Origin of the sequence: Pseudomonas sp. FR229a (genome assembly GCF_030209115.1) — a bacterium.
In the GTDB taxonomy this organism is placed as follows: Bacteria; Pseudomonadota; Gammaproteobacteria; order Pseudomonadales; family Pseudomonadaceae; genus Aquipseudomonas; species Aquipseudomonas moraviensis_A.
In genome coordinates this window covers 1-226,687 of sequence record NZ_JARVSP010000025.1, presented here as the reverse complement: position 1 = coordinate 226,687, position 226,687 = coordinate 1, and the positions used below count along the sequence as shown (strand labels likewise).

General features: G+C 60.6%; 213 protein-coding genes, 2 tRNA genes and 3 pseudogenes (1 of these 218 cut by a window edge). 86 read left to right on the top strand and 132 right to left on the bottom strand.

What is annotated here, in order from left to right; all coding sequences use genetic code 11:
* The 5 genes from QRN33_RS21115 to QRN33_RS21095 all read right to left on the bottom strand — a co-directional run.
* Positions 1 to 542: the 5' portion of an MFS transporter gene (locus QRN33_RS21115; protein WP_285409879.1), read on the bottom strand. 790 nt of this gene lie to the left of the window's left edge; 542 of the gene's 1,332 nt are visible here — the first part of the coding sequence; the start codon lies at positions 540 to 542; the stop codon falls past the left edge of the window.
* A gap of 172 nt (positions 543 to 714) precedes the next feature.
* Positions 715 to 1,641 (bottom strand): hydroxymethylglutaryl-CoA lyase, encoded by a 927-nt coding sequence (locus QRN33_RS21110; RefSeq protein WP_285409877.1) that lies wholly within the window; start codon positions 1,639 to 1,641, stop codon positions 715 to 717.
* On the bottom strand, positions 1,638 to 2,831 hold the full coding sequence (locus tag QRN33_RS21105; RefSeq protein ID WP_285409875.1) for a CaiB/BaiF CoA transferase family protein: 1,194 nt from the start codon (positions 2,829 to 2,831) through the stop codon (positions 1,638 to 1,640). Before QRN33_RS21105 ends, QRN33_RS21110 begins: the two co-directional genes overlap by 4 nt.
* Before the next feature lie 248 nt (positions 2,832 to 3,079).
* Positions 3,080 to 3,985 carry a LysR family transcriptional regulator gene (locus QRN33_RS21100; RefSeq protein ID WP_285409873.1) on the bottom strand — a complete coding sequence of 302 codons (906 nt, stop codon included), beginning with the start codon at positions 3,983 to 3,985 and terminating at the stop codon, positions 3,080 to 3,082.
* A 61-nt stretch (positions 3,986 to 4,046) separates the two neighbouring features.
* The gene (locus QRN33_RS21095) at positions 4,047 to 5,357 is read right to left on the bottom strand and encodes an NHL repeat-containing protein (protein WP_285409871.1); all 1,311 of its coding nucleotides are present in this window, start codon (positions 5,355 to 5,357) and stop codon (positions 4,047 to 4,049) included.
* A 218-nt stretch (positions 5,358 to 5,575) separates the two neighbouring features.
* Between QRN33_RS21095 and QRN33_RS21090 the strand changes: the two genes are divergently transcribed.
* Positions 5,576 to 6,253, top strand: coding sequence for a hypothetical protein (locus QRN33_RS21090; RefSeq protein ID WP_281922707.1), 678 nt, complete (start codon positions 5,576 to 5,578; stop codon positions 6,251 to 6,253).
* Here QRN33_RS21090 and yiaY read toward each other — a convergent pair.
* Entirely contained in the window at positions 6,214 to 7,362 is a 1,149-nt protein-coding gene (gene yiaY, locus QRN33_RS21085; protein WP_285409867.1) for an L-threonine dehydrogenase, read from the bottom strand. The genes QRN33_RS21090 and yiaY overlap by 40 nt on opposite strands.
* Before the next feature lie 154 nt (positions 7,363 to 7,516).
* On the opposite strand from yiaY, the gene QRN33_RS21080 reads away from it, so the two are divergent.
* Complete coding sequence (locus QRN33_RS21080; RefSeq protein ID WP_285409865.1) at positions 7,517 to 8,536, top strand: DUF4917 family protein; 1,020 nt, start codon at positions 7,517 to 7,519, stop codon at positions 8,534 to 8,536.
* 166 nt (positions 8,537 to 8,702) lie between these two features.
* Here QRN33_RS21080 and QRN33_RS21075 read toward each other — a convergent pair whose 3' ends face one another.
* From QRN33_RS21075 to QRN33_RS21055, 5 genes are all read right to left on the bottom strand, one after another.
* A complete protein-coding gene (locus QRN33_RS21075; RefSeq protein WP_285409863.1) occupies positions 8,703 to 9,047 on the bottom strand; it encodes a YegP family protein in 345 nt (114 codons plus the stop codon).
* A 203-nt stretch (positions 9,048 to 9,250) separates the two neighbouring features.
* Entirely contained in the window at positions 9,251 to 10,477 is a 1,227-nt protein-coding gene (locus QRN33_RS21070; RefSeq protein ID WP_285409861.1) for a class I SAM-dependent methyltransferase, read from the bottom strand.
* A gap of 307 nt (positions 10,478 to 10,784) precedes the next feature.
* Entirely contained in the window at positions 10,785 to 11,402 is a 618-nt protein-coding gene (locus tag QRN33_RS21065) for a TPM domain-containing protein (protein WP_285409859.1), read from the bottom strand.
* Between the two features lie 33 nt (positions 11,403 to 11,435).
* Entirely contained in the window at positions 11,436 to 12,191 is a 756-nt protein-coding gene (locus QRN33_RS21060; RefSeq protein WP_285409857.1) for a TPM domain-containing protein, read from the bottom strand.
* A 13-nt stretch (positions 12,192 to 12,204) separates the two neighbouring features.
* Positions 12,205 to 12,813: a LemA family protein gene (locus QRN33_RS21055; RefSeq protein ID WP_042608173.1), complete on the bottom strand. Its 609-nt coding sequence runs from the start codon at positions 12,811 to 12,813 to the stop codon at positions 12,205 to 12,207.
* Positions 12,814 to 13,071: 258 nt separating this feature from the next.
* On the opposite strand from QRN33_RS21055, the gene bglX reads away from it, so the two are divergent.
* Entirely contained in the window at positions 13,072 to 15,363 is a 2,292-nt protein-coding gene (bglX, locus tag QRN33_RS21050) for a beta-glucosidase BglX (protein ID WP_252875727.1), read from the top strand.
* A 98-nt stretch (positions 15,364 to 15,461) separates the two neighbouring features.
* Here the strand turns inward: bglX and QRN33_RS21045 are convergent, their stop codons facing one another.
* The 5 genes and pseudogenes from QRN33_RS21045 to QRN33_RS21025 all read right to left on the bottom strand — a co-directional run.
* Positions 15,462 to 16,619, bottom strand: coding sequence for a phospholipase D-like domain-containing protein (locus QRN33_RS21045; protein WP_065615220.1), 1,158 nt, complete (start codon positions 16,617 to 16,619; stop codon positions 15,462 to 15,464).
* A 1-nt stretch (position 16,620) separates the two neighbouring features.
* On the bottom strand, positions 16,621 to 17,211 hold the full coding sequence (locus QRN33_RS21040) for a YceI family protein (protein ID WP_285409853.1): 591 nt from the start codon (positions 17,209 to 17,211) through the stop codon (positions 16,621 to 16,623).
* A 204-nt stretch (positions 17,212 to 17,415) separates the two neighbouring features.
* The gene (locus tag QRN33_RS21035; RefSeq protein WP_065615221.1) at positions 17,416 to 17,712 is read right to left on the bottom strand and encodes an amidase; all 297 of its coding nucleotides are present in this window, start codon (positions 17,710 to 17,712) and stop codon (positions 17,416 to 17,418) included.
* Positions 17,709 to 18,788: a serine hydrolase domain-containing protein gene (locus QRN33_RS21030; protein WP_285409850.1), complete on the bottom strand. Its 1,080-nt coding sequence runs from the start codon at positions 18,786 to 18,788 to the stop codon at positions 17,709 to 17,711. The genes QRN33_RS21035 and QRN33_RS21030 overlap by 4 nt, the downstream gene beginning before the upstream one ends.
* Positions 18,789 to 18,993: 205 nt before the next feature.
* A pseudogene (locus tag QRN33_RS21025) lies at positions 18,994 to 19,126 on the bottom strand (acyl-CoA dehydrogenase); the annotation flags it as partial.
* A gap of 152 nt (positions 19,127 to 19,278) precedes the next feature.
* Here QRN33_RS21025 and olsB point away from each other — a divergent pair.
* Both olsB and QRN33_RS21015 read left to right on the top strand, forming a co-directional pair.
* Positions 19,279 to 20,034 (top strand): L-ornithine N(alpha)-acyltransferase, encoded by a 756-nt coding sequence (olsB, locus tag QRN33_RS21020; protein WP_042608179.1) that lies wholly within the window; start codon positions 19,279 to 19,281, stop codon positions 20,032 to 20,034.
* The gene (locus QRN33_RS21015) at positions 20,034 to 20,825 is read left to right on the top strand and encodes a lysophospholipid acyltransferase family protein (protein ID WP_285409847.1); all 792 of its coding nucleotides are present in this window, start codon (positions 20,034 to 20,036) and stop codon (positions 20,823 to 20,825) included. Before olsB ends, QRN33_RS21015 begins: the two co-directional genes overlap by 1 nt.
* A 102-nt stretch (positions 20,826 to 20,927) precedes the next feature.
* On the opposite strand, the gene QRN33_RS21010 is transcribed toward QRN33_RS21015, so the two are convergent.
* Positions 20,928 to 21,512, bottom strand: a complete 585-nt coding sequence (locus tag QRN33_RS21010; protein WP_042608181.1) for an acyl carrier protein phosphodiesterase — start codon at positions 21,510 to 21,512, stop codon at positions 20,928 to 20,930.
* A 168-nt stretch (positions 21,513 to 21,680) separates the two neighbouring features.
* Here QRN33_RS21010 and QRN33_RS21005 point away from each other — a divergent pair, with 168 nt between their 5' ends.
* The 3 genes from QRN33_RS21005 to QRN33_RS20995 are packed head-to-tail and all read left to right on the top strand — an operon-like array spanning position 21,681 to position 24,265.
* Entirely contained in the window at positions 21,681 to 21,983 is a 303-nt protein-coding gene (locus QRN33_RS21005; RefSeq protein WP_007917068.1) for an ArsR/SmtB family transcription factor, read from the top strand.
* A 34-nt stretch (positions 21,984 to 22,017) separates the two neighbouring features.
* Positions 22,018 to 23,184 (top strand): MFS transporter, encoded by a 1,167-nt coding sequence (locus QRN33_RS21000; protein WP_064364180.1) that lies wholly within the window; start codon positions 22,018 to 22,020, stop codon positions 23,182 to 23,184.
* A gap of 31 nt (positions 23,185 to 23,215) precedes the next feature.
* Positions 23,216 to 24,265, top strand: a complete 1,050-nt coding sequence (locus QRN33_RS20995) for an alkene reductase (protein ID WP_285409842.1) — start codon at positions 23,216 to 23,218, stop codon at positions 24,263 to 24,265.
* Between the two features lie 384 nt (positions 24,266 to 24,649).
* Here QRN33_RS20995 and emhR read toward each other — a convergent pair whose 3' ends face one another.
* Positions 24,650 to 25,282 carry an efflux system transcriptional repressor EmhR gene (emhR, locus tag QRN33_RS20990; protein ID WP_016771330.1) on the bottom strand — a complete coding sequence of 211 codons (633 nt, stop codon included), beginning with the start codon at positions 25,280 to 25,282 and terminating at the stop codon, positions 24,650 to 24,652.
* A 266-nt stretch (positions 25,283 to 25,548) separates the two neighbouring features.
* Here emhR and emhA point away from each other — a divergent pair, with 266 nt between their 5' ends.
* From emhA to QRN33_RS20970, 4 genes are all read left to right on the top strand, one after another.
* Positions 25,549 to 26,706 carry an efflux RND transporter periplasmic adaptor subunit EmhA gene (gene emhA, locus QRN33_RS20985; protein WP_016771331.1) on the top strand — a complete coding sequence of 386 codons (1,158 nt, stop codon included), beginning with the start codon at positions 25,549 to 25,551 and terminating at the stop codon, positions 26,704 to 26,706.
* A 3-nt stretch (positions 26,707 to 26,709) separates the two neighbouring features.
* Positions 26,710 to 29,874, top strand: a complete 3,165-nt coding sequence (gene emhB, locus QRN33_RS20980) for an efflux RND transporter permease subunit EmhB (protein WP_039762672.1) — start codon at positions 26,710 to 26,712, stop codon at positions 29,872 to 29,874.
* Entirely contained in the window at positions 29,871 to 31,331 is a 1,461-nt protein-coding gene (gene emhC, locus QRN33_RS20975) for an efflux RND transporter outer membrane subunit EmhC (protein WP_042608184.1), read from the top strand. Before emhB ends, emhC begins: the two co-directional genes overlap by 4 nt.
* Positions 31,332 to 31,747: 416 nt before the next feature.
* On the top strand, positions 31,748 to 33,007 hold the full coding sequence (locus QRN33_RS20970) for an OprD family porin (RefSeq protein ID WP_285409840.1): 1,260 nt from the start codon (positions 31,748 to 31,750) through the stop codon (positions 33,005 to 33,007).
* Positions 33,008 to 33,165: 158 nt separating this feature from the next.
* Here QRN33_RS20970 and pcaC read toward each other — a convergent pair whose 3' ends face one another.
* From pcaC to pcaR, 11 genes are all read right to left on the bottom strand, one after another.
* Positions 33,166 to 33,558 (bottom strand): 4-carboxymuconolactone decarboxylase, encoded by a 393-nt coding sequence (gene pcaC, locus QRN33_RS20965; RefSeq protein ID WP_285409838.1) that lies wholly within the window; start codon positions 33,556 to 33,558, stop codon positions 33,166 to 33,168.
* Positions 33,559 to 33,568: 10 nt separating this feature from the next.
* Entirely contained in the window at positions 33,569 to 34,360 is a 792-nt protein-coding gene (pcaD, locus tag QRN33_RS20960; protein WP_123418037.1) for a 3-oxoadipate enol-lactonase, read from the bottom strand.
* Between the two features lie 11 nt (positions 34,361 to 34,371).
* A complete protein-coding gene (locus QRN33_RS20955; protein WP_285409836.1) occupies positions 34,372 to 35,736 on the bottom strand; it encodes a 3-carboxy-cis,cis-muconate cycloisomerase in 1,365 nt (454 codons plus the stop codon).
* Positions 35,737 to 35,782: 46 nt separating this feature from the next.
* Positions 35,783 to 37,078 (bottom strand): MFS family transporter, encoded by a 1,296-nt coding sequence (locus QRN33_RS20950; RefSeq protein WP_039762664.1) that lies wholly within the window; start codon positions 37,076 to 37,078, stop codon positions 35,783 to 35,785.
* Positions 37,079 to 37,272: 194 nt separating this feature from the next.
* The gene (gene pcaG, locus QRN33_RS20945) at positions 37,273 to 37,839 is read right to left on the bottom strand and encodes a protocatechuate 3,4-dioxygenase subunit alpha (RefSeq protein ID WP_285409833.1); all 567 of its coding nucleotides are present in this window, start codon (positions 37,837 to 37,839) and stop codon (positions 37,273 to 37,275) included.
* A gap of 1 nt (position 37,840) precedes the next feature.
* Complete coding sequence (pcaH, locus tag QRN33_RS20940; protein WP_042608189.1) at positions 37,841 to 38,545, bottom strand: protocatechuate 3,4-dioxygenase subunit beta; 705 nt, start codon at positions 38,543 to 38,545, stop codon at positions 37,841 to 37,843.
* 36 nt (positions 38,546 to 38,581) lie between these two features.
* On the bottom strand, positions 38,582 to 39,787 hold the full coding sequence (gene pcaF / locus QRN33_RS20935) for a 3-oxoadipyl-CoA thiolase (protein WP_185053942.1): 1,206 nt from the start codon (positions 39,785 to 39,787) through the stop codon (positions 38,582 to 38,584).
* Positions 39,784 to 40,563: a CoA-transferase subunit beta gene (locus tag QRN33_RS20930; protein ID WP_042608191.1), complete on the bottom strand. Its 780-nt coding sequence runs from the start codon at positions 40,561 to 40,563 to the stop codon at positions 39,784 to 39,786. Before QRN33_RS20930 ends, pcaF begins: the two co-directional genes overlap by 4 nt.
* Positions 40,563 to 41,420: a CoA transferase subunit A gene (locus tag QRN33_RS20925; RefSeq protein ID WP_024011937.1), complete on the bottom strand. Its 858-nt coding sequence runs from the start codon at positions 41,418 to 41,420 to the stop codon at positions 40,563 to 40,565. The genes QRN33_RS20930 and QRN33_RS20925 overlap by 1 nt, the downstream gene beginning before the upstream one ends.
* A 268-nt stretch (positions 41,421 to 41,688) precedes the next feature.
* Complete coding sequence (gene pcaK, locus QRN33_RS20920; RefSeq protein WP_065615230.1) at positions 41,689 to 43,035, bottom strand: 4-hydroxybenzoate transporter PcaK; 1,347 nt, start codon at positions 43,033 to 43,035, stop codon at positions 41,689 to 41,691.
* 294 nt (positions 43,036 to 43,329) lie between these two features.
* Positions 43,330 to 44,172, bottom strand: a complete 843-nt coding sequence (pcaR, locus tag QRN33_RS20915; RefSeq protein ID WP_016771343.1) for a pca regulon transcriptional regulator PcaR — start codon at positions 44,170 to 44,172, stop codon at positions 43,330 to 43,332.
* Positions 44,173 to 44,803: 631 nt separating this feature from the next.
* On the opposite strand from pcaR, the gene QRN33_RS20910 reads away from it, so the two are divergent.
* A complete protein-coding gene (locus tag QRN33_RS20910; RefSeq protein WP_008080067.1) occupies positions 44,804 to 45,004 on the top strand; it encodes a hypothetical protein in 201 nt (66 codons plus the stop codon).
* 371 nt (positions 45,005 to 45,375) lie between these two features.
* Positions 45,376 to 46,851 (top strand): inorganic phosphate transporter, encoded by a 1,476-nt coding sequence (locus QRN33_RS20905; RefSeq protein WP_042608193.1) that lies wholly within the window; start codon positions 45,376 to 45,378, stop codon positions 46,849 to 46,851.
* Between the two features lie 1,098 nt (positions 46,852 to 47,949).
* Here the strand turns inward: QRN33_RS20905 and ccoM are convergent.
* The 3 genes from ccoM to QRN33_RS20890 form a co-directional block, all read right to left on the bottom strand.
* A complete protein-coding gene (ccoM, locus tag QRN33_RS20900) occupies positions 47,950 to 48,063 on the bottom strand; it encodes a cytochrome c oxidase subunit CcoM (protein WP_016771346.1) in 114 nt (37 codons plus the stop codon).
* A 144-nt stretch (positions 48,064 to 48,207) separates the two neighbouring features.
* Entirely contained in the window at positions 48,208 to 48,369 is a 162-nt protein-coding gene (locus QRN33_RS20895; RefSeq protein ID WP_165839198.1) for a hypothetical protein, read from the bottom strand.
* A gap of 95 nt (positions 48,370 to 48,464) precedes the next feature.
* Positions 48,465 to 48,806 carry a hypothetical protein gene (locus tag QRN33_RS20890; RefSeq protein ID WP_024011931.1) on the bottom strand — a complete coding sequence of 114 codons (342 nt, stop codon included), beginning with the start codon at positions 48,804 to 48,806 and terminating at the stop codon, positions 48,465 to 48,467.
* A gap of 239 nt (positions 48,807 to 49,045) precedes the next feature.
* On the opposite strand from QRN33_RS20890, the gene rapA reads away from it, so the two are divergent.
* Positions 49,046 to 51,892, top strand: coding sequence for an RNA polymerase-associated protein RapA (gene rapA, locus QRN33_RS20885; protein WP_285409826.1), 2,847 nt, complete (start codon positions 49,046 to 49,048; stop codon positions 51,890 to 51,892).
* Positions 51,893 to 52,047: 155 nt separating this feature from the next.
* Here the strand turns inward: rapA and QRN33_RS20880 are convergent, their stop codons facing one another.
* Positions 52,048 to 53,397 carry a spinster family MFS transporter gene (locus tag QRN33_RS20880; protein WP_285409825.1) on the bottom strand — a complete coding sequence of 450 codons (1,350 nt, stop codon included), beginning with the start codon at positions 53,395 to 53,397 and terminating at the stop codon, positions 52,048 to 52,050.
* A gap of 301 nt (positions 53,398 to 53,698) precedes the next feature.
* Here QRN33_RS20880 and QRN33_RS20875 point away from each other — a divergent pair, with 301 nt between their 5' ends.
* Together QRN33_RS20875 and QRN33_RS20870 are read left to right on the top strand one after the other, a co-directional pair.
* Entirely contained in the window at positions 53,699 to 54,067 is a 369-nt protein-coding gene (locus tag QRN33_RS20875) for a YkgJ family cysteine cluster protein (protein WP_042608197.1), read from the top strand.
* 151 nt (positions 54,068 to 54,218) lie between these two features.
* The gene (locus tag QRN33_RS20870) at positions 54,219 to 56,501 is read left to right on the top strand and encodes a putative bifunctional diguanylate cyclase/phosphodiesterase (protein ID WP_285409823.1); all 2,283 of its coding nucleotides are present in this window, start codon (positions 54,219 to 54,221) and stop codon (positions 56,499 to 56,501) included.
* Here QRN33_RS20870 and QRN33_RS20865 read toward each other — a convergent pair.
* On the bottom strand, positions 56,392 to 57,288 hold the full coding sequence (locus QRN33_RS20865) for an NAD(P)-dependent oxidoreductase (protein WP_285409822.1): 897 nt from the start codon (positions 57,286 to 57,288) through the stop codon (positions 56,392 to 56,394). The two genes, QRN33_RS20870 and QRN33_RS20865, sit on opposite strands and share 110 nt — an antisense overlap.
* Before the next feature lie 196 nt (positions 57,289 to 57,484).
* Between QRN33_RS20865 and QRN33_RS20860 the strand changes: the two genes are divergently transcribed.
* Entirely contained in the window at positions 57,485 to 59,683 is a 2,199-nt protein-coding gene (locus QRN33_RS20860) for a hypothetical protein (protein ID WP_042608200.1), read from the top strand.
* Positions 59,684 to 59,951: 268 nt separating this feature from the next.
* On the opposite strand, the gene QRN33_RS20855 is transcribed toward QRN33_RS20860, so the two are convergent.
* Positions 59,952 to 60,272 carry a DUF2288 domain-containing protein gene (locus tag QRN33_RS20855; protein ID WP_285409819.1) on the bottom strand — a complete coding sequence of 107 codons (321 nt, stop codon included), beginning with the start codon at positions 60,270 to 60,272 and terminating at the stop codon, positions 59,952 to 59,954.
* Between the two features lie 351 nt (positions 60,273 to 60,623).
* Between QRN33_RS20855 and QRN33_RS20850 the strand changes: the two genes are divergently transcribed.
* From QRN33_RS20850 to QRN33_RS20810, 9 genes are all read left to right on the top strand, one after another.
* Positions 60,624 to 61,751 (top strand): branched-chain amino acid ABC transporter substrate-binding protein, encoded by a 1,128-nt coding sequence (locus tag QRN33_RS20850; protein ID WP_042608202.1) that lies wholly within the window; start codon positions 60,624 to 60,626, stop codon positions 61,749 to 61,751.
* A 229-nt stretch (positions 61,752 to 61,980) separates the two neighbouring features.
* Positions 61,981 to 62,904, top strand: coding sequence for a high-affinity branched-chain amino acid ABC transporter permease LivH (gene livH, locus QRN33_RS20845; RefSeq protein WP_016771355.1), 924 nt, complete (start codon positions 61,981 to 61,983; stop codon positions 62,902 to 62,904).
* The gene (locus QRN33_RS20840) at positions 62,901 to 64,157 is read left to right on the top strand and encodes a high-affinity branched-chain amino acid ABC transporter permease LivM (RefSeq protein WP_016771356.1); all 1,257 of its coding nucleotides are present in this window, start codon (positions 62,901 to 62,903) and stop codon (positions 64,155 to 64,157) included. The genes livH and QRN33_RS20840 overlap by 4 nt, the downstream gene beginning before the upstream one ends.
* The gene (livG, locus tag QRN33_RS20835) at positions 64,154 to 64,921 is read left to right on the top strand and encodes a high-affinity branched-chain amino acid ABC transporter ATP-binding protein LivG (RefSeq protein WP_016771357.1); all 768 of its coding nucleotides are present in this window, start codon (positions 64,154 to 64,156) and stop codon (positions 64,919 to 64,921) included. Before QRN33_RS20840 ends, livG begins: the two co-directional genes overlap by 4 nt.
* A complete protein-coding gene (locus QRN33_RS20830; RefSeq protein WP_003222380.1) occupies positions 64,922 to 65,623 on the top strand; it encodes an ABC transporter ATP-binding protein in 702 nt (233 codons plus the stop codon). It abuts the gene before it with no gap.
* A 284-nt stretch (positions 65,624 to 65,907) separates the two neighbouring features.
* The gene (locus QRN33_RS20825; protein WP_042608203.1) at positions 65,908 to 66,213 is read left to right on the top strand and encodes a BufA1 family periplasmic bufferin-type metallophore; all 306 of its coding nucleotides are present in this window, start codon (positions 65,908 to 65,910) and stop codon (positions 66,211 to 66,213) included.
* 25 nt (positions 66,214 to 66,238) lie between these two features.
* Positions 66,239 to 67,126 carry an MNIO family bufferin maturase gene (bufB, locus tag QRN33_RS20820; RefSeq protein ID WP_285409815.1) on the top strand — a complete coding sequence of 296 codons (888 nt, stop codon included), beginning with the start codon at positions 66,239 to 66,241 and terminating at the stop codon, positions 67,124 to 67,126.
* The gene (locus tag QRN33_RS20815) at positions 67,123 to 67,881 is read left to right on the top strand and encodes an HvfC/BufC N-terminal domain-containing protein (protein WP_285409813.1); all 759 of its coding nucleotides are present in this window, start codon (positions 67,123 to 67,125) and stop codon (positions 67,879 to 67,881) included. Before bufB ends, QRN33_RS20815 begins: the two co-directional genes overlap by 4 nt.
* Positions 67,878 to 68,348, top strand: a complete 471-nt coding sequence (locus QRN33_RS20810) for a DoxX family protein (RefSeq protein ID WP_285409811.1) — start codon at positions 67,878 to 67,880, stop codon at positions 68,346 to 68,348. The genes QRN33_RS20815 and QRN33_RS20810 overlap by 4 nt, the downstream gene beginning before the upstream one ends.
* A 115-nt stretch (positions 68,349 to 68,463) precedes the next feature.
* Here QRN33_RS20810 and QRN33_RS20805 read toward each other — a convergent pair whose 3' ends face one another.
* Positions 68,464 to 69,378, bottom strand: a complete 915-nt coding sequence (locus QRN33_RS20805; protein WP_042608207.1) for a LysR family transcriptional regulator — start codon at positions 69,376 to 69,378, stop codon at positions 68,464 to 68,466.
* A 104-nt stretch (positions 69,379 to 69,482) separates the two neighbouring features.
* Between QRN33_RS20805 and QRN33_RS20800 the strand changes: the two genes are divergently transcribed.
* From QRN33_RS20800 to QRN33_RS20790, 3 genes are all read left to right on the top strand, one after another.
* Positions 69,483 to 70,082 carry a short chain dehydrogenase gene (locus tag QRN33_RS20800; protein WP_083353404.1) on the top strand — a complete coding sequence of 200 codons (600 nt, stop codon included), beginning with the start codon at positions 69,483 to 69,485 and terminating at the stop codon, positions 70,080 to 70,082.
* Positions 70,083 to 70,216: 134 nt separating this feature from the next.
* On the top strand, positions 70,217 to 70,870 hold the full coding sequence (locus tag QRN33_RS20795; protein ID WP_227973812.1) for a COG3650 family protein: 654 nt from the start codon (positions 70,217 to 70,219) through the stop codon (positions 70,868 to 70,870).
* A 95-nt stretch (positions 70,871 to 70,965) separates the two neighbouring features.
* On the top strand, positions 70,966 to 72,579 hold the full coding sequence (locus QRN33_RS20790; protein ID WP_285409809.1) for an NAD(P)/FAD-dependent oxidoreductase: 1,614 nt from the start codon (positions 70,966 to 70,968) through the stop codon (positions 72,577 to 72,579).
* A 116-nt stretch (positions 72,580 to 72,695) separates the two neighbouring features.
* On the opposite strand, the gene QRN33_RS20785 is transcribed toward QRN33_RS20790, so the two are convergent.
* Complete coding sequence (locus QRN33_RS20785) at positions 72,696 to 73,790, bottom strand: PLP-dependent cysteine synthase family protein (RefSeq protein ID WP_065615240.1); 1,095 nt, start codon at positions 73,788 to 73,790, stop codon at positions 72,696 to 72,698.
* A 250-nt stretch (positions 73,791 to 74,040) separates the two neighbouring features.
* Here QRN33_RS20785 and nhaA point away from each other — a divergent pair, with 250 nt between their 5' ends.
* The 5 genes and pseudogenes from nhaA to QRN33_RS20760 all read left to right on the top strand — a co-directional run bounded on the left by nhaA (position 74,041) and on the right by QRN33_RS20760 (position 77,437).
* Positions 74,041 to 75,225 carry a Na+/H+ antiporter NhaA gene (gene nhaA / locus QRN33_RS20780; RefSeq protein WP_123418052.1) on the top strand — a complete coding sequence of 395 codons (1,185 nt, stop codon included), beginning with the start codon at positions 74,041 to 74,043 and terminating at the stop codon, positions 75,223 to 75,225.
* A gap of 219 nt (positions 75,226 to 75,444) precedes the next feature.
* Entirely contained in the window at positions 75,445 to 76,659 is a 1,215-nt protein-coding gene (locus tag QRN33_RS20775; RefSeq protein WP_285409806.1) for an S-type pyocin domain-containing protein, read from the top strand.
* A 7-nt stretch (positions 76,660 to 76,666) separates the two neighbouring features.
* Entirely contained in the window at positions 76,667 to 76,918 is a 252-nt protein-coding gene (locus tag QRN33_RS20770) for a colicin E3-like toxin immunity protein (RefSeq protein ID WP_083352156.1), read from the top strand.
* Positions 76,919 to 77,164 (top strand): colicin E3-like toxin immunity protein, encoded by a 246-nt coding sequence (locus QRN33_RS20765; protein ID WP_083352155.1) that lies wholly within the window; start codon positions 76,919 to 76,921, stop codon positions 77,162 to 77,164. It abuts the gene before it with no gap.
* 22 nt (positions 77,165 to 77,186) lie between these two features.
* Positions 77,187 to 77,437: pseudogene (locus QRN33_RS20760) on the top strand (pyocin S6 family toxin immunity protein).
* A gap of 72 nt (positions 77,438 to 77,509) precedes the next feature.
* Here the strand turns inward: QRN33_RS20760 and QRN33_RS20755 are convergent.
* The 6 genes from QRN33_RS20755 to dinG all read right to left on the bottom strand — a co-directional run bounded on the left by QRN33_RS20755 (position 77,510) and on the right by dinG (position 86,104).
* Complete coding sequence (locus tag QRN33_RS20755; RefSeq protein ID WP_016771369.1) at positions 77,510 to 77,974, bottom strand: outer membrane lipoprotein; 465 nt, start codon at positions 77,972 to 77,974, stop codon at positions 77,510 to 77,512.
* Positions 77,975 to 78,150: 176 nt separating this feature from the next.
* The gene (gene pdxH, locus QRN33_RS20750; RefSeq protein WP_285409802.1) at positions 78,151 to 78,798 is read right to left on the bottom strand and encodes a pyridoxamine 5'-phosphate oxidase; all 648 of its coding nucleotides are present in this window, start codon (positions 78,796 to 78,798) and stop codon (positions 78,151 to 78,153) included.
* A 24-nt stretch (positions 78,799 to 78,822) separates the two neighbouring features.
* Entirely contained in the window at positions 78,823 to 79,926 is a 1,104-nt protein-coding gene (locus QRN33_RS20745) for an OmpA family protein (protein WP_285409801.1), read from the bottom strand.
* A 113-nt stretch (positions 79,927 to 80,039) separates the two neighbouring features.
* Positions 80,040 to 81,185, bottom strand: coding sequence for an EstA family serine hydrolase (locus tag QRN33_RS20740; protein WP_042608219.1), 1,146 nt, complete (start codon positions 81,183 to 81,185; stop codon positions 80,040 to 80,042).
* Positions 81,186 to 81,395: 210 nt separating this feature from the next.
* Entirely contained in the window at positions 81,396 to 83,864 is a 2,469-nt protein-coding gene (locus QRN33_RS20735; protein WP_285409800.1) for a beta-agarase, read from the bottom strand.
* 95 nt (positions 83,865 to 83,959) lie between these two features.
* Complete coding sequence (gene dinG / locus QRN33_RS20730; protein ID WP_024011911.1) at positions 83,960 to 86,104, bottom strand: ATP-dependent DNA helicase DinG; 2,145 nt, start codon at positions 86,102 to 86,104, stop codon at positions 83,960 to 83,962.
* Positions 86,105 to 86,203: 99 nt separating this feature from the next.
* Between dinG and QRN33_RS20725 the strand changes: the two genes are divergently transcribed.
* On the top strand, positions 86,204 to 86,668 hold the full coding sequence (locus tag QRN33_RS20725) for a DUF2269 family protein (RefSeq protein ID WP_285409798.1): 465 nt from the start codon (positions 86,204 to 86,206) through the stop codon (positions 86,666 to 86,668).
* Between the two features lie 471 nt (positions 86,669 to 87,139).
* On the opposite strand, the gene QRN33_RS20720 is transcribed toward QRN33_RS20725, so the two are convergent.
* From QRN33_RS20720 to QRN33_RS20705, 4 genes are all read right to left on the bottom strand, one after another.
* Complete coding sequence (locus tag QRN33_RS20720; RefSeq protein WP_042608222.1) at positions 87,140 to 87,898, bottom strand: collagen-like triple helix repeat-containing protein; 759 nt, start codon at positions 87,896 to 87,898, stop codon at positions 87,140 to 87,142.
* Positions 87,891 to 88,172, bottom strand: a complete 282-nt coding sequence (locus QRN33_RS20715; RefSeq protein WP_042608223.1) for a DUF1145 domain-containing protein — start codon at positions 88,170 to 88,172, stop codon at positions 87,891 to 87,893. Before QRN33_RS20715 ends, QRN33_RS20720 begins: the two co-directional genes overlap by 8 nt.
* Before the next feature lie 160 nt (positions 88,173 to 88,332).
* Positions 88,333 to 89,055 carry a PA1041 family peptidoglycan-binding anchor lipoprotein gene (locus QRN33_RS20710; protein ID WP_285409797.1) on the bottom strand — a complete coding sequence of 241 codons (723 nt, stop codon included), beginning with the start codon at positions 89,053 to 89,055 and terminating at the stop codon, positions 88,333 to 88,335.
* 90 nt (positions 89,056 to 89,145) lie between these two features.
* Positions 89,146 to 89,841, bottom strand: a complete 696-nt coding sequence (locus QRN33_RS20705; RefSeq protein WP_024011908.1) for a PA1041 family peptidoglycan-binding anchor lipoprotein — start codon at positions 89,839 to 89,841, stop codon at positions 89,146 to 89,148.
* A gap of 198 nt (positions 89,842 to 90,039) precedes the next feature.
* Here QRN33_RS20705 and QRN33_RS20700 point away from each other — a divergent pair, with 198 nt between their 5' ends.
* From QRN33_RS20700 to QRN33_RS20685, 4 genes are all read left to right on the top strand, one after another.
* A complete protein-coding gene (locus QRN33_RS20700) occupies positions 90,040 to 90,537 on the top strand; it encodes a DUF6231 family protein (protein WP_042608225.1) in 498 nt (165 codons plus the stop codon).
* Positions 90,538 to 90,541: 4 nt separating this feature from the next.
* Positions 90,542 to 91,018 (top strand): YchJ family protein, encoded by a 477-nt coding sequence (locus QRN33_RS20695; RefSeq protein ID WP_064364208.1) that lies wholly within the window; start codon positions 90,542 to 90,544, stop codon positions 91,016 to 91,018.
* Between the two features lie 121 nt (positions 91,019 to 91,139).
* Entirely contained in the window at positions 91,140 to 91,625 is a 486-nt protein-coding gene (locus QRN33_RS20690) for an LEA/WHy family protein (RefSeq protein ID WP_042608227.1), read from the top strand.
* 5 nt (positions 91,626 to 91,630) lie between these two features.
* Positions 91,631 to 91,834, top strand: a complete 204-nt coding sequence (locus QRN33_RS20685; protein WP_003198420.1) for an SEC-C metal-binding domain-containing protein — start codon at positions 91,631 to 91,633, stop codon at positions 91,832 to 91,834.
* A gap of 257 nt (positions 91,835 to 92,091) precedes the next feature.
* On the opposite strand, the gene QRN33_RS20680 is transcribed toward QRN33_RS20685, so the two are convergent.
* Complete coding sequence (locus QRN33_RS20680) at positions 92,092 to 92,649, bottom strand: cysteine hydrolase family protein (protein ID WP_285409791.1); 558 nt, start codon at positions 92,647 to 92,649, stop codon at positions 92,092 to 92,094.
* Positions 92,650 to 92,850: 201 nt separating this feature from the next.
* Between QRN33_RS20680 and QRN33_RS20675 the strand changes: the two genes are divergently transcribed.
* From QRN33_RS20675 to pdeM, 10 genes are all read left to right on the top strand, one after another.
* Positions 92,851 to 95,301, top strand: a complete 2,451-nt coding sequence (locus tag QRN33_RS20675) for a penicillin acylase family protein (protein ID WP_285409789.1) — start codon at positions 92,851 to 92,853, stop codon at positions 95,299 to 95,301.
* A gap of 527 nt (positions 95,302 to 95,828) precedes the next feature.
* Positions 95,829 to 96,860, top strand: coding sequence for a ligase-associated DNA damage response exonuclease (locus QRN33_RS20670; protein ID WP_285409788.1), 1,032 nt, complete (start codon positions 95,829 to 95,831; stop codon positions 96,858 to 96,860).
* On the top strand, positions 96,857 to 98,545 hold the full coding sequence (locus QRN33_RS20665; RefSeq protein ID WP_064364211.1) for an ATP-dependent DNA ligase: 1,689 nt from the start codon (positions 96,857 to 96,859) through the stop codon (positions 98,543 to 98,545). The genes QRN33_RS20670 and QRN33_RS20665 overlap by 4 nt, the downstream gene beginning before the upstream one ends.
* Before the next feature lie 352 nt (positions 98,546 to 98,897).
* The gene (locus QRN33_RS20660; RefSeq protein ID WP_042608231.1) at positions 98,898 to 99,680 is read left to right on the top strand and encodes a transporter substrate-binding domain-containing protein; all 783 of its coding nucleotides are present in this window, start codon (positions 98,898 to 98,900) and stop codon (positions 99,678 to 99,680) included.
* Positions 99,681 to 99,736: 56 nt separating this feature from the next.
* Entirely contained in the window at positions 99,737 to 100,465 is a 729-nt protein-coding gene (locus QRN33_RS20655; RefSeq protein ID WP_042608232.1) for an ABC transporter permease, read from the top strand.
* On the top strand, positions 100,462 to 101,172 hold the full coding sequence (locus QRN33_RS20650) for an ABC transporter permease (protein WP_042608233.1): 711 nt from the start codon (positions 100,462 to 100,464) through the stop codon (positions 101,170 to 101,172). Before QRN33_RS20655 ends, QRN33_RS20650 begins: the two co-directional genes overlap by 4 nt.
* 27 nt (positions 101,173 to 101,199) lie before the next feature.
* Positions 101,200 to 102,318, top strand: coding sequence for a succinylglutamate desuccinylase/aspartoacylase family protein (locus tag QRN33_RS20645; RefSeq protein ID WP_285409784.1), 1,119 nt, complete (start codon positions 101,200 to 101,202; stop codon positions 102,316 to 102,318).
* A 12-nt stretch (positions 102,319 to 102,330) separates the two neighbouring features.
* Positions 102,331 to 103,095 carry an ABC transporter ATP-binding protein gene (locus QRN33_RS20640; protein WP_285409782.1) on the top strand — a complete coding sequence of 255 codons (765 nt, stop codon included), beginning with the start codon at positions 102,331 to 102,333 and terminating at the stop codon, positions 103,093 to 103,095.
* A gap of 192 nt (positions 103,096 to 103,287) precedes the next feature.
* Entirely contained in the window at positions 103,288 to 105,777 is a 2,490-nt protein-coding gene (locus QRN33_RS20635) for a ligase-associated DNA damage response DEXH box helicase (RefSeq protein WP_285409780.1), read from the top strand.
* Positions 105,774 to 106,427, top strand: a complete 654-nt coding sequence (pdeM, locus tag QRN33_RS20630) for a ligase-associated DNA damage response endonuclease PdeM (RefSeq protein ID WP_502945009.1) — start codon at positions 105,774 to 105,776, stop codon at positions 106,425 to 106,427. Before QRN33_RS20635 ends, pdeM begins: the two co-directional genes overlap by 4 nt.
* A gap of 43 nt (positions 106,428 to 106,470) precedes the next feature.
* On the opposite strand, the gene QRN33_RS20625 is transcribed toward pdeM, so the two are convergent.
* Positions 106,471 to 106,680: a hypothetical protein gene (locus QRN33_RS20625; protein ID WP_016771389.1), complete on the bottom strand. Its 210-nt coding sequence runs from the start codon at positions 106,678 to 106,680 to the stop codon at positions 106,471 to 106,473.
* A gap of 107 nt (positions 106,681 to 106,787) precedes the next feature.
* On the bottom strand, positions 106,788 to 107,354 hold the full coding sequence (dcd, locus tag QRN33_RS20620; RefSeq protein ID WP_007940589.1) for a dCTP deaminase: 567 nt from the start codon (positions 107,352 to 107,354) through the stop codon (positions 106,788 to 106,790).
* Positions 107,355 to 107,709: 355 nt separating this feature from the next.
* Here dcd and QRN33_RS20615 point away from each other — a divergent pair, with 355 nt between their 5' ends.
* A complete protein-coding gene (locus QRN33_RS20615; RefSeq protein ID WP_002554837.1) occupies positions 107,710 to 107,919 on the top strand; it encodes a cold-shock protein in 210 nt (69 codons plus the stop codon).
* A gap of 163 nt (positions 107,920 to 108,082) precedes the next feature.
* On the opposite strand, the gene QRN33_RS20610 is transcribed toward QRN33_RS20615, so the two are convergent.
* A complete protein-coding gene (locus QRN33_RS20610; protein ID WP_042608238.1) occupies positions 108,083 to 109,090 on the bottom strand; it encodes a DUF481 domain-containing protein in 1,008 nt (335 codons plus the stop codon).
* Positions 109,091 to 109,255: 165 nt separating this feature from the next.
* Here QRN33_RS20610 and QRN33_RS20605 point away from each other — a divergent pair, with 165 nt between their 5' ends.
* The 4 genes from QRN33_RS20605 (at position 109,256) to QRN33_RS20590 (ending at position 114,028) form a co-directional block, all read left to right on the top strand.
* The gene (locus tag QRN33_RS20605) at positions 109,256 to 109,609 is read left to right on the top strand and encodes an MGMT family protein (protein ID WP_042608239.1); all 354 of its coding nucleotides are present in this window, start codon (positions 109,256 to 109,258) and stop codon (positions 109,607 to 109,609) included.
* A gap of 43 nt (positions 109,610 to 109,652) precedes the next feature.
* Positions 109,653 to 111,212 carry an AmpG family muropeptide MFS transporter gene (locus tag QRN33_RS20600; RefSeq protein WP_042608240.1) on the top strand — a complete coding sequence of 520 codons (1,560 nt, stop codon included), beginning with the start codon at positions 109,653 to 109,655 and terminating at the stop codon, positions 111,210 to 111,212.
* Positions 111,213 to 111,341: 129 nt separating this feature from the next.
* Positions 111,342 to 113,057 (top strand): proline--tRNA ligase, encoded by a 1,716-nt coding sequence (locus tag QRN33_RS20595; protein WP_065615257.1) that lies wholly within the window; start codon positions 111,342 to 111,344, stop codon positions 113,055 to 113,057.
* A 17-nt stretch (positions 113,058 to 113,074) separates the two neighbouring features.
* Complete coding sequence (locus QRN33_RS20590; RefSeq protein ID WP_042608242.1) at positions 113,075 to 114,028, top strand: hypothetical protein; 954 nt, start codon at positions 113,075 to 113,077, stop codon at positions 114,026 to 114,028.
* A 109-nt stretch (positions 114,029 to 114,137) separates the two neighbouring features.
* Here QRN33_RS20590 and dinB read toward each other — a convergent pair whose 3' ends face one another.
* Positions 114,138 to 115,199 (bottom strand): DNA polymerase IV, encoded by a 1,062-nt coding sequence (gene dinB, locus QRN33_RS20585; protein ID WP_285409773.1) that lies wholly within the window; start codon positions 115,197 to 115,199, stop codon positions 114,138 to 114,140.
* A gap of 279 nt (positions 115,200 to 115,478) precedes the next feature.
* Between dinB and QRN33_RS20580 the strand changes: the two genes are divergently transcribed.
* The 5 genes and pseudogenes from QRN33_RS20580 to QRN33_RS20560 all read left to right on the top strand — a co-directional run bounded on the left by QRN33_RS20580 (position 115,479) and on the right by QRN33_RS20560 (position 120,909).
* Positions 115,479 to 115,555: transfer RNA gene (locus QRN33_RS20580), tRNA-Met, on the top strand.
* A gap of 221 nt (positions 115,556 to 115,776) precedes the next feature.
* Positions 115,777 to 115,853, top strand: a tRNA-Met gene (locus QRN33_RS20575).
* A gap of 279 nt (positions 115,854 to 116,132) precedes the next feature.
* The gene (gene mprF / locus QRN33_RS20570) at positions 116,133 to 118,772 is read left to right on the top strand and encodes a bifunctional lysylphosphatidylglycerol flippase/synthetase MprF (protein ID WP_123418066.1); all 2,640 of its coding nucleotides are present in this window, start codon (positions 116,133 to 116,135) and stop codon (positions 118,770 to 118,772) included.
* The gene (locus QRN33_RS20565) at positions 118,772 to 120,067 is read left to right on the top strand and encodes a virulence factor family protein (protein ID WP_285409770.1); all 1,296 of its coding nucleotides are present in this window, start codon (positions 118,772 to 118,774) and stop codon (positions 120,065 to 120,067) included. Before mprF ends, QRN33_RS20565 begins: the two co-directional genes overlap by 1 nt.
* 552 nt (positions 120,068 to 120,619) lie before the next feature.
* Positions 120,620 to 120,909, top strand: a pseudogene (locus QRN33_RS20560) (DUF3077 domain-containing protein).
* A gap of 182 nt (positions 120,910 to 121,091) precedes the next feature.
* Here QRN33_RS20560 and QRN33_RS20555 read toward each other — a convergent pair.
* On the bottom strand, positions 121,092 to 122,933 hold the full coding sequence (locus QRN33_RS20555) for a potassium transporter Kup (RefSeq protein ID WP_371857548.1): 1,842 nt from the start codon (positions 122,931 to 122,933) through the stop codon (positions 121,092 to 121,094).
* 349 nt (positions 122,934 to 123,282) lie between these two features.
* Here QRN33_RS20555 and rimO point away from each other — a divergent pair, with 349 nt between their 5' ends.
* From rimO to tsaA, 6 genes are all read left to right on the top strand, one after another.
* Complete coding sequence (rimO, locus tag QRN33_RS20550; RefSeq protein WP_042607049.1) at positions 123,283 to 124,620, top strand: 30S ribosomal protein S12 methylthiotransferase RimO; 1,338 nt, start codon at positions 123,283 to 123,285, stop codon at positions 124,618 to 124,620.
* 322 nt (positions 124,621 to 124,942) lie between these two features.
* Positions 124,943 to 125,416 carry a GNAT family N-acetyltransferase gene (locus QRN33_RS20545; RefSeq protein ID WP_285409767.1) on the top strand — a complete coding sequence of 158 codons (474 nt, stop codon included), beginning with the start codon at positions 124,943 to 124,945 and terminating at the stop codon, positions 125,414 to 125,416.
* A 184-nt stretch (positions 125,417 to 125,600) separates the two neighbouring features.
* Positions 125,601 to 126,311: an rRNA pseudouridine synthase gene (locus tag QRN33_RS26755; RefSeq protein WP_285409765.1), complete on the top strand. Its 711-nt coding sequence runs from the start codon at positions 125,601 to 125,603 to the stop codon at positions 126,309 to 126,311.
* 70 nt (positions 126,312 to 126,381) lie between these two features.
* Positions 126,382 to 126,849 (top strand): YehS family protein, encoded by a 468-nt coding sequence (locus QRN33_RS20535; RefSeq protein WP_042607045.1) that lies wholly within the window; start codon positions 126,382 to 126,384, stop codon positions 126,847 to 126,849.
* A gap of 160 nt (positions 126,850 to 127,009) precedes the next feature.
* Positions 127,010 to 127,780, top strand: coding sequence for an SDR family oxidoreductase (locus tag QRN33_RS20530; protein WP_285409763.1), 771 nt, complete (start codon positions 127,010 to 127,012; stop codon positions 127,778 to 127,780).
* A 165-nt stretch (positions 127,781 to 127,945) separates the two neighbouring features.
* Positions 127,946 to 128,644, top strand: coding sequence for a tRNA (N6-threonylcarbamoyladenosine(37)-N6)-methyltransferase TrmO (tsaA, locus tag QRN33_RS20525; RefSeq protein WP_285409762.1), 699 nt, complete (start codon positions 127,946 to 127,948; stop codon positions 128,642 to 128,644).
* 156 nt (positions 128,645 to 128,800) lie between these two features.
* On the opposite strand, the gene fpr is transcribed toward tsaA, so the two are convergent.
* Positions 128,801 to 129,580 (bottom strand): ferredoxin-NADP reductase, encoded by a 780-nt coding sequence (gene fpr, locus QRN33_RS20520; RefSeq protein WP_007908723.1) that lies wholly within the window; start codon positions 129,578 to 129,580, stop codon positions 128,801 to 128,803.
* A gap of 132 nt (positions 129,581 to 129,712) precedes the next feature.
* Between fpr and QRN33_RS20515 the strand changes: the two genes are divergently transcribed.
* Positions 129,713 to 130,639: a LysR family transcriptional regulator gene (locus QRN33_RS20515; RefSeq protein ID WP_042607042.1), complete on the top strand. Its 927-nt coding sequence runs from the start codon at positions 129,713 to 129,715 to the stop codon at positions 130,637 to 130,639.
* Here the strand turns inward: QRN33_RS20515 and QRN33_RS20510 are convergent.
* From QRN33_RS20510 to QRN33_RS20500, 3 genes are all read right to left on the bottom strand, one after another.
* Positions 130,636 to 130,998, bottom strand: coding sequence for a diacylglycerol kinase (locus QRN33_RS20510; protein WP_042607041.1), 363 nt, complete (start codon positions 130,996 to 130,998; stop codon positions 130,636 to 130,638). The two genes, QRN33_RS20515 and QRN33_RS20510, sit on opposite strands and share 4 nt — an antisense overlap.
* Positions 130,999 to 131,072: 74 nt before the next feature.
* Positions 131,073 to 131,723, bottom strand: coding sequence for a response regulator transcription factor ErdR (erdR, locus tag QRN33_RS20505; RefSeq protein ID WP_027611090.1), 651 nt, complete (start codon positions 131,721 to 131,723; stop codon positions 131,073 to 131,075).
* A 225-nt stretch (positions 131,724 to 131,948) separates the two neighbouring features.
* A complete protein-coding gene (locus QRN33_RS20500; protein ID WP_285409760.1) occupies positions 131,949 to 132,695 on the bottom strand; it encodes a tRNA-uridine aminocarboxypropyltransferase in 747 nt (248 codons plus the stop codon).
* A 189-nt stretch (positions 132,696 to 132,884) separates the two neighbouring features.
* Between QRN33_RS20500 and QRN33_RS20495 the strand changes: the two genes are divergently transcribed.
* Complete coding sequence (locus tag QRN33_RS20495) at positions 132,885 to 133,310, top strand: PA3611 family quorum-sensing-regulated virulence factor (protein WP_083352136.1); 426 nt, start codon at positions 132,885 to 132,887, stop codon at positions 133,308 to 133,310.
* On the opposite strand, the gene QRN33_RS20490 is transcribed toward QRN33_RS20495, so the two are convergent.
* The gene (locus QRN33_RS20490) at positions 133,311 to 133,508 is read right to left on the bottom strand and encodes a hypothetical protein (protein WP_039762578.1); all 198 of its coding nucleotides are present in this window, start codon (positions 133,506 to 133,508) and stop codon (positions 133,311 to 133,313) included. It abuts the gene before it with no gap.
* Between the two features lie 339 nt (positions 133,509 to 133,847).
* Between QRN33_RS20490 and QRN33_RS20485 the strand changes: the two genes are divergently transcribed.
* A complete protein-coding gene (locus QRN33_RS20485) occupies positions 133,848 to 134,963 on the top strand; it encodes an LOG family protein (RefSeq protein WP_042607038.1) in 1,116 nt (371 codons plus the stop codon).
* A gap of 61 nt (positions 134,964 to 135,024) precedes the next feature.
* On the opposite strand, the gene recX is transcribed toward QRN33_RS20485, so the two are convergent.
* From recX to QRN33_RS20285, 40 genes are all read right to left on the bottom strand, one after another.
* Positions 135,025 to 135,495, bottom strand: a complete 471-nt coding sequence (gene recX, locus QRN33_RS20480; RefSeq protein WP_042607037.1) for a recombination regulator RecX — start codon at positions 135,493 to 135,495, stop codon at positions 135,025 to 135,027.
* An 8-nt stretch (positions 135,496 to 135,503) separates the two neighbouring features.
* Positions 135,504 to 136,562: a recombinase RecA gene (gene recA, locus QRN33_RS20475; RefSeq protein WP_024011876.1), complete on the bottom strand. Its 1,059-nt coding sequence runs from the start codon at positions 136,560 to 136,562 to the stop codon at positions 135,504 to 135,506.
* Positions 136,563 to 136,645: 83 nt separating this feature from the next.
* Positions 136,646 to 137,146, bottom strand: a complete 501-nt coding sequence (locus QRN33_RS20470; protein ID WP_064364288.1) for a CinA family protein — start codon at positions 137,144 to 137,146, stop codon at positions 136,646 to 136,648.
* A gap of 67 nt (positions 137,147 to 137,213) precedes the next feature.
* Complete coding sequence (locus QRN33_RS20465; protein ID WP_285409755.1) at positions 137,214 to 137,732, bottom strand: lysis system i-spanin subunit Rz; 519 nt, start codon at positions 137,730 to 137,732, stop codon at positions 137,214 to 137,216.
* Entirely contained in the window at positions 137,711 to 138,277 is a 567-nt protein-coding gene (locus QRN33_RS20460) for a glycoside hydrolase family 19 protein (RefSeq protein ID WP_285409753.1), read from the bottom strand. Before QRN33_RS20460 ends, QRN33_RS20465 begins: the two co-directional genes overlap by 22 nt.
* A gap of 113 nt (positions 138,278 to 138,390) precedes the next feature.
* The gene (locus tag QRN33_RS20455) at positions 138,391 to 138,837 is read right to left on the bottom strand and encodes a tail fiber assembly protein (protein WP_083352133.1); all 447 of its coding nucleotides are present in this window, start codon (positions 138,835 to 138,837) and stop codon (positions 138,391 to 138,393) included.
* Entirely contained in the window at positions 138,838 to 139,725 is an 888-nt protein-coding gene (locus tag QRN33_RS20450; RefSeq protein ID WP_083352132.1) for a gp53-like domain-containing protein, read from the bottom strand.
* Between the two features lie 136 nt (positions 139,726 to 139,861).
* On the bottom strand, positions 139,862 to 140,272 hold the full coding sequence (locus QRN33_RS20445) for a tail fiber assembly protein (RefSeq protein ID WP_285409751.1): 411 nt from the start codon (positions 140,270 to 140,272) through the stop codon (positions 139,862 to 139,864).
* A gap of 58 nt (positions 140,273 to 140,330) precedes the next feature.
* On the bottom strand, positions 140,331 to 141,884 hold the full coding sequence (locus QRN33_RS20440) for a phage tail protein (protein WP_285409749.1): 1,554 nt from the start codon (positions 141,882 to 141,884) through the stop codon (positions 140,331 to 140,333).
* A gap of 12 nt (positions 141,885 to 141,896) precedes the next feature.
* A complete protein-coding gene (locus QRN33_RS20435; protein ID WP_285409747.1) occupies positions 141,897 to 142,496 on the bottom strand; it encodes a YmfQ family protein in 600 nt (199 codons plus the stop codon).
* Positions 142,484 to 143,527, bottom strand: a complete 1,044-nt coding sequence (locus tag QRN33_RS20430) for a baseplate J/gp47 family protein (RefSeq protein WP_285409745.1) — start codon at positions 143,525 to 143,527, stop codon at positions 142,484 to 142,486. The genes QRN33_RS20435 and QRN33_RS20430 overlap by 13 nt, the downstream gene beginning before the upstream one ends.
* Positions 143,517 to 143,915: a phage GP46 family protein gene (locus QRN33_RS20425; RefSeq protein ID WP_042607026.1), complete on the bottom strand. Its 399-nt coding sequence runs from the start codon at positions 143,913 to 143,915 to the stop codon at positions 143,517 to 143,519. The genes QRN33_RS20430 and QRN33_RS20425 overlap by 11 nt, the downstream gene beginning before the upstream one ends.
* The gene (locus QRN33_RS20420) at positions 143,915 to 144,424 is read right to left on the bottom strand and encodes a phage baseplate assembly protein V (RefSeq protein ID WP_116658366.1); all 510 of its coding nucleotides are present in this window, start codon (positions 144,422 to 144,424) and stop codon (positions 143,915 to 143,917) included. The genes QRN33_RS20425 and QRN33_RS20420 overlap by 1 nt, the downstream gene beginning before the upstream one ends.
* A 142-nt stretch (positions 144,425 to 144,566) precedes the next feature.
* Positions 144,567 to 145,610: a phage baseplate assembly protein gene (locus tag QRN33_RS20415; RefSeq protein WP_285409744.1), complete on the bottom strand. Its 1,044-nt coding sequence runs from the start codon at positions 145,608 to 145,610 to the stop codon at positions 144,567 to 144,569.
* A 4-nt stretch (positions 145,611 to 145,614) separates the two neighbouring features.
* Positions 145,615 to 146,850, bottom strand: coding sequence for a DNA circularization protein (locus tag QRN33_RS20410; protein WP_285409743.1), 1,236 nt, complete (start codon positions 146,848 to 146,850; stop codon positions 145,615 to 145,617).
* Positions 146,837 to 148,735, bottom strand: a complete 1,899-nt coding sequence (locus tag QRN33_RS20405) for a phage tail tape measure protein (protein WP_285409742.1) — start codon at positions 148,733 to 148,735, stop codon at positions 146,837 to 146,839. Before QRN33_RS20405 ends, QRN33_RS20410 begins: the two co-directional genes overlap by 14 nt.
* A gap of 130 nt (positions 148,736 to 148,865) precedes the next feature.
* Complete coding sequence (locus QRN33_RS20400) at positions 148,866 to 149,162, bottom strand: phage tail assembly protein (RefSeq protein ID WP_003222226.1); 297 nt, start codon at positions 149,160 to 149,162, stop codon at positions 148,866 to 148,868.
* Entirely contained in the window at positions 149,159 to 149,506 is a 348-nt protein-coding gene (locus QRN33_RS20395; protein ID WP_285409740.1) for a phage tail tube protein, read from the bottom strand. The genes QRN33_RS20400 and QRN33_RS20395 overlap by 4 nt, the downstream gene beginning before the upstream one ends.
* Positions 149,507 to 149,572: 66 nt before the next feature.
* Positions 149,573 to 151,069 (bottom strand): phage tail sheath subtilisin-like domain-containing protein, encoded by a 1,497-nt coding sequence (locus QRN33_RS20390; RefSeq protein ID WP_285409738.1) that lies wholly within the window; start codon positions 151,067 to 151,069, stop codon positions 149,573 to 149,575.
* Positions 151,069 to 151,251: a DUF2635 domain-containing protein gene (locus QRN33_RS20385; RefSeq protein WP_064364239.1), complete on the bottom strand. Its 183-nt coding sequence runs from the start codon at positions 151,249 to 151,251 to the stop codon at positions 151,069 to 151,071. The genes QRN33_RS20390 and QRN33_RS20385 overlap by 1 nt, the downstream gene beginning before the upstream one ends.
* Entirely contained in the window at positions 151,248 to 151,832 is a 585-nt protein-coding gene (locus QRN33_RS20380) for a phage tail terminator protein (protein WP_285409735.1), read from the bottom strand. The genes QRN33_RS20385 and QRN33_RS20380 overlap by 4 nt, the downstream gene beginning before the upstream one ends.
* Before the next feature lie 147 nt (positions 151,833 to 151,979).
* A complete protein-coding gene (locus QRN33_RS20375) occupies positions 151,980 to 153,008 on the bottom strand; it encodes a phage late control D family protein (protein ID WP_285409733.1) in 1,029 nt (342 codons plus the stop codon).
* 8 nt (positions 153,009 to 153,016) lie between these two features.
* Complete coding sequence (locus QRN33_RS20370) at positions 153,017 to 153,229, bottom strand: tail protein X (protein ID WP_123418085.1); 213 nt, start codon at positions 153,227 to 153,229, stop codon at positions 153,017 to 153,019.
* Positions 153,222 to 153,605 (bottom strand): phage tail protein, encoded by a 384-nt coding sequence (locus QRN33_RS20365; RefSeq protein WP_123418086.1) that lies wholly within the window; start codon positions 153,603 to 153,605, stop codon positions 153,222 to 153,224. Before QRN33_RS20365 ends, QRN33_RS20370 begins: the two co-directional genes overlap by 8 nt.
* Positions 153,602 to 155,803 carry a phage tail tape measure protein gene (locus QRN33_RS20360; RefSeq protein ID WP_285409731.1) on the bottom strand — a complete coding sequence of 734 codons (2,202 nt, stop codon included), beginning with the start codon at positions 155,801 to 155,803 and terminating at the stop codon, positions 153,602 to 153,604. The genes QRN33_RS20365 and QRN33_RS20360 overlap by 4 nt, the downstream gene beginning before the upstream one ends.
* 128 nt (positions 155,804 to 155,931) lie before the next feature.
* Entirely contained in the window at positions 155,932 to 156,513 is a 582-nt protein-coding gene (locus QRN33_RS20355; protein ID WP_285409729.1) for a phage tail assembly protein, read from the bottom strand.
* A 148-nt stretch (positions 156,514 to 156,661) separates the two neighbouring features.
* Positions 156,662 to 157,168 (bottom strand): phage major tail tube protein, encoded by a 507-nt coding sequence (locus tag QRN33_RS20350; protein ID WP_083352117.1) that lies wholly within the window; start codon positions 157,166 to 157,168, stop codon positions 156,662 to 156,664.
* The gene (locus QRN33_RS20345) at positions 157,168 to 158,334 is read right to left on the bottom strand and encodes a phage tail sheath protein (RefSeq protein ID WP_285409726.1); all 1,167 of its coding nucleotides are present in this window, start codon (positions 158,332 to 158,334) and stop codon (positions 157,168 to 157,170) included. Before QRN33_RS20345 ends, QRN33_RS20350 begins: the two co-directional genes overlap by 1 nt.
* Before the next feature lie 2 nt (positions 158,335 to 158,336).
* Positions 158,337 to 158,522, bottom strand: coding sequence for a hypothetical protein (locus tag QRN33_RS20340; protein WP_039762525.1), 186 nt, complete (start codon positions 158,520 to 158,522; stop codon positions 158,337 to 158,339).
* 94 nt (positions 158,523 to 158,616) lie between these two features.
* Entirely contained in the window at positions 158,617 to 159,171 is a 555-nt protein-coding gene (locus tag QRN33_RS20335; RefSeq protein WP_281922823.1) for a DUF4376 domain-containing protein, read from the bottom strand.
* Entirely contained in the window at positions 159,171 to 161,330 is a 2,160-nt protein-coding gene (locus QRN33_RS20330) for a phage tail-collar fiber domain-containing protein (RefSeq protein WP_285409723.1), read from the bottom strand. Before QRN33_RS20330 ends, QRN33_RS20335 begins: the two co-directional genes overlap by 1 nt.
* Positions 161,331 to 161,966 (bottom strand): phage tail protein I, encoded by a 636-nt coding sequence (locus QRN33_RS20325; protein ID WP_083352113.1) that lies wholly within the window; start codon positions 161,964 to 161,966, stop codon positions 161,331 to 161,333.
* Positions 161,963 to 162,958, bottom strand: a complete 996-nt coding sequence (locus QRN33_RS20320) for a baseplate J/gp47 family protein (RefSeq protein WP_285409720.1) — start codon at positions 162,956 to 162,958, stop codon at positions 161,963 to 161,965. The genes QRN33_RS20325 and QRN33_RS20320 overlap by 4 nt, the downstream gene beginning before the upstream one ends.
* Positions 162,955 to 163,287 (bottom strand): phage baseplate protein, encoded by a 333-nt coding sequence (locus QRN33_RS20315; protein WP_042607008.1) that lies wholly within the window; start codon positions 163,285 to 163,287, stop codon positions 162,955 to 162,957. The genes QRN33_RS20320 and QRN33_RS20315 overlap by 4 nt, the downstream gene beginning before the upstream one ends.
* A 14-nt stretch (positions 163,288 to 163,301) precedes the next feature.
* Positions 163,302 to 163,910, bottom strand: coding sequence for a phage baseplate assembly protein V (locus QRN33_RS20310; protein ID WP_285409717.1), 609 nt, complete (start codon positions 163,908 to 163,910; stop codon positions 163,302 to 163,304).
* 3 nt (positions 163,911 to 163,913) lie between these two features.
* Complete coding sequence (locus tag QRN33_RS20305; protein ID WP_285409715.1) at positions 163,914 to 164,435, bottom strand: hypothetical protein; 522 nt, start codon at positions 164,433 to 164,435, stop codon at positions 163,914 to 163,916.
* A 71-nt stretch (positions 164,436 to 164,506) separates the two neighbouring features.
* Positions 164,507 to 164,845, bottom strand: coding sequence for a phage holin family protein (locus tag QRN33_RS20300; protein ID WP_042607005.1), 339 nt, complete (start codon positions 164,843 to 164,845; stop codon positions 164,507 to 164,509).
* Between the two features lie 139 nt (positions 164,846 to 164,984).
* Positions 164,985 to 165,077: a phage tail assembly chaperone gene (locus QRN33_RS20295; protein ID WP_227973784.1), complete on the bottom strand. Its 93-nt coding sequence runs from the start codon at positions 165,075 to 165,077 to the stop codon at positions 164,985 to 164,987.
* 17 nt (positions 165,078 to 165,094) lie between these two features.
* Positions 165,095 to 165,511: a tail fiber assembly protein gene (locus QRN33_RS20290; RefSeq protein ID WP_042607003.1), complete on the bottom strand. Its 417-nt coding sequence runs from the start codon at positions 165,509 to 165,511 to the stop codon at positions 165,095 to 165,097.
* Positions 165,512 to 166,029: 518 nt separating this feature from the next.
* Entirely contained in the window at positions 166,030 to 166,764 is a 735-nt protein-coding gene (locus QRN33_RS20285) for a LexA family transcriptional regulator (protein WP_042607001.1), read from the bottom strand.
* 211 nt (positions 166,765 to 166,975) lie between these two features.
* Here QRN33_RS20285 and mutS point away from each other — a divergent pair, with 211 nt between their 5' ends.
* Both mutS and fdxA read left to right on the top strand, forming a co-directional pair.
* Positions 166,976 to 169,558 (top strand): DNA mismatch repair protein MutS, encoded by a 2,583-nt coding sequence (mutS, locus tag QRN33_RS20280; protein ID WP_285409712.1) that lies wholly within the window; start codon positions 166,976 to 166,978, stop codon positions 169,556 to 169,558.
* 163 nt (positions 169,559 to 169,721) lie between these two features.
* On the top strand, positions 169,722 to 170,045 hold the full coding sequence (fdxA, locus tag QRN33_RS20275; RefSeq protein WP_042606999.1) for a ferredoxin FdxA: 324 nt from the start codon (positions 169,722 to 169,724) through the stop codon (positions 170,043 to 170,045).
* Between the two features lie 529 nt (positions 170,046 to 170,574).
* Here fdxA and rpoS read toward each other — a convergent pair.
* The 8 genes from rpoS to QRN33_RS20235 form a co-directional block, all read right to left on the bottom strand.
* The gene (gene rpoS / locus QRN33_RS20270) at positions 170,575 to 171,585 is read right to left on the bottom strand and encodes an RNA polymerase sigma factor RpoS (RefSeq protein ID WP_042606998.1); all 1,011 of its coding nucleotides are present in this window, start codon (positions 171,583 to 171,585) and stop codon (positions 170,575 to 170,577) included.
* A gap of 106 nt (positions 171,586 to 171,691) precedes the next feature.
* On the bottom strand, positions 171,692 to 172,561 hold the full coding sequence (locus tag QRN33_RS20265) for a peptidoglycan DD-metalloendopeptidase family protein (protein WP_083352107.1): 870 nt from the start codon (positions 172,559 to 172,561) through the stop codon (positions 171,692 to 171,694).
* A 211-nt stretch (positions 172,562 to 172,772) separates the two neighbouring features.
* Positions 172,773 to 173,408: a protein-L-isoaspartate(D-aspartate) O-methyltransferase gene (locus QRN33_RS20260; RefSeq protein WP_160768345.1), complete on the bottom strand. Its 636-nt coding sequence runs from the start codon at positions 173,406 to 173,408 to the stop codon at positions 172,773 to 172,775.
* A 38-nt stretch (positions 173,409 to 173,446) separates the two neighbouring features.
* The gene (gene surE / locus QRN33_RS20255) at positions 173,447 to 174,196 is read right to left on the bottom strand and encodes a 5'/3'-nucleotidase SurE (protein WP_042606997.1); all 750 of its coding nucleotides are present in this window, start codon (positions 174,194 to 174,196) and stop codon (positions 173,447 to 173,449) included.
* Positions 174,184 to 175,242: a tRNA pseudouridine(13) synthase TruD gene (gene truD / locus QRN33_RS20250; RefSeq protein WP_083352106.1), complete on the bottom strand. Its 1,059-nt coding sequence runs from the start codon at positions 175,240 to 175,242 to the stop codon at positions 174,184 to 174,186. The genes surE and truD overlap by 13 nt, the downstream gene beginning before the upstream one ends.
* Positions 175,239 to 175,712, bottom strand: a complete 474-nt coding sequence (ispF, locus tag QRN33_RS20245; protein WP_042606995.1) for a 2-C-methyl-D-erythritol 2,4-cyclodiphosphate synthase — start codon at positions 175,710 to 175,712, stop codon at positions 175,239 to 175,241. The genes truD and ispF overlap by 4 nt, the downstream gene beginning before the upstream one ends.
* A gap of 53 nt (positions 175,713 to 175,765) precedes the next feature.
* Positions 175,766 to 176,611, bottom strand: a complete 846-nt coding sequence (fghA, locus tag QRN33_RS20240) for an S-formylglutathione hydrolase (protein ID WP_064364246.1) — start codon at positions 176,609 to 176,611, stop codon at positions 175,766 to 175,768.
* 96 nt (positions 176,612 to 176,707) lie between these two features.
* Positions 176,708 to 177,820: an S-(hydroxymethyl)glutathione dehydrogenase/class III alcohol dehydrogenase gene (locus QRN33_RS20235; protein WP_042606993.1), complete on the bottom strand. Its 1,113-nt coding sequence runs from the start codon at positions 177,818 to 177,820 to the stop codon at positions 176,708 to 176,710.
* Positions 177,821 to 177,936: 116 nt separating this feature from the next.
* Between QRN33_RS20235 and QRN33_RS20230 the strand changes: the two genes are divergently transcribed.
* A complete protein-coding gene (locus QRN33_RS20230; protein WP_064364248.1) occupies positions 177,937 to 178,833 on the top strand; it encodes a LysR family transcriptional regulator in 897 nt (298 codons plus the stop codon).
* Between the two features lie 87 nt (positions 178,834 to 178,920).
* Here QRN33_RS20230 and ispD read toward each other — a convergent pair whose 3' ends face one another.
* The 23 genes from ispD to rpsB form a co-directional block, all read right to left on the bottom strand.
* Positions 178,921 to 179,628 (bottom strand): 2-C-methyl-D-erythritol 4-phosphate cytidylyltransferase, encoded by a 708-nt coding sequence (ispD, locus tag QRN33_RS20225; protein WP_285409706.1) that lies wholly within the window; start codon positions 179,626 to 179,628, stop codon positions 178,921 to 178,923.
* The gene (gene ftsB, locus QRN33_RS20220) at positions 179,625 to 179,903 is read right to left on the bottom strand and encodes a cell division protein FtsB (protein WP_007964293.1); all 279 of its coding nucleotides are present in this window, start codon (positions 179,901 to 179,903) and stop codon (positions 179,625 to 179,627) included. Before ftsB ends, ispD begins: the two co-directional genes overlap by 4 nt.
* Positions 179,904 to 180,072: 169 nt before the next feature.
* Entirely contained in the window at positions 180,073 to 181,362 is a 1,290-nt protein-coding gene (eno, locus tag QRN33_RS20215; RefSeq protein WP_252873977.1) for a phosphopyruvate hydratase, read from the bottom strand.
* Positions 181,363 to 181,517: 155 nt separating this feature from the next.
* The gene (kdsA, locus tag QRN33_RS20210; protein WP_285409704.1) at positions 181,518 to 182,363 is read right to left on the bottom strand and encodes a 3-deoxy-8-phosphooctulonate synthase; all 846 of its coding nucleotides are present in this window, start codon (positions 182,361 to 182,363) and stop codon (positions 181,518 to 181,520) included.
* A 4-nt stretch (positions 182,364 to 182,367) separates the two neighbouring features.
* Positions 182,368 to 183,999 carry a CTP synthase gene (gene pyrG, locus QRN33_RS20205; protein ID WP_016771462.1) on the bottom strand — a complete coding sequence of 544 codons (1,632 nt, stop codon included), beginning with the start codon at positions 183,997 to 183,999 and terminating at the stop codon, positions 182,368 to 182,370.
* Between the two features lie 274 nt (positions 184,000 to 184,273).
* On the bottom strand, positions 184,274 to 185,602 hold the full coding sequence (gene tilS / locus QRN33_RS20200) for a tRNA lysidine(34) synthetase TilS (protein ID WP_285409702.1): 1,329 nt from the start codon (positions 185,600 to 185,602) through the stop codon (positions 184,274 to 184,276).
* A gap of 130 nt (positions 185,603 to 185,732) precedes the next feature.
* Positions 185,733 to 186,680: an acetyl-CoA carboxylase carboxyltransferase subunit alpha gene (locus QRN33_RS20195; protein WP_016771465.1), complete on the bottom strand. Its 948-nt coding sequence runs from the start codon at positions 186,678 to 186,680 to the stop codon at positions 185,733 to 185,735.
* Positions 186,681 to 186,819: 139 nt separating this feature from the next.
* The gene (gene dnaE, locus QRN33_RS20190) at positions 186,820 to 190,341 is read right to left on the bottom strand and encodes a DNA polymerase III subunit alpha (protein WP_042606987.1); all 3,522 of its coding nucleotides are present in this window, start codon (positions 190,339 to 190,341) and stop codon (positions 186,820 to 186,822) included.
* 76 nt (positions 190,342 to 190,417) lie between these two features.
* A complete protein-coding gene (gene rnhB, locus QRN33_RS20185; RefSeq protein ID WP_042606986.1) occupies positions 190,418 to 191,044 on the bottom strand; it encodes a ribonuclease HII in 627 nt (208 codons plus the stop codon).
* Positions 191,045 to 191,055: 11 nt separating this feature from the next.
* Positions 191,056 to 192,186 (bottom strand): lipid-A-disaccharide synthase, encoded by a 1,131-nt coding sequence (lpxB, locus tag QRN33_RS20180; RefSeq protein WP_064364254.1) that lies wholly within the window; start codon positions 192,184 to 192,186, stop codon positions 191,056 to 191,058.
* A 2-nt stretch (positions 192,187 to 192,188) separates the two neighbouring features.
* Positions 192,189 to 192,965, bottom strand: coding sequence for an acyl-ACP--UDP-N-acetylglucosamine O-acyltransferase (lpxA, locus tag QRN33_RS20175; RefSeq protein ID WP_285409698.1), 777 nt, complete (start codon positions 192,963 to 192,965; stop codon positions 192,189 to 192,191).
* On the bottom strand, positions 192,962 to 193,402 hold the full coding sequence (fabZ, locus tag QRN33_RS20170) for a 3-hydroxyacyl-ACP dehydratase FabZ (RefSeq protein WP_016771469.1): 441 nt from the start codon (positions 193,400 to 193,402) through the stop codon (positions 192,962 to 192,964). Before fabZ ends, lpxA begins: the two co-directional genes overlap by 4 nt.
* Positions 193,403 to 193,508: 106 nt before the next feature.
* Positions 193,509 to 194,564 (bottom strand): UDP-3-O-(3-hydroxymyristoyl)glucosamine N-acyltransferase, encoded by a 1,056-nt coding sequence (lpxD, locus tag QRN33_RS20165; protein ID WP_285409695.1) that lies wholly within the window; start codon positions 194,562 to 194,564, stop codon positions 193,509 to 193,511.
* 3 nt (positions 194,565 to 194,567) lie between these two features.
* Positions 194,568 to 195,071 carry an OmpH/Skp family outer membrane protein gene (locus QRN33_RS20160; RefSeq protein ID WP_003222140.1) on the bottom strand — a complete coding sequence of 168 codons (504 nt, stop codon included), beginning with the start codon at positions 195,069 to 195,071 and terminating at the stop codon, positions 194,568 to 194,570.
* Between the two features lie 45 nt (positions 195,072 to 195,116).
* Positions 195,117 to 197,492: an outer membrane protein assembly factor BamA gene (bamA, locus tag QRN33_RS20155; protein WP_123418102.1), complete on the bottom strand. Its 2,376-nt coding sequence runs from the start codon at positions 197,490 to 197,492 to the stop codon at positions 195,117 to 195,119.
* Between the two features lie 74 nt (positions 197,493 to 197,566).
* Positions 197,567 to 198,919 carry a sigma E protease regulator RseP gene (gene rseP, locus QRN33_RS20150; protein ID WP_042606981.1) on the bottom strand — a complete coding sequence of 451 codons (1,353 nt, stop codon included), beginning with the start codon at positions 198,917 to 198,919 and terminating at the stop codon, positions 197,567 to 197,569.
* Between the two features lie 55 nt (positions 198,920 to 198,974).
* Positions 198,975 to 200,165 carry a 1-deoxy-D-xylulose-5-phosphate reductoisomerase gene (gene ispC / locus QRN33_RS20145; protein WP_042606980.1) on the bottom strand — a complete coding sequence of 397 codons (1,191 nt, stop codon included), beginning with the start codon at positions 200,163 to 200,165 and terminating at the stop codon, positions 198,975 to 198,977.
* Positions 200,162 to 200,968 carry a phosphatidate cytidylyltransferase gene (locus tag QRN33_RS20140; RefSeq protein WP_065615286.1) on the bottom strand — a complete coding sequence of 269 codons (807 nt, stop codon included), beginning with the start codon at positions 200,966 to 200,968 and terminating at the stop codon, positions 200,162 to 200,164. The genes ispC and QRN33_RS20140 overlap by 4 nt, the downstream gene beginning before the upstream one ends.
* Entirely contained in the window at positions 200,968 to 201,723 is a 756-nt protein-coding gene (gene uppS, locus QRN33_RS20135; protein ID WP_039762463.1) for a polyprenyl diphosphate synthase, read from the bottom strand. Before uppS ends, QRN33_RS20140 begins: the two co-directional genes overlap by 1 nt.
* A gap of 14 nt (positions 201,724 to 201,737) precedes the next feature.
* Complete coding sequence (frr, locus tag QRN33_RS20130; protein WP_007954771.1) at positions 201,738 to 202,295, bottom strand: ribosome recycling factor; 558 nt, start codon at positions 202,293 to 202,295, stop codon at positions 201,738 to 201,740.
* Positions 202,292 to 203,035: a UMP kinase gene (gene pyrH / locus QRN33_RS20125; protein WP_003222124.1), complete on the bottom strand. Its 744-nt coding sequence runs from the start codon at positions 203,033 to 203,035 to the stop codon at positions 202,292 to 202,294. The genes frr and pyrH overlap by 4 nt, the downstream gene beginning before the upstream one ends.
* Positions 203,036 to 203,243: 208 nt before the next feature.
* Positions 203,244 to 204,107 carry a translation elongation factor Ts gene (tsf, locus tag QRN33_RS20120; protein ID WP_016771476.1) on the bottom strand — a complete coding sequence of 288 codons (864 nt, stop codon included), beginning with the start codon at positions 204,105 to 204,107 and terminating at the stop codon, positions 203,244 to 203,246.
* Positions 204,108 to 204,298: 191 nt separating this feature from the next.
* Positions 204,299 to 205,036: a 30S ribosomal protein S2 gene (rpsB, locus tag QRN33_RS20115; RefSeq protein WP_064393191.1), complete on the bottom strand. Its 738-nt coding sequence runs from the start codon at positions 205,034 to 205,036 to the stop codon at positions 204,299 to 204,301.
* 373 nt (positions 205,037 to 205,409) lie between these two features.
* Here rpsB and map point away from each other — a divergent pair, with 373 nt between their 5' ends.
* The 3 genes from map (at position 205,410) to dapC (ending at position 210,338) form a co-directional block, all read left to right on the top strand.
* Positions 205,410 to 206,192 (top strand): type I methionyl aminopeptidase, encoded by a 783-nt coding sequence (map, locus tag QRN33_RS20110; RefSeq protein ID WP_016771477.1) that lies wholly within the window; start codon positions 205,410 to 205,412, stop codon positions 206,190 to 206,192.
* Positions 206,193 to 206,232: 40 nt separating this feature from the next.
* Positions 206,233 to 208,935, top strand: coding sequence for a [protein-PII] uridylyltransferase (locus tag QRN33_RS20105; protein ID WP_042606977.1), 2,703 nt, complete (start codon positions 206,233 to 206,235; stop codon positions 208,933 to 208,935).
* A gap of 203 nt (positions 208,936 to 209,138) precedes the next feature.
* On the top strand, positions 209,139 to 210,338 hold the full coding sequence (gene dapC / locus QRN33_RS20100) for a succinyldiaminopimelate transaminase (protein WP_116658178.1): 1,200 nt from the start codon (positions 209,139 to 209,141) through the stop codon (positions 210,336 to 210,338).
* Between the two features lie 46 nt (positions 210,339 to 210,384).
* On the opposite strand, the gene QRN33_RS20095 is transcribed toward dapC, so the two are convergent.
* The gene (locus QRN33_RS20095; protein ID WP_042606975.1) at positions 210,385 to 212,016 is read right to left on the bottom strand and encodes a Na+/H+ antiporter; all 1,632 of its coding nucleotides are present in this window, start codon (positions 212,014 to 212,016) and stop codon (positions 210,385 to 210,387) included.
* Between the two features lie 295 nt (positions 212,017 to 212,311).
* Between QRN33_RS20095 and QRN33_RS20090 the strand changes: the two genes are divergently transcribed.
* From QRN33_RS20090 to QRN33_RS20075, 4 genes are all read left to right on the top strand, one after another.
* Complete coding sequence (locus QRN33_RS20090) at positions 212,312 to 212,674, top strand: ArsC family reductase (protein WP_038860603.1); 363 nt, start codon at positions 212,312 to 212,314, stop codon at positions 212,672 to 212,674.
* Between the two features lie 31 nt (positions 212,675 to 212,705).
* Positions 212,706 to 213,740 (top strand): 2,3,4,5-tetrahydropyridine-2,6-dicarboxylate N-succinyltransferase, encoded by a 1,035-nt coding sequence (gene dapD, locus QRN33_RS20085; protein ID WP_041478134.1) that lies wholly within the window; start codon positions 212,706 to 212,708, stop codon positions 213,738 to 213,740.
* Positions 213,741 to 213,887: 147 nt separating this feature from the next.
* A complete protein-coding gene (locus QRN33_RS20080; protein WP_227973775.1) occupies positions 213,888 to 215,093 on the top strand; it encodes an aminotransferase class V-fold PLP-dependent enzyme in 1,206 nt (401 codons plus the stop codon).
* Positions 215,090 to 215,494 (top strand): SufE family protein, encoded by a 405-nt coding sequence (locus tag QRN33_RS20075; RefSeq protein ID WP_064364262.1) that lies wholly within the window; start codon positions 215,090 to 215,092, stop codon positions 215,492 to 215,494. Before QRN33_RS20080 ends, QRN33_RS20075 begins: the two co-directional genes overlap by 4 nt.
* A 104-nt stretch (positions 215,495 to 215,598) precedes the next feature.
* Here QRN33_RS20075 and tcdA read toward each other — a convergent pair whose 3' ends face one another.
* Positions 215,599 to 216,417, bottom strand: a complete 819-nt coding sequence (gene tcdA, locus QRN33_RS20070) for a tRNA cyclic N6-threonylcarbamoyladenosine(37) synthase TcdA (protein WP_039762445.1) — start codon at positions 216,415 to 216,417, stop codon at positions 215,599 to 215,601.
* 214 nt (positions 216,418 to 216,631) lie between these two features.
* Here tcdA and QRN33_RS20065 point away from each other — a divergent pair, with 214 nt between their 5' ends.
* The 4 genes from QRN33_RS20065 to QRN33_RS20050 all read left to right on the top strand — a co-directional run bounded on the left by QRN33_RS20065 (position 216,632) and on the right by QRN33_RS20050 (position 221,876).
* Positions 216,632 to 219,223 carry a glycosyltransferase gene (locus QRN33_RS20065; RefSeq protein WP_285409684.1) on the top strand — a complete coding sequence of 864 codons (2,592 nt, stop codon included), beginning with the start codon at positions 216,632 to 216,634 and terminating at the stop codon, positions 219,221 to 219,223.
* Between the two features lie 239 nt (positions 219,224 to 219,462).
* On the top strand, positions 219,463 to 220,614 hold the full coding sequence (dapE, locus tag QRN33_RS20060) for a succinyl-diaminopimelate desuccinylase (RefSeq protein ID WP_285409683.1): 1,152 nt from the start codon (positions 219,463 to 219,465) through the stop codon (positions 220,612 to 220,614).
* Positions 220,614 to 221,423 carry a putative RNA methyltransferase gene (locus QRN33_RS20055; protein WP_285409681.1) on the top strand — a complete coding sequence of 270 codons (810 nt, stop codon included), beginning with the start codon at positions 220,614 to 220,616 and terminating at the stop codon, positions 221,421 to 221,423. The genes dapE and QRN33_RS20055 overlap by 1 nt, the downstream gene beginning before the upstream one ends.
* Positions 221,424 to 221,498: 75 nt before the next feature.
* Positions 221,499 to 221,876, top strand: coding sequence for a hypothetical protein (locus QRN33_RS20050; protein WP_064364265.1), 378 nt, complete (start codon positions 221,499 to 221,501; stop codon positions 221,874 to 221,876).
* A gap of 90 nt (positions 221,877 to 221,966) precedes the next feature.
* Here QRN33_RS20050 and QRN33_RS20045 read toward each other — a convergent pair whose 3' ends face one another.
* A complete protein-coding gene (locus QRN33_RS20045; RefSeq protein WP_007908870.1) occupies positions 221,967 to 222,176 on the bottom strand; it encodes a cold-shock protein in 210 nt (69 codons plus the stop codon).
* 238 nt (positions 222,177 to 222,414) lie between these two features.
* Between QRN33_RS20045 and plsB the strand changes: the two genes are divergently transcribed.
* The 3 genes from plsB (at position 222,415) to QRN33_RS20030 (ending at position 226,146) form a co-directional block, all read left to right on the top strand.
* A complete protein-coding gene (plsB, locus tag QRN33_RS20040) occupies positions 222,415 to 224,916 on the top strand; it encodes a glycerol-3-phosphate 1-O-acyltransferase PlsB (RefSeq protein WP_285409678.1) in 2,502 nt (833 codons plus the stop codon).
* A 117-nt stretch (positions 224,917 to 225,033) separates the two neighbouring features.
* Entirely contained in the window at positions 225,034 to 225,429 is a 396-nt protein-coding gene (locus tag QRN33_RS20035) for a YbaY family lipoprotein (RefSeq protein WP_285409676.1), read from the top strand.
* A gap of 27 nt (positions 225,430 to 225,456) precedes the next feature.
* On the top strand, positions 225,457 to 226,146 hold the full coding sequence (locus QRN33_RS20030; protein ID WP_285409675.1) for a DUF4197 domain-containing protein: 690 nt from the start codon (positions 225,457 to 225,459) through the stop codon (positions 226,144 to 226,146).
* Positions 226,147 to 226,687 lie beyond the last annotated feature (541 nt).

Sequence of the window (226,687 nt, the reverse complement as noted above, 5' to 3'; positions counted from 1 at the left end):
TCGAGGTGTTGCAGCACCAGCCCGGAGAACGGCGCGCCGACCAGTCCGGCGAATGCCGAGGCGAGAAACAGCATCGACGTGATGCGGCCACGGAAGTGCTGCGGAAACCACAGCGTCAGGTAATACAGCACGCCGGGGGCGAACCCGGCTTCCATCGCGCCGATGACGAAGCGCAGCGCATAGAACTGCCATTCGCTGTTGACGAAGACCATCGCCGCCGTTGCCACGCCCCACGACATCATGATCCGCGCAATCCAGCGCCGTGCGCCGACCTTGTACAGCATCATGTTGCTCGGCACTTCGAACAGCACGTAACCGACCACGAACAGCCCGGCGCCGAGACCGTAGGCGGTGTCGCTCAGGCTCAGGTCGGTCTGCAACTGGAATTTGGCGAAGCTGATGTTGATGCGATCGAAAAAGGCGAACAGGTAGCAGACCATGATCAGCGGCATCAGGCGCCAGGCGACTTTGCTGACCAGGGCTTTCTCGGCGTCGTGATCGACGGACGGACTCACGCCCGCCTCCATTACATTGAGGCTCATAGCTTTTCTCCAGGCGGACTGCCGATGGGCGTCCGATTGTTTTTGTTGTCTGGTATGCGGTTTCAACTGTAGGAGTGAGCCTGCTCGCGATGGCGGTGTGTCAGGCAACCTATGCGGCGCCTGATACACCGCTATCGCGAGCAGGCTCACTCCTACAAGGGATTGATGTGTATCAGGTCGGGATCGGGTGCAGGTCGCAGTTGCGCCCGGCCTTGGCCAGTTGGCCGGGGACTTCGTGGCCTAACAGATCTGGCAAGCCACGTGAGAGTTTCAGCAGCAACGGCAAATCGATCCCGGTGGGAATGCCGACTTCCTCGCACAGGTTCACCAGGTCTTCAGTGCAGATATTGCCCGACGCCCCCGGCGCAAACGGGCAACCTCCGAGGCCACCGAGCGCCGCATCGAAGCGCCGTGCGCCGGCCTCGTAAGCGGCCAGCACGTTGCACAAACCGAGGCCACGGGTGTTGTGGAAATGCAGGGTCAGATCGGCCGGCGAAACCCGCTGCAAAACACGCCGTACCAAACGATCCACCTGACGCGGATTGGCCATGCCGGTGGTATCGGCGAGGCTGATGCCCTGAATGCCGAGCTCCTGATAAGCGTCGACGATCTGCAGCACGCGATCCTCGTCAATCTTGCCTTCGAACGGGCAGCCGAAGGTGGTGGCGATGCTGCCGTTGAGGCGTACACCCGAGCCGCTGACAAACGCGACGATGTTAGCGAACGCTGCCAGCGAATCCTCGCAACGCATGCGCATATTCGCGAGGTTGTGGGTCTGGCTGGCGGACATCACCAGATTCAACTCATTGGCCTTCGCCGCCACTGCCCGTTGTGCGCCTTTCAGATTGGGGATCAGCGCCACGTAGATCACCCCCGGCTGGCGCTGAATGCCGGTGAACACCCGCTCGCCGTCACGCAGGGCCGGGATGGCTTTGGGCGAAACGAACGAGCCGGCTTCGATGCGGCTGAATCCGGCCTGCGACAGTTGATCGATCAGGGCGATCTTGTCAGCGGTTTCCACCCAGGTCGGCTCGATCTGCAAACCGTCGCGGGGCGAGACTTCCTGGACGATCAGCTGGTGCGAATAGTCAGTGATCATTGCACCACCCCTTGGCCTTTCAGGCGTTCGATGTCGAGTTCAGTCAGGCCCAGCCCGGCCAGAATAGCGTCGGTGTGCTGGCCCAGTTTCGGCCCGGACCAGTTCACCCCGCCGGGGGTCTCCGAGAGCTTGGGGACGATGCCGGGCATCTTCACTGTGGCGCCACCAGGCAGCTCGGCATTGAGCAGCATGTCCCGCGCCTGATAGTGCGGATCGGCGACGATGTCGGCCACCGAGTAGATTCGCCCGGCCGGCACTTCGGCGGCTTCGAGGGCAGCCAGAACTTCGTCGATCGGCAGGCTGCTGGTCCAGTGGGTGATGGCCGCATCGAGCAATCCGCTCTTGGCGGCGCGGCCGTCGTTGTGGGCGAATTCATCCGCGTCGGCCAGATCGGCGCGGCCGATGGTGTGCATCAAGCGCTTGTAGATCGGGTCGCTGTTGCCGGCGATCACCACGTAGGCACCGTCGGCGGTGAGGTAAGTGTTGGAGGGCGCGATGCCCGGCAAGGCGCCGCCGCTGCGTTCGCGGACATGGCCGAGCATGTCGTATTCCGGCACCAGACTCTCCATGACGTTGAACACGCTTTCGGCCAGCGACACATCGACAATCTGCCCGCCGCCCTGCCCGGTCTTGACCCGCAACAACGACATCAGCGCGCCGATCACCGCGTGCAGCGAGGCGAGCGAATCGCCGAGGCTGACGCCGACCCGCGCCGGTGGCGAATCGGGATTGCCGGTGGTGTAACGGATGCCGCCCATGGCCTCGCCAATCGCACCGAAACCGGGACGGTCGCGGTACGGGCCGGTCTGGCCGTAGCCGGAGATACGCACCAGGGTCAGGTTCGGATTCAAGGCGTGCAGCACGTCCCAGCCCAGACCGAGTTTTTCCAGCGCGCCGGGGCGCAGATTTTCGATGATCACGTCGGCGTCGCCGGCCAGTTGCTTGACCAGTTCGATGCCTTCAGTAGATTTGAGGTTGAGTGCCAGGGATTTCTTGTTGCGCGATTGCAGGTACCACCACAGCGACGTGCCTTCGTGCAGCTTGCGCCATTTGCGCAGCGGGTCGCCCTGGCCCATGGCTTCGATCTTGATCACCTCTGCGCCGAACTCGGCAAGCATGCGCGCGGCAAACGGCGCGGCGATCAGGGTGCCGATCTCGATCACTTTGATTGCACTCAAAGGGGCAGTCATCGCGGGGTACCTCTTGTTCTTGGAATAGGTGGCCAAGGCTAGAGGAACGATGATTGGACAATCCAGCCGTCTCTCGGCAATGAGCGTTCGCGAAATGCGAATGCTCCAGAAAGTTTCGGTGACCTCAGGTCAGCCATCGCGAGCAGGCTCACTCCTACAGGTTTTGCGTCGCCCACAGATTTGAGTTCACCCAGATCCCCTATAGAAGCGAGCCTGCTCGCGAAGAGGCCATCAGCCGCAATGAAGATCTACGGCGCACGCAAATGCTCAAACAACATTCGGCTCACCGGCGACAATCCCGCTTCATCGCGCACCACTACTATCAGCGCACGGTCCGACCAGGCATCGGTCAGCGGCACCGCCCGCAATCCCAGCGCCTGACCAAACAACTCATAGGCTCGCTGCGGCAGAATGCCGATGCCCATGTTCGCCTGCACCATCCGGCACACCGCATCGAATCCCGGCACATGAATGCGGATGCGCAGAACTTTGCCGGCCTGTCGCGCCGCCGCATGGGTGCGCATGTTGATCGAACTGGCCGCGTGCAAACCGACGTAGTCACTGTCGAGAGTTTCGTGGAAGGTCACCGATTCGCGCGTCGCCAAGGGATGCTCCGGGAGCATCACCACCACCAGTTTGTCCAGGCGGTACAACACGCTGTGCAGGCCTTTGGTATCGCTGTCATCGGAACAGATGCCGAGGTCCGCGACGCCATCGAGCACGCCCTGAATCACCCCGGCGCTGGGCCGTTCTTCGAGGTCGGTCTTGACCTGCGGATGCTGCGCAGAGAAGTCACGCAAGTCTTCGGGCAGAAACTGAATGATTGCTGAAAGATTGGCCAGCATGCGCACGTAACCGCGCACCCCGTGGCTGTGCTCACCCAGCTCCAGGCCCATTTTTTCCACGTTGAAAAGCATCTGCCGGGCATGGTGCAGCAGGGTTTCACCGGCCGCGGTGAGGACCATGCCTTTGGCCTGGCGCACGAACAGTGCGATGCCCAGCGCCTCCTCCAATTCCATCAGACGCTTGCTCGCCGCCGACACCGCAATGGCTTCGCGCGCGGCCGCACGGGTCAGTGTGCCTTCCTCGTGGACGGCGACGAACAGTTGCAGGGTGATCAGGTCGAGGCGGCGGATCAGGCTTTTTTGCAGCATGGGAGACTCGAAGACAGGTTCATTCGAGTCGGCAGGATAGCCCGGTTTTACCTGTGCCTGCTCAAAGGCCAGTGCTGTCACGGCGTTTCGTCGCAGAGGCGGTCAGCAAGCGGACCAACTTCGCGCTGTCGTCCTTGCGACCCAACACCAGGATCGAAGAGCCTTGCGCGCAGGCATCGATGGCGGGCCACGAAATATCCTTCGCGCCATCGACATCGAAAGAATCATCCTCCGCGCCGTCAACCAGAAAGCCCGCCGTCAGCAAGCCACGCGTGCTGCCCGAGGTCTGTCCGACCGCAACGATCCGTTGGCCATCGATATCGTCCAGCGCGAAACCCGCTTGCCATTGCCTGAGGTCCAGAGCCCCTGGCGCTGGGGTGATCACAGGATTTTTGCGATTGAACGTTTCATCCATCGCACCGGTGTAAGTGATACCGCTGATGAACGCATGTTGAAGTTTCTCACCTTCAGATGACTCGACCGCCGAACCAAGCAGGAGCAGTCGCGCTGCCGTTTGCACAACAATCTCCGCCACGCTGCTTTCGAGCGGCTTGCCATCCCGTTGGATATTCAGCAGCAAAATCCCCTCGTCGCCGAATGCTTTTGCGAGGTTGCCGCTGTGATCGAACGCCATGACCAATCCCTGGTTGGTTATTTCTGTCTTGCCGTGCACAAGAATCAGCCCACTGCCGAGCTGGACGATCCCGAGCAAGGAAATGGCCACCCTCGGCAGGGTCAGGGGCATCCAGCCGTTGGCAGCGAACGTCAAATCGTCCGAGCCGTCGAAATGCAGCCGCGTGAGCAAGCCACTGCCCCTTTGCGAGGTGACAAACAGCAGTCTGTCCGGCTCGGTCACCTGTGGGACAGATTTCGCCAGAATCAGATGCCCATGCGTGGCACCGGCCAGCGATGGAATACGCATGGGCACAATCCGATAGCCGCTCCGGTCGCCGCCGAACTCGATGTCCGGCGAGCCGTCGGGGGAAAACCGGGCGATGACTTGCTGGTATTCCAGAGCCCTGTCTGTGACCACGCCGACCACACCGCACATCCAGATCCGTCCGAGCGCATCAACGATCAAGGATCCGCCTTGCGATAGCAGGCCGGTACCGAACTGGCCGCAGAGATAGCCGCCTTCACCAAAGGCCGGATCCGGATTTCCATTGCCATCCAGACGCGCGAGGCCGTAGTACGAATGGCCCGACTGCTCGACCGTTGCGTTGACCATGATCTGCCCCGACGGGGTGATCGCCACGCCTCTGCCAATGGTTTTGCTCGCTCCGGGAAATTCGAGCGTTCGTTGCCCAAACAGCTCATCGAGCTCCCCGGCTGACTGCGCGTTTGGTGAGTTTGCCGCGGCGGAGTTCGACATGTTCGTATGCTCTTGAAGAGATCGACTCGATCCCCTTGTCCGGAGCATTCGACCTGAAGAAGCCATTGCAGACAACTGACATAAATGACAGTTTTTCAGAAGAAAACGAAATTACTCACCGATCAAAAAAGCCTGAAGAACTGGTAGTTTTTACAGGTTCTAAGTCAGGCACGTCATGCCAACCTCAGCGTTCATATCCGCCGTAGACGAGAAGAACGATGAGCACTCGCGACGAGCAAATTTCACAACCGCCACCGGCGCCGACCATCACCTATCCAGAACAGGGCAGCACGACCGGGCCTGCAACACTGTTGCTCGGCAGCGGCATACCCGATGCGCTTGTGCAGGTCTGGAACATTGAAAATACCCATTCGCTCGGCGCAGGAAAGGTCAGCGCAAATGGACGATGGGCATTCAGCATCAGCGGCGCTCAGGCTCAGGGCCAGCAAAGGATTCACGCCCACCAGACGTACGCAGGCAACACGTCGCAATGGAGTGACGAGCGCGCATATGAGGTGCGACTGCGGCCCGCCATCGACGTCCCGCTCGTTCTCGAACCGATAGAGGGAGCACAGGTTGACGCGCCTCCGGTGTTTTCGGGAGATGTCACTCGGGCCGAAGGTTTCGTCAGTATTTTCGATCTGGACACCGGCCTGGAGATTGCCCGGGCCGGTGTCGAAAGCGACCGAAAATGGGCAACCCCGGCTGAGCACCGCTTGCCGGTCGGGCAGTACCGGATATCCGCTGTTCACAACATTGCCGGCGAAACTTCAGATTGGGGCCGTGTGCGGACATTTACCGTCGCGGCACGAACAGGCGATGAACTGCTCGGCGTCGCTCGCCTTCGCGCCCTCACTCAAAACGCATTACGGAAAATCTCTTCGATCTGGCGTTGATCCGCCGCTCGCGGATTGGTCAGTCCGCAGGCGTCTTTCAAGGCATTGGCGGCGAGCACCGGGATGTCGCTGAGCTTCGCGCCCAGCTCACGCAGTCCGCCGGGAATCTCGACGTCTTTGGCGAGGCTGCGAATGGCATGGATCGCCGCTTGCGCACCCTCCTCCGCGCTGAAACCACGAATATCCGCGCCCATGGCGTGAGCGACATCCCTGAGTCGATCAGCACAGACCAGCGCATTGAAGCTCTGCACATGCGGCAACAGTACGGCGTTGCACACGCCGTGGGGCAAGTCGTAGTAGCCGCCCAGTTGATGCGCCATGGCGTGGACGAAACCCAGCGACGCGTTATTGAACGCCATACCGGCGAGAAACTGCGCGTAAGCCATGTTCTCCCGCGCCGCCAGGTCGCTGCCGTCGCGCACGGCCAGACGCAGGTTGCTACTGATCAGGCTCATGGCCTTCAGCGCGCAAGCGTCGGTGATCGGGTTGGCGGCGGTCGAAACGTAGGCTTCGATGGCGTGGGTCAGTGCGTCCATGCCAGTGGCGGCGGTCAGGCCCTTGGGCATCGCAACCATCAACTCCGGGTCGTTGACTGACAGCAGCGGCGTGACGTTGCGGTCGACGATGGCCATTTTCACGTGGCGTGATTCGTCGGTGATGATGCAGAAGCGGGTCATCTCGCTGGCCGTACCCGCGGTGGTGTTGATGGCGATCAGCGGCAGTTGCGGTTTGCTGGAGCGGTCGACGCCCTCGTAATCGCCGATCTGCCCGCCATTGGTCGCGCACAGGGCAATGCCCTTGGCGCAATCGTGCGGCGAGCCGCCGCCCAGTGACACGACAAAATCACAGTGGTTTTCCTTCAACAGCCCCAGCCCCGATTCGACATTGGCCGTGCTCGGGTTCGGTCTGGCGCCATCGAAGATCACCGAATCGATGTCCTGCATCGCCAGTTTCTCGGCGATCATTGCGGCCACGCCGGCCTTGGCCAGCCCGCTGTCGGTGACGATCAGCGCCTTGCGAAAGCCATAATTGCGAATCGCGAGCATCGCTTCATCGAGGCAGCCGCTGCCCATGATGTTGACCGCCGGAATGAAGAAGGTGCTGCTCATCGTGTGTCTCCTGACTGGAGCCGGATCGACTGCCTCGATTCGGCGGGTGCACACAGCATCGACCGATCGGTCACCAGCAATGTTGATCTGGCTCAATGTCCGCTCGTGATAAAGTCGCCGTCCATCTGCCCTTTGTTTTGAGACCGCCCACGCAATGACCGATTTTCTCACTGTCGACGCCACCCTCGAAGACTGGAATGCCCTGCGCACCACGACCGCTTTCAGCGGTTTGCTGGTGGGCAACGGCGCCAGTCGCGCGGTATGGGATGACTTCGGCTACGACTCGCTGTTCGAAAACGCCCGTACGGTCGAAGAGAAACCGCTGAGCCCATCGGAACTGGCGGTGTTCGATGCGCTGCAAACCCGCAGCTTCGAGCAAGTGCTGGGCGCCCTGAAAACCACCAGCCGGGTCAACAAGGCCCTGGCGGTCAGCTCGGCGGCACCGCGCAATCGCTATTACGCGATCAAGGAAGCGCTGATCAACACCGTGCACGCGGTGCACATCCCGTGGCGGCTGGTGCAGCCTTCGACGCTGACGGTGCTGAATGCAGAACTGGCGCGCTATCGCACGGTGTTCACCACCAACTACGACCTGCTCAACTATTGGGCGCTGCAGCACCCGGGCGAAGCCATCGACGATCTGTTCAACGGCGCGGACGCCAGTTTCGACCTGAGCCAAAGCGCCACCGACAAACCACGTCTGCTGTACCTGCACGGTGGTCTACATCTGGTGCGCAATCAGGACGGCACCGCGCGCAAACTGACTTCGACCGAGGGCACTCTGCTCGGCAGTTTCGCGATCAACAATACGATCAAGACGCTGGATGACGTGCCGCTGTTCGTCACCGAAGGACCGAGCGCCGACAAGCTCAAGACTATTCGCAGCTCGGATTATCTGTCGTTCTGCTATGAGCAGTTACTGGCCCATGGCGACAGCCTGTGCATCTTCGGCCATGCCCTGGGCGAGCAGGATGCGCATCTGGTGCGCGCGCTGCGGTTGGCTAACCCGAAGTGCGTGGCGATCTCGATTTATCCGCGCAGCGCGGCGTTCATCCAGCATCAGAAGCGTCACTACGCCAAGGTGTTTGAAGGTACCGGGGTCGAGTTGCGGTTTTTTGATGCCAAGAGCCATGCCCTCGGTGATCCGAAATTGTCGGTACCGGTTGAGGTTTGATATTGGCCGGGCTGACGCGTTCGCGAGCAGGCTCGCTCCCACAATGGAATGTATTCCAACTGTAGGAGTGAGCCTGCTCGCGATAGCGGTCCGACAGGCGACATCTGAGTTGGATCTGATCGCCTCATCGCGAGCAGGCTCACTCCTACAAGGGAATTCGGTGCCCTCAGAGGACCGGCAGGGTCTTGTCCTTGATGACTTTGGTCGGGCCGTTGGCCTTCACGCTGGCGATGCCCTTGTCACAGGCGCCATCCGATGAATACGACTCGCTGCTGCCGATGATCTGGTGATTGGCCGCCTTGAGATTGAAGTAGGGATGGCCATCCCTGGTCGACTTTTTCTCGTAGCGCTCATCCAGCGGGCTGTTGTTCTGAACCGCAACAATGCCGCCGTCGGCACCGGCGCGGGTGCTGTAGAGCTCGCTGGTCAGAATCGTTTCGGCATTCGCCGCTTTCAACACGAACCTGAATTGGCCGTTGCTGCTTTTGCTCACTTCGTACCATCCGGACATGCCTGTTCCTCCTTGGGGGCGATTGCGAGATCTCGCGCTTCAGAGTAAAGACCAGCACCCGCGATCTGTCGCCTGAGCCGACTGCAAGCTGCAAGCTGCAAGCTGCAAGCTGCAAGCTGCAAGAAAAAGCAGGATCACCCAAATCAGGCACACCAGCGTCATGCTTCACTTGCAGCTTGCCGCTTGAAGCTTGCAGCTGCCTCTCAAGACATATAGCCGTCGGCGCGCAGCAGGGTTTCCAGGCAGTGTTCGCTGATGTGGTAGAAGGCTTTCAGCTCTTCGATCTTCGCCAACAGCTGCGACGGATCGACCGGTTCGGCGCGTTTCACCGCGAGAATCATCTTGTTCTTGTTGGTGTGTTCCAGCGAGATGAATTCGAAGACCTTGGTCTCGTAACCACAGGCTTCGAGGAACAGCGCGCGCAGGCTGTCGGTGACCATTTCCGCCTGCTGGCCGAGGTGCAGACCGTATTGCAGCATCGGCTTGAGCAGCGCCGGGCTCTGGATCTGCAGGCGGATCTGTTTGTGGCAGCACGGCGAGCACATGATGATCGACGCGCCCGAGCGGATGCCGGTGTGGATCGCGTAATCGGTGGCGATGTCGCACGCATGCAAGGCGATCATCACGTCCAGCTCGCTCGGCGCCACTGTGCGCACGTCACCGCATTTGAACACCAGCCCCGGATGCTCGAGCTTCGCCGCTGCGGCATTGCACAGGTTGACCATTTCTTCGCGCAGCTCGACGCCGGTGACTTCGCCCTCGGCCTTCAGGGTGTTGCGCAGGTAGTCGTGGATGGCGAACGTCAGGTAGCCCTTGCCCGAACCGAAATCGGCGACCCGCACCGGTTTGTCCAGCGCCAGCGGCGAGGAGGTCAAGGCGTGACTGAACACTTCGATGAACTTGTTGATCTGCTTCCACTTGCGCGACATCGCCGGGATCAGTTCATGCTGAGCGTTGGTCACGCCCAGGTCCTTGAGGAACGGGCGGCTCAATTCGAGGAAGCGGTTTTTCTCGCGGTTGTGCTCGGCGGACGGCGCTTCGCGCAATTGCTGAGGCTTGCTCTTGAACAGAGAACTCTTGCCCTTTTTGCTGTATTCCAGCTGCGCTTCGTCGGTCAGCGCCAGCAAGTGGGCATTTTTGAACGAGGTCGGCAGCAGCCCGGCAATCAGCGCCACGCCCTCGCTCAGCGGCAGGTTCTTGGTGATGTCGCGGGTCTTGTAGCGATAAACGAACGACAGGCACGGCTGCGCCTTGACCGTCACCGGCTTGATGATGACCCGCTGCAGATCCGCCTCTTCACCGACGTACTTGGCCAGCACCAGTTTGATGAAGCCGTTGTCGTCGAGGCTGGTTTGCAGCAGCTCGATGAACTGGGCGTGGTGATCTGGGGCCGGTCTGGCGGACGGCGCGGAAGGTGCGGTAACGGACATGGACAAACGGCCTCGGACGGGCGGAATCGGGAATGGCGGGTATTTTAGGGGGGATGGGGATTGGCGACACCCTCTTATTTACCCAACGGTCCAGAAGCCCCTCACCCCAGCCCTCTCCCGGAGGGAGAGGGGGCCGATCGAGGTGTCTTGCGCTCGACATCGACCTGAACGACCGAGTCGACTATGGCTGTCAGGATTTGAGTTCGAATCGGCATTTCAGGTCGGCGGAACTCGACAGAACACCTCACCAGCCCTCTCCCTCTGGGAGAGGGCTGGTGAGGGTCTGGATCTCAAGCGAGAAGGAATATCAGCCCAGAACCACCAACCGATTCGGCAACTCGTTCCGCACCTGCGTCACCGGCACATGCACCTTCAACAACTCGCCACAGGCCTCTACGCAGGTGACAAACCCCTCCAGCGTGCGGCCCTGGCGGACCTGTTCGGTAAATGCTGCGACGATCGCATCCCAGTTGCTGTTATCCAGCCGTTTGGAAATCCCCTCGTCCACCAGAATCTCCACATAGCGCTCAGCCTCGCAGACGAAAATCAGCATGCCCGTACTGCCCACAGTGTGGTGCAGGTTCTGCTCAAGAAACTGCCGCCGCGCCAGGTTGGAGGCACGCCAGTGGCGCACCCGGCGCGGCACCAGATAGGTCGTGATCTTTGGCAGGCGAAACAGCAGGCAGAGGACGATGAACATGCCCCACTGCACCAGCAACAGACTGCGCAGGGTCAGCCAGCCCGTGAGGTAGTGCACGATGCCCGGCAACACCAGCGCCAGCAGACTGGCCCAGAGCAGCGGGATGTACGCGTAATCGTCGGCGCGGGCAGCGAGCACCGTGACCAGTTCGGCGTCGGTGTCGCGTTCGACCCGGGCAATGGCCTCGGCGACTTTGCGTTGTTCGTGTTCAGTCAGTAATGCCATGTCGAAAAGTGCCTGCTCATTATTCTTTTGATCTCACCAGCCGCCGGACGAACCGCCGCCGCCGAAACTGCCCCCGCCACCGCTGAAGCCACCGCCGCCGCCACCGCCGCCAAAGCCGCCGCCACCGCCGAAACCGCCCCCTCCTCCGGAGCCGCCCCGACCGGCAGGCAGGATACCGAGCATCTGGCAGACAAACACCGTCAGGATGAACAACATCACCAGAAACATGAACAGCGCCGGATGCCGCGAGATGAAATCATCCGCCGGGTCGCCGCTGGATTCGTACACGGTGGACGGTTCATCGAGTGGATTGCCGCCCAATACCACCAGCATCGCAGCAACGCCGTCGCTGATGCCTTTGCTGAAGTTGCCGGTCTTGAACGCCGGGGTGATGACCTGATGGATGATCACCGACGACTGCGCATCGGTCAGGCGATCTTCCAGGCCATAGCCGACTTCGATGCGCAGTTTGCGCTCGTCACGGGCGACGATCAGCAGCGCACCGTTGTTCTTGTCCTTCTGGCCGATGCCCCAGTGCCGACCGAGCTGAACGCCGAAATCCTCGATGGTCGTGCCCTGCAGGTCCGGCAGCGTGACCACCACCAATTGCTCGCCAGTGGCCTGTTCGTGCGCCTGCAATTGCTGGCTGAGTTGCGCGCGCACCGTTGGCTCGAGCATTTGTGCCTGATCGACCACGCGTCCGCCCAGCGGCGGGAACGTCAATTCGGCCCGGGCGCTGACGGCGAACAGCCACAGCATCAGCACCAGGCCCAGTTTCAACACACGCATGGGCAACCTCGAATCAGAATTTCACTTCCGGGGCCTTTTCCGCGCCGGGCGTGGTGGCTTCGAAGGTTTCGCGCATCGGCAGATCGCTGTACATCACGCTGTGCCACAGGCGACCGGGGAAGGTACGGATCTCGGTGTTGTATTTCTGCACCGCCAGAATGAAATCGCGACGCGCCACGGCAATCCGGTTTTCCGTGCCTTCGAGTTGCGATTGCAGGGCGAGGAAATTCTGGTTGGCCTTCAGATCCGGGTAGCGCTCGGAGACCACCATCAGACGGCTCAACGCGCCGGTCAGTTGATCCTGCGCCTGCTGGAACTGCTTGAGCTTCTCGGGATTGTCGAGGGTGCTGGCATCGACCTGAATCGACGTTGCCTTGGCCCGTGCCTCGATCACTGCAGTCAGGGTTTCCTGTTCGTGGGCCGCGTAGCCCTTGACGGTTTCCACCAGATTGGGAATCAGGTCGGCGCGGCGCTGGTACTGGTTCTGCACCTGGCCCCAGGCGGCTTTCGCCTGTTCATCGAGGGTCGGGATATTGTTGATGCCGCACGCGGTCAACAGCGTGGCGAACACCAGCAACGTGGCGATCTGTAGACGTGAACGAGAGGTTGGGCTGATATTCATTGCAGTGATGCTCCATGACACATTTGATTTAAAAACCGAGCGCTGGGCATTCCCGGCCAGCGGTTGGGGCATAATCGGCGCCGCCACTGGCATGCGACGGGTTAATCGGCTAAAAAGTGCCCTTCGTGTTCACATTGCCGCGGTCGGCTGCGGTTTTCCGGCTCAGGGTTTTGCGCCGGTACCCGAACAACAATAGTCGCTCCCTACATTTTGGCTGGCCGGTGTTGCCTCACCGTTTGGGCCCTTGAGAAAAAATTCATGAAGAAGCTGTGTTTGCTGGGTCTGTTCGTCAGCCTGGCCAGTCATCAGGTACTGGCCGCCACGACCCCGGTACCCCTGGAGAACAAGGACGCTTTCATCAGCAATCTGATGAAACAAATGACCCTCGACGAGAAGATCGGCCAGTTGCGCCTGATCAGCATCGGCCCGGAAATGCCCCGCGAGCTGATCCGCAAGGAGATCGCCGCCGGCAACATCGGCGGCACCTTCAACTCGATCACCCGCGCGGAAAACCGTCCGATGCAGGACGCTGCCATGCGCAGTCGCCTGAAGATCCCGATGTTTTTCGCGTACGACGTGATCCACGGTCACCGTACGATTTTCCCGATTCCGCTGGCCCTCGCGTCGAGCTGGGACATGGACGCCATCGGCCAGTCCGGTCGGGTTGCGGCGAAAGAAGCCGCCGCTGACAGTCTCGACATCACCTTTGCGCCGATGGTCGATATCTCCCGCGACCCGCGCTGGGGCCGCAGTTCCGAAGGTTTCGGTGAAGACACCTACCTGACTTCGCGCATCGCCAAAGTCATGGTCAAGGCCTATCAGGGCGAAACCCCGAGCGCCGCCGACAGCATCATGGCCAGCGTCAAGCACTTCGCCCTGTACGGCGCGGTCGAGGGCGGGCGCGACTACAACACCGTCGACATGAGCCCGGTGAAGATGTACCAGGATTACCTGCCGCCCTACCGCGCGGCGATCGATGCCGGCGCTGGCGGTGTGATGGTGGCGTTGAACTCGATCAACGGCATTCCGGCCACGGCGAACACCTGGCTGATGAACGACCTGCTGCGCAAGGACTGGGGCTTCAAGGGCCTGGCGGTCAGCGACCACGGCGCGATCTTCGAACTGATCAAGCACGGCGTCGCCCGCGACGGTCGTGAAGCGGCGAAGCTGGCGATCAAGGCCGGCATCGACATGAGCATGAACGACACCCTCTACGGCAAAGAGCTGCCGGGGCTGCTCAAGTCCGGCGAAATCGAACAGAAAGACATCGACAACGCCGTGCGCGAAGTGCTCGCGGCCAAGTACGACATGGGCCTGTTCAAGGATCCGTACCTGCGCATCGGCAAGGCTGCAGATGATCCGGCCGACACCTACGCCGAAAACCGCCTGCACCGCGCCGAGGCCCGTGAGGTGGCGCGTCGCAGTCTGGTGCTGCTGAAGAATCAGAACGAAACCCTGCCGCTGAAGAAAGACGCGAAAATCGCCCTGGTCGGCCCGCTGGCCAAGGCGCCGATCGACATGATGGGCAGTTGGGCCGCCGCCGGGCGTCCGGCGCAATCGGTCACCTTGTTCGATGGCATGAGTGCGGTGATTGGCGACAAGGCCAACCTGATCTACGCCCGTGGCGCCAACATCACAGGCGACAAGAAGGTCCTCGATTACCTCAACTTCCTCAACTTCGACGCCCCGGAAGTGGTCGATGACCCGCGCCCGGCCAATGTGCTGATCGACGAAGCGCTGAAAGCGGCGAAGGATGCTGACGTGATCGTCGCGGCTGTCGGTGAGTCCCGTGGCATGTCCCACGAATCCTCGAGCCGCACTGACCTGAACATCCCGGAAACCCAGCGCGAATTGATCCGCGCGCTGAAAGCCACTGGCAAACCGCTGGTGCTGGTGTTGATGAACGGCCGTCCACTGACGATTCTCGAAGAGAACCAGTCGGCCGACGCGATTCTGGAAACCTGGTTCAGCGGCACCGAGGGCGGCAACGCCATCGCCGACGTGCTGTTCGGCGACTACAACCCGTCGGGCAAACTGCCGGTCACTTTCCCGCGCTCCGTGGGCCAGATCCCGACCTACTACAACCACTTGAGCATTGGCCGGCCATTCACGCCGGGCAAACCGGGCAACTACACTTCGCAATATTTCGATGACACCACCGGCCCGCTGTTTCCGTTTGGTTACGGCCTGAGCTACACCACGTTTGCCCTGAGCGACATGGCGCTGTCATCGACCACGCTGAATGCCACGGGCAAGCTCGACGCCAGCGTCATGGTCAAGAACACCGGCAAGCGTGATGGCGAAACCGTGGTGCAGTTGTACATCCAGGACGTCACCGGCTCGATGATCCGCCCGGTGAAAGAACTGAAGAACTTCCAGAAGATCATGCTCAAGGCCGGCGAACAGAAAGTCGTGCACTTCACCATCACCGAGGACGACCTGAAGTTCTACAACGCCCAGCTCAAATACGCAGCCGAGCCTGGCAAGTTCAACGTACAGATCGGCCTGGATTCGCAGGCGGTGACGCAGCAGAGCTTTGAACTGCTGTAACCCATGAAAGCAAAAGATCGCAGCCTTCGGCAGCTCCTACAGGGTGTACATCCTGCCATTGTAGGAGCTGCCGAAGGCTGCGATCTTTTGATCTTGCTTCAACCGCGGCGGTCGAGAATATTCACCACCAACCGATCCACCCAGCCCCACACCCGCTGCTTCACCCGCCGCCACAACGGCCGGCGCTGCCATTGCTCCAGGCTCACCAACTGACTCAAGCCGAAGTCCTTCACAAAGCTCGCCTCCACCGCCGCCGTCAGCGCCGGATCCAGTGCCTCCAGATTCGCCTCCAGATTGAAACGCAGATTCCAGTGATCGAAGTTGCACGAGCCGATGCTCACCCAATCGTCCACCAGAACCATTTTCAGGTGCAGGAAGCACGGCTGGTATTCGAAGATCTGCACCCCGGCCTTGAGCAGGCGCGGGTAGTAGCGATGCCCGGCGTAGCGCACCGAAGGGTGATCAGTCCGCGGCCCGGTCAGCAACAGACGCACATCGACACCGCGTGCCGCGGCTTTGCGCAGGGAGCGGCGGATTTGCCAGGTTGGCAGAAAGTACGGCGTGGCCATCCAGATGCGTTGCTGGCCGCTGTTCAAGGCGCGGAACAGTGATTGCAGAATGTCGCGGTGCTGACGGGCATCGGCGTAAGCCACACGGCCCATGCCCTCGCCCTTGTCTGGTACGCGGGGCAGACGCGGCAAACCGAAATGCGCGGCCGGTCGCCAGGCGCGGCGGTAACGGTTGGCAATCCACTGCCGATCGAAGAGCAATTGCCAATCGAGCACCAACGGGCCACTGATCTCGACCATGACTTCGTGCCACTCGCTGACATCATGGCCCGGCGTCCAGAATTCATCGGTCACGCCCGTGCCGCCGACCACCGCGAGGCATTGATCGACCAGCAGCAATTTACGGTGATCGCGGTAGAAGTTGCCGACCCAGCGCCGCCAGCTCAGGCGATTGTAGAAACGCAGCTCGACGCCCGCCTCGGTCAGGCGCTGACGCAGTGTCAGGGTAAACGCGAGACTGCCGTAATCATCGAACAGGCACCGGACACGCACACCGCGCTCGGCCGCCGCGACCAGAGCCTGGACGATGGCTTCGGCGCAGGCGCCGGCCTCGACCAGATACAGCTCCAGTTCGATCTGCTCCTTGGCGAGGGCAATGTGCTCGAGCATGCGCGGAAAGAATTGCGGGCCGTCGATCAACAGTTCGAAACGGTTGCCGTCACGCCAGGGGAACACCGCACCGCGCATGTCAGCGCGCCGTGAAGATCAGCACCGCACCCACCGGCACCGACAGACTGATGGCCGACAGGTCGGCGAGTTTGCGCAGGTTTTCCAGGCCCGGCGCCAGATCGAAATCCTCGGCGTTGATTACCAGCGGCTCCAGGGTCACCACCTGAAAGCGTCGATCATCGAGACGCGTGGCGAGCAACTCGGCCGGGTATTCGTGCTGCTTGCCGTGCAGGCTGACGGTCAGCGGCAGGCGTAATTCCAGCTGCGCGCCGGGGGCCAGATCGTTGATCGGGCGCAGGTCGATCTGCGTGGTGATGGTCGCTACGGGGAATTGCTCGATCTGGAACAGCTCTTTGCGCATGCGTTCATCACGCAAGGGAATGCCACTGTTGATCGATTCGAGCTCGACTTCGACTTCGGCGCGACCGTTGGGATCGACCTTGCCGTGCAGCACCAGAAAGCGCTGCACTTCCGACACGCTGGCATTTTTGGTGCTGACGAACGACAGCCGCGACGATTCGCCGTCCAGATACCAATTGGCCTGGGCCGGCAGTGCAGCGGCGGTCAACAGCAGACTGGCGAAGGTTGTATAGAGGGAGCGGTTGAACATTGAACACTCATGGGGGCGATAAACCTACACGAACCTTAACCGCCTCCACGGTTATTGCAAACTGGAGATCACCACTGATTGATTGGCTGGTGAAATCCTGTAGGAGTGAGCCTGCTCGCGATGACGGAATATCAGTCGACATCTTTTTTAAATGTCAGACCGCTTTCGCGAGCAGGCTCACTCCTACAAGGGGATCGGCTGTGGTCAGGGATTCAGGCGGCAGCCCTGGCGTTCGCTCAGCCATTGCGCACTGTTGCTGCGGCCCATGCCGCTGACGGTAATGGTTTTGCTCGACGGGTCATCGGTAAAACCGCTGGTTGGCAGCCACTGCTTCACATAGCCGCGGCAATACCCGGCATCGTTGTTCATCACATACCGGCACGAGCAATATTCCTTGGCGGTGTAGGCGCTGATGATGTCCGCAAACGCCCAGAGATTCTCGCGTTCATACCAGCCCCAGCCGAGCAGTAACAACAGCAGCACCAGCAAAAAACGCTTCATCGCCGCACCGCCTGCAACACGCGTTTGAGCAGTTCGTTGTGCCGGTAGCTGCCATCGCGGTCATCGCCGTAACGCACGATCACCAGCTTCCGGCTGGGCATCACGTACAGCGCCTGGCCCCAGTGGCCGAGGGCGGCGAAGGTGTCGGGCGGGGCGTCGGGCCACGGTGATGCTGCGCCATCGACAGGACGATTGAGCCACCAATGGCCGCCCGGCACGGCTTCGTCCTGATGCGCCTTGTAGCCGGCAAACGGTGTGAGGTTGAACGCGAGCCAATCCTCGGGCAGCAACTGCCGATCGTTCCAGCGCCCGCCGCGCGCCATCAGCAGGCCGACCCGCGCCAGATCCCGTGCAGTGAGATAAGCATAGGACGAGGCGACAAAGGTGCCGCGGGCATCGCTTTCCCACACGGCATGGCGGATGCCCAGGGGTTCGAACAGTGCTGTCCACGGATAGTCGGCATAACGCTGCGGCCCCACGATAGCTTTCAGCGCGGCGGCGAGCAGATTGCTGTCGCCGCTGGAATAACGGAAAGCCTGACCCGGTGCGGCATAAGCGTCGTGGTTCGCAGTGAATGCCGCCATGTCGCGATGGCCCCGGGTGTAGAGCATCGCTACCACCGAAGATTTCAGCGGGGCGTATTCGTAGTCTTCCTGCCAGTCCAGACCGGACGCCCAGTTGAGCAGATGGCCGAGGCTGATCGCCGGGTGTTTTTCCAGCGCCGGGTAGAACTTCAGCGCCGGATCGTCGAGCTTGAACCGGCCTTCGCCGTAGGCCACACCGAGCACCGTAGCCAGCAGGCTTTTGCTGATCGACCAGGTCAAATGCGGGCTCTGAGCGGTGGTCGGGCCGGCGTAGCGTTCGTAGACGATCTGGCCGTCGCGGATGATCAACAAGGCGTCGGTGCGGATGCCCTTACGGGTGGCGTCGTTGCGGGGCGGGAAGGCGTAACTTTCCAGTGCCTCGACGGCGGGGCCCGCGATCGGCGAGCCGATTGGCCATTGCTCATTCGGCCATTGTTCGGCGTGAGCGGTGAGGCTGATCAGCAGCAGGAACAGGGACAGGCCTTTGAACATGGTTGAGGCTCTGGGGTTGGTCTGCTGAGATTAGGCGGGGTTCATGACAGGTTGGTGGCGTTTCATATATTGCTATCGCGAGCAGGCTCACTCCTACAGTTTGATCGCATTCCAACTGAACAAACGCGATCAACTGTAGGAGTGAGTCTGCTCGCGATGAGGCCAGTCAGGCCGATGCAAGAGCCTTGGCCAAGCGCTTCGCCCTCGCCCCCGCCCGCCACCGCCAATTCGAACGGCGTGACGTTGCCCAGCGCCTGCGACAACGTTGCAAAACCTTCGGCCAGATCAGCAGCGGCGGGCAGGCGTTCACGGCGGTGCAGCAGTTCTGTCCAGGGCACGGGCGCCTCCTTGTGGGCTGTCATATAAGCATCACCGAACGTTCATGGCGATGACACCGGGGCTACATAGCCTGACTTTGCACAACACGGCTGCATAAAAAAGTCGATCGGCTGCAACCCACGACGGGTTAAAGGCCCGTACGGAGATTCACATGACGCAAATCGCCCGCATCAGCGACACCGGCAATGAACGCCGCCTGCAAGCCGAACGCCTGGTCGGCGCCGAAGCCTTGCAGCAAGCCCAGGCCCTGCGCTTCGCCGTCTTCAGTGGCGAGTTCAACGCCAAATTGAAAGGCGCGGAACTGGGTCTGGACATGGATGATTATGATGTTCACTGCAGCCACATCGGCGTGCGTGACCTGAACACCGGGCGTCTGGTCGCGACCACGCGTTTGCTCGATCACACCGCTGCCAGCAGCCTCGGCAAGTTCTACAGCGAAGAAGAATTCAGCCTGCATGGGCTCGCGCATCTGCAAGGCCCGATCCTGGAAATCGGCCGCACCTGTGTCGACCCGGCCTATCGCAACGGTGGCACCATCGCCGTGCTCTGGGGCGAATTGGCCGAAGTGCTCAATCAGGGCGGCTACAGCTACCTGATGGGTTGCGCGAGCATTCCGATGCAGGACGGCGGCATTCAGGCCCACGCAATCATGCAGCGTTTGCGCGAACGTTATCTGTGCACCGAACACCTGCGCGCCGAGCCGAAAAATCCGCTGCCGACGCTGGATATCCCCTCCAACGTCATCGCCGAAATGCCGCCGCTGCTCAAGGCTTACATGCGCCTCGGTGCGAAGATCTGCGGCGAGCCGTGCTGGGACGAAGACTTCCAGGTCGCCGACGTGTTCATTCTGCTCAAGCGCGACGAACTCTGCCCGCGCTACGCCAGGCACTTCAAGGCGGCGGTGTGATGAGCCGGTTGCGGGTGTACGCGCGAATCGCGCGAGTGCTGCTGGTGGTGACGCTGGGATTGACCATGGCCAGCGTCTTCGGCATGTTCGAACGCATCGGTCTGGCCCATTCGATGGAGCGTCGCCAGCGCTGGTCGCGCTTCTTCATGGCGCGGCTGAGCAACGCCCTGCCCTTTCGCGTGAGCGTGCACGGTGAGCTGCCGAAACAGCCGATGCTGTGGGTCAGCAATCACGTGTCGTGGACCGATATTCCGCTGCTGGGCATGCTCACGCCGCTGTCGTTTCTGTCCAAGGCGGAAGTGCGCACCTGGCCGGTGGCCGGTTGGCTCGCGGCCAAGGCCGGCAGCCTGTTCATCCGCCGTGGTTCGGGCGACAGCCAGTTGATCCGCAAACAGATGACCCGTCATTTGCAAACCGAACATTCACTGCTGATGTTCCCTGAAGGCACTACCACCGACGGCCGTTCGCTGCGCACGTTCCATGGTCGCCTGCTGTCGGCGGCGATCGATTCGCAGGTGATGCTGCAACCGGTGGCGATCCGTTACCTGCGTGATGGTGAGATCGATGCGCTGGCGCCGTTCATTGGTGACGATGATCTGCTCTCGCATCTGATGCGCCTGTTCAGCCATGACTGCGGCGATGTCGAAGTGCATCTGCTCAAGCCGATTGCCTGTCAGGGCCGCGAGCGCGCGGCGCTGGCGTTCGAAGCGCAGCAGGCGGTGCAGAAGGTGTTGTTTGGATCGATCCCGGAAAGCCGACAATCGCCCATGCGCCCGGCAATCGCTGCCTGAAACACAAATCCCCTGTAGGAGTGAGCCTGCTCGCGATAGCGGTCTGTCAGTCACATTTGCATGAACTGACAGACCGCTATCGCGAGCAGGCTCACTCCTACATTAGATTTTCGGTGGTTTGGCGTGCCGGGCAAAATCCTGCAGCTGCGGGTAGAACAGGCTGAAGTCTTCGCTGAGCGGCTCATACAATCGTCGCAACTCCTGCATCGCTCCCGCCAACTCTTCAGGCCTCGTCAGGCGCCGCGAGATCCCGCGCAGGACCTGCTCCAGCACGGCAAATTCGCGATACGAACCCAGCCAGTCATTGGCAACCATGTGCGGCGCGATCTTCGCCAGCCGTTCCGGCAATTGCCGTTCGCGGGACAGCACCCGATAGACGTCTGCGGTGAACTGTTCCAGCGGTTGATCGGCATACAAACGCCAGTCCCGCGCCAGGCAGTGATCGAAAAACACATCGAGGACGATCCCGGCGTAGCGCCGCCGCGTTTCGGTAAACCGCCCCAAGGCAATGTCCACCAGCGGATGGCGATCAGTGAACACGTCGATCCGCCGATGCAGCGCAATCGCCGCTTCAACCTCCGGGTCGAACTGGCCCTGCAGGCGACCTTTGACGAAGTCGCCATACAGGCTGCCGAGTAACTGACCGGGGCGCTGGCCGCCGAGATGCAAATGCGCGAGATAGTTCATGGGCGCAGCTTAGCACTGGGTTCCAACATTCAGCACCCTTGTATCGTTATAACCCGATATAGCGATTTACAAGATGCTCAGACCGTTTTCATATTGGTATATCGCGATCCAACGATTTAAAGTTCGCTCCATCGCGATATATCGCCACTGCCCCCACGAGCCCACGCCATGAACCTCGACCTCGACGAAATAATAAAAGCCCTGGCGCACCCAGTCCGGCGAGACATCCTCAACTGGCTGAAAGACCCGAAAAACGAATTCCCCGAGCAGTTGCACAACCACGAATACGGGATTTGCGCCGGGCAGATCGATCAGCGTTGCGGCCTGTCGCAATCGACTGTGTCGGCACACCTGGCGACCCTGCAACGGGCCGGGCTGATCAGCAGCCAGAAGGCCGGGCAGTGGCATTTTTTCAAACGTAACGAGGACGTCATCCAGGCGTTTCTCAGCACCCTCAGTAAAGAGCTCTGACCCTTAACGTCAGCCAGCCGACAAGGAAACCTGCATGCCCCTTTCGCTCCTCATCCTCGCCCTGAGCGCCTTCGCCATCGGCACCACCGAGTTCGTCATCATGGGCCTGCTGCCCGACGTGGCGGCGGACCTCGGCGTATCGATTCCCGGTGCCGGCTGGCTGGTCACCGGTTACGCCCTGGGCGTGGCAATCGGTGCACCGTTCATGGCGCTGGCCACCGCGAAGCTGCCGCGCAAGGCCGCGCTGGTGGCGTTGATGGGCATCTTTATTGTCGGCAACCTGCTCTGCGCCATCGCCAGCGACTACAACGTGCTGATGTTTGCCCGGGTGGTCACGGCGCTGTGTCACGGTGCGTTCTTCGGCATCGGTTCAGTGGTGGCCGCCGGTCTGGTCGCGCCGAACAAACGTGCCTCGGCGGTGGCGTTGATGTTCACCGGTCTGACCCTGGCCAACGTGTTGGGCGTGCCGCTGGGCACCGCATTGGGTCAGGAAGCCGGCTGGCGTTCGACCTTCTGGGCGGTGACCGTCATCGGGGTGATCGCGCTGATCGGCCTGATCCGCTTCCTGCCGGCCAAGCGTGATGAAGAGAAACTCGACATGCGCGCTGAACTCGCCGCGCTCAAGGGCGCCGGCATCTGGCTGTCGCTGAGCATGACCGCACTGTTCGCCGCCTCGGTGTTCACCCTGTTCACCTATGTCGCCCCACTGCTCGGCGAAGTTACCGGCGTGTCGCCGCGTGGCGTGACCTGGACGCTGATGCTCATCGGTCTGGGCCTGACCGTCGGCAACATCATCGGCGGCAAACTCGCCGACAAAGGCATGGCCGCCACGCTGATCGGCGTGTTCATCAGCATGGCCGTGGTTTCCACGGTGCTGAGCTGGACCAGCGTTGCGCTGATCCCGACCGAGATCACCTTGTTCCTCTGGGCCACCGCCTGTTTCGCCGCTGTGCCGGCGCTGCAAGTCAACGTGGTGACCTTCGGCAAGGCTGCGCCAAATCTGGTCTCGACCCTGAACATCGGCGCCTTCAACGTCGGCAACGCCCTCGGCGCCTGGGTCGGCGGCAGCGTCATCGCCCACGGCTACGGCCTGACCAGCGTGCCACTGGCCGCCGCCGCACTCGCCGTACTGGCCCTGCTGGTGACCCTGATTACTTTCCGCCAGAACGGCAATGCCGAGCTGGCCGCTGCTTCCCACTGATCAACTTCCTTATCAAGAGAGGCTTTTAGACATGGCGACTATTTTCGACCCGATCAAACTTGGCGACATCGAGCTGAACAACCGCATCATCATGGCCCCGCTGACCCGCTGCCGCGCCGATGAAGGTCGTGTGCCAAACGCGCTGATGGCCGAATACTACGTGCAACGCGCCTCGGCCGGCCTGATCCTCAGCGAAGCCACTTCGGTAACGCCGATGGGCGTCGGCTACCCGGACACCCCGGGCATCTGGTCCAACGATCAAGTGCGTGGCTGGGCCAATGTGACCAAGGCGATTCACGGCGCCGGCGGCAAAATCTTCCTGCAACTGTGGCACGTTGGCCGCATCTCTCACCCTTCGTACTTGAACGGTGAAGCGCCGGTGGCACCAAGCGCCATCCAGCCAAAGGGCCACGTCAGCCTGGTGCGCCCACTGGCCGACTACCCAACCCCGCGCGCCCTGGAAACCGCTGAAATCGCCGACATCGTCGACGCCTACCGCACCGGTGCCGAGAACGCCAAGGCCGCCGGTTTCGACGGCGTGGAAATCCATGGCGCCAACGGTTACCTGCTCGACCAGTTCCTGCAAAGCAGCACCAACCAGCGCACCGATCAGTACGGTGGCTCGCTGGAAAACCGTGCGCGCCTCTTGCTGGAAGTAACCGATGCCGCGATCGACGTCTGGGGCGCCGGCCGCGTTGGTGTGCACCTGGCACCGCGTGCCGACTCCCACGACATGGGCGATGACAACCTCGCGGAGACCTTCACCTATGTCGCTCGTGAACTGGGCAAGCGCGGCATCGCGTTCATCTGCTCACGGGAAAAAGAAGGCGCCGACAGCCTCGGCCCGCAACTGAAAGACGCTTTCGGTGGCCCGTACATCGCCAACGAAAAATTCACCAAGGACAGCGCCAACGAGTGGCTGGCCAGCGGTAAGGCAGACGCGGTGGCGTTCGGCGTGCCGTTCATTGCCAACCCGGATCTGCCGGCCCGTTTGCAGGCTGATGCGCCGTTGAACGAGCCGCATCCGGAAACTTTCTATGGCAAGGGTCCGGTGGGTTACATCGACTATCCGACGCTGTAACCAAGCGGTAGCGCAGAAAAGAAGAAGCCCCTGACTTGTGAGAGTCAGGGGCTTTTTGTTGTTCGGCTTCAGATTTGTTGCGTGGCACGACGCGTAGCCCCTCACCCCAGCCCTCTCCCGAGGGAGAGGGAGCCGATTTGCAGAGCTTTCAGAACCTGAGTTCGGCGGAGATATTCCAGGTCGGCGTATCTTGTAAGAGCAGCCCGGTCGGTCCCCTCTCCCTCTGGGAGAGGGCCAGGGTGAGGGGAAAGCGGCGAAACACGGTTTCACAAGAGCTACACAATTTCCCTACAAAATGCACGGCTCGCTGCGTTTAAACTCCCCGCCGCGATCATCAGCCATGGCGGCTGATTGACATCTCCCCGGGCAATTGCGCATTTTGTTTCATTTGCGCAGGCTCGGGCTCAGGCGCAGCATGTCCAGCCCGGTGTCGACCCAGCGTTCAGCCTCGGCGTGCAATTCGAAGCTGTCCGGGGCCAGCAGCCAGCCGTACAGCAGGCCGTCGATGTAGGCATGAATGCTGATGGCCGCGCGGGCAGTGTCGAGATCTTCCGGCAACTGGCCGCGATTCACCGCATTACGCAGGGTCAGGCCGATGCGCAGGTTGCAATCGAGACTGGCCGTCCGGCGCTGCTGGCGCAGATCGCACATTTCATCGGTGAACTCGCACTTATGAAACAGAATTTCGTTGATGCGCCGGGTTTTCGGGTCCAGTGCAACTTGATGAAACAAATGAATCAGCAATTGCCGCATGCAACCGAGCGGGTCTGGCTCGTCTTCGCTTTCACTGGCCTTGGCCAGTTCATCCAGCGGTTCGTGCAGGCTGTCGAGCATGGCCTGGACCAGATCGGCCTTGTTGCTGAAATGCCAGTAGATGGCGCCACGCGTCACGCCGGCGAGGGTCGCGATGTCCGCCAGGGTGGTGCGGGCAACCCCCCTTTCATAGAAGGCTTTCTCGGCCGCTTCCAGAATCTGGCTGCGGGTTTCCTGAGCTTCCTCTTTGGTACGACGGACCATGGCAGTAAAACCTCAAACAGGATGTTTCAGGGATGGCTGAATATCCGCTGAATAAAGAGGGGGCGATCTCTCGTGAATCGACTCCCCGGCCTACAATTTCAAACCTTGCGACGACTTTTGTAACAGGGTGGATACGCGGCGCAGGTGTTTACAAACAACCATGAACGTAAGTATATTACTTAGCAAGCTACTTATCCACCCGGTGCCCGATTTTTACTCTTTCACACTTCTTGTGCGCTTCTTGCGCGCCTGACCCGAGGATCTTCATGCAATTCAAGCCAGCTGTTACCGCTCTGGTCACTGCCGTCGCCCTGGCATCGCTGCTCAGCGGATGTAAAAAGGAAGAAGCGGCGCCTGCCGCTCCGCCCCCTCAGGTCGGCGTCGTCACTCTGCAACCACAAGCCTTTACCCTCACCTCCGAGCTGCCGGGCCGCACCAGTGCGTTCCGCATCGCCGAAGTCCGGCCGCAGGTCAACGGCATCATTCTCAAGCGTCTGTTCAAGGAAGGCGCCGACGTCAAGGCCGGCCAGCAGCTGTATCAGATCGATCCGTCGGTCTATGAAGCGACGCTGAAAAGCGCCGAAGCCGAGCTGCGTTCGACCAAGTCGATCTCCGACCGCTACAAGCAACTGGTCGATGAGCAGGCCGTCAGCCGTCAGGAATACGACACTGCGCTGGCCAACCGCTTGCAATCGGAAGCGTCCCTTCAGAGCGCGCAGATCAACGTGCGTTACACCAAGGTCTATGCGCCGATCTCCGGCCGTATCGGCCGTTCCTCGGTGACCGAAGGCGCACTGGTCAGCAATGGTCAGGCCGATGCGATGGCGGTAATTCAGCAGCTCGATCCGATCTACGTCGACGTCACCCAGTCGTCGGTGGAACTGCTGGAGCTGCGTCGCGAACTGGAAAGCGGCCGTCTGCAGAAGGCCGGCGACAACGCCGCGGCAGTCAAGCTGACCCTGGAAGACGGCAGCCAGTACAAGCTCGACGGCAAGCTGGAATTCTCCGAAGTCTCGGTTGACCAGACCACTGGCTCGGTGACCCTGCGCGCGGTGTTCCCGAACCCGGATCACACCCTGCTGCCAGGCATGTTCGTTCACGCCCAGCTGCAGGCCGGCGTCAACAGCGCAGCGATTCTCGCGCCGCAGCAAGGCGTGACCCGCGACCTCAAAGGCACCCCGACGGCACTGGTGGTCGGCGCTGACAACAAGGTCGAGCTGCGTCAGCTCAAGGCCAGCCGCACCGTCGGCAGCCAGTGGCTGATCGAAGACGGCCTGAAAGCCGGCGATCGTCTGATCACCGAAGGCCTGCAGTACGTCAAACCGGGCGTCGAGGTCAAAGCGACCGAGGCGACTAACGTCGGCACCAAGAACCCGGCCCCCGCACAGGCAGCTGACAAAGCCGCCGGCGGCAAAGGGGAGTAACCCATGTCAAAATTCTTCATCGACCGTCCGATTTTCGCCTGGGTGATCGCCCTGGTGATCATGCTGGTCGGGGCACTTTCGATCCTGAAATTGCCGATCAACCAATACCCGAGCATTGCGCCACCGGCCATTGCGATCCAGGTGACCTACCCAGGTGCGTCCGCACAAACCGTGCAGGACACCGTGGTCCAGGTCATCGAGCAACAGCTCAACGGTATCGACAACCTGCGTTATGTGTCGTCGGAAAGTAACTCCGACGGCAGCATGACCATCACCGCGACCTTCGAGCAAGGCACCAACTCCGACACCGCGCAGGTTCAGGTCCAGAACAAGCTGAACCTGGCCACCCCGCTGCTGCCGCAGGAAGTGCAGCAACAGGGTATCCGCGTGACCAAGGCAGTGAAGAACTTCCTGCTGGTGATCGGCGTGGTGTCGCGTGACGGCAGCATGACCAAGGACGACTTGTCCAACTACATCGTGTCGAACATGCAGGACCCGATCTCGCGAACTGCCGGTGTCGGTGACTTCCAGGTCTTCGGTGCGCAGTACGCGATGCGTATCTGGCTCGACCCGGCCAAGTTGAACAACTTCAACCTGACCCCGGTCGACGTGAAAAACGCCATTGCCGCGCAGAACGTTCAGGTTTCGTCCGGTCAGCTCGGTGGCTTGCCTGCCGTGCAGGGCCAGCAACTGAACGCGACGATCATCGGCAAGACCCGTCTGCAGACCGCCGAGCAGTTCAAGGAAATCCTCCTCAAGGTCAACAAGGACGGCTCGCAGGTTCGCCTCAAAGACGTCGCTGAAGTCGGTCTTGGCGGTGAGAACTACGCGATCAGCGCCCAGTTCAACGGCAGCCCGGCGTCCGGTCTCGCGGTGAAACTGGCCAACGGCGCCAACGCCCTCGACACCGCCAAAGCACTGCGCAACACCATCGACAGCCTCAAGCCGTTCTTCCCGCAAGGCATGGAAGTGGTGTTCCCGTACGACACCACCCCGGTGGTGACCGAGTCGATCAAAGGCGTGGTGCACACGCTGGTCGAAGCGATCGCGCTGGTGTTCCTGGTGATGTTCCTGTTCCTGCAGAACTTCCGCGCCACCGTCATCACCACGATGACCGTGCCAGTGGTACTGCTCGGTACGTTCGGCATCCTCGCCGCCGCCGGCTTCAGCATCAACACCCTGACCATGTTCGGCATGGTGCTGGCCATCGGTCTGCTGGTGGACGACGCCATCGTCGTGGTGGAAAACGTCGAGCGGGTGATGAGCGAAGAAGGCCTGTCACCGAAGGAAGCGACGAAGAAGTCCATGGGCCAGATCCAGGGCGCGCTGGTCGGTATCGCCCTCGTGCTCTCGGCGGTACTGCTGCCGATGGCATTCTTCAGCGGCTCCACCGGTGTGATCTACAAGCAGTTCTCGATCACCATCGTGTCGGCCATGGCCCTGTCGGTACTGGTTGCCCTGATCTTCACCCCGGCGCTGTGCGCGACCATGCTCAAGCCGATTCCGAAAGGCGAGCACGGTACCCCGAAGAAAGGTTTCTTCGGCTGGTTCAACCGCAACTTCGACCGTGGCGTACGCAGCTACGAGCGCGGCGTCGGCAACATGCTGACCCGCAAGGCTCCGTACCTGCTGGCGTACCTGCTGATCGTCGTGGGCATGATCTGGCTGTTCACCCGCATCCCGACCGCGTTCCTGCCGGAAGAAGACCAGGGCGTTCTGTTCGCTCAGGTGCAGACCCCGGCCGGTTCCAGTGCCCAGCGCACACAAGTGGTCGTGGACGAAATGCGTGAGTACCTGCTGCGTCCCAACAAGGACGGCGGTGAGGCGGACGCGGTGGCTTCGGTGTTCACCGTGACCGGCTTCAACTTCGCTGGCCGTGGGCAGAGCTCGGGTATGGCGTTCATCATGCTCAAGCCGTGGGGCGAACGTAACGCCGACAACAGCGTGTTCAATCTCGCTGCGCGTGCCCAGCAACACTTCTTCAGCTTCCGCGACGCGATGGTGTTTGCCTTCGCCCCGCCAGCGGTTCTGGAGTTGGGTAACGCCACCGGTTTCGACGTGTTCCTGCAGGACCGTGCCGGTATCGGTCACGAAAAACTGATGGAAGCGCGTAACCAGTTCCTCGGCATGGCGGCGCAAAGCAAGGTGCTGACCCAGGTGCGTCCGAACGGCCTGAACGATGAGCCGCAGTTCCAGCTGGAAATCGATGACGAGAAGGCCAGTGCCCTCGGCATCACCATCAGCGACATCAACAACACCCTGTCGATCGCGCTGGGCAGTAGCTACGTCAACGACTTCATCGACCGTGGTCGGGTGAAGAAAGTCTACGTGCAGGGCCAACCGGACTCGCGCATGAGCCCGGAAGACCTGAAGAAGTGGTACGTGCGCAACGCCGAAGGCACCATGGTTCCGTTCTCGGCATTCGCCAAGGGCGAGTGGGTCTACGGTTCGCCGAAACTGGCGCGCTACAACGGTGTGGAAGCGGTCGAGGTCCTCGGGGCTCCGGCTCCGGGCTACTCCACCGGTGAAGCGATGGCCGAAGTCGAAGCGATTGCCAAGAAGCTGCCGTCCGGTGTCGGTATCTCCTGGACCGGTCTGTCCTACGAGGAACGTCTGTCCGGCTCGCAAGCGCCAGCGCTGTACGCCCTGTCGCTGCTGATGGTGTTCCTGTGTCTGGCGGCGCTGTATGAAAGCTGGTCGATTCCGATCGCGGTCATGCTCGTGGTACCGCTGGGGATCATCGGTGCACTGATGGCGACCAGTCTGCGCGGTCTGTCCAACGACGTGTACTTCCAGGTAGGCCTGTTGACGACCATCGGTCTGGCGGCTAAAAACGCCATTCTGATCGTCGAATTCGCCAAGGAACTGCATGAACAGGGACGCACCCTGCGTGAAGCGGCAATCGAAGCCTGCCGCATGCGTCTGCGCCCGATCATCATGACCTCGCTGGCCTTCGTCCTCGGCGTGGTACCGCTGGCGATTTCCACCGGCGCCGGTTCAGGCAGTCAACATGCGATCGGTACCGGCGTGATTGGCGGTATGCTCACGGCCACGATCCTGGCGATCTTCTGGGTCCCACTGTTCTTCGTTACTGTGTCGTCGATCGGTCAGCGCAAAAAGACCGACGCGGATGAGACTACTGAAACTCCTAAAGAGGCTGGCCAATGAGCAAGTCGCTACTCTCCATCGCAGTCGCCGCCTTCGTGCTGAGCGGTTGCTCGCTGATACCTGACTATCAGCAGCCTGAGGCTCCGGTCGCAGGCCAGTACCCGCAGGGGCCGGCGTATTCGCCGGCCCAGGCTCCGGCGCAAGCCGCGGCCGAACAGGGCTGGAAGCAGTTTTTCCATGACCCTGCCCTGCAACAGCTGATCCAGGTCGCCCTGGAAAACAACCGCGACCTGCGGGTCGCGGCGCTGAACATCGACGCTTACGCGGCGCAGTACCGCATCCAGCGCGCCGACCTGTTCCCGGCGGTGTCGGCCACTGCCGCCGGCAGCCGCCAGCGTCTGCCGGCCCGTGCCTCGCAGACCGGCGAGTCGACTATCAGCAGCTCCTACTCGGCCACGGTCGGGGTCAGCGCCTACGAACTCGACCTGTTCGGTCGAGTGCGCAGCCTGAGCGAGCAAGCGCTGCAACAATACTTCGCCACTGAAGAAGCACGTCGCAGCACACAGATCAGTCTGGTGGCCAACGTCGCCAATGCTTACCTGACCTGGCAGGCGGACAAGGAACTGCTCAAGCTGACTCAGGACACCCTCGGTGCCTTCGAAGAAAGCTACAAGCTGACCAGCCGCAGCAACGAAGTCGGTGTGGCTTCGGCGCTGGATCTGGCGCAGTCGCGCACTTCCGTGGAAAACGCCCGGGCACAATTGGCGCGTTACACCCGCCAGGTAGCGCAGGACGAAAACAGCCTGACCCTGCTGCTCGGCACCGGTATTCCGGCCAATCTGCAAGCGGCCAAACCGCTGGCCGACGACCTGCTCAGCGACGTGCCGGCCGGTCTGCCTTCGGATCTGCTGCAACGTCGTCCGGACATTCTGCAGGCCGAGTACAACCTGAAGGCGGCCAACGCCAACATCGGCGCGGCCCGTGCAGCGTTTTTCCCGAGCATCAGCCTGACCGCCAACGCGGGTAGCCTGAGCCCGGATCTGTCCGGCCTGTTCAAGGGCGGCTCGGGGACGTGGCTGTTCCAGCCGCAGATCAACCTGCCGATCTTCAACGCCGGCAGCCTGCGCGCCAGCCTCGACTACGCCAAGATCCAGAAGGACATTGGCGTGGCGAATTACGAGAAGTCGATTCAGACAGCCTTCCAGGAAGTCGCCGACGGCCTCGCTGCCCGCCAGACCTACACCGAGCAGTTGCAAGCGCAGCGTGACTTCGTTCAGGCCAACCAGGATTACTACCGCCTGGCCGAACGTCGCTACCGCATCGGCGTCGACAGCAACCTGACCTTCCTCGATGCCCAGCGTCAGTTGTTCAGCGCGCAACAGGCACTGATCACCGACCGCCTCGCGCAGCTGACCAGTGCGGTCAACCTGTACAAGGCCTTGGGCGGTGGCTGGAATGCGCAGACCGCGCAGAACGAACCGCTGAAAGAAGAAGCGCCGAAGATGAAGCTGTTCTGATCATCGGCTGAATACGTCAAGCCCACCTTATTGGTGGGCTTTTTGTTGCCTGTCGGAAAGGTTTGACGGCCGAACTGGCCTCTTCGCGAGCAGGCTCGCTCCCACAGGGAAACGCATGCCAATTGTGGGAGCGAGCCTGCTCGCGAAGAGGACCTCACACTCACCACCTAATCCGGAGGAATCTTGCGTTCGATAACCGCCCAAAACCCGCTTTTCCCAATTGAATCCAATCATCCGCGCCCTTCACCATTCGACCCAGAAAACCAATAACAATAAGGTTCGACACCATGCTCCAGCGCCCTGCCCCGCCCGGCTGACCGCCACGCTCCACCTCAGACACGCATCACTTTGCCTGCGCCGCACCCGCCGCGACAGCGCAGCCGTTCGCCCTAAAAAAACAAGAGAGACCCAAGTCCATGACAGTTTTCCCTGTGCCTTATGCATTGCCCGGTGTGATCGCCCTGGCCATCGCCGGTCTGGCCCTGCCAGCCAGCGCCGAAGAAGGTGGCTTCGTCGAAGGCGCCAAGGTCAACCTCAACCTGCGCAACTTTTACATCAACCGAAATTTCACCAATCCGACCAAGGCCCAGGGCAAGGCTGAGGAGTGGACGCAGAGTTTCATCCTCGACGCGAAATCCGGCTTCACCCAAGGCACCGTCGGTTTCGGCATGGACGTGCTCGGGCTGTATTCGGTCAAGCTTGATGGCGGTAAAGGCACGGGCGGTACGCAGTTGTTGCCACTGGACCATGACGGTCGCCCAGCGGACAACTTCGGTCGCACCAACGTCGCGTTCAAGGCCAGACTCTCGCAGACTGAGGTCAAGGTCGGCGAATGGATGCCAGTGCTGCCGATCCTGCGTTCGGACGACGGTCGTTCGTTGCCGCAGACTTTTCGTGGCGGCCAGATCACTTCGAAGGAAATCGCTGGCCTGACCCTCTATGGCGGCCAGTTCCGCGCCAACAGCCCGCGCGACGACAGCAGCATGAGCGACATGTCGATGACCGGCAAAGCCGCGTTCACCTCTGACCGTTTCAACTTCCAGGGCGGCGAATACCTGTTCAACGACAAGCGCACGCAGATCGGCTTATGGAACGCGCAGCTCAAGGACATCTACAGCCAGCAGTACCTCAACGTGCTGCACAGCCAGCCGCTCGGCGACTGGACGCTGGGCGCCAACCTCGGCTTTTTCTATGGCAAGGAAGATGGCAGCGCCCGCGCCGGCGATCTCGACAACAAGACCTGGTACGGGATGTTTTCGGCCAAATACGGCGGCAACACGTTCTACGTCGGCCTGCAGAAACTGACCGGCGACAGCGCGTGGATGCGGGTCAACGGCACCAGTGGCGGCACCCTGGCCAACGACAGCTACAACGCCAGTTATGACAACGCTCAGGAACGCTCCTGGCAACTGCGCCACGACTACAACTTCGCCGCCATGGGCATCCCCGGCCTGACCCTGATGAACCGCTACATCAGTGGCGACAACGTGCACACCGGGACGATTACCGACGGCAAGGAATGGGGTCGCGAATCGGAACTGGGTTACACGGTGCAGAGCGGCACGTTGAAAGACTTGAACGTCAGATGGCGCAACTCGACCATGCGCCGGGATTTCAGCAATAACGAGTTTGATGAGAACCGCATGATCGTCAGCTACCCGATCAGCCTGCTTTAACTACCGGCCCTTGTAGGAGCTGCCGAAGGCTGCGATCTTTTGATTTTGATTTTTTAAAAACAAGATCAAAAGATCGCAGCCTTCGGCAGCTCCTACACGGGTACGCATTTCCAACTGTGGGAGCGAGCCTGCTCGCGTAGGCGATGGCTCAGGCAACATCAATCCCGGGATTCAACACCCAATTCATCCCAAACCGATTCCGCCAGATGAAACGTCGCATTCGCCGCCGGAATCCCGCAGTAAATCGCGCTCTGCATGATCACTTCCTTGATCTCGCCACGGCTGACGCCATTATTGGCCGCTGCGCGCAGGTGCATTTTCAGTTCGCCTTCGCGGTTCATGCCGATCAGCATGGCGATGGTGATCAGGCTGCGGGTGTGCCGGGGCAGGCCCGGGCGGGTCCAGATGTCGCCCCAGGCGTGGCGGGTGATCATCTCCTGGAATTCCGAGTTGAACTCGGTCAACGTGGTCAGGCTGCGATCGACGTGGGCATCACCCAGCACCGCGCGGCGCACTTGCATGCCATCGTCGTAACGTTGTTTCTCGTCCACAAAATCTTCCTCACTGAGCTCGCAAAAACGCCAGCACCCGGTCGCTGAAGTCGGCGCCGGCCTGCACGTTGGACAAATGCGCCGCATAGAACTCGGCGTACTCGGCGCCGCGCACATGGTCGCGGATGAAATGCCCGCCGGACGGCGGTGTTACCGCATCTTCGCTGCCGGCAATCACCAGCAACGGCACATTGATCGAAGCCAGTTGTTCACGGAAATCGGCATCGCGCACCGCCGCGCAATTGGCCGCATAGCCCTGCGGATTGGTCGCGGCGAGCATGTCGGTAATCTTCTTCGCCGCCTCGGGATGCGCCGCCGAAAAGTCCGGAGTAAACCAGCGCGCGATCGAGGCATCACGCAACGCGACCATCGCCGCCGGGCCGTCGCGCAACACGGTTTCGATGCGTGGATTCCACACCGACGGATCACCGATCTTCGCTGCGGTGTTGCAGACGATCAGCTTGTGCAAACGATGCCCGGCATTGATACCCAGCCACTGACCGATCAGCCCGCCCATCGACAATCCGCAAAAATGCGCGCGCTCGATGTGCAGCGCATCCAGCAGACCGAGCACGTCGTGGCCCAGTTGCTCGATGCTGTACGGCCCTTCGGTGACCAGCGATTGTCCGTGGCCGCGAGTGTCGAAACGCAGCACGCGAAAATGCTCGGTGAACGCAGGCATCTGCGCATCCCACATGTGCAGGTCGGTGCCCAATGAGTTGGACAGCACCAGCACCGGCGCATCGGCCGGGCCTTCTATTTGATAATGCAGTTCGCCATCGGCGAGTTGAACGAAAGCCACAGCCCTCTCCTTCAGACAGTCAAAGCGTTGTGTTCGGCCACCGCGCGCTCGACCCAGACTTGCGCCTGACCGAGGTAATGCGCCGGATTCAGAAGATCATCGAGTTCAGCACCGCTGAGTTCGGCGGTGACTTGCGGCTCGTCACCGAGTACGGCGCGCAAATGGCGTTGTTCGGCCACCGCGCGTTTGCAGCATTGTTCGAGCAGATGATGCGCGGTGTCGCGGCCCACTCGTTGGGCGAGGACGATACTCACCGCTTCGGCCAGCACCAGGCCTTGAGTCAATTCGAGGTTGCTGGCCATGCGTGCGGCGTCGACCTCCAGGCCATCGGCGAGCAAACGCGCCTGCTGCAGCGAACCGGACACCAGGCAGCAGATCTCCGGCAGGGTTTCCCATTCGGCGTGCCACAAACCGAGGCTGCGTTCGTGTTCCTGGGGCATGGCGCTAAACAGTGTCGATACCAGCCCCGGCACCCGCGTTGCCGCGCCGATCAGCACCGCCGCGCCGACCGGGTTGCGCTTGTGCGGCATGGTCGACGAACCGCCCTTGCCCGGTGCGGCGGGTTCGAACACTTCCGCCGCCTCGGTCTGCATCAACAGGCTGATGTCGCGACCGAATTTACCGAGGCTGCCGGCAATCAAGCCAAGCACCGCGCCGAACTCGACGATGCGATCGCGCTGGGTGTGCCACGGTTGCTCGGGCAGGCGCAGTTGCAGTTCTTCGGCCAGCGCTTGAGCAATCGGCAACCCCTGCTCGCCCAGCGCCGCGAGCGTCCCCGACGCGCCACCGAATTGCAGCACCAGCAGCCGTGGCTTGAGTTCTCGCAGACGCTGGCGGCTGCGCGTCACAGCGCCCAGCCAACCGGCGATCTTCATGCCCAGCGTCACTGGCGTCGCGTGTTGCAACCAGGTGCGCCCGGCCAACGGTGTGGTGGCGAAACGTTGTGCCTGACCGGCAAGTGAGTCGGCCAGATGCGTCAGTTGGTCTTCGATCAGCGCCAGCGCCTGACGCAATTGCAGGACCAGCCCGGAATCCATTACGTCCTGACTGGTCGCGCCCAGATGCACATAGCGCTCGGCTTCGGCATCGCTCGAGGCGATCTGTCTGCCCAACGCCTTGACCAGCGGAATCGCCGAATTGCCGGCCGTGGCAATCGCCTCGCCCAACGCGGCGAAGTCATACAGGCCCGCGTCGCAGGCTACGGCAATCGGTGCCACGGCAGATGAAGGAATCAGCCCGACCCGCGCCTCGGCCCGGGCCAGCGCCGCTTCGAAATCGAGCATCGCCTGCACCCGGCCTTGATCGCAGAACACCTCGCGCATATCGCGGGCGGTGAAGTAGGCATCGAACAATTGATTGCCCGGTCGCTGAGTCATAAACAGTCCTTGCCGGCGCGGGCCAGAACGGCCCGCGCACTTCGGGTTAGAGATCGTGGTGCAAATACTTCGCCTGCTTGGGCAACCGCAAGCTGAACAGGAAGGCCACCGCCATCATCGCCGTGACGTACCAGTAGAAGGCGTTTTCCATACCGCCGGCCTTGAGGCTCAGGGCGACGAATTCCGCCGAGCCGCCGAAGATTGCATTGGCCACCGCGTAAGCCAGGCCGACACCCAGGGCGCGCACTTCCGGCGGGAACATCTCGGCTTTCACCAGACCGCTGATCGAGGTGTAGAAACTGACGATCGCCAGCGCCAGGGTGATCAGCACGAAGGCGAGGAACGGACTGCTGATGCTTTTCAGGCTGAGCAGGATCGGCACAGTGAACAGCGTGCCGAGGGCGCCGAACCAGAGCATCGAGTTGCGCCGGCCGATCTTGTCGGCAAGCATGCCGAACAGCGGCTGCATGCACATATACAGGAACAGCGCGCCGGTCATGATGTAGCTGGCGGTCTTGGCGTGCATGCCGGCGGTGTTCACCAGGTATTTCTGCATGTAGGTGGTGAAGGTGTAGAAAATCAGCGAGCCGCCAGCGGTGTAGCCGAGCACAGTGATGAACGCCGCCTTGTGATCGCGGAACAGTGCGGTGATGCTGCCGGCATCCTTGTGTGCACGGGTTTCTTCGTTGGTGGTTTCCTTCAGCGAACGACGCAGGAACAGCGAAATCAGCGCCGCCACCGCGCCGACCACGAACGGAATGCGCCAGCCGTAGGCGCGCAGATCTTCTTCAGTGAGGAACTGTTGCAGCACCACCACCAGCGACACCGCTAGCAGTTGCCCGCCGATCAGCGTCACGTACTGGAAGGAAGCGAAGAAACCACGCTGGCCCTTGAGCGCGACTTCGCTCATGTAGGTCGCGGTGGTGCCGTACTCGCCGCCGACCGACAGGCCTTGCAGCAAGCGCGCAAACAACAACAGCACCGGCGCCCAGACGCCGATGTCCTTGTACGTTGGCAAGCAGGCGATCAGCAACGAGCCGAAGCACATCATCAGGATCGAGATGAGCATCGAATTCTTGCGCCCGTGCTTGTCGGCAACGCGGCCGAAAATCCAGCCACCAATCGGCCGCATCAGGAACCCGGCAGCGAACACGCCGGCGGTGTTGACCAGTTGCACGGTAGGGTTATCGGAGGGGAAAAACGCCGGGGCGAAATAGATCGCGCAGAAGGCGTAGACGTAGAAGTCGAACCATTCGACGAGGTTGCCGGACGAAGCGCCGACAATGGCGAAGATGCGCTTGCTGCGCTCTTCCCCGGTGTAATGGGAGGTGGGCGTTGTCATTGTTTTTTCACTCGATAGGGACAGTCACAGTCTAGACATACTTTGCAACAGTCCCGTTCCACAGTTCCATCTGCAACACAGTTCCCTTGTAGGAGTGAGCCTGCTCGCGATGGCGGTGTGTCATTCAGACCATTTAAATCTGACACACCGCCATCGCGAGCAGGCTCACTCCTACAGGGATTGATGGTGTTCTTTCAATAATCGAAGAACACCGTCTCGGCATCAGTGCCCTGCAGAATCACATTCCACTGGTAAACACCGGACGCATCCTGCTTCGCCAGCAACGTATCGCGGCGTTCAGCCGGGACGCATTCGAGCAGTGGATCATCGACGTTCGCCGGTTCACCCTCAAAATAAATCCGCGTCAGCAAGTGCTTGACCAGCCCACGGGCAAACACCAGCACCACCAGATGCGGCGCCTGGGTCGAGCCTTTCAGGCCGGGCACGGTGCCGGGTTTGATCGTGGTGAAACGGAAGCGCCCTTCGGCATCCACCGGCAACCGGCCGAAGCCTTCGAAGTTCGGATCGAGCGGTTTGTCCTGCTGGTCTTCCGGGTGGTCATATTTGCCGACGGCGTTGGCCTGCCAGACTTCCAGCATGGCGTCGTTGACGACATCGCCATTGCCGTCGACCACCTGGCCGGTGATCGCCACGCGCTCGCCGAGGGTCAGCTCGTTGGCCAGGGTTTCGCGGTTCAGCCAGGTCAGGCCGATGTGGTAATACGGCCCGACGGTGTGGGACGTGGTCGCATAGAGGGTCATCTTATTTCTCCATCGGCGTGGCTTCACGCCCGCGCAGCACGATGTCCCAGCGGTAACCGAGGGCGTAGGACGGAATGGTTTTTTCCAGATCGAAGCTGGCGATCAGGCGTTCCTTGGCCGAAGTGTCCGGCACGCAGTTGTAGATCGGGTCATACGCGAGCAACGGATCGCCGGGGAAGTACATCTGCGTGACCAGACGCGTAAGGATGCTCGGCCCGAACAGCGAAAAGTGGATGTGCGCCGGGCGCCAGGCGTTGTGGTGGTTGCCCCACGGGTAAGCCCCGGGCTTGATGGTCTGGAACTGGTACCAGCCGTCGGCATCGGTAACGGTGCGGCCGGTGCCGGTGAAGTTCGGGTCCAGCGGCGCGTCGTGCAGGTCGCGGGCGTGGTTGTAGCGACCGGCGGCGTTGGCCTGCCAGATCTCCACGAGAATCCCCGGCACCGGCAGCCCGTCTTCATCGAGCACACGGCCGTGAATAATGATGCGCTCGCCCAACGGCTCGCCGGCGTGCTGCGCGGTCAGGTCGTTGTCTTTCTCGGCAACGTGCTCGGCGCCGATGGTCGGACCGGTGATTTCCGAGAGTGAATGGGGCAGATACACCAAAGGCTTGGACGGCGAGCGCAGGTTGGTGGATTGATAAGTCGGGTGCAGGTAGTCAGGCTGAGTGCCTGCCTGTGGGCGACGGTAACCAGGCTTGTCAGTCATTTCGCTTTCCTCAATTCTTGTAAGTGCCGCAGCGCGTCAGACGCGTTCGATGGCCAAGGCCAGACCCTGGCCAACACCGACGCACATGGTCGCCAGGCCTTTCTTGCCAGCGGTCTTTTCCAGCTGATGCAGGGCGGTCAGTACCAGTCGCGCCCCGCTCATGCCCAACGGATGACCGAGAGCGATCGCGCCGCCATTGGGATTGACCTGCGGCGCATCGTCGGCCAGGCCCAACTCACGCAGCACCGCCAAGCCTTGGCTGGCAAACGCCTCATTGAGTTCGATCACGTCAAAATCGCTGACCGCTACGCCGAGGCGCTCGGTCAGTTTGCGCACCGCCGGCACCGGGCCGATGCCCATCACTCGCGGTGCGACGCCGGCGCTGGCCATGCCGAGCACTTTCGCGCGGGCGGTCAGGCCGTGTTTTTTCACCGCTTCAGCCGAGGCAAGTATCAGCGCCGCGGCGCCATCGTTAACGCCAGAGGCATTGCCGGCGGTGACGGTTTTGTCCGCGCCGTTGACCGGTTTCAGTCTGGCCAGCGCTTCAATTGTGGTGTCGGCGCGCGGATGCTCGTCCTGGCTGACCACGGTTTCGCCTTTTTTATGGGCGATGCGCACTTCGACGATTTCTTCAGCGAAGTAACCCGCGGCCTGAGCGGCAGCGGTACGTTGCTGACTGCGCAGGGCAAAGGCGTCCTGATCTTCGCGCGAGACTTTGTAGTCGTCGGCGACGTTGTCAGCGGTTTGCGGCATGGCATCGACGCCGTACTGCGCCTTCATCAGCGGGTTGATGAAACGCCAGCCGATGGTGGTGTCTTCCAGTTTCATGTTGCGCGAGAACGCCGCATCAGCCTTGCCCATCACGAACGGCGCGCGGGACATCGACTCGACGCCGCCGGCAATTGCCAGCTCCATTTCGCCGCTGGCAATCGCACGAAACGCAGTGCCGATGGCGTCCATGCCCGAGGCGCAAAGACGATTGAGGGTCACGCCGGGCACGCTGTCCGGCAGACCGGCGAGCAGCAGCGCCATGCGTGCAACGTTGCGGTTGTCTTCGCCAGCCTGGTTGGCGCAGCCAAGGAACACCTCATCGACTGCATTCCAGTCCACCGATGGATTGCGCTCCATCAAGGCTTTGATCGGCACGGCGGCCAGGTCATCGGCGCGAACGGCAGACAGTGCGCCGCCGAAACGGCCGATGGGGGTACGAATCGCGTCGCAGATATACACGTCACGCATCATGCTTCTCCCGGTGCCTGACCATGGGCGGCGGCGGTGCGCGCTTCAAGATCACGCAGCGCGGTCAGCTCGACGTCGGTCGGCTCAGCAGTGGTTTCAACGGATTCGGCAAAACGGATCGCCCAACCGGTGGCGGCGACCACTTGCTCGCGGGTCACGCCCGGATGCAACGCGGTGACCACGAACTCGTTAGTGCCCTCCTCCGGTTCCATGATGCACAGGTCGGTGATGATCCCCACCGGGCCGGCACCCGGCAGGCCCAGACGTTTGCGCGAATCGCCACCCTCGCCGTGACCGACCGAGGTGATGAAATCGAGTTTGTCGACAAACGAACGCGCCGACTGTTTAAGGATGATCAGCACGCTTTTCGCCGAACCGGCAATCTCCGGCGCGCCACCGGCACCCGGCAGACGCACTTTCGGCGCGTGGTAGTCGCCGACCACGGTGGTGTTGATGTTGCCGAAACGGTCGACCTGCGCGGCGCCGAGAAAACCGACGTCGATGCGCCCGCCCTGCAGCCAATAGCGAAAAATCTCACCGGTCGGCACGACGGTGTCGGCGGTTTCGGCCAGCTCGCCGTCACCGATGGACAGTGGCAGCACGCTCGGCTTGGCGCCAATCGGGCCGGATTCGTAGATCAGCACCACGTCCGGCGATGAAGTCAGACGCGCAAGGTTGGCGGCTTTCGACGGCAGGCCGATGCCGACGAAGCACACCGAGCCGTTCTTCAGGCGCCGGGCCGCTGCGACGGTCATCATTTCATTGGTGGTGTAAGTCATTACTTGGCCTCCGAAGCAGCGGCCAACTTGGCCTGGAATTCGCTGAAATCAGCGCAGCCATGGATGTATTCGTTGATCCACGCGGTAAACGTCTCACGGTCACGGGCGATCGGATCCCACGCCTGATAGAAACGATTGTCACGCTCGGTGTAACCGTGGGCGTAGGACGGATGCGCGCCACCCGGTACATGGCAGACCGCGCTCAAGGCCCAGGTCGGCAGTACACAGGCGTTCATCGGTGCGTTGAGGTCGTCGACGATTTCTTCCACGGTGACGATGCAGCGTTTGGCCGCCAGCGCGGCTTCTTTCTGCACACCGAGAATGCCCCAGAGCAGCACGTTGCCTTTGCGGTCGGCCTTCTGCGCATGAATCACGGTGACGTCGGGGCGTACCGATGGCACTGCCGCCAGCACTTCGCCGGTGAACGGGCAGGTCACGGTTTTGATCAGCGGATTGACCTTCGGCAGGTCGGAACCGGCGTAGGCACGCAGCACCGCGAACGGCAGGCCGGACGCGCCAGCGACATAGGCATTGGCGAGGTCGGCATGGCTGTGCTCTTCGATCTCCAGCGCGTGCGGCCATTGCTTCTCGACCGCGTCACGCAGACGGTGCAGCGAGCCCACACCCGGGTTGCCGCCCCAGGAGAAAATCAGTTTGCGCGCGCAACCGGCGCCGATCAGTTGGTCGTAGATCAGGTCCGGCGTCATCCGCACCAGCGTCAGATCTTTCTTGCCCTGACGAATGATTTCATGACCCGCTGCCGTAGGGATCAGGTGAGTGAAGCCTTCGAGGGCGACGGTATCGCCGTCGTTGACGAATTGCTTCACCGCGTCGTGCAGCGAAAGGATCTCAGCCATGGAGCGGGCTCCTGTTCTTTTGTAAGGAATCGCCAGTGATAAAAAGGCGCGAGGTTCAGCGCCGGAGTCACTGAAGATTAAGCCTGGGAAAATCGCCAAACAATCCGATAATCGACTGAGTGTTCGTTTATCGAACGGATTGTTGTTCACCTAACAATCAGATCAAAAGCTTCGCGAGCAGGCTCGCTCCCACAGGGAAATCCATTCCAGAGTGGGAGCGAGCCTGCTCGCGAAGAGGCCGGCATGTTCAATAAAGATTCATGCCCGGTCAGGTCGCATCGGCGTGACTGACCACGCCCTTGATCAGCACCGCCGCCGTTGCCAGGCCGGCCGGGATCACCAGCGCGGTCAGCACCTGCTCGAAATTCCAGCCGAGGCCGAGCAAAGTCGCGCCCATCCACGCGCCGAGGATCGCGCCAAAGCGGCCGATGCCGAGCATCCACGACACCCCGGTCGCGCGGCCCTGAGTCGGGTAGAAGCGAGCTGCCAGCGACGGCATCGCCGATTGCGCGCCGTTCACACACATGCCCGCCACCAGCACCAGCGTCGCCAGCAGGGTGATGTTGCCCAGGCTCTGCCCTACCGCGTAGGCAAATACCCCGGCCAGCAGGTAGAAGATGCCGATGACCTTGTGCGGATTGAAGCGGTCCATCGCCCAGCCCACCGCGACCGCACTCAACACGCCGCCGAACTGGAACAACGCACCGATAAACGCGGCCTGCTCCATGCTCGCGCCGCTGTCGCGCATCAGCGTCGGCAACCAACTGGTCAGCAGGTAGACGATCACCAGGCCCATGAAATAGGTCAGCCACAACAGCAGCGTGCCAGTGCTGTAAGTACCGGAGAAAATCACCGCGAAGACATTGCGCGCCTTGACGGTTTTCTGTTCCGGCACACTGAAGCTCGAAGCCTGAGCGACGGTGATCGGATCGATCGGTGCCAGGGTCTTGCGCACTTTGTCGGTGCCACGGTTGCGCACCACCAGATAACGCGCCGACTCCGGCAGCCAGAACAGCAGCACCACAGCAAGGATCAGCGGCAGGATCCCGCCGATCATCAGCAAGGCGTGCCAGCCGAACGCCGGGATCAGTTTTGCCGAGATGAAACCACCGCCGGCCATGCCGAGATTGAAGCCGCAGAACATGCTCGTCACCAGCAGCGACTTCTTGCGCTCCGGGGTGTATTCTGAGAGCAGTGTCGTGGCGTTCGGCATGCCCGCACCGAGACCGAGGCCGGTCAGGAAGCGCAACACCAGCAGTTGTTCGACGTTGGTGCTGTACGCCGAGGCCAGACTGAAGCCGCCGAACAGAATCACCGCGCCAACGAGTACGACTTTTCGTCCGAAGCGGTCAGCCAGAGGGCCGGAGCCGAGGGCACCGAAGACCATGCCGATCAGCGCGGCACTCATCACCGGGCCGAGGCTGGCGCGATCGATACCCCAGTCCTGCGACAGCGCCGGGGCGATGAAGCCCATGGCGGCAGTGTCGAGACCATCGAGAAATACGATCAGGAAACACAGGATCACCACCCGCCACTGATAGCGCGAGATCGGTTGGTCGTTGATGAAGGTCTGCACATCGAGGCAGTTACCCACAGCGGACTGAGGCTGGTTCATTATTTTTATTCCACGCAAAAAACGCAGTCGAACGGCGGCCGGCCAGAGCACGGCACGGTCACAAGAATAGAAGGTTGTAATCAGGCGTTGCGCGGGACCCGGCAACAACGGGTGAAACACAGACAGACGGGGATCGGGCGCATGGTAAGTTGCCTCTTGTCATTATTATCGTGGTCGACAGTCCGGCGGGCTCATACACGTCAGCACCGGATGACGCTGCCGCGACATTAATGATCCGAGGGTTTTAGCGTCAATTCGATAAACGCAACACTGTGCGTTTATCGAACAGCTTCCTCAGGCGAACAACTGCGCACTGAGGTCGCGACTGGCGCTGAGCAGGCCCGGCAGAAAGCGCTGCTCCAACTCGGCGCGACTGACGCGGCCGGCGTGGGTGCTGACATTCAGCGCCGCGACCACTTGCCCGGAGGCGTCGTACACCGGCACGGCGATCGAGCGCAGGCCCTGTTCCAGTTCCTGATCGACAATGCACCAGCCCTGCTGACGCACTTGCTGCAAACATTCAAGCAAAGCGTCGGGCGTGTGAATGGTGCGGCTGGTCTTGGCGACGAGTTCAGCGTGGTCGAGGTATTCGCCCAGCGACGTGTCATCCAGCGCTGCCAACAGAATCCGGCCCATCGACGTGCAATACGCAGGGAGACGCCCGCCGACCGAAAGGTCTACCGAGATCAACCGCTGCGTGGTCGCCGAGCGGGCAATGTAGAGAATGTCATCGCCCTCCAGCGTCGCCATGTTGCAGGCTTCGTGCAGTTGCTCGCTCATGCGGTCGAGATAGGGCTGGGCGGACACCGCCAGCGGCGTCGAGGACAAATAGGCGTGACCGAGGGTCAGCACCTTCGGCAGCAACGAATAGGTACGGCCGTCGGTGGTGGCGTAGCCGAGCTTGATCAGCGTGTGCAGGCAACGGCGCACGGCGGCGCGGGGAATTTCCGTGCGATGGCTGATCTGTGCAATGGTCAGGTGACGCTTGCGTTCCTGAAATGCCTGCACCACCGCCAGGCCTCGGGCCAGCGAGGTCATGAAATCCGGATCACCGGTCAGCGCCTGAATGCGCTTGGCCGGCGAGGCGACGATGGGCGGCGCCACCGACGTGAAGGAGTTGCGCATTTGATCGTTCATTTCTTGTCCTTGTCCGGCACGCATCAATGCCTAGTCAAACGGCTCGCCGCGCAATGCACAAGCACCGGGGCACCAACATTGGGCGATTATCGAACCGCCGACCGATAATCGCAATCCAGCGCAGCGCCCCTTTCCATTGCCCTGAGTCGCCTTTATCGATTCTGCTCACAACTTGGTTGTTCTAGTTAATGGCGCCAAAAACAGAACGCCTGTTTCTATAACGCTGTCGTTACACTCAACTATGGGCAAAAGTTGCCAGCAACAAACCCGTCACACATTCAGAACCGTTTTTAACTTGGCAAAGATAGTCATTCCCGAATCGACCGCTATAATGCACCCTAGTCGCGGCGCTTTAATCCAAAGCCCGCGACTTGCTGAACGAGGCCCTTCGTCTCAGCCCCGGCCAGCGCCCGGCGCCCATTACACATGCAACGCCAGCGCTCGCTGAAACAGGAAACTGATGCTGCGTCAGTTTTTATCTGGTGCCGTAGCCGCCTGTAACACGGAAGTCTTGATCGCCTCTCCAATGTCACCCTGCCTGATCGGGCTGTGGATGACTGACGGGTTCGCTCAATTGACTCGTTGCAGTGTGTTTCACCGGATATTCAATTCAACTCATACAGGTAACACCGTGACGAAAGACGAACTGCGCGCGGAACTAGAGCGCCAGGAACAACGTTACAAGGAAGTTTACGGCGGGGAAGTCACCACCTACGCCGCTCAGCCGGAACCGGAACGCAAGGCATGGCGCAAGCGCCCTACCGTTCAGGATCAGGTGTTCAAGCAGGAAATCGAAAAAATCGAGAAGGAACTCAAAGCCGAAGAGCCATGAGCCACGGCTGCTGAACATTCCAAAGTCGGCGTCCACCCGAGCCTCAGCGCGGTGGCAAGACGACACCTCGCGCGCCCGCTACCCGCGGGCAGCGGCTGCATCGCTATTGTGTGGCTCAAGAACGAACGTCCCACAGGTTTCAGAGATATTTCAGACAAACGTTTGAGACGCCAAAGCGCCGGAAAAACAGTCTTGAAAATCAATTTTCCCTAGAAAAATCAAATAGTTGAAAAACCCTTCGTGACGCCTGGTTTTCACGCCCTGCAACAAATTAAATCGAACAAGGGTGAGACCAGTGAGCAGACGGGGCATCGATTTCCTGTCTTTTCTGGCATAATCGCGCCCCCTTACGACCGGGTCAGAAAACCTTCATGATCGATTTATTCAGCGGACTGGATGCTTGGGTGCTTGTGAGCCTCTTGCTCGCCCTGACGTTTGTCCTCGCCTTCGAGTTCATCAATGGATTTCATGACACCGCTAACGCGGTAGCCACTGTTATCTACACCAAAGCCATGCCGCCGCACCTGGCGGTGTTCTTTTCCGGTGTGTTCAATTTCCTCGGCGTGCTGCTGGGCGGCGTGGGTGTGGCGTATGCCATTGTCCATCTGCTGCCGGTTGAGCTGCTGATCAATGTGAACACCGGCCATGGCCTGGCGATGGTGTTCTCGTTGCTCGCCGCGGCAATCGCCTGGAATTTGGGCACCTGGTACTTCGGTATCCCGGCTTCCAGCTCGCACACCCTGATCGGCTCGATCCTCGGTGTCGGCCTGGCCAACGCGCTGATCAACGACATCCCGTTGGCCGATGGCGTGAACTGGCAGAAAGCGATCGACATCGGCGCCTCGCTGGTGTTCTCGCCGATGGCCGGCTTCCTCATCGCCGCGCTGGTGCTGATCGGCCTGAAGTGGTGGCGCCCGCTGTCGAAGATGCACAAGACGCCGGAACAGCGCCGCAAGATCGACGACAAGAAACACCCGCCGTTCTGGAACCGTCTGGTCCTGGTGATCTCGGCCATGGCCGTGAGCTTCGTGCACGGTTCCAACGACGGCCAGAAAGGCATCGGCCTGATCATGCTGGTGCTGATCGGTATCGTACCGGCGCAGTTCGTGCTCGATCTGAACAGCACCACCTACCAGATCGAACGCACCCGCGACGCGACCCTGCATCTGAGCCAGTTCTACCAGCGCAACGCCGATTCGCTGGGTGAGTTCCTGGCCCTGGGCAAGAGCGTGGAAGGCGACCTGCCGGAGAAATTCCGCTGCAACCCGCAGCAGACCGAACCGACCATCACCGCCCTGCTGCACACGCTTAAAGGCGTAGCGGACTACCATTCGCTGTCGTCGGAAAGCCGCATCGAAGTGCGTCGCTACCTGCTCTGCCTGGACGACACGGCGAAGAAAGTCGGCAAATTGCCTGGCCTGGAAGCCCGTGAAAAGGCTGACCTCGACAAGCTGCGCAAGGACCTGACCACCACCACCGAATACGCGCCGTTCTGGGTGATTCTGGCGGTCGCCCTGGCGCTGGGCCTGGGCACCATGGTGGGCTGGAAGCGCGTGGTGCTGACCATTGGCGAGAAGATCGGCAAGCAGGGCATGACCTATTCGCAGGGCATGTCGGCGCAGATCACCACGGCGAGTCTGATCGGCATGGCCAATATTTTCAGCCTGCCGGTGTCGACCACTCACGTGCTGTCTTCGGGTGTCGCCGGGACCATGGTTGCCAATAAAAGCGGCCTGCAGGGTGGCACGGTGAAGACTATTCTGCTGGCCTGGGTGTTGACCCTGCCGGCGACTGTGGCGCTGTCGGCCGGGTTGTTCTGGTTGGCTTCGAAGGCTTTGGGTAGTTGATCGATTGCTGCTTGTGAAGGAGGCGCGATTCTTTGGAATCGCGCCTTTTTCGTTTTGGGATTGGGATTGGGGGCATATCCGTTTCTGGGGGTGCTGCCGCTGGCGGTTTCGCTCTTACAGCGACTCACTTTTCCAGACGCCGAAAAGTAAGCAAAAGGCTTTGCCCCGGCGTACGGCCCGCTCGCTGGGGCTCGGGGTTCCTTCGTTACGGGATCGATCCGGGCGCAGCGGCTCCGGTTTGCTCCGCTGCACCTACACTCGCTGTGTACGACTGCGTCGTACGGTCGCTGCGCTCCCACCCCCGGATCAATCCCGTAACGAAGCCTGCCGAAGGGGCAAAAGATCAAGAGCCGAAGCAAAGCAAAAGCCAGATCAAGAGCCCCTCACCCTAACCCTCTCCCGGAGGGAGAGGGGACTGAACGGGGTGATTGGGCGAAGCACGCCGGCCTGGGATATCGAGTCGAATGCAAATACGCACAAGATCAAAAGCCCCTCACCCTAGCCCTCTCCCGGAGGGAGAGGGGACTGACCGAGGTGTTTAGGCGAAATACGCTGACGTGAGATACCGAGTCGAATGCAGATTCTGAAAAACCCGCAAATTGGCTCCCTCTCCCTCGGGAGAGGGCTGGGGTTAGGGGCGAATCCACCGAAAAGCCCAAGCCATGCGACGCTTCTAACCACTCAACAATGAGCGTTAGCTCGAGTGCTCTTGATCTTGATCCACGGGCGACTTCGGAAGGCTGAGCGGAGGGATTGATCCGGGCGTGGGAGCGCAGCGACCGTCTGGCGCAGCCAGACACAGCGGAAGGAGGTGCAGCGAAGCAAACCGGAGCCGCTGCGCCAGGATCGATCCCGCAGCGAAGGAACCCGAGCCTGCGAGGGCCGAACGCAGGAGCAAGCCTTTTTGGGTACTTTTTCGGCGTCTGGAAAAAGTGCCTCGCCGTAAGGGCGAAACCGCCAGCCGCAACCCCCGCAGAAACGGATATACCCCCAAAACCCCAACAGCCTGGTCGGCCCAAAGGCCGCCACGGCCCCAAAAAAAAGGGGCAACCGAAGTCGCCCCAAAATGCCTTGCGTGCCCATCAAATCCAGAAGAACTCACTTGCGCCGCTTATGCGCATCCTTCCAGATAAAAAATCCAAACCCTGCAAAAAACAGCACCATGAGCCCCACCGTCAGAACTCCGGCAAACACCACGTTATCGAAAAACATGACTGGCCTCCTGGCCCTGCTTTGCTGCGATGGGTTCAACTTAGCAAACACACAGGCGCGCACATTGACCAGGATCAATATCCGCAAGGAAGGGAATCAAAGGAGGGGAAATAACTGACCTGCATCAATGGATGCGGCGGGAGATCAACGCTTTTTCGGTTTGTTCTTCGACTTTTTCTTGGTTTTTCCCAACGGCATCGCCTGCTCGAAGGCGTTGCGCACTTCGTTCAGGCGCTTTTCGTTGAGGTCATGCACACGCTTGGCGCGTTCGGTGTTGAGGTCGATCAGTTTGTCGTCTTGGCTCATGGCGTTCGGCACATCGCAAAAGAGGTCACAGCTGCCGATCACCGGCAGGATTGCGCCAATCATGCCGCGTGGCGCTGGCGCTGACCAGTGACAGCTCAAATCTCGATGTCGACCCACAGTCCCTGACGCGGCTGATCGTCAATCAGCGGCACCACTGGCACGGTATTGTCAGCATTCAGCTCAGTGCCCGGCACCGCCAGATGCTCTTCAGGATCTTCATCCGCCTCGCGGCGCCGACGATCACGTTCCTGTTGGCGACGTTGTTCTTCGCGCGCCAGCAGCCGATCCTCTTCCGGATCACGCTTCTGCAGATCGATCGTGCTTTCGTTGGAGCTTTCCTGCACCGGCACCACCGGCGGAATGTCCGGCCGCTGGCGGATCGGATCCTGCTGGGAAGTGATCGGCACAGCGCTCAAGGGGAGCATCGGTGGCAACATATAAAGGTCTCCTGTCTGCAGGCTATCGGCTGGGGGGCAGGCGCCTTGAGCCGCCTGTCGCAAACTTGTGACCCGGTTGACACTGACTGGTGCCCTGCCGCTTGAAAAAAGCGACACATGACGCCTCGGCTTCAGCTTGCAGCTCGAAGCTAAAAGCTTGCCGCTGCTCCTATTCCTTTGGCCCTGAAGCCGTCATTCCGTTAAGATAGCCCGCTTTTTCAAGGTGGGAGTCAGGCAGCATGGCGCAGCAGTATCAACCGGGGCAACGCTGGATCAGTGACAGCGAAGCAGAGCTTGGTTTAGGCACCGTTCTGGCACAGGACGGCCGCTTGTTGACCGTGCTTTACCCGGCCACTGGCGAGACCCGCCAGTACGCGCTACGGAATGCGCCCCTGACCCGCGTGCGGTTCTCGCCCGGCGACTCCATCACCCACTTCGAAGGCTGGAAGATGACTGTGCAGCAGGTCGACGACGTCGACGGGCTGATGGTCTATCACGGCCTCAACGGGCAGAACGAAGTCGTCACTCTGCCGGAAACCCAGCTGTCGAACTTCATTCAGTTCCGCCTGGCCAGCGACCGTCTGTTCGCCGGGCAGATCGATCCGCTGCCGTGGTTCTCCCTGCGCTACAACACCCTTGAACACACCAGCCGCCAGTTGCAGTCCTCGCTGTGGGGCCTGGGCGGCGTGCGGGCGCAGCCGATCGCGCACCAGTTGCACATTGCCCGTGAAGTCGCCGACCGTATCGCCCCGCGTGTACTGCTGGCGGACGAAGTGGGCCTGGGTAAAACCATCGAGGCCGGTCTGGTCATCCACCGCCAGTTGCTCTCGGGCCGCGCCAATCGCGTGCTGATCCTGGTCCCGGAGAACCTCCAGCATCAATGGCTGGTGGAGATGCGCCGCCGTTTCAACCTGCAGGTCGCGCTGTTCGACGAAGAACGCTTCATCGAGAGCGATGCCACCAACCCGTTCGAAGACACGCAACTGGCGCTGGTCGCGCTGGAATGGCTGGTCGATGACGAGAAGGCGCAGGACGCCTTGTTCGGCGCCGGTTGGGATCTGATGGTGGTCGACGAAGCGCATCACCTCGTGTGGCACGAAGACAAGGCCAGCGCGGAATATTCGCTGGTCGAACAACTGGCCGAAGTGATTCCCGGCGTGCTGCTGCTCACCGCGACCCCGGAACAACTCGGTCAGGACAGTCACTTCGCCCGTCTGCGCCTGCTCGACCCGAACCGTTTCCACGACCTGGCCGCTTTCCGCGCCGAGAGCGAGAACTATCGCCCGGTGGCCGAAGCCGTGCAGGAACTGCTCGACAAGGGCCGTCTCTCGGCCGAAGCGCACAAAACCATTCACGGTTTCCTCGGCAACGAAGGCGAAGCGCTGCTGACCGCGGTCAACGATGGCGACACAGAAGCCAGTGCGCGCCTGGTCCGTGAACTGCTTGATCGCCATGGCACCGGCCGCGTGCTGTTCCGCAACACCCGTGCCGCGGTGCAGGGTTTCCCGGAGCGCAAACTGCATCCGTACCCGCTGCCGTGCCCGGCCGAATACCTCGAACTGCCACTGGGCGAACACGCCGAGCTGTATCCGGAAGTCAGCTTCCAGGCGCAGCCGGACGCCAGTGAAGAAGAGCGCTGGTGGAAATTCGATCCGCGCGTCGAGTGGCTGATCGATCAACTGAAAATGCTCAAGCGCACCAAAGTGCTGGTGATCTGCGCCCACGCCGAAACCGCGATGGACCTGGAAGACGCCCTGCGCGTGCGCTCCGGCATCCCGGCCACGGTGTTCCACGAAGGCATGAACATCCTTGAGCGCGACCGCGCCGCCGCCTACTTCGCCGACGAAGAGTTCGGCGCACAAGTGCTGATCTGCTCGGAAATCGGCAGTGAAGGTCGCAACTTCCAGTTCGCTCACCATCTGGTGCTGTTCGATCTGCCGTCGCACCCTGACCTGCTCGAGCAGCGCATCGGTCGTCTCGACCGGATCGGCCAGAAGCACATCATCGAACTGCACGTGCCGTACCTGGAAACCAGTCCGCAACAGCGCCTGTTCCAGTGGTACCACGAAGCGCTCAACGCGTTCCTCAATACCTGCCCGACCGGCAACGCCTTGCAGCATCAGTTCGGCCCGCGCCTGCTGCCGCTGCTCGAAGAAGCGGACGACGGCGAGTGGCAAGCGCTGATCGACGAAGCGCGTGCCGAGCGTGAACGTCTCGAAGCCGAGCTGCACACCGGCCGCGACCGTCTGCTGGAACTCAATTCCGGCGGCGCTGGCGAAGGTGAAGCGCTGGTCGAGGCGATCCTCGAGCAGGACGACCAGTTCGCCCTGCCGATCTACATGGAAACCCTGTTCGACGCGTTCGGCATCGACAGCGAAGACCATTCGGAAAACGCCCTGATCCTCAAGCCGAGCGAGAAGATGCTCGACGCCAGTTTCCCGCTGGGCGACGACGAAGGCGTGACCATCACCTACGACCGCAACCAGGCGCTGTCGCGCGAGGACATGCAGTTCATCACCTGGGAACACCCAATGGTGCAGGGCGGCATGGACCTGGTGCTGTCCGGCTCGATGGGTAACACCGCGGTCGCGCTGATCAAGAACAAGGCGCTGAAACCGGGCACCGTGTTGCTGGAATTGCTCTACGTCAGCGAAGTGGTCGCACCGCGTTCGCTGCAATTGGGGCGCTACCTGCCACCGGCGGCACTGCGCTGCCTGCTCGACGCCAATGGCAATGACCTGTCGCCACGGGTTTCCTTCGAAACCCTCAACGACCAGCTGGAAAGCGTGCCGCGCGCCAGCGCCAACAAGTTCATCCAGGCCCAGCGCGATCAGCTGACACCTCGGATCAACGCCGGCGAAGAAAAGATCGCCCCGCGTCACGCCGAACGTGTGGCCGAAGCGCGCCGCCGTCTGGCCGCCGACACCGACGAAGAACTGGCGCGCCTGACCGCGTTGCAAGCGGTCAACCCGACCGTGCGCGACAGCGAACTGGAAGCCTTGCGCACTCAGCGTGAACAGGGTCTGGCGATGCTGGACAAAGCGGCGTTGCGCCTGGAAGCGATTCGGGTGCTGGTGGCGGGCTAACCGCCTGCTCCACCGCTGAAAATAAAACAGGCCCGCAGTGATGCGGGCCTTTTTTATTTCAGAAGCAAAAAGCAAAAGATCGCAGCCTTCGGCAGCTCCTACAGGGAGAATGCGTTCCTCCTGTAGGAGCTGCCGAAGGCTGCGATCTTTTGATCTTAAGCAGTCGCCGCAGAAATTTCTGGCTCAACCACCGCCACCAACCCGTCCTTCATCCGCTGCGCATCCCGCACGAAACAGCGCGATGCCAGAAACAGAAAGACCATGGTCAAAAACAGTGCCACCGGGATCAGGTACATCGCGTCATGCAGACCGACTGCCTTGAACGCTTCGGTCATCTGCTCAGCGCCCGCCGACAGCATCGCCGTGTGCGCGAAGTGATCCGACATCCCACCGACGACTACCGGCCCCAACCCGCCCCCCAGCAAATACAGACCGGCAAAGAACAACGCCATCGCCGTCGCCCGCAGGCGCGGTTCGACCACGTCCTGAATCGCCGTGTACACGCAGGTGTAGAAGTTGTAGGCGAACAGCCAGCCGACGCTGAACACCGCAACGAACACGCCGATCTCGACGCGTCCGGCATGCAGCGCCCACGCCGTGCACAAGGTCGAGATGATCAGACTGAACGCCGCAAACAACAGGCGTCCACTGGCGAAGCGCTGGTGAATCTTGTCGGCGATCCAGCCGCCGAGAGTCAGCCCGACCAGCCCGGTGACGCCGACGATAAATCCGGTGGCCACCGCCGCCTCCTGCAACGGCATGAGGAAATAGCGCTGCAGCATCGGCACCAGAAACGAGTTGCAGGCATAGGTGGCGAAGTTGAAGCACAGCCCGGCCATCACCAGCCACAGGAAGGTCGGCACGGCGAGGACGCGACGGATCGGCTTGTCGACCCTCTCTTGCGAGACCTGCACGGTTTCAGCCGCGCCGCGTTTCGGCTCCTTGATGAAGAACATGAAAACCGCGAGGATCAGCCCCGGCACGGCGGCAATGAAGAACGGCGCGCGCCAGCTGTCGAAGGCCTTGACCATCGCGCCGATGGTGAAGAACGCCAGCAGCAGCCCCAGCGGCAGGCCAAGCATGAAGATACCCATCGCCCGTGCCCGACGGTGTGCGGGAAACAGGTCACCGATCAGCGAGTTCGCCGCTGGTGCGTAACTGGCCTCACCGATGCCGATGCCCATGCGCACGATCAGGAAGCTCCAGAAACTGCCGACCAGACCGTTGACGGCGGTCAGCGCGCTCCACGTCGCCAGGCCCCAGCCCATCAGTTTGCTGCGCGAACCGGTGTCGGCCATGCGCCCCAGCGGCAGGCCGGCAATCGCATAAACCACGGTGAACGCGGTGCCGATGATGCCCAGCTGAAAGTCGCTGAGGTGCCATTCCATGCGGATCGGTTCGATGATGATCGCCGGGATGGTGCGGTCGAAGAAATTGAACAGGTTGGCGAGGAACAGCAGGAACAGAATGCGCCAGGCATTCGCCGCTTGGGTCGAGTTCTGCATGGGTCCGTCTCTTTATTGTTATGAGGGCTTCACTGCCAGCGCGTCGAGCCCGGAACCTGCAATCTAGTCAGGCGCGCGGGGGCTGTCTGTCATCATTCGTCAGCCTGATATCGGCCCATCGCAGTGTAACGAAACGTAAGCCCTTGATAAGTCTGGAATCCCCCGCCATACGGGGCTTTTCCGGCAAAATCCGGCGACAAAAAAATAGTTTCGCGCCCCCCTTCCCAACGCCATGGCAACGCCTAGAATGGCCGCCGGATCCGTCCGGATCTTCCGATCAATCCCTTTGATACCCCCGCCCATGTCCGAAGCCAGTCCGTGTCTGAATTGCGGTGCCTGCTGTTCCCATTTTCGCGTGTCTTTTTTCTGGGGTGAGTGCTCATCCGCTGGCGGGACGGTGCCCGATGAACTGGTCGCACAGATCACCCCGAGCCGAGTGGCGATGATCGGCACCGACCGCAAGCCGGCGCGTTGTACGTCTCTGGCGGGTGAGGTCGGCAGCGCTGTGGCCTGCACGATCTATGACAAACGCTCGAGCACCTGCCGCGAGTTCGAGGCGTCATGGGAGAACGGCGAGCACAACCCCGACTGCGACAAGGCCCGCGCCGCCCACGGCTTGCCACCCTTGCCGCCACACTGGAACGACCTGCCGCTGGAGCGCATTGCCTGAGCCTTAGCGCGAATCGCTATGAGGCTAATGGCAAAATCGTTACCACCAATGTGCCACTACGCCTTGCAGCTTGGAAACCGCCTCTATACTCCTTGCATTCGCCTGCGTTGGATTGACGCACGGGCCAGATGAATCCGAGACGGGGCACGCTATGGAGTGGCTTGGTTTGCAGTTTGTTGCCGAGCTGCCGGCGAGCGGGCAGATACTCCTCGATTGCAGTCACAATCCCTTGCTGGTGCTGGTGGCCTATCTGGTCGCCTGCGCGGCGAGCTTCGCCACCCTCGACATGGCTGAGCGCGTCGTGCATGCCGAAGATCCGGGATCGCGGCGGATCTGGCGCTGGATCGGCGCGACGTGCCTGGCCGGCGGCATCTGGGCCATGCACTTCATTGGCATGCTGGCTTTCCAGACACCGATCGACATTCAGTACGACCTCGGCATCACCCTTTTCTCTTTGCTGATCGCCCTGCTCGCCTCATGGCTGGCCATGCACACCCTGAGCGAGGTCCAGCCAAGCGCATTGCATTGTCTCAAAACTGCGTTTGTCATCGGCTTGGGCATCGCGGGGATGCATTACGTCGGCATGGCAGCGATGAAGTCGAGCGCCACCGCCTACTATCAGCCAGGACTGTTCGCGCTGTCGGTGCTGATTGCCATCGGCGCGAGTTTCGCCGCGCTGTGGGTGGCGCGTTATCTGAGCGAAGGCAGCGGCGTCGCGCACCAATTGCTCAAGTACAGCGCGGCGCTGATCCTCGGTGCCGGCATCATCAGCATGCACTTCACCGGCATGGCTGCCCTGGATCTGGTGCTTCCCGAAGGCGCTCTGGCAGCGAGCGGCGCCGAAACCGGGCATCTGCAACTGGGCCTGACCGTGGCGCTGATCATCCTGTTGATCCTCGGCAGTGCGATCAGCGCCGCGCTCGCCGACAAGAAACTGCAAAACAAGGACAACGATCTGCGCCGTGTCAACGCCCTGCTCAGCCAGCTCGATCAGGCGCGCATGTCCCTGCAGCAAGCGGCCAATTACGACGCGCTGACCAACCTGATCAACCGCCGTGGCTTTAACCAGATGTTCGCCGAGAAGCTCAGCCAGAAAACCAGCGAAGGTGGCATGCTCGCGGTGATGTTTCTCGACATCGACCATTTCAAGCGCATCAACGACAGCCTCGGCCATGATGCTGGGGATGCGCTGCTCAAAGTCATCGCCCAACACATCAAGAGCTCGGTGCGTAGCCACGAAGACGTGGTCGCGCGGTTCGGCGGCGATGAGTTCTGCATCCTCATCAGCCTGCGCGACCGCGAAGAGGCGCGCGGCATGGCGCAGCGCATCATGCACAAGATGAAAGAGCCGATCGAACTGGCCGGCCGGCGCATGGTGATGACCACCAGCATCGGCATCAGCCTGTTTCCCGAAGACGGCACCACCTGCGAAGAGCTGCTCAAGCACGCCGACCTGGCGCTGTACCAATCCAAGGGCGCCGGGCGCAACGGCTTGCACTTCTTCAATTCCAGCCTTAAGACCCGCGCCAGTTGTGAGCTGCAACTGGAAGAAGAACTGCGCGGCGCGTTACGGGAAGACAACGCGCTGATGCTTTACTACCAGCCGATCTTCGAACTGAAAACCGGGCGCGTGACCAAGCTCGAAGCGCTGATCCGCTGGCAGCATCCGCTTCACGGCTTGCTCACGCCCGATCGTTTTATCGGTATCGCCGAGAACAACGGTCTGATCGCCGAACTGGACAACTGGGTGCTGCGCCGCGCCTGCAAGGATCTTGGCGAACTGTCGCGGCATGGTTGTGCAGAATTGAAAATCGCCTGGAACTGCTCGCCGTTGAATCTGGCGCGGCAAGAGCTGGCCGAGGAGATCGAACACGCGTTGCGCACCGCCGGGGTAGCGCCGGAACGCCTTGAACTGGAGGTTACCGAAAACGCTTTGATGGGCAATATCGCCAACACCCTGGTACTGCTGCGGCAGATCCGTGCCCTCGGCGTGTCGCTGTCGATCGATGATTTCGGCACCGGCTACTCATCGCTGGCCTACCTCAAGCGCCTGCCGCTGAATACTCTGAAGATCGATCGCTCGTTCATCCTCGATATTCCCACTGCCACGGCGGACATGGAGATCGTCCAGGCGATCATCGTCATGGCGCACACCCTGCATCTGCAAGTGGTCACAGAAGGCGTCGAAAGCCTGGAGCAATATGAGTTTCTCGAGCGTTCGGGCTGCGATTTCATTCAGGGCTATCTGCTCAGCCGCCCGGTGCCGCTGGACGAACTGCGCGCGGTGCTCGATGAAATCAACCAGCGCAAACCCGTGCTCGGGGTCAATCCTCTGAGTCTGGCCCGCGATACATTTGCACCAGTGTCGCTGGATCCTGCGCTAAAAAGCCTTGCGCCCCATGCAGGCGCATCAATTGTGCGGCCAATCCGCTGATTGGCGTGGCCGAACCCTGTTCGCGGGAAAATTTCACCGCCGTGTCGAGATCCTTGAGCAGCGTGCGCACGTGCCATTTGATCGGCTCGAAACGGCTCTCGGCCATTTGCGGGGCGAGGATCTGCAACGGCTTCGAATCGGCGAAACCACCGGCCAGCGCTTCGGCGATCAGACGGGCATCGACCCCGGCCTGCTCGGCCAACGCCACCACTTCGGCGATCACCAGCGCATTGCAGGCGACGATCATCTGGTTGCACGCCTTGGTCACCTGCCCGGCGCCGATGCCGCCCATGTGCGTGACGCGCTGACCGAGGTTGAGTAGCACCGGGCGTACCCGTTCGAGGTCCGCCGGCGCACCGCCGACCATGATCGCCAGACTGCCGGCCTCGGCCCCCGCCACGCCGCCGGACACCGGTGAATCGAGCCAGGCCATGGCGGTTTTCTCGGCCAGCGCTGCGGCCATCTCGCGAGTCGCGGTCGGTTCAAGGCTGGAGAAATCCACCAACAGCTGGCCGTTTTTCGCACCTTCGGCGATACCGCCAGCGCCAAACACCACGTCACGCACCACGGCAGTATCGGCCAGACACAGCATGACGATGTCAGCGTGCGCACACAGTTCGGCGGGGCTCGTCACTTGCCGGGCGCCGACCGCAACCAGCGGTGCGCACTTGTCCGGGTTGCGGTTCCACACGGTCAGCGGATAACCCGCCGCCAGCAAACGCTGGCACATCGGCAGGCCCATCAGGCCGATTCCGGCAAACCCCAACGAAGGTAGCGTTGACATCATTTTGCCTCTTTTCCATTAAAGATCACCGAATCATGGCCGATTCATCAACGATCAGGAAAGGATTCCGCCCGGCGACCAAAGCAGCCAGCACCACGACGCCCGGGCCGTATTCGCGCACACAAGACGCGAGATCTTATTCCGTGAGGTTCGCCGGCACTGTCCGGCGAGCCAACCCAGTCCAGGTAAATGGCGCACCATGACCTCCAAAAACAATCCCGCCAGTGCAACAGCCGATCTGACCCTGAGCCCCGCCGCGAACAGCGCGTCACTGTCCCGACCCGCGCAGCCTTCACGCCCGCTGTCGACCCAGCAATACCTGTACTTCACCGAAACCAACACCGACCGCATCCTCGATAACCTCGACGGTCTGCGCGACTCGGTATTTCCGCGCCCGGCGCATCTGGAAGGCGACAACGAGCAGCACAGCGACCAGGAATTTCCTTCGGTGTGCCTGATCGGCCTCGGTCGCTGCGGCTCCAACATCGCCCTCGACGTGGCGGAGCTGGTGTACAACGCGCGCAAGTTCTACCTCAACGAATTCAACAACGAAGACCGCCCGGCTGACCGGCGTCTGGCCGACAAGGGCTACAGCCCGGCGCAGTGGATCAAGAACAACCTGCGCATCGGCACCAGCAAATCGACCAAACCGGTATTCCTGGTCGAACCGCTGGTGATGCTTGGCGATCTCGACAAGGACATCGCCGGGCGCATCCGTTTCTCGCGCAAGGGCGAAAAAAGCGGCTTCCTGCGCGACTACAGCAAAATGAAGATCATGGACTTGTCCGAAGTCCACGCCGGTGGCGCCGGTAACGCGCCGATCCTCGGCCAGTACCTGGCGAAGATCATCCTCAACAAGGACACCCAGCGCTTCTCCAGCCCGGACTGGAAAATGATCCACTCGTACCTGATCGACAGCTGCGGGATCAAGGCCAACCAGTCGCGCCTGTACTTCTCGATCTTCAGTGCCGGCGGCGGTACCGGTTCCGGCATGGCCTCGGAGTTCGGTCTGGCGCAGCAGCACTCGTACATGAACAAGACCTTCGATACCAAACCGATGGACGAGCACGACGGCAAGAGCGGCCATTCGTTTGTGTTCGAACCGATCTTCACCAGCGGTATCTGCGTGCTGCCGAACATTTCCGATCACCGCAGCGAAATGTCCGAAGCCCTGCACATCAACGCCGGGCGCCTGTTGTGCAAATACCTGTCGGAGGAGTGGGATTTCTCCTACAACTTCGCCAACGAGGACAGCAGCGAAGCCAGCGTCATGGGGCGTATCCGCCCGTGGAACGCGATGATGCTGATCTCCAACGACATCATGCGTTACGCCGAAGAAAGCGATGACGGCAACATCCAGAACATTGATGTCAATGCCATGGAGAAGCACGCCAACCAGTACATCTCGCAGCAGATCTTCAACATTCTGACGGCGCAGGCAGTCACCACTGACTACGACCAGAACTATTTCCGCCGCGCCGGCATCGACATCGGCGAAACCATCCGCCTGGATGCCAATGACCTGTTCATGAGTCTGGCCGGGCCGGTGGCGATTGCCTACGCCGAATCGGTGGTCCCGGAAACGCCGCCGCCGAGCAGCGACAAGTTCAAGGTCTTCGATAAAGAGCCGCAGCGCCTGAACATCGACGACCTGTTCTTCCGCTCGATCGACCTGCCGCACTTCAACAAGGTCACCCAGGCGATCGAAGGCATCAGTCTGTTGCCGATCGAGTCCAAGCGTTATCGCGCTTCGCTGGAGCAGTACAAGAACTCCGGTTACGACGCGGCAGCGCTGCACGATCTGCACTTCTTCAAGAACTGCTCGTCGGTGGTCTCGATCGTCTCGCTGCCGAAAGACTACAAGCTGTCGTACATGGACCTGAACCGGTTGAAGACCCACCTCAACAGCCTGTTCCCCAACACCACGCTCAAGCGCTACGCGCTGGTGATCGGCGCTTCGGCCAACCTGTCGCTGACCACGCTGATCGCCAAGAGCCCATGCCTGTCGGACGACTTCCTCACGCTGATCGTGGCGTTCATCAAGCGCTGTTTCGCGAAGAACCCGTACCGTTTCGACGAGACGCTGGACAACTCGATTCTCGACTTCATCATTCAGGAAGATTTCGACGAAGCGCGTATCGACGACCTGCTCAACGAATTTGAAAACCCGGCGAAGATCCTCGACACCAATTGGTACGCGATCAAACCGATGTACGAGAAAAAGTATCGCGAGCTGATCAACGACAAAGACAAGTTCGTCTCGATCAATGACATCCGCCTGTCGCGTGATTGCGTGAAGAAGTCGATCAAGTATTTGCGCGAAATCTACCGCCACCGGATTGGCAAGACCAAGGTGATTTCGCTGAATAACCATACCGGGAAGACTTACTCGGTCTGATCAAAGACCGGGTCGTCTCAATCGCGAGCAGGCTCACTCCTACATTTCGGAATGCGTTCCCCTGTAGGAGTGAGCCTGCTCGCGATGAGGCCCTTCAAACACCGAAAATTCTGCTGAACCAACATCCAGAAACAATTAAGCGACCGTCCGGCCGCTCAATAAACTGTTCCCGTTACGTTTACGTCACCGTGAGGCGTGGTGTTTCTCCACGGCAAGGTGCCATCACGCTACTCGGCTACACACTTTTCGAAGGCGCCCCGTCGCACCATCAAAGTGCATCACCCGAAGTGACCGCCCTTTCCTGGATCAGAATCCACGGCGAAACCACCACGGCCCACAGCTGCGGATCACGCTCGAAAATATCCAGCGCCCGCGTTTCAGACAGCTTGGCGACCTTGTCCTCGGCCAGCCAGGCCGCGACTTTCTCGCCCTCGTCCGATGCTACGGCCTCGGCGGCAGCGATCAAATCAAGGTCGGGGTCGACCCACAATAGGGCACCCTTGGCGAAGAACGGCTCCAGCTCTTTCCAGGTAATTGATGCCGTTTCACCAAGCAGCTTGGCATAGAGGGTGCTAGGTTCTTGATTCATGGGAGCTGTCCGGAAAAGAAATCGACGCGAATGATAACGTCGGTGGTCCGTCAGAAAAACCCGGTTGCAAATGGCTTCACCGAACGAAAAAAGCAGGAAGGCCAGGGAATGCTGCCTTTTGGGATATATGCCCCAGATTGCCCCGCCGCAATTCTGTCTCTTTCATTCAAAAATGCGACACCCTCAAGTTTTGCCCCGTGGCGCCTGCTTCCCAGTTGATCAAGCGGCGCTCTACACTGTACCGGTACAGTTGCCGGGGCATTTTCCGGAGGGTATCGCAAAGATATCTGACCCGGTTCTGCTGCTACGGCGCCAGAACTCTAAAAAATACAACAGTAAGAGTGGAGCACTATGACTAAGGCTACTAAGCAGATTTCCAAACTGTTTGCCGCTATGGTTCTGGCCGGGGTTGCCAGCCATTCGTTCGCAGCTGACACCATCAAAATCGGTATCGCCGGCCCCAAGACCGGTCCAGTAGCCCAGTACGGCGACATGCAGTTCAGTGGCGCGAAAATGGCCATCGAGCAGATCAACGCCAAGGGCGGCGTCGACGGCAAGAAGCTCGAAGCCGTTGAATACGACGATGCCTGCGATCCGAAACAAGCGGTAGCGGTAGCGAACAAGGTCGTCAACGATGGCGTCAAGTTCGTGGTCGGTCACCTGTGCTCCAGCTCCACCCAGCCCGCTTCGGACATCTACGAAGACGAAGGCGTGATCATGATCACCCCGGCTGCCACCAGCCCGGACATCACCGCCCGTGGCTACAAAATGATCTTCCGTACCATCGGTCTCGACAGCGCCCAGGGCCCTGCCGCCGGCAACTACATCGCCGATTACGTGAAACCTAAAGTGGTTGGCGTGCTGCACGACAAACAGCAGTACGGTGAAGGCATTGCCACCGCCGTGAAATCGACCCTCGAGAAGAAAGGCACCAAGGTTGCCGTCTTCGAAGGCGTCAACGCTGGTGACAAGGACTTCTCCGCAATCATCGCCAAGCTCAAGCAAGCCAACGTCGACTTCGTCTACTACGGCGGCTACCACCCGGAGCTGGGCCTGATTCTGCGTCAGGCTCAGGAAAAAGGCCTGAAAGCCAAGTTCATGGGTCCGGAAGGCGTGGGTAACGACTCGATCACCCAGATCGCCAAGGACGCCTCCGAAGGCCTGCTGGTGACCCTGCCGAAGTCCTTCGACCAGGATCCGGCCAACGTTGCTCTGGCTGACGCCTTCAAAGCCAAGAAGGAAGATCCGAGCGGTCCGTTCGTGTTCCCGTCCTACTCGGCGGTGACCGTGATTGCCGAAGGCATCAAGGCGGCCAAGTCCGAAGACGCGGCCAAAGTCGCTGAAGCCATCCACGCCGGTTCGTTCAAGACCCCGACCGGCGACCTGAGCTTCGACGACAAGGGCGACCTGAAGGACTTCAAATTTGTCGTGTACGAGTGGCACAACGGCAAACCTAAAACCGAAGTTTCGCCTCAGTAAGGCCTTGCCCGACTGACTGCCAATAAAGCCCACGGCGTGCCGTGGGCTTTGTTTTGCGAATGTAAGGGCCGCGCTGGCGTGATCCGCCAGTCTGCCCACCTGAAAATCTCAAAACCGTCATCAGCGGTTCGCTGGCAAAACCCGGATTCGAAGTGGATAGAGATCCACGGGGCCGGGCGGGAAAATGACTCCACCAGTGAAATGCGTACAGGTTTTTAGGAGCGCTGTAATGCCTGACCTCTATCACTTCTTCCAACAGCTGGTTAACGGCCTCAACGTTGGCAGCATGTATGCCCTGATCGCCATCGGCTACACGATGGTCTACGGCATCATTGGAATGATCAACTTCGCCCACGGCGAGGTGTACATGATCGGTTCCTACGTGGCGTTCATCGCCATCGCCGGGCTGACCATGATGGGACTCGACAGTGTCCCGCTGTTGATGACCGCGGCGTTCATCGCCAGCATCGTCGTCACCAGTTCCTACGGTTACAGCATCGAACGGATCGCCTACCGCCCGCTGCGCGGCAGCAACCGTCTGATCCCGCTGATTTCCGCCATCGGTATGTCGATCTTCCTGCAGAACACCGTTCTGCTGGCGCAAGACTCCAAGGACAAAGCGATCCCCAACCTGATCCCGGGCAACTTCGCCTTTGGTCCGGGTGGCGCACAAGAAGTGCTGATTTCCTACATGCAGATCGTGGTGTTCGTCGTGACCCTGATCGCCATGCTCGGCCTGACCCTGTTCATCTCCCGTTCCCGCCTGGGTCGCGCCTGCCGCGCCTGTGCCGAGGACATCAAGATGGCCAACCTGCTCGGCATCAACACCAACAACATCATCGCCCTGACCTTCGTCATCGGTGCTGCGCTGGCCGCCGTGGCGGCGGTGCTGCTGAGCATGCAATACGGCGTGATCAACCCGAACGCCGGTTTCCTTGTCGGCCTCAAGGCCTTCACCGCCGCGGTACTGGGCGGCATCGGCAGCATCCCCGGGGCCATGCTCGGTGGGTTGGTGCTCGGTGTAGCGGAAGCGTTCGGTGCCGATATCTTCGGCGACCAGTACAAGGACGTCGTCGCGTTCGGCCTGCTGGTTCTGGTGCTGTTGTTCCGTCCGACCGGCATTCTGGGCCGTCCGGAGGTTGAGAAAGTATGACTAGGAATCTTAAACAGGCACTGTTCAGTGCCTTGCTGGTGTGGGCGGTGGCCTACCCGGTACTCGGACTGAAACTGACCATCGTCGGCATCAATCTGGAGGTGCACAACACCAGCCCGGCGGTACTCGCGACCATCGCGATCTGCTCGGTGCTGATGTTTCTGCGCGTGCTGTTCAACCAGCAGATCAGCAAGGCCTGGCGTTCCTCGCCGGGCATGCCGCTGATCCCGGCCAAGGCCAGCAACTTCCTGACCCTGCCGACCACCCAGCGCTATTTCATCATTGCGCTGATTCTGATCGCCCTGGTCTGGCCGTTCTTCGGTTCCCGTGGCGCGGTGGATATCGCAACGCTGATCCTGATCTACGTGATGCTCGGCCTGGGCCTGAACATCGTCGTCGGTCTGGCCGGCCTGCTTGACCTGGGTTACGTCGGTTTCTACGCCGTCGGCGCCTACAGCTACGCGCTCCTCTCGCACTACTACGGCCTGAGTTTCTGGATCTGCCTGCCGATTGCCGGCCTGATGGCGGCGACATTCGGCTTCCTGCTGGGCTTCCCGGTATTGCGTTTGCGTGGCGACTATCTGGCGATCGTGACCCTCGGCTTCGGCGAGATCATCCGTCTGTTCCTGCGTAACCTGACTGACATCACCGGCGGCCCGAACGGCATCAGCAACATCGAGAAGCCGACGTTCTTCGGCCTGACCTTCGAGCGCAAGGCCGCCGAAGGCCTGCAGACGTTCCACGAGTATTTCGGCCTGCAATACAACTCGATCAACAAGGTGATCTTCCTGTACCTGGTTGCGCTGTTGCTGGCGCTGGCCGCGCTGTTCGTCATCAACCGTCTGCTGCGCATGCCGATCGGTCGCGCGTGGGAAGCGCTGCGTGAAGACGAAATCGCCTGCCGTGCGCTGGGCCTGAACCCGACCGTGATCAAGCTCTCCGCGTTCACCCTGGGTGCTGCGTTCGCCGGTTTCGCCGGCAGCTTCTTCGCCGCGCGTCAGGGTCTGGTGACCCCGGAATCGTTCACCTTCATCGAGTCGGCTATCATCCTCGCCATCGTCGTGTTGGGCGGCATGGGCTCGCAACTGGGCGTGATCCTGGCGGCGATCGTGATGATCCTGTTGCCGGAAATGATGCGTGAGTTCAGCGAGTACCGCATGTTGATGTTCGGTGCGCTGATGGTGCTGATGATGATCTGGCGTCCACAAGGTCTGCTGCCGATGCAACGCCCACACATGGAGTTGCGCAAATGAGCCGCGAGATCCTTAAAGTCGAAAATCTGAGCATGCGCTTCGGCGGCTTGCTGGCGGTCAACGGCGTGGCGCTGACCGTCAAGGAAAAACAGGTGGTTGCCCTGATCGGCCCGAACGGCGCCGGCAAGACCACCGTGTTCAACTGCCTGACCGGTTTCTATCAGCCTACCGGCGGCAGCATCCTGCTCGACGGCGAGCCCATCCAGGGCCTGCCGGGCCACAAGATCGCCCTCAAGGGCGTGGTGCGTACCTTCCAGAACGTGCGTTTGTTCAAGGACATGACCGCGGTCGAGAACCTGTTGATCGCCCAGCACCGTCACTTGAACACCAACTTCCTGTCCGGCCTGTTCAAGACCCCGGCGTTCCGCAAAAGCGAGCGCGAGGCGATGGAGTTTGCCGAGTACTGGCTGGAAAAGGTCAACCTCAAAGAGTTCGCCAACCGCACCGCTGGCACCCTCGCCTACGGCCAGCAACGGCGTCTGGAAATAGCCCGCTGCATGATGACCCGCCCGCGGATCCTCATGCTCGACGAACCGGCCGCCGGCCTGAACCCGAAGGAAACCGAAGACCTCAAGGCGCTGATCGGTGTGTTGCGTGAAGAGCACAACGTCACCGTGCTGCTGATCGAGCACGACATGAAACTGGTCATGAGCATCTCCGACCACATCGTCGTGATCAACCAGGGCACTCCGCTGGCCGACGGCACGCCGGAACAGATCCGCGACAATCCTGAAGTGATCAAAGCCTACCTGGGGGAAGCGTAAATGCTGCAGTTCGAAAACGTTTCCACCTTCTACGGCAAGATCCAGGCCCTGCACAGCGTTAACGTCGAAGTCCGTCAGGGCGAGATCGTGACGCTGATCGGCGCCAACGGTGCCGGCAAATCCACGCTGTTGATGACGCTGTGCGGTTCGCCGCAAGCGCACAGCGGCAGCATCCGCTACATGGGTGAGGAACTGGTCGGCCAGGACTCGTCGCAGATCATGCGCAAGAGCATCGCCGTGGTCCCGGAAGGTCGTCGGGTATTTGCCCGCCTGACCGTGGAAGAAAACCTGTCCATGGGCGGATTCTTCACCGACAAGGGCGACTATCAGGAACAGATGGACAAGGTTCTCGGCCTGTTCCCGCGCCTGAAAGAGCGCTTCAACCAGCGCGGCGGCACCATGTCCGGCGGCGAACAGCAGATGCTCGCCATCGGCCGTGCGCTGATGAGCAAGCCCAAGCTGCTGCTGCTCGACGAGCCGTCGCTGGGCCTGGCACCGATCATCATCCAGCAGATCTTCGACATCATCGAACAGCTGCGCAAGGACGGGGTGACGGTGTTCCTGGTCGAGCAGAACGCCAACCAGGCGCTGAAAATTGCCGACCGCGCCTACGTGCTGGAGAACGGCCGTGTGGTCATGCAAGGCACCGGTGAAGCGCTGTTGACCGACCCGAAAGTACGCGAGGCGTACCTCGGCGGTTGAATGTTATCGCTGGACAAAAAAACGGCCTTCGGGCCGTTTTTTCATGCCCACCACAAATCCCCTGTAGGAGTGAGCCTGCTCGCGAAAGCGGTGTATCAGTCGCAACGGCAGTGACTGACAAAACGCCATCGCGAGCAGGCTCACTCCTACAGGGGACGCGGTGGTCTGAAGATTTTTATAAAAAATTCAGCCCCGCGTGTAACGCATCCCGCCCCCCGTTCTCTAGAGGGACAAGCAAGCGCAGACCGCTTGCAGAAACCCTGATAAAAAACTGGAGAAACATCATGACTGCTACTACCCGCACCCTGTCCGCCACCGCCCTGGTTCTGGCCCTCGGTTCCGCTCTGAGCATCGCCACTGTCTCCACCGCCCAGGCCGCCGATGCCAACATGGAAAAATGCTTCGGCGTGGCCCTCAAAGGCAAGAACGATTGCGCTGCAGGTGCCGGCACCACCTGCGCTGGCACGGCGAAAACGGACTATCAGGCCAACGCCTGGAAACTCGTTCCTAAAGGCACCTGCGCTACCACCGAAAGCAAAACCTCGCCGACCGGCTTCGGCCAGCTCGAAGCCTTCAAAGCCAAGTCCTGATTCAAGGCCTGCCTGAGTGACGCCCATGTTCAGTCATCACGAACCGTCCCTGCCGCGCACTCAGGCCGCTCGCACCGAGCTTCCTGCCCGCGCCGGGCTGGGGCTCAAGACCGGGCACTTCCTCGAAGTGCTCGGCTCCGTACCGGACCTCGGTTTCTTCGAAGTCCACGCCGAAAACTACATGGTGGCCGGCGGCCCGTTTCATCATTTTCTTGGTCTGATTCGCGAACAGTACCCGCTGTCCTTGCATGGCGTCGGACTGTCGATCGGTGGCGAAGGCCCGCTGGACAGCCAGCACCTCAAACGCCTCGGCGAGCTGATCGAGCGCTATCAACCACAAGCCTTTTCCGAACATCTGGCGTGGTCCAGCCATGGCCCGGTGTTCCTCAATGATCTGCTGCCACTGGCCTACGACACGCCGACCCTGAACCGCGTCTGCGCGCATATCGATCAAGTACAGAACACCTTGAAACGAACAATGCTGCTGGAGAACCCGGCGACCTATCTGGCGTTTCAGCATTCGACGATCGACGAGGCCGAGTTCATCGCCGAAGTGATCCGCCGCAGCGGTTGCGGCTTGTTGCTCGACGTCAACAATGTCTATGTGTCATGCATCAATCATCAGCGCGATCCACTGGCCTATCTCGATGCGTTACCGCTGCACGCAGTCGGCGAGATTCATCTGGCCGGCTTCGCTGAAGATCGCGACAACCTCGGCGATCGCTTGCTGATCGACGATCATGGCGCGCCGATTGATCAGGCTGTCTGGGATCTGTACCGGCAAGTGCTGCGTCGGATCGGCCCGGTGGCGACGCTGATCGAACGTGACAATCACGTGCCGGCCTTCGACGTGTTGCTTGCCGAAGCGCAGCACGCCGATACGCTGTTGCGCCGAGCGGAGCGTGCGGCATGAGCACGCAAGCGGACTTCGCCGCCGCCCTGCTCGATGTGCAACTGCCGTACCCCATGGGCCTGTGCAGCCGCAATGGCGCCGATCCGTCACGGCGTTTCGCGGTCTATCGCAACAATGTGCAGAGCTCGCTGATCAATGCCCTGGCCGACAGTTATCCAGTGGTGCAGCAATTGGTCGGTGAGGAGTTTTTCCGCGCCATGGCGGCGATTTTCGTACGCAGTCAGCCGCCACAGAGTCCGTTGATGAGCCGTTACGGCGAGGGCTTCGCTGACTTCATCGGGCAATTCGAACCCATCGCCGGCGTGCCTTATGTGGCCGATGTCGCGCGACTCGAATATTTGCGCACCCTCGCCTATCACGCCGCCGATGCGCAGCCGATCCGGCCGGAGCAAGTCAGCGCCGCGCTGGCCGATCCGCAGTCGCTGAGCGAGCTGTGTTTCGAATTACATCCTTCGTTGCATTTGCTCGACTCCGCCTATGCGGTGGTTGCGATCTGGGCCGCGCATCAGCAGGAGCAAAGTCTGGCGGGCATTGGCCTGAATCAAGGCCAACACGCCCTGGTGCTGCGCAACGGTCTCGATGTTGAAGTGTTTGCTCTCGAGACCGCGGCGAGCGTGTTTATTCGTCACCTTGCCGGAGGGCGACCACTGCTGGTGGCAGCAGAGAAAAGTCCGCCGTTCGATCTCGCCCAAACCCTCGCGCTGTTGATTGCGCATAACGCGATCACCCGGCTCAATTACAAGGAGTTGCCATGAACAGCCTGATCCTGCGCGTCATCGCGTCGTTCGAAAAAATCCCCCACAGTCTGATTGCCTTCATCGCGCGTTTTTCCATCGCCGCCGTGTTCTGGAAATCCGGGCAAACCAAGATCGAAGGGCTGGCCGTCGACTTGTTTGACGGCACATTTGAATTTGGCTGGCCGCGCTTGGCTGATTCGACGGTTCCGCTGTTTCAGAGCGAGTACAGCCTGCCGCTGTTGTCGCCGGAGATTGCCGCACACATGGCGGCGTTTGCCGAGCACGTGTTCCCGCTGCTGATCCTGCTCGGCTTCGCCACACGGTTTTCGGCGCTGGCTTTGCTCGGCATGACCCTGACCATTCAACTGTTTGTCTACCCTGATGCCTACCCGACCCACGGCACCTGGGCGGCGGTGCTGCTGTACCTGATGGCGACCGGCCCGGGCAAGTTGTCGATTGATCACCTGATTGCTCGCCGCCTCTAAGGCTGACCTGAAGTGTAGGAGTGAGCCTGCTCGCGATAGCGGACTGTCAGTTGATGAATTCGTAGCTGATGTACCGTGATCGCGAGCAGGCTCACTCCTACAAAGGGGATTGCTTTCAGCGCTGCAGTCGATCCAGCGCCTCGCCACTGCGCTTGAACCAGCCCATCAGATAATCCGCCAACACCTGCGTGCGCTTCGGTAATCCGCCCTGATACGGGTGCACCAGGTACATCGGCATCCGTCGGGTCTGATAATCGCGCAGCAGCCAGCGCAAGCGGCCGTCAGCCAGTTCGGATTGCAGCAGATACGACGGCAAACGGGCGATGCCGGCGCCGGACAGCGCGGCTTTTTTCAGCAGGCTGTAATGGTTGCTGGCGAACGGGCCTGACACCCGCACCCGCAATAACTCATGCTGCTGGTGATACAACCACTCTTCGCGCCCGCTGTAATGGCTGTTGAGCAAGCAGCGATGCTCGGCCAAGGCTTGCGGCGCCGCCGGTTCGCCGAAGCGCTCAAGGTACGCCGGACTGGCGCAGGTCATTTCGTGCCACGCCAACAGCGGCTTGGCCACCAGCCGCTCGTCATTGGCGACTTCGGCGCGAATCGCCAGATCAAAACCGTCGCGGGACAGATCGCGATAACTGTTGTTCAGCTCCAGCTCGATCTGCACCTCGGGGTATTGCCCGGAAAACTCCAGCAGCAAGCCATCGAAGAAGGTCTCGCCGAGCGACACCGGAACGGTCATGCGCACGGGGCCAGCCATGTCGTCCTTCAACCGCGCCAAAGCCTGCCGTGCGCGTTCAACCTGAACCACCAGTGCCTGCGCTTGCGGCAGCAGCGCCGCCCCCGCCGCCGTCAGGCTCAAACGGCGGGTGGTGCGTTGCAGCAACACCACACCGAACTGCGCTTCCAGCTGGCTGATGCGCTTGGACAACTGGCCCTTGCTGCAGCCCAACTGCTGCGCCGCGAGGGTGAAACTGCCGGCCTCGATCAGTACGGCGAATGCGGCGAGGTCATCCATTTCGCTCATGGATTGTTTCCAATTGAAAACCAAAGGTTGCCCATTAGTGCGCTTATCCACGGAAAAAACCACCCTAGACTGAAACCTCATTCACTCAATTGGGGTACAGCTCGATGAAGATTCTGTTGATAGGCGCCGGCGGCACCATCGGTTCGGCGGTGGACAAAGAATTGTCGCAACGCCACGAAGTCATCCGCATCGGCCGCAACAGCGGAGACTTGCAGGTGGATATCAGCGACAGCGCGTCGATCCGCAAGCTGTTCGAACAGACCGGCAAGTTCGATGCGCTGATCTGCGCAGCGGGCAACGTGACGTTCGCAGCGCTGGACGAGATGACTGCAGACAGCTTCGCCCTTGGCCTGAAAGACAAACTGATGGGCCAGGTCAACCTGCTGCTGATCGGTCGCGAGTACGCCAATGACGGCGCCTCGTTCACCTTCACCACCGGCGTGCTCAGCCACGACCCGATTCGCAGCGGCGCCTCGGCAGCGCTGGTCAATGGCGCAATCGACAGCTTCGTCCGCGCCGCCGCCATCGAACTGCCGCGGGGCCTGCGGGTGAACTCGGTGAGCCCGACCGTCCTGACCGAAGCCTTGGGCAAATACGCGCCCTATTTCCGTGGCTTCAAGTCGGTTCCTGCAGCGGACGTCGCATTGGCCTACGCGAAAAGTGTCGAGGGATTGCAAACAGGGCAGACGTTTCACGTCGGTTAAGAGCAAAAGATCGCAGCCTTCGGCAGCTCCTGCACAGGACTTATGGTTCCCTGCAGAAACTGCCGCAGGCTGCGATCTTTTGCATTTGGGGGTCAGGCTGCGTAACGTGGCAGCACTTGTCTGGAGAGCCAAAGATGCGTGTTGCCCGTTCGTTCGTCCTCGTTGCCCTGCTGCCGTTGTTTGCCGCCTGCCAGTTGTTCGACGGCCAGCGTGCAAGTGTGTCCCATGCCGGGCAGACGCGGATGCAGGGGCAACTGACCGCCGCCGACGGCAAACTGGTGTTCCAGCCGTGTCAGGAGCAGCGGCAACTGGTGGTCAATGACATCGGCGGCACCAGCGTCCTGCAAGAGGCCGCCACCCTCGCCGACGAGCAAGGCAAGCTGTTTGCCGATGTGCGCGGCAAGGTCTCCGGCGATCGCCTCGACCTGGGCCAGTTGTATCGCGTCGAACGCTCGGGCACAGCCTGCGATGACCCGAATTTCAAACTGTTGATCCTGCGCGCCGCCGGCCATGGCCCGGAGTGGAACGCCAAGGTCAGCGGCAAAGGCATGGTCATCGAGCGCGACGGCCAGCCCCCGCTCGCCGTGCCCTATGTGGAAGAGCAACTGGGCGACGGCCGCTTCAATCTCAGCAGCGAAGCCAACAACCAGCGCATCGAATTATGGGTCGCGCCGCAGCGCTGCGTCGACAGCAGTACCGGCAGCGTGCAGCACATGAGCGCCGAGTTGCGCATCGACGGTCAGGTGCAGCGCGGCTGCGGCTATTTCGGCGGCGCGCGCAACGACTGATCGTTTTTCCCCCACGGATCCGCTCGCGGCGGCTTATAATCGCCGCCTTCAAACGCCCTGGCGCAGTTGTGCGCCCCGCGAATCCGGATCCCGCCATGTTACGAATCACCGAACTCAAGCTGCCAATCGACCATCCCGAAGAAGACCTGCGCGCCGCCATCGTGCAGCGTCTGGGCATCGCGAGCGATGATCTGCTCGATTTCACCTTGTTCAAGCGCAGCTATGACGCGCGCAAAAAGTCCTCCGAACTGTGCTTCATCTACACCATCGACCTCAACGTACGCGATGAGGCCCGGGTGTTGGGCAAGTTCGCCGACGACCGTAACGTCAACGTGGCGCCGGATGTCAGCTACAAATTCGTCGGTCAGGCCCCGAGCGATCTCGGCCAGCGGCCGATCGTCGTCGGTTTCGGCCCGTGCGGTATCTTCGCCGGTCTGCTGCTGGCGCAAATGGGCTTCAAACCGATCATTCTCGAACGCGGCACCGAAGTCCGTCAGCGCACCAAGGACACCTGGGGCCTGTGGCGTAAAAGCGTGCTCAATCCCGAGTCCAACGTGCAGTTCGGCGAAGGCGGCGCGGGTACATTCTCCGACGGCAAACTCTACAGCCAGATCAAGGACCCGAAATTCCTCGGGCGCAAGGTTCTGCATGAGTTCGTCAAGGCCGGCGCACCGGAAGAAATCCTTTACGTCAGCAAGCCGCACATCGGTACGTTTCGCCTGACCGGCATGGTCGAAAACATGCGCGAGCAGATCCGCGAACTGGGCGGTGAAGTGCGCTTTCAGGAGCGCGTTTCCGACGTGCTGATCGAAGACGGCCAACTGCTCGGCGTGCAACTGGCCAGCGGCGAAACCCTGCATTCCAAACACGTGGTTCTCGCCCTCGGCCACAGTGCCCGCGACACCTTCCGCATGCTCCATGGCCGTGGCGTGTTCATGGAAGCCAAGCCGTTCTCGGTGGGTTTCCGCATCGAGCACCCGCAATCGCTGATCGACCGTGCACGTCTGGGCAAATACGCCGGCCACCCGAAACTCGGCGCTGCCGATTACAAGCTGGTGCACCACGCCAGGAATGGCCGTTCGGTCTACAGCTTCTGCATGTGCCCGGGCGGCACCGTAGTCGCGGCGACGTCCGAGCCCAATCGTGTGGTCACCAACGGCATGAGCCAATACTCGCGTAATGAGCGCAATGCCAACTCCGGCATCGTCGTCGGCATCACCCCGGAAGTCGATTACCCGGGCGGCCCGCTCGCCGGTATCGAGTTGCAGGAACGCCTGGAATCCCACGCGTTCATCCTTGGCGGCAGCGACTACAAGGCCCCGGCGCAACTGGTTGGCGATTTCATCAACGGCAAGCCTTCGACCGAACTGGGCGAAGTCGAGCCGTCGTACAAGCCGGGCGTGGCGCTGGGTGATCTGGCTCTGGCACTACCGGATTTTGCCATTGAAGCAATCCGTGAGGCTTTGCCGGCGTTCGAAAAGCAGATTCGCGGTTATTCGCTGCACGACGCCGTGCTGACCGGGATCGAGACCCGCACTTCGTCGCCGCTGCGCATCACCCGCAACGAGTCGCTGCAGAGCATGAACGTCAAGGGCCTGTTCCCGGCCGGGGAAGGCGCGGGCTATGCCGGCGGGATTCTCTCGGCGGGCGTCGACGGGATTCGCATTGCCGAGGCCGTGGCTCGCGATATCCTCGGCCTTAATGACTGATACAAAACCCTTGTAGGAGTGAGCCTGCTCGCGATAGCGGCGTGTCAGTCAGCATTTATGGCGTCTGACACACCGTTATCGCGAGCAGGCTCACTCCTACATTTGATTGGGGCGTGTCAGATATTCGCGCGCAACACCGAGGTCGGCAGCGCCTCCCCGCGCTCGGCACTCGCCGCCACCGCTGCAATCAAATCACCCAGTTCATACCCCTGTGCTTTCAGCCAATCCTGATCGTAGTACGTGTCGGCATACCGCTCGCCGCCATCGCACAGGATCGCCACGATTGACCCAGAATGCCCTGCCGCTTTCATCTGCTGCGCCGCCATCAGGGCGCCGATCAGATTGGTCCCGCTCGAGCCGCCGACATGCCGCCCCAAACGCTGCGCCAGATAATGCATGGCCGCCAGCGACAAGGCGTCCGGCACCTTGACCATCGCATCGATGACCTTGGGCAGAAACGATGCTTCCACCCGAGGCCGGCCAATGCCTTCGATGCGCGAGCCGCAGTCCAGGCGCAGGCTCGCATCACCACTCTGGTAAAAATCGAAGAACACCGAACGCTCGGCATCGGCACACAACACGCGGGTGCAGTGCTGGCGATAGCGCACGTAACGCCCGAGGGTAGCGGTGGTGCCCCCAGTGCCGGGGCTGGAAATCAGCCAAGTCGGCTCAGGGTGTTTTTCGAAACGCATCTGCTGGAAGATCGACTCGGCGATGTTGTTGTTCGCCCGCCAGTCGGTGGCGCGTTCGGCGTAGGTGAACTGGTCGATGAAGTGACCGCCATGCTCGCGGGCCAGACGCTCGGATTCGGCGTATATCTGCGTCGGATCCTGCACCAGATGGCTCTGGCCACCGTAGAAGGCAATCTGGGCAATCTTCTCTTTCGAGGTGGTCGCGGGCATCACCGCGATAAACGGCAAACCGAGCATGCGCGCGAAATACGCTTCGGAAATCGCCGTCGAGCCGCTGGACGCTTCGATCACCGGCGCGCCGGGTTTCAGCCAGCCGTTACACAGCGCGTAAAGGAACAGCGAACGGGCCAGGCGATGCTTGAGGCTGCCGGTCGGGTGGCTGGATTCGTCCTTGAAATACAACTCGATGCCGGCAAAACCGGGCAGCGGCAAAGGGATCAGGTGGGTGTCGGCGCTGCGCTGGAAATCCGCCTCGATGATGCGGATGGCTTCGCGGGCCCACTGTCGGTTGTCGCTCATGGTCTCGTTTCTCATGGAGTCGGACAGGAGATGGGTCTCCTGAAAAAGGTCTTGCGCAAGCTTAGGAAATATCCCGCAGACGGCAAAGATACAGCTGAGTCTCAATGTGTCAGGCAACTGCTAGGCTCAATGCTTCCGAGCCAGACAGCCTGTAACGCCATATAACAAAAAAGAATATAACTTTTGTTTTAACAACTAACGGTACGGGTTAGGGTAGCCCACCTTTTTCACCAATCGATGGAGAGCGACCTTGCCTCTGCGTAGCACTTTCACGCGTTTCTTTCAGTTGGAAGCTGCCAGCGGTCTGTTATTGATCGCCGCAGCCATTCTCGCCCTGATCATCAACAACTCACCATTGTCGTGGCTGTACACCGGCCTGCTCGACACTCCGGTGGTGGCGCAGATCGGTGCGTTGAAAATCGCCAAACCCCTGCTGCTGTGGATCAACGACGGCCTGATGGCGCTGTTCTTCCTGCTGATCGGTCTGGAAGTCAAACGCGAAGTGCTCGACGGTCAGTTGTCCAGGCCCTCGCAGATCGTCCTGCCCGGCGCTGCGGCGATCGGCGGCATGCTGGTGCCGGCGCTGATCTACTGGTTCCTCAACCGCGACAACCCCGCCGCCCTGAGTGGCTGGGCCATTCCTACCGCCACCGACATCGCTTTCGCCCTCGGCGTATTGGCGCTGCTCGGCAAGCGCGTGCCGGTCTCGCTGAAACTGTTCCTGATGACCCTGGCAATCATCGATGACCTCGGCGCCATCGTCATCATCGCGATTTTCTACTCTGGCGAACTGTCGACCCTTTCGCTGGGCCTGGCGGCGGCCTGCATTGCCGCGCTGGTGGCGATGAACCGGCTCGGCGTGGTCAAGCTCGGGCCGTACATGATCATCGGCCTGATCCTCTGGGTCTGCGTGCTCAAGAGCGGCGTCCACGCCACATTGGCCGGTGTGACCCTGGCTTTCTGCATCCCATTGCGGACGAAAAATGCCGAGCCGTCGCCACTGCTGACCCTCGAACACGCGCTGCACCCGTGGGTCGCCTACGGCATCCTGCCGCTGTTCGCTTTCGCCAACGCCGGCCTGTCGCTGAGCGGCGTCACCGTCGAAAGCTTCACCCACGACGTACCGATGGGCATCGCCATCGGCCTGCTGCTGGGCAAGACCATCGGCGTGTTCGGCCTGACCTGGCTGGCGGTCAAGATCGGCATCGCCGCCCTGCCCCAAGGCGCCAACTGGGGCCAGGTCCTCGGCGTCGCGATCCTCTGCGGCATCGGCTTCACCATGAGCCTGTTCGTCGGCTCGCTGGCCTTCGAACCCGGCGTGAGTGATTACGCAGGAATGGATCGGATGGGCATCCTCACCGGCTCGATTCTCGCGGCGCTGATTGGTTATGCAGTGACGGCGGCGGCGAGTCGCAAGAATTCACAACTGCAATAACCCTTGCTCCCGCTGAACTGCGCAGCACGCCCACTTCTTGGGGGCGCTTCGCACCCCAGCGGGAGCAAGCTCCCTCGCCACAGATTCCTCGCCTCTCAGTTAAGCAGCGAACAATCCCCACGTCTTTAGCGACGCGTCCTACAGCCGCGCTTTCCCCGCTTCGATAACGTCGTGCAGCCCCTCTCCAGGGGCTGTCGATGGTGAACGAAGGGACGATCAGTGGCGCGGTACAAGGACATTCCCCGGGTGCAAAACCCACCGGAGGGCGACGGACATCACGTTACCTGGCGCTATATGACGGCGGCTGAACTGGCCGAGCGCGAAGCCGGGCAAAATGCCTACGATGCGATGCTGGCGCGGCAGGAGGCTTTCGAGCGCAGCCGGGAAGTGGCGGCGAAAAAACCTGAAACTGTGCGTGCCGGGTGCGTATTCGCCAAGTCCTGCAAGTTGCCGGATGCGATCATCGATTACAGCAATCCTTCCGGCATGGTCCCGACCGACAGCCTCAAGGATTACGGCGAGCTGATCCTGCTCGGCGCTCGCGAAGCCGACGCAAGCGGCGGCATTCCACTCAAGAAAATCAGCGCCAATGCGATCCCGATCGGGTTTGGCAGTCTGGCCTTGGCAGGCTCGGCTTTTGAAGCGCTGCCGGCGCTCGTCTCCAGTGCGGTGGCTGCGCCCTTGGTCGGGCTGGTTGCGCTGCTGATCCCGTCCAGCCTGGGCGACAGCGCGCTCTATACCGACGAGCAACTGAGCACACTCAAACAAGCCAGAACACGCGTACGCCTGCGCGTCGAGCAACAGGCCAATGGCAGCCTCAAGGGTTACGGCTTCTACACCGGCAACAACCGCGATTGGGAAATGGTCGATGTCGTGCAGTTCACTGCACGCGGCGACCGGTTCGTTGCCGATCTGGGTGAAGGCGTCGAACTGCTCTGGACCCCGGCGGTGGATGGCTCGGACATCCTCGGCATTCCGGCGCTGGAGGCTGCCCCGCAGGCACCGCATATCTGGGTGTATCCACCGACGAAAGCGGCGGACGGGATTCTGGTGAATCCGGTTTATCCGCCGGAGTATCGGGATTTCATTTTGGTGTTTCCGGCAGATTCGGGTGTAGAACCGATCTACATTGTTGTCAGTACTGCGAAAGGCACCGCCGAGGCCGGACATACCTATCACCCAGCGCCGGAAACGTCAGATATCACGGCCTTTCCTGATTTAAGAAGAGCAAAGAAGAAAACACCGTTCAACGGCGGGCTTAGGGATCGCTGGATCAACGCAAAAGGCCGAATAATCTATGAATGGGACTATCTACATGGCGAGCTTGAAGCCTACCGCGCAAGCGATGGTAGCCATTTAGGCTCTTACGACCACAGAACTGGTGAACAGATAGATCCACCCAAAAAGAACCGTAGTATCAAAAAATATTTATGAGGATTACATGGGACTTAAAGCCAGACTCGAATGGTACGACCAGCAAACCGAACTGGGTGAAGGGGAGGAACTGTCGAAAGACCTTGGCGAGGACGGCTCATTAATGGAAGCATTAGGCCTACCGTCGAAAAGCTTCAATAACGGCGGATTTGATGTGAAAGCCGATTGGATCAAGACTCTCCAGCCATACTTCCAGCATTCCATTCAATTTTCTTCTTACGACTATCAGGTATCGTTCGTTTACCGGGATGAATGGTAGATGGGACTGGAACTGAGATTGGAATGGTACGACACAGCAACCTTGGAGTTTCAGGGGGAAGAGTCGTCAAAAGACCTGGGTGATGACGAGTCAGTGTTAAACGCCTTGGGGATTCCCGCCGCGGACAACATCAACAATGGCAGTTTCAACGTCGCTCAAAATTGGCTCGCCACCATTCAGCCGTATTTTCAACATCAAATCGATTTGAGAGTTCACGACTATCAAATTTCGTTTGACTACGGCTAACAGCCCCGGAAGTATTAGCTCCATGCACTTTCTTTTAATTACCGGTTTTTTCCCTGACGAAGCCCAAGATGACTCCTTGCAATTCGAGCTGGATATCACAGGCAGCGAGATGAATGAAAGAGTCGCCCAGCTCATTGAATCCAAGCCCTTGGGTGAGGTGGAACCGGCGAGTTGTTGTTGACTCAGGATCAGGTAACCGCACTGGAAAATCTGCTCAGCGTCAGTTTCCCAAAGGGCCTCGAATACTTCATGGGGACCTGCGTCAAATACTGACTGACCCACTCACAAGCAAAGAAAAACCCCGACCAGTCACCTGATCGGGGTTTTCTTTACCCGGCTTCCCGCTTAGTGCGAAACGCGGCTGGTCCCGCCAACGGTGGAAATCCGTACCCGCTCGCCAACGCGGAACACTTCATTCTCCTGAACCTGCTGCACATAGGCGCGCATGCTGCCGTCGTCTTCGCGGACGGTAATTTCCACGCCCTGGGTGCGGGTCAGGCCTTCTTCGGTGGCGGAGCCCAGCAGGCCGCCGGCCACCGCGCCGATGACCGCAGCAACGATGCTGCCCTTGCCGCCGCCGATGGCGCTGCCGCCGACGCCGCCGACCACTGCGCCTGCTGCGCCGCCGATCGGGGTTTTGGTGCCTTCGATTTTCACCGGTCGCAGGGATTCGATGGTGCCCATGCGAATCGTCTGCACACGACGCGCTTCGTCACGGGAGTAGGAGTCGCCGGTGAGGCTCGATTGGCAGCCGGTCAGCAACATCGCCATCGTGGAAAAGGAAGCAACCAGCAGAACAGACTTACGCATAGCATCAACTCCAAAAGAACATGTGTTCATTAAACTCCGTGGCCTGGCGTCTGTCACGACACCCTCCGGATAAAATTGGCTTCCATTCAGGCTGGGTACAGATGCCGCGAGCGTTCACTTAAAGTAGCGTGAAATCACCGATCCGCCATCGCCCTTCATCCCGCTCGGTAGACTGCTCAGGGTGCCAGACGTTCAAGAATCCACTCGGCGCCCTGCAGCCGGTAGTTGAGGCGATCATGCAGGCGGCTCGAACGGCCCTGCCAGAACTCGATGCGCTCGGGCAACAAACGGTAACCGCCCCAGTGTTCCGGGCAGTGCGGATGACTGTCGCTGAAGCGCTGCTCGGTGGCCTTGAGCAAATCTTCCAGCTCGCCACGACCGTTGATGACGCGGCTCTGCGGTGACGCCCAGGCGCCCAGGCGGCTGCCCAATGGACGCACCTGATAATAGGCATCGGACTCTTGCGGCGTGACCTTTACCACCCGCCCTTCGATGCGCACCTGGCGCTCCAGGGTTGGCCAGAAGAACGTCATGGCGGCAAACGGGTTGGCTGCCAGATGCTGGCCCTTGGCGCTGTCGTAGTTGGTGAAGAAGGTGAAGCCCTGCTCGTCCAGGCCCTTGAGCAACAGAATGCGGCAATGCGGACGACCGTCGGCATCGACCGTAGCCAGGGTCATGGCATTGGCTTCCACCGGCGCCTGCTCGGTTTTCACCGCATCGGCGAACCACTGATGAAACAACGCAAACGGCTCGGCCGGGGCTTGCGCCTCGGTCAAACCGTCACGGGTGTAATCGCGACGCATATCGGCCAGAGCCTGGGTCATGGCGGATTCCTTTTCGTTAGCGGATCACTTCTTCGCGGCGTCGGCTGCGGCGACTTTCTTGTCGGTCGCGGCGGCTTTGGCTGGCGCAGTCTTTTTCGCCGCAGCTTTGGCCGGAGCCTTTTTCGCTGGAGCCTTAGCGGCAGCTTTCTTGGCTGGCGCCTTTTTCGTCGCCGGCACAGCAGCTTTCTTCGCCGCAGGCGCTGGGGTGGCTGGTTTGGCCACTGGCTTGACGTCTTGCGCGGCGACCATCGTCACCGGCTTCGGCGCTGGCATGTTGTATTTGCTCAGCAGTGCCACCATGGTGTTTTGCGGGGTGACCAGCAGCTCTACACGACGGTTCAAGGCCCGGCCTTCAACGCTGTCGTTGGCCGCACGCGGCGCTTCCGAACCCATGCCGCGCAGCATCAGGCGGTCACGCTGCAAGCCGCTGAGACGGAAGATCGCTGCCACCGATTGCGCACGTTCCTGGCTCAGCTTGATGTTGGCCGGCGCAGCGCCGCTGGTGTCGCTGTGACCGAGCACCAGCACCGCCGTTTTCGGGTCGGCTTCAAGGATCTTCGCCACGCGAGTGAACGGGCCGAGGGTGACAGGCAGCAGCATCGCTGGACGGTCCGGGTTGAACGAGCCTTCTACCGGCGCCGTCACTACCAGCACGTTGTCGCGACGTTCGAGTTGCAGGTTGCTGTCCTTCACCGCTTCACGCAGACGCGGTTCGTAGTCGTCGAGCCAGGCTTGAGTCACCTTCGGATCCGGCATCGGCACGGCTTTGGCGGTTGGCTGATCCTTACCGCCGAACGGCCACCACCATTTGCCATTGGACTCGGCCTCGGCCTTGGCCACCTCGACCGGTTTGGCTTCAGGTTTGACCTCGGCTTTCAGATCAGCTTTTACCGCTTCATCGCTGGAACCGAACGGCCAGTACCACGGGTTGCTGCTCTCGGCTTTGGCCACTGGCGCGGTCGCCGCCGGTTTCAACGGAGCTGGGGCCGGAGCCGGATCTTTGGTCGCAACTTTGTCGGAAGAACCGAACGGCCACCAGCTGCCGCCGTCCGCGTCGTTTTTCGGGTTCTGTGCGCAACCGGTGATCGCTACACACAGGGCCAGGGCGAGGGTCTTTTTAGATGACATTGAAAATCCACAAAATGAAGTAATGAAAAATCAGAGCACTTTCGCCCGGATAAACAGCCGTTTTGAAACGAAAATCCCTTCGAGGTTCCGATCCTGGAACCTCAGTTGAAGCTTTATAGACAAGTGGCAAGCACCCGCGCCAGCTTTTGCGCGCGCGGATCCATCAAAACGTAAGGCCCCAAAGTATTGGTCACGAAACCGAAGGCGACATCGCGCTCGGGATCAGCAAAACCGATCGAGCCGCCCGCCCCCGGATGGCCGAACGCGCGCGGGCCGAGGCCGTAGGTGGCGTTGGCCACGTCCGGCTGATCGAGCATGCAGCCGAGGCCGAAACGGGTGCGGGTGAGCAAGGTTTTGTCGTCGCCGAGGCTGTGCTCGCGGGTCAGCTCTTCAAGCATCTCGCTTTCGAGCAGACTGCCGTCGAGCAGGCCGGCGTAAAACCCGGCGAGGCTGCGCGCATTGCCGTGGCCGTTGGCCGCAGGCTGCTGCATGCGGCGCCATTCCGGCTTGTTGGTGCTGGTCAGCACCGACGGCGGATTGGTGAAGGCGCGGGTAGTCATGGCAGTCGGTTCGCGCATGGTCACTTGCAGCAGGCGCTGCGCCGCGGCGTCGCCGGCATTGCCCTTGCCACGGGCGATGTGCGCCACGCGATGAAACTCTTCGTCGGCCAGGCCCACATGGAAATCCAGCCCCAACGGCTTGGCAACCCGAGCGACGATCGACTCGCCCGGCCCACGCCCGTCGGCGCGGCGCAGCAATTCGCCGACCAGCCAACCGTAGGTGATCGCGGCATAACCGTGACCGGTGCCCGGCGTCCACCACGGCGCTTCGGCCGCAAGGGCGTCGACCATGGTTTGCCAGTCGTAAAGGGCTTCAGGGGCGAGCAATTCGCGCAGCGCCGGCAGGCCGGCCTGATGGCAGAGCAATTGGCGCAGGGTCACCGATTCTTTGCCAGCGGCGGCGAATTCCGGCCAGTAGCGGGCAACCGGGGCATCGAGTTGCAACTTGCCTTCGGCGACCAGTTGCAGCGCGGTGACGGCGGTGAATGTCTTGGTGCAGGAAAACAGATTGGCGATGGTGTCGCTGTGCCAGGCTTCGGTGCCATCCTTGTCGGCGGTACCAGACCAGAGGTCGAGGACGGTTTCTCCACCGACCTTGATGCACAGGGCTGCGCCGCGTTCCTGGGGATCGTCGAAGAGTGCGGCGAAAGCCTCGCGCACCGCTTCGAATTGAAGCTCGTAATGTCCCTGAATCTGCACCCGCAACTCCCCCGCGAAAACGCTCTACAAAGTGGTCCGCATTGTTCCAGCCCTTGAGGGATTTGGGAACAGGCGCGGGCCAGACGGTTGATCGGCAATTTCTGGTGATCCCTTCGCGAGCAGGCTCGCTCCCACAGGGGATCTCCGCTGCTGTTGATATCCCGTGTGGGAGCGAGCCTGCTCGCGAAGAACGATAACGCGGTCTGAAACCTAGTGACCATTCCCCGAATGCCCGCCCGCTTGCGCAGCCCCCGCCGCTTTGCCAGCCTCGGCCTTGCGCCCGCCTTCAGCCTCGGTATTCGGCGTTTTCTGCGCCTCCTTGCCCAACTGCTCCAGCGCTTGCAGATTGCTTTTGCGCACTGCCTCGACAAATCCCTGATACGGCAGATCGGTGACGCCGACCAGTCCGAAATGGCCATTCTCGCCGTCGAGCAACCGGCCAGTCACCGGTTGGTCGAGATACTGGAACCAGTGCACGCCGACAATCGACGGCTCGCTCAGCGCCTGTTTGAGGAAGTTGGCATAGGCCGGGCCGCGATCCTCTTCCTTGGCCAATTGCGTCACGCCGCCCCAGAACGGGCCGCGGTCAGCCGAGCCGAAGTTGAATTCGGTGATCAGCACCGGTTTGTCCAGCGCTGCCAGCGCGGCGAAGTCGTAACCGTCCTGCGGCTTGAGCGTGTACATGTTGAAGCTCAACACATCGCAATACTGCGCGCAGGACGCCACGGCCTCAGGCGTGCTGATAGCGAAGCGACCGCCCAGCAGCATCTGGTTCGGCGCGTGCCAGTTCAGCGAATCGGAGATGGTCTTGAAATAGGTGTCGGCGAAGACCTTCTGGAAGTATTTGAAATCCGCTTCGATCTCCGGATGTTCAGGATTGGGCAGTGGCGGCACGAAGCCCGGGTCTTCCATCAACTCCCACGCCGGCAGCTCGATGCCCCACGCCTTGGACAGTCCGGCCTGATTGCGGTACTTGTCGCGCAATTGCTTGAGAAAGGCGCGTTTGGCCGGCACGTCCGTGGTCATTTTCAAGGTACCGTAAGCCAGCGCGTAGCGAGCCTTCGGATCGTCACCGGGGCCGGCCCAGGCCAGCTCATTGTCGGCGTAATAACCGATCAGCCACGGATCGTCGCGGTGATCGCGTGCGGCAATGGCCACGGCGCGCTCGGTGGCCATGGCGAAACGCGGATCGAACGGATCCGGCATGCCGCCCCACCAGTCGCTACCGGTGCTGATGCTGGCGTAATCGCCGACGATCGACAGCGGCAAGGTGTACGGCACGCGCTCAGCGTCCGCTAGCGAAGGCGCGCTCCAGTTGCCAACCGTATTGAAACCCCAGGCTTGCAGGCGGTCGAGGGTATGGCGAGCCCAGCGTTCCTCATTAATCGTGGCTGTACACGGAGCGGCTTGCGCGCTGGAAGTTTGCACCGCGTCGGTCTGCGCCGCTTCGGCGATACCTGACTTCGGCTCGGCAGGCGCCGCCACAGACTCAGCCGCCTGCACCGAACTGGCCTCAGCCGCGCCTGCCTTCGCCGCTTCGGCGATCCCGGCCTTGTTGTCGCTGTCCGGTTGGCACGGTTCGCCGTACAGGCGTTGCAGATTGGCGCCATAGAAGTCGTACCAGCGGCCGTTGCCGTAGCCACGCCCCTGATCGACGCCGTTACCGCCACGGTTGTCGCCCTCGCCGAAATGCGCAGCCAGTGGGTCGCCGTTCTTCGGCAGTGATTCGAACATGTATTCGCGACCGGCCACGTAGGTCTGGTTGACTTGCGGGCTGACGGTGTTGACGCCAAGCGAGTAGAACGGATGGCCTTCAGGGGTCACCAGATACCAGCGGCCGTCGCGTTTTTCCGTGCGGAAGAAACCGCTGGACTTGAACGCCGGGCCCTTGTTCCAGCCGCCGAATTTGTCCAGCGAGGACTTTTCGCGCTCGGCCAGCCAACTGTTCAGTTGTTGCTGTTCTTTGCTGGCGGCGCTTTTCAGTTGCTCGTCGCTGCTGACTTTTTCCGGCCATTTGCTGCGGGTCGACTGCCCGTAAGCATCGACCAGATTGCCGTACACCGCCTGCGTCACCGACTCGCCGTCCTGCACACCGAAACGCTCGAGCAACAGGCTCTGCGCAACTTTCGGCTGATCCATCGACAGGCTCACCGAAACCACTTGGCTGCGGTCGATCTCGCCCGTGCTGCTGGCCAGCAGGATGCGCTGGCCGTCAACGGTCATCGGCATCGGCGGCCCGGCTTTCATGCCCTGACTCAGCGGCGTCGAAGCCACCAACGGCACCAGCAAGGTTTGCGCGGGGCCGGCCGGCAGATCGACGCGGCTGAGCAAAGTGCGGCCATCGTTGCTCTGGATCTGCACATAAACCGTCACCGCCCAGTTCATCGCACTCTGCAGGCGCAGGGTCATCATCCCGGACTGCGACCAGTCCCAGGCGCCGGTCTGTGGCGTCAGGCGCAAGGTCGGCCGGGCGACCGGGTTGAATGTCACCCGACGCAGCACTTCGCCTTCCGCGGTCTGTTCGGCATTGGCCTGCGGCAGGTCGGCGTTTTCCGTGGCGACCTTGACCACGTCGGCCGGGCGCACGAAGTTGAACAGCGTCTGCTGACCGGCGGGCGCGGCCAGCAACGGCGCGGCAAAGATCAAGGCGAAAACAGCGGGCAACGAACGGCGGATCATAAGAACGGAGTTCTCCCTAACGACCAGTCAAGGCCAGTGGAAAAGTGCTGGCAGAGAGATAGACAACGCGGCGGGCCAATCGGCCCACCCGTGTCTCAGGATATTTCACGACGGAAAGGCGGCAACGCATTGAGGATCGCCTTGCCGTAGCGCTGGGTGACCAGACGCCGGTCGAGCAAGGTGATGGTGCCGCGATCTTCTTCGGTACGCAGCAGACGGCCACAGGCCTGAACCAGTTTCAGCGAGGCATCGGGCACGGAGATTTCCATGAACGGATTGCCGCCGCGCGCTTCGATCCACTCCGACAACGCAGCCTCGACCGGATCATCGGGCACCGAGAACGGAATCTTGGCGATCACCACGTGCTCACAATAAGCCCCCGGCAAATCGACACCCTCGGCGAAACTGGCCAGCCCGAACAGCACGCTGGAATCACCGCCATCGACCCGCGCCTTGTGCTTGTTGAGGGTTTCCTGTTTCGACAGGTTGCCCTGAATGAACACTTGTTTGCGCCAGTCGCGGTCGAGGCCGTCAAAGACGTCCTGCATCTGCTTGCGCGAGGAGAACAGCACCAGTGTGCCCCGGGAACCCTCGACCAGATCCGGCAGTTCGCGAATGATCGCCGCGGTATGGGCGGCGGCGTCGCGCGGATCGGCCTTGAGATCCGGCACGCGCAACACGCCGGCATCGGCATGATGGAACGGGCTCGGCACCACCGCCGTGACGGCTTTTTTCGGCAGGCCGGCGCGCATGCGGAAACGATCGAAAGTGCCCAGCGCCGTCAGCGTCGCCGAGGTCACCAGACAGCCGTACGCGACGTTCCACAAACTGCGCCGCAAGGTTTCCGCCGCCAGAATCGGACTGGCGTTGACCTCGATGTCGAACAGCGAGCCGCTTTCGGCCAGGGTCAGCCAGCGCGCCATGGGCGGACTGTCTTCCGGGTCTTCGGCGGTGAACGCGGTCCACAGCTCCCAATTGCCGGAAGCACGGGACAACAGGCTGCCGAACAGCGGATACCACTCTTCGGCCTGATTGCTGGCAATACCGATATTGACCTCGCCATCCATGCCTTCCTTGAGCAGGTCGGTCAGACGCTGGAACAGGTCGTTGAGGCGCGAATAGCCTTTTTTCAGCTCGATGCCCATCTCGCGCATGTCCTCGGGAATCACCCCGCCGACGAAGCGGTGACGCGGGCGCTCTCGGCCTTCGACGTCTTCGCCGGGTTTGAAATCGGCGATCTGCTCGCACGCGGTGAACATGAACTGCTGCTGGGTCTTGATCTCCCGCGCCAGCTCCGGCACCTGCTCGATGAGCTTGCCGAGATCGCCCGGCAACGGGTGCTGGGCGAGCAGTTTGGTGAGGTTCTTGGCGGTGGTTTCCAGCCAGTCGGCGGTGGAGCGCAGGCGCGTGTAATGGGCGAAGTGGCCGATGGCCTTGTCCGGCAGGTGGTGGCCTTCGTCGAACACGTAAATGGTGTCGCGCGGATCCGGCAGCACGGCGCCGCCGCCCAGAGCCAGGTCAGCCAGCACCATGTCGTGGTTGGTGACGATCACGTCGACCTTGCCCATTCCTTCGCGGGCCTTGTAGAAGGCGCACTGGCCGAAGTTCGGGCAATGCCGGTTGGTGCATTGGCTGTGATCGGTGGTCAGGCGCGCCCAGTCGGCGTCTTCCAGCGCGTTCGGCCAGCTGTCACGATCGCCGTCCCACTTATTGCCGGCGAGCTTTTCAATCATGCTGGTGAACAGCTTCTGGCTGGCCTCGTCGACTTCGATCTTGAAGCCTTCTTCCTCGAACAGCTGCGCGGTGGCGGTCTGCGCGTGGCCTTCCTGCAGCAGCATGTCGAGTTTGGACAGGCACATGTAGCGGCCCCGGCCCTTGGCCAGGGCGAAACTGAAATTCAGCCCGCTGTTGCGCATCAGGTCGGGCAAATCCTTGTAGACGATCTGCTCTTGCAGGGCGACGGTCGCGGTGGCAATCACCAGACGCTTGCCGGCCAGTTTCGCCGTGGGGATCGCCGCCAGGCTGTAGGCCACGGTCTTGCCGGTACCGGTGCCGGCTTCCACCGCGACAATCGCGGGGTCGCCACTGCGCCGGCCTTCATCGTCGGTGTCGATATCGCCGAGTACCTTGGCGATTTCGGCGATCATCAGGCGCTGGCCATAACGCGGCTTGAGGCTCTTGGCCTCTAGAAAACGCGAATAGGCGCCCTGGATCGTGGTTTTGAGTTCAGTGCTGATCATTGAGTGTCGGGCGCTGGAAACGCTGGATAAATTTTCAGTAGTTTGGTTCGGCGGCTATCATACCTGCCTAATCGATCCTGCGCAGAACGGAGTGCCCGAATGACACCTTTTAGCCTCGTTTACCCCCTGCATGTCCTCTCCGCTCTGGTGTGGGTCGGCGGCATGTTTTTCGCCTGGATGGTCTTGCGCCCCGCGGCTGTGAAGGCTCTCGAGGGCCCCGCTCGCCTGACCCTGTGGGTGGAAGTGTTTCAAGGTTTTTTCCGCTGGGTCTGGGTCGCGGTGATTCTGTTGCCGATCAGCGGCGTAGGCATGTTGCACTTGCAGCAGGTCGGCTTTGAGACCGCACCGAAGTATGTGCAGGTGATGATCGGTTTGTATGTGGTGATGACGGCGCTGTTCATCCGAATTCAGGGGTTGATGCTGCCGGAGTTGCGCAAGGCGGTCGAGGCAAAGGACTGGCCGGCGGGTGCGGCGGTGCTGGCGCGGATTCGGCGGGTGGTGGGCCTTAATCTGCTGGTCGGGGTGGTGCTGGTGGCGGTGGCTGCGGCTCGGCCAATGTTCTGACAATCTGCGACTCAAAGATCAAAAGCCCCTCACCCTAGCCCTCTCCCAGAGGGAGAGGGGACTGATTGGGGGATATTGAGGAGTTACGTCGACTTGGAAGATTTTCGCTGAATCCATAATCGACCTGGCCTTCCAGGTCGATGGATGGCGACAGACACCTCGGTCGGCCCCCTATTCCTACGGGAGAGAGGACTGATTGGGGGATATTGAGGAGTTACGCCGACTTGGAAGATTTTCGCTGAATCCATAATCGACCTGGTCTTTCAGGTCGATGGATAGCGACAGACACCTCGGTCGGCTCCCTCTTCCTACGGGAGAGGGGACTGATTGGGGGATATTGAGGAGTTACGCCGACTTGGAAGATTTTCGCTGAATCCATAATCGACCTGGTCTTTCAGGTCGATGGATAGCGACAGACACCTCGGTCGGCTCCCTCTCCCTCTGGGAGAGGGCTGGGGTGAGGGCTTGCCTTTAGAGACGCTGCACGGTTACGGCACCCGCCGCCCCTGTCGGCCCAGGCTGCCCATCCGCGCCGGCCTTGCCGTTCTTGCCGCCATCGGCGCGGTACACCAGGCAACCCTTGGACTTGCCGCCCTTCCCCGCTTTACCACCGACACCCGCCGGGCCGCCGGCACCGCCAGCCACGTTGACCTTGATCAGCTCGGCCGGGAAATCCCGTGGCACGGCAAGGCGCACCAGCGCACCCGGCGCGCCCGGCTGGCCATCGCTGCCGTCACTGCCATCGGCGCCGTGGCCAGCCGAACCATAGGTGCAGCCCGGATCTTCACCGTTGCCGCCGTCGAGGCCGACGAAACCCGGTGCGCCGGTGCCGCCACGGGCATCGACGGTCAATTGCGGCGCGCTCAGGGCCTGAAATTGCAGGTTCAGATTGCGCCCGGCCCGGGCAGCCTTTTCATAAGTACCGGGGGCGCCGCGTGCGGTGATCTGGCTGCCGTCGCTCAACTCGGCGCGCTTGACTTTCAGCTCCAGCGCCTGTTCCGCCGGCACGATGGCGATGCGCGCTTCATGGCCAAGGCGCAGTTCATCGATGTTCAATTCGGTCACGTTGGACGGGATCAGCAAGGTGCCGTAATCGGCAACTTCCAGCTTCTCCAGTTGCAGGGTGCTGGTGGTATTGGGCAAGCGCATCAGCGAATTGCTTTGCACGTTGACCACCTGGGCGCAGGCCAGTGGACTGATGAATGCAGCGAGCAGGCAGAGTTTACGCATGGGAAGAAGCCTCCGGAGCGGCCGGGGCCGGGATGGTTTGCAGATGGAAAACGCCGAACAACAGAATGCGCCCACGATCACGCCAAGGATGCGGACGCCCCTTGAGACTGCGATTGCACAGCAGCACTTCGAGTACGTGAATCAGCAACAACAGAGCGCCAGCCAGATTGACCAGCAGATGCAGCGGATGGACGAACGGCACCAGTTGATTGGCCAGCACCACGCAGCAGAACAGCAGGGTCAGCAAACGCCCCAGCCCCCAGAACACCTTCATACGCTCCCCCGTGTTGCGAATTATTCTTTGCACGCACAGTACCGGCTTCTGCGGGGGATAAGCCAGAGGGAAAAATGAAATTTCTACAAACAGCGGGTAAAAGGCTGCCGAGCCGATGATTTCGGCCCGGCAGCTCTAGCCTGCGGACTACAGACCTTTCCTAACGATTGATGTGCAGCTCGACGCGGCGGTTTTCTGCGCGACCTTCATCGCTGGCGTTATCGGCCACCGGTTCACTTTCGCCTCGCCCTTCGCTGGTGAGCTTGTTCGGCGCCAGGCCCTGGCTCAGCAGGTACGCAGCGACACTGCTGGCACGGCGTTCCGACAATGCCTGGTTATAGGCGTCGGAGCCTTTGCTGTCGGTATGCCCGATGACTTTGATGCTGACCACATCGGCATTGCGCAGCTTGTCCATCAAGGTGTCGAGCTGGGCTTTTGCCGCCGGGGTCAGATCGGATTTGTCGAAATCGAACAACACGTTGCCGGCATCGCTCAGGATGATCACTTCGGTTTGCGGCGCCGGCTCGACCGGTTTTACTGCGACCGGATATTGCGGCCGCGGGCAACCGCGGTGATCGACTTCGGTGTTTTCCGGCGTGTCCGGGCAGCGGTCGCGGCGGTCGAACACGCCGTCGCTGTCTTCGTCGCCATCCTGGGCATAACAGATCAGGCCACCGGTGACGATGCCCAATGCCGCGCCGCCACCGGCCCAGCCGGCGCTTTCAATGGCACCAAGACCGCCGCCGACCAGGCCGCCAAGCAGGCTGCAGATCGGCCACGTACGTTGATTGAGGGGGGCGGTGCCATCGCTGTGAGTGGCACAACCGGTGAGCAAGCTGCCAAGCAGCAGCACCGGCAAGACGGACCTTGAGAAAACACGCATTTGTGAACGCTCCTGTGTACCGGCCCATACCGGTTACACAGGAGTAAAGACCCGCATCCGCGACTGCACAAGCCGCGGATGCGAGAGGGGCTAGCGGACGATTTTGATTTCGGTGCGACGGTTCTGCGCGCGACCATCGGCCGACTTGTTGTCAGCGACAGGCTGGCTTTCACCAAGGCCCGACACCGAAACGAAGCTGGCACGCGGTACGCCTTGCTGGATCAGGTATTCCACCACCGAGTGCGCACGCCGATCCGAGAGTTTCTTGTTGTAGGCATCGCTGCCGACACTGTCGGTGTGACCGGTCACGGTCAGTTGCGCGGTGGAGGACTCCTGTTTCAGGCGATCGGCGACTTTGTCGAGCACTTGCTTGTCAGGGCCGGTCAGCGTGGCTTTGTCGAACTCGAAGTGCACATCACGAATGACGATGGTTTCCTCCTTGACCACAACCGCTTCTTCGACCACTGGCGCAGGCGTCGGTGGTGGGCAACCGTCAGCATCGACCTGCACACCTTTTGGCGTGCCCGGGCACTTGTCGCGACTGTCCGGCACGCCGTCGCCGTCCTCATCGCCATCACCGTGCACCCAGCAATAAGCCGCCGCCGTGCCGCCAACCAGCAGCGCACCATAACCGGCCCACGAAGCGCTTTCCGTCGCGCCGAGACCGGCACCGACCACACCACCGACCGCCGCACAGGTCGGCCAGTCGGTTTTCTGCAAACCTGCACAACCAGTCAACACACTGGTTAGCAGAACCAAGGGTAATGCTGTCCGAACTATGCTCATCTAGTTTTCTCCTGAGGGATCGGCTTGAAACCGATTCAGGGATTAAAGACCGGAGTTTTAATCTCCGCCAGCAATAGGCCACCGCTGTTTGCGACCGTGTTCACAGGGGTTTGCCACTTTTAAGGAAAACCACGCAACCGGGCGCTTTGCCGCCGCAGTCTGGCAGGCTAGTCTTGGCGGTCTGACTGAGGAGCTTCGATGAACGTCGCCATTTCTTCGCGCACGCCGCAACAGGCGCTGGCCGCTTTGCTGGATCGCTACGCCCCGGCTCGTCTGCTGCTGATCGGCGCCAGCGCATTTCCAGCCCTGGACGCCTTCAAGCAGGCGCACCCTGACACCTTGGTGGCCCACGCCGCGCCCGGCGCATTGCCTGCCGAACTGGCCGCGCAACGCTTCGATCTGGCGCTGGTAGTCGATTGCCTGGAACATTTGCCCAAGCGCGACGGCCTGAACCTGTTGGGCGGCATCCGCAATCTCAACGCCAGTCGCATCGCGGTGCTGGCTGATCTCGCGGCCAGTGGCTGGCAGGAAACCGATTTCTATTCGCTGGCACTGCAGGCCAGCGAGCGTTTCCAGCGCGACGAGCAGGTGCTGACCCTCTTCACTTACGATCTGCTTGACTACAAACAAGTCCCCGACTGGCTCAATTCACGCTTCTGGGCCAATCCGGAAAATTTCGGGAAATACTGGTGGTAATGCAATGAGTACAGCCATTTGCCCATGCGGCAGCGGCAATCTGCTGGATGCCTGCTGCGGCCCTTATCATGACGGCCACCCGGCACCGTGCGCCGAAGCCTTGATGCGCTCGCGCTACAGCGCTTATGTGCTGGGGCTGATCGACTATCTGGTGGCGACCACCCTGCCCGCCCAGCAAGCGGGATTGAACCGACAATCGATCAGCGACTGGAGTGCGCAAAGCACCTGGCTCGGTCTTGAGGTCGAAAGCTCGGAAGTCTTCGGCGGTCAGCCGGAACATGCTTTCGTCACCTTCACTGCGCGCTGGCACGACACCCAGGGCGAGCACAGCCACCGCGAGCGCTCCTCGTTTGTGCAGAACGCCGGGCGCTGGTATTTCATCGATCCGACGGTGCAGATGAAATTGGGGCGCAATGACGGCTGCCCTTGCGGCAGCGGGCAGAAGTTCAAGAAGTGCTGTGCGGGTTATTTCGGCGCTTGAGCTGAAGATCAAAAGATCGCAGCCTTCGGCAGCTCCTACACAGGATTTGCGTTCATTCTGCAGGAGCTGCCGAAGGCTGCGATCTTTTAGCGTCTAGACTGGCAACAAAGGGAGTACAACCATGCTCGGTCGCCGGCGCACATTAAATTTTCTGCTGTTGATGCTGATCGTAAACCTCGGCGGCTGTGCCTCGTGGTTCAGTGATGACAGCGTCGAACCCGCCGTGCATCTGGTGAAAGTCGAGGTGGTGCGGGCCAAACTGCTCGAGCAGAAATTCATCCTGCACTTTCGCGTCGACAATCCCAACGACAGCGACCTGACCGTACGCGGTCTGGAATACCGCATCCATCTGGCCGACATGCTGCTCACCGAGGGCGAGCATGAGCACTGGTTTACCGTCGGGCCGAAGCGCAGCGCCTATTTCAAAGTGCCGATCCGCACCAACCTGTGGCCGAAGATCAAACAGGTGGTGAAACTGCTGAAAAATCCGAATCAGCAGATTCCCTATCGATTGCAAGGGGAAATGGAAACCGGTTTATTCATCGCCCACTACGTGCACCTGGAGCGCAATGGCGTGATAATCCCCGCCGATCTAACTCCGGAGTGACCTCGATGACCCAGCAACCTCATGTCCATGGCCCTGACTGCAACCACGATCATGACCACCATCACGATCACGACCATGGTCATGTCCACGGCCCGAACTGCGGCCACGCCCACCAGGAACCGGTGCGCAACGCCTTGAAAGACGTCGGTCGTAACGACCCTTGCCCGTGCGGTAACGGTAAGAAATTCAAGAAGTGCCACGGCGCTTGATGTCACTGGCGAAGATCTTCTTCGCCTGACACACCGTCTTCGCGAGCAGGCTCGCTCCCACAGTGACCGCGTACCGATCTCCTGTAGGAGTGAGCCTGCTCGCGATGGGGCCGGCACATTCAACATTGTTGGCGCCTGACACGCCGCTTTCGCGAGCAGGCTCGCTCCCACAGTGAATTGCATTCCTTCTGACGAAATGCGGTCGAGTGTGGGAGCGAGCCTGCTCGCGAAGGCGGCGGCGCCTCCACTACAAAACTTCAGCCCGCCGCCAGAATCTGCGAAGAGCCGACCACCGTCGCGTACTCCCCATGCAGATTCCCCAGCGACATCCCGTGCACCTCTTCAGCGGTACGTGGCGTGCCGAAATAATCGGCTTTGTCGAAGGTAAAACACGCATCCTCTGCCACCCATGCGTCGAACCCCAGGTTGCCCGCAGTGCGCGCCGTCGACTCAACAGAGTTATTGGTCGCCACACCAACGATGATCAGTTGCCCGATCCCAGCCTCACGCAACTGCGCCTCCAGCCCACTGGCACAAAACGCGTCCGGCACCTGTTTCTGGATCAGCCATTCACCGTTCTGCGGCGCAAAGCGTGGCTGGAACTCCACCCCGGACTGCTCCGGCCAGAACACCGAGTCAGGTGAGCGCGACAAATGCTGCACGTGAATCACCGGGCGCCCGCGCAGGCGCCACAGCGCCAATAACTCAAGCATTCGCTCTTCGGCCTGAGGATTATTCCGCCGCCCCAGACGCGGATGCAGAATGCCTTTCTGCTGGTCGATGATGATCAGCGCAGCGTTGCTTTGAAGCGCCATAGCGATCTTTCTCCTGACAGGTCTCGGGACTTATTCCGTAGTTCAACATCAGCGCTTTCCCACAAGCAACTGTCACGCCTGTGACCGATCAGCCGACAACTGCACAAATAACCACTCGCCCCGCTTGCGCGGCCCTCGCGCCCTCACTAACGTAGCGGCTTTATTGCGCCCCCAGCCTTATACCCCCGCAGGAGCTTCGCCATGGCCTCGCCAGCCCTTACACATTTTCTTCCCCGGTTCGGCGTTGCCGCAGCAGTGGCCGGTGTTCTCGGTTTGTCCGGTTGCCAGACCTGGAACGCCCAGGACAGCCTGCCGCCGACCTCCGGCGTGCAACCGCTCAAGGGCCTGGCGCAGAACGTGTCGGTGCGGCGCAATGCGATGGGCATGCCGTTGATCGAGAGCAACAGCTTCCATGACGCGCTGTTCAGCCTCGGCTATGTCCACGCCAGCGACCGCATCAATCAGATGGTCACCCTGCGTCTGTTGGCCCAGGGCCGGCTGGCGGAAATGTCCGGCGCGTCGATGCTCGATGCTGACCGCTACATGCGCGCGGTCAATCTGAAGAAGAGCGCCGGCGAGCTCTACAAGGCCTCGTCGCCACGCCTCAAACGCTTCTTCGAGGTGTACGCACGGGGCGTCAACGCCTACCTGTTCCGCTACGCCGACAAGTTGCCGGGCGACCTCGCCGCCAGCGGTTACAAACCGGAATACTGGAAACCGGAGGATTCGGCGCTGATCTTTGCCCTGCTGAATTTCAGCCAGTCGGCCAACCTGCCGGAGGAAATCCAGTCACTGGTGCTTGCGCAAACCGTGACCACTGACAAACTCGCCTGGCTGAGCCCGTCGGCGCCCGATGAAAATCTACCGGTGGCCGAAGCCGACAAGCTGCAAGGCCTCAAGCTCAACGGGCAGATTCCGGGCCTGACCGAACTGAGCAGGGCCAGCCAGCAGCTGTCGGCGCTGAACCTGCTCGCCACACCGACTGCTAACAACTGGGCGATCGCCCCGCAACGCAGCCGTAGCGGCAAGAGTCTGCTGGCCAGCGACGCGCACGGGCCGCTCGCCGCGCCGTCGTTGTGGAGTTTCGTGCAGATCCGCGCGCCGAAATATCAGGCCGCTGGCGTCACGGTTGCCGGCCTGCCGATGGTGCTCGGCGGCTTCAATGGCAAAGTGGCGTGGAGCATGACCAGCGTGCTCGGCGACAATCAGGACCTGTTCCTCGAGAAAATACGCCGTCAGGGCAGCAGCCTGACTTATGAGGTCAACGGCAAATGGCAGCCGTTGGGCGTGCGCAACGAGACCTACTTCGTCAAAGGCCAGCGACCGATTCGCGAAGCCGTTTACGAAACCCGCCACGGCGCGCTGCTCAACAGTGCCCAGGCAGCGGCGCAAGGCAGCGGCTTCGGCCTCGCGTTGCAGACACCGAATTTCACCGACGACAAAACCCTGGATGCCTTCTTCGATCTGACCCGCGCGCAAAACGTCGAGCGCGCTTCGGACGCCAGCCGCGAAATCCGCGCCATTACCCTGAATCTGGTATTCGCCGATGCGAGTAATATCGGCTGGCAAGTCACCGGCCGCTTTCCCAACCGCCGCGAAGGCGAAGGCCTGCTGCCCTCGCCGGGCTGGGACGGTCGCTACGACTGGGACGGTTACGCCGACCCGATGTTGCACCCCTACGATCAGGACCCGGCACAAGGCTGGCTCGGCACCGCCAACCAGCGTGTGATTCCCGACGGCTACGGCATGCAGTTGTCGAAATCCTGGGCGGCACCGGAGCGCGGCGAACGCCTGGCGGAAATGGCGGGAAGCGGCAAGCACGACAGCCGCAGCGTGATCGCCATGCAGTACGACCAGACCACCACCTTCGCCGCCAAGCTGAAAAAAGTCTTCGAAGCACCGGGCATGAAGCAACCGCTGAAACAGGCGATCGATGCCCTGCCGGAAGCCGAACGCAGCAAGGCCCGCCAAGCCTTCACGCGCTTGATGGCCTTCGACGGCAAGCTCAGCCCGACCTCTGCGGATGCAGCGATTTATGAGTTGTTTCTGCAGGAAAGCATGAAGCAGATTTTCCTAGACGAATTGGGGCCTGAATCCAGCCCGGCGTGGAAAGCATTTATGACCAGCGGCGAACTGTCCTACGCGGCGCAGGCCGATCATCTGCTGGGGCGTGAGGACAGTCCGTTCTGGGACGATGTCCGTACGCCGCAGAAGGAAGACAAAAGCGTGATTCTCGCCCGTAGCCTCGCGGCGGCCATCACTGCCGGTGACAGTCAATTGGGCGGCGATCACCGCGCCTGGCAATGGGGCAAACTCCACAGCTATGCGTGGAAGAACAGCAATGGCCAGACCGTTCGCGGGCCGTTGGCGGCGGGCGGCGATCACACCACGCTGAACACTTCGGCGTTTGCCTGGGGCCAGGACTTCGTCACGATCCGTGCGCCGGCGATGCGTTTTATCGTCGACTTCGGCCAGAGCGAACCGCTGATGGCACAGAACGGCACGGGTCAGTCGGGCAATCTGCTGAGCCCGAATTATCTGAACGGGATCGATGCGTGGCTCAAGGGCCAGTACATCGGCCTGCCGATGCAGCCGCAGAACTTTGACCGGGTGTATGGCAAGGCCCGTTTGACCCTGACTCCAGGGAAATAGAGCAAAGATCAACAGCCCCTCACCCTAGCCCTCTCCCGGAGGGAGAGGGGACTGATTGGGGGATGCTTGGGTCTTTCGCCGACCTGAAAGAGAGACGGTGAATCCAACATTGGACCAGGCTCAAGGCTGTGCCGGATCCATATCCAACCCGGTCCCTCAGGTCGATGTACCTCACCAGACACCTCGGTCGGCCCCTCTACCAGAGGGAGGTGAATCCAACATTGGACCAGGCTCAAGGCTGTGCCGGATCCATATTCAATTCGGTCCCTCAGGTCGATGTATCTCGCCAGACACTTCGGTCGGCCCCCTCTACCAGAGGGAGGTGAATCCAACATTGGATCAGGCTCAAGGCTGTGCCGGATCCATATTCAATTCGGTCCCTCAGGTCGATGTACCTCGCCAGACACTTCGGTCGGCCCCCTCTCCCTCCGGGAGAGGGCTGGGGTGAGGGTAGCGCTTTAAAGCCAATCGAACTTCCAGCCTGACACCCGCCTCATAGCTAACAAGCCCCCCATTCCGGTCACGACATGGATCTTGTTATTGCCCGACCTGAAGGTCTCTACTGCCCCGCCGGGGATTTCTATATCGATCCCTGGCGACCGGTCGAGCGTTCGGTGATCACCCATGCCCATGGCGATCACGCGCGCACCGGTAATCAGCATTACCTGTCGAGCAGCGCCAGCGCCGGGATCCTGCGCGCGCGCCTCGGTCAGGATATCCAGTTGCAAACCCTCGATTACGGCCAACGCCTCACCCACCACGGGGTCACTCTGAGCTTTCATCCCGCCGGGCATGTCCTCGGTTCGGCGCAGGTGCGTCTGGAATACGGCGGCGAAGTCTGGGTCGCGTCGGGCGATTACAAGGTTGAGCCGGACGGCACCTGCGCCCCGTTCGAACCGGTGCGCTGCCACACGTTCATTACCGAATCGACCTTCGGCCTGCCGATCTATCGCTGGCAGCCGCAGGCGCAGATTTTCGACGAGATCAATCAGTGGTGGGCGGCCAATATCGCCGCCGGCAAGGCCAGCGTGCTGTTCTGCTATTCCTTCGGCAAGGCCCAGCGGATTCTCCACGGCATCGACGAAACCCTCGGGCCGATCCTCAGCCACGGTGCAGTCGAACCGTTGAACCGCGTCTACCGCGACGCTGGCGTGTACCTGCCGCCGACGATCTACGCGGGCGACGTGAAAAAAAGCGATCCGATCATGCGTCAGGCGCTGGTCATCGCCCCGCCGTCGGCGGGCGGCAGCACGTGGATGCGCCGTTTCGGCGATTTCAGCGATGCCTTTGCCAGCGGCTGGATGCGCCTGCGCGGCACTCGACGTCGGCGTGGTGTAGATCGTGGTTTCGTCCTGTCCGACCACGCTGACTGGCCCGGCCTGCTCTGGGCGATCAACCAGACCGGCGCCGAACGGGTCATGGTCACCCACGGCTCGATCGGCGTGCTCGTGCGCCATTTGCGCGAACAGGGCCTCGATGCCCAAGGCTTCACCACTGAATACGGCGATGACGAAGAAGACATCGCCGTCAAACCCACCGTTGCCGAGACTTCCCCATGAAAGCCTTCGCCGAGTTATATGCCGAACTCGATGCGACCACGTCGAGCAACGCCAAGCTGGCGGCGATGCAGGCCTACTTCGCGCAGGCCGCGCCGGAAGATGCCGCCTGGGCGGTGTATTTCCTTTCCGGTGGGCGGCCGCGACAACTGGTTCCGGTGCGCATCCTCCGTGAGCTGGCGGTGGAAGTTTCGGGGCTGGAGCCGTGGTTGTTCGAAGAGAGCTATCAAGCCGTCGGCGATCTGGCCGAGACCATTTCTCTGGTGCTGCCGGAAAATTCGCACAGCTCCGAGGCCGGTCTCGCCGAATGGATCGAAGACAAGCTGCTGCCATTGCGCGGTGAAACGCCAGAGTACCTGGCGCGGCAACTGCCAATGTTATGGGCGGAGCTGGATCGGGCGAGCCTGATGCTCTGCATCAAGTTGATCACTGGCAGTTTCCGGGTCGGCGTGTCGAAGTTGCTGGTCACCCGCGCCCTCGCCTCGATGGCGGGGCTCGACAGCAAACGCGTGGCCCAGCGTCTGGTCGGGTACACCGATCTGTCGAACCGGCCGAACGCCGCCAGCTATCTGAAACTGATCGCCCCCGAATCCGCTGATGAGCACGCCCAGCGTGGCGGCCAGCCCTACCCGTTTTTTCTCGCCCACGCCTTGGCGCAACCGGTCGAGGAATTCGAAGCACTGCTCGGTCCGGCCAGCGACTGGCAGGTGGAATGGAAGTGGGACGGCATCCGCGCGCAAGTGGTCAAGCGTGACGGCAAGCTGTGGGTGTGGTCCCGCGGCGAGGAACTGGTGACCGAGCGCTTCCCCGAATTCGATGTGCTGGTGCACGGCTTGCCCGACGGCACGGTGATCGACGGTGAAATCGTCGTGTGGAAGAGCACTCATCCGACCACCGAAGACGCCTTCGATCCGCAATCCGATGAGCCGCCAGCTGTGCAACCTTTCGCCTTGCTGCAACAACGCATCGGCCGCAAAACGCTCGACAAGAAGATTCTTGAAGAAGTGCCGGTGGTGGTGCTCGCCTACGACCTGCTCGAATGGCAGGGCGAGGACTGGCGTAATCAACCGCAAGCCAAGCGCCGTGCGCAACTAGAGGAAGTGATCGCGCGCTGCAACAGCCCGGTGCTGCTGCCCTCCCCTGTCCTGACCGGCGAAGACTGGTTCGATCTCGGGCGCCAGCGCGAGGCATCACGCAAACTCGGCGTCGAAGGCATGATGCTCAAGGCCCGAGATTCGTTGTATGGCGTCGGTCGGACCAAGGACATGGGCGTGTGGTGGAAATGGAAGGTCGACCCGTTCAGCGTCGATGCCGTGCTGATTTACGCTCAGCGCGGACACGGCCGCCGCGCCAGTCTGTACAGCGATTACACCTTCGCCGTGTGGGACGGTCCACCCGAATCCAGCCAGCGCTCGCTGGTGCCGTTCGCCAAGGCCTATTCGGGGCTGACCGATGAAGAGATGCGCCAGGTCGACAGCATCGTGCGCAAGACCACGGTGGAGAAATTCGGCCCGGTGAGCAGCGTAAAACCGAGTCTGGTGTTCGAACTCGGTTTCGAAGGCATCGCCTTGTCACGCCGCCACAAGAGCGGCATCGCCGTGCGCTTCCCGCGCATGCTGCGCTGGCGCAAGGACAAGACCGTCGAAGAAGCCGACAGCCTCGCAACCCTCCAGGATCTGCTCGCCTGAGCGAAACCCTGTGGCGAGGGAGCTTGCTCCCGCCCGGCTGCGCTGCAGTCGCAAAGCCTGCACCGCAGATTTCTCAGGCAAAGCGCCGGGGAGTGTTTCGCTCTCCAGCGGGAGCAAGCTCCCTCGCCACAGTAATGGCTGCCACCAACTCAACGTGCGCTCGCAAACGGTGCAGGAAAAACGCCGCGCCCGATTCCGGGCATCCGGTTGCCCTTGCCCCTCGTTACTGAACCTTTTAAAACACCTGTTCGGCACTCTGGTTCGGAAATTGCTACTTTCTATAGGTCGTAAGCGTTGCAGTAACAATAATTCTGCGCCACAAGCGCTCATATTGGTTCTTAGGGATTGAATAATGAAAAAAGCATTGCTGACCCTTTCTGCACTGGCGTTGTGCATGGCCGCCGGCTCCGCGCTGGCCAAGGAATACAAAGAGCTGCGCTTTGGCGTTGACCCTTCGTACGCACCGTTCGAGTCGAAAGCGGCCGACGGCAGCCTGGTCGGGTTCGATATCGACCTGGGCAACGCGATCTGCGCCGAACTGAAGGTCAAGTGCAAATGGGTCGAAAGCGATTTCGACGGCATGATTCCGGGCCTCAAGGCCAACAAGTTCGACGGCGTGATCTCGTCGATGACCGTGACCCCGGCGCGCGAGAAGGTCATCGACTTCTCCAGCGAACTGTTTTCCGGCCCGACCGCTTACGTATTCAAAAAGGGTTCCGGCATCACCGCCGACGTCGCTTCGCTCAAGGGCAAAACCGTTGGCTATGAGCAAGGCACGATTCAGGAAGCCTACGCCAAAGCCGTACTGGACAAGGCCGGCGTGAAAACCCAGGCCTATCAGAACCAGGATCAGGTGTATTCCGACCTGACCTCCGGCCGTCTCGACGCCGGTATCCAGGACATGCTGCAAGCCGAACTGGGCTTTCTGAAGTCGCCGAAAGGCGCCGATTACGAAATCAGCCAGCCCGTCGACAGCGAATTGCTGCCAGCCAAAACGGCTGTCGGTATCAAGAAAGGTAACACTGAGCTGAAGGCGCTTTTGGATAAAGGTATCAAAGCGTTACACGACGACGGCAAATACGCCGAGATTCAAAAGAAACACTTTGGCGACCTGAATCTGTACAGCGGCAAATAATGCCCCGGCGCCCATCCTCGATGGGCGCCTTTTCCATCCGCTCAGGTTGCTGATTTATGTTTGAAACCCTCCTGCAAAATCTGGGGCTGGCCTCGTTCAGTCTGCAGGGCTTCGGCCCGTTGCTGCTGCAAGGCACCTGGATGACCATCAAATTATCGGCGATGTCGCTGCTGGTGGCCGTGTTGCTCGGCCTGCTCGGCGCCAGTGCCAAACTGTCGAAAGTCAAACTGGTGCGCCTGCCCGCGCAGCTCTACACCACGCTGATTCGCGGCGTGCCGGACCTGGTGCTGATGCTGTTGATCTTCTACAGCCTGCAAACCTGGCTGACCACGCTGACCGACTACATGGAATGGGAATACATCGAGATCGACCCGTTCAGCGCCGGCGTGCTGACGCTGGGCTTCATTTATGGCGCGTATTTCACCGAGACCTTCCGGGGCGCGATCCTCGCGGTGCCGCGTGGTCAGGTCGAAGCCGCCACCGCGTATGGCCTCAAACGCGGCCAGCGGTTTCGCTTCGTGGTGTTTCCGCAGATGATGCGTTTCGCCCTGCCGGGCATCGGCAACAACTGGATGGTCATGCTCAAGGCCACCGCACTGGTGTCGATCATCGGCCTCGCCGATCTGGTCAAGGCCGCCCAGGACGCCGGTAAAAGCACCTATCAACTGTTCTACTTCCTGGTTCTCGCCGCCTTGATCTATCTGCTGATCACCAGTGCTTCGAACTTCATCCTGCGCTGGCTCGAACGCCGCTACGCCGCCGGTGCCCGGGAGGCCGTACGATGATCGAACTCCTGCAGGAATACTGGAAAGCCTTCCTATATACCGACGGCCAGAACATCACCGGGCTGGCAATGACGATGTGGCTGCTCACCGCGTCGATCGGCATCGGCTTCATCGTCTCGATTCCACTGTCGATTGCACGGGTATCGCCGCACTTCTACATCCGCTGGCCGGTGCAGTTCTACACCTACCTGTTCCGCGGCACGCCGCTGTATATCCAGTTGCTGATCTGCTACACCGGCATCTACAGCCTCGCTGCCGTGCGCGAGCAGCCGATCCTCGACAGTTTCTTTCGCGACGCGATGAACTGCACGATCCTCGCTTTCGCCCTCAACACCTGCGCGTACACCACGGAGATTTTTGCCGGGGCGATTCGCAGCATGAACCACGGCGAAGTCGAAGCGGCCAAGGCTTATGGCCTGACCGGCTGGAAGCTGTATGCCTACGTGATCATGCCGTCGGCACTGCGCCGTTCGTTGCCTTACTACAGCAACGAAGTGATCCTGATGCTGCACTCGACCACGGTGGCGTTCACCGCGACCATTCCCGATATCCTGAAAGTCGCGCGGGACGCCAACTCGGCAACGTTCCTGACTTTCCAGTCGTTCGGCATTGCCGCGTTGATCTACCTGACCATCACCTTTGCGCTGGTCGGCCTGTTTCGCCTCGCCGAACGCCGTTGGCTGGCCTTCCTCGGGCCGACTCACTAGCACCGGTTTGACAATAAAGAGATAACAATGCGCCACCAGATCCATGACCTGCTGGCCCCGCTGCCGGGGACCGCACGGCAGATTCACAGCTTCCACTTCGGCCCACAGCAGGCCAAGGGCAAGGTTTACATTCAGGCGTCGCTGCACGCCGATGAACTGCCGGGCATGCTGGTCGCCTGGCACCTCAAGCAGCGTCTGGCGGAGCTGGAAGCCGCCGGTCGCCTGCGCAGCGAAATCGTTCTGGTGCCGGTGGCCAACCCGGTCGGCCTCGAACAAGTGCTGATGGACGTGCCGCTGGGCCGCTATGACCTGGAGAGCGGACAGAATTTCAATCGCTGGTTCGTCGACCTCAGCGAAGAAATCGGCAACGCCATCGAAGGCCAACTCAACGATGATGCGCAGCACAACCTTGAACTGATCCGGGCCAGCCTGCGCAACGCCCTCGCCCGTCAGACGCCGACCACGCAACTGCAATCCCAGCGTCTGACCCTGCAACGCCTGGCTTGCGATGCCGACATGGTGCTGGACTTGCACTGCGATTTCGAATCGGTGGTGCACCTGTACACCACGCCCGAGGCGTGGCCGCAGGTCGAGCCGCTGGCGCGCTATATCGAAGCCCAGGCCAGCCTGCTCGCTACCGACTCCGGCGGCCAGTCGTTCGACGAATGCTTCACCCTGCTCTGGTGGCAATTGCGCGAGCGCTTCGGCGAGCACTTCGAGATTCCCCTGGGCAGTTTCTCGGTGACCGTCGAGTTGCGCGGCCAGGGCGACGTCAATCACCCGCTGGCCAGCCGCGACTGTCAGGCGCTGATCGATTACCTGATCCAGTTCGACGCCATCGTCGGCGAAACCAAGCCGCAACCGCCGCTGCCGTACCCGGCCACGCCGCTGGCCGGTGTCGAACCGGTGACCACGCCCGTCGGCGGCCTGCTGGTGTACTGCGCAACGCCCGGCCAATATCTGGAAGCCGGGCAGCAGATCGCCGAAATCATCGACCCGATCCACGACAAGGTCACCCCCATTCATTGCACCGCCGCCGGCCTGCTGTACGCGCGCTCTCTGCGACGCATGGCCACCGCCGGCATGGTCATCGCCCACGTCGCGGGCGCCGAAGCCTATCGCAGCGGCTACCTACTTTCGCCTTGAGGATGCTCGTCCATGTACAAACTGACCGTTGAAGGCCTGCACAAAAGCTATGGCGATCATCAGGTGCTCAAAGGCGTTTCGCTCAAGGCCAGGACCGGCGACGTGATCAGCCTGATCGGCGCCAGCGGCTCGGGCAAAAGCACCTTTTTGCGCTGCATCAATTTTCTTGAACAACCGAATGACGGCGCCATGAGCCTCGATGGCCAGGCGATCCGCATGGTCACCGACCGCCACGGCATGCACGTCGCCGACGCCAATGAACTGCAACGCCTGCGCACACGGCTGGCGATGGTGTTCCAGCACTTCAACCTGTGGAGCCACATGACCGTGCTGGAAAACATCACCATGGCTCCGCGCCGGGTGCTGGGCTGCAGCAAACAGGAAGCCGAGGATCGCGCCCGACGTAATCTGGACAAAGTCGGCTTGCCGGCGCGGGTCGCCGATCAATACCCGGCGTTTCTCTCCGGCGGCCAGCAACAGCGCGTGGCGATCGCCCGGGCGCTGGCGATGGAACCGGAAGTGATGCTGTTCGACGAACCGACCTCGGCGCTCGACCCGGAACTGGTCGGTGAGGTGTTGAAAGTGATTCAGGGCCTGGCCGAAGAAGGCCGGACCATGATCATGGTCACCCACGAAATGAGTTTTGCGCGCAAGGTGTCGAATCAGGTGCTGTTTCTGCATCAGGGTCTGGTGGAAGAAGAAGGCGCGCCGGAAGAGGTGCTGGGCAATCCCAAGAGTGAACGCCTGAAGCAGTTCCTCAGCGGTAACCTTAAATAACGCCGTGCACATCTCCCCTGTAGGAGTGAGCCTGCTCGCGATAGCGTCATCACATCCAACATTGATGTAACTGACACACCGCTATCGCGAGCAGGCTCACTCCTACAGGGGACCGCGCAAGCCACAAAAATCAAACTTGTCGCCACGCTTCGCTGTCTCTGAAACAACACCTCCAGAGCGCACGCAGCCGGCATGGCGAAATCCCCCGACTTTGCAAAAACCTGGTTCAGCGCTCGCGCCTGGAAGCCGTTCGCCTTTCAGAAACAGGTGTGGGCGGCGGTGAAAAACGGCGAATCCGGCTTGCTCCACGCCAGCACCGGCGCCGGCAAAACCTATGCGGTGTGGTTTGCCGCGCTCAATCGCTTCGCCCGCTTGCAGCCGCCCGTGGCCACGCCGCGCAAACGCAAACCGCCGGCCGAACCGCTGACGGTGCTGTGGATCACGCCGATGCGCGCCCTCGCCGCCGACACTGCCCGCGCACTGCAAAGCCCGGTAGATGATTTGCAGATTCCGTGGAGCATCGGTCTGCGCACTGGCGACACCAGCAGCAGCGAACGCGCTCGTCAGGGCCGGCGCCTGCCGACCACCCTGATTACTACGCCTGAAAGCCTGACCCTGCTGCTCGCCCGCGCCGATGCGCGCACGGCGTTGTCGACCCTGCGCATGATCGTCGTTGATGAATGGCACGAATTGCTCGGCAACAAACGCGGCGTGCAACTGCAACTGGCCCTCGCCCGTCTGCGTCAGTGGCAGCCGGAACTGATCGTCTGGGGCGTTTCCGCCACCCTCGGTAATCAGTCCCACGCCGAGCAAGTACTGATCCCACAGGGCGGCGGCGTGAGTGTTCAGGGCAAAAGCGAAAAAACCCTGCAGGTCGATACCCTGCTCCCACCGGCCACCGAGCGTTTTCCGTGGGCCGGACACATCGGTCTGAAGATGCTGCCGCAAGTGGTGGCCGAACTCGACGCCTGCGCCAGCAGCCTGGTGTTCACCAACACCCGCGCGCAGTCGGAGATTTGGTATCAGGCGCTGCTGGAATCGCGGCCGGACTGGGCCGGGTTGATCGCGTTGCACCACAGTTCACTGTCCCGCGACACCCGCGACTGGGTCGAGCAGGCGTTGAAGAATGGCCAATTGAAAGCCGTGGTGTGCACCTCGAGCCTGGATCTGGGCGTGGATTTTCTTCCGGTCGAGCGCGTGCTGCAGATCGGCTCGGCGAAAGGGGTCGCGCGGTTGATGCAACGTGCCGGGCGCTCCGGCCACGCACCGGGGCGCACCTCGCGGGTGACGCTGGTGCCGACCCACAGCCTTGAACTGATCGAAGCGGTCGCCGCCCGCGATGCCGTCGAGCAACGGCGCATCGAGCCACGCCTGTCGCCGCACAAGCCGTTGGATGTACTGGTCCAGCATTTGGTCAGCATGGCCCTCGGCGGTGGCTTTATTCCTGAGGATCTGTACGAAGAAGTCCGCGGCGCCTGGGCTTATCGCGACCTGACACCGGCGGACTGGGCCTGGGCATTGGCTTTCGTACGCCACGGCGGGATGTCTCTTACAGCGTACCCGGACTACCGCCGGGTCGAGCCGGACGAACACGGCGTCTGGCGTGTGCCGGATGCACGTCTGGCGCGGCGCCATCGCATGAGCATCGGCACCATCGTCAGCGACGCGAGCATCAACCTGAAATTCTGGAGCAAGGGTGGCGGCGGCAAGCAGTTGGGCAGCGTCGAGGAAGGCTTTATCGCGCGACTGAAACCCGGCGATGGTTTCCTCTTTGCCGGCCGCTTGCTGGAGCTGGTGCGGGTAGAAAACATGACCGCCTACGTTAAACGCAGCACCGCGAAAAAAGCCGCCGTGCCACGCTGGAATGGCGGGCGCATGCCGTTATCCAACGAACTGGCCGAAGCGGTGGTGGCGCGTTTCAGCGCCGCTGCTCAAGGTCATTTCAACGGCCCGGAGATGCACGCGCTGCGACCGCTGCTGGAAACGCAGATACGCTGGTCTGGGTTGCCCACCACGGAAAATCTGCTGGCCGAAGTGCTGAAATCCCGCGAAGGCTGGCACCTTTTCCTCTATCCATTCGCCGGGCGCCAAGTGCATCTGGGGCTGGCGAGCCTGCTGGCGTGGCGCGTCAGTCAGCGCCAGCCTGTGACCTTCTCGATCGCGGTGAATGACTACGGCCTGGAATTGCTCAGCGCCACGCCGGTGGACTGGGCCACCCATCTCGACGCACACCTGTTCAATGCCGATGACCTGTTGCTGGACGTGCTGGCCAGTCTCAATGCCGGCGAACTGGCGTTGCGCCGCTTCCGTGAAATCGCGCGGATCGCCGGGCTGGTGTTCGCCGGGTATCCGGGCGCACCGAAGAGTACGCGCCAGGTGCAGGCGTCGAGTGGCCTGTTTTTCCAGGTGTTCAAACAATACGACGCCGACAATCTGCTCCTGGCCCAGGCCGGGGAAGAAGTCCTGCGCGAAGAACTGGATATTCGCCGGCTGGAACAGACACTGGCGCGCATCAATCAGATGAAACTCGACGTGCATCAGCTTAAACGTCCTACACCGCTGGGCTTTCCGCTGCTGGTGGAGCGGATGCGCGAGAGCATGAGTTCGGAAAAACTGGCTGACAGGATCAGAAGAATGGTCGGTGACCTGGAAAAAAATGCTGATAACGGTAAATCGTCGTGAGCGCCTACCCGGTGCGCCTGGCCGGCGAAGAATTGTGGTTACTGCCGGAGAAAGCCCTGTACTGGCCCGCGCAGGAGGCGCTGCTGATCGCCGACGTGCATTTCGGCAAAGCGGCGGCTTATCGCAGCCTTGGCCAGCCGGTGCCGCATGGCACCACGGCTAGCAACATCGAAGTGATCGACGCGCTGCTGGCGCGACTGCCGTGTCGCCAATTGATCTTCCTCGGTGATTTTCTGCATGGGCCTGGCTCCCATGTCCCGACCACACTGAATGCGCTGGCAGAATGGCGCGCGCGGCACGCTGACCTGCCGATGACGCTGATTCGCGGCAACCACGACAAACGCGCTGGCGACCCACCGGCCTCGCTGAATATCCGCGTGGTACCCGAGCCGCTATTGCTCGGGCCATTCGCCTTGCAGCATGAACCCGATCCGCATCCCGAACGGCACGTGCTCGCGGGACACGTTCATCCGGTTTATCGATTGCAGGGCAGAGGCCGGCAGAGCTTGCGCCTGGCCTGTTTCAGGTTGGGTGAGCGCATCAGCCTGATGCCGGCGTTCGGTGCGTTTACCGGCGGCTATCAGGTCGAGCGCGACGACAGCTGTAAAGTCTTCGTGATCGGCGACAACGAAATATGGCCCGTCAGCTAGATCGCAGATCGATCGGGTTGACGGGCCATATTAATGAGCAGGGTCAGGCAACTGGCGCCGGAGGCGGTTCGTCCGGCAGCGTTGGTTCGCCTGGCTCGGTCGGTTGTTCGTTGGGAGTATCGGGATCGGGCTGACCGGGCACGCCGCCGGACAGGCTCAACGACGGATTCGCCAATAGCGACCAGGCCAGTACGCCTATCTGATTGGGCTCAAGCCTTGCCAGTTCAGCGCTGATTCGCGGGTCGATCTTCATAGGGCACTCCTCAGTGAAGGCCCGAATTTGTGTGTAACAAAAACGGGCAGTACACCCCATAGAGTGTCTGCCCGCCAAAGAATTCCCGACATCCGTCGGATGGTCGATCAGGTACGCGGCAAGGTCACGCCACGCTGGCCCTGATACTTGCCGCCACGATCCTTGTAGGAAACTTCACATTCCTCGTCGGATTCAAGGAAGAGCATCTGCGCCACGCCTTCGTTGGCGTAGATTTTCGCCGGCAGGTTGGTGGTGTTGGAGAATTCCAGGGTCACGTGACCTTCCCACTCAGGCTCGAGCGGAGTGACGTTGACGATGATGCCGCAGCGCGCGTAGGTGCTTTTACCCAGGCAGATGGTCAGCACATTGCGCGGAATACGGAAGTACTCGACGGTGCTGGCCAAGGCGAAGGAGTTCGGCGGGATGATGCAGACGTCGCTGTGGATGTCGACGAAGCTGCCGGCGTCGAAGTTCTTCGGGTCGACGATAGCCGAATTGATGTTGGTGAACACCTTGAAGTGGTTGGTGCAACGTACGTCGTAACCGTAGCTCGACACGCCGTAGGAAATCACCCGGCTGTCGTCGCTGCCGCGCATCTGGCGCTCGACGAACGGTTCGATCATGCCGTGTTCCTGCGCCATGCGGCGAATCCACTTGTCCGATTTGATGCTCATGGCGGGGTTGTCCTGAATAGCGAGGTGGAAAAATTCTGTCCGGCATCTTACCGGGCGCGTCGCCGCGATCAAAGTGCGCAACGCAATTCTCGGCGAACACCCCGTATTTACGAGATGTGGCGACGAACAGCCGCACCGCCGATCCCTAAAACACAGAATCCTTTGCAAGAAACATTGGCACGTTCCGGAAAAAGGGTTAAGGTGGCGTCACTGTGTTGCTTGTGTCACTGAGAATCTCTACACGATATGTTGAATTTCGATCCAACCATCTACAAGAATTTTTCCTGCTCTTTGCACTCAGTCTCGGCCAGGGTTCTTCCTGAGTCGCAGTTATCTTTGTTCAAGGAGTTACACCATGTCTAATCGCCAAACCGGTACCGTTAAGTGGTTCAACGATGAAAAAGGCTTCGGCTTCATCACTCCACAATCCGGTGACGACCTGTTCGTTCACTTCAAAGCTATCCAATCCGACGGCTTCAAAAGCCTGAAAGAAGGCCAACAGGTTTCTTTCATCGCTACCCGCGGTCAGAAAGGCATGCAAGCTGAAGAAGTTCAAGTTATCTAACTTGTAGCTTCTTTAGAAAAGAGCCCCGCCCTCAAAAGCGGGGCTTTTTTGTGGGCGCTTGTTTTTGAGCGTAAAAAAGATCGCAGCCTTCGGCAGCTCCTACAGAGGATTGATGTACATCCCGTAGGAGCTGCCGAAGACTGCGATCTTTTGCTTTAAGCTTTTACCAGGCCACGCCAAACCCTGCGGTATAGCGGGTCTTGTTCAAATCGGCATCGTTGGTGCCACTGATGATGTCGCGCTCGGCCTTGAGATTGAGCGAGGCCCATTCGGTGACCTTGTAGCGCAGGCCCAGCTCGGCATCCAGTGCGTAATCGGCGACGCCCGACAACGGCTTGCCGACTTCGCCATTGGTGAAGAACTCGACCTTCTTGCCGATCAGGTAGCGGTTGTAGTCCCACTTCATCGCGACGGAATAGAAGTTGTCCTTGCTGCCATCGCGGTATTCATAGTCGGTGCGGTTAAGCAACGAACCCAGCGAGAACGCGCCCAGTTCGTCGTCCCAGAACTGGTAGCCCGGACCGGTACCGACCACACGCTGACGCGCCAGCTCTTCGATGTGATCACGCTTGTAGTTGATGCGCCCCTGCCAGAACCACTGATCGGTGAGGAAGCGGTCGAGGGAGTATTCGGCGCGCCAGTTGTTGGTGGTGGTTTCCGCATCCTGCACTTCGCGGTTGTACTCGCCCTCAGCGATATGCCGCCAGCGACCATGGCGAGCGGAAGTCTTGAAGCCAACATCGTAATCGTCGGTGTCCTTTTCGGCGCGCTGATAATCCAGCGCCAGGTCGACGTTGCCCTTCCACACCAGGTCGGTGACGATCGGCTTGGGCTTGAGAATCTGCTGAATGCTCGCCAGCTCGACAGTCTTCGGCGCCTCACCATTGGCCAGGGTGACCTTGCCATCGTCGGCCGCTGTGAGCGACTTCGACACTTCGCCAGCGTAGGCGTCCTGCTTCACTAGCAGGTGCTGATCGCTGTCGAGAGTCTTGACCTCTTTCCAGTCAATTGCCACGGCACCGGCATATTTGGTCTGGATCAACAGCTTGCCGCCGTCAAAGACCGTGATAGTGCCACTCAACTTGTCGCCGTTTTTCAACCAGACGGTGTCGGCAAGCAGGGGCGTGGACGTGCTGAAAACAGCAAGGCACAACAAGGTTCTGGGGAACATAAGCAGACCGGGGGCTCAGAGTTGGCGAAAAGGGTCGGCATTATCCGTAGGATTTTGCCCATGACAAGGACTGACCGGACTATTTCAATTGAGTTCATTTCTCAACTGCGCCCCAAGCGATTACCCTTGTCACCATTGTCACGCCAATGCTCAGGAGCCGCGTACGTGAAAGACCCGCTCGACAGCGTCGAAAACGATGCGCAAATCCGACGCACGGCGCTCTACTCGACGCTCGCGCAAGTGCCCGAAGGCAAAGTCGTCAGTTATGGACAGCTGGCCGAACTGGCCGGACTGGGCCGCGCCGCGCGCTGGGTCGGGCGCACCTTGAGCCAGTTGCCCGGCGACACCAGACTGCCCTGGCACCGCGTATTGGGTGCCGGCGGACGCATCAGCCTGCCGGTCGGCACCCCCTCCGGTGATGAACAACGCGCGCGATTGCGCATGGAAGGCATCACCATCCAGAACAATCGTGTGGATATTCGGCGCCATGGCTGGCGTCCGGTAGAGCACAGCGGTTAGAGTGCGCGCTTTGTTTTCGCAATTTTGAGGCAGACTTCAGCCCATGCCCCGTAAAACCTGGCGCGCCGCGCTCGCCGCCTATGCCAGTCCTTCGACGCTCGTGCTGTTGTTGCTCGGTTTTGCCGCCGGCCTGCCGTACATGCTGGTGTTCTCGACGCTCTCCGTGTGGCTGCGTGAAGCGGGCGTAGCCCGTGAAACCATCGGCTATGCCAGCCTGATCGGCCTGGCGTATGCGTTCAAATGGGTCTGGTCACCGCTGCTCGACCAATGGCGCCTGCCCTTGCTGGGCAAACTCGGTCGTCGCCGTTCCTGGCTGGTGCTCTCTCAGGCACTGGTGATTCTTGGCCTGATCGGCATGGGTTTCTGTGATCCGCAGAAGCACTTGTCCTGGCTGATCGCGATTGCCGTCGTCGTCGCTTTTGCCTCAGCCACGCAGGATATCGCGGTCGACGCCTATCGCCTGGAAATCGCCGATGACAGCCGCCAGGCCGCCCTCGCCGCCAGTTACATGTCCGGTTACCGCGTCGCCGCCCTGCTCGCCACCGCCGGCGCGCTGTTCTTCGCCGAAGGTTTCGGCTCCACCGGTTTCAACTATAAGCACGCGGCGTGGACCGGCACCTATGTGCTGTTCGGCGCATTGATGGTGCCCGCGCTGCTGACCACGCTGTTCATGCGTGAGCCGCCGGTGCCGCTGCGCACGCAGTTGCAGGCCGGGCGCTATACGTTCATGCATCAATTGATGTCGGTGTTCGTGCTGATCGTTTTGCTGGTTTCCGTACCGGCGATGTTCACCCAGCTGTACAACACTGATTTCGCTGGCGTGCTGTTCGGGGACATGAGCCCGCTCGACCTGCTGCTCGAAGACCGCGCTTTCCTTCGCGCCATTCTCTATACGCTCCTCACGGGGATGTGTCTGTCGGCCATGGGCCGGCGTGGATTGGCGCCGGTGCTGACGCCGGTCAATGACTTCATCCTGCGTTACCGCTGGCAGGCGCTGTTGCTGCTGGGCCTGATCGCCACCTACCGGATGTCGGACACGGTGATGGGCGTGATGGCCAACGTGTTCTACATCGACCAGGGTTTCACCAAGGATCAGATCGCTAGCGTCAGCAAGATCTTCGGCTTGATCATGACCCTCGTCGGCGCCGGCATGGGCGGCCTGTTGATCGTGCGCTTCGGCATCCTGCCGATCCTGTTTATCGGCGGCGTGGCTTCGGCGGCGACCAACCTGCTGTTCGTGATGCTCGCGGACATGGGGCCGAACCTGCAGATGCTGGTGGTGACCATTTCCCTCGACAACTTCAGCTCGGGCCTGGCGACGTCAGCGTTCGTCGCCTACCTGTCGAGCCTGACCAACCTGAAATTCTCGGCCACGCAATATGCCCTGCTCAGCTCGATCATGTTGCTGCTGCCGCGCCTGATGGGCGGCTATTCCGGCGTGCTGGTCGAGAAGTTCGGCTATCACAGCTTCTTCCTCATCACCGCTCTGCTAGGCGTGCCGACGCTGCTGCTGATTGCGCTGCACTGGTTTCAGGAGCGCCGCCGCGAAGGGCCGACACCGACGCCCGAACCCGCACCGACGCCCGCAACCGAAGAATCGTAGGACACTTCGCCGGTGACGGGAGGAATCCCGCCACCGGACCTTTGCGCCGGCCACACTTCTGTACGTCAGCAAAACTCGCCGGTACACTGCTCCGTCATTTCCAGTCATAGCAACCGACAACGGCCAACCATGCGCACCAGTCAATTTTTGCTCGCCACACAGAAAGAAACGCCTTCCGACGCGGTCGTGATCAGTCATCAGCTGATGCTGCGCGCCGGCATGATCCGCAAGCTTGCCTCGGGCCTGTACACCTGGCTGCCCATGGGCCTGCGAGTCATGCGCAAGGTCGAAGCCATCGTTCGCGAAGAAATGAACGCTGCCGGTTCTCTGGAAGTGTTGATGCCGAGCACCCAACCGGCCGAGCTGTGGCAGGAATCGGGGCGCTGGGAAGAATACGGCCCTGAGCTGCTGCGCATCAAAGACCGACACGGTCGTGATTTCTGCGCGGGCCCGACCCACGAAGAAGTGATCACCGATCTGATGCGCAACGAGTTGAGCAGCTACAAACAGCTGCCGATCAACCTGTACCAGATCCAGACCAAATTCCGTGACGAAATTCGCCCACGCTTCGGTTTGATGCGCGGCCGCGAATTCATCATGAAGGACGCCTACTCCTTCCACGCCGACCAGGCGTCGCTGCAGATCACCTATGACCGCATGCACGAGGCGTACTGCAACGTGTTCACGCGTCTGGGCCTGAAATTCCGCCCGGTAGAAGCTGATAACGGTTCGATCGGTGGCGCCGGCTCCCACGAGTTCCACGTGCTGGCCGAGTCCGGCGAAGACGATATCGTTTTCAGCAACGGTTCCGACTACGCGGCGAACATCGAAAAAGCCGAAGCGGTGCCACGGGAAACCTCGCGCCCTGCGCCAACCGAAGAGCTGCGCCTGGTCGACACACCGGACACCAAAACCATCGCGGCGCTGGTGGAAAAATTCAATCTGCCGATTGAAAAGACCATCAAGACCCTGATCGTTCATGCCGAAGAAGAAGGCAAGCTGATCGCGCTGGTCATCCGTGGCGACCACGAACTGAACGAAATCAAGGCCGCCAACCAGCCAGGCGTGGCCAGCCCGCTGGTGATGGCCTCCGATGCCGAACTGCGTGATGCGATCGGCGCTGGCGCTGGCTCGCTCGGCCCGCTGAACCTGCCGCTGCCGATCATCATCGACCGTTCGGTCGCGATGATGAGCGACTTCGGCATCGGCGCGAACATCGACGACAAGCACTACTTCGGCGTGAACTGGGAGCGTGATCTGCCGGTTCCGACCGTTGCCGACCTGCGCAATGTCGTTGCGGGCGACCCAAGCCCGGACGGTAAAGGCACGCTGGAAATCAAGCGCGGCATCGAAGTCGGCCACATCTTCCAGCTGGGTAACAAGTACAGCAAGGCGATGAAGTGCGAAGTGCTGGGCGAGAACGGCAAGCCGGTGACCCTGGAAATGGGCTGCTACGGCATTGGCGTATCCCGCGTGGTTGCCGCTGCGATCGAGCAGAACAACGACGCCAACGGCATCATCTGGAGCGACACGCTGGCGCCATTCCAGATCGCTCTGGTACCGCTGCGCTATGAAACCGAGCAGGTTCGCGAAGCCACCGACAAGCTGTATGCCGAACTGACGGCGGCCGGTTTCGAAGTGCTGCTGGACGATCGCGACAAGAAAACCAGCCCGGGCATCAAGTTCGCCGACATGGAGCTGATCGGCATTCCACACCGGATCGTGGTCAGCGACCGCGGCCTCGCCGAAGGCAACCTGGAATACAAGAGTCGTTCCGCAGCAGAGGCGCAAGCGCTGCCGGTGGCCGATGTTGTGTCCTTCCTTCAGGCCCGTATCCGCCGCTGAAACCAGATAGAGACGTCATGTTCAAGCGAAACACCTTAGGCCTCGGTGGCGCCGCCCTGTGCGGCGCCCTGCTGGTCAGCGGCTGCGCCAATCACATGTCGCAACGCAGCGAGCACGAAGAGCGGGTCGAGCGAAAGTTGCTCGATCACAGCCTGCAGATCGATGTCGGCGAGCCCAAGGTGCTCGAGCTGCCGCAGCGACGCGTGAAGATCAACGAGCAGAAGACCTTCGAAGTCACCGAGTTCGAAGTCACCCGCCGTTACGACCGCTACACGCCTTACCAACCCTGGCGCGAAGTCTATGAGATTCCACTGGGCGCGGTGGCCGTGGTCGGTGGTGTCGGTGCGAACGTGGTCAACGTGTTCGCCCTCGGCAACCTGCCGGACAGCGTCACCAAGGATTGGCTGAGCTACGGTTTCGCCGGGCTCAACCCGTTCATGAACGCGCAGTCCAACGGTCGCGCGCAGCAGAACCTCGCGGGCATCGACGAAGTCCAGCGCGACAAGCGCACGGAGTATTCGAGCCTGCCATGGAGCGAGCGCCCGGTGCAGGTGAAGGCCGGCAAGCAGACGTTCGACATGACCACCGACCGCAACGGCGTGCTGCGCTTGAACCTGCTCGACAGTCCTTTCGCCGAACATGACCTCAATCATATCGGCCGCTTGCAGATCAGTGTCGAAGACGCCAAGGATGACGTGCACTCCGACTCGACGCTGATGCTCAGCGGCCACCTGCGCGGCAAGTTGCTGGAAGCGCACGGGCTGATTTATGACGATCTGGAAGATGACGAGGTGAGCCAGTGGGTGCACCGGGTCAAACGCCTGTCGGAACTGGGCCTGGAAGAGGAAGCCAGCGAACTGGAACAAAGCCTGATCGAACTGACGCGCAATGATCCGGAGTTGCAGACTGAGTTTCTCAAGTCTTTGGCCAAGGATGCCGGGCGTTTAGTGGCTGATCCGGGGCCGAATTAAAAGCAAAAGCTTCGCGAGCAGGCTCGCTCCCACAAGGGATTTGTGAACGCCGCAGATCCAATGTGGGAGCGAGCCTGCTCGCGAAGAGGTCCTGACAGACAACGCAAAATTACCGCTCAAACAACTCCATCTGCTCAAACCCGCCGCGCAAATCCTCCAGCCTCACCCCCACTCCCAACAACCGCACCGGCTTGCCGCCGCGATTGAACGCCTGCGTCAGCAGCAACTGATAACTGCCCAGGTCCCGCCCTGCCCCGGCCTGTTCCAGTGTGGTCTGGGTAAAGTCATGAAATTTGACTTTGACGAACGGCTTGCCCGGTCGGTAACTGCTGTCGATCCGCGCCATGCGGTTTTTCAGGGTGTCGAGCAGCTCGGGCAATTTGTCGAGGCAGGCGCGCAAATCCGGAAGATCAACGTCGTAGGTGTTTTCCACGCTGATCGACTGACGCCGACTGTCGTTGTGCACCAGGCGGTCATCGATCCCACGGGCGAGATTCCACAATCGCTCGCCAAAACTGCCGAATTGACGCACCAGCGCCAGCCTGCCCCATTCGCGCAAGTGCTGGCAGTCGACGATGCCGAGCTTGCCGAGCTTGTCGGCAGTGACCTTGCCAACACCGTGCAGCTTGCTGACGGGCAGACCGCTGACGAAATCCTCGACCTGATCCGGGGTGATCACGAACAAGCCGTTGGGTTTCTTCCAGTCGCTGGCGATCTTCGCCAGAAACTTGTTCGGCGCAACGCCAGCGGAAACGGTGATGTGCAGTTGATTGGAAACCCGGCGGCGGATGTCCTGGGCGATGCGCGTGGCGCTGCCGCCGAAATGCGCGCTGTCGGACACATCCAGGTAAGCCTCGTCCAGCGACAGCGGCTCGATCAGATCGGTGTAGTCGGCGAAGATCGTATGAATTTCCTTCGACGCTTCCCGATAAGCGTCCATGCGCGGCTTGACGATGGTCAGGTCCGGGCACAGCTTCAACGCATGCCCGGAGGCCATTGCCGAGCGCACGCCATAGGCGCGCGCTTCATAGTTGCAGGTGGCGATCACCCCGCGACGGTCCGCCGAACCACCCACCGCCAGTGGCTTGCCGGCCAGACGTGGGTCGTCGCGCATCTCGATGGCGGCGTAGAAACAGTCACAGTCGATGTGGATGATTTTTCGCTGGGTCATGTCGGAAAAAGCAACGTGGCAAGCCGGAGCGGCAGTATCTCATTGGCACCTGTATATAGCACCAGTGGTTGAATGTTCTTTTCCGACCGTAGGATATTTCCGACGAATTTATTTTCTCAATCAAGGATCGCCGACCAATAGAGCTGAAAGCCTTGCGCGGCCTGCCCTGCGTGCCGATCACCGGATCCCGAAAAGATCCTAAGCGCTTGAACCTCAACAGATTTATCCAGATCGAAGGTTGACACACTCGCGAACCTCTGTAGAATGCCGCCACACAGACGCGGGATGGAGCAGTCTGGTAGCTCGTCGGGCTCATAACCCGAAGGTCGTCGGTTCAAATCCGGCTCCCGCAACCAAACATCGAAAAAGGCTACTCGAAAGAGTGGCCTTTTTTGTGCGCGTCTGTTTTGTCCAGCCAGCGTCGTGCGACACGGGTTGAGGAGAAACAGGATTTCTTTGGATTTCCGAAACTTAACGCGCGCCTGCGACCGTTTGCCGCGATTTCGCAGTTATTTGACCCATTCCTGGATTAGCGGTTGACACCTCGCCGTTCGCCTGTAGAATGCCGCCACACAGACGCGGGATGGAGCAGTCTGGTAGCTCGTCGGGCTCATAACCCGAAGGTCGTCGGTTCAAATCCGGCTCCCGCAACCAAACATCAAAAAAGGCTACTCGAAAGAGTGGCCTTTTTTGTATCTGTCGAAAAAGTCCTTTCGCAACAATGATCTGTCACTGTGCAGTGAACCGCTGGGGATCATCAGAAGTGCTGTGTTGCGACTATGCTTGAGTCGTAGACAGGCTTTCTGCAATCCAGGAACTGCCCTCGCCGATGCCCGACGAGAGGCGTAGTATTTTGTGATTATTTTTTTCTACAGGGATTGGTAACTTGGCTGGATACCTCCATCCTGTCGCGCACAATCCAAGAGGTGATTGATGCGCGCCAACTCGTCTGATCCACAAGACACCGTTACAGCAGAACAACCGATCAAACCCCAGCGTTTGCGCTGGCTGGATCGGTTAAGCAAATACCGTCAGCCGATCGGTCTGGCGGTGACGTTGCTGCTGTTTGCCATTGCCCTGATTGCCTGCCGCCATCTGCTCGCCGAGCTCGATCTCGACGCGTTGCATGACTCGATTCTCGACGTACCGAAACCGGCCCTGCTCGGCGCCATCGGCGCGACCGTGGTCGGTTTCATCATTCTGCTCGGCTATGAATGGTCGGCCAGCCGCTACGCTGGCGTGAAACTGCCGCCGCGCACGCTTGCCCTCGGCGGCTTCACCGCGTTTGCCATCGGCAATGCGATTGGCCTGTCGCTGCTGTCCGGCGGCTCGGTTCGTTATCGTTTATATGCGCGGTTGGGTGTCGGTGCGTCAGAAGTTGCGCACATGACGCTGTTCGCCAGCCTCTCGCTGGGCTGCGCATTGCCGCCGCTGGCTGCGCTGGCAACGTTGAGCAATCTGCCTGCTGCCTCGCAAGCGCTGGGACTGTCGGAAATCTTGCTTGGTTCGGTCGCCGCCGCCGTACTGATCCTCGGTGCCGTGTTAGCGGTCGGCATCTATCGCCGTCGTCTGCCGGAACAACCTTACCCCGACAATCTGCTGGTCCGCGCCGGTCGGCGCACCTTGCGTCTACCGGGTCGACGCCTGACCCTTCTGCAACTGCTGATCACCGCTCTCGACGTCGCGGCTGCTGCCACCGTTCTGTATTTGCTGCTGCCGGAAGCGCCACCGTTTGCGCCATTCCTGCTGGTCTACCTGTTGGCGCTGGCCGCGGGCGTGCTCAGTCATGTGCCGGGCGGCGTTGGCGTGTTCGAAGCGATTCTGCTTGCCGCGTTTGCCGATAAGCTCGGCGCCGCGCCGCTGGCCGCTGCCCTGCTGCTCTATCGCCTGATCTACGTGGTGTTGCCGCTGCTGGTCGCCTGCGTGTTGCTGCTGATCAACGAAGGCCAGCGCCTGTTTCAGACCCAGACCATGCGCGCCGCGTCCGGTCTGGCGGCGCCGATTCTGGCGGTGCTGGTGTTCCTGTCGGGCGTGGTGCTGCTGTTTTCCGGCGCAACCCCGGAAATCGACACGCGCCTGGAGCACATCGGTTTTCTGATCCCGCATCGACTGGTCGACGCCTCTCACTTCGGCGCCAGCCTGATTGGCGTTTTGTGCCTGTTGCTCGCCCAAGGCCTGCGTCGGCGCCTGTCGGCGGCGTGGATGCTGACTACCATTCTGCTGCTGGTCGGCGCCCTGCTTTCGCTGCTCAAAGGCTTCGATTGGGAAGAAGCCACGCTGATGACACTGACGGCGGCACTGCTGGGTGTGTTCCGCCGCTCCTTCTACCGCCCGAGCCGTTTGACCGAGCTGCCGTTCTCGCCGCTGTATCTGGTCGCCAGCCTGTGCGTGCTGGGCGCTTCGGCCTGGTTGCTGCTGTTCGCCTATCAGGACGTGCCCTACAGCCATCAACTATGGTGGCAGTTCACCCTCGACGCTGATGCGCCCCGCGGCCTGCGCTCGCTGCTCGGCGCGGCGGTGTTGCTGGTGATCATCTCCCTGACCTGGCTGCTGCGCACCGCACGCCCGGTGATTCATTTGCCGACGCCGGACGAACTCGACCGCGCAGCGAAAATCCTCATGGCCTCGTCGCAACCCGATGGCGGCCTCGCACTGACCGGTGACAAGGCACTGCTGTTTCATCCCAACGACGAGGCGTTTCTGATGTACGCCCGGCGTGGCCGCAGTCTGGTGGCGCTGTACGACCCGATCGGGCCGAGCCAGCAACGCGCGGAAATGATCTGGCAGTTCCGCGACCTCTGCGACATCCACCACACCCGCCCCGTGTTCTATCAAGTGCGCGCGGAAAATCTGCCGTACTACATGGACATCGGCCTGACCGCGATCAAACTCGGCGAAGAAGCCCGGGTCGATCTGCGGCGCTTCGATCTGGAAGCCAAGGGCAAGGAGATGAAAGACCTGCGCTACACCTGGAACCGTGGCACCCGCGACGGTCTGTCGCTGGAAATCCATGAGCCGGGTCAGGCGCCGATGGATGAGCTGAAGGTCATTTCCGATGCCTGGTTGACCGGCAAGAACGTGCGCGAGAAAGGCTTCTCCCTCGGCCGTTTCAGCGACGATTACCTGAAGCATTTCCGCATCGCGGTGATTCGCTTCGAAGGCCGTCCGGTGGCGTTCGCCAATCTGCTTGAGACTTACAGCCACGATCTGGCCAGTCTCGACCTGATGCGCGCGCACCCGGAAGCGCCGAAGCTGACCATGGAATTCATGATGGTCGGCCTGATTCAACACTATAAGAGTCACGGATACGCGCGCTTCAGCCTGGGCATGGTGCCGTTGTCGGGGTTGCAACCCCGCCGTGGTGCACCACTGACCCAGCGGCTGGGCTCGATGGTTTTCCGCCGTGGTGAGCAGCTGTACAACTTCCAAGGCTTGCGTCGCTTCAAAGACAAGTTCCAGCCTGACTGGGAACCCCGTTATATGGCCGTGCCCGCCGGACTCGATCCGCTCGTGGCGCTGGCCGACACTGCTGCCCTGATCGCGGGCGGCTTGACTGGATTGGTGAAACGCTGATGATTCAACGCTCCCTGAAGTACATCCTGGCCGCCCTGCTGGTGCTGGCCGTGATTGCCGGCGGCGGTTACTGGTACCTGAAACGCCCGGCACCGGAACCGACCGTCGAACAGCTCAAACCCGCCGATGGCGCGGCCATGACCCGGGTGATTCCGGGCAGCAAGCCGAAGGCTCAGGTGTTGGTGGCTGTCACCGACGAACAGCAGCTCTCCGAGAAACAACTGACCACCCTCAGCCGCAGCGCTTCGGCGCAGATCGTTCAGGTGATTCTGCCCAAGGACTGCCTGCTGCAAAGCCGCGCACTGCAATCGGGCCTGCGCGAACTCAACGGCCCGGCCACTCTGGTCAGCGGCATCGGCCCGGGCGCCGTGCTGGCGTGGCGCTGGCTCGCGGAACAGAAAGACGACAAGGCCCAGGCCATCTCCGTCGATCTGGCCCTGGAAAAGCCCGGCTGCACCCACCTGCTGCCAAAATCCGCCGCCCACGGCCACTGGCTGGTGGCGTGGAACGACAACCCGGACGACGCCAGCGCAGGTTTCGTCCGCGATCAGCCGAACGCCGAAACCAGCATCAGCGACTACGACATCAACCTGCCGCAAGTGCTGAACAACGAACTGCGCAAAATCCTCGTCGGCGGCGACAAGGCCAACGGCGGCCTGGCGATCCCGGTAGTGGAAGTCCCGGCCGGTCAGGCCAACGACACCGTGACCCTGTTCCTCTCCGGTGACGGCGGCTGGCGCGACCTCGACCGCGACGTCGCCGGGGAAATGGCCAAGATCGGCTACCCGGTCGTCGGCATCGACACCCTGCGCTACTACTGGCAGCACAAGAGCCCGGAACAAAGCGCCCTCGACCTCACCGAACTGATGCAGCATTACCGGCAGAAATGGGGCACCAAGCGCTTCATCCTCACCGGCTACTCGTTCGGCGCGGACGTCCTGCCAGCGATCTACAATCGCCTGCCAGAGAACGAACAGCAGCGCGTCGACGCGATCATCCTGCTCGCCTTCGCCCGCACCGGCAGCTTCGAAATCGAAGTCGAAGGCTGGCTCGGCAACGCCGGCAAAGAAGCCGCCACCGGCCCGGAAATGGCCAAACTGCCAGCGGCCAAGGTTGTGTGCATCTATGGTGAAGAAGAGACGGATGAGAGTGGCTGCACCGACAAGACTGCCGTTGGCGAAGCAGTGAAACTGCCCGGCGGACATCACTTTGATGAAAACTACCCGGCGCTGGCCAAGCGCTTGGTGGACTTGATCAAGAAGCGTCAGAGCAAGGACTCCGTCGCCGAAGAGTGATCTGAAACGCCCCCACAAAAAGCCCCCGCAACTTCGCAGTTGCGGGGGCTTTTTACATCTCGGACGATAAACCCATTCCCCTGTAGGAGTGAGCCTGCTCGCGATAGCGGAGTGTCAGCTACCTAGTTGCCAAATGACACACCGCTATCGCGAGCAGGCTCACTCCTACAAGGAATTGCGTGTCCGACGTTTAGTTTCGTTTACTTCCAGTCTCGCAATATCAGATGACGCCCACGGACCTTGTAGGCAAACTCCGAAACTCGTGTTCGGGCGCTGTGCCGCTCTATTGCGCTGTTTTCTGACGGGATACTCTCCGGACGTCGCTGACCCATTCAGTGATCGGGCTTGGTAACCCGGTGGAATAAGGCGCAACAGCGCACCCGACACGACTCAGGCGAAATCCCGTCCGAGCCCCTGTGTTATGGCAGCTGTGTGTGGGACGCTTTCGAGCGTGCCGGTTTCCTTGGTTCCCCGGTTTACCAACCTGCGCACAGCTGCCACCCATTCGCTTGGTATCGGATGTGGCAGCTCTCGAAATCAAGGGAACTGACCATGAACAATCCATCTGATCTTACAACCATCGGCTTCACCCCTTTCCTCTACAACTCGGATCAAGCGTTCTTCAACGTCGCTCCGGCATCCCGATCATCAATGCCTTGTCCCAATCCTCCGACCTGCTGTCCCTCGCCAAATCCTTCGCCGAGGACGCTGCCTTCATAAAAGACACCGACCGCCATGCCTGGGCCGCGCATTACCTGACAGTGATGGGCAAAGCCTTGATTGATGACGTGATCCAACCGTTGATGCCGCGACCTGCGCGGACGAAGACCGAGTCTGAATGAGAGATGCCTGAAAGCTTGTAGAGGTTTGCAGATCAAAAGATCGCAGCCTTCGGCAGCTCCTACATGGAATGCGAAACCTGTAGGAGCTGCCGAAGGCTGCGATCTTTTGATCTGAAGTTGCCGCCGACAAAAAAGCCCCCGCCAACCACAAGGCTGACGGGGGCTCTTTTTATAACGCGAAGTTACATCTCCACCTGCGTTCCCAACTCAATCACCCGGTTCAACGGCAAATTAAAGAACCGCAGATTGCCATTGGCATTCTTCAACATGAACGCAAACAACGCCTCACGCCAACGCGCCATGCCCTCGAGTTTCGAGGCGATCACCGTCTCGCGACTGAGGAAGTAAGTGGTACGCATCGGGCTGAAGTCGAGGTCTTCGAGGTGGCACAACTTCAACGCCTGTGGCACGTCCGGCTCGTCGGTGAAACCAAAGTGCAGGATCACCCGGAAGAAGCCCTCCCCGTGCGCTTCGACTTCGAAGCGACGGGATGGCGGCACACGCGGGATGTCTTCGTAGACCACCGTCAGCAACACCACTTGCTCATGCAACACCTGGTTATGCAGCAGGTTGTGCAACAGCGCGTGCGGCACGGCGTCGGAGCGTGCGGTGAGGAAGACTGCGGTGCCCTGCACGCGATGCGGTGGTTGCACGCGGATGCTGCTGATGAAGATCGGCAGCGGCAGCGCGCCTTCGTCGAGGCGTTCGACCAGCAGTTGCTTGCCGCGCTTCCAGGTGGTCATCAGCACGAACAGGGCGATACCGGCGATCACCGGGAAGGCGCCGCCCTGAACGATCTTCGGCACGTTGGCGGCGAAGTACAGGCCGTCCACCAGCAGGAAGCCAAGCAGCACCGGTACCGCAAGAATCGGTGGCCATTTCCACAGCAGCAGCATGACCGCCGACACCAGAATGGTGGTCATCAGCATGGTGCCGGTCACCGCCACGCCATAAGCCGAGGCCAGTGCGCCAGAGGATTCGAAGCCGATCACCAGCAGCACCACGCCGACCATCAGCGCCCAGTTCACCGCGCCGATGTAGATCTGGCCCTGCTCGTCGCTGGAGGTGTGCTGGATGTACATGCGCGGGATGTAGCCGAGCTGGATCGCCTGACGGGTCAGGGAGAAAGCGCCGGAAATCACCGCTTGCGAGGCGATCACCGTGGCCAGTGTCGACAGGCCGACCAACGGAATCAGCGCCCAGCTCGGTGCCAGCAGATAGAACGGGTTGCGCGCGGCGTCAGGATTTTCCAGCAGCAACGCACCCTGGCCAAAGTAATTCAGCACCAGCGCCGGCAGCACCAGCAAGAACCAGGCGCGAGCGATCGGCTTGCGGCCGAAGTGGCCCATGTCGGCGTACAGCGCTTCGGCGCCGGTCAGCGCCAGCACCACGGCGCCGAGAATCGCCACGCCCATGCCCGGATGCACGATGAAGAAATTCACCGCCCACATCGGATTGATTGCGTGCAGCACTTCCGGGGTATGGCTGATGCCGTACACGCCGAGGGCGCCGAGGACGACAAACCAGGTGACCATGATCGGCCCGAACAGGATGCCGATCCGCGCGGTACCGTGGCGCTGGATCAGAAACAACGCGACCAGCACGACCAGGGACAGCGGCACCACCCAGTGATCAATGCCGTCGAACGCCAGGCCGAGGCCTTCGATCGCTGATAACACGGAGATAGCCGGGGTGATCATGCTGTCGCCGTAGAACAGCGCCGCGCCGATCAGCCCGCAGACCACCAGCAGCGTGCGCAGGCGCTTGCGCCCCGCCGCTGCCCGCCGTGCCAGTGCGGTGAGGGCCATGATGCCGCCCTCGCCCTGGTTGTCGGCGCGCAGCACGAACATCATGTACTTGATCGAGACCACCCAGATCAGCGACCAGAAGATCAACGACAGAATGCCGAGTACGCCGTCGTGATTGACCGGCACACCGTATCCGCCGGAAAACACTTCCTTGAGGGTGTACAACGGGCTCGTGCCGATGTCGCCATAAACCACCCCGACCGCCGCGACCAGCATGCTCAGCGGTCTACTCGCCGAACCCTCGGCGCCCGCCGCATGACTACTTGCCTGACCCATCCAACACTCCTGATCTCGATACCGGCTTCTTTGAAGGAAGCACTATGCTTTGTATTGCAGCATGCGCTGTTTTACCTGTTGTTACAGACCAATGATTGACTGCAAGAAATCGGTAAAGCTCAACGGCGCGAAGCATAGCGCAGCACTCGTCGTATTTCCCCGTATAAAGCTGGTCAAGTGCGTTGCCCGCCGCTAGAATTGCGCACTTTTTGATCAGAGGCGCGCCCTAAGCGCCCATCCGTCGGTTTGCGCATCAAGCAAGCGACGTCACAAAACACCGAGGTTAGACATGTCCACCACTCCTGCGCCGGCCAATCCCAAGGTTGGCTTTGTATCTCTGGGTTGCCCGAAAGCACTGGTCGACTCCGAGCGCATCCTGACCCAGCTGCGCATGGAAGGTTATGACGTGGTGTCCACTTATCAGGACGCCGACGTTGTAGTCGTCAACACCTGCGGTTTCATCGATTCGGCCAAGGCTGAGTCGCTGGAAGTGATCGGCGAAGCGATCAAGGAAAACGGCAAGGTCATCGTTACTGGCTGCATGGGCGTGGAAGAAGGCAATATCCGCGACGTGCACCCGAGCGTGCTGGCCGTGACCGGTCCGCAGCAGTACGAGCAAGTGGTCAACGCCGTGCACGAAGTGGTGCCGCCGCGTCAGGATCACAACCCGCTGATCGACCTGGTGCCGCCGCAAGGCATCAAGCTGACCCCGCGCCACTACGCGTACCTGAAGATTTCCGAAGGCTGCAACCACAGCTGCTCGTTCTGCATCATCCCGTCGATGCGCGGCAAACTGGTCAGCCGTCCGGTGGGTGATGTGCTCGACGAAGCTCAGCGTCTGGTCAAATCCGGCGTCAAAGAGCTGCTGGTGATTTCGCAAGACACCAGCGCTTACGGCGTTGATGTGAAATACCGCACCGGTTTCTGGAACGGCGCGCCGGTGAAAACCCGCATGACCGAACTGTGCGAAGCCTTGAGCACGCTGGGCGTCTGGGTCCGCTTGCACTACGTTTACCCGTACCCGCACGTCGACGAGCTGATCCCGCTGATGGCCGCCGGCAAGATCCTGCCGTACCTGGACATCCCGTTCCAGCACGCAAGCCCGAAAGTCCTGAAGTCGATGAAACGCCCGGCGTTCGAAGACAAGACCCTGGCGCGCATCAAGAACTGGCGCGAAATCTGCCCGGACCTGATCATCCGTTCGACCTTCATCGTCGGCTTCCCGGGCGAAACCGAAGAAGACTTCCAGTACCTGCTCAACTGGCTGACCGAAGCCCAACTCGACCGCGTCGGATGCTTCCAGTACTCGCCAGTGGACGGCGCCCCGGCCAATGATCTGGATCTGGAGATTGTTCCGGACGAGGTCAAGCAGGATCGTTGGGAGCGCTTCATGGCGCACCAGCAGGCGATCAGCTCGGCCCGTCTGCAAATGCGCATTGGTCGCGAGATCGAAGTGCTGGTGGACGAAGTCGACGAGCAAGGCGCGGTCGGCCGCTGCTTCTTCGATGCGCCGGAGATCGATGGCAACGTGTTTATCGACAACGGCAGCAATCTGAAGCCGGGCGACAAGGTCTGGTGCAAGGTGACTGACGCTGACGAATATGATCTGTGGGCTGAGCAGATCTGATCTGAAGATCAAAAGCCCCTCACCCTAGCCCTCTCCCAGAGGGAGAGGGGACTGATTGAGGTGTTCTTGCAAGCTTCACCGACCTGAGCCTTCCAGTCGAACTCAGGTTTTGAAAAGCACAAAGATCAGCTCCCTTCCCCCTCGCCCCCTTGGGGGAGAGGGTTGGGGTGAGGGGGAGAGCTCTTGCCGGCGACAGAAATAGCCAGCCAGACACCGCAACAAAAACAAAAAGCCCCACTCTTTTTACAAGATGCGGGGCTTTTTTGCGGCTATCGTTTAGCGGGGGACGGACTCCCTTGAAACGTACAAGAGGCACACGCACATGCGTCAGCATTCGGTCATTCACACACCGAAAATCAGCGATTACCAAGAATTGACCCGGGTCTGGGAGGCCTCGGTCCGGGCGACTCATCAATTCCTGCCGGACAGCTACATCGAGCTGCTGCGCAATCTGGTGCTCACCCGCTATCTCGATGCGGTGATGCTGATCTGTACCAAAGACGCCCAGCAGCGCATCACCGGGTTTGCCGGAGTGGCGGCGGGCAAGATTGAAATGCTGTTCATCGATCCCGATCATCGTGGTCGTGGTTTGGGTAAACAGTTGCTCAGATATGCGATCGAACGGCTGAACGCCGACGAACTCGACGTCAACGAACAGAACCCGCAAGCCTTGGGCTTTTATGAAAAGCAGGGCTTCGAGGTGATTGGCCGCTCCGAGGTCGATGGCATGGGCCAGCCCTACCCGTTGCTGCATATGCGCTTGCGGCAGAATCAGCAGCGCTCAGGCAACGGCTGACACACCACAACCCTGTAGGAGTGAGCCTGCTCGCGATAGCGCCAGACCAGCCGACAACAATACTGAATGTCATAAAGCAATCGCGAGCAGGCTCACTCCTACAAATAACGATACCGAAATGGAACCGGGCTTAACCGCTTCCACACAGGTACAATGCCCACCCCTTTTTTGTTACGGCCCTGTCATGACTGACCCGATTCGCCTCTCCAAACGCCTCATCGAACTGGTTGGTTGCTCCCGCCGGGAGGCCGAGCTGTTCATTGAGGGCGGCTGGGTTACCGTGGACGGCGAAGTCATCGATGAGCCGCAATTCAAGGTTGGCGATCAAAAGGTCGAACTCGACAAGGACGCCAACGCCACCGCGCCGGAGCCGGTGACCATCCTGCTCAACGCCCCCGCCGGCATGGATGTCGACAGCGCAATGCAGTCGCTCAGCGCCGAAACCCTCAGCGAAGAGCACCGCTACGGCAAGCGCCCGTTGCGCGGACATTTCCTGCGCCTGACCGCCAGCGCCGACCTGCAGCCCAAGGCCAGCGGCCTGCTGGTGTTCACCCAGGACTGGAAAATCCTGCGCAAACTCACTGCCGACGCCGCGAAGATCGAGCAGGAATACATTGTTGAAGTAGAGGGTGAGATGGCTGCCCACGGCCTCAATCGCCTGCAGCACGGCCTGACCCACAAGGGCAGGGAGCTGCCACCGGTCAAGGCCAGCTGGCAGAACGAAAACCGTCTGCGCTTCGCCATGAAAAACCCGCAGCCGGGAATCATCGCGCAGTTCTGTGAGGCGGTCGGTCTCAAGGTGATCGGCATCCGCCGCATCCGCATCGGCGGCGTCTCGATCGGCAAGGTTCCGCTCGGCCAATGGCGCTACCTGTCCGGCAAAGAGAAGTTCTGACACTTCCACCGCCGTCCCACATTCCGGCAGCGCTCGCGAGCGCTGCCCACAACGCATCAGGAATACCGACATGGTTCATAACGACGTACTGCGCAGCGTGCGCTACATGCTCGACATCAGCGACAAGAAAGTCGTCGAGATCATCAAGCTCGGCGGCCTCGACGTCACGCTCGCCGATGTAATCACCTGGCTGGACAAGAAAGAAGAAGACGAAGAAGGTTTCGTGCGCTGCCCGGACGAAGTCATCGCCCACTTCCTTGATGGCCTGGTGATCTTCAAACGCGGCAAGGACGAAAGCCGTCCGCCGCAGCCGATCGAAGTGCCGGTGACCAACAACATCATCCTGAAAAAGCTGCGCGTGGCCTTCGAACTGAAAGAAGACGACATGCACGCGATTCTCAAGGCTGCCGAGTTTCCGGTGTCCAAGCCTGAGCTGAGCGCGCTGTTCCGCAAGGTTGGCCACACCAACTACCGCCCGTGTGGCGACCAGTTGCTGCGCAACTTCCTCAAGGGGCTCACGCTGCGCGTGAGAGCTTAAAAGCAGCTGCAAGCTACAAGTTGCCACACCGCGTTACTTGTAGCTTGCAGCTTGCCACTCGAAGCTGGCCGCATGGCCCCTCATTCCCTCTGAAAATAGTGGCTCCGCTTTTCGCGGCTGGCGACTAGGGTGTATTGATCCCTAATCTTCAGGACTCGCCATGCATCCCTACTTTTCCCTGCAAGGCCGCACCGCTCTGGTGACCGGCGGCACCCGTGGTATCGGCAAAATGATCGCCAGGGCCTTTGTCGAGTCCGGCGCCCGAGTCTACGTCTGCTCTCGCGACGCTGAAGCCTGCCATCAAACGGCTGAAGAACTCAGCGCCTTGGGCCAGTGCCACGGCGTGGCGGCGAACCTGGCGACGGAAGAAGGTGTGCAGGAGCTGGCTGCGCGCCTGGGGGAGCAGATCACTCATCTGGACATTCTGGTGAATAACGCCGGCACCACCTGGGGGGCGCCGTTGGAGAGCTACCCGGTCAAGGGCTGGGAGAAAGTCATGCAGCTCAACGTAACCTCGGTGTTCAGTTGCATCCAGCAGTTTCTGCCGTTGTTGCGCAAGGCTGGCTCGGCGGCGAATCCGGCGCGGATCATCAATATCGGTTCGGTGGCGGGAATTTCGTCGTTTGGCGAGCAGGCTTACGCCTATGGGCCGAGCAAAGCCGCGCTGCATCAGTTGTCGCGGATTCTCGCCCGGGAACTGGTGAGCCAGCACATCAACGTCAACGTGATTGCGCCGGGGCGCTTTCCGAGCAGGATGACGCAGCACATTGGTAATGATGAGCAGGCGTTGGCTGAGGATACTGCGCTGATTCCGATGAAGCGCTGGGGGCGTGAAGAGGAGATGGCGGCGCTGGCGATCAGCTTGGCGAGCACGGCGGGGGCCTACATGACGGGGAATATCATTCCGCTGGATGGTGGGTTCAGTCTGTAGGTCGGCGGTGCGGCCTTCGCGAGCAGACTCGCTCCCACAGGATTTGTGCACGACATAGATCCACTGTAGGAGTGAGCCTGCTCGCGATGGCGTCAGCCCAGTCGCCACCTGCCATGAGGTCTGCCGGGTTATCATGGCCGCCCTACCCCGCTTCGATCCCAAACCATGACCTACAGCGTTTCCCCCATCGGCTTCGTGCGCTCCTGCTTCAAGGAGAAGTTCGCCATTCCCCGCCAGCCCCAACTGGCCCCGGCTGCCCGGGGCGTGCTGGAGCTGGTCGCACCGTTCGATCAGGGTGACGCCGTGCAGGGGCTGGAACAGGTCAGCCACGTCTGGCTGTTGTTCCTGTTTCATCAAGCCCTGGAAGAAAAGCCGCGCCTGAAGGTGCGTCCGCCCCGGCTGGGCGGCAACAAGTCGATGGGCGTATTCGCCACCCGCGCCACACACCGACCGAACGGCATCGGTCAGTCGGTAGTGAAGCTGGACAAGGTTGAAGCCCATCGGCTGTTCATTTCCGGGATCGATTTGCTCGACGGGACCCCGGTGCTGGATATCAAGCCGTATGTGCCATACGCCGACATCATCCCGGAGGCGACCAATGACATCGCCAGCGCCGCGCCGCAGTTGATCGATGTGCAGTGGGCGGATTCGGCGCTACAACAGGCGCACATACACGCACAGCGCCTCGACGAGCCGCTGGTAGAGCTGATTGAGCAGTGTCTGGCGCAGGATCCACGTCCGGCGTATCAGACACCGGCGCCGGAACGGGAATATGGCGCGCAGTTCTGGGATCTGGACGTGCGCTGGCATTACCCGACGCCTGCGCAGATTTGCGTGCTGGAAGTCATCCCGGCTGGCGAATGACACCCGCAAACGAAAAAGCCCGCGCTGCCTTCTCAGGCTACGCGGGCTTTTTGCTTTTCTGTAGGAGTGAGCCTGCTCGCGATTTCGGTGGATCAGTCAAGATGGATTTCGACTGACGCGGCCCTATCGCGAGCAGGCTCACTCCTACAAGGGGTGTTATTTTTCGACGAACGCACGCTCGATCAGATAATCACCCGGCTCGCGCATCCGCGCCGAGATCTTCAGGCCGAAGCTGTCGAGCACTTCGCTGGTCTCGTCGAGCATGCTCGGGCTGCCGCAGATCATCGCGCGGTCGTCCTGCGGGTTGATCGGTGGCAGGCCGATGTCGCTGAACAGCTTGCCGCTGCGCATCAGGTCAGTCAGGCGGCCCTGATTCTCGAACGGCTCGCGGGTCACGGTCGGGTAGTAGATCAGCTTGTCACGCAGCGCCTCGCCGAAAAACTCGTTCTGCGGCAGGTGCTCGGTGATGAATTCGCGGTAGGCGACTTCGTTGACGTAACGCACGCCGTGAACCAGGATCACTTTCTCAAAGCGCTCGTAGGTTTCCGGGTCCTGAATGACGCTCATGAACGGCGCCAGACCGGTGCCGGTGCTCAGCAGGTACAAGTGCTTGCCCGGGTTCAGGTCATCAAGAACCAGCGTGCCGGTAGGCTTCTTCGAGATGATGATCTCGTCGCCTTCCTTCAAATGCTGCAGCTGGGAGGTCAGCGGACCGTCCTGTACCTTGATGCTGAAGAACTCGAGATGCTCTTCCCAGTTCGGGCTGGCGATCGAGTAAGCGCGCATAAGCGGGCGGCCGTTGGGTTGTTGCAGGCCGATCATCACGAACTGACCGTTCTCGAAGCGCAGGCCCGGATCGCGGGTGCACTTGAAGCTGAACAGAGTGTCGTTCCAGTGATGAACACTGAGGACACGCTCGTGGTTCATGTTGCTCATGTACGTTTGACTCCTGGAGATTGGTCTGCGCGGCTCGATGAGGCTTAACGTGCGCAATTGCATCGCATTCTAATAGCGACGACAATATCTGTTAACTGGATTATTAAGATAAGGGTTATCGGTTATATCGATATGCGATTTACTCTCCGTCAACTGCAAGTCTTCGTCGCCGTCGCCCAGCAGGAAAGCGTATCCCGTGCTGCGGGTCTGCTCAACCTCTCGCAATCGGCGGCCAGCACTTCGATCACCGAGCTCGAGCGCCAGTCCAGCTGCCAGCTGTTCGACCGCGCCGGTAAGCGCCTGAGTCTCAACGCCCTCGGTAAACAGCTGTTGCCGCAAGCGGTGGCCCTGCTCGATCAGGCCAAGGAAATCGAAGACCTGCTCAACGGCAAATCCGGTTTCGGCTCTTTATCAGTGGGGGCGACGCTGACCATTGGCAACTATCTGGCAACCCTGCTGATCGGCAGTTTCATGCAGCGCCACCCCGAAAGTCAGGTCAAGCTGCACGTGCAGAACACTGCCAATATCGTCCAACAAGTCGCGCATTACGAAATTGATCTGGGTCTGATTGAAGGCGATTGCAGCCATCCCGACATCGAAGTGCAGAGCTGGGTCGAAGATGAGCTGGTGGTGTTCTGCGCGCCACAGCATCCGTTGGCCAAGCGCGGCAGCGCGACAATGGAAGAGCTGACCCATGAGGCGTGGATTCTGCGGGAACAGGGTTCCGGCACGCGCCTGACCTTCGATCAAGCCATGCGCCACCACCGCAGTGCGCTGAACATTCGGCTGGAGCTGGAACACACTGAAGCGATCAAACGCGCGGTGGAGTCAGGGCTGGGGATTGGCTGTATCTCGCGGCTGGCGCTGCGCGATGCCTTCCGCCGCGGCAGCCTGGTGCCGGTCGAGACGCCGGATCTGGACCTGGCGCGGCAGTTCTATTTCATCTGGCATAAACAGAAGTACCAGACCTCGGCCATGCGCGAGTTTCTCGACCTGTGCCGCGCGTTTACCGCCGGGGTGCAGCGCAGCGACGAGATCGTCTTGCCGACCATCGCTTAAAGCAGAATCACCGCCCACACCAGCGCGATCATGCTCAATGCCACGAACTGCGCGGCGCTGCCCATGTCCTTGGCATTTTTAGACAGCGGATGCAATTCCAGCGAGATACGGTCAATGGCCGCTTCCACCGCCGAGTTGAGCAGCTCGACAATCAGCGCCAGCAAGCAAACCGCGATCAACACGGCCTGCTCGACTCGGCTGACATTGAGGAAGAATGTCAGCGGAATCAGCACCACGTTGAGCAGCACCAATTGGCGGAACGCTGCTTCGCCGGTGAAGGCGGCACGCAAGCCGTCAAGCGAATAGCCGGACGCGTTGAGGATGCGTTTCAGGCCGGTCTGGCCCTTGAAAGGTGACATAAAGAAGAAACCAACCAAAAAGGAGTGGGGAAGCTAGATCAACGAAAGTCAAAAAAGCGTGAAACAGCCAGTCATCACTGGCTCGGAATTGACTCAAGTTGTTGCAGCAGTAAAGCCGCTTGCGTGCGAGTGCGCACATTCAATTTGCGAAAGATCGCCGTGACGTGAGCCTTGATGGTCGCTTCCGACACGCTCAACTCGTAGGCGATCTGCTTGTTCAGCAGGCCTTCGCAGACCATGGTCAGCACGCGGAACTGTTGCGGCGTCAGGCTGGCCAGACCATCGCTGGCGGCTTTCGCCTCATCCGACACGCTCACCGCTTCGAAGGCTTGCGGCGGCCAGAACACATCGCCATCGAGGACTTTGCGCACCGCTTGCTGGATCACGTTCAAGTCGCTGGACTTGGGAATAAAGCCGCTGGCACCGAACTCGCGGGACTTGACCATCACCGAAGCTTCTTCCTGGGCCGAGACCATCACCACCGGAATCTGCGGATACTGTCCGCGCAGCATGACCAACCCGGAAAACCCGAAAGCGCCGGGCATGTTCAGATCCAGCAGGACCAGGTCCCAGTCAGACTTTTCGGTCAGGCGTGCTTCCAGTTCGGCGATGCTCGCCACTTCCACCAGCCGAACATCCGGGCCAAGGCCCAGCGTCACCGCTTGATGCAGGGCACTACGAAACAATGGGTGATCATCGGCAATCAGGATGTCGTATGTGGCCATTTTTCAAATGATCCTGTTTTTTGATGGCAGACCCGGTGCATTCCGGTCTGGCCAAAACAACTCAAGATGTCGCGTTTGAAGCGATATCCACAGGGGCACGTTCAACGCCAATCAACTGCAAAAACGGCGTTTCAAACCTTGGCCGCACCCTAATCGGCGCCAAGCATGCCCAGCGAAGCCGGGGTGGTCAAGCAAGATGGCCAGCGCTGTCGACAGTATGGGCCACTATCGGGCCAACTCCGGCTGCGGCTTTCGTATATAAGGCAACAACTCGGCGTGAGCGGCAGTTGATTCATTCAAGTCCAGTTGCTGCTTGGCACCCAGGTAATGCTGGCTGAACACATCGAAATAGGCGTCCAGTGCCGATGCCGCATCGCTGTCACCGGCCAGTTCCAGACATAACGCGGCGACTTCAGCGGTACACAAATGCTCGCTGCGAGTCGAGCGGCGCAAGCGATAGCGCGAGAGTTTGTCGGGCAGCAGACTGAGAATCGGCAAACGATCGAAATACGGACTCTTGCGGAAAATCTTGCGCGCTTCGGTCCAGGTCGCATCAAGCAGAATGAACAACGGACGCTTGCTGCTATCGACGCTCACCGTGTTGGTTACCCGCGACGGCTCGACATATTCACCCGGAAACACCAGATACGGCTGCCATTGCGGATCGTTGAGCAATGCGAGCATCTGCGGGTCAGGCTCGGTGCGCGACCAGATAAACGCGTGGTTGTCGCGCACGACGTCGGCAATCAGCCAGCCGGTGTTGCTGGGCTTGAACACTTCCTTGCCGGTCATGATCAGGCACACGCCGGAACGGGTGTCGACGCTCGGCCGCCACGCGCACAGGCAATGGCTGATGATCACTCGGCAATCACGGCAGCGCTCGGAGCGGAACCCGCGCGCCTGAATCGGCTTGATGCCTTCATCTTCGCGCTGATCGCGCAGGCGGGCCACGGCGTTGGGGGCATGGTTCATCGCAGGCGACACCGGCAGACAGGGAAACTCGACACGAACGACACTCGGCAGGGCAATAAAGGCCGGCAGTTTACCAGAGCGACGGCTACAAGCCTGTACCGTCCAGACCGGCTCCCCTATAATTCGCCGCCACTGAACGCACCGCCCCGTGACGGGTCGAACCACCAGTCACCGAATCAGGAGAGTTTCATGCTGCGCCTTATCGTTCCCACCGCTGCCATTCTGCTGGCGACGTCCTTTACCGCTCAGGCTGCGTCCCTGAGTGAGCAGAATCTGAACCGAGAGCTGCGCAACGTCGCCGCCCAAAGCAGCGTCGGCACGCCACGGGCGATCAATGAAGACATTCTTGATCAAGGCTACACCGTCGAAGGCACGCAGCTGATCAATCATCTGAGCGTGCAGAAGAGCCACGCCGACAAGATGCGCGCCGATCCCAAGGCTGTGTACTTCCAGTTGGGCGCGTCGGTCTGCAATAACCCGTCGTACCGCAAGCTGATGGCCAAGGGCGCGATCATGCGTTACGACTTCACCGAAGTGAAAACCAACAAAGCGATCGGCTCGGCGAGCTATCAGGAATCCGATTGCCCGAAAACTGCGCCCGCCAAGAAAAAGTAATCAGCGTGAAGCGTTAGCGCGCCGCTGTTCATCCTCGGCGCGCAGTTCCGCCACCAGCGCCTGCAGATAACGCGAGCGACGCTCGCCGCCAGCCAATCGTCGGCAGCACTCTTCCTCGAGACTCAATTGATTGGTCTTGGCCGACTCCTGCAACATTCGATACAGTTGCGTATCGATCTCCAGAACCACTCTGGCCATGCATCCCGCCTCCTTGCCACCCACGAATCCATGAATTGCCGGCCTTGCGCAAACGCAAGGTTGTCTTGCGACATCTGTATTTGAGTAAATCAGAGTGATGGCCCTTCGCGACACGTTCAGACGAGCGGCGAGGCTTTGTTGCAATTCAGTAAGCGGTTGCCACGCAAAACGTTACAGCGCACTGTTCAAGTCGGCACGAATGCGTGGGAGGGTCTAGATTCAGAGTATTCCCGATCATTCGTTAACGGCAGAAATGGAACTGCCGGCCCTGTGTGTTTTTGCAGTGCGGCTCGGACGTTCTCGTCAGAGTCACTCGCTCTGTGCAGAAGGAGACGTTGAATGCCCTATCAACCGAACGACCTCTTGAGCCGTCATTTTCAGGAACGCGGCGACCTTATCAGCCAGGTCGAAGCCCAACTCGACCATGTTTCCCCCAACAGCCCGAACATCCCCATCTACCGCGACATGATCCTGACTGTGCTGCGTATGGCTCAGGAAGACCACAACCGCTGGAACGCCAAGATCACCCTGCAAGCCCTGCGTGAACTGGAGCAGGCGTTTCGCGTGCTTGAGCAATTCAAGGGCCGGCGCAAAGTCACCGTATTCGGCTCGGCACGTACGCCAGTGGAACATCCGCTGTACGCGATGGCCCGCGAACTCGGCGCAGCGCTGACCCGTGCGGACATGATGGTCATCACCGGCGCCGGCGGCGGCATCATGGCCGCCGCCCACGAAGGGGCCGGGCGAGATCACAGCCTGGGTTTCAACATCACCCTGCCCTTCGAACAACATGCCAACCCCACCGTCGATGGCACCGACAATCTGTTGCCCTTCCACTTTTTCTTCACCCGCAAACTGTTCTTCGTCAAAGAGGCCGATGCGCTGGTGCTGTGCCCGGGCGGTTTTGGCACCCTTGATGAAGCGCTGGAAGTGCTGACGCTGATCCAGACCGGCAAAAGCCCATTGGTGCCGGTGGTGTTGCTGGATGTCCCGGGCGGGACGTTCTGGCAAGGCGCGCTGGATTTCATCCGCAACCAACTGGAAGACAACCGCTATATCCTGCCGACGGATATGAAGCTGATGCGGCTGGTCTACAGCGTTGAAGACGCGGTGGAAGAGATCAATCAGTTCTACAGCAACTTCCACTCCACCCGCTGGCTCAAGCGGCAGTTCGTGATACGCATGAACCACAAGCTCCGCGACCAGGCATTGGCGCAAATGCAAGAGGAGTTCGCTGATCTGTGCCTCAGCGACCAGTTTCATCAACACGCCTACAGTGGCGAAGAACATGATGATGCACAGTTCAGCCATCTGGCGCGGCTGGCGTTCGCCTTCAATGGCCGCACCCATGGTCGTCTGAGAGAGTTGGTTGACTTTATCAACCTGCCGGAAAACTGGGCAGACTCAAAACCGCCCACCGCACAACGCTCGCGCGAACCTTCCAATGTGATCTGAAGGCAAAAAAAAACGGCCCGCTATTTTTAAAAAATAGCGGGCCGTTTTTAGTTGAATCGGTTTAATCGTCCATCTCTCGACCGCTGAACAGTCGGTTGATCATCTCCATCGAGAACCCCCGATACGCCAGAAACCGGCCTTGCTTGGCTCGTTCTTTCGCATCAATCGGTAAATGCCCGGAAAACTTGCGTTGCCACGTGTCCTGAAGCTGCGCCTGCCAATTGATACCACTTTCGCGCAGAGCGACTTCGATATCGGTACGTTGCAAGCCCCGCTGGCTGAGCTCCTCACGAATTCGCAATGGGCCATAGCCGGAACGGGCTCGGTAGGAAACAAAACTTTCAAGGTATCGCGCTTCTGAAAGCAGTCCCTCTTCCGTCAGACGGTCGAGGGCTGTTTCGATCAGCTCCGCCTCGGCGCCCCGCTGACGCAGCTTGCGCGTCAACTCGACGCGACCATGCTCGCGGCGTGCGAGCAGGTCCATGGCGGTTCGCCGCACCGCGACGAGGGTATCCAGTACGGCGGTGGTCATCGCTGCGATCAGAGGTCAGCGTCGGCCAGGTCGTCTTCGGTCTCTTTGACCGCCGAGGCCTTGGAGTCTGCAATCACTGCTGGCGACAGCAGCTTGTCACGCAGTTGCTTCTCGAGCTTCGCGGCGATTTCCGGGTTGTCCGCCAGGAACTTGGCCGAGTTGGCCTTGCCCTGACCGATCTTGGTGCCTTCGTAGGCGTACCAGGCGCCGGACTTCTCGACGAAACCGTGCAACACACCCAGGTCGATCATCTCACCGTTGAGGTAGATGCCCTTGCCGTAAAGAATCTGGAATTCGGCCTGACGGAACGGCGAAGCCACCTTGTTCTTCACAACCTTGACGCGGGTTTCGCTGCCGACCACTTCGTCGCCTTCCTTCACCGCGCCGGTACGGCGGATGTCGAGACGAACCGAAGCGTAGAACTTCAGCGCGTTACCACCGGTGGTGGTTTCCGGGCTGCCGAACATCACGCCGATCTTCATACGGATCTGGTTGATGAAGATGACCAGGCAGTTGGCGTTCTTGATGTTACCGGTGATCTTACGCAGCGCCTGAGACATCAGACGTGCTTGCAGGCCGACGTGCATGTCGCCCATTTCACCTTCGATTTCAGCTTTCGGTACCAGTGCTGCCACGGAGTCGACGATGATCACGTCAACGGCGTTGGAGCGCACCAGCATGTCGGTGATTTCCAGGGCCTGTTCGCCGGTGTCCGGCTGGGAAACCAGCAGGTCGTCGACATTGACGCCCAGCTTGCCGGCGTACTCTGGATCGAGCGCATGCTCGGCGTCGACGAATGCGCAAGTCGCGCCGGCTTTTTGTGCCTGGGCGATGACCGACAGTGTCAGTGTGGTTTTACCGGAGGATTCAGGACCGTAGATTTCAACAATACGGCCTTTTGGCAGACCGCCGATGCCGAGTGCGATGTCCAGACCCAGAGAGCCAGTAGAGATGGCCGGGATCGCCTGACGGTCCTGATCGCCCATACGCATTACGGCACCCTTGCCGAATTGACGTTCGATCTGACCCAGGGCCGCAGCCAAGGCTTTCTTCTTGTTGTCGTCCATTAAAGTCCTCACGTAATCAATAAGGCCTGACGGCCAACACCTGTATAAGTAGCCAGTATTATTCCACAGCGTTCGAAGATCGCCTACCCCTGATTTTCGATTTCTCGTGCCGCTAGTCGCACAAGCCCCTCTAGCGCGGCCTTCACCGTTTGTCGGCGGACTTCATCACGGCCGCCGGGGAAGTGCTGAACCTCACTGTAAACCGCATCGCCCACACCCCAGGCGAGCCATACCGTGCCCACCGGCTTGTTCGGCGTGCCGCCGTCGGGGCCAGCGACGCCGCTGACCGCCACGGCAAAATGCGCCAGGCTGTGCTGCTGCGCACCGCGCACCATGGCCTCGACGACTTCGCGACTGACCGCGCCGACCGTTTCGAACAGTTCGTCCGGCACATTCAACTGCCGGGTTTTCTGCCGGTTGGAGTACGTCACGTAACCGGCTTCAAACCAGGCTGAGCTGCCTGGTATCCGCGTAATGGCCTCGGCAATCCCGCCACCGGTGCAGGACTCTGCAGTGGTGACGTGAGCATTGAGCACTTGCAGACGTCGGCCCAGTTCAGCGGCCAGTTGGGTGGTCTCTTTCACGGCGAGCTCCGGATCGTGTGGAATGTCTTCACCGTACACGAGCCGGCCATGCTTTCAATACACAGAATCATTCAAGATGTTCGGGCGCCAGTGCTCTGACATAGGCCTGACAGGCCTGCAAGGCAATCAATCCGCGGTCGCCGGTGTCGGTGATGGCGATAATTCGTTGAGCATGCGCCGGGTCAAGTCGGGCGCGTACGGTTGCAGAATCCACGCCGCCGGTGCCGGCGGTGGCTGGCACCGCGCAGCCGTGGGCAACGTCGGCGGCGTCGAGAAGGACTGACAACCGGACATCGGCAGTAGCAAGGCGATCGCGCAGGCGATCCTGATCACGTTGGGCATCGCTCAGCGCTCGATAATGGGTTTGTTCACTGGCCGCGAGTCGTTGCTCCAGCGCCAGGCGTTTATCCTGCTCGGCCTGTTGTGCGCTCGCGGCAGTTTGAGTGAGTTGACTCTGCGTCTCGGCGTTTAACCGCGCCTGCTCGGCCAATTGTCGCCCGTAGCGCCAGTCCTGAAATTGCCACGCCGCAGAGAAAACCCCGGCCGCCAGCAACAACAGGCCAATCACACGCCAGGAGCCGGACATAGCACCGTCCTCGCCCGCGCCCAGATTTCCAGACGATCCTGCAAGCCATTCAACCCGCCGTTGATTCGGCGGGTGATGGTGTTGAACTGGTCCGCGTCGGCCAGCTCGTTCAGGCCCTTCTGCGCCCAGAACCACGCCGCCGATTCGGCCGCCCATTGCGGTTGCTCGAGCAATTCGGGCAACGACAACAGACGCTCATCGCCAAACAAGTCGAGGCTGCATTGGCGGTAGTTGGCGCGACCGGTAATTTGTATGAGCCCACGGCCCCGGTATTTTTGCCCGTCGCCGTCCGCCTCGGGCGTATTGCCCAGACGCAGCGCCAGGGTGCCGGTGTCGTACTTGCTCAGGTATTGGTTATTGCCCAGTTCGCGCACGTAGCGCAATTGCCCCGACTCGTGACCGACCTGTGCGAGAAAGGCAGCGATTCGCTTGGGCGTATCGATGCGATGCCTGGCCATGGCAGTGTTGAGTACAGAAACAAAAACGCCCGCTTGGGAGCGGGCGTTGGGCATGATGTCGATAAGGTTGTTTTCGGTTATTTGCATGCTGCTTGATCCTCCCTGGATGTTGCTCCGATTCAATCACGGATGGCGACTTATGCTTGCCAGCCATTGTTTTCCGGAGTTTTCAGGCAATGAAGCCTGTGATCAACGCTGCTTCAGATTGCAGCGATCAACCACCCCGGAGCCACCGGCCGATGCTCGCTGAACGGGAAGAATGATCCCTGCGGCCAGTCCCGCAAGTCACGACGATAGGCCTGCAACTGTGCGTATTGCTCGGTAGTCAGCGTGGTACCGCCACCGTCCTCGAGCTCGTCCCGGTCACGCGCTACCAAACCGTCAGTGGCTGCCAACTGTGCCGTGCGCCAGGCGCGCTCGGCATCAGCGGCTGCATCCGGCGAAGGTGGCGGTGGATCGACCAGAATCGGATAGCCGTTAGTGGCGCTCACGCCAATCATTTTTGGCGTGACCGCCAACTGTTGCAGCAAGGAGATCCAGTAGCCCTGGGGAATCTCGATAACGTCGTCGGGAATGTCCGTCGAGTTGATACCCGGTACATACGCGCCGCAGGTGCTGGCGCTGAATAAAACATTGAAGGGGTTCATTCAGTAGCCCTTTGCAAAATAATTCACCGACCAGCCGCCGCTGACTTGACCTACGGCATTGCGAATTCTCAGCGTGCAGCCCTTCGCGCTGTACGCAGTTACCGCAACCATCGCCGCATCGCCACCGGTATGTGTCGCCACCAGCGAGAAATATCCCCTCGGAAACGTCAGCGGAAATGTCACGTAGACATCCCCCTCGGCATTCGAAACCCCCGTGCCCCACTGATCGATATTTCCACTGGCGTGTTTTTGATACCCGGGATTGCTGACCATCCCGGAAAACAGCGCGGCGTATTTCAGACTCGCGGTCCCGTAAACGGTCCAGATGCCACTCTCTCTGACAAAGTTGGCGCTCTCCCCGCTGTTCATCACTATCGAGCCCAAATAAGCGCCCTGTGGACTGATCTGCGCACCGGATTTACTCGCAACCGTAACCGGGGCGCTGTTGCGGCAGTGCAGCCCGATGGTCGCGCCATCCGGAACAGAGGCTGCGTCAGGCAGGGTGACGGTATAGGAAACGGTCCCCCCCATTCCGATCGAGCAACCGATATCAGCGCCCGTCAGTTGCGTTGCGGCGGATATTCCCCGTGCACTTGCGTAATTGCCTAACGCGCGCTGAACAAACTCAGCAGTGGCCACTGACCGACCTTTATCAAACTGGGCGGCAGTCAAAAACAGCGCCGGGCTGCGCAGTGCGCCCAGCAATTGATTATTGGTCGTCTCGTCCGGCGTTAAACCCGCCGCCTGCACAACACTCAGAATTTCCTGCGTTACACCATTTCCCCACACTGCAGGAATCAGCGAGCCCGGCGCTCCATTGGCAGGGTTTTCATCCACGAATCGGCCATTGACCAGGCCGATATTGGGCACGCTCTTTGGATAGTCCATTTTTCGTCTCCGGCTGTTATTCATTCAACGCCGAGTGGGCACGCCGCCGGCCTGGTCTTTCGACCGCAGCTGCAACCAGCAAGGAATGCTGCGCACGGCTGCCGGGGCTGATGTACTCGGCTCATGCAGCAAACATTCACTCGGGCTGCGTGGGCCAATCGATCGCACGAGGAAAAGCGGGCTGACTCTCGATCCTGGAAAGCAGTACCCGGTACTTTCTCCAGAGATCAAGCTGCGCCTGAGTCATCGGCAACTGCGTGATCTCTTCATTTGTTGCCATGTCCAAAGCCACGGAGTCCTGCAGGGTGCTGAGGTCACTCTGCAACTTTGCGATCATCGATGACGCCAATGCCGAGAGCCCGGAAGTCTTCATCCGCACTGCATCTTTCAGTGTCTCTTCGTCGGGTTCAGCGATCTCGCCGTATTCCAGCGCAACCGCCCGTTCAAACAACTCTCGACCGTGAGGCTCCGGATCTTTCGGCGAAGCCGTAAACGGTATTTCACCCAATGAATCGCTGGTCTCCTCGAAGGTGACCAACAGGTTCAACGAGGTATGTTCCACGTCGTTCCAGCAGGGCTGACGCGCACTCACAATTGTCATCATTTCAATAAACCCTCACGCATAGAGTGGTGGAGTCAGGGCTGGCCCCGTCAGAGTTTCGGATAGCTCCCATGATTCGCCAGGTGCCGGCAGGTGCTCCACCCCAGGCAGAGCCATCGGTAGCCGTGAACCGGCAGTTGACACCGGCGGCAAGCGCGCCCGGCCCCGTAGCGCCACCGCCGCCAACGACCAGCAAGGCATAAGAACCGACTACTCCAGCTTCTGCGGTGGATTGCGCGGCAACCGCTTTGGCATTACCGATGCCGTCGGTCCAGATGCTGCCCAGATCAGTTGCATCGACCTGTACCCGCAGAGACGAACCATCAGCCGCCCAGCCAATCATCACCGTGTTGTTCGACTGGAAGTTTCCCCCGCCCTGGCGAACCGGTGTAAACCCCAGACGCGGTTGCAACAGATAGACACCGTTATCGGCAGCACGCCGCATGTAGGGCTGATTCGGATCGTTGCTGGCAAACCCCGCCCAGGTGATGCCATCACTCAGAACTCGCGCATTGACTTGACCGGTGATCTCGGCACGCGTCATGCCATCCGTGATGCCATAGCCGGCGAGGGTCGAAGCTGTTCTCGCCAGCATCACGACTTCGTTATTGTTCCTGTTCCGCATATACGGGGAGGCGGGATTGCCACCTGCGAAACCGGCCACCGAACATGTATCCGAAGCGATCTTGGCGTCCAGCAAGCCATTGGTTGCACTCTTGCTGTAAACGTCCGTCACATTGGCCTTGGTGGCGGGGTCAAAGTTGGCCGAACACCACAGGTTGCCGAAACTGGTGGCATCAACCTGGATCAGGATGTTCTTGCCATCCCAGCCAATGGACACCGAGTTGCCGAGTTGTCCGGCACCACTGCCTTGTTTCACAAATGCACTGTTGGCAGCCACCTTGGTGTAAGCATCCGCGATGCCGTAGCCATCAAGAGTGGTCGGGTTAGAGCCGGCGGTTACCTGCCCCCGTGCATTGACCGTAACCTTGCGGTATTCGCCAGAGGCTACTCCGGTGTACCCCGCCAGTAATTCAAACGTCAGCGCTGTGGAGCCGACCTTGATCGGGCCTGGTGTGGTCAGTTGCCAAAGGCGAGACTTGTTCACCACGCCTTCATCGGTCGCAATGATAAAACTGCTGGTCACTTGGTAGTCCTGCGCCGCATCCACTGCGCGCGACCATGAACCGGCAGCCACCACGTAAACACCGTTCTGCGAGGCATTGGCCTGGTCTTTCACCAGCACTCGATCTGCCACGGCCAGTTGTACACCGTCGATGTCCTGCAAACCGCTGAGGGCAATTGTTCCCGTTGTCGCTACCCGCACCGAGTTCTTGAAGTCATGGGCGGCAAAACTCTGGATGGCCTGCAGCAACTGCGTTGAAACATCTTCTTCGGGCTGCATGCCAGCCGCTTTGATCACGTTCAGGATCTCTTGCGTAACGGCATTGCCCCAGGTTGCGGGGATCAAAGAGCCTGGCGTTCCTGCCACCGGGTCCTCGTCCACGAACTGTCCATTCACCAGCCCGACACCGGGGGTGCTTCTTGGGTAATCCATAGTTTTCAACCTCTAGTCGTAATTGATATGCACGCGGGTATGAGCAGGTGCACTGCGGTGGATAAGGCACTCCAGGGCGCTACCGGGATTCACGCCAAAGCGTTCGCCCCAATAACTGGCGCCAAACCGGCGACCGATGAATTGCCGCCCTCCGGTGTTGAGTGTCCACATGAACTGTGCCTGCCAGCTGCCAAAGTGCCCGCTACCAAACCGTGAGCGCCCCATTCGCGGCGCCCTCAACTCAGTCACGGTGGCGTTGGGATAGCCTTGGCTTCGGGCAATTTCAACGAAGTAGCCAATGTTCTGGCTGCCTACTGCTAGCAGGCGCCGGCGCACAGCCAGACGACGGTCGTCGAACAAAGGCTTCTGTCCAAGGCACGGGTCAGGCAAATTCATGACCTGCTCCCAATCGGGTACCAGCTCGCTGACGCCCGCCGGATCCATTTCGTTTTGCAGGTCGACGGCGCGCGCGTCCAGACGCGACAGTTCCAGGGAAATGCTCCCGAGCACTGCATCCAGTTCCGGCACTCGCTCCGGATCCCAGGCCGGACCACTGGGCAGCAGGTTGCGTAGCTGGGCCTGATATTGCGCAGCTGTTCTCATGCCTCCCATACGCAACCCCCAAAGGTCAGTAGCTGGTGTTCGGTTGGCACGACATTACCGACGGGCGCAATCAATTGGTGGTCGTACTCGCCGGTGGCACTGCTGATCGCTTCGCGAATGTGACTCTGCAGCAAGGTATCCCCCAAGCCGGTTTCGCGGTTGTGCAAGTCACGTAACTGCGCTTCCACCGCCGCACGGACAGCGCTGGTATCGGGGCTCAAACGCAATTCATAGGTGACCGGGACCTGCTCCGGTGCCAGCACATGCAACTCGGCGGTGACCGGACGCAATGGCTCGATATAGGCCTGAACCTCGGCCAGTTGCTCTGCCGCGGGAATCGGCTGCGTGTCGTCATCGCGCATGATGAACAGGCGGACAATGCCCATACTGCCCTCACCGCCACGGCACCACGCCCGCGTCACACCCGGCACTTCCAGTGCCCAGGTTTCGTAATCGCTGGCCGCGCCGCCGTGGGGAATCACCCGATAGGAACGAATCACCCGCGAGCGCAGTGACTCGAGGCTTTCGCGCGCCACGCCACCGCTGAGGCCCGGCGCCAGCACCACGAAGCTGTTGCCGACGATGCCGGCAATCGGTTGCACCGGGGTCAGCGTCAGACCGGCATCAGCGTTGCCCAGGCTGCCGGCCTCCAGCGCCGCAATCGTGGTGCTGTTACTGCCACTGACGGTGGTGCGCGCGGTGGTGACTTTGTAGGTGCGGCCATCGTTCGCTTGCAACAGCGTGTCAACGTCGAGCACGGCGCCAGGCGTGGCCGTAAAGCTGACGCTGCCGGTAGCCACTTGTGCAGCTTTGCGCGGCTGGTTCAGGCGCAGCGCGGCGATGCGTTCCAGGGTCGACTCGTCAGCCTTGTCGGGCAGGATCTGCTGGGCAATCCAGTCGAGATAACCGTACAGGCCATAAACGGCGCCGCCGAGGGTACGGGCCAGCACTTGCGCATCGGACTGGCGCAGCGAATCGCCGGCCAGGTCGCTTTGGGTGCGCTTGATCAGCACCGGCAGCGAAGGGGTTTCAAACGGCATAGATCACCTGCCAACTGTTATCGGGGTTGATGTCCAGACGTTCGCCGTCGGCCAGCGTCAGGACCGTGCGCAGGTTCAGGCGCTGGGCATCGAGGCGTTCGCTGATGATGTCGATGGCGCTGCAGTGGCCGTCGTCGAGCAGCCACTGCAGGGCTTCGCGGGCATAGAACTCGGCGTCCATTTGCGTCTGCCGGGTCAGCTTGACCCGGCGTAACAGCCACAGCCGCGAGCCGATGCGATCGTCTGCAACCGTAGGAAAACTGTCGCCCCACCAGCCGAAGCGTTCATCGTCATCAAGGGCGTCGTCATCGGCGGCGCGACGCCAGGTGAACAGGCTGATGAGCACGGCGCGGGTCAGTGCGGCGTGGAGGTTCTGGCTGATAAACATCATTGCCCTCCTGCCGGCGCGCCGGTCTGACCGTTACCGGCCTGCACGCCAACGTGGACGTGTTTGATCTGGCTGATGCCGCCGGCCAGTTGATCACCGGTGGAAACGATCTTGCCGGTCTGGTTGATCACCGGCGTATCGAAATTCACCGCGCTGCTGGCGCGGATGTTCAGCGTGGCGGTTTCGATGTCGATGATCCGCCCGCGCTTGAAGTGAATCCTGTCGCCCTCATCGGTGTAGATCGCCACTTCACCGGCAGCCAGTGCTTGCAAGCGATAGCGTCGGTCGGCGATGACCAGGGCGATGGCGTGGGAGCGGTCGCCGCCGATGAAGGTGACGATCCCTTCTGCGCCAGCCAGCGGATGGCTGGTGAAACCGTAGGGTTCGAAGTGTTCGAGGTCGTCGTTGACTTCACCGGCGGTGAGGCGCATTTGCAGCGATTGCAGTTTCGAAGCCGAATTGGCGAGCACGACAGTGCCGCGCGCCAGCAGGCGTGTCAGTAGGCTCATGGTTTTTTCTCAAAAAGGTGGGCACAACGCGATCAACTGTAGGAGTGAGCCTGCTCGCGATGGCGGCATGACAGTCGACACTTCTGTGTCTGTTGAACCGCTATCGCGAGCAGGCTCACTCCTACAGGGGGCGGTGCAAGGCTCAGGTTTGCTTCGGGGGAGCCGGATCAGGATCAAAGGTATGCGGCGGTGCCACTTGCAACGTGGTTACCGAACCCTGCGCCGACAACGAATAAGTGACCTTGGAGATCAGCATGTCGCCATCGAAATCGAGCACCGGATCCTTGACCTTCACCAGCGTGTTGTGGCGCCATAAATCACCGTTGCTCTGCCGCCAGCCCTGCACCTGATAGGTGGTGGCCTGAGCCCGGCCCATGCGGGTCGCGCTTTCCCATTGCGCACGCTGTTGCGCCAACTCAAAGGTCAGCTGCGTGCCTTCATTGATCACCGTGGTGCGCCGACGTTTGAAGCTCAGATCCGCCGCCGTCGACTCGACTTCGCTGACCGCCGCGCCGCTTTTCGCATCCGAGCCCTTTTGCTGGCCGATCACCCGGTATTCGGAGAACACCTGGCTGAAATCCATCGGTGCATTGGCCGACAGAATGTTCTTGCCCAGCTCCAGCGCATCGCTGGCACGCCCGCCGCTACCGGGTTTGGCCAACACCAACTGGCCCAGCTCGTTGTCGGTGGAAAACACCCGCAGCAGCGACAGCAATCGATCGATCGACTGGAATACGGTTTCACCCGGCACGATGGTGTGTTTGCTCAGGCGTGTGGTTTCGCTGATTTGGTTGACCACCGACAGACCGTACTCGCTCACCAGATCCCGGGCGATGGTCAGCAAGGGTTGTTGCTGCCATTGGCTGGGCAGGTTACGGGCGGCACAATCGACCAGATCCTGGGTCTTGGAACTGCCCTCGATGGTCAGGCTGATCTGTCGCCCGTCATAGCGTATCGGCGCCTTGAATACGTAGCCGGTGAGCACCAGATCCTTGCCGATTCTTACCTCGCAGGGGTCGCCGGGCTTGATCCTCTGGTCCACGGTCTGCCCAGGCCATTGCCAGGTGATGTCGAGTTTGAAAGTGCGGAACTGACGCTCAAGATCAGCAGTGATTTCGACGCTTTTCCAGCCGCCGTATTGCATGTCGTTGACCGTCAGCGTGACGTGATTGTCCATCTCGTTCATGGCGTCACTCCCGCGAGACTTTCACGTCATTGGGCGAGAAACCGGGATGGGTGATCCCGTTGCGCTGAGTCACTTCGTCGACTCGCGTGGCGTCGCCGAACTGCTTGTAGGCCACGACCACTGCCGGAAAGCTTTCCTGAAACGACTTGCTGACTTGCCGCACGCCGGAGGACGCCACCGCTTTGAGATGAGCCACCAGCGCCTCCTTGACATCATTGATGGCCTGGAAGTGCGCAGGCCCGGCTTTCGCCAGCATCGGATCAATGGCGGCAGTCACCGCCGTGCGCAGGGCTTGCATATCATCGCTGACAGGCACTTCCTGACGGCTGACCGGTGATGTCGACTGTTGAGCCACCGACGGTGTCGACGCCAGTTTTACCGGCGTGGTCGCCACCGGCATCGAGGCCACCCACTGCGCGACTTTGACCAGCATCGTGTCTTGCACCAGATCGGCCATCGCCTGCGCTGCGGCATTGGTGTCCTTGCCCGTGGTGATCTTCGGCGCATCGGCTTTGCGAATCGCTTCGAGTTGCTGCGACACGTCGGCAATCACGCCACGGTAGCCTTCCTTGGCGAACGCTTTCAGTTCCTTGATATCGCCGAGCAAACCCTTGAATTCCGCCGCCACTTCCTTGGGCAGCTCCTTCACGGCTTTGACCAGTTCAGTGATCTGCCGATATTGCTCGATCAACGGTTTCAGTTGCTCCTTGATCACCTCGTAGACGCCGGTAAGGCTGTTGCGCAGGTTGGTGATGCCGATTCGCGCAGCCTTGATCAGCGTCATCGCCTGTTCGAAACGCGCCACCGCCGAACCCAGCAGACCGTCGGCTTTGGCCAGCAGCACTTTCTGTGTGCTGACCGTGGCCGTCGGAAACGGCAGCGGCTGATCGGGATAAAACTTCAAGGCGAACGTCACCAGCCCACCATCCTGGCGAGTGTGGGTCATGTCGCATTCGCCGACCTTGACTTGCAGGCGTCCGAGCCACGGATGCACCAGCTCGCCACGACCCTGCTCCAGCGCCTTGAGCAGCTTGTCGCGCTGCTCCAGGCAATCGGGGCCGATGATGAACGCGGTCAGATCGTGGGTCTTGGCCTGCTGGCCGAGGTCCTCGAAAAAAGGCAGGTCGCGCTGCGGGTATTCATGCAACTGCCCTTTGCGACCGACCGGGGTTTTCGCCTGGTCGATCCAGAAACCGACCCCCCGAAAGGATGCCGGCAACAAACGGTCACGCCAGTTCATTGGAACCTCCTGTCGACAGCGAGCGATAGCCGATGCGCGAGGACAGCGCCAGCCCGGGTTGATTGCTTTGCGGTTGATCGGTGCGCAACCCGGCCGGCGCATTTTCGAAGCGTACGGTCAGGCCACCTTCGAGTTGCGTGCGGTTGTTGGCGGCGCTTTGCTGGATCAGCGCGCTGGAGGTTTGCGGCAACGAACCGCTTTGCAGTGCACCGTTGCCAGCAGGCGCCGGACTGGCAGCGAAGAACGCCGGTGCCAGTTCGCCTTTGCCTTCGGCATTGGTCTCGCGTTGCGCTTGGGTCAGCGTTTCGACCTTGCCGGTGACCTTGGCGATCAGTCCGGCGAAGCCACCCTCGAACAACTCCTTGATAGGCGCAATGACGGTTTGCAGCTTTTGCCACAACTCGCCGAACCACTCAGTGATCGGCCCCCAACTCTCGATGATCTGATCCAGAGGTTTCCATTCGAACAGACTGTGCAGAAAATCCACGACCGGCGCGGAAAGCGCCAACACGACGCCCCAGATCGCCGAAAAGACCTCACCGATCGGCTGCCAATACTGAGCAATCTGCTCCAGCGGCGACCACTCGAACAGGCTGGTGAAAAAGCCTCTGACCCGCTGCACAGACGTTTGCAGCGCCATCCAGATCGGTTCGAAGAACCCGACAATCCCACCCCAGGCGCTGGTGAGCATTTGCATCGGGAAAAAATCGAACAGTGCCCGCAAAGTATCCCGGGTGCTTTGCACAGCCGATTGCAGCGTCGTCAATATCGGCTGGAAATACGCAACAACGCCTCCCCAGGCGCTGGTGATCATCTGCATTGGCGAGAAGTCGAACAGCGACACGAGGAATTCTTTAGCCGGTAGCGCGACTTCTCGCAGGCCGCTGAACATCGGTTCGAAGAACGCGACAACACCACCCCACGCATCGGTAAGCATCTGCATCGGCGAGAAATCGAACAGGTTTCTGAGAAATGCCATCACCGGCACACTCAAGGTCTTGAGCAATTCCCAGATCGCCGAGAACAGGCCGGTCAGCGGCCCCCAGTTTTCAATGATCACCCCGGCAGGCGACCACGAGAAAACCGACTTGAAGAAGTCGATCACTGGCGCCGTCACGGCCATCACCTTGTCCCAGACTCCGGAGAAAAATCCCGTGACCGGTTCCCACAACGCCGCCAGTGCCGCCAGCGGTCGCCAGTCAAGTACCGAGCGCAACGTCGCCATCGCACTCGCCCCGGCGTTTTTCACGCCCTCCCAGATCCCGGTGAAGAACGCGCTGATCGGCGTCCAGTTGGCCACGATCAAACCGGCCGCCACGGCAATGCCCAGGGCGATCAGCATGATCGGGTTGGTCTTGAGCACCATGCTCATGACGTCCATCACCTGCGTCATACCGGTGACCGCGGTTTGCATGGCGGAGAAGGCAATCGCCCCCGCCGCCAGGCCTTCGACCAGTTTCGGGTTGTCGGCGAGCAGGCTGCCAACCTGCGTCAGCATCGGCTCAAGCCCGACCACCAAGGCCCCCACCGCCGGCACCAGCGCGGCGTCCACCGCCGCCGAAACCTTTTGCATCGACGCGCTGAACACGTTCATGTTCTGTGTCGCTGCTGTCGGCGCGGCGGGCAGGTCGACGGTTTTCGCCGTGTCGCTGACTTCGCTCAATTTGCCCTGGAACGCTGCGGCCGATTTGATGCCGTCTACAAACGGCGTGATCACGCTGCCGCCGTTGAACAGACCACTGATGTCCAGTTTGCCGAGGCCGGTCTGCTCGAGATTGTTTTTAAAACTCTCAACCTTCATGCGCAGGGCGCCCAGTTTGGGCGAGAGTTCATCGATGCCGGTGATCAGCACCGGTTTCGGGGTTTTCTTCTCTTCGTCTGCCATCACTGCACCTGCTGCATCGCATTGATCCGTTGCGCGTGCTCCAGCGATTCGCGGAGCACATCCAGTGGCCTGGCCATCATCTGTTCGGGGTCAACCTTCCAGAACCAGGCCAGGTCATAGGCGACAGCGATCAGGTCGGTGATGGCTCCGACGCCGCACTCATGAAAAAACTCGCAACGGCCCAGCTCAGCGCGTTGAGGTCGGCCAGATCCAGCTGGTTGACCGACGACGGCGGGATGCCGGCGCACACGGCGATGTATTTGGCCGCCACGTCCATGTCGAGGCTGACTTCTTCGCTCTTGTCGATCTTGTACGGCAGCGCCTTGATCGCTCGCACTTCCTGCACCGTCGGACGGCGCAGGACGAGTTCGGTCAGGGGCTCGCCGTGGGCTTCGATCGCCACCTGAAGCTTCACTGCGCCGCTCATTGCCAGGTCCCCTTGATGCCCTCGAATTTCAGTTCGATGGTGGCGTCGTCGCCTTTGGAGACCGGTTCCTCGACCAGGTAAGCGCCGGCCAGTACGTAGACTTTGCCGTTGCTGAATTCGCAGGTGACGGTGATATCGGTGCCTTCGATCAGCTTCTTCAGCGGGAAGTCGGCGGTGTGCAGCGCGGTCACTTTGAACGACGGCGCGATATCGGTTTCCTTGTAGAAACCGGGCACGACGGTTTCACGTTTGACGGCCATCAGCAGGGCTTCGCAGCCGCCATTGATGGTCAGTTGTGCGCCGTCGACCTTGACGTAGCAGGTGCCTGCAATCAGTTGACCCATGGTGTTTCTCCCTTCAAATAAAAAGCCCACGCGAGGTGGGCTGAATGCTGACGTCGACTGCGCAAATCAGGCCGCGTCGTCGTACTGCAGACGGAACTGGTTGAGCAGTGCGAACACGCGCAGGCCGTTGATGTAATCCGGCGGGAAGAGCACGTTCACGCGGCTCGGGTCCTGCACGTCGCGTTCGACGATCAGGTGCTCGGCGAACAGCTCGGCGTTTTCCACGTGGCCTTCCAGTTCAAGCTTGGCGTACTGCGCGATCAGCTCACCGCGAATGGTCGCTGGCGTGACGATCGGCTGGCCGGCGCCGAAACGGGTGCCGTCGGAGGCCAGTTTGTGCCGACCGTACTTGCTGGTGATCACGCTTTGCAGACGGCGCACGATGAACGCCGACTGGTGCATGGTTTCGCTGTCCAGATAAGAGTTGTCGGCCTGACCGTAGGCGTTTTTCTGGTAGGTGGTGATCGAGCGCTGGATGCGCACATAACCGCCTTCGTAGTAAGCAGTGGCGATGCCGTAGTTGAGCAGCGACTGACGCTCGGTCAGGGTGAAACGCTCGCTTGCCGGCGCCGGGTCAACGCCCGGCAGACTGCCGCTTTGCGTCGGACGGCTGGCGTCGGCGGAGATGAACACCGCGGTGCGCGCAGCCAGTGCCGCCGCTTGTACCCAGAAGGGTTGCGGTACGCCCGGTTCCAGCGCCTGAATGGTCATGTGCTGATCGTTGCGCGCCTGGCCTGCAGCGACCAGCGTGCCGACGGTGCCGCGTTTGGCACTGTAGACGTGACCGAACAATTGCTTGGCCCACGACCAGCGCCCGGTGCTGTCATCCATGACCGCTTGCCAGACATTCAACGTAGCCAGATCGGACCATGGCAGTGCGATGAACTCGAACGGCTCATCACCCAGTGCCGCGACGGCGGCGATCTGATCCGGCACACCGGCGCCGCCGGTCATGGCGGTGATTGCGCTGGTCAAGCCAGCCGGGGTTTCTTCGCCATTGCTCTTGCCCAGGCGATTGAATTGCAGGCTGATGTCGTTGCCGCTGTCGCCCGTCCATTTGGCAGTCAGGGTGACGACACCTTCGGCAGCGGCAGCGCTCACCGGCAAGTCGGCAGTGGCATTGATTTTCTGCGCCAGCGCAGTGGCCGCTTGAGCAGCAGTGGCGCCATTGACCACGGTGGCCTGCACACGCACGCCGCCGACATAAAGGTTGAGCATGCCAGCCTGGGTCGCAGCTCCGGTCAGGGTCAGTACACCTTTGGCGATGGCGCCTTCGGTGTTGTGCAGCGGCAGGCACCAGATCTCGCCGATCGGGTCAGCCTTGCGGAAGGTTTCGTACATCGAAGCAAGCATCGAGCCCTGGCCGCCGATGCTTTTCGCCAGCGCCACGCTGGAGACCAGCACCAGTTTGCCGACTTCGGTCGGGGCAATGTTGTCGTTGACCTGCGCGACGATCAAACGGCGCATGGCCGACGTCGCGCTGTTGGCGGCCGAGTTGTCCATTTCGGCATAGAACAGCGGCACACGAATGTCCGCCGGGATGTTGCTGAATCCGATCGCCATTATTTGGCTCCCTGTGGTTTAGCCGCTTTTGCGGTTTTGAGTGTGATGTCGCCGTCCGCCAGACGACGGCGCCACCAGGCGCTGTCCGACACTTCACGGCCTGTAGTCGGCAGCAGATCGCCCGCCTCCGGGTCAGGTACGACTCGGCCGGTGGCCGGCACAACGGTGATGCGGTTGCTCATGGGATTACGTCTCCAGAGAAAGTCATTTCCACCCGGCCATCCGGGCCCGGGCGTTGCAGGTTGGGGTCGGCCGGATCGATCGCGTCGACCCGCACCGTCATCCCGGTAAAGGACGACAAAGCGTCCAGTTCGCGCTCGTGCCAACTCTCCGCAGGCTGACCGGGCAGATTGCGACCGAGCTGGAACTCGGCATAAAAACGCAGGCGATAGAACACGCTGCTGGTGTTGATCGACACCAGCTCACCGCCGTCATAGACGATGGCGCTGTAGTCGGAGTCGGGCTTGAACCCCACCAGCGCGCGCCACAGTTCGGCGCGCAGGTCGTGCAACAGATCCAGCGCTTTTGTAGGGTCAGAGGCATCAAGCGCCAGGACGATTTCGAAGCGCTCGCGGATCGGTTGGGCGGTGAGGTTCTGTGCGCTGCCGACACTGGCCAGATCGGCCAGCGGCAGAACGTGGGCCGAGGGTGTCGGGAGATCGGGGTTGCCCTGCAGCAACGCCAGATCGACACCCACCGAAATACGGTTGGCAAGGCTGGGGCATTGCCCACGCAAGTGCGTGAGGATCGGGGTGATCTTCATGGGGTGTTCCAGATTATGAAAATGACCACAGGCCCCTGTAGGAGTGAGCCTGCTCGCGATAGCGGTGGGTCAGACACATTGATTTTGGCTGTGGCACCGCTATCGCGAGCAGGCTCACTCCTATAAAGGAACCGGGTCGCTGCGGAATCAGTCTTTTAAATCAGCCTTGGGATCCAGGCCCGAGGCATCAATCAGGCAGCGATAGCTGTTCTCGCGACTGCCGCTGGCGGTGACCTTGTCGATCGACCAGCGCCCGCGCATGAAGTCCGGCCAGCTCTCGTCGAGCAACACCAGACCTTCGGCGGCCAGCCGTGGATCGCCCGGGCAGGTGATTTTCACCTTGTACTTCTGCCGCAGCATCTTGCGCACTTCGCCCTCGCCTACTGCGATCGCATCGGCTTCGCTGGGCTGCTTCTGGCGCAAGGTCTTGAACGGCGCAACCCCCGTTTCAACCCAGCGCAACACCCCGGCCGCCGCATCCCAGAAACAGGTCTTGCAGCCCTTGGCCTGCTCGCGGGCAGATTCTTCGAGCGTGGCGCTGATGAAGGCGTGATCGCCGGGTCGGTTATTGTGAGTAACCGACAGGGTCACGTCCGGCAGAACCTGTCCCGACAACGACTTGGTCTGCCCGGGCCGCGCCAGCACGTATACATCGCCATACGGCTTGGCGACGACGTTGTACTTTTTCGCCAGACGGGTGACAAAGCCCATATCCGTTTCGTTGGACTGGTCGATGTGCTCGATGCGGATCAACGAAATCTCAGGCGCGACCCGCGGCGAAAAGCCGTGCGGCTCGACCAGCTCGCGAAATAATCCACCCAGCGTCGTCGGCCCATGACTGACGGTGCGGCGCTGCTTGAAGCCGGTTTCATCGTCCTTGCTGAACGGCGCCGCAGTGGCCACCAGGGTGAGGCGAAACGGAAACAGTGTCGGCGTCAGACGCGTCACTTTGAACAGGCCTTTGTCGACCATTGCGGTTTCTCGATAACCGACTTGCAGGCCGATCCTGCCGCCCAGATTCGGCAACCCCTCAAGCCCCTCCAGATCGATGGTCAACGTCAGTTGATCGGACTCGAAACCGGCGGCGTCGATGTGCTCCCAACTGATCAGGCGCTGATTGAGCAGGGCCGCGTTGGCCCCGTAAATATTCACTGCCGGCGTAAATCCCAGTGCCATGCAACCTCCTAATCCCAGGCCGTCGGCGCTTTGACCACGGCGGGTTTCACATCCAGTTCCGGCAGCCCGATCCAGATGCCAGCAGGCAGCACCGGCCCGTGCTCGGCCAGGGTCGGGTTGAGCTTCCACAGCGCTTCTTCGGCAGCGTCATCACTGCGCCCGGTTTCGCGGTAGAGCAGCAGATTCACCGAATCACCGGCCACGCTTCGTGCTTTACGCATTGTTGAACTCCGCCAATTCAATCACCCAATCGACCACCATCGCGGTGCCGTCATCGATGATCTGGGTCTGGGTTTCCTGAACGCTATTGATCCGCCACAGGCCCCAATTACGACCGATGCCGTCGATCAACGGCAGAGGCATGCGCAGCGCCTGCAAGGCTCGTAATTCATCGAGCCGATCCATGGCTACGGCGTACATCGATTTGCCGGTGATGGTCAGGGTTTCGGGCTTCTGGCCAGTCTGGCTGGACTTGGGTTTGCTGGTGAGGATCTGTATTTCGGTCCAGCCGCCATCAGCCTTGCGCAGCAACTGGTGATACGCAAAGTTGCGCGACAGGCCGAAGATGAAAGTGCCCAGTGCCATTTGTTGTTTCATGTAGCGGCTCCGTCGGTGAGGGCTGCGTCGCGGCGGGTGGCGAGGGGGTTGTTGGTCAGCAGCGGGGTCATTTGCATAAATTGGTTTTGCAGATGCTGTGCGACCAACATGCCTATCTTGTCCGAGCTGCCGGGATCGCTGCAGTAGACCTGGACAGTGGGTGCATATGTCAGGGGCTGACCGGGTAGCTGGGCAGTTGTCAGCTCTTTGCTGACTTGTTCGGGCGCAGAGAGCTTGTCCGGTGGTGGCACTACAAGTTTCTCTCCCAGCGAACTACCGCCCTCCGAGCCAAGCCATCCGCCGATGAGGCCTCCAATGAGGCCTCCCAACGCCATACCCGGTGCCAACCCGATGCTGCCGATCGACGCACCGATGGCGGAGCCAGCCACCGCACCAGCCCATCCGCCGCCCGCAGCGCCAAGACCTGAAGCAATTTTCCGCTTGTCACCGCTGGCTACGCCTTCGATGACATCGGCGGTTCCGATTGCCACCTTCGCAGGCCAAGGCATCATCCGTGACACTGGCCGCATTTCAGCGACCGCAACGCCGAGGCGCGGAGCATTGGGCCACGCTGCCTGTTCAAGTATTTTCAATCCATTGCTGGCGCCGGAAGCCCTATTGGCAATCGGGGGAACTGCCCCTGGAGTGAGCGAATTCACCTCAGCACCTGCTGATCCCGCGGGTTTCCAGCGATCAGGAATGCGGCTGGCGGCTTTATCGACGATGCCTTTGCCTAAACGTTCTTTCAGTTCCTCGCCAACGGATTCAAGTACGAAGTCGAGCACCGGTTTAGCCCACGCAGCCGCCGTTAGAACGGCACCTGTGGTTTTCGGATAGGTTTCGGCCAGTTCACTCAACATATCAGTCGAATGTGCATCACCCGGCTTTTCGATATCGGGCGCCAGAGCATTGCCCTTGGCAACCGACAAGCGCTCCTCGCGCGCATTCTTGATGTTCAACTGTCCTTGCTGGGTATTGGCGAGCGCCAGCGCGGACGCTTTCACCGAAGCGTTGTTGCCCAGTTCCGAAGTCGCATATTGACGTTTGTCCGCGACTTGCAAAAACGCTTCGTTGACCAGACCCAGGTTCTGCGAAAGTGCGAGAGCGGCGTTGCTGCTGTCCGCGAATAACGTGCGGGCCAATGCCGTCCGTTGCTCAACGGGTTTGGCGTTCAGTGCAGCCAGTACGGTCAGCACAGTACCTTGTTGCGTGCCCTGTTGCTCGGGGTCACGCAGGGCTTGTGCAACTGCTTTTGGATCAAGTTTCAATTGTTGCCAGGCAGCCGCTTCGGCCGCAGAAGCTTGATCGCCTCTGCCCAACGCATCGGCAATGTTTTTCAGCGCAACGCCGGCATCATCCTTTTTCGTGCCTGTATTCAGCAATGCTGCCGACAACGCAGCTGCCTTTTCGGGTTGCAGGCCTGCGACCACTGCTGATTCACCCGACTGTTGCAGGACAGCACCGATATCGGCTGCCTGGACATCCCCGGTCAGCTTGCCGAGGTGGTTGACCGCGTCTGCCAGATCAACCGCTTGATCCCGCGTGAGCTTCATGGAGGTGCGCCAGACCTTCGCCATTTCCGCGACTTCGAGCGCTGGGAGTTTGAATGCCGACGCCGTGATAGCAACGTCATTGGCAAAGGTCAGCAACTCGAGCTTTTTGTCGGATGCATTGGCATTTTGGCTGCCTATTCCCGCCTTGGCGCCCACGCTCGCGACATTGACCAGATCCTCCCCGGTGGTGCCTCCGGCGGCTACTAACGGGGCGCTAGCCATCACCAGACTGGACTGAGCAATGTCTTTACCGTCATCACGGGAGATCTCGGCGACACTGCTGAGCGCGGCTGCCGCCGTATCCATTGCCAGTGCCGACTTGCGGGTTGCTGGAAGCTCGGCGTTCGCTGAGTTTTTTTCTGCCGTTTTGTTTGTGGCGGATGTTTCGCTCTTCACCGCAGTATTCGCTGTCAGTGGCAAAGAACGCAGGGCGGCGAGCGTCACATTCAGCGCATCGATCGCTGTTGTCAGCACACTGATCTTGCCGCTGGCGATCAGTAGTACCTGACGGAGCCCACCAGTCTGGTCTGTGGCGAGAGGTGGTCCGTTCGCTGCTCTCAGCGTTGCTGCGCTCAGGCTGATATCGCCCATCGCGACACCCTTGTTGTCGCCAGCATTCGCCAGCACAAATTGATTCGCTGCCATGCCGCTCTACTCCTGTTTCACGCCAAGGCGAGTGATCGCTATGTCGTAGCGGCGCAACGCCTTTTCGGCGTCCCATTCCAGAATCTCCGCCTCACTTACCGGGTAAATGAGCGGGACGATATCGAGGATTACTTCGATGTCGCGTTCCGAAAGTAGGCCGCCGGCTGGTTTAAAAAATCGTCGATGCGCACCTGCAATTGCGTCCAGTCGGGGACGGTCAGATGGGCCAGATCGGGGATCATCAGGCCGGTGCAGTGAGCGGTGATGAATTCGGCGCGTTCCTTGGCCGTTTTCAGTTTCTTCATCACTTTGGTGGCGCGCAGCACGGGCATTTCCAGCGACAGCGAGGTCACGGTGCGGCCGGTCACGGCGAGCGGTTGCAGCAATTGCACTTGATCGGGATCGTCGGATTTCTCCGCGTCTTCGACCTGTTCAAGAAAGTACGCACTCGGGCGGGTCGACATCTCATGGACGTACTGAGCGATGCTCACGTAATCCGGGCGTTTGAGTTGATCGAGCTCTTTGACCGACAGGCCGGTGGCGAGCAGCGCCAGTTCGAAGAACTGATCGTCTTCATCGTCGCCGGCGCGTTCCAGCGCTTCCTTCTGTGCGGCGTAGAACAGCGGTTTGAGCTGGATCTTTTCGATCTGCGAACCGTCATCGCCGGTGATCGGCGACAGCAGTTCGTGTTGGGGTGGCATCCACGGCATGTATGAATTCCTTGGTGATTGGGGTTTCGCATCCCCTTGTAGGAGTGAGCCTGCTCGCGATAGCGGTATTTCAGTCACATTGATGTTGCATGTGCTGACCTCATCGCGAGCAGGCTCACTCCTACAGGGTTTTGTGTTGTGCCGAGGGTTACGGCATCAACACCGCACGTCGTGCATCACCGAGGATGTCGACGCCGTTGAGCACGAATTTCTGCGTGCGCACGTCGATGTCGATCACCTGCACGCCGTTTTCCAGGCGGTTGTAGGTGCGGCAGGACAGTTCCAGATTGGTCTTGGGTTTCTCGCCCATTTTCACCGCGGTTTCCTCAAGGGATTTCAGCTGGCCGCCGACGGTGTGGTAGGTGAACCAGGTGTTGCCGTCCTGATCCTGACCGGCTTCACGCACGTTCAGCAGGATGTCGTCGCCCAGCTTTACGCCCAGCGCCAGCAGCACCTCGGCGCCGAGACCTTGCAGGGTCAGCTTGGCGCCGAGCGCTTTGCCGCCCTTGGCCATTTCTTCGACGATGAAGCGCCCGCCGCGCATCTCTTCCATGTCGAATTCGATTTTCGGCGGGGTGAATTCCTCAACGGTCGCCGACAATGGCAGACCTTGCAGGGTGGCCGCGATGGCCTGTCTTACGCGGTTGGTAAACATTAGAGAACGTCCTCCAGGAACTGCTCGATGATTTCATCGCGGGCGTTGAGTTGATAAACCATGTGTTCGTTCGGCGCGTAGCGGCCGTAGTCGATGACCACGTACCAGGTGCCGTTCTTGTACTTCTCGACGCTGTTGAGTTCCGGGTGCAGATACACGCTGCCGCCAGGAATGGTTTCGTCGGCAACCAGGGTCTGCAGCCAGTCGTTGATGCGCTTGACCTCTTGATCCATGAAGGATTTGGTGAGGTTCTTGGCCATGGCTTTCTGGCCGGCCTTGACCAGCTTGCGGCTGATCGCGTCTTCGAGGCCGACGTAGCTGATGAACTTGCCGGTGACCGAGCGGTTACCCAGCAGCGAGAAGCCGCCAAGCACGGTGCGGGCGTAGTAGCTGACGCCGTAACGGTTGAGCAGATCGCCTTCGGTGGACGTGTCGAGAATGTTGTATTCGACGACGCGCGAGACGTCTTCGGCGTAGGTCACCTGGTTGCCCGGGCTCTCCCATTGCTTGACCTTGGCCAGCGCGGCAATCGCCAGACTGGACGGCGACAGGAAAACGTTTTTCTTCGCTGCTTTCGAATACACGGCGGGCATGTTGTGCACCACCAGGCAACGGTCGAAACCAAGGTCGGCGCCGCCGAGTTCCTGGCTGTACAGCACCTGATCGGCGACGGACACGTCCTTGCCGTCCAGCACCACACGAGCCTTGATGCGCTTGCCGAACGAGGCGAACTCGCCGGCCACCGCTTTAGTGCCGGTGAAGCCCGGCGCACCGATGATGGTCAGGTCTTCCGGAACACTGCCCAGCGCCGCCAGACCGAGCTTGCGACCGGTCGCCGGCTCGACACCGCCGATCACATTGTTGACCGTGTCGGCCGGCGTCGCGCCGGCCTCGACGATGACTACGTACACCGGCACTTTGACCACTTTGAGGATCTGGTAGACCGCGTGATACAGCGTGCCCTCTTCCGACCCGGTCGGATCGAGCAGCGCATGGGTGGTGAAACTGTTGATGCGAAACGGTGCGTTGCGCGGAATCAGCGGATCGGCTTTCGGCGCGGTGCCGACCAGCCCGATGACGTTGTCACCCAGGCCACCCATGGCCTCGGGGGATTCGCTGGCATTCACAGTAATGCCGTTGTGCTCGAAGTTCAGAACCTCAGCCATGTTCAGTCAGCCTTCTTGGCAGCGGCCTTTTTGGCCTGGGTGATAGGGGTTTTCGGTTCGAGTCGACCGGCAAAGTGCAAGGCACTGGCCTCGACATCGAGCAGATCGAGTTCTTGACCAACGCTCGACCAGTGCCCACCGCCGGTGGGAAATGGGACGAGCACGGTGTAGGTTTGGCGGGTTGCCATTTTTCGTTTCTCCATAAACGGGAAAGCCCCTCGGAGGGAGGGGCTTTGGCGGGTAAGAAAACGCCCCGACGGTGCGGGGCGTTTTATAGAAGCGTCACAAATCAGCCTCAGTGGATGGCGGTAAACCCGGCCAGCCCTCAGTCAGCATTTCGGGACGATAATTTCCACGGTCGATTGCCTGCAGCAAGTCGTGCTCACGATCAAAACAGGCCTGGACGTGGGTACGTACAGCCTTGGCGATTTCAAGAATTCGGGGCGCATCCAGTTCGACAAAGCCTTTGGCAGTCTTGAAGTTGCATCGGTACAAAGGATCGACAATTGCGGATAAACCCATTCCGGCAATCAGCGTTTGGCTGTCACGTGTGGTCTCGATGGTCAATCCATCAAAACTGACACCAGCGGCCTCCCGCATAAAGCGTTCGGCGGCAACGGCGTCTGCCTGTGCTTCAGGCAGGACAGTCGGCGAAGCTTGCGGCGAGAACAACCACTCACCGTCATGCTCCTTTGCTGTCCAGCCTTGGCGCGGACGTGGATCGAGATGATCGACGCACACCCATACCAGCGTCGGTGGGTACAACGTCGAGATATCGTCATTGGTTTCGGTCTGTTCGACGACCGTGCCGGCAAAAATACGTACATAGGTGCTCATCAGGTCCACTCCTCGATAATCACGATGCCGTCACCACCATTGCCACCCTTGAGGTTGGTCGGACACGACGGCTTGGCCAACGCGCCGCCACCACCCGCACCAGCGTTCACGGCTCCCTCGCCGTCCCGGCTGGCGCCGCCCGAAGGGTTGCCGCCCGGACCGAAGTTGCTGAGGCCTCCTTCGCCGGATGTGCAAAAAGACAACGTCGGCCCGGTCACTCCGCCGCCACCTTGGCCGTTGGCATTGATGATGGAGCCGCCTGTTGCGAGCTCGGAGTTTGGGCTTCGGCCAAGCTGTAGAGGCGGCACTGCGTTGGGCGAGAACCCTCCGCCGTGTCCTCCGGGTGCAGCGATTCCGGCAAACGATGTTGTGCCCCCGTTGGAACCGATACTTGCAGTGACGCCCGCTCCTCCCTTGCCGAGAGTGATCTGCTGACCGTCGAAACCCTGGGTAAGCCAACCTTCTGCATAGGCGCCGGCAGAACCACCGCAACCGGCAGAAAGCTGAGTATTGGCTGTCGACACTGCCCCGCCGCCAGCACCACCACCGCCTTGCAGCCTGTATTTGATTTTTTTGGTGCCAGGACCCGATTGATAGATCTCGTTGGCCTTGAAAATCCGCGTCCTTAAATAACGGCCGGATGCATTGCGAACTTCGTCAGCGAGCGCCGCGATATCGATGTTTCCCTGATTGACCGGAGCGTTCCAGGCTTTGATGCACCACATGACGGCGAGGTTGCGGGGGCGGGTTTCCGCTCCACCTGCGTTCACTGTCGTAACAACTGTCACCGTCTGCATGGTAGTTCCGGCATCTACAGCAGAAAGAAATGCACCTGTAGATATTGCTGCTGCAGCACCATTGACCTTCCCACCCTGCCACTCGCCGGCGGGATCCAACGTAGCACCGGTTTCGTCAAAATAACGGTGATTGTGTGATCTGAAGGACTCAGCCTGAGTACTTCCCAAAGCTCGCCCGGCATCCACTCCTCGGCCATGATCCCAACCCCGCAAAAACTCCCCACGCGCTTCCGGCAAGCGGAAGTTCCCAACTCCCTCATCGCCCCTGTTGAACTTGCCACCCAGATAAGCGCTCAAGTCCGGGTAAGTCGCACTGCTTTTGACGCTGTTATCCAGCTCCAGAAAGCCCGGTGGTGGCACATCAACCGGGAACGCCACAATCGACCCCACCGGCAGCGCCGAAGCCTTGGCGATCAGCGCTTCAACTTCGGCCTTCGTGTACGAATCCTTGATGCCAAAACCGGCCAGCGTTTCAGGGTTGGCCCCAGCCGTAGCGCGGCCATATTCGTCAACGGTCAGACTTTTATAAGTCCCGGCCGCAATCCCGGTGCGCCCCGCGAGCATCTTGAATGCCAGCGCGGTCGTGCCGAGAGTGATCGGCGCGTTGGTAGTCAGGTGCCACAGCGAATCTCCGTTCGCCGTGCCCTCCTCCACCATCACCGTCAGGCCCGGGGTGACCTTGGCGCTGGTGCTGGCATCGGTCGCCCGCTGCCAGTCGCCATTGGCGACGATCCACAGGCCGTTGTCCTTGGCCAGGGTCTGGCTCGGCAACAGCACGCGATCGCCGGCCACCACGGCAACACCATCGATCTGCTGGGCGCCGTTGAGTACGATATTGCCGGTAGCAGCGACGCGTACCGACTGCTTGCCATCGAGCTTGCCGAGTTCTTCGGCCAGATAACTCATGACCCAGGCACGCGTGGCCTTGACCACCGTGTCATCGATCAACAAGGTCACCAGCGAGGCATTGCTGGTCTCGAAAATCGAGCGAATATAGAACTCTTTGCCCGAGCCCGAGGTGGCGAGCACCGGTTTGAACGACTCCGGATATTTGACGATGGCGTAGAGAATGCCGGTGTCGGTCCACAGCCCGGCCTCTCGCACGTACCAGCCGCCGACATCCGGCGGGATGGTGACTTCGGCGAGCAGCCAGCTCGGATTTTTCTCATCCTGAAACAGCGCATTGAGCGGTCCGCGCCAGACTTCGCGTTTCAGTGCGGTTGCGGTGGCGGCCGGGTTGTAGACCGCGCCGCCGCCGTCGCCGACGGAAATCTGCGTCAACTTGATCGGCGTACCCGCGGCCTTGCACGCCGTTTCGTAGGCAATCCCTGCGTTGGTGAGCAGGGTGTAATAGTCAGCCATTCAGGCCCCCTGAGGATAAATAGTGGATGTTTCGACGGTGTACAACGCAGCGGCCATGAACGCCTCGCCAGAGGTTTCAAGGCCCTCGATGAACACTGGATAAACCGTGGTCAGTTCGCCGCAAAACGTCGCGGCGCCGATGACGTGATTGCCGAACGCGCTCAAACCCACCGACACCGAGAGAATGTCCCGCTCGCTTTTCGCATCGGCCAGGCGTCGGTCGAGACGGGCGTCGATGGCTTCGCTGTAGGGTTGTTCGCTGAAGGCACGCACGGAAAAGCTGTAGGGCACGCCGGGCGGTGTCTGTTCGTACCAGGCGCGGATTTCCGGGCGCAGTTGCAGACCTTTCGCGGCGTTTTCCAGCGCTTTGCGAGTGCCGGCCTGACGCGCGGTGGGCCAGGCCAGTTCGACGGTCAGGCGCTTCTCCGCTTCCGGCGCATCGGTACTCCATTCGGCGACGCCACGATCGGCAGCCAGATAAGGCAGGAAGGCCACCGGCGTTTCGCTGGGGTTCATCAGTTCGGGGAACGGCGGTGCGATGCGATCGAGCAAGGCACCGAAGCCCAGATCCAGTCCGCGTTCCAGTGCCGAGCTGTTGGCGGGCAGCAAGGACGGGCGCTGAGTTTTTTCACTCATAGCGTCAGCACCTCGACTTCGACCGCGGTGCAATACGGCGCCTGAAACGCGGTCGTCACGATCGGCGCCAGCGGTTCGAGAATCTGCAGTTGCACGGCGCCGGCGCTGTGCAGCGTGTAGTCGATCCAGCTCGGATCGACCCGACCTTCCAGGCGATGACAGCTATCGGCATACGCCTGCAATTGTGCTTGCGCCGCGACCTTGGTCAGGCCCGAATCGGGGCCGGAATTGATCTTGGCAATGACGCGGATTTTGTAGCGCTGGATCTCGGCCGCCTTGACGGTGACGAGGTCGGTTTCCGGGCGCACGTCGGGACGAGCGAAGTGCTCACGGACGCCCTCGAGCAATGCATCGGTAGGCGTGCCATCGCCTTCTCGCGAAAGCACGGTGACCTGCACTTCCCCCGGTGCGGTGCGCCGTCCGTTACCATCCTTGACCTGCGCGGCGAGGCCGTCCGGGTTGAAGGTGTAGGTGACGTTTACCACGCCGGAATCAGCAGATTCGACCTGCACCGTTGGCCGCTCGCCAAGCGTGAACACCTCGCGGCGATACTGCATCCGCGAGCCGGCTGCCGGTGCATGGGGGGCGAGGTAGTAGCGCAGGCGCGCATCGTCATCGCTCTCGTAAATTGCCGGCACCGGCGGGAATGCCGCCGGGTCGCCGGGGTCGAGCAATTGCCGCTCCAGCCCCATGTCCGCCAGCCGCGCATCCAGATTGCTGCCGGTCGCCCACCACGCCAGCATCTGCTTGATTCGTGCGTTGTATTTGCGCTCATGGGTTTGCAGACGCACGCAGAACGCTTCCAGCGCGAGGGTCAGCAATTCGCTCTGGTTTTCCAGGCTGGTCTTGAGTTTCTCGGCGCTGGTCGGCGAACGTGCACCGACATACTCGACGACGAAAGCCTTGAACTCTGCGAGCAGGTCTTCGAAGGCCTCAACAGTGATCAGTGAAGGTTCGGCCAACTGATTCTGGCCAGGGATCAGCATGCTCATGTCACCACCTCAAAAGTCTGTTGCCGGTTTTTCCAGGTGCCGGCAAACCGCAGCAACAGACCGTCGCCGTGACGACTGGCGACAATTACTTGCGGCAGAAAATCGTCGATGCCGTTTTGCGGGTTGTAGAACGCCTGCGCGGCGTGGCTCTGCGCCAGAAGCAGAACGTCGTCACCGAGGTTCTGCCCAAGCAATGTAGGGATCAGCGATCCATACAAAGGGCGTTTTTGCCGGGTGCCCAGCGGCGTGGTCAGGGCCCGGGTCGCGCGCTGCACAAACTGCAGCCAGTCGTCGACCGTGGCCCCGTTGTCTCTATCGATTCCAATCATGGCAAGCTCTTGAATCAGGGGCTGATGATGCGGCCCTGGTGGTCGACCAAGGGGCCACTGAAGTGCACGCCCGAGGCGTCGATGCTCAGGCCGACGACGCCGAGTTGCAGGGTGATCAGTTGTGGCGTCATGGCCAGACGAGCCGGGCCGATGCTCAGTTCGAGCGACTCGCGAGACCCGATGAATTGCGTGGGTCCGTTCAGCCAGTGCAAGGCGTGGCTGGCGTCGTCGTAACCGCTTTCACTGCCGTCCTGATGCACCCGACGGGTCAGCGTCGGTACAGTCGAGGCCGGGGGGAAACGGTCACTGTTCAAGCCGAATAACGCGACACTCTGCGCACCGCTTTCACCGCTGCCATAGTTGAACAGCAGGCACTGCTCGCCCACGGTCGGGATGCGCGATTCGCTTTGCGTACCGGCACTGGGGTTGAAGAACTTGATCGCCGGCGTGAGCAATCCGCCATGGCTGACCTGGCAAGTGTTGCTCGCCGCATCGACCGACTGACAGATACCAATACGGCAGAAACTCTCGGCGCGGCGATGCAGGTCTTCGATTTCCGCTTCCATTTCCGCCAGACGCTCAATGATCGGGCCGAGCTGCATGCGCAGTAATGCGTCGAACATGGGTCAATCCTCCAGCGCGGTGTATTGCTCGGGATCGTCGATATTGCTGACTTCCCAGGTGCGGGCAAATTTGGGCACGCCGAGCGGATCGTCGAGCAGGGTCGGACCGAGGTAGAGGGTCTGCTCGAAGGTCAGGGTCCAGGCCTTGTATTGTTGGTCGGCACGGATAAGCAACGAGGGCAATCCGTCAATATTCATGGGCAGATCGCATTGGTCGCCGGGCAATCCCCAGCGATTGTCGGTGATCAGGTTTTTCAGCACAGCGATCAGGTCGCACGCGGCAAAAGCGGTCGCAGAAAGCGCCGGGACGACTTGCAGTGACAACGTCATTACATGAGCGATACGCCTATCAGCGGCGCGCACGCCGGATGCATTCCGGTCAAAGTCGATCAGTACCCAGGCCTGATCGCCCGCCGCTGTGAAGTCATCGTGACTGCCGACATTGACGTTCAAACCGGTGGTGTTACGCAGGGTCGTCGCGATGGCTGTAAACAGGTGCGACGGCTGTTGGATCGGTGTGGGCATACATGACCTCCTTTTCAATCGTCCACGCGCAGCCCTGCCGCCAAAATGGCGGCACGGAGAAATATTCAGGGTTAAGGGTGGTCGCGCGGCGGGACTTCGCAGACGCCGATGCGCTTGGCCGCCCAGCGTTCGTAAAGACCGATGGCGACGTCGGCGCCGGCCATGGCCGTCAGGCAGCCAAACGCGCCAGCGGCCCAGATCGACAAGCCTGCGGCATACAGCAGCATGATCGCCGAGACGCCGCAGATCATGCAGGCGCCGGAGCGCAGGGCCAGACGCCGCACCAGCGACCAGCCGCGTGCGCCCTCCTTGTCGGCGCGCCACATTTCGCCGGACACCCCACCGATCACGGCGAGCAGGATGACCAGCCAGATCGGCATGTCCGCCAACGCTTGTTGCTCGTTTGTCATGTCACGCCTCCGTGGGCAGTGGGTGATAGATGGGAATTGAGTTCAAATAATGTCTCTTCAGGCAGGCATTCCAAAAAGCCCGGCCTTGCGCCAGGCTTTTCAGTAATGCGGTCCCGCCGATCGATTACTCGGGCTGGAATCAGTAAGGTGCGACTGGCCACGTGATGTTCGCCGGATAACCCGACTGCTGATCGATGTCGCTGAGGGCGATGCAGTATTGCTTGTGGGCCAACAGCCGAGCCCTGTCGTTTATGGCACTTCAGGCCAAATGACGCTCAGTGGATAGCCCGGCTGTTTGTTGACTTGGCTCATCTCGATGAAGAACTGCTTGTAGGCGAGCAGTGCGGCCTCTTCAGCAGGTGTTGCCAGCCCCAGTTCGACTTTTTGTACCAACGCTGACGATGCCAGGGTGAAGTTGACTTTATCGAAGCGAGTCACTCGTTCGTTACGCATGCGAATAGCCAACAGTGTCGGTTGCCCCCACATGTCGCTATCGGTAAATGTCCAGACGCCGTCGGTGTTTACCGCATTCCAGGAATAATCGATCTTGGGCAATGCGCTGACATCCACCCAGACCTGGTCCGCCGGAAACTCATCGGTGATCGGGTTAGCGGTTTCATAAATGTTATCGACTTGGCCAGCAACGACACGTGCGTATTTCTTCATGCTCATTATCCTTATTGAGTGCCGGCATTCCGGCGTTCAGTTCCTGCCCGGGTAGGCATTCCAAAAAGCCCGGCGCTTGCACACCAGGCTTTTCAGTAATGCGCTCCTTCGCCTTCCTTCAAAATCCTGTGTCCTGGAAGGAAGTTGACTTTTCGGCGCTACTGGCGCGGTACGAGTCCGTTCAAATTGTTTTTCCGACCGCGGTCCCTGCCCGCCGGATAACTGCTTCTGGTGCTTTACGCTGCACACCCGGGTCAGTTGCCAACCCTCTGAACCGTTGAGGCCGGTTCATCGCTGCCTGTTCTTGTGGAACTAAAGAGCTTGTCTTGCCAGCCGCTTTGTCGAGCGGCTTGGTGGCAAGAATATGCATGGATGCATATACAGTCAATGCATAAATGCATTTATTTATGCATTTGTTTTGCACGCATGCATGGAAGCCGCGCCGGACAAGGGCGGAATGGATTTCTGCAGGCGAAAAAAAACCTGCCGAGCGGCAGGTTTCAGTTGGATCGAAAGGGTTAGCGGGCGTACATGCCCCACCAGAAGACGTGACCGAGGATAACGATCTGCTCTTCCTGGATTTCCTGGAAGCTGTAGTCCTCGTCCGGATGCTCGTCGCGATTGAAGCTGCGCAGACGGATGCCGGTGGGCAGTCGATAGAGTTGCTTCACGCGCAACTGGCCATTGTGATTGATCGCATACAGGTCGCCATCAATTATGTCGCCAATACCGCACTTGCCGGCGTTGACGCCGACAGTCGCGCCATCGCGCAGGACCGGTAACATGCTGTTGCCGCGCACCGTTACGCATTTGGCCTGGTCGAACTGCACGCCATTGTGGCGCAGACTGCGCTTGCCGAAGCGCAGGCTGGAGCGTTCGCTCTCTTCGATGACGAATCTTCCTGATCCAGCTGCCAATTCAACCTCGCGTAGAAAGGGCACGGACACTTCGTCATCCTCGACGGGGGTGTCATCGTCCCACAGCATGATGTCCTTGAGTTCCGCATGCACGTCTTCGCGGGCGCCGCCCGCGGTCGATGCAACGTCCGCACGCCCGCGCAATTGATCGGTGCTGACGTTGAAGTATTCAGCGATCTTCGAGATGTGCTTATCCGAAGGATCGACAATCTTCCCGCTGAGAATCCGCGAGAGCGTGGATTGAGGCACGCCGGTGCGACGGTGGAGCTCCGTGGGGGAGATCCCGTGCTGGTCGAGCAGTGCTCTTAAGACGGAGGAAACGTTGCGTTTTTGCATAACGCGCATAGTGCTTGAAGTTTTTCGTGAAGACAAATGCTGATTTGCATAAATCGTGCATGGATCAACTTTTCTCTGCAAGTAAAGCCTCTCCCGACCGCAGCGCCTGCGTCAGGCAGACCGCCCATGGTAACCTTGCGCCCATCGCGGAAAAGCCCGGCCACTGCCCGCGCTTTGCCCTACATCTTCTAACGAGTTGCCCGACAATCCGATGAATAAAGCCGTCTCCGACCTGTCCTCCCACACTCCGATGATGCAGCAATACTGGCGCCTGAAGAACCAGCACCCGGATCAGCTGATGTTCTACCGCATGGGCGATTTCTACGAGATCTTCTACGAAGATGCGAAGAAAGCCGCCAAGTTGCTCGACATCACGCTGACTGCGCGCGGGCAGTCGGCGGGTCAGGCGATTCCGATGTGTGGGATTCCTTACCATGCGGCGGAAGTGTACCTGGCGAAACTGGTCAAGCTCGGCGAGTCTGTGGTGATTTGCGAGCAGGTCGGCGACCCGGCCACCAGCAAAGGCCCGGTCGAGCGCCAGGTGGTGCGGATCATCACGCCGGGAACGGTCAGTGATGAGGCGCTGCTGGATGAACGCCGCGATAACCTGATTGCAGCGGTATTGGGCGATGAGCGTCTATTCGGTCTGGCGGTGCTGGACATCACCAGCGGCAACTTCACCGTGCTCGAGATCAAAGGCTGGGAAAACCTGCTCGCGGAACTGGAGCGGGTCAACCCGGTGGAATTGCTGATTCCGGATGACTGGCCGAAAGACCTGCCAGCAGAAAAACGCCGTGGCGTACGCCGTCGCGCGCCGTGGGATTTCGAGCGTGATTCGGCGCTGAAAAGCCTTTGCCAGCAATTTTCCACTCAGGACCTGAAAGGCTTCGGCTGCGAGAACCTGACCCTGGCCATTGGCGCTGCCGGTTGCCTGTTGGCCTACGCCAAGGAAACCCAGCGCACAGCCCTGCCCCATTTGCGTAGCCTGCGTCACGAGCGTCTCGACCACACCGTGGTGCTCGACGGCGCCAGCCGGCGCAATCTGGAGCTGGACACTAACCTGGCCGGCGGCCGCGATAACACCCTGCAATCGGTGGTCGATCGCTGCCAGACCGCCATGGGCAGCCGCTTGCTCACTCGTTGGTTGAACCGGCCGTTGCGCGACCTCACCGTGCTGCTGGCACGCCAGACGTCGATCCGCTGCCTGCTCGACGGCTACCGCTTTGAAAAGCTGCAACCGCAGCTCAAGGAAATCGGCGACATCGAGCGGATTCTCGCGCGGATCGGTCTGCGCAATGCCCGCCCTCGCGACCTCGCACGTCTGCGTGATGCCCTCGGCGCGCTGCCCGAACTGCAAGCGGCGATGACCGATCTGGAGGCGCCGCACTTGCAGCATCTGGCGGCCACCACCAGCACCTATCCGGAATTGGCTGCATTGCTGGAAAAAGCCATCATCGATAACCCGCCAGCGGTGATCCGTGACGGCGGCGTGTTGAAAACCGGTTACGACAGCGAACTCGATGAACTGCAATCACTGAGCGAAAACGCCGGCCAGTTCCTCATCGATCTCGAAGCCCGGGAGAAGGCCCGCACCGGTCTGGCCAATCTGAAAGTCGGCTACAACCGCATCCACGGCTACTTCATCGAATTGCCGAGCAAGCAGGCCGAATCGGCGCCGGCCGACTATATCCGCCGGCAGACGCTCAAAGGCGCCGAGCGCTTCATCACCCCTGAGCTGAAAGAATTCGAAGACAAAGCGCTGTCGGCCAAGAGTCGTGCGCTGGCCCGGGAGAAGATGCTGTACGAAGCGCTGCTGGAAGATCTGATCAGCCAGTTGCCGCCGTTGCAGGACACCGCGGGGGCTTTGGCCGAACTGGACGTGTTGAGCAACCTCGCCGAGCGTGCGCTGAACCTCGATCTGAACTGCCCGCAATTTGTCAGCGAGCCGTGCATGCGCATCACCCAGGGTCGTCACCCGGTGGTCGAGCAAGTGTTGACCACGCCGTTCGTGGCCAACGATCTGAGCCTCGACGACAACACGCGCATGCTGGTGATCACTGGCCCGAACATGGGCGGTAAATCCACCTATATGCGTCAGACCGCGCTGATCGTATTGCTGGCGCATATCGGCAGTTTCGTACCGGCCGCCAGTTGTGAGTTGTCGCTGGTCGACCGGATCTTCACCCGCATCGGTTCCAGCGATGACCTCGCCGGTGGCCGTTCGACCTTCATGGTCGAGATGAGCGAAACCGCCAACATCCTGCACAACGCCACCGAACGCAGTCTGGTGCTGATGGACGAAGTCGGCCGCGGCACCAGCACCTTCGACGGTCTGTCGCTGGCGTGGGCAGCCGCCGAGCGCTTGGCCCATCTGCGCGCCTATACCCTGTTCGCCACCCACTATTTTGAACTGACCGTGCTGCCAGAAGCCGAACCTCTGGTAGCCAACGTGCATCTCAACGCTACCGAGCACAACGAGCGCATCGTGTTCCTGCACCACGTTCTGCCCGGGCCTGCCAGCCAGAGCTATGGCCTGGCGGTGGCGCAATTGGCGGGTGTGCCGAGCGAAGTGATCCTGCGCGCGCGTGAGCATTTGAGTCGGCTGGAAGACACCGCCCTGCCCCACGAGGCGCCGAAACCTGCAGCCAAGGGCAAACCGTCGACGCCGCAGCAAAGCGACATGTTCGCCTCGCTGCCACATCCGGTGCTGGACGAATTAGCCAAAGTCGACCTCGACGACATGACGCCACGGCGTGCGCTCGAAATGCTCTATGCACTGAAGAACCGGATATAAGCACTGAAGAAGCGGATATAACGCAAATCGCTTCAAGCTGTTAGAATCTCGCGCGGTTCGGGATGCTGCTGGCTCATAGCCTGGTCAGCAGGTATCGCTCCCGAACCTGGCGACCCCAACCGTGAAGGGGCTACGCTGCCGCCGCCTGAGGAGAAAATTAGAAATGACCTTCGTCGTCACCGACAACTGCATCAAGTGCAAGTACACCGACTGCGTAGAAGTCTGTCCGGTGGACTGCTTTTACGAAGGCCCGAACTTCCTGGTGATTCACCCGGACGAGTGCATCGATTGCGCGCTGTGTGAACCAGAATGCCCGGCTGTGGCGATCTTCTCGGAAGATGAGATCCCCAGCGGCATGGAAAACTTCATCGAGCTCAATGCCGAGCTGGCGGATGTCTGGCCGAACATCACCGAGCGCAAGGATCCCCTTCCGGAGTCTGCGGAGTGGGATGGCAAGCCGAACAAGATCGAACAACTCGAACGCTGATCTGCCCCGCGTTCGAATGAAAAGGCCCCTTGCGGGCCTTTTTGCTTTTTGCAGAGATTACTTTTCTGCAGGCGAAAAAAGGGGCGGTATGACCCGCCCACATTTTTTCCCTATTCCCTGTATTCCTTTTCATCGTCCTGATGAATCGCCTCCTGCGATGTCCGTTCCCCTCTTCCGTGAAGGGCATGTCTGTCCGTCGACACAGTTGAGATATTAGAGAGTTTCCCGAGACGAGCAATTGGCCTCAGGCACGCGCTCGCGCTGTCATAAGCGCATAACATTTACATGAAACCCAATAAAAACAGACGGTTGCGTAATGGAAGCGAACGCAATCGCCTTCCACCGAAGTGTAAAAATAACGAACACTTACGACACAGTAAGCAAAGGCTTACAGCGCGAGACTACAAATTCAGAAATTGCCAACCGCTTGTCTGGTGGCTGCCGAAAGCACGATTTGCCTTGCTCGAAAAACAAAAAGCCCCGGCTGATCAAATCAGCCGGGGCTTTTTGCGGGCGGTCGGGCAAGCGCTTATTGAAACAGCGACTCGCTCGACAGGCCATTTTTCTCAAGGATCTCGCGAAGGCGCTTGAGGCCCTCCACCTGGATCTGCCGTACCCGTTCACGGGTCAGACCGATCTCCAGGCCTACGTCCTCCAGCGTGCTGCTTTCGTGACCGCGCAGGCCGAAGCGGCGGATCACCACCTCGCGCTGCTTGTCGGTCAGTTCCGACAGCCATTGATCGATGCTTTGCGACAGGTCGTCATCCTGCAGCAGTTCGCACGGATCGGTTGGACGATCGTCAGTGAGGGTGTCCAGCAGGGTTTTATCCGAATCCGGACCCAGCGAGACGTCGACCGAAGAAACCCGTTCGTTCAGACCGAGCATGCGCTTGACCTCGCCCACCGGTTTTTCCAGCAGGTTGGCAATTTCTTCGGGTGAAGGTTCGTGGTCGAGTTTTTGCGTCAGCTCCCGTGCAGCCCGCAGGTACACGTTGAGCTCCTTGACCACATGAATCGGCAACCGGATGGTCCGGGTCTGATTCATGATCGCGCGTTCGATGGTCTGACGGATCCACCACGTGGCGTAGGTCGAGAAGCGGAAGCCGCGCTCGGGATCAAACTTTTCTACCGCGCGGATCAATCCGAGGTTGCCCTCTTCAATCAGATCCAGCAGCGACAGCCCCCGATTGACGTAACGCCGGGCGATCTTGACCACCAGCCGCAGGTTACTTTCGATCATGCGCTTGCGTCCGGCCGGGTCGCCACTTTGCGACAAGCGCGCAAAATGAACTTCTTCTTCCGGGGAGAGCAGAGGGGAAAAGCCGATTTCGTTGAGATACAGCTGCGTGGCATCAAGTGCCCGGGTGTAGTCGATGTACTTGTGTTGTTTAAGTGAAGCGGATTGTCTGGATTTGGAACGAACGGAAGGTGGAGCAGCCCCTTCATCATTCGACATCGAAGATTCCGAATCGATGCCGGCCTCCATAAGGAGAACCTCATCGTCGATGTCAAACTCCGGCACTTCTTTACTGAGAGCCATTGTTATAGTCCTTTGGTGAGTTCGACCCCAAGCTCAAGCGACGCCTTTATCCTTGGCAACGCTGGAGCCTGTCCCCTCTACGCGACGGAACAGGCTGGCCTTCAAATCAACGTCTTGGCAGGAACTGCAGCGGATCCACTGGTTTACCTTGGCGGCGAATCTCAAAATGCAGTTTCACCCGGTCTGTACCCGTTGACCCCATTTCGGCAATTGTCTGTCCGACCTTGACCTGCTGCCCCTCCCGAACCAACAGCCTGCGGTTATGTCCGTAAGCACTGACGTAGGTTTCGCTGTGTTTGATGATGACCAATTCGCCGTAGCCCCTTAAGCCACTCCCGGCGTATACGACGGTCCCATCAGACGCAGCTAAAACAGGCTGTCCCAAATCTCCGGCGATATCAATTCCTTTATTCAAACTACCGTTTGAAGAGAATTTTCCAATCAGAACGCCATTAGATGGCCATCCCCAGCCGGTCGGGGCCGGGCCTGCCGGAGGCAGTGGAGCGGGCCCCGGTTTGCTCGCGACGGACGGTACAACCCCTTTGGAACCGGTGGTTGTAGTGGTGGTGGTGCCATTCGCCTGGCGCCGGATTACCGTGGTTTTACTCGACGAAGAAGGTGAAGAACTGGAGTTGCTCACCACCGCCGTCGGTGTTGAACCGCTGCGGCCGTCAAAGCGAATTGTCTGACCCGGATGGATCGTATACGGCGTAGGAATGTTGTTCCGCGCGGCGAGGGTTTTGTAGTCCCAGCCGTAACGAAAGGCGATCGAAAACAAGGTATCGCCGGGACGGACTACATACTGCCCGGTGGTGACGGTAGGACGTTGCGCCACCGCATTGTTGCGATCAACAACGCGCACGTTGCTCGATTTGGTGCTGGAGCAACCGACCAGCAAGGTGCTCAAGACAAGGCCAGTCACCAGGCGCTGAAAGCTCGTGTTACCCATACGCTGCGCAATGACTGTGAGACTCACCCGCCGCTCCCTATGTGGTGGCTGAAAATTCTGAATGCCGCACCGCGGCATGAGGTGTCGCAAGTATAACGGGCCGAAACGGCTTTACCTTTAATGAAGCGAAATCGCCGGGCGCACACGTTTGCCAGTGGCAAGTACGCTGCGTTTAATCTCTGGCTGCCGCTGTAAGACCGGCGCCGTTGAAAGGAATTCAGCGCCTGTCTGCAAATGCTCAGGCCAGTGGCCCGTTGAGCAAAGGCACGAAGCGGACGGCCCCCAGAACGTGTCGGGAAAAGCCGTGCTCTTCGCGCACGATCAGCATCAGTTGTTGCACTTCACCGGAGCCGACCGGAATCACCATGCGCCCACCGGGCGCCAGTTGATCAAGCAACGCTTGCGGCACGTCGGTCGCCACAGCGGTGACGATGATGCCGTTATACGGCGCCAGCGCCGGCCAGCCTTCCCAGCCATCACCCCAGCGAAACACCACATTACGCAGGTTCAACTCGACCAGACGCTCCTTGGCGCGATCCTGCAGAACCTTGATGCGCTCCACCGAAAACACCCGCTCAACCAGTTGCGACAATACCGCCGTCTGGTAGCCGGAGCCGGTGCCGATCTCCAGTACCTTGTCCAACGGGCCCGCCTCCAGCAGCAGCTCGCTCATGCGCGCCACCATGTAAGGCTGGGAAATCGTCTGGTTGTTGCCGATCGGCAGCGCGGTGTCTTCGTAAGCCCGGTGCGCCAGCGCCTCGTCGACAAACAGGTGACGCGGCGTGCGACGGATCACTTCCAGCACTTTGGCGTTCGACACGCCTTCTTCATACAGACGCTGGATCAGCCGCTCGCGGGTGCGCTGGGAAGTCATGCCTATGCCGCTGCGCAGGCGATCATCATGCTCACGCATCAGCTCAATCCTCCCAGCCAGCCATCGAGACTTCTGAACGCATCATTGAAGGTGCGATCGAGCTGCAACGGCGTGATGGACACATAGCCTTGCATGACGGCATGAAAATCAGTGCCCGGGCCACCGTCTTCGGCGTCGCCGGCGGCGGCAATCCAGTAACCGGCCTTGCCACGCGGATCGACCACTTTCATCGGGGCCGCCGCGCGGGCGCGATGGCCGAGGCGGGTCAGCTGGATGCCACGGATGTGATCGATAGGCAGATTGGGAATGTTCACGTTGAGCACCGTGCGCGGTGGCAGATCGAGCCCGGCGTGGGCCTCGACCAGCTTGCGCGCGAAGTACGCCGCCGTGGGCAGGTTATCCACCTGACGCGAGACCAATGAGAATGCAAAGGCTGGACGCTCGAGAAATCGTCCTTCAAGCGCAGCCGCCACGGTTCCGGAATACAGCACGTCGTCACCGAGGTTGGCGCCCAGGTTGATGCCGGAAACCACCATATCGGCCTCGCGTTCCAACAGGCCATTGAGCCCCAGGTGAATGCAATCGGTCGGTGTGCCGTTGAGGCTGATAAAGCCGTTGGCCAGATATTGCGGGTGCAGCGGACGGTCGAGCGTCAGCGAACTGCTGGCGCCGCTTTTGTCCTGTTCCGGGGCGATAACCACGCATTCGGTGTAATCCGCCAGCGCAGCATAAAGCGCGGCGAGACCGGGTGCGGTTACCCCATCGTCGTTAGAAATCAGAATACGCATGGGCTGTCCGTCTGCCCCACCGGCACCAGATCAACGAGCTCGCGCACCAATACGGTGGCAAAGCATCCGGCCGGGAGGACGAATTCCAGTTGCAGAATGTCAGGTTGGGGATAATGCCACGTCAACCCGCCAATGGGCAGACGCAGGATGCGACGTTCATGGCTCATGCCGGCGTGAATCAACCAGTCGCGCAGATCCGCTTCGCGGGCGGCGATCGCCTGCTCCAGTTCATGGACTGCGCCAGCGGCCGGCGAGTCACCTTCGCCCCACTGCGGACCGGTCGGGTGCAGGTCGAGAATCGCCAGACGCGGGTCGCTGCACTCGGCCTCACCGGCGGGGAAAAAACTGCGGCTGTCGGTGAACGCCAACAGATCGCCGACCAGTGCGGTATTCCAGGTGCCATCGGCGACGCGCGCCGCCAGCACTTGGTTGAAGAGATAACTACGTGCCGTCGACAGCAAGCGCGAACGCACATTGCGCTGTTCCGGCAAGGCCTTGCGTGCGGCCCAGGCACGCGCATCGACAACGTTGCCGCCGTCATGGCCAAAGCGCTGGGCGCCGAAATAATTGGGGATCCCTTGTCTGGCGATCAGTTGCAGCCGCTGCTCAATCGCGTCTTTGTCGCCATTGAATTGAGTCAGGCGCAGGGTGAATCCATTGGCCGAATGCGCACCGCGTTGCAGTTTGCGTTTATGGCGCGTGGTCTTGAGGATCTTCAGCGTGTCGTTTTCCGCTGCCGACAGATCCGGATCGGCCTTGCCCGGCAGCTGCACGCTGAACCACTGTCGGGTCAGGGCCTGACGATCCTTGAGCCCGGCATAGCTGACGGTGCGCAACGGCACGCCCGCGGCCTTGGCAATACGCCGCGCCGCTTCTTCGGTATTGAGGCCGCGCTTTTCCACCCAGATCCACAGATGTTCGCCGTCACCGCTGAACGGGATATCCAGCACTTCATCGACCTGGAAATCTTCGGCGATGGCCTTCAGTACCGCTGTGCCGAGGGGCTCGCCATAGGCCCGCGGGCCGAGCAATTGCAGTTCATTCATGCGCGCAGCAACAAGGCAACGGAGTGCACGGCGATGCCTTCTTCGCGACCGACAAAGCCAAGCTTTTCGGTGGTGGTAGCTTTGACGTTCACTTGATCCAACTCAACTTGAAGATCCGCCGCGATCAGCGCGCGCATCGATTCGATATGCGGCGCCATTTTCGGCGCCTGGGCAACGATGGTGTTGTCGACGTTGCCGATTTTCCAGCCCTTGGCGTGGATCAGACTGACCACATGACGCAGCAGCACGCGGCTGTCGGCGCCCTTGAATTGCGGGTCGGTGTCCGGGAAGTGTTTGCCGATATCACCCAGCGCCGCGGCGCCGAGCAAGGCATCGCTCAAGGCGTGCAGCAGGACGTCACCGTCGGAATGAGCGAGCAGCCCGAAGCCGTGTGCAATCCGCACGCCGCCCAGAGTAATGAAATCGCCTTCAGCGAAACGGTGCACATCGTAGCCGTGGCCAATACGCATAAAAAAACGCCCCGATTTTTGTCAGGGCGTGATTCTACCTGCTTTGTCAGACATTAGGCGCCTAGAGCGCGCGCGTGATGCTGCAAGTGGTCGTCAATGAAGCTTGAGATGAAGAAATAGCTGTGGTCGTAGCCCGGTTGCAGGCGCAACTCCAGCGGATGCCCCGCTTGTTTTGCTGCGTGTTGCAGGGCTTCGGGCTTGAGCTGAGTGGCGAGGAAGTCGTCGCGATCACCTTGATCGACCAGCAATGGCAACCTCTCGGCAGCATCGGCAATCAGCACGCACGCGTCCCACTCTTTCCACTTCGAGCGGTCTTCGCCCAGATAATGAGAAAAGGCTTTCTGGCCCCACGGGCAATCGATCGGATGGGTGATCGGCGAAAAGGCCGACACCGATTTATAGCGCCCGGGGTTGCGCAAAGCACAAACCAGAGCACCGTGACCGCCCATGGAGTGGCCGCTGATGCTGCGTTTGTCGGAGGCGGGGAAATGCGCCTCAACCAGTGCAGGCAATTCCTTCACGACATAGTCATGCATCCGATAGTGACGCGCCCATGGCGCCTGCGTGGCGTTCAGATAAAACCCCGCGCCGAGGCCAAAGTCCCAGGCCTTCTCTGCATCGTCCGGGACATCCGGGCCACGCGGGCTGGTGTCCGGCGCGACGATGATCAGACCGAGCTGCGCGGCCATGCGCATCGCACCGGCCTTCTGCATGAAGTTCTCATCGGTGCAGGTCAGCCCCGATAACCAGTACAACACCGGCAGCTTGCCGCCCTGCTCCGCCTGCGGCGGCAGGTACACGGCAAAGACCATATCGCAATCAAGCACTTCGGAGCGATGGCGATAACGCTTGTGCCAACCACCGAAACTCTTCTGACAGGAAATATTTTCCAGATTCAAGGGATTCTCCCTAGCTGTAAGCTGCAAGCCGCAAACTTCAAGAAAAAGCACGAATGCCTTTACTTGCAGCTTGAAACTTGCGGCTCGGAGCTGCTGTTAGAAATGTATGACGGTGCGGATGCTCTTGCCTTCGTGCATCAGGTCGAACGCCTTGTTGATATCTTCCAGGCCCATGGTGTGGGTGATGAAGGTATCCAGCGGGATTTCGCCGCTCTGGGCCATGTCGACGTAGCTTGGCAATTCGCTGCGGCCACGCACGCCGCCGAACGCCGAACCGCGCCAGACGCGACCGGTGACCAGCTGGAATGGGCGAGTGGCAATTTCCTGGCCGGCACCGGCCACACCGATGATGACCGACTCGCCCCAGCCTTTGTGGCAGCACTCAAGCGCGGCGCGCATCAGTTGCACATTGCCGATGCACTCGAAGGAAAAGTCGACGCCGCCGTCGGTCATGTCGACGATTACTTCCTGGATCGGACGATCGTAGTCTTTCGGGTTCACGCAGTCGGTAGCACCCAGCTGCCTGGCAATTTCGAACTTGGCCGGATTGATGTCGATGGCGATGATGCGCGCGGCCTTGGCTTTCACCGCGCCAATCACGGCCGACAAGCCAATACCACCGAGACCGAAGATAGCCACGGTGTCACCCGGTTTGACCTTGGCGGTGTTGAGCACGGCGCCGATGCCGGTGGTGACGCCGCAGCCGAGCAGGCAGACCTTTTCCAGCGGCGCATCTTTGGAGATCTTGGCCACGGAAATTTCCGGAAGCACGGTGTATTCAGAGAAGGTCGACGTGCCCATGTAGTGGAAAATCGTTTCGCCCTTGTAGGAAAAACGCGAAGTGCCGTCTGGCATCAGGCCTTTGCCTTGGGTAGCGCGAATGGCCTGACAGAGGTTGGTCTTGCCCGATTTGCAGAATTTGCACTGGCCGCATTCAGGGGTGTAGAGGGGGATGACGTGATCGCCGACGGCGACCGAGGTTACGCCCTCGCCAATCGCTTCAACGATAGCGCCGCCTTCATGACCGAGGATCGACGGGAAGATGCCCTCCGGATCTGCGCCGGACAAGGTGTAGGCGTCCGTATGGCATACGCCGGAAGCGACGACGCGCAGCAGCACTTCACCGGCCTTGGGCATGGCGACATCGACTTCTACGATTTCCAGCGGCTTCTTGGCCTCGAAGGCAACGGCGGCGCGTGACTTGATCATGCTGACTCTCCAGTAAATCCAGTGAATAAAAAAGCAGACAAACAGTGTAGTTCAGCGCGCCCTGAGGAATAATCCGGACGAAAGCAAAACATTATTGCCATACAGGGATAATCCAAGTGTCGGAAAACCGCTGGGAAGGCATTGACGAGTTCGTCGCCGTCGCCGAGTGCAACCAATTCACCGCCGCTGCCGAACGTCTTGGGGTTTCTTCCTCACACATCAGTCGACAAATCGTACGGCTCGAAGAGCGTTTGCAGACGCGTCTGCTCTACCGCAGCACCCGTCGCGTAACGCTGACCGAAGCCGGGCAGACTTTCCTGCAACATTGCCAGCGCCTGCAGGACGGTCGTGAGGAAGCCTTGCGCGCGGTGGGCGATCTGACCAGCGAACCGAAAGGCATGCTGCGCATGACCTGCGCCGTAGCCTATGGCGAACGGTTCATCGTGCCGCTGGTGACGCGCTTCATGGGGCTGTACCCGCAACTGCGCATCGATATCGAGTTGAGCAATCGGCAACTGGATCTGGTGCATGAAGGACTGGACCTGGCGATTCGCCTCGGTCGGCTGCAGGATTCCCGGTTGGTCGCGACACGCCTGGCGCCACGGCGCATGTACCTGTGCGCGTCACCTTCCTACCTTGAACGGTACGGGCGCCCACACAGTTTGTCGGAGTTGAGTCGGCACAACTGCCTGATCGGCAGTTCGGATATTTGGCAACTGGAACAGAACGGCCGGGAATTTTCCCAGCGGGTGCAGGGAAACTGGCGCTGCAACAGTGGGCAGGCGGTGCTGGATGCGGCGCTGCAGGGGGTCGGGTTGTGTCAGTTGCCGGACTATTACGTGCTCGAGCATTTGCACAGCGGCGCGCTGATTTCCTTGCTGGAGACGCATCAGCCGCCGAATACGGCGGTGTGGGCGCTGTATCCGCAGCAGCGGCATTTGTCGCCGAAGGTGCGCAAGTTGGTGGATTATTTGAAGGTGGGACTGGCGGAGCGGCCGGAATATCGGGATTGAAAAGCCAAAAGATCGCAGCCTTCGGCAGCTCCTACAGGAAATCGCATTCCTCTGTAGGAGCTGCCGAAGGCTGCGATCTTTTGGTCTTTAAGGGCGGTTCGCCCAACGCTGGCGCAACCACTCCAGATCTTCCGGCCGGGTCACTTTGAGATTATCCGCCCGCCCTTCGACCAGACGCGGCGCCAGACCGGCCCACTCCATCGCCGAAGCCTCGTCGGTAATCACCGCATCAGCGACCAGACTGTCCGCCAACGCCCGATGCAAAGCCCCGAGGCGAAACATCTGCGGCGTATACGCCTGCCAGATCACGCTGCGATCCACCGTTTCAACCACACGCCCGTTTTTATCAACGCGTTTAAGCGTGTCTCGAGCGGGAACCGCCAGTAGACCGCCCACCGGGTCATCCGCCAGTTCAGCGAGCAACTTGTCGAGATCATCACGACTCAGATTGGGCCGGGCCGCATCGTGCACCAGCACCCAATCGTCATCGTCGGCACCTTGCGCATGCAAATGCAGCAAGGCGTTGAGCACCGAACCGGAACGCTCGGCTGCGCCGTCGACCCGCTGAATGCGCGAATCGTTGACGCAGGCCAGGTTCGGCCAATAAGGATCGTCAACCGCAAGACTGACCACCAGCCCCTTGAGGCGCGGGTGATCGAGGAAACAGCCGAGGCTGTGTTCGAGAATTGTGCTTCCGCCCAGTTGCAGGTATTGCTTGGGACGGTCCGCGGCCATTCGGGCACCGACGCCCGCGGCAGGAATCACGGCCCAGAAGGCCGGCAGGGAATCGATCATTGGGCCAACTGGTAAAGGGTTTCGCCGTCCTTGACCATGCCCAGTTCGTGGCGAGCCCGCTCTTCGACGGTCTCCATGCCTTTCTTCAACTCGCTGACTTCAGCGTCCATCACCCGGTTGCGCTCCAGCAGGCCTTCGTTTTCGGCATGTTGATCGGCGATCTGCTGTTTCAGCTCGGCGACCTGCGCCAGACTGCCATTGCCCACCCACAGGCGGTACTGCAGACCGGCCAGCAGCAAGAGCAAAACGAGAAACAACCAGTAAGGACTGCGCATCGAATATCAGGTATCCAGTGAAAAAAGACAGCCACGCATCATGTTGCTGCATCTGATAGCACGAAGCCTGGAAAGATCCAGGCTTGTGCTTAAGGCATCAGATTAGTGGCAAATCCATCGCTGTCACGACTTTTCCGACACAATCCGGTGTCCTTTGATCAGGTTGCGCTTAACCGCGGAACTCGGTGCGGCCGTTGTACTTGGCCTTGCCGTTCAACTGCTCTTCGATACGCAGCAGCTGGTTGTACTTGGAAACGCGGTCGGAACGGCACAGCGAACCGGTCTTGATCTGGCCAGCCGAGGTGCCCACGGCCAGGTCGGCAATGGTCGAATCTTCGGTTTCGCCGGAACGGTGCGAGATCACTGCGGTGTAACCGGCAGCCTTGGCCATCTGGATGGCTTCCAGGGTTTCGGTCAGGGTGCCGATCTGGTTGAACTTGATCAGGATCGAGTTGGCGATCTTTTTATCGATGCCTTCTTTCAGGATCTTGGTGTTGGTCACGAACAGGTCGTCGCCTACCAACTGGGTCTTCTCGCCGATCTTGTCGGTGAGGATTTTCCAGCCAGCCCAGTCGGACTCGTCCAGACCGTCTTCGATGGAGATGATCGGGTAACGCTCGGTCAGACCCTTGAGGTAGTCGGCGAAACCTTCAGCAGTGAACACCTGACCTTCGCCGGACAGGTTGTACTTGCCGTCTTCGTAGAACTCGCTCGCAGCGCAGTCCAGCGCCAGGGTCACGTCGGTGCCCAGCTTGTAACCGGCATTGGCCACGGCTTCGGAGATCACTTTCAGCGCGTCTTCGTTGGACGCCAGGTTCGGTGCAAAACCGCCTTCGTCGCCAACGGCGGTGCTCAGGCCACGGGCCTTCAGCACGGCTTTCAGGTGATGGAAAATCTCGGTGCCCATGCGCAGACCTTCGGAGAAAGACTTGGCGCCGACTGGCTGCACCATGAATTCCTGGATGTCGACGTTGTTATCGGCGTGCTCGCCACCGTTGATGATGTTCATCATCGGTACCGGCATCGAGTACACACCCGGGGTGCCGTTGAGGTTGGCGATGTGTGCGTACAGCGGCAGGTCCTGATCCTGCGCAGCCGCCTTGGCCGCAGCCAGGGACACGGCGAGGATGGCGTTGGCGCCCAGGGTTGCTTTGTTTTCGGTACCGTCGAGCTTGATCATCGCCTGGTCGAGGGCTTTCTGGTCGCTTGGGTCAGTGCCCAGCAGCAGATCGCGGATCGGACCGTTGATGTTGGCTACCGCCTTGAGCACGCCCTTGCCCAGGTAACGGCTCTTGTCGCCATCACGCAGCTCGAGTGCTTCACGCGAGCCAGTGGATGCACCGGACGGCGCGCAGGCGCTGCCGATGATGCCGTTGTCGAGAAGCACGTCCGCTTCCACGGTGGGATTGCCACGGGAGTCGAGAACTTCACGACCTTTGATGTCGACGATTTTTGCCATTGTTGTAAACACTCCAAAGTTGACGAAAACGACGCAGCTAGAGGAAATCTTTATCGTCGGCAAGCGAGGTACAGCGGGCAGACTTGCAGACGACAGCGCTCACGCCCGAGGGCCTGAGCGACAAATCGTGCGGTACTTTACCGGAGAATCGAGCGTTACGCGGTTTCTACCGTCGGAAAACTCTTCACCAGTTCGTCCAGAGCTTTGAGCTGGGCCAGGAATGGCTCCAGTTTGTCCAGACGCAAGGCGCAAGGGCCGTCGCATTTGGCGTTGTCCGGATCCGGGTGCGCTTCGAGGAACAGACCCGCCAGCGACTGGCTCATGCCGGCCTTGGCCAGATCCAGAACCTGGGCACGACGACCACCGGCGGAGTCGGCACGACCACCAGGCATTTGCAGCGCGTGGGTCACGTCGAAGAATACCGGGTACTCGAATTGCTTCATGATGCCGAAGCCGAGCATGTCGACCACGAGGTTGTTGTAGCCGAAGCTCGAACCGCGCTCGCAGAGGATCAACTGATCGTCACCGGCTTCGACGCACTTGTTCAGGATGTGTTTCATTTCCTGAGGCGCGAGAAACTGGGCTTTCTTGATATTGATCACGGCGTTGGTCCTGGCCATCGCGACAACCAGATCGGTCTGGCGCGACAGGAAGGCCGGCAGCTGAATGATGTCGCAGACTTCAGCGACGACCGCAGCCTGATCCGGCTCGTGGACGTCGGTGATGATCGGCACGCCGAAGGCTTGTTTGATGTCCTGGAAGATGCGCATGCCCTCTTCCAGGCCAGGACCGCGATAGGAGGTCACAGAAGACCGGTTGGCCTTGTCGAAGCTGGCCTTGAACACGTACGGGATACCCAGTTTTTCGGTGACCTTTACGTACTCTTCGCAAACCTGCATGGCCATGTCACGGCTTTCCAGCACGTTCATGCCGCCGAACAGGACCATCGGCTTGTCGTTGGCAATCTCGATGTCGCCGACGCGGATAATCTTCTGTGCCATCGGGTTACGCCTTCTTCTGGTGTTGAGCCAACGCGGCTTTGACGAAACCGCTGAACAGCGGGTGGCCGTCGCGTGGGGTCGAGGTGAACTCAGGGTGGAACTGGCAGGCGACGAACCATGGATGATCCGGCGCTTCAACCACTTCGACCAGCGCAGCATCGGCGGAACGACCGGAGATTTTCAGGCCGGCTTCGATGATCTGCGGCAGCAGGTTGTTGTTCACTTCGTAACGGTGACGGTGACGCTCGACGATCACATCCTTGCCGTAGCAATCGTGCACTTTGGAGCCCGGCTCGAGCAGGCAATCCTGCGCGCCGAGGCGCATGGTGCCGCCCAGATCGGACGCTTCGGTACGCACTTCAACAGCGCCGGTGGCGTCTTCCCACTCGGTGATCAGGCCGACAACCGGATGACCGCTGGCACGATCGAACTCGGTGGAGTTGGCGTCTTTCCAGCCCAGCACGTTACGAGCGAATTCGATGACCGCCACTTGCATGCCGAGGCAGATGCCGAGGTACGGAACCTTGTTTTCGCGAGCGTACTGAACGGCAGTGATCTTGCCTTCCACACCGCGCAGACCGAAGCCGCCCGGCACCAGAATCGCGTCGACACCTTCGAGCAGCGCAGTGCCCTGGTTTTCGATGTCTTCGGAATCGATGTAGCGCAAGTTGACCTTGGTGCGGTTGCTGATGCCGGCGTGACTCATCGCTTCGATCAGCGACTTGTAGGCGTCGAGCAATTCCATGTACTTGCCGACCATGGCGATGGTCACTTCATGTTCCGGGTTCAGCTTGGCATCGACCACTGCGTCCCACTCGGACAGATCGGCGCTGCCGCATTGCAGACCGAAACGCTCGACGACGAAATCGTCCAGACCTTGCGAGTGCAGGATGCCCGGGATCTTGTAGATGGTATCGGCGTCTTCCAGCGCGATCACCGCACGCTCTTCAACGTTGGTGAACTGCGCGATCTTGCGACGCGAGGACACGTCGATCGGGTGATCGGAACGGCACACCAGCACGTCTGGCTGCAGGCCGATCGAACGCAGTTCCTTGACGGAGTGCTGGGTCGGTTTGGTCTTGGTTTCGCCTGCGGTGGCGATGTACGGCACCAGCGTCAGGTGCATCAGCATCGCGCGCTTGGCGCCGACTTCGAAACGCAGCTGGCGGATGGCTTCGAGGAACGGTTGCGACTCGATGTCACCGACGGTGCCACCGATTTCGACCATTGCCACGTCTGCATCACCGGCACCCTTGATGATGCGGCGCTTGATTTCGTCGGTGATGTGCGGGATCACCTGGATGGTTGCACCCAGGTAGTCGCCACGGCGCTCTTTGCGCAGCACGTGCTCGTAGACGCGGCCGGTGGTGAAGTTGTTGTTCTGGGTCATGGTCGTGCGGATGAACCGCTCGTAGTGACCCAGGTCCAGGTCGGTCTCGGCGCCGTCGTGGGTGACGAACACTTCACCGTGCTGGAACGGGCTCATGGTGCCTGGATCGACGTTGATGTACGGATCCAGCTTCAGCATGGTGACCTTAAGCCCCCGCGCCTCCAGGATAGCCGCCAATGAAGCCGAGGCAATGCCTTTCCCCAATGAAGAAACAACACCGCCCGTGACGAATATGTAGCGCGTCATGAAAAACCCTAGAAGTCTGCGTTAAAGCGGAACGAGCCGCCGGGGAAAGCGAAGGAAGGCCGAAGCCCCCGATCACCTGCATTAATCACAGTGCACCTTTCGAAAAAACCGCCGCGTTGTGACAGACCGGCAGATGAAACACCGGTACGTTGCTCGCTACACATTTTTTGGAATCGCCCAGCAAAGACTGCTTGGTAATCGGCAACTCCTGCAATTCAGGCGAATCCACAGAAGTTGTATCAAGAAGGGAGCGTAGTCTACCGGAATGCTCCTTTCAGCTCAAACCTTGATCTTCGTCTGTTGGCTGCCATTGCAATGCCCAGCCTTCGTGCATCTGACCGTCGAGACCCGACAGGTTCGCCACCGCGAGCAATTCTTCGCCACGAAACAGCAGCGGCAATCTGCCACGCACGAATGCCGGCACCGCGCGCTCATTGAGCAGACGCTTGAGATCACGACTGCCGCGCTCGGCCAGTTGCATGACCTCACCGCCCTGCCGATAGGCAATGCGCAAAGGCCCGAATGGAGCTTGCCCGTGAAACATGACGCGCCCGTTATCGGCCAAGCGTAGCGCTGACGTCGGGGTCTGCCAGTCGGCGCCGATCACTGCTAGGCGCAGCCAATGACCACTCAGCCACCAGATGCGGCCGGCGCTGCGGTGCAATTCGCCGTCGGCCAGCCGCCAGATCGGAGCGGCGTCGGCGCTGGCATCGCGCAGGTCGATCCAGCCCGACCAATGGTCAGCGTCTGGCAGCCGGGTCAACGGTTCGAGCCAGTGGCTGAGGGCATTTCGCTGGCGCGCGTCAGACAACGCTGCCAACGGCGCCAGCGCCAGGGATGGCACGCCGAGCCAATCAAACTCATGTGAAGTTTCTGCCTGCGCCAGATCGATCTGCGCCAGCTCATCAAGCAAGCCCTGCGCTTCACGCAGATGCGCCGCCGTGCGCGCCATGCTCGCCTGCGCCTGCGGCCAGCGCTCGGTCAGCACCGGCATGATCTGGTGACGCAGATAGTTGCGCGAAAACTGCCGATCCTGATTCGACGGGTCTTCGATCCAGCGCAACTGATGTGTCTGTGCATAACTTTCCAGCTCAGCGCGGCTGACATCGAGCAACGGTCGCACCAGCATGCCCTTCCCCACCGGGCGCTGCTGCGGCATCCCGCCAAGCCCGCGTACGCCGGCTCCGCGCAACAGGCGAAACAGCAGCGTTTCCGCCTGGTCGTCGCGGTGTTGGCCAGTCAGAAGCACTTCACTGGTCTGCGTCAGCGAATTGAACGCGGCATAACGCGCATCCCGCGCCGCCCGCTCCAGGCTCGCCCCGCCCTTCACGGTTACCCGCTCCACTTCCAACGAAACATTCAGGGCGTCGCAAACGGCCTGGCAATGTTGCGGCCACGCATCGGCCGCAGCCTGAAGGCCGTGATGGATATGAATGGCGCTTAGCGCTGGGAGGGATTCGGTTTTCGCCAGAGTGGCGAGCAGATGCAGGAGGACGGTGGAATCGAGGCCGCCGGAGAAGGCGACGCGCCAGTGAGCGACGTTGCGCCAAGGCTCAAGGTTCAGCAGAAGCTGCGACGGCAAATCACTCATGGACTGACCCATAACTTTCTCTTTGCCCCAATCAAATGTAGGAGTGAGCCTGCTCGCGATAGCGGTGTGACAGCCAACACATGGGTTGAATGTTACATCGCTATCGCGAGCAGGCTCACTCCTACAGGGCGTAGCGCTCGACTTAGAGACCGTAGCTCATCAGGCGATCGTAACGGCGCTTGAGCAGCGCTTCGTTATCGAACTGCTTGAGCATCGCCAGTTGCGAGCTCAGCTCGGCGCGGATCGACGCAGCCGCCGCAGCCGGATCACGGTGGGCGCCGCCCAGTGGCTCGCTGATCACCTTGTCGACGATGCCGAGCCCTTTCAGACGCTCGGCGGTGATGCCCATTGCTTCAGCGGCATCCGGCGCTTTCTCGGCGGTTTTCCACAGGATCGAAGCGCAACCTTCCGGCGAGATCACCGCGTAGGTCGAATATTGCAGCATGTTCAGTTGATCGCAGACGCCGATGGCCAGTGCGCCGCCGGAACCACCTTCACCGATCACGGTGGCGATGATCGGGGTTTTCAGGCGCGCCATCACGCGCAGGTTCCAGGCGATCGCTTCGCTCTGGTTGCGCTCTTCGGCGTCAATGCCCGGGTAGGCACCCGGAGTGTCGATGAAGGTCAGGATCGGCATCTTGAAGCGCTCGGCCATCTCCATCAGGCGGCAGGCCTTGCGGTAGCCTTCCGGGCGCGGCATGCCGAAGTTGCGGCGGACTTTCTCGCGTACTTCACGGCCCTTCTGGTGGCCGATGATCATCACCGGCTGGTCTTCCAGACGGGCGATACCGCCAACGATGGCAGCGTCGTCGGAGAAGTGACGGTCGCCGTGCAACTCGTCGAACTCGGTGAAGATGTGCTCGATGTAGTCGAGGGTGTAAGGGCGTTTCGGGTGACGCGCCAGGCGTGCGATCTGCCAGCTGGTCAGCTTGCCGAAAATGTCTTCGGTCAGCGTCTTGCTCTTGTCCTGCAGGCGGGAGATCTCATCGCCGATATTCAGCGAATTGTCATTACCGACCAAGCGCAACTCTTCGATCTTGGCTTGCAGGTCGGCGATCGGCTGTTCGAAATCTAGAAAATTCGGGTTCATAGGCGTCCGTCTTGGGTCGTGTCCCAAGTGAGCTTGGGCCGGCCGGTTGTCTATTCGCGCCCTACCTTAAGGGAGAGGCGCGCTGAGGTCGAGATTAAAAATTCAGGTTGCGGGCAAGCGCAATGATGGCACTTGCCGGTCAACGGTATTGGAGGAAGACGTTGTCTCGCCCGAACTGGTCACGCAGGGCTTGAATCAAGGCATCCGCCGGGTCGATCCGCCAGGTCTCGCCGAACTGCAGCAAGGTCTTCGCATCCGGGCTGGTGTACTCCATGGTGACCGGGCACGCGCCGCGATGACGCTTGAGCAGTTCGCCCAACCAGCGTAGCTGATCGCCTTTGAGATCCTGGGTGTGCAGCTTCAGGCGCAGGCTTTCGGCCAGATTGGTCCGCGCATCCTCCATGCTCATCACGCGCTTGACCCGCAGGCGCAGGCCGCCGGAGAAGTCGTCGTTGCTGACTTCGCCCTCGACCACCACCATCGCGTCAGTCTGCAGCAGTGACTGCGCGGAATGGAACGCATCGGCAAACAGCGACGCCTCGATCCGCCCGGAACGGTCGTCGAGGGTGATGAAGCCCATCTTGTCGCCCTTCTTGTTCTTCATCACCCGCAGGGCAATGATCATCCCCGCCACAGTCTGCGTATCGCGCGCCGGTTTCAGGTCGATGATGCGCTGACGGGCGAAGCGGCGAATCTCGCCTTCGTACTCGTCGATCGGGTGACCGGTCAGGTACAGGCCCAAGGTGTCTTTTTCACCCTTGAGACGTTCCTTGAGGGTCAGCTCCTTGGCCTTGCGATGGGATGCATAAACGTCGGCATCTTCTTCGACGAACAAACCGCCAAACAGATCGGCGTGACCACTGTCGTGAGTACGCGCAGTCTGCTCGGCCGCCTTGATCGCTTCTTCCATCGCCGCCAGCAGCACCGCGCGGTTGCGGTCGATGTTGGCTTGATAGGCTTTCTGCTCGTCATGGAAATACGGGCCGAGGCGATCCAGTGCACCGCTGCGAATCAGGCCATCGAGGGTGCGTTTGTTGATGCGCTTGAGGTCGACCCGCGCGCAGAAGTCGAACAGATCCTTGAACGGACCGGCCTGACGCGCTTCGGTGATCGCTTCCACCGGGCCTTCACCGACGCCTTTGATCGCGCCGAGGCCATAAACGATACGGCCGTCGTCGTTCACCGTGAACTTGAACTCCGAAGTGTTCACGTCTGGCGCGTCGAGACGCAGCTTCATCGTGCGCACTTCCTCGATCAAGGTCACGACCTTGTCGGTGTTGTGCATGTCCGCCGAGAGTACCGCGGCCATGAACGGCGCCGGGTAGTGAGCTTTCAGCCAGGCGGTCTGGTACGACACCAGACCGTAGGCGGCGGAGTGGGACTTGTTGAAGCCGTAACCGGCGAATTTTTCCACCAGGTCGAAAATGTTACCGGCAAGGTCGGCGTCGATGCCGTTGGTCGCGCAACCTTCAATGAAACCGCCGCGCTGCTTGGCCATTTCCTCGGGCTTTTTCTTACCCATCGCTCGACGCAGCATGTCCGCACCACCGAGGGTGTAACCGGCCATGACCTGGGCAATCTGCATCACCTGTTCCTGATACAGGATGATGCCGTAAGTTGGCGCCAATACTGGCTTGAGGCCGTCGTACTGGTAATCCGAGTGCGGATAGGCCAGTTCGGCGCGCCCGTGCTTACGGTTGATGAAGTCGTCCACCATGCCCGATTGCAGCGGACCCGGACGGAACAGTGCCACCAGTGCGATCAAGTCTTCCAGGCAGTCGGGCTTGAGCTTTTTGATCAGCTCCTTCATGCCGCGGGATTCAAGCTGGAACACCGCGGTGGTTTCGGCTTTTTGCAGCAACTGGTAGGTCGGCTTGTCGTCCAGCGGGATAAAAGCGATATCCAGCGGCGGCTCGTTGACCTTGGCGCGGTCGCGGTTGATGGTTTTCAGCGCCCAGTCGATGATCGTCAGCGTACGCAGGCCGAGGAAGTCGAACTTCACCAGACCGGCTGCCTCAACGTCGTCCTTGTCGAACTGGGTCACCAGACCGTCGCCGGCCTCGTCGCAATAGATTGGCGAGAAGTCGGTCAGCTTGGTCGGTGCGATCACCACACCACCGGCGTGTTTGCCGACGTTACGCACCACGCCCTCGAGCTTGCGCGCCATCTCCCAGATTTCCGCCGCTTCTTCATCGACCTTGATGAAGTCACGCAGGATCTCTTCCTGCTCGTAGGCTTTTTCCAGGGTCATGCCGACTTCGAACGGAATCATCTTCGACAGACGATCCGCCAGGCCGTAGGACTTGCCCTGCACCCGCGCCACGTCACGCACCACAGCCTTGGCGGCCATGGAACCGAAGGTGATGATCTGGCTCACCGCGTTGCGACCGTATTTCTCGGCCACGTAATCGATCACGCGGTCGCGACCGTCCATGCAGAAGTCGACGTCGAAGTCGGGCATCGAGACCCGTTCCGGGTTGAGGAAACGTTCGAACAGCAGGTCATATTCCAGCGGGTCGAGGTCGGTGATCTTCTGTACGTAAGCCACCAGCGAACCGGCACCCGACCCACGGCCCGGACCTACCGGTACGCCGTTGTTCTTGGCCCACTGGATAAAGTCCATCACGATCAGGAAGTAACCGGGAAAGCCCATCTGGATGATGATATCCAGCTCGAAATTCAAGCGATCGACGTACACCTGACGCTTGGCTTCGTAGTCTTCGGTGGTGTCCTTGGGCAGCAGCACCGCCAAGCGTTCTTCGAGACCTTCGAAGGAAACCTTGCGGAAATATTCGTCGATGGTCATGCCATCGGGGATCGGGAAGTTGGGCAGGAAGTGCGTGCCCAGCTTCACGTCGATGTTGCAGCGCTTGGCAATCTCGACGGTGTTTTCGATGGCGTCGGGAATATCGCTGAACAGCTCGAGCATTTCCTCGGCGCTTTTCAGGTATTGCTGATCGCTGTAATTCTTTGAGCGGCGCGGATCGTCGAGTGCGCGGCCTTCACCGATGCACACGCGGGTTTCGTGGGCGGCGAAGTCTTCCTGCTTGATGAAGCGCACATCGTTGGTCGCCACCAGCGGCGCGCCCAGTTTGTCGGCCAGTGCCACGGCGCCGTGCAGTTGCTCTTCATCGTTGGGACGGTTGGTGCGCTGGATTTCCAGATAGAAGCGATCCGGGAACACCGCCATCCACTCGCGGGTCAGCGCTTCGGCTTCCGCCGGATTGCCGCCGATCATCGCCATGCCGATCTCGCCTTCTTTGGCGGCGGACAGCATGATCAGGCCTTCGTTGGCCTCGGCCACCCACTCGCGCTCGACGATGACCATGCCGTTGCGCTGGCCTTCGATGAAGCCGCGGGAGATCAATTCGGTGAGATTGCGATAACCCTGAGCGTTCATCACCAGCAGGCTGATGCGGCTCAGCGGCGCATCCGGGTCCTTGTTCGCCAGCCACAGGTCGGCACCGCAGATCGGCTTGATGCCGGCGCCCATGGCGTTTTTATAGAACTTGACCAGAGAACACATGTTGTTCTGATCGGTGACCGCGACCGCCGGCATGTTCATGGCGGTCAGCGCCTTGACCAAGGGCTTGATCCGCACCAGCCCGTCGACCAGGGAGTACTCAGTGTGCAGGCGTAGATGAACGAATGAAGCCGGCATAGTGATCCTGTCCAGTTACATAGAGACAACGAGGCCCGGATTGTACCGGGCCTCGAATAAAACATCAGCCTTGTGCCTAAACCTGCGTGAGGCTTTCCCGCGCCTCATAAGCCAGGCGGACCGGGGCGAACGAGCGGCGGTGAATCGGCGTCGGGCCGAGCCGCGCCAGCGCTTCCAGATGAACGGGCGTCGGGTAGCCTTTATGGCCGCCGATGCCGTAGCCCGGGTAGATCAATTCGAATGCCGCCATCTCGCGATCGCGACTGACCTTGGCCAGAATCGACGCCGCTGCGATGGCCGGAACCTTGCCATCACCCTGAATCACCGCTTCGGCGCGCATCGGCAGATGCGGGCAGCGGTTGCCATCGATCATCGCCAGTTTCGGCTGAACGTGCAGGCCAGCGACCGCACGCTGCATCGCCAACATGGTGGCGTGGAGAATGTTCAGATCATCGATTTCTTCGACCTCGGCGCGAGCGATGCACCAGCTCAGGGCCTTTTCGCAGATCTCGTCGTAGAGCTTTTCGCGCTTGGCTTCGGTGAGTTTCTTCGAATCGTCGAGGCCGAGGATTGGCCGGTTCGGATCGAGGATCACCGCCGCCGTCACCACCGCGCCACACAAGGGGCCACGACCCACTTCATCGACACCGGCGACCAGTTCTTCGACTTCGGCGACCAGGGTGAAATCGAGGCCCATCTGCATGCTTGTCTTGCTCATTGTGGTTTGCCGATCAGGTTAAGGACGGCGTCCGCCGCCTGATTGGAAGCATCGCGCCGCAGCGTGCGGTGGATCTCGTCGAAACCGCGGGTCTGTTCCTCTCCGCCTTCGATCAATGGCGACAGCGTCTGCGCCAACGCCTCGACAGTCGCATCATCCTGCAACAACTCCGGCACCAGCAAGCGCTGGGCGAGTAAGTTGGGCAGCGACACGTAGGGGCTCTTGACCATGCGTTTGAGAATCCAGAATGTCAGCGGCGCCAATCGATACGCCACTACCATCGGCCGCTTGTACAGCAGCGCTTCAAGGGTAGCAGTGCCCGATGCGATCAACACGGCGTTGCACGCGGCGAGGGCCAGATGCGACTTACCATCGAGCAATGTCACCGGCAAATCGCGGCCGACCAGCAGCGCTTCCAATTGCACGCGGCGTTCCGGATTGGCACAGGGAATGACAAAGCGTACGCCCGGACGCATGCCTCGCAGGCGCTCGGCAGTATCCAGAAACAGTGCGCCGAGGCGACTGACTTCACCGCCACGGCTGCCCGGCATCAGTGCCACCAGCGGGCCGTCGGGCAAACCCAACTCGGCACGTGCAGCGGCGCGGTCAGCCTCGAGCGGAATCGTATCGGCCAAGGTGTGACCGACGAAACGTACCGGCACGCCCTTCTCTTCGTAGAATTTCGCTTCGAACGGCAACAGGGTGAGCATCAGATCGCAACCTTCGCGGATCTTCAGCACCCGCTTCTGCCGCCACGCCCACACCGACGGGCTGACGTAATGCACGGTCTTGATCCCGGCCTGACGCAGCTTGAGTTCGATATTGAGGTTGAAATCCGGCGCGTCGATGCCGATGAACACGTCCGGCCTGGCGCCGATCAGCGTGGCAATCAAGTCCTTGCGGCGCTTGAGCAATTCACGCAGCCGACCGAGCACTTCCACCAGGCCCATGACCGACAGGCGCTCCATGGGGAAGTACGAGGTCAGGCCTTCGGCCTGCATCAGCGGCCCGCCGACACCGATGAACTCGATCGCCGGATGTTGTGCCTTGAGCGCGCGCATGAGGCCGGCGCCGAGAATGTCACCGGAAGCCTCACCCGCCACCAGCGCAATACGCAGACTGGCCATGATCAGCGGGTGATGCCGCGGGTCGATGCCTGGATCGAATCGCGGAACACGGCGACTTCAGGGAACTGCGCAGACGGCTCGACCAGCTCGGCCAGCGCCTGCTCGACCGTCAGGCCCTGGCGGTAGACGGTCTTGTAGGCACGGCGCAAGGCGTGGATCGCATCTTCGCTGAAACCGCGACGGCGCATGCCTTCGAAGTTCATGCTGCGCGCCTCGGCCGGGTTGCCGAACACGGTGACGAACGCCGGAACGTCCTTGCCGATCGCCGTGCCCATGCCGGAAAAGCTGTGCGCGCCGATGTGGCAGTACTGATGCACCAGCGTGAAACCGGAGAGGATCGCCCAGTCGTCAACGTGCACATGGCCGGCAAGCGCAGTGTTGTTGACCAGAATGCAGTGATTGCCGATGACACTGTCGTGACCGATGTGGGCATAGGCCATGATCAGGTTGTGATCACCCAGGGTGGTTTCCGAACGATCCTGAACGGTGCCACGGTGAATGGTCACGCCTTCGCGGATGACGTTGTGGTCACCGATCACCAGGCGGGTTTCCTCGCCTTTGTATTTCAGATCCGGGGTGTCTTCGCCTACCGAAGAAAACTGGTAGATGCGATTGTGCTTACCAATGCGGGTCGGCCCCTTGAGGATCGCATGCGGCCCGATCACGGTACCCTCGCCGATTTCCACACCTGCGCCGATGATCGACCACGGGCCGACCTCGACGCCGTCAGCCAGAACGGCGGACGGATCGATGATTGCGCGAGGGTCAATCAAACTCATACTTTTTGTTCCGCGCAGATGATTTCCGCCGAGCAGACCGGCTTGCCATCGACCGAAGCCTGGCACTCGAATTTCCAGATCTTGCGCTTGCAGCTGATGAAGGTCGCCTCAAGAATCAACTGGTCGCCCGGCTTGACTGGCTGACGGAAGCGCAGCTTGTCGGAACCGACGAAGTAATACAGGGTGCCGTCGGCCGGTTTGACGTCGAGCATCTTGAAACCGAGGATCCCGGCAGCCTGAGCCATCGCTTCGATGATCAGCACGCCCGGCATGATCGGATGCGCAGGGAAGTGACCATTGAAGAACGGTTCATTGATGCTGACATTCTTGTAGGCGCGAATTCGCTTGCCTTCAGTGTCCAGTTCCACCACCCGGTCCACCAGCAGGAACGGGTAACGGTGAGGCAGGTATTCGCGAATCTCGTTGATGTCCATCATTTCAGGGGAAAGCCTATGTAAAGATTGGGAGCGCGACTGACGCGCACTCCTCTAGCAAATCAAGGAGGCAGTCTAGAGGCTGTGCACACTTGATATGGAAATGGTATCAGCCATCAGATGAAGCATTGCCGTCAGGGGTCACTTCCCCTACGCGCTTTTCCAGCTGTTTCAACCGTCGCGCGATGTCATCGAGCTGACGGATGCGGGCCGCGCTTTTGCGCCATTCGGCCGCCGGTTGCATGGCTGTGCCGGAAGAATAGGCGCCCGGCTCGGTAATCGAGTGGGTCACCATGGTCATCCCGGTCAGGAAAACGTTGTCGCAGATATCAATGTGGCCGACCAGACCGACACCACCGGCGAGCATGCAGTGCTTGCCGATTTTGGTGCTGCCGGAGATGCCGACACAGGCGGCCATGGCGGTGTGATCACCGACCTGGACGTTGTGCGCAATCTGGATCTGGTTGTCGAGCTTGACGCCGTTGCCGATCACGGTATCGGCCAGGGCGCCGCGGTCGATGGCGGTGTTCACGCCAATCTCGACATCGTCGCCGATGGTCACGCCACCGATCTGGGCGATTTTCTGCCAGACGCCTTTTTCGTTGGCGAAGCCGAAGCCCTCGCCACCGATCACCGCGCCGGACTGAATCACCACACGTTTGCCGATGCGTACGTCGTGATACAGCGTGACGCGAGGAGCCAGCCAGCCGCCCTCACCGATCTCGCTGCGAGCGCCGACCACGCAATGCGCGCCCAGCGTCACCTGTGCCGCAACGCGAGCACCGGCTTCGATGACCACGAACGGGCCAATGCTGGCACTCGGATCAACTACCGCGTCCGGCGCAATGACCGCCGTCGGGTGAATACCCGCAGCAGCTTTTGGCTTTGGATCGAACAAATGCGAGATACGCGCGTAGGCCAGATAAGGATCCGGCACCACCAGGGCATTACCGGCGAAACCTTCAGCGTCCGCCTGCTTGAGCAGCAACGCAGCGGCCTGTGAACCGGCCAGGTATTTACGGTATTGGGGATTTGCCAGAAAGCTCAACTGAGCTGGGCCAGCCTCTTGCAAAGTGGCTAGCCCAGTAATTTGCATCTCGGGGTCGCCACGCAGGGTGGCGCCGAGGTGCTCGGCCAACTGGCCGAGCCTGATAGTTACGGTCATGGGTTACTTCAGCTGATTCATGCGCTCGATAACCTGGCGCGTGATGTCGTACTGAGGTTTGACATCGATGACTGCGCCACGCTCGAACACCAGGTCAAAACCACCTTTCTTGATGACTTCTTCCACAGCGCTGTCCAGTTTCGGCTTCAGCTGCTTGAGCATTTCGCGGTCAGCCACGGCCTTGGCTTCGTTCAGTTCCTTGGACTGGAACTGGAAGTCACGGGCCTTTTGCTTGAATTCCAGCTCCAGACGCTCACGTTCGCCCTGCTGCATCTTGTCGCCACCGGCCATCAGACGGTCCTGAATGCCTTTGGCGCTGCTTTCCAGGGTTTTCAGCTTGGTCAGTTGCGGACCGAACTTCTTCTCGGCATCCACGGCGTATTTCTTCGCCGCGTCGGATTCCAGCAGTGCCATCTGATAGTTCAGCACGGCAATTTTCATGTCGGCGAACGCCGGGCCTGCCACCAGTACGGAGGCCAGGAGAACCAATTGAGTCAACTTACGCACGATGCACTCCTACAAAATCCATTGTCGTTGTCTTGGGTCAGACGCTTAGAACGTCTGGCCGAGGGAGAATTGGAACACTTGAGTTTCAGCGTCATCCGGTTTCTTGATCGGCATCGCCAGGGCGAAGCTCAGAGGCCCCAGTGCGGTGACCCAGGTCACGCCGACACCGACGGAGCTGGCCATGTTGCTCAGGCTGATGTCGTTGCATTTGGTATTGGACGAAGTACCGTTCGCGTTCGTAGTGTCCTTGCACTGCGAGTCGAACACGTTACCGACGTCCCAGAAAACCGAGGTGCGCAGGGAACGTTGATCCTTGACGAATGGCAGCGGGAACAGCACCTCGACACCACCCTGGATCAGGACGTTACCACCGAATGGCAACGGATCCTGGTCGGGATCTCGAGAGGTCCCCGGATTATTACCCTGACTCGGCGTACTGCGTGGGCCCAGAGTGCTGTCCTTGAAGCCACGTACCGAGTTGAAGCCACCGGCATAGTAGTTTTCATAGAACGGCAGGCCGTCGGTCGAACCGTAGCCGTCGCCATAACCGAGTTCGGTGTGCAGACGCATGGTGTAGTTTTCGGTGATCGGCTGGAACAGCTGACCACGGTAGTCAAGTTTGAAGAACGACAGGTCGCTGCCCGGGATGGTGGTTTCCAGAGTCAGGCTCTGGGAACGGCCACGGGTCGGCAGAACACCCTTGTTCAACGTCGACTCGGACCAACCAGCCGACGCCTTGAAGTTCAGGTACTGATCGCCTTCCTTTTTAACGAAGTCGAAAATCTCGTCAACGGTATAGCGACCGGTGTTGATCTTGTCCTGCTGGGCAGACAGACCGAACGTCAGACGCGAAGTCTCGCTGATCGGGTAACCGACGTTGACGCCGGCACCGAGGCTGTCTACCGCATAGCTGGAAATATCGGCATCGAGTTCATCGTAGTCGGTGGTGCGGTAGAACGCGTTGTAACCCAGGCTCACGCCATCGGCGGTCCAGTAGGGGTCAACGTAGCCGAAGTTGTAGCGGCTCTGGTATTCGCTGCGGGTCAGGCCGATGCTGACGCGGTTACCGGTACCGAGAAAGTTGTTCTGGGTGATCGAGCCACCGAGGATCAAACCGGCACTCTGGGCGAAACCGACGCTGGCAGTGATCGAACCGGAAGCCTGTTCTTCAACCGCGTAGTTCACGTCAACCTGGTCGTCGACACCTGGCACGGCCGGGGTTTCAACGTTGACTTCCTTGAAGAAGCCCAGACGTTCCAGACGGGTCTTGGACTGGTCGATCAGGTAGGTCGAAGCCCAGCCGCCTTCCATCTGGCGCATCTCACGACGCAGTACTTCGTCCTCGGACTTGGTGTTGCCACGGAAGTTGATGCGGTTGACGTAGGCGCGCTTGCCCGGGTCGACAGCGAAGAGGATGTCCACAGTGTGGTCGTCATCGTGCGGCTGAGGCACGCCGTTGACGTTGGCGAAGGTGTAACCCTCGTTACCCAGACGACGGGTGATCAGCTCGGAAGTGGTGGTCATCAGCTTGCGCGAGAACACCTGGCCTTTCTGCACCAGCAACAGCGACTTGACCTGGTCTTCAGGAACTTTCAGGTCGCCGCTGAGCTTGACGTCACGAACGGTGTACTTCTCACCCTCGGTCACGTTGACGGTAATGTAGACGTGCTTCTTGTCCGGGGTAATCGACACCTGGGTCGAAGCGATGTCCATGTTGATGTAGCCGCGGTCCAGGTAGTAGGAACGCAGACGCTCCAGGTCACCGGAGAGTTTTTCACGGGCATATTTGTCATCGTTCTTGAAGAACGACAGCCAGTTGGTGGTTTTCAGTTCGAACAGGTCGGTCAGGTCTTCCTCAGGGAACACCGTATTGCCTACCACGTTGATGTGCTGGATGGCGGCAACCGTACCTTCGTTGATCTTCACTTTCAGACCCACGCGGTTACGCGGCTGCGAGACCACTTCGGTATCGACGGTGGCCGAGTAGCGACCCTGGGCGACGTACTGACGTTGCAGTTCGTTACGGACACCCTCGAGGGTGGCGCGCTGGAAGATTTCGCCTTCGGCCAGACCGGATTGCTTGAGGCCTTTCATCAGGTCTTCAGTGGAAATCGCTTTGTTGCCCTCGATTTCAATACTGGCGACCGATGGACGCTCGACCACGGTGATGACCAGAACGTTGCCTTCGCGGCCCAGCTGGATATCTTGAAAGAAACCGGTTTTGAACAACGCACGAGTGGATTCCACCAGGCGACGATCATCCGCCTGCTCGCCGACGTTCAACGGCAAGGCACCAAAGACGCTACCCGCGGAGACCCGCTGGAGGCCATTGACGCGAATATCAGAGATAGTGAAGGACTCGGCGTGAACTTCGGCGATCATCAATACGGTGAGAACCGCAGTTAGCAGCAGACGTTTCATGAAGTCCTTTCTTATTCCAACTGGCAATAAACAAACTGCCGCAAAATGCGGCAGATTCGCAATTCAGCGAAGCGTTACAGTCGACCCAGATCGTTGACCAGAGCAAGCAACATCACCCCGACCACCAAACTGATACCGATCTGTATCCCCCAACCTTGCACCCGATCCGACAAGGGGCGACCACGCACCCACTCGATCAGATAAAACAACAAATGCCCCCCATCCAGTACAGGAATGGGCAGCAAATTCAGAACGCCCAGGCTAATACTCAGATAAGCAAGGAAATTCAGGAAATCAGCGACGCCCGACTGGGCAGAAGCGCCCGCCACTTTAGCAATGGTTATCGGTCCACTCAAGTTTTTTACCGAGAGCTCGCCGAACAGCATTTTCTTCAGTGAATCCAGCGTCAGAATGCTCATGGTCCAAGTGCGACGGGCACCCTCGCCGATCGCGGCCAGCGGGCCGTAGCTGACCTCGCGGATCATTTCCGGCGGCCAGTCGATGGCTTTGACGCCAGCACCCAGATAACCGCTCGGCGCTTTGCTTTCACCGCGCGCCGCCAGCGTCACCGGGACGTCGATTTGAGCATTGTCGCGCTCGACGCGCAGCATGATTTTGGTATCAGGACGCGTACGAACGGTATCGACCACTTGCTGCCAGTCATCGAGCGGCTGGCCATCAAGCGCCAGCAGCCGATCACCGGTTTTCAGCCCGGCTGCCTGGGCCGGGCCCTTCGGGTCAAGCTCGGCAAGCACCGGCGGCAACGCCGGACGCCACGGGCGAATGCCCAGCGAGCGGATCGGATCCGGCTCGTCGGCCCCTTTGAGCCAGTTATCCAGTGCCAGCGTGCGCGGCGACTCAGCGCTCGAACCCTGCTCGCGCACCAGCAGTTGAATGGCGCCGCTCTCACCCAGACGACGAACCAGCTGCAAATTGACCGCAGCCCAGCCCGACGTGGGCTCACCATCGATCGAAACAATCTCCTGACCGGCATTCAGACCGGCCTTGGCGGCAATGCTGCCGGACTCGACCGCACCGATGACCGGGCGCACCTGCTCGCTGCCGAGCATGGCCAGCACCCAAAAGAACACCAGGGCCAAAAGAAAGTTGGCAATCGGTCCGGCGGCGACAATCGCGATACGCTGCCGCACCGACTTGCGGTTGAAGGACTGATCCAACTGATCGACCGGCACTTCGCCTTCGCGCTCATCAAGCATCTTGACGTAGCCGCCCAGCGGAATCGCGGCAACCACGAACTCGGTGCCTTGCTTGTCATGCCAGCGCAGCAGCGGCATGCCGAAGCCCACGGAAAAACGCAGAACCTTGACGCCACAGCGACGCGCGACCCAGAAGTGGCCGAATTCGTGGAAGGTGACCAGCACACCCAGGGCGATCAGGGTGCCGGCAATCATATAGAGCGCGCTCATCTACTTTCTCCGCAATCCTGTTCAGTGCCGCGTGTCGCCATTGTGTTTGCAAAAACTATCGGCCGTGCCGACTCAACCATTGCTCGGCCAGCATTCGCGCTTTCGCGTCCGCCGTAAACACCGCATCGAGGTCGTTCAGCGCCACCACTGGCTCCAGATTCAAGACTTCCTCGATCATACTCGCGATTTCCAGGTAGCGAACCCGTCCATCGAGAAACGCTGCCACTGCCACTTCATTGGCCGCGTTGAGCATCGCCGGCGCGCTGTCACCGGCTTCGGCGGCCTGCCGGGCCAAACGCAGGCACGGGAAACGGCTTTCATCGGGCGCTTCGAAATCCAGTCGCGCAATGGCAAACAGATCCAGTGGCGGTACGCCGGAATCGATGCGCTCCGGCCAGGCCAGGGCGTTGGCGATCGGTGTGCGCATGTCCGGGTTACCCAACTGCGCCAGCACCGATCCATCGACATAATCCACCAGAGAGTGGATCACGCTCTGCGGATGAATCACCACTTCGACCTGGGCCGGCTTGGCATCGAACAGCCAGCAGGCTTCGATCAGCTCCAGACCTTTGTTCATCATGCTCGCCGAATCCACGGAGATCTTGCGCCCCATGGACCAGTTCGGGTGCGCGCACGCCTGTTCAGGCGACACATGCGCCAGCTCGGCCAGCGGCGTCTGCCGGAACGGGCCGCCAGAGGCTGTCAGCAAAATCCGACGTACCCCTACCGAACTCAAGCCGCGCGCGAAATCCGCGGGCATGCACTGAAAAATCGCATTGTGTTCGCTGTCGATCGGCAGCAGCACCGAGCCGCTCTTGCGCACGGCCTGCATGAACAGAGCGCCGGACATCACCAGCGCTTCCTTGTTCGCCAGCAGAATCTTCTTGCCCGCCTCGACTGCCGCCAGGGTCGGACGCAGCCCGGCCGCACCGACAATGGCCGCCATTACCGCGTCGACTTCAGGCGCGGAGGCGACCTGACACAGGCCCTCCTCGCCGACCAGTACGCGAGTCGGCAAGCCGGCTGCACGCAGGTCATCCTGCAACCCGCGCGCTGCGGCGCCTTCGGGCACCACCGCAAATTGCGGCACATGCCGCACGCACAACGCGAGCAATTCGCTGAGCCGCGAGAAGCCACTCAAAGCGAAAACCTGATAACGCTCAGGGTGGCGGGCAATCACATCCAAGGTGCTCAGACCGATCGAACCGGTCGCACCCAATACCGTAATCTGCTGGGGACGACTCACGGTGCGGCCATCCAGAGCAATACGGCGAACACCGGAATGGCCGCAGTCAGGCTGTCGATGCGATCCAGCACGCCGCCATGCCCGGGTAGCAGATTACTGCTGTCCTTGATGCCGGACTGACGCTTGAACATGCTTTCGGTGAGATCACCGACCACAGAAATGAAGACGATCACCGCAGCGCCGATCAAGCCTTTGAGCAGCTCGGCCACAGTCCAGTCGCGCACCAGCCCGACAATCGCGGTAATCACCAGGCTCAGAGCCAGACCACCGTAAACGCCTTCCCAGCTTTTGCCCGGGCTGACTTGCGGCGCGAGCTTGCGCTTGCCGAATTTGCGCCCGGAGAAATAAGCGCCGATGTCTGCGCCCCAGACCAGCACCATCACCGCCATGATCAACCAGTTACCCAGCGGATACTGCTTGATCTGCACCAGGCCCTGCCACGCAGGCAGCAGGATCAGCAGACCAATGAGCAGCTTGGTCGCCGCCGTGGACCAATGCGCGCTGGAGCGTGGATACGTCAGCACGAGATACGTGGCAACCGCCCACCAGATCACCGATGCACCGAGCACCCAGGGAGCAAGCCCTGGCAGCACATACATGACGAACAGCATCAGAGCGACCACGGCAGCAAAACCGACGCGGAACGACTGCGCGGTAAAGCCCGCCAGACGTGCCCATTCCCAGGCACCGAGGCTTACGACCAGACCGATGAACAGCGCGAAACCGGCACCTTTGAGCAGGAAAAACCCGCACAAGGCAATCGGCAGCAGGATCAGTGCAGTGATGATTCGTTGTTTAAGCATTAAACCCGGGCTCCAGCTTCGACCTGTTCGCTCGTTTTACCGAAACGACGCTGGCGTGAAGCGAAATCGGCCAGCGCGGTGCGCATGGCTTCGTGTTTGAAGTCCGGCCAGAACAGGTCGGAGAAGTACAGCTCGGCGTAGGCCAGCTGCCACAGCAGGAAGTTGCTGATGCGATGCTCGCCACCGGTGCGGATGCACAGGTCTGGCAACGGCAGATCGCCGGTGGCCAGACAAGTCTGCAGCAGATCCGGGGTGATGTCCTCCGGGCGCAGGTGCCCGGCCTGGACTTCCCGTGCAAGACGTTGCGCGGCCTGCGCGATATCCCACTGGCCGCCATAGTTGGCGGCGATCTGCAGGACAAAGCGGTTGGCACCGACGGTCATGGCCTCGGCCTCGCGCATCGCTGCCTGAAGCTCAGGGTGGAAGCGCGACCGATCGCCAATAATGCGCAGGCTGATGTTGTTGTCGTTTAGGCGCTTGGCCTCACGACGCAACGCCTTGAAGAACAGATCCATCAAGGCGCTGACCTCATCGGCCGGGCGCTGCCAGTTTTCACTGGAAAAGGCGAACAGGGTCAGGACTTCGACCTTGGCCTCAGCGCACACCTCGATCACCGCCCGCACAGCATCCACGCCCGCTTTATGCCCGGCGACACCCGGCATGAAGCGTTTTTTCGCCCAGCGATTATTGCCATCCATGATGATCGCGACATGGCGCGGCACCGCGGACGGCGCAGTCTGCTTGGTCTTGTCCATTTAAAGCTCGACCCTTATACGGCCATCAGGTCTTTTTCTTTCTCGTCCGTGGCCTTGGTGATCTGGGCCTCGGATTCTTTGGTCAGCTTATCGATATCAGCGATGGCACGACGTTCTTCGTCTTCGCTGATTTCCTTGTCCTTGACCAGTTTTTTCAGCTCGCCCAATGCGTCACGACGAATGTTGCGCACGGCAACGCGTGCGTCTTCGGCGGCACTACGGGCCTGCTTGGTGAAGCCTTTACGCGTTTCCTCGGTCAGGGCCGGCATCGGGATCAGCAGCAACTCGCCCAGGTTGGTCGGGTTGAGGTTCAGACCGGCGCTCTGGATCGCCTTGTCGACGGCAGCGAGCATGTTGCGCTCGAACGCCACGACCTGCAGGGTACGCGAGTCCTTCACGGTGACGTTGGCAACGCCGCTCAGCGGGGTGTCAGTGCCGTAGTAAGGCACCATGACGCTGCCGAGGATGCTCGGGTGAGCCTTGCCGGTACGAATCTGGCCGAACGCGTGGTTCAGAGATTCCAGGGATTTCTGCATACGCGCTTGGGCGTCTTTCTTGATTTCGTTGATCATTGTTGGCCTTCCTCGATCAAAGTCCCTTCAGCGCCGCCGTGCACAATGTTCAGCAGGGCGCCGGGCTTGTTCATGTTGAATACGCGCAGCGGCATCTTGTGATCGCGGCACAGGCAGATAGCAGTCAGATCCATTACACCCAGCTTGCGATCCAGTACTTCATCATAAGTCAGATGATCGAACTTCTCGGCATGCGGGTCTTTGAACGGATCTGCGGTGTAGACGCCATCAACCTTGGTGGCCTTGAGCACAACGTCGGCGTCGATTTCGATCGCACGCAGGCAGGCTGCCGAATCCGTGGTGAAGAACGGATTGCCGGTACCGGCCGCGAAGATCACGACGTCCTTGGAGTTCAGGTGGCGCATGGCTTTGCGGCGATCGTAGTGATCGGTTACGCCGACCATGGAAATGGCCGACATGACGATGGCCGAGATATTGGCACGTTCCAGCGCATCGCGCATGGCCAGGGCGTTCATCACAGTGGCCAGCATGCCCATGTGGTCGCCTGTTACCCGATCCATACCGGCTTTGCTCAGGGCCTCGCCACGGAACAGGTTGCCACCGCCGATCACCAGACCGACCTGGACACCGATACCGACCAGTTGGCCGACTTCCAGCGCCATGCGGTCCAGCACTTTAGGATCGATCCCGAACTCTTCCGAGCCCATCAGGGCCTCGCCGCTAAGCTTGAGTAGAATGCGTTTATAGCGAGCCTGATAACCACTGCCCTGCTGAGCCATTGCGAATCTCTCCTGCGGCGTATTTAAAATTCTTTGCGAGCTGTTTACAGCTGGCGTTCACTCTAGCTTGGCGCTGCTGCAGCGCCATCGGAACATGGCTTTGTAAGTCAGTTCCGGGTGGAAACCAAATAAAAATTGGTAACCCATCTGAAAAGAGGCTGCGCGCGTAAGCGGGCAGCCTCTTTCGGGCGACAGTTGAAAAACCGTCTTATTGCTTGGCGGCAGCCAACTGGGCAGCAACTTCTTCAGCGAAGTTGTCGACCGGCTTCTCGATGCCTTCGCCTACTTTGAAGTAAGTGAAGGAAACGATTTCAGCACCGGCTTTCTTGGCCAGTTCGCCAACCTTGACTTCAGGGTTCTTGACGAACGCCTGCTCGACCAGGCTTGCTTCTGCCAGGAACTTGCTGATACGGCCCTTGACCATGTTCTCAACAATGTTTTCCGGCTTGCCTTTGATCTTCTCTTCGTTCAGCTGCAGGAACACAGCTTTCTCACGCTCGATCGCTTCGTCGGAGACTTGCGAAGGCAGCAGGAACTCAGGGTTGCTTGCCGCAACGTGCATCGCGATGTCTTTGGCCAGCTCGACGTCACCGCCTTTCAGGACAACAGCAACACCGATCTTGTTACCGTGCAGGTAAGTGCCGACAACGTCACCCTCTACGCGTACCAGACGACGGATGTTGACGTTCTCACCCACTTTGGCAACCAGAGCTTCACGAGCCGATTCCTGAGCGGCGATCAGCGGAGCTGCGTCGGTCAGTTTTTCGTCGAAAGCTTTTTCTACGCTGGCAGCAACGAAGTTCTTGAAATCGTCTTGCAGGGCCAGGAAGTCGGTCTGCGAGTTGACTTCCAGCAGCACGGCTGCCTTGTCATTCGATTTGATGGCGATTGCGCCTTCAGCGGCAACGTTGCCGGCTTTTTTCGCAGCCTTGATGGCGCCCGAAGCACGCATGTCATCAATGGCTTTTTCGATGTCGCCGTCAGCCTTTTCCAGGGCTTTCTTGCAATCCATCATGCCTTCGCCGGTACGCTCGCGCAGTTCTTTGACCAACGCTGCAGTAATTGCTGCCATTTTCAAATTCCTCTTGGATAGGTTTTCAACCATTCCACCCGATCGAACGGGCGTTCAATTCTTCCCGAACCACCCATGTTGGCTGCCGCACATGACAAATACAGACGTGGGCGCCGACAAATGGTTTTCGAGGTGGCAAAAAGGGGGCCAAGCCCCCTTTTTGCTTACTGAGTCAACGCCAGGGGCGTCGATTACTCAGCTGCAGCCTGAGTTTCTTCAGCTGCGAATTCAACAGTACCGCCAGAAACATTGTTGCGACCACGGATCACTGCGTCAGCCATCGAACCCATGTACAGCTGGATAGCGCGGATTGCGTCATCGTTGCCTGGGATGATGTAGTCAACGCCTTCCGGGCTGCTGTTGGTATCGACAACGCCGATGACCGGGATGCCCAGCTTGTTGGCTTCGGTGATCGCGATGCGCTCGTGGTCAACGTCGATCACGAACAGTGCGTCTGGCAGACCGCCCATGTCCTTGATGCCGCCCAGCGAACGATCCAGCTTCTCAAGATCACGGGAGCGCATCAGCGCTTCTTTCTTGGTCAGCTTGGCGAAAGTACCGTCTTCGGCTTGAACTTCAAGGTCACGCAGACGCTTGATGGAAGCACGAATGGTCTTGAAGTTGGTCAGCATGCCGCCCAACCAGCGGTGATCGACGTACGGCGAACCGCAACGTGCTGCTTCTTCAGCAACGATCTTGCCAGCGGAACGCTTGGTGCCGACGAACAGAATCTTGTTTTTGCCCTGGGCCAGACGCTCTACGAAAGTCAGAGCTTCGTTGAACATTGGCAGGGTTTTTTCAAGGTTGATGATGTGAATCTTGTTACGCGCGCCGAAAATGTACTTGCCCATTTTCGGATTCCAGTAACGGGTTTGGTGACCGAAGTGCACACCGGCCTTCAGCATATCGCGCATGTTGACTTGGGACATGATAGTTCCTTGATAAGTCGGGTTTGGCCTCCACGTATCCCAATGACCAACCAGAGGCATAAAGCCCAAGGCACCCAGGTCATCGTGTCGACACGTGTGTGGATTTAAGCTTTTCGGGGCATCCCCGGAAAGCGGCGCATTTTATACCACAGGGTGCGCAGAAACGGAACCCGGAATCTGTATTCGCACCCGCGACCGGGGCGCGGCCCCCTTGGAATCGGCCTGACGGACTCCATTGTATAGAGAGAAGCCAGACATGCAGGCGCGGATTTGCGCCTCCCGTCTGGTAGAATCGCGTTTTTCAGGGTCGCACAATCCACACCTGCCACCCAATTCGTATCCGTAAGCGCCGCCGAGCGCAGAGAGAGCCTGTATGACCGTCAACCTCAAAACCCCCGAGGACATCGCTGGCATGCGTGTCGCCGGCAAACTGGCCGCCGATGTGCTGGAAATGATTGCCGAACACGTCAAGCCGGGCGTGACCACTGATCAGCTCAACCAGATCTGCCACGATTACATCGTCAATGTGCAGCAGGCCATCCCTGCCCCGCTCAACTACAAGGGTTACCCGAAGTCGATCTGCACTTCGATCAACCATGTGGTCTGCCACGGCATCCCGAATGACAAGCCGCTGAAAAACGGCGACACCCTGAACATCGACGTCACAGTGATCAAGGACGGCTACCACGGCGACACCAGCCGTATGTTCCACGTCGGCGAAGTGCCGGTCTGGGCCGAGCGCCTGTCGCAGGTCACTCAGGAATGCATGTACAAGGCGATCGAGATCGTCAAACCCGGCTGCCGCCTCGGCGACATTGGTGAAGTGATCCAGAAGCATGCAGAAAAGAATGGTTTCTCGGTGGTGCGCGAGTTCTGCGGCCACGGTATCGGCAAGGTCTTCCACGAAGAACCGCAGATCCTGCACTACGGTCGCGCCGGCACCGGCATGGAACTGAAGGCTGGCATGACCTTCACCATCGAGCCGATGATCAACCAGGGCAAGGCCGACACCAAGGTACTGGGCGACGGCTGGACGGCGATCACCAAGGACCGCAAGCTCTCGGCCCAGTGGGAACACACCCTGCTGGTCACCGACACCGGCTACGAGATCTTCACTTTGCGCAGCGATGACACCATCCCGCGCGTCTCGGCCTGATTCCCAAAACGCTCCCAGCCTATAGAAGGAAAGCCAATCGATGCCGCAGGTGGATCCCGAACTCTTCGACCGCGGCCAGTTCCAGGCTGAACTGGCCCTTAAAGCGAGTCCTATCGCGGCGTTCAAGAAGGCGATCCGCCAGGCCCGCGAGGTCCTCGACACGCGTTTTCGCAATGGCCGCGACATCCGCCGCCTGATCGAAGACCGCGCCTGGTTTGTCGACAACATCCTGCAAAAGGCCTGGGAGCAGTTCAACTGGAGTGAAGACGCCGATATCGCTCTGGTGGCAGTGGGCGGCTACGGTCGCGGCGAACTGCACCCCTACTCCGACATTGATCTGCTGATCCTGCTCGACAGCGCTGACCACGAAGTTTTCCGCGATTCCATCGAGCGTTTTCTTACGCTGCTGTGGGACATCGGCCTGGAAGTCGGCCAGAGCGTACGCTCGGTCGACGAGTGCGCCGAAGAGGCCCGCGCCGACCTGACCGTGGTCACCAACCTTATGGAAAGTCGCACCATCTGCGGCCCGGAGCGTCTGCGCCAGCGCATGATCGAGGTGACGAGTACCGCACACATGTGGCCGGCCAAGGAGTTCTTCCTGGCCAAGCGTGCCGAGCAAAAGGCCCGTCACCACAAATACAACGACACCGAATACAACCTCGAACCCAACGTCAAAGGTTCGCCCGGCGGCCTGCGCGATATTCAGACGATTCTCTGGGTCGCCCGCCGTCAGTACGGCACCCTCAACCTGCGCGCGCTCGCTGGCGAAGGCTTTCTGGTCGAAAGCGAAAACGCCCTGCTCGCCTCCTCCCAGGAATTCCTCTGGAAGGTGCGTTATGCCTTGCACATGCTCGCCGGCCGCTCCGAAGACCGGCTGCTGTTCGATCATCAGCGCACCATTGCCGGGCTGCTCGGTTTCGAGGGTGACGACGCCAAACAGGCAGTCGAAAACTTCATGCAGCAGTACTTCCGCACGGTGATGAGCATCGCCCAACTCAGCGATCTGATCATTCAGCATTTCGAGGAGGTCATCCTCGCCCCGGAAGATGAAGCGCCGCCGCAACCGATCAACTCACGCTTCCAGTTGCACGACGGTTACATCGAAGCGCGCAATGACAACGTGTTCCGCCGCACGCCGTTCGCCATGCTGGAGATTTTCGTGCTGATGGCCCAGCAGCCGGAAATCAAAGGCGTGCGCGCCGACACGATTCGTCTGCTGCGCGAACATCGTCATCTCATCGATGACAACTTCCGCAACGATATCCGCAACACCAGCCTGTTCATCGAGCTGTTCAAGTGCAAGATCGGCATCCACCGAAATCTGCGGCGGATGAACCGTTACGGCATTCTCGGGCGTTATCTGCCGGAGTTCGGCTTTATCGTCGGGCAGATGCAGCATGACCTGTTCCACATCTATACGGTCGATGCGCACACGCTGAATCTGATCAAGCACCTGCGCAAACTGCAGTACACCCAGGTCTCGGAGAAATTTCCGCTGGCCGCCAAACTCATGGCCAAGTTGCCCAAGCCCGAACTGATCTACATGGCCGGCCTGTACCACGACATCGGCAAGGGCCGGCATGGCGATCACTCGGAGATCGGCGCGGTCGATGCCGAAGCGTTCTGCCAGCGCCACCAGTTGCCGGTGTGGGACAGCCGCCTGATCGTCTGGCTGGTGCAAAACCACCTGGTGATGTCGACCACCGCGCAGCGCAAGGATCTGTCCGACCCGCAGGTGATCCACGATTTTGCCCAGGCGGTCGGCGACGAAACCCGCCTCGACTACCTCTATGTGCTGACCGTGGCCGACATCAACGCGACCAACCCGACACTGTGGAATTCATGGCGCGCCAGCCTGTTGCGCCAGCTCTACACCGAGACCAAACGAGCCCTGCGCCGGGGTCTGGAAAATCCGGTGGACCGCGAAGAGCAGATCCGCCAGACGCAGAGCGCCGCGCTGGACATTCTGGTGCGCGGTGGCACCGACCCGGACGACGTCGAGCAACTCTGGGCGCAACTGGGCGACGACTATTTCCTGCGTCATACCGCCGGCGACGTCGCCTGGCACAGCGACGCGATCCTGCAGCAACCGGTCGATGGTGGGCCTCTGGTGCTGATCAAGGAAACCACCCAGCGCGAGTTCGAGGGCGGCACGCAGATCTTCATTTATGCGCCGGACCAGCATGACTTCTTCGCCGTGACCGTGGCGGCGATGGACCAGCTCAACCTGAACATTCACGACGCCCGGGTCATCACATCCAGCAGCCAGTTCACCCTCGACACCTATATCGTGCTCGACAACGAAGGCGAATCGATCGGCGACAACCCGGCGCGGATCAAGCAGATCCGCGAAGGCCTCACCGAAGCCCTGCGCAACCCGGACGACTACCCGACGATCATCCAGCGCCGCGTACCGCGCCAGCTCAAGCACTTCGCCTTTGCGCCGCAAGTGACGATCCACAACGACGCCCAGCGTCCGGTGACCGTGCTGGAACTGACAGCGCCCGACCGGCCGGGTCTGCTGGCGCGGGTCGGGGGAATTTTCCTCGAGTTCGACCTGTCGCTGCAGAACGCCAAGATTGCGACCTTGGGCGAGCGCGTGGAAGACGTGTTCTTCATCACCGATGCGCACAACCAGCCGCTGTCCGATCCGCTGCTGTGCAGCCGTTTGCAGGATGCGATCGTCGAACAGCTGAGCGTCAATCAGGAACCGGATATCAAACTTTCGCGGATCAGTATTTGAATCAACCCATTACCCCGGTGGGAAGGATTGCTCAGATTCCAGCCTGTTAATCGAATCCCTGTAGGAGTGAGCCTGCTCGCGATGGCGATGCACCCGCTTGCATAGACATTGAATGTGCGGCCCTCATCGCGAGCAGGCTCACTCCTACAGGTCTGATGAACAGTCCAGGATCGGTGTTTTGCCCCACCTTGACCGAGGCCCCGATGAACAACGCTCTGAACCAGCTCCAGCCGTACCCGTTCGAAAAGCTCCGTGCCCTGCTCGGCAGCGTCACGCCGAACCCGGACAAGCGTCCGATTGCCCTGTCGATCGGCGAGCCGAAACACCGTTCACCGAGTTTTGTCGCCGAAGCCCTGGCGAACAATCTGGATCAGATGGCGGTGTACCCGACCACCCTCGGCATTCCGGCCCTGCGCGAAGCCATCGCCGGCTGGTGCGAGCGTCGCTTTGGCGTGCCGAGCGGCTGGATCGATCCGGCGCGCAATGTGCTGCCGGTCAACGGCACCCGCGAAGCGCTGTTCGCCTTCACCCAGACCGTGGTCAACCGTGGCGACGATGCACTGGTGGTCAGCCCCAACCCGTTCTATCAGATCTACGAAGGCGCGGCGTTTCTCGCCGGGGCCAAGCCGCATTACCTTCCATGCCTGGATGAAAACGGCTTCAACCCGGATTTCGATGCCGTTTCGCCAGATATCTGGAAGCGCTGCCAGATCCTGTTCCTGTGCTCGCCCGGCAACCCGACCGGCGCGCTGATTCCGGTCGAGACCTTGAAGAAGTTGATCGCCCTCGCCGATCAGTACGACTTCGTGATTGCCGCCGACGAGTGCTACAGCGAACTGTACTTCGACGAGCAAACCCCGCCGCCGGGCCTGCTCAGCGCCTGCGTTGAACTGGGCCGCAACGACTTCAAGCGCTGCGTGGTCTTCCATAGCCTGTCCAAGCGCTCCAACCTGCCGGGCCTGCGTTCAGGCTTCGTTGCCGGCGATGCCGACATCCTCAAAGGCTTTCTGCTCTATCGCACTTACCACGGTTGTGCGATGCCGGTGCAAACCCAACTGGCCAGCGTTGCCGCATGGAATGACGAAGTGCACGTGCGCGCCAACCGCGCGCTGTATCGCGAGAAATTCGATGCGGTGCTGGAGATCCTCAGCCCGGTGCTGGACGTGCAGCGTCCGGATGGCAGCTTCTACCTGTGGCCGAATGTGCAGGGCGATGATGCGGCGTTCTGCCGTGATCTGTTCGAGCAGGAGCATGTGACTGTGGTGCCGGGCTCGTATCTGTCTCGCGATGTCGATGGCGTCAATCCTGGCGCCGGCCGTGTGCGCATGGCATTGGTTGCGCCGCTGGCTGAATGCGTTGAAGCCGCCGAACGAATTCGCGACTTCATCACCCGACAGCAGTGATCAGCGAACGCTTGCAGCAGCGGCCCTGCTGCAAGCGTTCAAACGGCTATTTGACCTGCCCCAGATTCGCCTCGCTCAAATCCAGTTCCCCCAGCACTTCTCGCAACACGTCATCACCGATCTGGTGCTGACGGCTCAGGCTGTAGAGCTCAAGCCGCTGCGCCCTTAGCGCTTTCAACCGCAAGCGCCGCTCAAGCAGATCCATCTGGAACGCCAGCGCCTGGGCTTCGGCGGAATCGTTGAACACATCGAGTTGATGACGATATTCGGACATGATCCGCGCCTTGAGCTCCGCTGCCAACGCCGCTTGCGCAGCATCCTGCGGCACCACCTCTTCGGTTTCCAAGGAATGAATCGCGGCTTCAGCGGTCTTGCGCCAGGCATCACGCACTTCCTGGCGACGCTTGTCGTCCGGACTTTTTTCGATACCGCGCAGCAGCAAGGGCAGCGCAATACAGGCCGAGACCAGCGACAGCAGGATCACCCCGGCAGCGATGAAGATCAGCAAGTCGCGTTCAGGAAAAGCCTCGGTGCCGATCAGCATCGGCACCGACATCACGCCCGCCAGCGTCACCGCCCCGCGCACACCGCCCACCGTCAACAACCAGCAGGAGCGCGCCGTCGGCACTTGCGTCAGCTCGCCCTTGCCGCGCAATCGGCGCAATAACACCGACAAACGCCAGATGCTTTGCACCCAGATGAACCGCAGCAGCACCAGCGCCACGAAAATCGCCAGTACATCGAGGCAGCGATAGAACAGCGTCGGCCACAGCGTCGGTTCGTGGCTGACCACGGCTTTGATGATGTCCGGCAATTGCAGGCCGAGCAGCAAGAAGATCAAGCCGTTAAAAGCAAATTCGAGCAATGACCAGACGCTGCGATTGAGTAATCGTGTACTGGTCTGGCGTGGCAACAGATCGAGCCAGCTCTGCATCATCCCCGCCGCCACCGCCGAAAGAATGCCCGAGGCGCCCAGACGTTCCGCCAACACGTAAGCGGCGAACGGCAGCAGCAACATGAACACCACGTGGGTCGCCGGGTCGTCCCAGCCACGCGCGATCATCCACGCCCGCAGGCGCCCGACCAGCCAGCTCAGCGCCACGCCGACCGCCAGGCCGCCCAGCGCCACCGCGACGAACGTCAGGCTGGCATTGGTCAACGAGAACACCCCCGTGACCGCTGCAGCGAGGGCGAACTTGAACGTTACCAGACCCGAAGCGTCGTTCATCAGCGCCTCGCCTTGCAGCATGTGCATCAGCGGCGTCGGCAAGCGGTTCTGCGAAATCGCTGAAACGGCTACAGCGTCCGTCGGCGACAACACCGCCGCCAGAGCAAAGGCCACCGGCAACGGAATCGTCGGCAACAGCCAGTGGATGAAATAGCCGGCGCCGACCACGGTGAACAGAACAAGGCCGACCGCCAGGGTCAGGATCGGTCCGCGCAATTGCCAGAGCGCGCGTTTGGGCATGCGCCAGCCATCGGAAAACAGCAACGGCGGCAGGAACAGAAACAGGAACAGCTCGGGATCGAGGGCGACGTGCAGGCCCAGGTTCGGCCAGGCGAGCAAGGCACCGGCGGCGATTTGCACCAGCGGCAACGGCAGCGGGATGACCCGCCCGACCAGGCGCGAGACGCTGACCAGCATCAGCAGGATGAGGACGGTGTAAGCAGTTTGCATAAAGCGAAAATCTCAGGCGATCGACAGCGTTGAACTGCCATATTAGCCCCTTAGGCTGTGGCTGACCGTTGCACCTATGTCGCACGGCCGGAACGCGACCCCATTGTGGGAGCGAGCCTGCTCGCGAAAGCGGTCGTTCAGCGCACTGAGATAATGACTGACATGGCGTCTTCGCGAGCAGGCTCGCTCCCACAGGGTTTTGCATGGCCAAATCGACCTGAGGCGCCGCGAAACCGTCCGGTCATGGCATAATCCGTCACCATTTTTTTCCAGCACCTGTAAAGGGGGCGATTCCTTGGCCGTTTCAAGTAAAACGTTGCACCTTTTCGGCATCAAAGCCTGCGACACCATGAAAAAGGCGCGCACCTGGCTCGATGAACACGCTGTCAGCTACGACTTTCACGATTACAAGACCGCCGGCATCGACCGTGAGCACTTGACCCAATGGTGCGACGAGCACGGCTGGCAAACCGTGTTGAACCGCGCCGGCACGACCTTTCGCAAGCTCGACGACGAACGCAAAGCCGATCTCGACCAAGCGAAAGCCATCGAACTGATGCTCGCACAACCCTCGATGATCAAGCGCCCGGTGCTCGATCTCGGTGACCGAACCCTGATTGGCTTCAAGCCAGATATCTACGCGGCCGCTCTGAAGTAAGCAGCCCGTTACTCTTTGTAGAGGTATTCACATGTCCAATTCCCTGTTCAGCATCGCCTTTGGTGTCGGCACCCAGAACCGTCAAGGCGCCTGGCTGGAAGTGTTCTACGCACAGCCACTGCTCAACCCATCGGCCGAACTGGTTGCCGCTGTTGCGCCGATCCTCGGTTACACCGAAGGCAACCAGGCCATCACTTTCACCACCGCACAGGCTGCACAACTGGCTGAAGCCGTGAAAGGCATCGACGCCGTGCAAGGCAAGCTGCTGACCCGTCTGGCCGAAAGCCACAAGCCGCTGGTCGCCACCCTGCTGGCCGAAGACGCGCAACTGACCTCCACGCCTGAGGCATACCTCAAGCTGCATCTGCTCTCGCACCGCCTGGTCAAGCCGCACGGCGTCAGCCTCGCCGGTATCTTCCCGCTGCTGCCGAACGTGGCGTGGACCAGCCAGGGCGCGATCGACCTCAGCGAACTGGCGGAAATGCAACTCGAAGCGCGTCTGCGCGGCGAACTGCTGGAAGTGTTCTCGGTAGACAAGTTCCCGAAAATGACCGACTACGTAGTACCGGCCGGCGTGCGTATCGCTGATGCCGCGCGTCTGCGTCTGGGCGCCTACGTCGGTGAAGGCACCACCGTCATGCACGAAGGTTTCATCAACTTCAACGCCGGCACCGAAGGCCCGGGCATGATCGAAGGCCGGGTTTCCGCTGGCGTATTCGTCGGCAAGGGTTCGGACCTGGGCGGCGGTTGCTCGACCATGGGCACCCTGTCGGGCGGCGGCAACATCGTGATCAAGGTCGGCGAAGGCTGCCTGATCGGCGCCAATGCCGGTATCGGTATCCCGTTGGGCGACCGCAACACCGTTGAGTCGGGCCTGTACGTGACCGCGGGTACCAAGGTTGCGCTGCTGGACGAAAACAACAACCTGGTCAAGGTGGTGAAGGCGCGTGAGCTGGCCGGCCAGACTGACCTGCTGTTCCGTCGTAATTCGGAAACCGGTGCTGTGGAATGCAAGACCCACAAATCGGCGATCGAACTGAACGAAGCGCTGCACGCTCACAACTAAGCGCCTGGACGATCGATTGTAGGAGTGAGCCTGCTCGCGATAGCGGTGTATCCGTTGCGGATACGTTGACTGACACACCGTCATCGCGAGCAGGCTCACTCCTACAGGTTTGGCGTACATCCCGCCCAAGTTCACAGGGCTGAACAAATGATGATTCCCTCCCCCTGGCGCGCCGATTTCCCTGCTATCGCCGCCCTGCAACGGCAAGACCAGACCTATCTGGACAACGCCGCCACCACGCAAAAACCCCAGGCCCTGCTCGACGCACTGACGCATTACTACGCCAATGGCTCGGCCAACGTGCATCGCGCGCAACACTTGCCCGGCGCCCACGCCACGCAGGCGTTCGAGGACAGTCGGCTGAAGGTTGCCCAGTGGCTGAACGCGGGTGACAGCGGGCAGATCATTTTCACCCACGGCGCCACCAGTGCGTTGAATCTGCTGGCTTACGGTCTCGAGCATCTGTTCGAGCCCGGCGATGAGATTGTCATCAGCGCTCTGGAGCATCACGCCAACCTGCTGCCGTGGCAGCAACTGGCGCAACGCCGCAACTTGAAGCTGGTGATCCTGCCGCTGGACGTAGACGGCCTGATCGACCTCGCCGCCGCCGTGCAGCTGATCGGCTCGCGCACCCGTTTGTTGGCGGTCAGCCAATTGTCCAACGTGCTGGGTGCCTGGCAGCCACTGACCGCTTTGCTCGGCATGGCCAAGGCGCACAACGCTCTGACCGTGGTCGATGGCGCGCAGGGTGTGGTGCACGGTCGCCATGATGTGCAGGCGCTGGGTTGCGACTTCTATGTGTTCTCCAGTCACAAGCTCTATGGCCCCGATGGCCTTGGCGTGCTGTTCGGGCGCAACGCTGCGCTGGAGCAATTGCAGCCATGGCAATTCGGCGGCGAGATGGTGCTCGACGCCAACTATCACGATTCGCGCTTTCGCCCGGCGCCACTGGGTTTCGAGGCGGGCACTCCGCCGATTGCCAGTGTCATTGGCCTGGGTGCGACCCTGGATTATCTGGCCGGGCTGGATCAGCCAGCCGTGTCGGCCCACGAAGCGGCGCTGCACGACTATCTGCTGCGCGGCCTCGCTGCTCGTAATGGCATTCGTCTGCTGGGCAAGCCGCAATTGGCGCTGGCCAGTTTCGTCGTCGAAGGCGTGCACAACGCCGATCTCGCGCACTTGCTGACCGAACAGGGCATCGCCGTGCGCGCCGGGCATCACTGCGCCATGCCGCTGATGAAAAGCTTCGAACTGGCCGGCGCGATTCGCGTGTCGCTGGCGCTGTACAACGATTCGGAAGATCTCGAGCGCTTTTTCGAGGCCCTGGATCAGGCGCTGGAGTTGTTGCGATGAGCTTGCCGGTTGAAGCAGCCGAAGCGCTGCAGACTTTTCAGAATGCATCGGGCTGGGAACAGCGAGCGCGGTTGCTGATGCAGTTTGGTGATCGTCTGCCGCCGTTGGCTGACGCGCAAAAGTGCGAGGCCAATCGAGTGCATGGCTGTGAAAGCCAAGTGTGGCTGGTGGGGGATTTGCGCGACGGGCACTGGCAGTTCAGGGCGAGCAGCGATGCGCGGATGATTCGCGGGTTGGTGGCGTTGCTGCTGTTACGGGTTAACGGGTTGTCGGCGGCTGAGTTGCGGCAGGTGGATCTGCCGGAGTGGTTCACTCAGTTGGGGTTGTCGCGGCAGTTGTCACCTTCGCGCAGTAATGGCCTCAATGCCGTGCTCACGCGGATGAATGAGTTAGCTCAATAAAAGCGGCTGCTCCGCAGCCATCGCGAGCAGGCTCACTCCTACAATTTGGAATGCGTTCCCCTGTAGGAGTGAGCCTGCTCGCGATAGCGCCCTCAGCCTCAACTTCAAGCCTGAGGTTTTACTCGGTCAGCAGGGCGCCGCACCCCCGCGACAATCTTGTCCACAGCCTTGGTCGCCGCGACCATGCCGAACGTCGCCGTGACCATCATCACCGCGCCGAACCCGCCGGCGCAGTCGAGCTTCACGCCGTCGCCGACAAAACTCTTCTGCAGGCAAATGCTGCCGTCCGGTTTCGGGTAGCGCAGCTGTTCCGTGGAGAACACACACGGCACGCTGTAGTGCCGGGTCACGGTGCGGGAGAAGCCGTAGTCACGGCGCAAGGTCGAGCGCACCTTCGAGGCCAGCGGATCGTTGAAGGTGCGGTTGAGATCGCAGACCTGAATCAGCGTCGGGTCGATCTGCCCGCCCGCGCCGCCGGTGGTGATGATCTGGATCTTGCGGCGTTTGCACCAGGCGATCAGCGCCGCTTTGGCGTTGACCGCATCGATGCAGTCGATCACGCAGTCGATGTTCGGCGTGATGTATTCGGCCATGGTGTCGCGGGTAACGAAATCGGCCACGGCGTGCACCGTGCAATCAGGATTGATGCCGCGCAGACGCTCGGCCATCACCTCGACCTTGGGTTTGCCCACGGTGCTGTCCAAGGCGTGCAATTGGCGGTTGGCATTGCTGACGCAGACGTCATCAAGGTCGAACAGCGAGATCTCTCCCACCCCGCAACGGGCCATGGCTTCCGCTGCCCAGGAACCGACGCCACCGACGCCGACGATCGCCACATGGGCAGCGCGCAAGCGTTCCAGGCCCTCGATGCCATACAAACGGGCGATGCCTGCAAACCGCGGATCTTCTGTACTCATGACCATTACCCCAAAAACCGGCGCGCATTATAGGGCTACGCAGCGGTAAGTTTTAAGCTGCAAGCGACAAGTGTAAGAACTTAAGTCAGAGTCGGATGCCCAATGTCAGGCATTTTCCCGGCAGTTGTACGACTGGTTAACCGCCGGTGTAGGATGCGCGCCCCTCGGGCGTCTATCCGACCGATCCTTCGTTCCACAGCCTTTGGAACCCGAAACAGCTATGTCATCGCGTAAATTTGGACTCAACCTGGTGGTGGTGCTGGCCATCGCTGCCCTGTTCACAGGTTTCTGGGCGCTGGTCAATCGCCCGGTCACGGCGCCGAACTGGCCGCAGCAGATCTCCGGCTTCTCGTATTCGCCATTCCAGCAGGGGCAGTACCCCCAAAGGGATCAGTACCCGTCGGACGACGAGATGCGCCGTGACCTGGAAATCATGAGCAAGCTGACCGATAACATCCGTATCTATTCGGTCGACGGTTCGCTGGGAGACATTCCGAAACTGGCTGAAGAATTCGGCCTGCGGGTCACCCTCGGCATCTGGATCAGTCCGGATCAGGAACGCAACGAACGAGAGATCGTTAAAGCCATCGAACTGGCCAACACCTCGCGCAGCGTCGTGCGTGTAGTGGTCGGCAACGAGGCACTGTTTCGCGAGGAGATCACCCCTGAGGCGTTGATCGTTCTGCTGGATCGGGTGCGCGCTGCCGTCAAGGTACCAGTGACTACCTCCGAGCAATGGCACATCTGGGAGAAATACCCGCAACTGGCCAAGCACGTTGACTTGATCGCCGCCCACGTCCTGCCCTACTGGGAGTTCATTCCCGTCGACAAGGCCGGCCAGTTCGTCTTCGACCGCGCCCGCGATCTGAAAAAACTGTTCCCGAAAAAACCGCTGCTGCTTTCCGAAGTCGGCTGGCCGAGCAACGGGCGCATGCGCGGTGGTGCCGATGCATCGCCGGCGGACCAGGCGATTTACCTGCGCACACTGGTCAACAAGCTCAATCGCCAGGGCTTCAACTATTTCGTGATCGAAGCCTTCGATCAGCCGTGGAAGGCCAGCGATGAAGGTTCGGTCGGCGCCTATTGGGGCGTGTTCAATGCCGCGCGCCAGCAGAAATTCAATTTCGAAGGCCCGGTAGTAGCGATTCCGCAATGGCGCGTGCTGGCGATCGGCTCGGTGGTGCTGGCGCTGCTGTCGCTGACCCTGCTGATGATCGACGGCTCGGCCCTGCGCCAGCGCGGCCGGACGTTCCTGACCTTTATCGCGTTCCTGTGCGGATCGGTGCTGGTGTACATCGGTTACGACTACAGCCAGCAATACAGCACGTGGTTCAGCCTCACAGTCGGATTTCTTCTGGCACTCGGTGCACTCGGGGTGTTCATCGTCCTGCTCACCGAGGCCCATGAGCTGGCCGAAGCGGTGTGGATTCACAAGCGCCGGCGCGAATTCCTGCCAGTGCTTGGCGACTCGGACTACCGGCCGAAAGTCTCGATCCATGTGCCCTGCTACAACGAGCCGCCGGAGATGGTCAAACAGACCCTCGATGCACTGGCCGCGCTCGATTATCCGGACTTCGAAGTCCTGATCATCGACAACAACACCAAGGACCCGGGGGTGTGGGAACCGGTGCGCGATTACTGCGAAACACTGGGCCCGCGCTTCAGGTTCTTCCACGTGTCGCCGCTGGCCGGTTTCAAGGGCGGCGCGCTGAATTATCTGATTCCGCACACCGCCAAGGACGCCGAAGTGATTGCGGTGATCGACTCCGATTACTGCGTGCACCCGAACTGGCTCAAGCACATGGTGCCGCACTTCGCCGACCCGAAAATTGCCGTGGTGCAGTCGCCGCAGGATTATCGCGATCAGAACGAAAGTACCTTCAAGAAGCTTTGCTACGCCGAGTACAAAGGCTTCTTCCACATCGGCATGGTCACCCGCAACGACCGTGACGCGATCATTCAGCACGGCACCATGACCATGACCCGCCGCTCGGTGCTGGAAGAGTTGGGCTGGGCTGACTGGTGCATCTGTGAAGACGCCGAGCTGGGCCTGCGCGTGTTCGAAAAAGGCCTGTCGGCGGCGTATTACCACGACAGCTACGGCAAGGGCCTGATGCCGGATACCTTCATCGACTTCAAGAAACAGCGTTTCCGCTGGGCCTACGGCGCGATCCAGATCATCAAGCGTCATACCCGCAGCCTGCTGCGCGGCAAGGACACCGAGCTGACCCGTGGCCAGCGTTATCACTTCCTCGCCGGTTGGCTGCCGTGGGTCGCCGATGGCATGAACATTTTCTTCACCGTCGGCGCGCTGTTGTGGTCGGCGGCGATGATCATCGTGCCGCAACGGGTCGATCCGCCGCTGCTGATTTTCGCAATCCCGCCGCTGGCGCTGTTTGTGTTCAAGGTAGGCAAGATCATCTTCCTCTACCGCCGCGCGGTGGGGGTGAATCTGAAGGATGCGTTCTGCGCGGCACTGGCCGGCCTGGCGTTGTCGCACACCATTGCCAAAGCGGTGCTGTACGGCTTCTTCACCAGCAGCATTCCGTTCTTCCGCACGCCGAAAAACGCCGACAACCACGGTTTCTGGGTGGCGATCAGCGAAGCGCGTGAAGAGCTGTTCATCATGCTGTTGCTGTGGGGTGCGGCGCTGGGGATTTTCCTGGTCAACGGCATGCCGAGCAATGACATGCGCTTCTGGGTGACCATGCTGCTGGTGCAGTCGCTGCCGTATCTGGCAGCGCTGATCATGGCGTTCCTGTCGTCGCTGCCCAAACCTGTGGCCAAGCCTGAGCCGGCACCGGTCGTCTAAATCCGCAACGCAGCACTAAACGGCGGCCAACGGTCGCCGTTTTGCTTTAAGATAACCGCCATTTTGCGGGGCTTGGCGGCGTCCCCGGTTCGACTGACCGAACCCAATCCCTGTAGGAGTGAGCCTGCTCGCGATGGCGGTGTAACAGTCGATATGTATGTTGACTGATTAACCGCTATCGCGAGCAGGCTCACTCCTACAGTTGTCCGCGCCCACATTCATGATCTTCGGAGTTTTCCATGACGGCCCACGCCGACCTATCGCCGACCCTTCAACTGGCCATCGACCTGATCCGCCGTCCCTCCGTGACCCCGGTCGACGCCGACTGCCAGAAGCAGATGATGCAGCGCCTGCGCGACGCCGGTTTCACCCTGGAGCCGATGCGCATCGAAGATGTGGATAACTTCTGGGCCACTCACGGCAACAACGACGGTCCAGTGCTGTGCTTCGCCGGTCACACCGACGTGGTGCCGACCGGCCCGGTAACGGCGTGGCAGATCGACCCGTTCAACGCCGTGATCGACGAACACGGCATGCTTTGTGGCCGTGGCGCGGCGGACATGAAAGGCAGCCTGGCGTCGATGACCGTCGCCGCCGAGCGTTTCGTCGCCGATTACCCGAATCATAAAGGCAAGGTCGCGTTCCTGATCACCAGCGACGAAGAAGGCCCGGCGCATCACGGCACCAAAGCAGTGGTCGAGCGTCTGGTGGCGCGTAACGAGCGTCTGGACTGGTGCATCGTTGGCGAGCCGTCGAGCACCACGCTGGTCGGCGATGTGGTGAAAAACGGCCGTCGCGGTTCCCTCGGCGCCAAGCTCACGGTCAAAGGCGTGCAGGGTCATGTGGCCTACCCGAACCTGGCGAAGAACCCGATTCACCTCGCCGCTCCGGCGCTGGCCGAACTGGCCGCCGAGCACTGGGACAATGGTAACGACTTCTTCCCGCCGACCAGTTTCCAGGTTTCCAACCTCAATTCCGGTACCGGCGCGACCAACGTGATCCCGGGCGATCTGGTGGCGGTGTTCAACTTCCGTTTTTCCACCGAATCGACCGTCGAAGGCCTGCAAAAGCGCGTTGCCGATATCCTCGACAAGCATGGACTGGACTGGCACATCGACTGGGCACTGTCCGGCCTGCCATTCCTCACCGAGCCGGGCGCGCTGCTCGATGCGGTGTCGTCGAGCATCAGGGACATCACCGGTCGCGAAACCAAGGCGTCGACCAGCGGCGGCACCTCCGATGGCCGCTTCATCGCGACCATGGGCACGCAAGTGGTTGAACTGGGCCCGGTCAACGCGACTATTCACCAGGTCAACGAGCGCGTGCTGGCGGCGGATCTCGATGTACTGACCGAGATTTACTACCAGACCCTGATCAAGTTGCTCGCCTGATGCTCGCGTGTCCGATTTGCAGTGAACCGCTCAATGCGGTGGACAACGGCGTGGTCTGCCCCGCCGGGCATCGATTCGACCGTGCGCGTCAGGGTTATCTGAACCTGCTGCCGGTGCAGCACAAGAACAGCCGCGACCCGGGCGACAATCAGGCGATGGTCGAAGCGCGACGTGATTTCCTCAACGCCGGACATTACGCGCCAGTCGCTAAACGTCTGGCTGAATTGGCGGCCAGTTTTGCCCCGGAGCGCTGGGTCGACATCGGCTGTGGCGAGGGTTATTACACCGCGCAAATCGCCGAGGCTTTGCCCCTTGCGGATGGCTATGCGCTGGACATTTCCCGCGAAGCCGTCAAACGCGCCTGCAAGCGCAACCCGGCGATTACCTGGTTGATTGCCAGCATGGCCCGCGTGCCGTTGGCTTCGGGAAGTTGCCAGTTTCTCGCCAGCGTCTTCAGTCCGTTGGACTGGGAGGAAGGCAAGCGTCTGCTCAGCGTCGGCGGCGGCCTGATGAAAGTCGGCCCGACCCGTGGCCATCTGATGGAGTTGCGCGAGCGTCTGTACGACGAGGTGCGCGAGTACACCGACGACAAGCACCTGGCTCTGGTGCCGGCCGGCATGGCGCTGGCCCATAGCGAGACGCTGGAATTCAAGCTGACCCTGGACAAGCCCGAGGATCGCGCCAACCTGTTGGCGATGACACCCCACGGCTGGCGTGCCAGTGCCGAGCGTCGCGCGGCCGTGATCGAACAGGCCGAGCCGTTCGAGACCACCGTGTCGATGCGCTACGATTATTTCGTTCTTCAATAACTTTTGGTCTCGGGCACAGGCCCGGGGCCGGCTAAATCCGCGAATGGATTTTTCAGACCCGCAGTGAGGACATCCATGCGCCAACCGGACATCGAGATTTACCTGAAAGACGCCGACGTCGACCACAAGGCCATTTCCGCCTGGCTCGGCGCAGCGCTGGGCCCGTGCAGCGACTGGGTGCAGAAAGGCCAGACGTACAAGTGCAAGGCCGGCAACGTACCGGTGACCTGGCTGCCGAAGGCCGTGGGCAAGTGGAACAGTCTGTACCTGGAAAGCGACCAGACGCCTTGGGACGATGACATCGCCTGCGCCCGCGCAGCCTTTGCCGCGCTGAACGTCGAAGTGCGTTGCGCACCGGGAACGTGGGTCGAAGAAGAGGGTGAAGAAACCGCCGATCGCTGGATTCGCATCAGCGCAGACGGAGAAGAAGAAATCACCTGGAAAACGGCTTAAAAGCAGCTGCAAGTTACGAGCTGAAAGCTGCAAGCCTCAAGCGGAACTGCTTATAGCTTGTGGCTTGCAGCTTGGAACTTGAAGCTGCTGTTACAGGCCTACAACATCCTCGGCCTGCAAGCCCTTCTCGCCGGTAATCACCGCGTACTCGACCTGTTGACCTTCGGTCAGCGAGCGATGCCCTTCGCCGCGAATCGCGCGGTAGTGCACGAACACGTCCACCCCGTCTTCGCGCTGGATAAAGCCGTAGCCTTTGGCGTCGTTGAACCACTTCACGTTGCCGGTTTCACGTGTTGCCATCTGTTCATACTCCTTTTTTATTATTGAACAGGCTTTTCGCAGGAAAGCCTTTGAGGAACGTCAGCCTGCGTCCGACGTCCATAAAAGGGCCCCGGCGACAGACCGCCGAGTATATGACAGGTGCGAAAAGTCTCAACAGGAGATTACTTCGCCGCTTTTTTGCCGATTTTCAGCGAATCCGGCACACTATCGACCGCCCGAGCACTTGCTCGGTTTTATTCACTCACGCAGAAGCCGTATGACCCGTTCCCCGTTCCGCCGTCTTGTGTTTGGCACCCTGCGCCGCCTGCTGTATCTCTGGGTTCGCTCCGAGACCATCAATCAGTCGTCGTTCACCCTCAACCTCGACCGCAGTCGTCCGGTGTTCTACGTCCTGCAAAACCCTTCGCTGACCGATCTGGCGGTGGTCGACACCGAGTGCACCAAGGCCGGCCTGCCGCGTCCGGTGCTGGCAGTGTCGGTGGGTTCGTTGATCGAACCGGCGGCGTTTTTCTACCTGACCCCGGACCCGGACTGGCTCGGGCGCCAGGACAAGCGCGGCGCACCGCCGACCCTGACCCGTCTGGTCAGCGCGCTGACGCAGAACGCTGCCGAGGACGCGCAGATCATTCCAGTCAGCGTGTTCTGGGGTCAGTCGCCGGACAGCGAAAACAGCCCGTGGAAACTGTTGTTCGCCGACAGCTGGGCCGTTACCGGGCGTCTCCGTCGACTGCTGAGCATCATCGTCCTTGGCCGTAAAACCCGCGTGCAGTTCTCCGCGCCGATTCACCTGCGCGAGCTGATCGAACACAACAAGGGCCACGAACGCACCGTGCGCATGGCCCAGCGAATCCTGCGGGTACACTTCCGTAACCTGAAAGCCGCAGTGATCGGCCCGGACATTTCCCACCGGCGCAATCTGGTCAAGGGCCTGCTCAACCAGCCGCTGGTCAAACAGGCGATCCTCGACGAAGCCGAGCGCGAAAATATCTCCCCGGAAAAAGCCAAGGCTCAAGCCCTGCGCTACGGCAACGAGATTGCCTCGGACTACACCTACACCGCGATCCGTTTTCTCGAAGTGGTGCTGAGCTGGTTCTGGAACAAGATCTACGACGGCATCAAGGTCAACCACATCGAGGGCGTGCAGAACGTCGCGCAAGGTCACGAAGTGATTTACGTGCCATGCCATCGCAGCCACATCGACTACCTGCTGCTCTCGTATCTGCTGTTCCGGAACGGCCTGACCCCGCCGCACATCGCTGCCGGCATCAACCTGAACATGCCGGTGATCGGCAGCCTGCTGCGCCGTGGCGGCGCGTTTTTCATGCGTCGCACGTTCAAGGGCAATCCGTTGTACACCTCGGTGTTCAACGAATACCTGCACACCCTGTTCACCAAAGGTTTCCCGGTCGAGTATTTCGTCGAGGGCGGCCGCTCGCGCACCGGACGCATGCTGCAACCGAAAACCGGCATGCTCGCGATTACTCTGCGCAGTTTCCTGCGTTCGTCGCGGATGCCGATCGTGTTCGTCCCGGTGTACATCGGTTACGAGCGCGTGCTCGAAGGGCGCACCTATCTGGGCGAGCTGCGCGGGGCGAGCAAGAAGAAAGAGTCGATCTTCGACATCTTCAAAGTGATCGGCGCGCTGAAGCAGCGCTTTGGTCAGGTCGCGGTGAACTTCGGTGAGCCGATCAAACTGGCGGAATTCCTCGACGCCGAGCAACCGGACTGGCGCCAGCAGGAACTCGGCCCGCAGTTCAAACCGGCGTGGCTCAACGAAACCACCAACCGCCTCGGCGAGAAGGTCGCTCGGCACCTGAACGAAGCGGCGGCGATCAACCCGGTCAATCTGGTGGCGCTGGCGCTGCTGTCGACCACGCGTCTGGCCCTGGACGATCGCGCCATGGCACGGGTGCTGGATCTGTATCTGGCATTGCTGCGCAAAGTCCCGTATTCGCCGCACACCACCTTGCCGGAAGGCGATGGTCGCGCGCTGATCGAGCATGTGAAAGACATGGATCTGCTCGCCGAGCAGAACGATGCGCTGGGCAAGATTCTGTATCTGGACGAGCAGAACGCCGTCCTGATGACTTACTACCGCAACAACGTCCTGCACATTTTCGCCCTGCCCTCGTTGCTGGCCAGTTTCTTCCAGAGCACCTCGCGCATGAGCCGCGAGCAGATCCTGCGCTATACCCGCGCGCTGTATCCGTACTTGCAATCGGAACTGTTCATCCGCTGGAGCCTGGACGAACTCGACGCGGTGATCGATCAGTGGCTGGAAGCGTTCGTCGAGCAGGGGCTGCTGCGTTTCGAGAAGGATGTTTATCTGCGTCCGGCACCGAGTTCGCGGCATTTCGTGCTGCTGACGCTGCTGTCGAAAAGCATCGCGCAGACCTTGCAGCGTTTCTACATGACCGTGTCCCTGCTGCTCAACAGCGGCCAGAACAGCATCAGCGCCGAAGAGCTGGAAGACTTGTGCACGGTCATGGCACAGCGCCTGTCGATCCTCCACGGCTTGAACGCCCCGGAGTTTTTCGACAAGAGCCTGTTCCGCCATTTCATCCAGACCCTGCTCGACCTCGACGTACTGCGCCGCGACGAAGCCGGCAAGCTCAGCTACCACGAACTGCTTGGCGAGCTGGCCGAAGGCGCGGCCAAGCGCGTGTTGCCGGCGGAAATTCGCCTGTCGATCCGCCAGGTCGCGCTGCACCGCAGTGAAGATGCGGCGGAGCAGATTACCGCGTTGCCGGAAGCCTGACGCAAATCCCTGTAGGAGTGAGCCTGCTCGCGATAGCGGTTTTTCAGTCAACATCACTGTCGTCTGACACACCGCTATCGCGAGCAGGATCACTCCTACAATTGAATGGAGTACTACATGAACAAACTGCTAACCCTCGCCGCCGCCACGCTGCTCAGCGCCTGCCAATCAACCACCCCCGGCAAGGCCAGCCTCGACGGTGAAGTCTTCTACCTGCAACGCATCGCCCTGCCGCCGAGCGCGACCCTGAGCGTGAGCCTGCAGGACGTGTCGCTGGCCGATGCGCCAGCCGTGGTCCTCGCCCAACAAAAAGGCCCAATCGAAGGCCAGGTGCCGCTGCCGTTTCATTTGAGCTACGATCCGGCGCAGATCAAACCCGGCCACCGTTACTCGGTCAGCGCACGCATCGAGGTCAACGGCGAGCTGATGTTCATCACCACCGAAAACCACGCCGTGCAACTCGACGGCAACGACCCAAAGCCGCTGAAAATCCGCGTCGACGCCGTTCGTTAATCCATTTTTCGCCACAAGGAAGCCGCCATGCGCCGCCCTACCCTTCGCTTCGCCGCCGTCTGCGCCGGCCTGCTGATCTCTGCCAACGCCCTGGCCCTGTCGTTCAATGACCTGTCGCAGCAAGACGCCACCGGCGGCCTCAAGGACGCCCTGACCCAAGGCGCGCAGATCGCCGTGAAACAACTCGGCACCCCGGGCGGTTTCAGCAACAACCCCGAGGTGAAAATCGAGCTGCCGGGCAAACTCGGCAAAGCCGCGAGCAAGATGAAAGCCTTCGGTATGGGCGCCCAGGTCGAAGAACTGGAAACCGCGATGAACAAAGCCGCCGAATCCGCCGTGACCCAAGCGCAGCCAATCTTCGTCGACGCGGTGAAAAAAATGAGCGTGGCCGACGCCAAAGGCATCCTCAGCGGCGGCAACGATTCGGCGACCCAATACCTGAACAAATCCAGCCGCGAACAGATCCGCGCGAAATTCCTGCCCATCGTCAAACAAGCCACCGACAAGGTCGGCGTCGCGCAGAAGTACAATTCGTTTGCCGGCCAGGCAGCGGCATTCGGCGTAGTTGATGCCAAGAGCGCCAATGTTGAGAGTTACGTCACCGAGCAAGCACTCAATGGCCTGTTCGAGATGATCGGCAAACAGGAAGAAACGATCCGTCAGAACCCGGCCGCTGCGGCGACGAGTCTGGCGAAGAAGGTGTTTGGTACGTTGTAATTTCCGGACCAAAAAAAAGCCCGCTGACCTTCATCGGTTCAGCGGGCTTTTTTGCGCATCAGCTTTGTGGATCGACCTGACCGCGGACACGATTCACCGACAGTTCAGCAAGGGAAATTCTCTGCCGCTGCCCAATGGCAAGTTGGGCCGATTACGAGAGCAACGTTCGGCTTGGGATACCGAGTCAGAATTCGCACAAGAAAAAGATCAAAAGCCCCTCACCCTAGCCCTCTCCCGGAGGGAGAGGGGACTGATCGCGTTGTTTGGGCGAGGCACGCCGACGTGTGATACCGCGTCGAACACAGACTTTGAAAAGCCCAAAAGTCGGCCCCCTCTCCCTCGGGAGAGGGCTGGGGTGAGGGGCAAATCCACCACAAAACCAAAGCCAACCGCACGCCCTTCACCACTCAAAACAATGAGCGCAAGCTCGAGTACCGCTTTTGATCTTGATCCACCGGCGACGTCGGAAGGCTGAGTGGAGGGATCGATCCGGGCGTGGGAGCGCAGCGACCGTACGACGCAGTCGTACACAGCGGAAGGA

What these genes read in the sequence shown, in the direction of transcription:
- emhR (WP_016771330.1), bottom strand. Translation starts at nt 25,282, where the DNA reads ATGGTCCGTCGTACCAAAGAGGAAGCTCAGGAAACCCGCAGCCAGATT.
- QRN33_RS20495 (WP_083352136.1), top strand. Translation starts at nt 132,885, where the DNA reads ATGCTGCGCCTTATCGTTCCCACCGCTGCCATTCTGCTGGCGACGTCC.
- tsaA (WP_285409762.1), top strand. Translation starts at nt 127,946, where the DNA reads ATGACCTACAGCGTTTCCCCCATCGGCTTCGTGCGCTCCTGCTTCAAG.
- rpoS (WP_042606998.1), bottom strand. Translation starts at nt 171,585, where the DNA reads ATGGCTCTCAGTAAAGAAGTGCCGGAGTTTGACATCGACGATGAGGTT.
- erdR (WP_027611090.1), bottom strand. Translation starts at nt 131,723, where the DNA reads ATGGCCACATACGACATCCTGATTGCCGATGATCACCCATTGTTTCGT.
- tilS (WP_285409702.1), bottom strand. Translation starts at nt 185,602, where the DNA reads ATGGGTCAGTCCATGAGTGATTTGCCGTCGCAGCTTCTGCTGAACCTT.
- QRN33_RS20745 (WP_285409801.1), bottom strand. Translation starts at nt 79,926, where the DNA reads ATGTCATCTAAAAAGACCCTCGCCCTGGCCCTGTGTGTAGCGATCACC.
- QRN33_RS20105 (WP_042606977.1), top strand. Translation starts at nt 206,233, where the DNA reads ATGCCGCAGGTGGATCCCGAACTCTTCGACCGCGGCCAGTTCCAGGCT.
- QRN33_RS20305 (WP_285409715.1), bottom strand. Translation starts at nt 164,435, where the DNA reads ATGCCCACACCGATCCAACAGCCGTCGCACCTGTTTACAGCCATCGCG.
- QRN33_RS20880 (WP_285409825.1), bottom strand. Translation starts at nt 53,397, where the DNA reads ATGCAGAACTCGACCCAAGCGGCGAATGCCTGGCGCATTCTGTTCCTG.
- recA (WP_024011876.1), bottom strand. Translation starts at nt 136,562, where the DNA reads ATGGACGACAACAAGAAGAAAGCCTTGGCTGCGGCCCTGGGTCAGATC.
- dapE (WP_285409683.1), top strand. Translation starts at nt 219,463, where the DNA reads ATGACGGCCCACGCCGACCTATCGCCGACCCTTCAACTGGCCATCGAC.
- QRN33_RS20805 (WP_042608207.1), bottom strand. Translation starts at nt 69,378, where the DNA reads ATGAGCGAAATGGATGACCTCGCCGCATTCGCCGTACTGATCGAGGCC.
- QRN33_RS20330 (WP_285409723.1), bottom strand. Translation starts at nt 161,330, where the DNA reads ATGGCTGACTATTACACCCTGCTCACCAACGCAGGGATTGCCTACGAA.
- QRN33_RS20325 (WP_083352113.1), bottom strand. Translation starts at nt 161,966, where the DNA reads ATGAGTGAAAAAACTCAGCGCCCGTCCTTGCTGCCCGCCAACAGCTCG.
- ispD (WP_285409706.1), bottom strand. Translation starts at nt 179,628, where the DNA reads ATGATCGATTCCCTGCCGGCCTTCTGGGCCGTGATTCCTGCCGCGGGC.
- QRN33_RS20080 (WP_227973775.1), top strand. Translation starts at nt 213,888, where the DNA reads ATGATGATTCCCTCCCCCTGGCGCGCCGATTTCCCTGCTATCGCCGCC.
- QRN33_RS20045 (WP_007908870.1), bottom strand. Translation starts at nt 222,176, where the DNA reads ATGGCAACACGTGAAACCGGCAACGTGAAGTGGTTCAACGACGCCAAA.
- QRN33_RS20365 (WP_123418086.1), bottom strand. Translation starts at nt 153,605, where the DNA reads ATGAAACAACAAATGGCACTGGGCACTTTCATCTTCGGCCTGTCGCGC.
- QRN33_RS20335 (WP_281922823.1), bottom strand. Translation starts at nt 159,171, where the DNA reads ATGAGCACCTATGTACGTATTTTTGCCGGCACGGTCGTCGAACAGACC.
- pcaH (WP_042608189.1), bottom strand. Translation starts at nt 38,545, where the DNA reads ATGACTGACAAGCCTGGTTACCGTCGCCCACAGGCAGGCACTCAGCCT.
- QRN33_RS20430 (WP_285409745.1), bottom strand. Translation starts at nt 143,527, where the DNA reads ATGCCGTTTGAAACCCCTTCGCTGCCGGTGCTGATCAAGCGCACCCAA.
- QRN33_RS20625 (WP_016771389.1), bottom strand. Translation starts at nt 106,680, where the DNA reads ATGAAGATCGACCCGCGAATCAGCGCTGAACTGGCAAGGCTTGAGCCC.
- QRN33_RS20850 (WP_042608202.1), top strand. Translation starts at nt 60,624, where the DNA reads ATGACTAAGGCTACTAAGCAGATTTCCAAACTGTTTGCCGCTATGGTT.
- rimO (WP_042607049.1), top strand. Translation starts at nt 123,283, where the DNA reads ATGTCCACCACTCCTGCGCCGGCCAATCCCAAGGTTGGCTTTGTATCT.
- lpxB (WP_064364254.1), bottom strand. Translation starts at nt 192,186, where the DNA reads ATGGCCAGTCTGCGTATTGCGCTGGTGGCGGGTGAGGCTTCCGGTGAC.
- QRN33_RS21065 (WP_285409859.1), bottom strand. Translation starts at nt 11,402, where the DNA reads ATGGCATTACTGACTGAACACGAACAACGCAAAGTCGCCGAGGCCATT.
- QRN33_RS20035 (WP_285409676.1), top strand. Translation starts at nt 225,034, where the DNA reads ATGAACAAACTGCTAACCCTCGCCGCCGCCACGCTGCTCAGCGCCTGC.
- QRN33_RS20380 (WP_285409735.1), bottom strand. Translation starts at nt 151,832, where the DNA reads ATGAAGATCACCCCGATCCTCACGCACTTGCGTGGGCAATGCCCCAGC.
- QRN33_RS20410 (WP_285409743.1), bottom strand. Translation starts at nt 146,850, where the DNA reads ATGAACTGGCGTGACCGTTTGTTGCCGGCATCCTTTCGGGGGGTCGGT.
- QRN33_RS20865 (WP_285409822.1), bottom strand. Translation starts at nt 57,288, where the DNA reads ATGATGTCAACGCTACCTTCGTTGGGGTTTGCCGGAATCGGCCTGATG.
- bglX (WP_252875727.1), top strand. Translation starts at nt 13,072, where the DNA reads ATGAAGAAGCTGTGTTTGCTGGGTCTGTTCGTCAGCCTGGCCAGTCAT.
- QRN33_RS20300 (WP_042607005.1), bottom strand. Translation starts at nt 164,845, where the DNA reads ATGACAAACGAGCAACAAGCGTTGGCGGACATGCCGATCTGGCTGGTC.
- mutS (WP_285409712.1), top strand. Translation starts at nt 166,976, where the DNA reads ATGAATAAAGCCGTCTCCGACCTGTCCTCCCACACTCCGATGATGCAG.
- QRN33_RS21030 (WP_285409850.1), bottom strand. Translation starts at nt 18,788, where the DNA reads ATGTTCAAAGGCCTGTCCCTGTTCCTGCTGCTGATCAGCCTCACCGCT.
- pyrG (WP_016771462.1), bottom strand. Translation starts at nt 183,999, where the DNA reads ATGACGCGCTACATATTCGTCACGGGCGGTGTTGTTTCTTCATTGGGG.
- dapD (WP_041478134.1), top strand. Translation starts at nt 212,706, where the DNA reads ATGTCCAATTCCCTGTTCAGCATCGCCTTTGGTGTCGGCACCCAGAAC.
- QRN33_RS20995 (WP_285409842.1), top strand. Translation starts at nt 23,216, where the DNA reads ATGGCGACTATTTTCGACCCGATCAAACTTGGCGACATCGAGCTGAAC.
- mprF (WP_123418066.1), top strand. Translation starts at nt 116,133, where the DNA reads ATGCGCGCCAACTCGTCTGATCCACAAGACACCGTTACAGCAGAACAA.
- QRN33_RS20675 (WP_285409789.1), top strand. Translation starts at nt 92,851, where the DNA reads ATGGCCTCGCCAGCCCTTACACATTTTCTTCCCCGGTTCGGCGTTGCC.
- truD (WP_083352106.1), bottom strand. Translation starts at nt 175,242, where the DNA reads ATGAATGAACTGCAATTGCTCGGCCCGCGGGCCTATGGCGAGCCCCTC.
- QRN33_RS20350 (WP_083352117.1), bottom strand. Translation starts at nt 157,168, where the DNA reads ATGTTTACCAACCGCGTAAGACAGGCCATCGCGGCCACCCTGCAAGGT.
- QRN33_RS20345 (WP_285409726.1), bottom strand. Translation starts at nt 158,334, where the DNA reads ATGGCTGAGGTTCTGAACTTCGAGCACAACGGCATTACTGTGAATGCC.
- QRN33_RS20650 (WP_042608233.1), top strand. Translation starts at nt 100,462, where the DNA reads ATGATCGAACTCCTGCAGGAATACTGGAAAGCCTTCCTATATACCGAC.
- QRN33_RS20710 (WP_285409797.1), bottom strand. Translation starts at nt 89,055, where the DNA reads ATGCGTGTTTTCTCAAGGTCCGTCTTGCCGGTGCTGCTGCTTGGCAGC.
- QRN33_RS20905 (WP_042608193.1), top strand. Translation starts at nt 45,376, where the DNA reads ATGATCGATTTATTCAGCGGACTGGATGCTTGGGTGCTTGTGAGCCTC.
- QRN33_RS20285 (WP_042607001.1), bottom strand. Translation starts at nt 166,764, where the DNA reads ATGCAAAAACGCAACGTTTCCTCCGTCTTAAGAGCACTGCTCGACCAG.
- QRN33_RS20455 (WP_083352133.1), bottom strand. Translation starts at nt 138,837, where the DNA reads ATGAACCCCTTCAATGTTTTATTCAGCGCCAGCACCTGCGGCGCGTAT.
- QRN33_RS20465 (WP_285409755.1), bottom strand. Translation starts at nt 137,732, where the DNA reads ATGTCCGGCTCCTGGCGTGTGATTGGCCTGTTGTTGCTGGCGGCCGGG.
- QRN33_RS20075 (WP_064364262.1), top strand. Translation starts at nt 215,090, where the DNA reads ATGAGCTTGCCGGTTGAAGCAGCCGAAGCGCTGCAGACTTTTCAGAAT.
- QRN33_RS21005 (WP_007917068.1), top strand. Translation starts at nt 21,681, where the DNA reads ATGAACCTCGACCTCGACGAAATAATAAAAGCCCTGGCGCACCCAGTC.
- bamA (WP_123418102.1), bottom strand. Translation starts at nt 197,492, where the DNA reads ATGAAACGTCTGCTGCTAACTGCGGTTCTCACCGTATTGATGATCGCC.
- QRN33_RS20460 (WP_285409753.1), bottom strand. Translation starts at nt 138,277, where the DNA reads ATGCAAATAACCGAAAACAACCTTATCGACATCATGCCCAACGCCCGC.
- plsB (WP_285409678.1), top strand. Translation starts at nt 222,415, where the DNA reads ATGACCCGTTCCCCGTTCCGCCGTCTTGTGTTTGGCACCCTGCGCCGC.
- QRN33_RS20615 (WP_002554837.1), top strand. Translation starts at nt 107,710, where the DNA reads ATGTCTAATCGCCAAACCGGTACCGTTAAGTGGTTCAACGATGAAAAA.
- ispF (WP_042606995.1), bottom strand. Translation starts at nt 175,712, where the DNA reads ATGCGTATTGGCCACGGCTACGATGTGCACCGTTTCGCTGAAGGCGAT.
- QRN33_RS20510 (WP_042607041.1), bottom strand. Translation starts at nt 130,998, where the DNA reads ATGTCACCTTTCAAGGGCCAGACCGGCCTGAAACGCATCCTCAACGCG.
- QRN33_RS20670 (WP_285409788.1), top strand. Translation starts at nt 95,829, where the DNA reads ATGGATCTTGTTATTGCCCGACCTGAAGGTCTCTACTGCCCCGCCGGG.
- QRN33_RS20895 (WP_165839198.1), bottom strand. Translation starts at nt 48,369, where the DNA reads ATGAGCCAAGACGACAAACTGATCGACCTCAACACCGAACGCGCCAAG.
- QRN33_RS20635 (WP_285409780.1), top strand. Translation starts at nt 103,288, where the DNA reads ATGGCGAAATCCCCCGACTTTGCAAAAACCTGGTTCAGCGCTCGCGCC.
- emhA (WP_016771331.1), top strand. Translation starts at nt 25,549, where the DNA reads ATGCAATTCAAGCCAGCTGTTACCGCTCTGGTCACTGCCGTCGCCCTG.
- QRN33_RS20360 (WP_285409731.1), bottom strand. Translation starts at nt 155,803, where the DNA reads ATGGCAGCGAATCAATTTGTGCTGGCGAATGCTGGCGACAACAAGGGT.
- pcaK (WP_065615230.1), bottom strand. Translation starts at nt 43,035, where the DNA reads ATGAACCAGCCTCAGTCCGCTGTGGGTAACTGCCTCGATGTGCAGACC.
- QRN33_RS20735 (WP_285409800.1), bottom strand. Translation starts at nt 83,864, where the DNA reads ATGATCCGCCGTTCGTTGCCCGCTGTTTTCGCCTTGATCTTTGCCGCG.
- QRN33_RS20235 (WP_042606993.1), bottom strand. Translation starts at nt 177,820, where the DNA reads ATGATCAAGTCACGCGCCGCCGTTGCCTTCGAGGCCAAGAAGCCGCTG.
- QRN33_RS20600 (WP_042608240.1), top strand. Translation starts at nt 109,653, where the DNA reads ATGCCCCGTAAAACCTGGCGCGCCGCGCTCGCCGCCTATGCCAGTCCT.
- pcaF (WP_185053942.1), bottom strand. Translation starts at nt 39,787, where the DNA reads ATGATGCGTGACGTGTATATCTGCGACGCGATTCGTACCCCCATCGGC.
- QRN33_RS20930 (WP_042608191.1), bottom strand. Translation starts at nt 40,563, where the DNA reads ATGACTTACACCACCAATGAAATGATGACCGTCGCAGCGGCCCGGCGC.
- QRN33_RS21035 (WP_065615221.1), bottom strand. Translation starts at nt 17,712, where the DNA reads ATGAAGCGTTTTTTGCTGGTGCTGCTGTTGTTACTGCTCGGCTGGGGC.
- QRN33_RS20435 (WP_285409747.1), bottom strand. Translation starts at nt 142,496, where the DNA reads ATGGGAGGCATGAGAACAGCTGCGCAATATCAGGCCCAGCTACGCAAC.
- QRN33_RS20140 (WP_065615286.1), bottom strand. Translation starts at nt 200,968, where the DNA reads ATGCTTAAACAACGAATCATCACTGCACTGATCCTGCTGCCGATTGCC.
- QRN33_RS20790 (WP_285409809.1), top strand. Translation starts at nt 70,966, where the DNA reads ATGTTACGAATCACCGAACTCAAGCTGCCAATCGACCATCCCGAAGAA.
- pyrH (WP_003222124.1), bottom strand. Translation starts at nt 203,035, where the DNA reads ATGGCTCAGCAGGGCAGTGGTTATCAGGCTCGCTATAAACGCATTCTA.
- dcd (WP_007940589.1), bottom strand. Translation starts at nt 107,354, where the DNA reads ATGAGCATCAAATCGGACAAGTGGATTCGCCGCATGGCGCAGGAACAC.
- QRN33_RS20800 (WP_083353404.1), top strand. Translation starts at nt 69,483, where the DNA reads ATGAAGATTCTGTTGATAGGCGCCGGCGGCACCATCGGTTCGGCGGTG.
- fdxA (WP_042606999.1), top strand. Translation starts at nt 169,722, where the DNA reads ATGACCTTCGTCGTCACCGACAACTGCATCAAGTGCAAGTACACCGAC.
- recX (WP_042607037.1), bottom strand. Translation starts at nt 135,495, where the DNA reads ATGACCACCGCCGTACTGGATACCCTCGTCGCGGTGCGGCGAACCGCC.
- QRN33_RS20955 (WP_285409836.1), bottom strand. Translation starts at nt 35,736, where the DNA reads ATGACTCAGCGACCGGGCAATCAATTGTTCGATGCCTACTTCACCGCC.
- QRN33_RS21000 (WP_064364180.1), top strand. Translation starts at nt 22,018, where the DNA reads ATGCCCCTTTCGCTCCTCATCCTCGCCCTGAGCGCCTTCGCCATCGGC.
- QRN33_RS21045 (WP_065615220.1), bottom strand. Translation starts at nt 16,619, where the DNA reads ATGCGCGGTGCGGTGTTCCCCTGGCGTGACGGCAACCGTTTCGAACTG.
- QRN33_RS20855 (WP_285409819.1), bottom strand. Translation starts at nt 60,272, where the DNA reads ATGAATCAAGAACCTAGCACCCTCTATGCCAAGCTGCTTGGTGAAACG.
- QRN33_RS20950 (WP_039762664.1), bottom strand. Translation starts at nt 37,078, where the DNA reads ATGACAACGCCCACCTCCCATTACACCGGGGAAGAGCGCAGCAAGCGC.
- QRN33_RS20320 (WP_285409720.1), bottom strand. Translation starts at nt 162,958, where the DNA reads ATGAGCATGCTGATCCCTGGCCAGAATCAGTTGGCCGAACCTTCACTG.
- yiaY (WP_285409867.1), bottom strand. Translation starts at nt 7,362, where the DNA reads ATGAGCAGCACCTTCTTCATTCCGGCGGTCAACATCATGGGCAGCGGC.
- QRN33_RS20565 (WP_285409770.1), top strand. Translation starts at nt 118,772, where the DNA reads ATGATTCAACGCTCCCTGAAGTACATCCTGGCCGCCCTGCTGGTGCTG.
- QRN33_RS20195 (WP_016771465.1), bottom strand. Translation starts at nt 186,680, where the DNA reads ATGAACCCGAATTTTCTAGATTTCGAACAGCCGATCGCCGACCTGCAA.
- QRN33_RS20645 (WP_285409784.1), top strand. Translation starts at nt 101,200, where the DNA reads ATGCGCCACCAGATCCATGACCTGCTGGCCCCGCTGCCGGGGACCGCA.
- QRN33_RS20815 (WP_285409813.1), top strand. Translation starts at nt 67,123, where the DNA reads ATGAGCACGCAAGCGGACTTCGCCGCCGCCCTGCTCGATGTGCAACTG.
- QRN33_RS20555 (WP_371857548.1), bottom strand. Translation starts at nt 122,933, where the DNA reads ATGCTGGTCGCGGCGGTCGGGGTGGTTTATGGCGACATCGGCACGAGC.
- pcaR (WP_016771343.1), bottom strand. Translation starts at nt 44,172, where the DNA reads ATGAACGATCAAATGCGCAACTCCTTCACGTCGGTGGCGCCGCCCATC.
- QRN33_RS20405 (WP_285409742.1), bottom strand. Translation starts at nt 148,735, where the DNA reads ATGGCAGACGAAGAGAAGAAAACCCCGAAACCGGTGCTGATCACCGGC.
- QRN33_RS20665 (WP_064364211.1), top strand. Translation starts at nt 96,857, where the DNA reads ATGAAAGCCTTCGCCGAGTTATATGCCGAACTCGATGCGACCACGTCG.
- QRN33_RS20725 (WP_285409798.1), top strand. Translation starts at nt 86,204, where the DNA reads ATGACACCTTTTAGCCTCGTTTACCCCCTGCATGTCCTCTCCGCTCTG.
- QRN33_RS20420 (WP_116658366.1), bottom strand. Translation starts at nt 144,424, where the DNA reads ATGAGCCTACTGACACGCCTGCTGGCGCGCGGCACTGTCGTGCTCGCC.
- QRN33_RS20515 (WP_042607042.1), top strand. Translation starts at nt 129,713, where the DNA reads ATGCGATTTACTCTCCGTCAACTGCAAGTCTTCGTCGCCGTCGCCCAG.
- QRN33_RS20545 (WP_285409767.1), top strand. Translation starts at nt 124,943, where the DNA reads ATGCGTCAGCATTCGGTCATTCACACACCGAAAATCAGCGATTACCAA.
- QRN33_RS20340 (WP_039762525.1), bottom strand. Translation starts at nt 158,522, where the DNA reads ATGGCAACCCGCCAAACCTACACCGTGCTCGTCCCATTTCCCACCGGC.
- QRN33_RS21080 (WP_285409865.1), top strand. Translation starts at nt 7,517, where the DNA reads ATGACCGATTTTCTCACTGTCGACGCCACCCTCGAAGACTGGAATGCC.
- fpr (WP_007908723.1), bottom strand. Translation starts at nt 129,580, where the DNA reads ATGAGCAACATGAACCACGAGCGTGTCCTCAGTGTTCATCACTGGAAC.
- QRN33_RS21090 (WP_281922707.1), top strand. Translation starts at nt 5,576, where the DNA reads ATGAGCACTCGCGACGAGCAAATTTCACAACCGCCACCGGCGCCGACC.
- emhB (WP_039762672.1), top strand. Translation starts at nt 26,710, where the DNA reads ATGTCAAAATTCTTCATCGACCGTCCGATTTTCGCCTGGGTGATCGCC.
- lpxA (WP_285409698.1), bottom strand. Translation starts at nt 192,965, where the DNA reads ATGAGTTTGATTGACCCTCGCGCAATCATCGATCCGTCCGCCGTTCTG.
- ftsB (WP_007964293.1), bottom strand. Translation starts at nt 179,903, where the DNA reads ATGCGCAGTCCTTACTGGTTGTTTCTCGTTTTGCTCTTGCTGCTGGCC.
- QRN33_RS20490 (WP_039762578.1), bottom strand. Translation starts at nt 133,508, where the DNA reads ATGGCCAGAGTGGTTCTGGAGATCGATACGCAACTGTATCGAATGTTG.
- QRN33_RS20715 (WP_042608223.1), bottom strand. Translation starts at nt 88,172, where the DNA reads ATGAAGGTGTTCTGGGGGCTGGGGCGTTTGCTGACCCTGCTGTTCTGC.
- QRN33_RS20440 (WP_285409749.1), bottom strand. Translation starts at nt 141,884, where the DNA reads ATGGATTACCCAAGAAGCACCCCCGGTGTCGGGCTGGTGAATGGACAG.
- QRN33_RS20400 (WP_003222226.1), bottom strand. Translation starts at nt 149,162, where the DNA reads ATGAGCGGCGCAGTGAAGCTTCAGGTGGCGATCGAAGCCCACGGCGAG.
- QRN33_RS20770 (WP_083352156.1), top strand. Translation starts at nt 76,667, where the DNA reads ATGGGACTTAAAGCCAGACTCGAATGGTACGACCAGCAAACCGAACTG.
- QRN33_RS20530 (WP_285409763.1), top strand. Translation starts at nt 127,010, where the DNA reads ATGCATCCCTACTTTTCCCTGCAAGGCCGCACCGCTCTGGTGACCGGC.
- QRN33_RS20390 (WP_285409738.1), bottom strand. Translation starts at nt 151,069, where the DNA reads ATGGCGATCGGATTCAGCAACATCCCGGCGGACATTCGTGTGCCGCTG.
- QRN33_RS21075 (WP_285409863.1), bottom strand. Translation starts at nt 9,047, where the DNA reads ATGTCCGGATGGTACGAAGTGAGCAAAAGCAGCAACGGCCAATTCAGG.
- pcaG (WP_285409833.1), bottom strand. Translation starts at nt 37,839, where the DNA reads ATGACCCTCTATGCGACCACGTCCCACACCGTCGGGCCGTATTACCAC.
- QRN33_RS20875 (WP_042608197.1), top strand. Translation starts at nt 53,699, where the DNA reads ATGTCCGAAGCCAGTCCGTGTCTGAATTGCGGTGCCTGCTGTTCCCAT.
- QRN33_RS21040 (WP_285409853.1), bottom strand. Translation starts at nt 17,211, where the DNA reads ATGTTCAACCGCTCCCTCTATACAACCTTCGCCAGTCTGCTGTTGACC.
- QRN33_RS20375 (WP_285409733.1), bottom strand. Translation starts at nt 153,008, where the DNA reads ATGGCACTGGGATTTACGCCGGCAGTGAATATTTACGGGGCCAACGCG.
- QRN33_RS21055 (WP_042608173.1), bottom strand. Translation starts at nt 12,813, where the DNA reads ATGAATATCAGCCCAACCTCTCGTTCACGTCTACAGATCGCCACGTTG.
- QRN33_RS20310 (WP_285409717.1), bottom strand. Translation starts at nt 163,910, where the DNA reads ATGTTCGACGCATTACTGCGCATGCAGCTCGGCCCGATCATTGAGCGT.
- rpsB (WP_064393191.1), bottom strand. Translation starts at nt 205,036, where the DNA reads ATGTCCCAAGTCAACATGCGCGATATGCTGAAGGCCGGTGTGCACTTC.
- uppS (WP_039762463.1), bottom strand. Translation starts at nt 201,723, where the DNA reads ATGGACAAGACCAAGCAGACTGCGCCGTCCGCGGTGCCGCGCCATGTC.
- QRN33_RS21015 (WP_285409847.1), top strand. Translation starts at nt 20,034, where the DNA reads ATGAGCCGGTTGCGGGTGTACGCGCGAATCGCGCGAGTGCTGCTGGTG.
- QRN33_RS20825 (WP_042608203.1), top strand. Translation starts at nt 65,908, where the DNA reads ATGACTGCTACTACCCGCACCCTGTCCGCCACCGCCCTGGTTCTGGCC.
- QRN33_RS20260 (WP_160768345.1), bottom strand. Translation starts at nt 173,408, where the DNA reads ATGACTTCCCAGCGCACCCGCGAGCGGCTGATCCAGCGTCTGTATGAA.
- bufB (WP_285409815.1), top strand. Translation starts at nt 66,239, where the DNA reads ATGTTCAGTCATCACGAACCGTCCCTGCCGCGCACTCAGGCCGCTCGC.
- dinG (WP_024011911.1), bottom strand. Translation starts at nt 86,104, where the DNA reads ATGATCAGCACTGAACTCAAAACCACGATCCAGGGCGCCTATTCGCGT.
- dapC (WP_116658178.1), top strand. Translation starts at nt 209,139, where the DNA reads ATGAACAACGCTCTGAACCAGCTCCAGCCGTACCCGTTCGAAAAGCTC.
- QRN33_RS20385 (WP_064364239.1), bottom strand. Translation starts at nt 151,251, where the DNA reads ATGAGCAACCGCATCACCGTTGTGCCGGCCACCGGCCGAGTCGTACCT.
- QRN33_RS20370 (WP_123418085.1), bottom strand. Translation starts at nt 153,229, where the DNA reads ATGCGTAAAGCACGAAGCGTGGCCGGTGATTCGGTGAATCTGCTGCTC.
- QRN33_RS21010 (WP_042608181.1), bottom strand. Translation starts at nt 21,512, where the DNA reads ATGAACTATCTCGCGCATTTGCATCTCGGCGGCCAGCGCCCCGGTCAG.
- QRN33_RS20590 (WP_042608242.1), top strand. Translation starts at nt 113,075, where the DNA reads ATGTTCAAGCGAAACACCTTAGGCCTCGGTGGCGCCGCCCTGTGCGGC.
- QRN33_RS20795 (WP_227973812.1), top strand. Translation starts at nt 70,217, where the DNA reads ATGCGTGTTGCCCGTTCGTTCGTCCTCGTTGCCCTGCTGCCGTTGTTT.
- QRN33_RS20755 (WP_016771369.1), bottom strand. Translation starts at nt 77,974, where the DNA reads ATGCGTAAGTCTGTTCTGCTGGTTGCTTCCTTTTCCACGATGGCGATG.
- QRN33_RS20660 (WP_042608231.1), top strand. Translation starts at nt 98,898, where the DNA reads ATGAAAAAAGCATTGCTGACCCTTTCTGCACTGGCGTTGTGCATGGCC.
- pdxH (WP_285409802.1), bottom strand. Translation starts at nt 78,798, where the DNA reads ATGACCCAGGCTCTGGCCGATATGCGTCGCGATTACACCCGTGACGGT.
- QRN33_RS20315 (WP_042607008.1), bottom strand. Translation starts at nt 163,287, where the DNA reads ATGATTGGAATCGATAGAGACAACGGGGCCACGGTCGACGACTGGCTG.
- QRN33_RS21070 (WP_285409861.1), bottom strand. Translation starts at nt 10,477, where the DNA reads ATGTCCGTTACCGCACCTTCCGCGCCGTCCGCCAGACCGGCCCCAGAT.
- tcdA (WP_039762445.1), bottom strand. Translation starts at nt 216,417, where the DNA reads ATGGTCATGAGTACAGAAGATCCGCGGTTTGCAGGCATCGCCCGTTTG.
- fabZ (WP_016771469.1), bottom strand. Translation starts at nt 193,402, where the DNA reads ATGATGGACATCAACGAGATTCGCGAATACCTGCCTCACCGTTACCCG.
- QRN33_RS20485 (WP_042607038.1), top strand. Translation starts at nt 133,848, where the DNA reads ATGCCCTATCAACCGAACGACCTCTTGAGCCGTCATTTTCAGGAACGC.
- QRN33_RS20765 (WP_083352155.1), top strand. Translation starts at nt 76,919, where the DNA reads ATGGGACTGGAACTGAGATTGGAATGGTACGACACAGCAACCTTGGAG.
- dnaE (WP_042606987.1), bottom strand. Translation starts at nt 190,341, where the DNA reads ATGCCGGCTTCATTCGTTCATCTACGCCTGCACACTGAGTACTCCCTG.
- QRN33_RS20065 (WP_285409684.1), top strand. Translation starts at nt 216,632, where the DNA reads ATGTCATCGCGTAAATTTGGACTCAACCTGGTGGTGGTGCTGGCCATC.
- eno (WP_252873977.1), bottom strand. Translation starts at nt 181,362, where the DNA reads ATGGCAAAAATCGTCGACATCAAAGGTCGTGAAGTTCTCGACTCCCGT.
- olsB (WP_042608179.1), top strand. Translation starts at nt 19,279, where the DNA reads ATGACGCAAATCGCCCGCATCAGCGACACCGGCAATGAACGCCGCCTG.
- QRN33_RS20785 (WP_065615240.1), bottom strand. Translation starts at nt 73,790, where the DNA reads ATGAGCGACAACCGACAGTGGGCCCGCGAAGCCATCCGCATCATCGAG.
- QRN33_RS20095 (WP_042606975.1), bottom strand. Translation starts at nt 212,016, where the DNA reads ATGCAAACTGCTTACACCGTCCTCATCCTGCTGATGCTGGTCAGCGTC.
- surE (WP_042606997.1), bottom strand. Translation starts at nt 174,196, where the DNA reads ATGCGTATTCTGATTTCTAACGACGATGGGGTAACCGCACCCGGTCTC.
- QRN33_RS20030 (WP_285409675.1), top strand. Translation starts at nt 225,457, where the DNA reads ATGCGCCGCCCTACCCTTCGCTTCGCCGCCGTCTGCGCCGGCCTGCTG.
- QRN33_RS26755 (WP_285409765.1), top strand. Translation starts at nt 125,601, where the DNA reads ATGACTGACCCGATTCGCCTCTCCAAACGCCTCATCGAACTGGTTGGT.
- QRN33_RS20655 (WP_042608232.1), top strand. Translation starts at nt 99,737, where the DNA reads ATGTTTGAAACCCTCCTGCAAAATCTGGGGCTGGCCTCGTTCAGTCTG.
- QRN33_RS20415 (WP_285409744.1), bottom strand. Translation starts at nt 145,610, where the DNA reads ATGAACGAGATGGACAATCACGTCACGCTGACGGTCAACGACATGCAA.
- QRN33_RS20695 (WP_064364208.1), top strand. Translation starts at nt 90,542, where the DNA reads ATGAGTACAGCCATTTGCCCATGCGGCAGCGGCAATCTGCTGGATGCC.
- QRN33_RS20680 (WP_285409791.1), bottom strand. Translation starts at nt 92,649, where the DNA reads ATGGCGCTTCAAAGCAACGCTGCGCTGATCATCATCGACCAGCAGAAA.
- QRN33_RS20810 (WP_285409811.1), top strand. Translation starts at nt 67,878, where the DNA reads ATGAACAGCCTGATCCTGCGCGTCATCGCGTCGTTCGAAAAAATCCCC.
- QRN33_RS20890 (WP_024011931.1), bottom strand. Translation starts at nt 48,806, where the DNA reads ATGTTGCCACCGATGCTCCCCTTGAGCGCTGTGCCGATCACTTCCCAG.
- dinB (WP_285409773.1), bottom strand. Translation starts at nt 115,199, where the DNA reads ATGACCCAGCGAAAAATCATCCACATCGACTGTGACTGTTTCTACGCC.
- QRN33_RS20595 (WP_065615257.1), top strand. Translation starts at nt 111,342, where the DNA reads ATGCGCACCAGTCAATTTTTGCTCGCCACACAGAAAGAAACGCCTTCC.
- QRN33_RS20050 (WP_064364265.1), top strand. Translation starts at nt 221,499, where the DNA reads ATGCGCCAACCGGACATCGAGATTTACCTGAAAGACGCCGACGTCGAC.
- QRN33_RS21060 (WP_285409857.1), bottom strand. Translation starts at nt 12,191, where the DNA reads ATGCGTGTGTTGAAACTGGGCCTGGTGCTGATGCTGTGGCTGTTCGCC.
- QRN33_RS20055 (WP_285409681.1), top strand. Translation starts at nt 220,614, where the DNA reads ATGCTCGCGTGTCCGATTTGCAGTGAACCGCTCAATGCGGTGGACAAC.
- QRN33_RS20290 (WP_042607003.1), bottom strand. Translation starts at nt 165,511, where the DNA reads ATGAAGAAATACGCACGTGTCGTTGCTGGCCAAGTCGATAACATTTAT.
- QRN33_RS21110 (WP_285409877.1), bottom strand. Translation starts at nt 1,641, where the DNA reads ATGATCACTGACTATTCGCACCAGCTGATCGTCCAGGAAGTCTCGCCC.
- QRN33_RS20970 (WP_285409840.1), top strand. Translation starts at nt 31,748, where the DNA reads ATGACAGTTTTCCCTGTGCCTTATGCATTGCCCGGTGTGATCGCCCTG.
- QRN33_RS21100 (WP_285409873.1), bottom strand. Translation starts at nt 3,985, where the DNA reads ATGCTGCAAAAAAGCCTGATCCGCCGCCTCGACCTGATCACCCTGCAA.
- QRN33_RS20925 (WP_024011937.1), bottom strand. Translation starts at nt 41,420, where the DNA reads ATGGCTGAGATCCTTTCGCTGCACGACGCGGTGAAGCAATTCGTCAAC.
- QRN33_RS20395 (WP_285409740.1), bottom strand. Translation starts at nt 149,506, where the DNA reads ATGGGTCAACTGATTGCAGGCACCTGCTACGTCAAGGTCGACGGCGCA.
- QRN33_RS20610 (WP_042608238.1), bottom strand. Translation starts at nt 109,090, where the DNA reads ATGTTCCCCAGAACCTTGTTGTGCCTTGCTGTTTTCAGCACGTCCACG.
- QRN33_RS21095 (WP_285409871.1), bottom strand. Translation starts at nt 5,357, where the DNA reads ATGTCGAACTCCGCCGCGGCAAACTCACCAAACGCGCAGTCAGCCGGG.
- rnhB (WP_042606986.1), bottom strand. Translation starts at nt 191,044, where the DNA reads ATGCAGATGGGCCTCGATTTCACCCTGGTCGCCGAAGTCGAAGAACTG.
- QRN33_RS20870 (WP_285409823.1), top strand. Translation starts at nt 54,219, where the DNA reads ATGGAGTGGCTTGGTTTGCAGTTTGTTGCCGAGCTGCCGGCGAGCGGG.
- QRN33_RS20425 (WP_042607026.1), bottom strand. Translation starts at nt 143,915, where the DNA reads ATGTTTATCAGCCAGAACCTCCACGCCGCACTGACCCGCGCCGTGCTC.
- QRN33_RS20355 (WP_285409729.1), bottom strand. Translation starts at nt 156,513, where the DNA reads ATGCCGTGGATGCCACCCCAACACGAACTGCTGTCGCCGATCACCGGC.
- livG (WP_016771357.1), top strand. Translation starts at nt 64,154, where the DNA reads ATGAGCCGCGAGATCCTTAAAGTCGAAAATCTGAGCATGCGCTTCGGC.
- frr (WP_007954771.1), bottom strand. Translation starts at nt 202,295, where the DNA reads ATGATCAACGAAATCAAGAAAGACGCCCAAGCGCGTATGCAGAAATCC.
- QRN33_RS20685 (WP_003198420.1), top strand. Translation starts at nt 91,631, where the DNA reads ATGACCCAGCAACCTCATGTCCATGGCCCTGACTGCAACCACGATCAT.
- QRN33_RS20450 (WP_083352132.1), bottom strand. Translation starts at nt 139,725, where the DNA reads ATGGACTATCCAAAGAGCGTGCCCAATATCGGCCTGGTCAATGGCCGA.
- QRN33_RS20700 (WP_042608225.1), top strand. Translation starts at nt 90,040, where the DNA reads ATGAACGTCGCCATTTCTTCGCGCACGCCGCAACAGGCGCTGGCCGCT.
- map (WP_016771477.1), top strand. Translation starts at nt 205,410, where the DNA reads ATGACCGTCAACCTCAAAACCCCCGAGGACATCGCTGGCATGCGTGTC.
- QRN33_RS20535 (WP_042607045.1), top strand. Translation starts at nt 126,382, where the DNA reads ATGGTTCATAACGACGTACTGCGCAGCGTGCGCTACATGCTCGACATC.
- rapA (WP_285409826.1), top strand. Translation starts at nt 49,046, where the DNA reads ATGGCGCAGCAGTATCAACCGGGGCAACGCTGGATCAGTGACAGCGAA.
- QRN33_RS20840 (WP_016771356.1), top strand. Translation starts at nt 62,901, where the DNA reads ATGACTAGGAATCTTAAACAGGCACTGTTCAGTGCCTTGCTGGTGTGG.
- rseP (WP_042606981.1), bottom strand. Translation starts at nt 198,919, where the DNA reads ATGAGCGCGCTCTATATGATTGCCGGCACCCTGATCGCCCTGGGTGTG.
- QRN33_RS20640 (WP_285409782.1), top strand. Translation starts at nt 102,331, where the DNA reads ATGTACAAACTGACCGTTGAAGGCCTGCACAAAAGCTATGGCGATCAT.
- QRN33_RS20720 (WP_042608222.1), bottom strand. Translation starts at nt 87,898, where the DNA reads ATGCGTAAACTCTGCCTGCTCGCTGCATTCATCAGTCCACTGGCCTGC.
- QRN33_RS21105 (WP_285409875.1), bottom strand. Translation starts at nt 2,831, where the DNA reads ATGACTGCCCCTTTGAGTGCAATCAAAGTGATCGAGATCGGCACCCTG.
- tsf (WP_016771476.1), bottom strand. Translation starts at nt 204,107, where the DNA reads ATGGCAGCAATTACTGCAGCGTTGGTCAAAGAACTGCGCGAGCGTACC.
- lpxD (WP_285409695.1), bottom strand. Translation starts at nt 194,564, where the DNA reads ATGACCGTAACTATCAGGCTCGGCCAGTTGGCCGAGCACCTCGGCGCC.
- QRN33_RS20690 (WP_042608227.1), top strand. Translation starts at nt 91,140, where the DNA reads ATGCTCGGTCGCCGGCGCACATTAAATTTTCTGCTGTTGATGCTGATC.
- kdsA (WP_285409704.1), bottom strand. Translation starts at nt 182,363, where the DNA reads ATGGCACAGAAGATTATCCGCGTCGGCGACATCGAGATTGCCAACGAC.
- ccoM (WP_016771346.1), bottom strand. Translation starts at nt 48,063, where the DNA reads ATGTTTTTCGATAACGTGGTGTTTGCCGGAGTTCTGACGGTGGGGCTC.
- livH (WP_016771355.1), top strand. Translation starts at nt 61,981, where the DNA reads ATGCCTGACCTCTATCACTTCTTCCAACAGCTGGTTAACGGCCTCAAC.
- QRN33_RS20860 (WP_042608200.1), top strand. Translation starts at nt 57,485, where the DNA reads ATGACCTCCAAAAACAATCCCGCCAGTGCAACAGCCGATCTGACCCTG.
- emhC (WP_042608184.1), top strand. Translation starts at nt 29,871, where the DNA reads ATGAGCAAGTCGCTACTCTCCATCGCAGTCGCCGCCTTCGTGCTGAGC.
- QRN33_RS20705 (WP_024011908.1), bottom strand. Translation starts at nt 89,841, where the DNA reads ATGAGCATAGTTCGGACAGCATTACCCTTGGTTCTGCTAACCAGTGTG.
- QRN33_RS20830 (WP_003222380.1), top strand. Translation starts at nt 64,922, where the DNA reads ATGCTGCAGTTCGAAAACGTTTCCACCTTCTACGGCAAGATCCAGGCC.
- QRN33_RS20500 (WP_285409760.1), bottom strand. Translation starts at nt 132,695, where the DNA reads ATGAACCATGCCCCCAACGCCGTGGCCCGCCTGCGCGATCAGCGCGAA.